The 228963-nt window shown below is 68.9% G+C and carries 213 protein-coding genes (2 of these 213 only partly in view); 91 read left to right on the forward strand and 122 right to left on the reverse strand.

Going from position 1 to position 228963, the window contains the following annotated elements:
• On the forward strand, positions 1-777 hold the 3' portion of the coding sequence (locus ACWDXS_RS12930) for a hypothetical protein (RefSeq protein ID WP_449965256.1). It extends 147 nt beyond the left edge of the window; only the last 777 of its 924 coding nucleotides appear in the window; its start codon lies beyond the left edge, outside the window; the stop codon is at positions 775-777.
• A gap of 58 nt (positions 778-835) precedes the next feature.
• Here the strand turns inward: ACWDXS_RS12930 and thpD are convergent, their stop codons facing one another.
• The 5 genes from thpD to ACWDXS_RS12955 all read right to left on the reverse strand — a co-directional run bounded on the left by thpD (position 836) and on the right by ACWDXS_RS12955 (position 4748).
• Positions 836-1762: an ectoine hydroxylase gene (gene thpD / locus ACWDXS_RS12935; protein ID WP_449965259.1), complete on the reverse strand. Its 927-nt coding sequence runs from the start codon at positions 1760-1762 to the stop codon at positions 836-838.
• Positions 1746-2150: an ectoine synthase gene (locus ACWDXS_RS12940; protein ID WP_378627675.1), complete on the reverse strand. Its 405-nt coding sequence runs from the start codon at positions 2148-2150 to the stop codon at positions 1746-1748. Before ACWDXS_RS12940 ends, thpD begins: the two co-directional genes overlap by 17 nt.
• Entirely contained in the window at positions 2147-3415 is a 1269-nt protein-coding gene (gene ectB, locus ACWDXS_RS12945; protein ID WP_449966211.1) for a diaminobutyrate--2-oxoglutarate transaminase, read from the reverse strand. Before ectB ends, ACWDXS_RS12940 begins: the two co-directional genes overlap by 4 nt.
• Entirely contained in the window at positions 3415-3966 is a 552-nt protein-coding gene (ectA, locus tag ACWDXS_RS12950; protein ID WP_378987753.1) for a diaminobutyrate acetyltransferase, read from the reverse strand. The genes ectB and ectA overlap by 1 nt, the downstream gene beginning before the upstream one ends.
• 71 nt (positions 3967-4037) lie before the next feature.
• Positions 4038-4748: a response regulator transcription factor gene (locus ACWDXS_RS12955; protein WP_378987756.1), complete on the reverse strand. Its 711-nt coding sequence runs from the start codon at positions 4746-4748 to the stop codon at positions 4038-4040.
• A gap of 204 nt (positions 4749-4952) precedes the next feature.
• On the opposite strand from ACWDXS_RS12955, the gene ACWDXS_RS12960 reads away from it, so the two are divergent.
• Complete coding sequence (locus ACWDXS_RS12960) at positions 4953-5897, forward strand: threonine/serine dehydratase (RefSeq protein ID WP_449965265.1); 945 nt, start codon at positions 4953-4955, stop codon at positions 5895-5897.
• Here ACWDXS_RS12960 and ACWDXS_RS12965 read toward each other — a convergent pair.
• Genes ACWDXS_RS12965 through ACWDXS_RS13000 form a run of 8 tightly spaced genes read right to left on the reverse strand, consistent with a single transcriptional unit; the run spans position 5894 to position 15603 of the window.
• A complete protein-coding gene (locus tag ACWDXS_RS12965; protein WP_378987759.1) occupies positions 5894-6748 on the reverse strand; it encodes an SDR family oxidoreductase in 855 nt (284 codons plus the stop codon). The genes ACWDXS_RS12960 and ACWDXS_RS12965 overlap by 4 nt on opposite strands.
• A gap of 33 nt (positions 6749-6781) precedes the next feature.
• Entirely contained in the window at positions 6782-7474 is a 693-nt protein-coding gene (locus ACWDXS_RS12970; RefSeq protein ID WP_449965268.1) for an FHA domain-containing protein, read from the reverse strand.
• Between the two features lies 1 nt (position 7475).
• Complete coding sequence (locus ACWDXS_RS12975; RefSeq protein ID WP_378987764.1) at positions 7476-8765, reverse strand: VWA domain-containing protein; 1290 nt, start codon at positions 8763-8765, stop codon at positions 7476-7478.
• Complete coding sequence (locus ACWDXS_RS12980; RefSeq protein WP_378987767.1) at positions 8762-9772, reverse strand: PP2C family protein-serine/threonine phosphatase; 1011 nt, start codon at positions 9770-9772, stop codon at positions 8762-8764. Before ACWDXS_RS12980 ends, ACWDXS_RS12975 begins: the two co-directional genes overlap by 4 nt.
• Positions 9769-12204 (reverse strand): tetratricopeptide repeat protein, encoded by a 2436-nt coding sequence (locus ACWDXS_RS12985; protein ID WP_449965272.1) that lies wholly within the window; start codon positions 12202-12204, stop codon positions 9769-9771. Before ACWDXS_RS12985 ends, ACWDXS_RS12980 begins: the two co-directional genes overlap by 4 nt.
• A complete protein-coding gene (locus ACWDXS_RS12990) occupies positions 12201-13373 on the reverse strand; it encodes a hypothetical protein (protein ID WP_449965275.1) in 1173 nt (390 codons plus the stop codon). The genes ACWDXS_RS12985 and ACWDXS_RS12990 overlap by 4 nt, the downstream gene beginning before the upstream one ends.
• Positions 13370-14335 (reverse strand): glutamate ABC transporter substrate-binding protein, encoded by a 966-nt coding sequence (locus tag ACWDXS_RS12995; protein ID WP_378987779.1) that lies wholly within the window; start codon positions 14333-14335, stop codon positions 13370-13372. Before ACWDXS_RS12995 ends, ACWDXS_RS12990 begins: the two co-directional genes overlap by 4 nt.
• Positions 14332-15603, reverse strand: a complete 1272-nt coding sequence (locus ACWDXS_RS13000) for a hypothetical protein (RefSeq protein ID WP_449965278.1) — start codon at positions 15601-15603, stop codon at positions 14332-14334. Before ACWDXS_RS13000 ends, ACWDXS_RS12995 begins: the two co-directional genes overlap by 4 nt.
• A 275-nt stretch (positions 15604-15878) precedes the next feature.
• Between ACWDXS_RS13000 and ACWDXS_RS13005 the strand changes: the two genes are divergently transcribed.
• The gene (locus ACWDXS_RS13005; RefSeq protein WP_379314038.1) at positions 15879-16379 is read left to right on the forward strand and encodes a hypothetical protein; all 501 of its coding nucleotides are present in this window, start codon (positions 15879-15881) and stop codon (positions 16377-16379) included.
• Positions 16380-16422: 43 nt separating this feature from the next.
• On the opposite strand, the gene ACWDXS_RS13010 is transcribed toward ACWDXS_RS13005, so the two are convergent.
• Entirely contained in the window at positions 16423-17922 is a 1500-nt protein-coding gene (locus ACWDXS_RS13010) for a flavin-containing monooxygenase (RefSeq protein WP_378987788.1), read from the reverse strand.
• 179 nt (positions 17923-18101) lie between these two features.
• Between ACWDXS_RS13010 and ACWDXS_RS13015 the strand changes: the two genes are divergently transcribed.
• The 3 genes from ACWDXS_RS13015 (at position 18102) to ACWDXS_RS13025 (ending at position 20843) form a co-directional block, all read left to right on the forward strand.
• Positions 18102-19256: an LLM class flavin-dependent oxidoreductase gene (locus tag ACWDXS_RS13015; protein ID WP_378987791.1), complete on the forward strand. Its 1155-nt coding sequence runs from the start codon at positions 18102-18104 to the stop codon at positions 19254-19256.
• 326 nt (positions 19257-19582) lie between these two features.
• Positions 19583-20194, forward strand: coding sequence for an HAD family hydrolase (locus ACWDXS_RS13020; RefSeq protein ID WP_378987794.1), 612 nt, complete (start codon positions 19583-19585; stop codon positions 20192-20194).
• 67 nt (positions 20195-20261) lie between these two features.
• Positions 20262-20843, forward strand: a complete 582-nt coding sequence (locus tag ACWDXS_RS13025; RefSeq protein WP_387443458.1) for a class I SAM-dependent methyltransferase — start codon at positions 20262-20264, stop codon at positions 20841-20843.
• A 4-nt stretch (positions 20844-20847) separates the two neighbouring features.
• Here ACWDXS_RS13025 and ACWDXS_RS13030 read toward each other — a convergent pair whose 3' ends face one another.
• Genes ACWDXS_RS13030 through ACWDXS_RS13040 form a run of 3 tightly spaced genes read right to left on the reverse strand, consistent with a single transcriptional unit; the run spans position 20848 to position 23563 of the window.
• Positions 20848-21591, reverse strand: a complete 744-nt coding sequence (locus tag ACWDXS_RS13030; protein WP_449965284.1) for an SDR family NAD(P)-dependent oxidoreductase — start codon at positions 21589-21591, stop codon at positions 20848-20850.
• Positions 21588-22643, reverse strand: a complete 1056-nt coding sequence (locus ACWDXS_RS13035; RefSeq protein ID WP_449965286.1) for an alpha/beta hydrolase family protein — start codon at positions 22641-22643, stop codon at positions 21588-21590. The genes ACWDXS_RS13030 and ACWDXS_RS13035 overlap by 4 nt, the downstream gene beginning before the upstream one ends.
• On the reverse strand, positions 22640-23563 hold the full coding sequence (locus ACWDXS_RS13040; RefSeq protein WP_449965289.1) for a zinc-binding dehydrogenase: 924 nt from the start codon (positions 23561-23563) through the stop codon (positions 22640-22642). The genes ACWDXS_RS13035 and ACWDXS_RS13040 overlap by 4 nt, the downstream gene beginning before the upstream one ends.
• 170 nt (positions 23564-23733) lie before the next feature.
• Here ACWDXS_RS13040 and ACWDXS_RS13045 point away from each other — a divergent pair, with 170 nt between their 5' ends.
• The 4 genes from ACWDXS_RS13045 (at position 23734) to ACWDXS_RS13060 (ending at position 27262) form a co-directional block, all read left to right on the forward strand.
• Complete coding sequence (locus ACWDXS_RS13045) at positions 23734-24669, forward strand: LysR family transcriptional regulator (protein ID WP_449965292.1); 936 nt, start codon at positions 23734-23736, stop codon at positions 24667-24669.
• Between the two features lie 159 nt (positions 24670-24828).
• Positions 24829-25266 carry a DUF4247 domain-containing protein gene (locus ACWDXS_RS13050; RefSeq protein ID WP_449965295.1) on the forward strand — a complete coding sequence of 146 codons (438 nt, stop codon included), beginning with the start codon at positions 24829-24831 and terminating at the stop codon, positions 25264-25266.
• 41 nt (positions 25267-25307) lie between these two features.
• A complete protein-coding gene (locus ACWDXS_RS13055) occupies positions 25308-25733 on the forward strand; it encodes a DUF350 domain-containing protein (protein WP_378914280.1) in 426 nt (141 codons plus the stop codon).
• On the forward strand, positions 25733-27262 hold the full coding sequence (locus ACWDXS_RS13060; protein ID WP_449965299.1) for a polyamine aminopropyltransferase: 1530 nt from the start codon (positions 25733-25735) through the stop codon (positions 27260-27262). Before ACWDXS_RS13055 ends, ACWDXS_RS13060 begins: the two co-directional genes overlap by 1 nt.
• A 2-nt stretch (positions 27263-27264) precedes the next feature.
• Here the strand turns inward: ACWDXS_RS13060 and ACWDXS_RS13065 are convergent, their stop codons facing one another.
• Positions 27265-27507, reverse strand: coding sequence for a hypothetical protein (locus tag ACWDXS_RS13065; protein ID WP_449965302.1), 243 nt, complete (start codon positions 27505-27507; stop codon positions 27265-27267).
• 16 nt (positions 27508-27523) lie between these two features.
• Positions 27524-28591, reverse strand: a complete 1068-nt coding sequence (locus ACWDXS_RS13070) for an NAD-dependent epimerase/dehydratase family protein (RefSeq protein WP_449965305.1) — start codon at positions 28589-28591, stop codon at positions 27524-27526.
• A 123-nt stretch (positions 28592-28714) separates the two neighbouring features.
• On the opposite strand from ACWDXS_RS13070, the gene ACWDXS_RS13075 reads away from it, so the two are divergent.
• From ACWDXS_RS13075 to ACWDXS_RS13125, 11 genes are all read left to right on the forward strand, one after another.
• A complete protein-coding gene (locus ACWDXS_RS13075; RefSeq protein WP_378987823.1) occupies positions 28715-29338 on the forward strand; it encodes a TetR/AcrR family transcriptional regulator in 624 nt (207 codons plus the stop codon).
• 96 nt (positions 29339-29434) lie between these two features.
• Entirely contained in the window at positions 29435-29755 is a 321-nt protein-coding gene (locus tag ACWDXS_RS13080; protein ID WP_301900910.1) for a nuclear transport factor 2 family protein, read from the forward strand.
• A complete protein-coding gene (locus ACWDXS_RS13085) occupies positions 29752-30900 on the forward strand; it encodes an alkaline phosphatase family protein (protein ID WP_449965310.1) in 1149 nt (382 codons plus the stop codon). The genes ACWDXS_RS13080 and ACWDXS_RS13085 overlap by 4 nt, the downstream gene beginning before the upstream one ends.
• 63 nt (positions 30901-30963) lie before the next feature.
• Positions 30964-31284, forward strand: coding sequence for a hypothetical protein (locus ACWDXS_RS13090; protein WP_378987829.1), 321 nt, complete (start codon positions 30964-30966; stop codon positions 31282-31284).
• Positions 31285-31438: 154 nt separating this feature from the next.
• Complete coding sequence (locus ACWDXS_RS13095) at positions 31439-32710, forward strand: transcriptional regulator (RefSeq protein ID WP_378987832.1); 1272 nt, start codon at positions 31439-31441, stop codon at positions 32708-32710.
• An 87-nt stretch (positions 32711-32797) separates the two neighbouring features.
• Entirely contained in the window at positions 32798-34315 is a 1518-nt protein-coding gene (gene exaC / locus ACWDXS_RS13100) for an acetaldehyde dehydrogenase ExaC (protein ID WP_449965314.1), read from the forward strand.
• Positions 34315-34722, forward strand: a complete 408-nt coding sequence (locus tag ACWDXS_RS13105) for a DUF779 domain-containing protein (RefSeq protein ID WP_378987837.1) — start codon at positions 34315-34317, stop codon at positions 34720-34722. Before exaC ends, ACWDXS_RS13105 begins: the two co-directional genes overlap by 1 nt.
• 221 nt (positions 34723-34943) lie before the next feature.
• Complete coding sequence (locus tag ACWDXS_RS13110) at positions 34944-37289, forward strand: sensor histidine kinase (protein ID WP_378987840.1); 2346 nt, start codon at positions 34944-34946, stop codon at positions 37287-37289.
• Between the two features lies 1 nt (position 37290).
• Positions 37291-37695 carry a roadblock/LC7 domain-containing protein gene (locus ACWDXS_RS13115; protein ID WP_067453425.1) on the forward strand — a complete coding sequence of 135 codons (405 nt, stop codon included), beginning with the start codon at positions 37291-37293 and terminating at the stop codon, positions 37693-37695.
• 12 nt (positions 37696-37707) lie between these two features.
• Entirely contained in the window at positions 37708-38082 is a 375-nt protein-coding gene (locus ACWDXS_RS13120) for a DUF742 domain-containing protein (protein WP_387443427.1), read from the forward strand.
• The gene (locus ACWDXS_RS13125) at positions 38063-38668 is read left to right on the forward strand and encodes a GTP-binding protein (RefSeq protein ID WP_101467406.1); all 606 of its coding nucleotides are present in this window, start codon (positions 38063-38065) and stop codon (positions 38666-38668) included. The genes ACWDXS_RS13120 and ACWDXS_RS13125 overlap by 20 nt, the downstream gene beginning before the upstream one ends.
• 2 nt (positions 38669-38670) lie before the next feature.
• On the opposite strand, the gene ACWDXS_RS13130 is transcribed toward ACWDXS_RS13125, so the two are convergent.
• The gene (locus ACWDXS_RS13130) at positions 38671-39531 is read right to left on the reverse strand and encodes an SDR family NAD(P)-dependent oxidoreductase (RefSeq protein ID WP_387443424.1); all 861 of its coding nucleotides are present in this window, start codon (positions 39529-39531) and stop codon (positions 38671-38673) included.
• A gap of 117 nt (positions 39532-39648) precedes the next feature.
• Between ACWDXS_RS13130 and ACWDXS_RS13135 the strand changes: the two genes are divergently transcribed.
• Entirely contained in the window at positions 39649-40257 is a 609-nt protein-coding gene (locus ACWDXS_RS13135) for a TetR/AcrR family transcriptional regulator (RefSeq protein WP_449965321.1), read from the forward strand.
• A gap of 102 nt (positions 40258-40359) precedes the next feature.
• Here ACWDXS_RS13135 and ACWDXS_RS13140 read toward each other — a convergent pair whose 3' ends face one another.
• Positions 40360-40842, reverse strand: a complete 483-nt coding sequence (locus tag ACWDXS_RS13140) for a winged helix-turn-helix transcriptional regulator (RefSeq protein WP_449965324.1) — start codon at positions 40840-40842, stop codon at positions 40360-40362.
• Between the two features lie 53 nt (positions 40843-40895).
• Between ACWDXS_RS13140 and ACWDXS_RS13145 the strand changes: the two genes are divergently transcribed.
• Both ACWDXS_RS13145 and ACWDXS_RS13150 read left to right on the forward strand, forming a co-directional pair.
• A complete protein-coding gene (locus ACWDXS_RS13145) occupies positions 40896-41699 on the forward strand; it encodes a thioesterase family protein (RefSeq protein ID WP_449965327.1) in 804 nt (267 codons plus the stop codon).
• Positions 41700-41713: 14 nt separating this feature from the next.
• The gene (locus ACWDXS_RS13150; protein ID WP_449965330.1) at positions 41714-43165 is read left to right on the forward strand and encodes an MFS transporter; all 1452 of its coding nucleotides are present in this window, start codon (positions 41714-41716) and stop codon (positions 43163-43165) included.
• 50 nt (positions 43166-43215) lie between these two features.
• On the opposite strand, the gene ACWDXS_RS13155 is transcribed toward ACWDXS_RS13150, so the two are convergent.
• Positions 43216-43560 (reverse strand): hypothetical protein, encoded by a 345-nt coding sequence (locus ACWDXS_RS13155; protein ID WP_449965333.1) that lies wholly within the window; start codon positions 43558-43560, stop codon positions 43216-43218.
• Between the two features lie 161 nt (positions 43561-43721).
• Here ACWDXS_RS13155 and ACWDXS_RS13160 point away from each other — a divergent pair, with 161 nt between their 5' ends.
• The gene (locus tag ACWDXS_RS13160) at positions 43722-45917 is read left to right on the forward strand and encodes a molybdopterin oxidoreductase family protein (protein ID WP_449965336.1); all 2196 of its coding nucleotides are present in this window, start codon (positions 43722-43724) and stop codon (positions 45915-45917) included.
• A gap of 34 nt (positions 45918-45951) precedes the next feature.
• On the opposite strand, the gene ACWDXS_RS13165 is transcribed toward ACWDXS_RS13160, so the two are convergent.
• A complete protein-coding gene (locus ACWDXS_RS13165; RefSeq protein WP_379314354.1) occupies positions 45952-46998 on the reverse strand; it encodes a fused (3R)-hydroxyacyl-ACP dehydratase subunits HadA/HadB in 1047 nt (348 codons plus the stop codon).
• A 107-nt stretch (positions 46999-47105) separates the two neighbouring features.
• Positions 47106-47624, reverse strand: a complete 519-nt coding sequence (locus ACWDXS_RS13170) for a hypothetical protein (RefSeq protein ID WP_449965340.1) — start codon at positions 47622-47624, stop codon at positions 47106-47108.
• Positions 47625-47763: 139 nt separating this feature from the next.
• Here ACWDXS_RS13170 and ACWDXS_RS13175 point away from each other — a divergent pair, with 139 nt between their 5' ends.
• Together ACWDXS_RS13175 and katG are read left to right on the forward strand one after the other, a co-directional pair.
• Positions 47764-48198, forward strand: coding sequence for a Fur family transcriptional regulator (locus ACWDXS_RS13175; protein ID WP_056809750.1), 435 nt, complete (start codon positions 47764-47766; stop codon positions 48196-48198).
• A gap of 11 nt (positions 48199-48209) precedes the next feature.
• Positions 48210-50438: a catalase/peroxidase HPI gene (katG, locus tag ACWDXS_RS13180; protein WP_378988462.1), complete on the forward strand. Its 2229-nt coding sequence runs from the start codon at positions 48210-48212 to the stop codon at positions 50436-50438.
• 57 nt (positions 50439-50495) lie between these two features.
• On the opposite strand, the gene ACWDXS_RS13185 is transcribed toward katG, so the two are convergent.
• Together ACWDXS_RS13185 and ACWDXS_RS13190 are read right to left on the reverse strand one after the other, a co-directional pair.
• The gene (locus ACWDXS_RS13185) at positions 50496-50951 is read right to left on the reverse strand and encodes an SRPBCC family protein (RefSeq protein ID WP_449965345.1); all 456 of its coding nucleotides are present in this window, start codon (positions 50949-50951) and stop codon (positions 50496-50498) included.
• A 57-nt stretch (positions 50952-51008) separates the two neighbouring features.
• Positions 51009-51419 carry a nitroreductase family deazaflavin-dependent oxidoreductase gene (locus tag ACWDXS_RS13190; RefSeq protein ID WP_378627590.1) on the reverse strand — a complete coding sequence of 137 codons (411 nt, stop codon included), beginning with the start codon at positions 51417-51419 and terminating at the stop codon, positions 51009-51011.
• A 113-nt stretch (positions 51420-51532) separates the two neighbouring features.
• Between ACWDXS_RS13190 and ACWDXS_RS13195 the strand changes: the two genes are divergently transcribed.
• The 3 genes from ACWDXS_RS13195 (at position 51533) to ACWDXS_RS13205 (ending at position 54518) form a co-directional block, all read left to right on the forward strand.
• Entirely contained in the window at positions 51533-52249 is a 717-nt protein-coding gene (locus tag ACWDXS_RS13195) for a metal-dependent hydrolase (RefSeq protein ID WP_378987879.1), read from the forward strand.
• Between the two features lie 215 nt (positions 52250-52464).
• A complete protein-coding gene (locus tag ACWDXS_RS13200; RefSeq protein ID WP_378987882.1) occupies positions 52465-53721 on the forward strand; it encodes a lipase family alpha/beta hydrolase in 1257 nt (418 codons plus the stop codon).
• A complete protein-coding gene (locus ACWDXS_RS13205) occupies positions 53718-54518 on the forward strand; it encodes a HugZ family pyridoxamine 5'-phosphate oxidase (protein WP_379315108.1) in 801 nt (266 codons plus the stop codon). The genes ACWDXS_RS13200 and ACWDXS_RS13205 overlap by 4 nt, the downstream gene beginning before the upstream one ends.
• Here ACWDXS_RS13205 and gloA2 read toward each other — a convergent pair whose 3' ends face one another.
• The 3 genes from gloA2 to ACWDXS_RS13220 all read right to left on the reverse strand — a co-directional run bounded on the left by gloA2 (position 54519) and on the right by ACWDXS_RS13220 (position 56019).
• Positions 54519-54905, reverse strand: a complete 387-nt coding sequence (gene gloA2, locus ACWDXS_RS13210) for an SMU1112c/YaeR family gloxylase I-like metalloprotein (protein WP_449965352.1) — start codon at positions 54903-54905, stop codon at positions 54519-54521. It abuts the gene before it with no gap.
• Positions 54906-54985: 80 nt separating this feature from the next.
• Positions 54986-55336: a hypothetical protein gene (locus tag ACWDXS_RS13215; protein ID WP_379315110.1), complete on the reverse strand. Its 351-nt coding sequence runs from the start codon at positions 55334-55336 to the stop codon at positions 54986-54988.
• Between the two features lie 98 nt (positions 55337-55434).
• Complete coding sequence (locus tag ACWDXS_RS13220; RefSeq protein WP_378987895.1) at positions 55435-56019, reverse strand: HdeD family acid-resistance protein; 585 nt, start codon at positions 56017-56019, stop codon at positions 55435-55437.
• A gap of 161 nt (positions 56020-56180) precedes the next feature.
• On the opposite strand from ACWDXS_RS13220, the gene ACWDXS_RS13225 reads away from it, so the two are divergent.
• Positions 56181-57155, forward strand: a complete 975-nt coding sequence (locus tag ACWDXS_RS13225; protein WP_378988464.1) for a glycosyltransferase family 9 protein — start codon at positions 56181-56183, stop codon at positions 57153-57155.
• On the opposite strand, the gene ACWDXS_RS13230 is transcribed toward ACWDXS_RS13225, so the two are convergent.
• Entirely contained in the window at positions 57137-57475 is a 339-nt protein-coding gene (locus ACWDXS_RS13230) for an ArsR/SmtB family transcription factor (RefSeq protein ID WP_378987898.1), read from the reverse strand. The genes ACWDXS_RS13225 and ACWDXS_RS13230 overlap by 19 nt on opposite strands.
• A gap of 280 nt (positions 57476-57755) precedes the next feature.
• Here ACWDXS_RS13230 and ACWDXS_RS13235 point away from each other — a divergent pair, with 280 nt between their 5' ends.
• Entirely contained in the window at positions 57756-58421 is a 666-nt protein-coding gene (locus tag ACWDXS_RS13235; protein ID WP_378987901.1) for a M23 family metallopeptidase, read from the forward strand.
• Between the two features lie 6 nt (positions 58422-58427).
• Here ACWDXS_RS13235 and ACWDXS_RS13240 read toward each other — a convergent pair whose 3' ends face one another.
• Entirely contained in the window at positions 58428-59330 is a 903-nt protein-coding gene (locus ACWDXS_RS13240) for a LysR family transcriptional regulator (RefSeq protein ID WP_449965357.1), read from the reverse strand.
• A gap of 90 nt (positions 59331-59420) precedes the next feature.
• Here ACWDXS_RS13240 and mqo point away from each other — a divergent pair, with 90 nt between their 5' ends.
• Positions 59421-60863 carry a malate dehydrogenase (quinone) gene (mqo, locus tag ACWDXS_RS13245; RefSeq protein WP_449965360.1) on the forward strand — a complete coding sequence of 481 codons (1443 nt, stop codon included), beginning with the start codon at positions 59421-59423 and terminating at the stop codon, positions 60861-60863.
• A 51-nt stretch (positions 60864-60914) separates the two neighbouring features.
• Here mqo and ACWDXS_RS13250 read toward each other — a convergent pair whose 3' ends face one another.
• A complete protein-coding gene (locus tag ACWDXS_RS13250) occupies positions 60915-61517 on the reverse strand; it encodes a TetR/AcrR family transcriptional regulator (RefSeq protein WP_379314750.1) in 603 nt (200 codons plus the stop codon).
• 114 nt (positions 61518-61631) lie between these two features.
• Between ACWDXS_RS13250 and ACWDXS_RS13255 the strand changes: the two genes are divergently transcribed.
• Both ACWDXS_RS13255 and ACWDXS_RS13260 read left to right on the forward strand, forming a co-directional pair.
• On the forward strand, positions 61632-62483 hold the full coding sequence (locus tag ACWDXS_RS13255; RefSeq protein ID WP_379314749.1) for an SDR family oxidoreductase: 852 nt from the start codon (positions 61632-61634) through the stop codon (positions 62481-62483).
• 104 nt (positions 62484-62587) lie between these two features.
• A complete protein-coding gene (locus ACWDXS_RS13260) occupies positions 62588-63598 on the forward strand; it encodes a hypothetical protein (RefSeq protein WP_449965364.1) in 1011 nt (336 codons plus the stop codon).
• Between the two features lie 73 nt (positions 63599-63671).
• On the opposite strand, the gene ACWDXS_RS13265 is transcribed toward ACWDXS_RS13260, so the two are convergent.
• Positions 63672-63998, reverse strand: a complete 327-nt coding sequence (locus ACWDXS_RS13265) for a hypothetical protein (RefSeq protein WP_378627566.1) — start codon at positions 63996-63998, stop codon at positions 63672-63674.
• Between the two features lie 206 nt (positions 63999-64204).
• Here ACWDXS_RS13265 and ACWDXS_RS13270 point away from each other — a divergent pair, with 206 nt between their 5' ends.
• On the forward strand, positions 64205-64540 hold the full coding sequence (locus ACWDXS_RS13270) for an RNA polymerase-binding protein RbpA (RefSeq protein WP_067453486.1): 336 nt from the start codon (positions 64205-64207) through the stop codon (positions 64538-64540).
• Positions 64541-64610: 70 nt separating this feature from the next.
• Here the strand turns inward: ACWDXS_RS13270 and ACWDXS_RS13275 are convergent, their stop codons facing one another.
• The 9 genes from ACWDXS_RS13275 to ACWDXS_RS13315 all read right to left on the reverse strand — a co-directional run bounded on the left by ACWDXS_RS13275 (position 64611) and on the right by ACWDXS_RS13315 (position 86465).
• On the reverse strand, positions 64611-65411 hold the full coding sequence (locus ACWDXS_RS13275; protein ID WP_358110415.1) for an ABC transporter permease: 801 nt from the start codon (positions 65409-65411) through the stop codon (positions 64611-64613).
• A gap of 86 nt (positions 65412-65497) precedes the next feature.
• Positions 65498-66487 carry an ATP-binding cassette domain-containing protein gene (locus tag ACWDXS_RS13280; RefSeq protein WP_378987919.1) on the reverse strand — a complete coding sequence of 330 codons (990 nt, stop codon included), beginning with the start codon at positions 66485-66487 and terminating at the stop codon, positions 65498-65500.
• Positions 66484-80151: an amino acid adenylation domain-containing protein gene (locus ACWDXS_RS13285; protein WP_449965367.1), complete on the reverse strand. Its 13668-nt coding sequence runs from the start codon at positions 80149-80151 to the stop codon at positions 66484-66486. The genes ACWDXS_RS13280 and ACWDXS_RS13285 overlap by 4 nt, the downstream gene beginning before the upstream one ends.
• A gap of 203 nt (positions 80152-80354) precedes the next feature.
• Positions 80355-82031, reverse strand: coding sequence for an apolipoprotein N-acyltransferase (gene lnt / locus ACWDXS_RS13290; protein ID WP_449965370.1), 1677 nt, complete (start codon positions 82029-82031; stop codon positions 80355-80357).
• 35 nt (positions 82032-82066) lie between these two features.
• A complete protein-coding gene (locus ACWDXS_RS13295; RefSeq protein ID WP_449965373.1) occupies positions 82067-83659 on the reverse strand; it encodes an amidohydrolase in 1593 nt (530 codons plus the stop codon).
• Positions 83660-83729: 70 nt separating this feature from the next.
• A complete protein-coding gene (locus ACWDXS_RS13300) occupies positions 83730-83933 on the reverse strand; it encodes a hypothetical protein (protein ID WP_378987931.1) in 204 nt (67 codons plus the stop codon).
• A gap of 59 nt (positions 83934-83992) precedes the next feature.
• Positions 83993-84484 carry an FxsA family protein gene (locus tag ACWDXS_RS13305; protein ID WP_378987934.1) on the reverse strand — a complete coding sequence of 164 codons (492 nt, stop codon included), beginning with the start codon at positions 84482-84484 and terminating at the stop codon, positions 83993-83995.
• A gap of 72 nt (positions 84485-84556) precedes the next feature.
• The gene (locus ACWDXS_RS13310; RefSeq protein ID WP_378627551.1) at positions 84557-85216 is read right to left on the reverse strand and encodes a response regulator; all 660 of its coding nucleotides are present in this window, start codon (positions 85214-85216) and stop codon (positions 84557-84559) included.
• A gap of 73 nt (positions 85217-85289) precedes the next feature.
• Entirely contained in the window at positions 85290-86465 is a 1176-nt protein-coding gene (locus tag ACWDXS_RS13315) for a sensor histidine kinase (protein ID WP_378987937.1), read from the reverse strand.
• A gap of 55 nt (positions 86466-86520) precedes the next feature.
• Here ACWDXS_RS13315 and ACWDXS_RS13320 point away from each other — a divergent pair, with 55 nt between their 5' ends.
• Complete coding sequence (locus tag ACWDXS_RS13320; protein ID WP_378627548.1) at positions 86521-87288, forward strand: sulfite exporter TauE/SafE family protein; 768 nt, start codon at positions 86521-86523, stop codon at positions 87286-87288.
• Between the two features lie 13 nt (positions 87289-87301).
• Here ACWDXS_RS13320 and ACWDXS_RS13325 read toward each other — a convergent pair whose 3' ends face one another.
• The gene (locus ACWDXS_RS13325) at positions 87302-87895 is read right to left on the reverse strand and encodes a TetR/AcrR family transcriptional regulator (RefSeq protein ID WP_378987940.1); all 594 of its coding nucleotides are present in this window, start codon (positions 87893-87895) and stop codon (positions 87302-87304) included.
• A gap of 194 nt (positions 87896-88089) precedes the next feature.
• Here ACWDXS_RS13325 and ACWDXS_RS13330 point away from each other — a divergent pair, with 194 nt between their 5' ends.
• Genes ACWDXS_RS13330 through ACWDXS_RS13340 form a run of 3 tightly spaced genes read left to right on the forward strand, consistent with a single transcriptional unit; the run spans position 88090 to position 91898 of the window.
• Positions 88090-89622 carry a TldD/PmbA family protein gene (locus tag ACWDXS_RS13330; RefSeq protein WP_378987943.1) on the forward strand — a complete coding sequence of 511 codons (1533 nt, stop codon included), beginning with the start codon at positions 88090-88092 and terminating at the stop codon, positions 89620-89622.
• Between the two features lie 8 nt (positions 89623-89630).
• Positions 89631-91010, forward strand: coding sequence for a metallopeptidase TldD-related protein (locus ACWDXS_RS13335; protein WP_378988466.1), 1380 nt, complete (start codon positions 89631-89633; stop codon positions 91008-91010).
• Positions 91011-91061: 51 nt separating this feature from the next.
• Entirely contained in the window at positions 91062-91898 is an 837-nt protein-coding gene (locus tag ACWDXS_RS13340) for an HAD family hydrolase (protein ID WP_387443385.1), read from the forward strand.
• Here the strand turns inward: ACWDXS_RS13340 and ACWDXS_RS13345 are convergent.
• On the reverse strand, positions 91891-93042 hold the full coding sequence (locus ACWDXS_RS13345; protein ID WP_449965378.1) for an erythromycin esterase family protein: 1152 nt from the start codon (positions 93040-93042) through the stop codon (positions 91891-91893). The two genes, ACWDXS_RS13340 and ACWDXS_RS13345, sit on opposite strands and share 8 nt — an antisense overlap.
• Positions 93043-93123: 81 nt before the next feature.
• On the opposite strand from ACWDXS_RS13345, the gene ACWDXS_RS13350 reads away from it, so the two are divergent.
• Complete coding sequence (locus tag ACWDXS_RS13350) at positions 93124-93858, forward strand: TioE family transcriptional regulator (RefSeq protein WP_449965381.1); 735 nt, start codon at positions 93124-93126, stop codon at positions 93856-93858.
• A gap of 2 nt (positions 93859-93860) precedes the next feature.
• On the opposite strand, the gene ACWDXS_RS13355 is transcribed toward ACWDXS_RS13350, so the two are convergent.
• Both ACWDXS_RS13355 and ACWDXS_RS13360 read right to left on the reverse strand, forming a co-directional pair.
• Complete coding sequence (locus ACWDXS_RS13355; protein WP_449965384.1) at positions 93861-95150, reverse strand: acetyl-CoA C-acyltransferase; 1290 nt, start codon at positions 95148-95150, stop codon at positions 93861-93863.
• A 76-nt stretch (positions 95151-95226) separates the two neighbouring features.
• The gene (locus tag ACWDXS_RS13360; protein ID WP_379317943.1) at positions 95227-95607 is read right to left on the reverse strand and encodes a PPOX class F420-dependent oxidoreductase; all 381 of its coding nucleotides are present in this window, start codon (positions 95605-95607) and stop codon (positions 95227-95229) included.
• A 117-nt stretch (positions 95608-95724) separates the two neighbouring features.
• Between ACWDXS_RS13360 and ACWDXS_RS13365 the strand changes: the two genes are divergently transcribed.
• Complete coding sequence (locus ACWDXS_RS13365) at positions 95725-96438, forward strand: glyoxalase (RefSeq protein WP_449965388.1); 714 nt, start codon at positions 95725-95727, stop codon at positions 96436-96438.
• Positions 96439-96476: 38 nt separating this feature from the next.
• Positions 96477-97475 carry an SMP-30/gluconolactonase/LRE family protein gene (locus tag ACWDXS_RS13370; RefSeq protein WP_449965391.1) on the forward strand — a complete coding sequence of 333 codons (999 nt, stop codon included), beginning with the start codon at positions 96477-96479 and terminating at the stop codon, positions 97473-97475.
• 25 nt (positions 97476-97500) lie between these two features.
• Here the strand turns inward: ACWDXS_RS13370 and ACWDXS_RS13375 are convergent, their stop codons facing one another.
• Complete coding sequence (locus ACWDXS_RS13375; protein WP_449965394.1) at positions 97501-98070, reverse strand: class I SAM-dependent methyltransferase; 570 nt, start codon at positions 98068-98070, stop codon at positions 97501-97503.
• 55 nt (positions 98071-98125) lie between these two features.
• On the opposite strand from ACWDXS_RS13375, the gene ACWDXS_RS13380 reads away from it, so the two are divergent.
• Together ACWDXS_RS13380 and ACWDXS_RS13385 are read left to right on the forward strand one after the other, a co-directional pair.
• Complete coding sequence (locus ACWDXS_RS13380; RefSeq protein WP_449965397.1) at positions 98126-98914, forward strand: AraC family transcriptional regulator; 789 nt, start codon at positions 98126-98128, stop codon at positions 98912-98914.
• Between the two features lie 90 nt (positions 98915-99004).
• Positions 99005-99769: a 2-phosphosulfolactate phosphatase gene (locus tag ACWDXS_RS13385; RefSeq protein WP_449965400.1), complete on the forward strand. Its 765-nt coding sequence runs from the start codon at positions 99005-99007 to the stop codon at positions 99767-99769.
• A 29-nt stretch (positions 99770-99798) separates the two neighbouring features.
• Here ACWDXS_RS13385 and map read toward each other — a convergent pair whose 3' ends face one another.
• Both map and ACWDXS_RS13395 read right to left on the reverse strand, forming a co-directional pair.
• Positions 99799-100566, reverse strand: coding sequence for a type I methionyl aminopeptidase (gene map / locus ACWDXS_RS13390; protein ID WP_449965403.1), 768 nt, complete (start codon positions 100564-100566; stop codon positions 99799-99801).
• A 60-nt stretch (positions 100567-100626) separates the two neighbouring features.
• Positions 100627-101442, reverse strand: coding sequence for a mycofactocin-coupled SDR family oxidoreductase (locus tag ACWDXS_RS13395; RefSeq protein ID WP_378987979.1), 816 nt, complete (start codon positions 101440-101442; stop codon positions 100627-100629).
• A gap of 119 nt (positions 101443-101561) precedes the next feature.
• Between ACWDXS_RS13395 and ACWDXS_RS13400 the strand changes: the two genes are divergently transcribed.
• Complete coding sequence (locus ACWDXS_RS13400; RefSeq protein WP_378627518.1) at positions 101562-101825, forward strand: helix-turn-helix domain-containing protein; 264 nt, start codon at positions 101562-101564, stop codon at positions 101823-101825.
• Positions 101826-101867: 42 nt separating this feature from the next.
• Here ACWDXS_RS13400 and ACWDXS_RS13405 read toward each other — a convergent pair whose 3' ends face one another.
• Together ACWDXS_RS13405 and ACWDXS_RS13410 are read right to left on the reverse strand one after the other, a co-directional pair.
• Complete coding sequence (locus tag ACWDXS_RS13405) at positions 101868-104276, reverse strand: MFS transporter (RefSeq protein ID WP_449965406.1); 2409 nt, start codon at positions 104274-104276, stop codon at positions 101868-101870.
• Between the two features lie 237 nt (positions 104277-104513).
• Positions 104514-105356, reverse strand: a complete 843-nt coding sequence (locus tag ACWDXS_RS13410; protein ID WP_378987985.1) for an NAD-dependent protein deacetylase — start codon at positions 105354-105356, stop codon at positions 104514-104516.
• 133 nt (positions 105357-105489) lie between these two features.
• Here ACWDXS_RS13410 and ACWDXS_RS13415 point away from each other — a divergent pair, with 133 nt between their 5' ends.
• Positions 105490-105945 carry a hypothetical protein gene (locus ACWDXS_RS13415; protein WP_378627515.1) on the forward strand — a complete coding sequence of 152 codons (456 nt, stop codon included), beginning with the start codon at positions 105490-105492 and terminating at the stop codon, positions 105943-105945.
• Position 105946: 1 nt separating this feature from the next.
• Here the strand turns inward: ACWDXS_RS13415 and ACWDXS_RS13420 are convergent, their stop codons facing one another.
• Positions 105947-106765 (reverse strand): SGNH/GDSL hydrolase family protein, encoded by an 819-nt coding sequence (locus tag ACWDXS_RS13420; RefSeq protein WP_449965411.1) that lies wholly within the window; start codon positions 106763-106765, stop codon positions 105947-105949.
• A gap of 92 nt (positions 106766-106857) precedes the next feature.
• On the opposite strand from ACWDXS_RS13420, the gene ACWDXS_RS13425 reads away from it, so the two are divergent.
• Positions 106858-107433: a TetR/AcrR family transcriptional regulator gene (locus ACWDXS_RS13425; RefSeq protein ID WP_378987991.1), complete on the forward strand. Its 576-nt coding sequence runs from the start codon at positions 106858-106860 to the stop codon at positions 107431-107433.
• 166 nt (positions 107434-107599) lie between these two features.
• Here ACWDXS_RS13425 and ACWDXS_RS13430 read toward each other — a convergent pair whose 3' ends face one another.
• The 5 genes from ACWDXS_RS13430 to ACWDXS_RS13450 form a co-directional block, all read right to left on the reverse strand.
• Positions 107600-108454, reverse strand: a complete 855-nt coding sequence (locus ACWDXS_RS13430) for an acyl-CoA thioesterase domain-containing protein (RefSeq protein WP_387443362.1) — start codon at positions 108452-108454, stop codon at positions 107600-107602.
• A 91-nt stretch (positions 108455-108545) separates the two neighbouring features.
• Positions 108546-112208, reverse strand: a complete 3663-nt coding sequence (cobN, locus tag ACWDXS_RS13435; protein WP_449965416.1) for a cobaltochelatase subunit CobN — start codon at positions 112206-112208, stop codon at positions 108546-108548.
• Positions 112209-112480: 272 nt separating this feature from the next.
• Positions 112481-112963, reverse strand: coding sequence for a hypothetical protein (locus ACWDXS_RS13440; RefSeq protein ID WP_449965418.1), 483 nt, complete (start codon positions 112961-112963; stop codon positions 112481-112483).
• A complete protein-coding gene (locus tag ACWDXS_RS13445) occupies positions 112960-114339 on the reverse strand; it encodes a DNA polymerase III subunit beta family protein (protein ID WP_449965421.1) in 1380 nt (459 codons plus the stop codon). The genes ACWDXS_RS13440 and ACWDXS_RS13445 overlap by 4 nt, the downstream gene beginning before the upstream one ends.
• Positions 114340-114372: 33 nt before the next feature.
• Positions 114373-115047, reverse strand: a complete 675-nt coding sequence (locus ACWDXS_RS13450) for a hypothetical protein (protein WP_449965424.1) — start codon at positions 115045-115047, stop codon at positions 114373-114375.
• 204 nt (positions 115048-115251) lie between these two features.
• Between ACWDXS_RS13450 and cobG the strand changes: the two genes are divergently transcribed.
• Together cobG and ACWDXS_RS13460 are read left to right on the forward strand one after the other, a co-directional pair.
• On the forward strand, positions 115252-116541 hold the full coding sequence (cobG, locus tag ACWDXS_RS13455) for a precorrin-3B synthase (RefSeq protein ID WP_449965427.1): 1290 nt from the start codon (positions 115252-115254) through the stop codon (positions 116539-116541).
• 81 nt (positions 116542-116622) lie between these two features.
• Positions 116623-117714, forward strand: a complete 1092-nt coding sequence (locus tag ACWDXS_RS13460) for an RNA ligase (ATP) (protein WP_449965429.1) — start codon at positions 116623-116625, stop codon at positions 117712-117714.
• A gap of 97 nt (positions 117715-117811) precedes the next feature.
• On the opposite strand, the gene ACWDXS_RS13465 is transcribed toward ACWDXS_RS13460, so the two are convergent.
• Positions 117812-119020 (reverse strand): low temperature requirement protein A, encoded by a 1209-nt coding sequence (locus tag ACWDXS_RS13465; RefSeq protein ID WP_449965432.1) that lies wholly within the window; start codon positions 119018-119020, stop codon positions 117812-117814.
• Between the two features lie 35 nt (positions 119021-119055).
• Positions 119056-119919, reverse strand: coding sequence for a dimethylargininase (gene ddaH / locus ACWDXS_RS13470; protein WP_378988013.1), 864 nt, complete (start codon positions 119917-119919; stop codon positions 119056-119058).
• Between the two features lie 129 nt (positions 119920-120048).
• Here ddaH and ACWDXS_RS13475 point away from each other — a divergent pair, with 129 nt between their 5' ends.
• The 5 genes from ACWDXS_RS13475 to ACWDXS_RS13495 all read left to right on the forward strand — a co-directional run bounded on the left by ACWDXS_RS13475 (position 120049) and on the right by ACWDXS_RS13495 (position 124244).
• The gene (locus ACWDXS_RS13475) at positions 120049-120486 is read left to right on the forward strand and encodes an Lrp/AsnC family transcriptional regulator (protein ID WP_378988015.1); all 438 of its coding nucleotides are present in this window, start codon (positions 120049-120051) and stop codon (positions 120484-120486) included.
• Positions 120487-120529: 43 nt separating this feature from the next.
• Positions 120530-121165 (forward strand): precorrin-8X methylmutase, encoded by a 636-nt coding sequence (locus tag ACWDXS_RS13480; protein WP_378988017.1) that lies wholly within the window; start codon positions 120530-120532, stop codon positions 121163-121165.
• A 5-nt stretch (positions 121166-121170) separates the two neighbouring features.
• Positions 121171-122772 carry a precorrin-3B C(17)-methyltransferase gene (gene cobJ / locus ACWDXS_RS13485; RefSeq protein WP_449966216.1) on the forward strand — a complete coding sequence of 534 codons (1602 nt, stop codon included), beginning with the start codon at positions 121171-121173 and terminating at the stop codon, positions 122770-122772.
• Between the two features lie 277 nt (positions 122773-123049).
• The gene (locus ACWDXS_RS13490) at positions 123050-123544 is read left to right on the forward strand and encodes a ubiquitin-like domain-containing protein (RefSeq protein ID WP_449965436.1); all 495 of its coding nucleotides are present in this window, start codon (positions 123050-123052) and stop codon (positions 123542-123544) included.
• A gap of 157 nt (positions 123545-123701) precedes the next feature.
• The gene (locus tag ACWDXS_RS13495) at positions 123702-124244 is read left to right on the forward strand and encodes a PadR family transcriptional regulator (protein ID WP_449965439.1); all 543 of its coding nucleotides are present in this window, start codon (positions 123702-123704) and stop codon (positions 124242-124244) included.
• A 24-nt stretch (positions 124245-124268) separates the two neighbouring features.
• On the opposite strand, the gene ACWDXS_RS13500 is transcribed toward ACWDXS_RS13495, so the two are convergent.
• The 3 genes from ACWDXS_RS13500 to ACWDXS_RS13510 all read right to left on the reverse strand — a co-directional run bounded on the left by ACWDXS_RS13500 (position 124269) and on the right by ACWDXS_RS13510 (position 127258).
• Entirely contained in the window at positions 124269-125021 is a 753-nt protein-coding gene (locus ACWDXS_RS13500; protein WP_449966219.1) for a cobalt-precorrin-6A reductase, read from the reverse strand.
• A gap of 219 nt (positions 125022-125240) precedes the next feature.
• Positions 125241-126509 carry a precorrin-6y C5,15-methyltransferase (decarboxylating) subunit CbiE gene (gene cbiE, locus ACWDXS_RS13505; protein ID WP_449965442.1) on the reverse strand — a complete coding sequence of 423 codons (1269 nt, stop codon included), beginning with the start codon at positions 126507-126509 and terminating at the stop codon, positions 125241-125243.
• Positions 126506-127258 (reverse strand): SDR family NAD(P)-dependent oxidoreductase, encoded by a 753-nt coding sequence (locus ACWDXS_RS13510; protein ID WP_378988026.1) that lies wholly within the window; start codon positions 127256-127258, stop codon positions 126506-126508. Before ACWDXS_RS13510 ends, cbiE begins: the two co-directional genes overlap by 4 nt.
• Before the next feature lie 110 nt (positions 127259-127368).
• Between ACWDXS_RS13510 and ACWDXS_RS13515 the strand changes: the two genes are divergently transcribed.
• The gene (locus tag ACWDXS_RS13515) at positions 127369-127767 is read left to right on the forward strand and encodes a TIGR03618 family F420-dependent PPOX class oxidoreductase (protein WP_449965445.1); all 399 of its coding nucleotides are present in this window, start codon (positions 127369-127371) and stop codon (positions 127765-127767) included.
• Between the two features lie 56 nt (positions 127768-127823).
• Here the strand turns inward: ACWDXS_RS13515 and ACWDXS_RS13520 are convergent, their stop codons facing one another.
• Positions 127824-128951 carry a M24 family metallopeptidase gene (locus ACWDXS_RS13520; RefSeq protein ID WP_379315142.1) on the reverse strand — a complete coding sequence of 376 codons (1128 nt, stop codon included), beginning with the start codon at positions 128949-128951 and terminating at the stop codon, positions 127824-127826.
• Positions 128952-129048: 97 nt separating this feature from the next.
• Between ACWDXS_RS13520 and ACWDXS_RS13525 the strand changes: the two genes are divergently transcribed.
• Positions 129049-130023, forward strand: coding sequence for a 5'-3' exonuclease (locus tag ACWDXS_RS13525; RefSeq protein ID WP_387443337.1), 975 nt, complete (start codon positions 129049-129051; stop codon positions 130021-130023).
• A gap of 114 nt (positions 130024-130137) precedes the next feature.
• Here ACWDXS_RS13525 and ACWDXS_RS13530 read toward each other — a convergent pair whose 3' ends face one another.
• From ACWDXS_RS13530 to ACWDXS_RS13560, 7 genes are all read right to left on the reverse strand, one after another.
• Complete coding sequence (locus tag ACWDXS_RS13530; RefSeq protein ID WP_449965450.1) at positions 130138-130860, reverse strand: DUF4333 domain-containing protein; 723 nt, start codon at positions 130858-130860, stop codon at positions 130138-130140.
• Positions 130861-130980: 120 nt separating this feature from the next.
• Positions 130981-133680, reverse strand: coding sequence for a DEAD/DEAH box helicase (locus ACWDXS_RS13535; protein WP_449965453.1), 2700 nt, complete (start codon positions 133678-133680; stop codon positions 130981-130983).
• 3 nt (positions 133681-133683) lie between these two features.
• Entirely contained in the window at positions 133684-134637 is a 954-nt protein-coding gene (gene tatC / locus ACWDXS_RS13540; protein ID WP_378627485.1) for a twin-arginine translocase subunit TatC, read from the reverse strand.
• Positions 134638-134747: 110 nt separating this feature from the next.
• A complete protein-coding gene (tatA, locus tag ACWDXS_RS13545; protein WP_378627484.1) occupies positions 134748-135020 on the reverse strand; it encodes a Sec-independent protein translocase subunit TatA in 273 nt (90 codons plus the stop codon).
• 92 nt (positions 135021-135112) lie between these two features.
• Positions 135113-136141, reverse strand: a complete 1029-nt coding sequence (locus tag ACWDXS_RS13550) for a 2-dehydropantoate 2-reductase (RefSeq protein ID WP_378988045.1) — start codon at positions 136139-136141, stop codon at positions 135113-135115.
• Positions 136138-137121 carry a helix-turn-helix transcriptional regulator gene (locus tag ACWDXS_RS13555; RefSeq protein WP_378988048.1) on the reverse strand — a complete coding sequence of 328 codons (984 nt, stop codon included), beginning with the start codon at positions 137119-137121 and terminating at the stop codon, positions 136138-136140. Before ACWDXS_RS13555 ends, ACWDXS_RS13550 begins: the two co-directional genes overlap by 4 nt.
• A complete protein-coding gene (locus tag ACWDXS_RS13560; RefSeq protein ID WP_378988051.1) occupies positions 137118-138113 on the reverse strand; it encodes a helix-turn-helix transcriptional regulator in 996 nt (331 codons plus the stop codon). The genes ACWDXS_RS13555 and ACWDXS_RS13560 overlap by 4 nt, the downstream gene beginning before the upstream one ends.
• Positions 138114-138211: 98 nt before the next feature.
• Between ACWDXS_RS13560 and ACWDXS_RS13565 the strand changes: the two genes are divergently transcribed.
• From ACWDXS_RS13565 to ACWDXS_RS13575, 3 genes are read left to right on the forward strand one after another with little or no spacing between them, the layout of a single operon-like run.
• On the forward strand, positions 138212-138517 hold the full coding sequence (locus ACWDXS_RS13565; protein ID WP_449965459.1) for a thiamine-binding protein: 306 nt from the start codon (positions 138212-138214) through the stop codon (positions 138515-138517).
• A gap of 29 nt (positions 138518-138546) precedes the next feature.
• On the forward strand, positions 138547-139362 hold the full coding sequence (locus ACWDXS_RS13570; protein ID WP_378988054.1) for a helix-turn-helix domain-containing protein: 816 nt from the start codon (positions 138547-138549) through the stop codon (positions 139360-139362).
• Positions 139359-139742, forward strand: a complete 384-nt coding sequence (locus tag ACWDXS_RS13575; RefSeq protein ID WP_378988057.1) for a VOC family protein — start codon at positions 139359-139361, stop codon at positions 139740-139742. The genes ACWDXS_RS13570 and ACWDXS_RS13575 overlap by 4 nt, the downstream gene beginning before the upstream one ends.
• 49 nt (positions 139743-139791) lie before the next feature.
• Here ACWDXS_RS13575 and ACWDXS_RS13580 read toward each other — a convergent pair whose 3' ends face one another.
• Genes ACWDXS_RS13580 through ACWDXS_RS13605 form a run of 6 tightly spaced genes read right to left on the reverse strand, consistent with a single transcriptional unit; the run spans position 139792 to position 145116 of the window.
• A complete protein-coding gene (locus ACWDXS_RS13580; RefSeq protein ID WP_449965464.1) occupies positions 139792-140247 on the reverse strand; it encodes a MaoC family dehydratase in 456 nt (151 codons plus the stop codon).
• Positions 140244-141737 (reverse strand): long-chain-fatty-acid--CoA ligase, encoded by a 1494-nt coding sequence (locus ACWDXS_RS13585; RefSeq protein ID WP_449965467.1) that lies wholly within the window; start codon positions 141735-141737, stop codon positions 140244-140246. Before ACWDXS_RS13585 ends, ACWDXS_RS13580 begins: the two co-directional genes overlap by 4 nt.
• Before the next feature lie 9 nt (positions 141738-141746).
• Positions 141747-142025, reverse strand: coding sequence for a thiolase family protein (locus ACWDXS_RS13590; RefSeq protein WP_387443319.1), 279 nt, complete (start codon positions 142023-142025; stop codon positions 141747-141749).
• The gene (locus tag ACWDXS_RS13595) at positions 142022-143179 is read right to left on the reverse strand and encodes an acyl-CoA dehydrogenase family protein (RefSeq protein WP_379314982.1); all 1158 of its coding nucleotides are present in this window, start codon (positions 143177-143179) and stop codon (positions 142022-142024) included. Before ACWDXS_RS13595 ends, ACWDXS_RS13590 begins: the two co-directional genes overlap by 4 nt.
• Before the next feature lie 16 nt (positions 143180-143195).
• Complete coding sequence (gene fabG, locus ACWDXS_RS13600) at positions 143196-143948, reverse strand: 3-oxoacyl-ACP reductase FabG (protein WP_378988073.1); 753 nt, start codon at positions 143946-143948, stop codon at positions 143196-143198.
• A 16-nt stretch (positions 143949-143964) separates the two neighbouring features.
• On the reverse strand, positions 143965-145116 hold the full coding sequence (locus tag ACWDXS_RS13605; RefSeq protein WP_378988076.1) for an acyl-CoA dehydrogenase family protein: 1152 nt from the start codon (positions 145114-145116) through the stop codon (positions 143965-143967).
• A 128-nt stretch (positions 145117-145244) separates the two neighbouring features.
• On the opposite strand from ACWDXS_RS13605, the gene ACWDXS_RS13610 reads away from it, so the two are divergent.
• The gene (locus tag ACWDXS_RS13610; protein ID WP_378988079.1) at positions 145245-145880 is read left to right on the forward strand and encodes a TetR/AcrR family transcriptional regulator; all 636 of its coding nucleotides are present in this window, start codon (positions 145245-145247) and stop codon (positions 145878-145880) included.
• Positions 145881-145973: 93 nt separating this feature from the next.
• Here ACWDXS_RS13610 and pafA read toward each other — a convergent pair whose 3' ends face one another.
• The 5 genes from pafA to dop form a co-directional block, all read right to left on the reverse strand.
• On the reverse strand, positions 145974-147332 hold the full coding sequence (pafA, locus tag ACWDXS_RS13615; RefSeq protein WP_194824832.1) for a Pup--protein ligase: 1359 nt from the start codon (positions 147330-147332) through the stop codon (positions 145974-145976).
• 165 nt (positions 147333-147497) lie between these two features.
• On the reverse strand, positions 147498-148271 hold the full coding sequence (gene prcA / locus ACWDXS_RS13620; protein ID WP_301901013.1) for a proteasome subunit alpha: 774 nt from the start codon (positions 148269-148271) through the stop codon (positions 147498-147500).
• On the reverse strand, positions 148268-149113 hold the full coding sequence (gene prcB / locus ACWDXS_RS13625) for a proteasome subunit beta (protein ID WP_449965476.1): 846 nt from the start codon (positions 149111-149113) through the stop codon (positions 148268-148270). Before prcB ends, prcA begins: the two co-directional genes overlap by 4 nt.
• Positions 149110-149304, reverse strand: coding sequence for a ubiquitin-like protein Pup (locus ACWDXS_RS13630; RefSeq protein ID WP_019047503.1), 195 nt, complete (start codon positions 149302-149304; stop codon positions 149110-149112). The genes prcB and ACWDXS_RS13630 overlap by 4 nt, the downstream gene beginning before the upstream one ends.
• A gap of 119 nt (positions 149305-149423) precedes the next feature.
• Positions 149424-150923, reverse strand: coding sequence for a depupylase/deamidase Dop (gene dop / locus ACWDXS_RS13635; protein WP_378988087.1), 1500 nt, complete (start codon positions 150921-150923; stop codon positions 149424-149426).
• 148 nt (positions 150924-151071) lie between these two features.
• Here dop and ACWDXS_RS13640 point away from each other — a divergent pair, with 148 nt between their 5' ends.
• A complete protein-coding gene (locus ACWDXS_RS13640; protein ID WP_449965480.1) occupies positions 151072-152253 on the forward strand; it encodes a DUF418 domain-containing protein in 1182 nt (393 codons plus the stop codon).
• Between the two features lies 1 nt (position 152254).
• Here ACWDXS_RS13640 and ACWDXS_RS13645 read toward each other — a convergent pair whose 3' ends face one another.
• On the reverse strand, positions 152255-152980 hold the full coding sequence (locus tag ACWDXS_RS13645; RefSeq protein WP_378988093.1) for a TetR/AcrR family transcriptional regulator: 726 nt from the start codon (positions 152978-152980) through the stop codon (positions 152255-152257).
• Positions 152981-153090: 110 nt separating this feature from the next.
• Here ACWDXS_RS13645 and ACWDXS_RS13650 point away from each other — a divergent pair, with 110 nt between their 5' ends.
• The 5 genes from ACWDXS_RS13650 (at position 153091) to ACWDXS_RS13670 (ending at position 157038) form a co-directional block, all read left to right on the forward strand.
• Entirely contained in the window at positions 153091-153984 is an 894-nt protein-coding gene (locus ACWDXS_RS13650; RefSeq protein WP_379315390.1) for an AurF N-oxygenase family protein, read from the forward strand.
• Positions 153981-154994 carry a DUF4873 domain-containing protein gene (locus tag ACWDXS_RS13655; protein ID WP_449965485.1) on the forward strand — a complete coding sequence of 338 codons (1014 nt, stop codon included), beginning with the start codon at positions 153981-153983 and terminating at the stop codon, positions 154992-154994. Before ACWDXS_RS13650 ends, ACWDXS_RS13655 begins: the two co-directional genes overlap by 4 nt.
• A gap of 59 nt (positions 154995-155053) precedes the next feature.
• Positions 155054-155416 carry a DUF6412 domain-containing protein gene (locus ACWDXS_RS13660; protein WP_378988102.1) on the forward strand — a complete coding sequence of 121 codons (363 nt, stop codon included), beginning with the start codon at positions 155054-155056 and terminating at the stop codon, positions 155414-155416.
• 94 nt (positions 155417-155510) lie between these two features.
• Positions 155511-156395, forward strand: a complete 885-nt coding sequence (yidC, locus tag ACWDXS_RS13665) for a membrane protein insertase YidC (RefSeq protein WP_449965488.1) — start codon at positions 155511-155513, stop codon at positions 156393-156395.
• Between the two features lie 91 nt (positions 156396-156486).
• Complete coding sequence (locus ACWDXS_RS13670; protein WP_379313820.1) at positions 156487-157038, forward strand: NUDIX hydrolase; 552 nt, start codon at positions 156487-156489, stop codon at positions 157036-157038.
• Between the two features lies 1 nt (position 157039).
• Here the strand turns inward: ACWDXS_RS13670 and ACWDXS_RS13675 are convergent, their stop codons facing one another.
• Positions 157040-157408 (reverse strand): arsenate reductase family protein, encoded by a 369-nt coding sequence (locus ACWDXS_RS13675; protein ID WP_387443295.1) that lies wholly within the window; start codon positions 157406-157408, stop codon positions 157040-157042.
• A gap of 58 nt (positions 157409-157466) precedes the next feature.
• Between ACWDXS_RS13675 and ACWDXS_RS13680 the strand changes: the two genes are divergently transcribed.
• Positions 157467-157970: a nitroreductase/quinone reductase family protein gene (locus ACWDXS_RS13680; protein WP_379313818.1), complete on the forward strand. Its 504-nt coding sequence runs from the start codon at positions 157467-157469 to the stop codon at positions 157968-157970.
• 52 nt (positions 157971-158022) lie between these two features.
• Here the strand turns inward: ACWDXS_RS13680 and ACWDXS_RS13685 are convergent, their stop codons facing one another.
• Genes ACWDXS_RS13685 through ACWDXS_RS13715 form a run of 7 tightly spaced genes read right to left on the reverse strand, consistent with a single transcriptional unit; the run spans position 158023 to position 165132 of the window.
• A complete protein-coding gene (locus tag ACWDXS_RS13685; RefSeq protein ID WP_449965494.1) occupies positions 158023-159165 on the reverse strand; it encodes an ABC transporter substrate-binding protein in 1143 nt (380 codons plus the stop codon).
• 13 nt (positions 159166-159178) lie between these two features.
• On the reverse strand, positions 159179-159943 hold the full coding sequence (locus tag ACWDXS_RS13690) for an ABC transporter permease (RefSeq protein ID WP_378988120.1): 765 nt from the start codon (positions 159941-159943) through the stop codon (positions 159179-159181).
• A complete protein-coding gene (locus ACWDXS_RS13695) occupies positions 159943-160779 on the reverse strand; it encodes an ABC transporter ATP-binding protein (protein WP_449965498.1) in 837 nt (278 codons plus the stop codon). Before ACWDXS_RS13695 ends, ACWDXS_RS13690 begins: the two co-directional genes overlap by 1 nt.
• A gap of 50 nt (positions 160780-160829) precedes the next feature.
• A complete protein-coding gene (locus ACWDXS_RS13700; protein ID WP_449965501.1) occupies positions 160830-161771 on the reverse strand; it encodes an ABC transporter permease in 942 nt (313 codons plus the stop codon).
• Positions 161772-161802: 31 nt separating this feature from the next.
• Entirely contained in the window at positions 161803-162846 is a 1044-nt protein-coding gene (locus ACWDXS_RS13705) for a TIGR03842 family LLM class F420-dependent oxidoreductase (RefSeq protein WP_449965504.1), read from the reverse strand.
• Positions 162847-162874: 28 nt separating this feature from the next.
• On the reverse strand, positions 162875-164293 hold the full coding sequence (gene hydA, locus ACWDXS_RS13710) for a dihydropyrimidinase (protein ID WP_449965507.1): 1419 nt from the start codon (positions 164291-164293) through the stop codon (positions 162875-162877).
• Positions 164293-165132: a nitrilase-related carbon-nitrogen hydrolase gene (locus ACWDXS_RS13715; RefSeq protein WP_449965510.1), complete on the reverse strand. Its 840-nt coding sequence runs from the start codon at positions 165130-165132 to the stop codon at positions 164293-164295. The genes hydA and ACWDXS_RS13715 overlap by 1 nt, the downstream gene beginning before the upstream one ends.
• Positions 165133-165254: 122 nt before the next feature.
• On the opposite strand from ACWDXS_RS13715, the gene ACWDXS_RS13720 reads away from it, so the two are divergent.
• Positions 165255-166649: an aminotransferase-like domain-containing protein gene (locus tag ACWDXS_RS13720; protein ID WP_449965513.1), complete on the forward strand. Its 1395-nt coding sequence runs from the start codon at positions 165255-165257 to the stop codon at positions 166647-166649.
• Between the two features lie 123 nt (positions 166650-166772).
• Here the strand turns inward: ACWDXS_RS13720 and ACWDXS_RS13725 are convergent, their stop codons facing one another.
• Both ACWDXS_RS13725 and ACWDXS_RS13730 read right to left on the reverse strand, forming a co-directional pair.
• Positions 166773-168278, reverse strand: coding sequence for an ArnT family glycosyltransferase (locus ACWDXS_RS13725; protein WP_449965516.1), 1506 nt, complete (start codon positions 168276-168278; stop codon positions 166773-166775).
• Positions 168275-168910 carry a TetR/AcrR family transcriptional regulator gene (locus ACWDXS_RS13730; protein WP_378988144.1) on the reverse strand — a complete coding sequence of 212 codons (636 nt, stop codon included), beginning with the start codon at positions 168908-168910 and terminating at the stop codon, positions 168275-168277. Before ACWDXS_RS13730 ends, ACWDXS_RS13725 begins: the two co-directional genes overlap by 4 nt.
• A gap of 228 nt (positions 168911-169138) precedes the next feature.
• On the opposite strand from ACWDXS_RS13730, the gene ACWDXS_RS13735 reads away from it, so the two are divergent.
• Positions 169139-170260: a methyltransferase gene (locus ACWDXS_RS13735; RefSeq protein ID WP_449965520.1), complete on the forward strand. Its 1122-nt coding sequence runs from the start codon at positions 169139-169141 to the stop codon at positions 170258-170260.
• Positions 170261-170396: 136 nt separating this feature from the next.
• Positions 170397-171077, forward strand: coding sequence for a peptidylprolyl isomerase (locus tag ACWDXS_RS13740; protein WP_387443273.1), 681 nt, complete (start codon positions 170397-170399; stop codon positions 171075-171077).
• Positions 171078-171374: 297 nt separating this feature from the next.
• Here ACWDXS_RS13740 and arc read toward each other — a convergent pair whose 3' ends face one another.
• The gene (gene arc, locus ACWDXS_RS13745; RefSeq protein ID WP_056809924.1) at positions 171375-173135 is read right to left on the reverse strand and encodes a proteasome ATPase; all 1761 of its coding nucleotides are present in this window, start codon (positions 173133-173135) and stop codon (positions 171375-171377) included.
• Positions 173136-173322: 187 nt separating this feature from the next.
• Here arc and ACWDXS_RS13750 point away from each other — a divergent pair, with 187 nt between their 5' ends.
• Together ACWDXS_RS13750 and ACWDXS_RS13755 are read left to right on the forward strand one after the other, a co-directional pair.
• A complete protein-coding gene (locus ACWDXS_RS13750; RefSeq protein WP_378627413.1) occupies positions 173323-173853 on the forward strand; it encodes a hypothetical protein in 531 nt (176 codons plus the stop codon).
• Positions 173854-174048: 195 nt separating this feature from the next.
• Positions 174049-175329, forward strand: coding sequence for an acyltransferase family protein (locus tag ACWDXS_RS13755; protein WP_449965525.1), 1281 nt, complete (start codon positions 174049-174051; stop codon positions 175327-175329).
• Here ACWDXS_RS13755 and ACWDXS_RS13760 read toward each other — a convergent pair whose 3' ends face one another.
• Positions 175330-176163: a tRNA (adenine-N1)-methyltransferase gene (locus tag ACWDXS_RS13760; protein WP_358121145.1), complete on the reverse strand. Its 834-nt coding sequence runs from the start codon at positions 176161-176163 to the stop codon at positions 175330-175332.
• 123 nt (positions 176164-176286) lie between these two features.
• On the opposite strand from ACWDXS_RS13760, the gene ACWDXS_RS13765 reads away from it, so the two are divergent.
• Positions 176287-177186, forward strand: a complete 900-nt coding sequence (locus ACWDXS_RS13765) for a RecB family exonuclease (RefSeq protein ID WP_378988156.1) — start codon at positions 176287-176289, stop codon at positions 177184-177186.
• 69 nt (positions 177187-177255) lie between these two features.
• Complete coding sequence (locus tag ACWDXS_RS13770; RefSeq protein WP_358182305.1) at positions 177256-177657, forward strand: nuclear transport factor 2 family protein; 402 nt, start codon at positions 177256-177258, stop codon at positions 177655-177657.
• A gap of 19 nt (positions 177658-177676) precedes the next feature.
• Here ACWDXS_RS13770 and ACWDXS_RS13775 read toward each other — a convergent pair whose 3' ends face one another.
• The 3 genes from ACWDXS_RS13775 to ACWDXS_RS13785 all read right to left on the reverse strand — a co-directional run bounded on the left by ACWDXS_RS13775 (position 177677) and on the right by ACWDXS_RS13785 (position 179207).
• Positions 177677-178804 carry a YeiH family protein gene (locus ACWDXS_RS13775; RefSeq protein ID WP_449965530.1) on the reverse strand — a complete coding sequence of 376 codons (1128 nt, stop codon included), beginning with the start codon at positions 178802-178804 and terminating at the stop codon, positions 177677-177679.
• A complete protein-coding gene (locus ACWDXS_RS13780) occupies positions 178804-178938 on the reverse strand; it encodes a hypothetical protein (protein ID WP_266290015.1) in 135 nt (44 codons plus the stop codon). Before ACWDXS_RS13780 ends, ACWDXS_RS13775 begins: the two co-directional genes overlap by 1 nt.
• 134 nt (positions 178939-179072) lie before the next feature.
• Positions 179073-179207: a hypothetical protein gene (locus tag ACWDXS_RS13785; RefSeq protein ID WP_378988163.1), complete on the reverse strand. Its 135-nt coding sequence runs from the start codon at positions 179205-179207 to the stop codon at positions 179073-179075.
• Positions 179208-179355: 148 nt separating this feature from the next.
• Here ACWDXS_RS13785 and ACWDXS_RS13790 point away from each other — a divergent pair, with 148 nt between their 5' ends.
• Complete coding sequence (locus ACWDXS_RS13790; protein ID WP_378988166.1) at positions 179356-179559, forward strand: hypothetical protein; 204 nt, start codon at positions 179356-179358, stop codon at positions 179557-179559.
• 76 nt (positions 179560-179635) lie between these two features.
• Here ACWDXS_RS13790 and hisG read toward each other — a convergent pair whose 3' ends face one another.
• The 8 genes from hisG to metH all read right to left on the reverse strand — a co-directional run bounded on the left by hisG (position 179636) and on the right by metH (position 191121).
• On the reverse strand, positions 179636-180487 hold the full coding sequence (gene hisG, locus ACWDXS_RS13795) for an ATP phosphoribosyltransferase (protein WP_378627402.1): 852 nt from the start codon (positions 180485-180487) through the stop codon (positions 179636-179638).
• Between the two features lie 56 nt (positions 180488-180543).
• Complete coding sequence (locus tag ACWDXS_RS13800) at positions 180544-180825, reverse strand: phosphoribosyl-ATP diphosphatase (protein ID WP_266290031.1); 282 nt, start codon at positions 180823-180825, stop codon at positions 180544-180546.
• A 55-nt stretch (positions 180826-180880) separates the two neighbouring features.
• Positions 180881-182701: a choline/carnitine O-acyltransferase gene (locus ACWDXS_RS13805; protein ID WP_387443264.1), complete on the reverse strand. Its 1821-nt coding sequence runs from the start codon at positions 182699-182701 to the stop codon at positions 180881-180883.
• Positions 182702-182710: 9 nt separating this feature from the next.
• On the reverse strand, positions 182711-183526 hold the full coding sequence (locus ACWDXS_RS13810; RefSeq protein WP_378988173.1) for a class I SAM-dependent methyltransferase: 816 nt from the start codon (positions 183524-183526) through the stop codon (positions 182711-182713).
• 12 nt (positions 183527-183538) lie between these two features.
• Entirely contained in the window at positions 183539-184402 is an 864-nt protein-coding gene (locus ACWDXS_RS13815) for a HalD/BesD family halogenase (RefSeq protein ID WP_449965538.1), read from the reverse strand.
• Between the two features lie 180 nt (positions 184403-184582).
• The gene (locus ACWDXS_RS13820) at positions 184583-185254 is read right to left on the reverse strand and encodes an HAD family hydrolase (RefSeq protein WP_378988179.1); all 672 of its coding nucleotides are present in this window, start codon (positions 185252-185254) and stop codon (positions 184583-184585) included.
• A gap of 80 nt (positions 185255-185334) precedes the next feature.
• The gene (locus tag ACWDXS_RS13825) at positions 185335-187293 is read right to left on the reverse strand and encodes a serine/threonine-protein kinase (RefSeq protein WP_449965542.1); all 1959 of its coding nucleotides are present in this window, start codon (positions 187291-187293) and stop codon (positions 185335-185337) included.
• Positions 187294-187524: 231 nt separating this feature from the next.
• Complete coding sequence (metH, locus tag ACWDXS_RS13830) at positions 187525-191121, reverse strand: methionine synthase (protein WP_449965545.1); 3597 nt, start codon at positions 191119-191121, stop codon at positions 187525-187527.
• Positions 191122-191313: 192 nt separating this feature from the next.
• Here metH and ACWDXS_RS13835 point away from each other — a divergent pair, with 192 nt between their 5' ends.
• Both ACWDXS_RS13835 and ACWDXS_RS13840 read left to right on the forward strand, forming a co-directional pair.
• Positions 191314-192144 (forward strand): PAC2 family protein, encoded by an 831-nt coding sequence (locus tag ACWDXS_RS13835; RefSeq protein ID WP_235569430.1) that lies wholly within the window; start codon positions 191314-191316, stop codon positions 192142-192144.
• Between the two features lie 72 nt (positions 192145-192216).
• A complete protein-coding gene (locus ACWDXS_RS13840; protein ID WP_449965548.1) occupies positions 192217-194790 on the forward strand; it encodes an AMP-binding protein in 2574 nt (857 codons plus the stop codon).
• On the opposite strand, the gene ACWDXS_RS13845 is transcribed toward ACWDXS_RS13840, so the two are convergent.
• The gene (locus tag ACWDXS_RS13845) at positions 194692-194997 is read right to left on the reverse strand and encodes a hypothetical protein (RefSeq protein WP_301901081.1); all 306 of its coding nucleotides are present in this window, start codon (positions 194995-194997) and stop codon (positions 194692-194694) included. The genes ACWDXS_RS13840 and ACWDXS_RS13845 overlap by 99 nt on opposite strands.
• Positions 194998-195345: 348 nt before the next feature.
• Here ACWDXS_RS13845 and ACWDXS_RS13850 point away from each other — a divergent pair, with 348 nt between their 5' ends.
• The 4 genes from ACWDXS_RS13850 to ACWDXS_RS13865 all read left to right on the forward strand — a co-directional run bounded on the left by ACWDXS_RS13850 (position 195346) and on the right by ACWDXS_RS13865 (position 203988).
• Positions 195346-196485, forward strand: coding sequence for an XRE family transcriptional regulator (locus ACWDXS_RS13850; RefSeq protein WP_378988192.1), 1140 nt, complete (start codon positions 195346-195348; stop codon positions 196483-196485).
• Positions 196486-196560: 75 nt separating this feature from the next.
• On the forward strand, positions 196561-198120 hold the full coding sequence (locus tag ACWDXS_RS13855) for a TIGR02677 family protein (RefSeq protein ID WP_449965553.1): 1560 nt from the start codon (positions 196561-196563) through the stop codon (positions 198118-198120).
• An 88-nt stretch (positions 198121-198208) separates the two neighbouring features.
• Positions 198209-199579, forward strand: a complete 1371-nt coding sequence (locus ACWDXS_RS13860; RefSeq protein ID WP_449965556.1) for a TIGR02678 family protein — start codon at positions 198209-198211, stop codon at positions 199577-199579.
• A gap of 2 nt (positions 199580-199581) precedes the next feature.
• Entirely contained in the window at positions 199582-203988 is a 4407-nt protein-coding gene (locus ACWDXS_RS13865) for an SbcC/MukB-like Walker B domain-containing protein (RefSeq protein ID WP_449965559.1), read from the forward strand.
• 38 nt (positions 203989-204026) lie between these two features.
• Here ACWDXS_RS13865 and ACWDXS_RS13870 read toward each other — a convergent pair whose 3' ends face one another.
• Positions 204027-205007, reverse strand: coding sequence for a helix-turn-helix transcriptional regulator (locus ACWDXS_RS13870; RefSeq protein WP_449965562.1), 981 nt, complete (start codon positions 205005-205007; stop codon positions 204027-204029).
• A gap of 63 nt (positions 205008-205070) precedes the next feature.
• On the opposite strand from ACWDXS_RS13870, the gene ACWDXS_RS13875 reads away from it, so the two are divergent.
• Positions 205071-205490: a RidA family protein gene (locus ACWDXS_RS13875; RefSeq protein ID WP_378988207.1), complete on the forward strand. Its 420-nt coding sequence runs from the start codon at positions 205071-205073 to the stop codon at positions 205488-205490.
• Positions 205491-205587: 97 nt separating this feature from the next.
• On the opposite strand, the gene ACWDXS_RS13880 is transcribed toward ACWDXS_RS13875, so the two are convergent.
• Positions 205588-206595 (reverse strand): helix-turn-helix transcriptional regulator, encoded by a 1008-nt coding sequence (locus ACWDXS_RS13880; protein ID WP_378988210.1) that lies wholly within the window; start codon positions 206593-206595, stop codon positions 205588-205590.
• An 85-nt stretch (positions 206596-206680) separates the two neighbouring features.
• On the opposite strand from ACWDXS_RS13880, the gene ACWDXS_RS13885 reads away from it, so the two are divergent.
• Positions 206681-207820 carry an epoxide hydrolase family protein gene (locus tag ACWDXS_RS13885; protein ID WP_449965567.1) on the forward strand — a complete coding sequence of 380 codons (1140 nt, stop codon included), beginning with the start codon at positions 206681-206683 and terminating at the stop codon, positions 207818-207820.
• 12 nt (positions 207821-207832) lie between these two features.
• On the opposite strand, the gene ACWDXS_RS13890 is transcribed toward ACWDXS_RS13885, so the two are convergent.
• From ACWDXS_RS13890 to ACWDXS_RS13900, 3 genes are all read right to left on the reverse strand, one after another.
• On the reverse strand, positions 207833-208342 hold the full coding sequence (locus tag ACWDXS_RS13890; protein WP_387443241.1) for a M15 family metallopeptidase: 510 nt from the start codon (positions 208340-208342) through the stop codon (positions 207833-207835).
• A gap of 9 nt (positions 208343-208351) precedes the next feature.
• Positions 208352-209743 (reverse strand): ABC1 kinase family protein, encoded by a 1392-nt coding sequence (locus ACWDXS_RS13895; protein WP_378988219.1) that lies wholly within the window; start codon positions 209741-209743, stop codon positions 208352-208354.
• A 136-nt stretch (positions 209744-209879) separates the two neighbouring features.
• Positions 209880-211556 carry a fumarate hydratase gene (locus ACWDXS_RS13900; protein WP_378988222.1) on the reverse strand — a complete coding sequence of 559 codons (1677 nt, stop codon included), beginning with the start codon at positions 211554-211556 and terminating at the stop codon, positions 209880-209882.
• A 256-nt stretch (positions 211557-211812) separates the two neighbouring features.
• On the opposite strand from ACWDXS_RS13900, the gene ACWDXS_RS13905 reads away from it, so the two are divergent.
• Positions 211813-212322 carry a MarR family winged helix-turn-helix transcriptional regulator gene (locus ACWDXS_RS13905; RefSeq protein ID WP_378988225.1) on the forward strand — a complete coding sequence of 170 codons (510 nt, stop codon included), beginning with the start codon at positions 211813-211815 and terminating at the stop codon, positions 212320-212322.
• Here ACWDXS_RS13905 and ACWDXS_RS13910 read toward each other — a convergent pair.
• The 3 genes from ACWDXS_RS13910 to mftE are packed head-to-tail and all read right to left on the reverse strand — an operon-like array spanning position 212319 to position 214818.
• Positions 212319-212837 carry a hypothetical protein gene (locus ACWDXS_RS13910; protein WP_378988228.1) on the reverse strand — a complete coding sequence of 173 codons (519 nt, stop codon included), beginning with the start codon at positions 212835-212837 and terminating at the stop codon, positions 212319-212321. The genes ACWDXS_RS13905 and ACWDXS_RS13910 overlap by 4 nt on opposite strands.
• Before the next feature lie 38 nt (positions 212838-212875).
• On the reverse strand, positions 212876-214120 hold the full coding sequence (gene mftD, locus ACWDXS_RS13915; protein ID WP_378988231.1) for a pre-mycofactocin synthase MftD: 1245 nt from the start codon (positions 214118-214120) through the stop codon (positions 212876-212878).
• Positions 214117-214818: a mycofactocin biosynthesis peptidyl-dipeptidase MftE gene (mftE, locus tag ACWDXS_RS13920; protein ID WP_449966223.1), complete on the reverse strand. Its 702-nt coding sequence runs from the start codon at positions 214816-214818 to the stop codon at positions 214117-214119. Before mftE ends, mftD begins: the two co-directional genes overlap by 4 nt.
• Positions 214819-214899: 81 nt before the next feature.
• On the opposite strand from mftE, the gene mftR reads away from it, so the two are divergent.
• The 6 genes from mftR (at position 214900) to ACWDXS_RS13950 (ending at position 220362) form a co-directional block, all read left to right on the forward strand.
• Positions 214900-215526 (forward strand): mycofactocin system transcriptional regulator, encoded by a 627-nt coding sequence (gene mftR, locus ACWDXS_RS13925; RefSeq protein WP_378988234.1) that lies wholly within the window; start codon positions 214900-214902, stop codon positions 215524-215526.
• A 110-nt stretch (positions 215527-215636) separates the two neighbouring features.
• Complete coding sequence (locus ACWDXS_RS13930; protein ID WP_056809988.1) at positions 215637-216542, forward strand: STAS domain-containing protein; 906 nt, start codon at positions 215637-215639, stop codon at positions 216540-216542.
• 10 nt (positions 216543-216552) lie between these two features.
• Positions 216553-216933 carry an STAS domain-containing protein gene (locus ACWDXS_RS13935; protein WP_056809990.1) on the forward strand — a complete coding sequence of 127 codons (381 nt, stop codon included), beginning with the start codon at positions 216553-216555 and terminating at the stop codon, positions 216931-216933.
• A complete protein-coding gene (locus tag ACWDXS_RS13940; protein WP_056809992.1) occupies positions 216923-217336 on the forward strand; it encodes an ATP-binding protein in 414 nt (137 codons plus the stop codon). Before ACWDXS_RS13935 ends, ACWDXS_RS13940 begins: the two co-directional genes overlap by 11 nt.
• A gap of 19 nt (positions 217337-217355) precedes the next feature.
• Entirely contained in the window at positions 217356-217949 is a 594-nt protein-coding gene (locus tag ACWDXS_RS13945; RefSeq protein WP_170112222.1) for a SpoIIE family protein phosphatase, read from the forward strand.
• Between the two features lie 52 nt (positions 217950-218001).
• The gene (locus ACWDXS_RS13950; RefSeq protein ID WP_449965578.1) at positions 218002-220362 is read left to right on the forward strand and encodes a SpoIIE family protein phosphatase; all 2361 of its coding nucleotides are present in this window, start codon (positions 218002-218004) and stop codon (positions 220360-220362) included.
• Here the strand turns inward: ACWDXS_RS13950 and ACWDXS_RS13955 are convergent.
• The 8 genes in view from ACWDXS_RS13955 to mvk are tightly spaced (at most 9 nt apart) and all read right to left on the reverse strand, a layout consistent with a single transcriptional unit that may run on beyond the window.
• Positions 220337-221833, reverse strand: a complete 1497-nt coding sequence (locus ACWDXS_RS13955) for a flavin-containing monooxygenase (protein ID WP_449965581.1) — start codon at positions 221831-221833, stop codon at positions 220337-220339. The genes ACWDXS_RS13950 and ACWDXS_RS13955 overlap by 26 nt on opposite strands.
• Positions 221830-223311 (reverse strand): flavin-containing monooxygenase, encoded by a 1482-nt coding sequence (locus ACWDXS_RS13960; protein WP_387443225.1) that lies wholly within the window; start codon positions 223309-223311, stop codon positions 221830-221832. Before ACWDXS_RS13960 ends, ACWDXS_RS13955 begins: the two co-directional genes overlap by 4 nt.
• Before the next feature lie 9 nt (positions 223312-223320).
• A complete protein-coding gene (locus ACWDXS_RS13965; protein ID WP_378988243.1) occupies positions 223321-224493 on the reverse strand; it encodes a hydroxymethylglutaryl-CoA synthase in 1173 nt (390 codons plus the stop codon).
• Positions 224490-225548, reverse strand: a complete 1059-nt coding sequence (locus tag ACWDXS_RS13970) for a hydroxymethylglutaryl-CoA reductase (protein WP_449965586.1) — start codon at positions 225546-225548, stop codon at positions 224490-224492. Before ACWDXS_RS13970 ends, ACWDXS_RS13965 begins: the two co-directional genes overlap by 4 nt.
• Entirely contained in the window at positions 225541-226638 is a 1098-nt protein-coding gene (gene fni / locus ACWDXS_RS13975; protein WP_378988249.1) for a type 2 isopentenyl-diphosphate Delta-isomerase, read from the reverse strand. Before fni ends, ACWDXS_RS13970 begins: the two co-directional genes overlap by 8 nt.
• The gene (locus tag ACWDXS_RS13980; RefSeq protein ID WP_449965589.1) at positions 226635-227717 is read right to left on the reverse strand and encodes a phosphomevalonate kinase; all 1083 of its coding nucleotides are present in this window, start codon (positions 227715-227717) and stop codon (positions 226635-226637) included. Before ACWDXS_RS13980 ends, fni begins: the two co-directional genes overlap by 4 nt.
• Positions 227714-228778: a diphosphomevalonate decarboxylase gene (gene mvaD / locus ACWDXS_RS13985; RefSeq protein ID WP_449965592.1), complete on the reverse strand. Its 1065-nt coding sequence runs from the start codon at positions 228776-228778 to the stop codon at positions 227714-227716. Before mvaD ends, ACWDXS_RS13980 begins: the two co-directional genes overlap by 4 nt.
• Positions 228775-228963, reverse strand: partial view of a mevalonate kinase gene (gene mvk / locus ACWDXS_RS13990; RefSeq protein ID WP_449965595.1) — the end only. 858 nt of this gene lie beyond the right edge of the window; 189 of the gene's 1047 nt are visible here — the last part of the coding sequence; its start codon lies beyond the right edge, outside the window; its stop codon occupies positions 228775-228777. The genes mvaD and mvk overlap by 4 nt, the downstream gene beginning before the upstream one ends.

Genomic DNA, 228963 nt, shown 5'->3' on the forward strand with positions numbered 1-228963 from the left:
CGCGCACTGTCGGTGATGGCACCCGAGGACGTGTCGGGCCTCGGCCTCGGTCTCTCCGTCCACGACGGGCACGTGAATCTGAACGGGAAATCGCTGGCGGGCGTCGACATCTGGTACGAAGCCCTCGCCGACGGCATCGACATCTCGGTGACCGCGGACGCACCCGACGCGCTGTTCACCCTCACACCCGTCTGGGTGGCCGAATCGGGCACACACCAATCCTGGACCGGCAACTACGGCATGGTCGTCGACCTGCTCCCCGACGGGGCCTCGACCCTGTGGTGCAGCACCGGTCCCGGCACACCAGATTTCAACGAACTGGTCGTCGAACTCAGCACCGGTCCGGCCGAACCGGCACGCCCCGAACCACCCCACGATCCGGCCGACCCGGCTACGACACCGCTCGGCCCGGCCCCCTCGACTCCCCCCGTCGAACCAAGTCCCCCCGCCGCTTCCACCGAACCGGCATCATCGGATCCCCCACCGAAAATCTCGATCGCCCCGACCGATCCGCCCGAGCACCCACGAACCAGCCAGGGCGTCGGCGGCGCCCTGCACGACCTGGGAACCGCCATGCACGAACGCGGCGAACACGACTCGGCCCGCGCCCTCTGGACCCAAGCCGCACAGGCAGGCCACAGCGGCGCCGCCTACGACCTGGGCACCCTGCTCCTCCAGCAAGGCGAACGCGCCGCCGCCGAACAATGGTGGAAGGCCGCCGCCCACGACGACCCACGCGCCGCGGCCTCCCTCTCCGCCCTGTCCGAACAGCCTTAGGACGAGAAAAGCCGCCACCCGTGGTGATCCGCGGGTGGCGGCTTCGTGGCCGACCTGCCTAGGGCGACTGGTCCGCCAGCACCGCACCGGCTTCGGCCGAATTCTTACGCAAGGGCGTGAAATCGCGGGCGGCGATGTGTTGCGGGCGGCGCTGGGGGGCCGCGAAAGGCTCCGCCAGGGCGTTTTCCACGCTGTTGAACACCAGGAAGATGTTCGAGCGCGGGAACGGGGTGATGTTGTTCGACGAACCGTGCATCATGTTGGAGTCGAACAACAGCGCCGAACCGGCCCGCCCGGTGAACTGGGTGATCCCGTAACGGGCGGCCAGGAACGTGACATCGTCCGTCGTCGGGACCCCGATTCGCTGCTCGCGCAACGACTCCCGATAGTGACCGCTCGGCGTTTCGCCCAGGCACGGCACAAAGGTGCGGTGTGAACCGGGCATCAGCATCAGGCTGCCGTTGAACGGATAGTTGTCGGTCAACGCGATCGACAGACTCACCGCCCGCGGGGCCGGCATGCCGTCCTCGGCGTGCCAGGTCTCGAAATCGGAATGCCAGCCGAAACCACTACCACCGAAACCGGGCATGTAGTTCACCCGGGTCTGATGCAGGTACACCGGCGAACCGAGGATCTGCTCGGCCAGGCCCGCGATCCGCGATTCGGCGACCAGCTCCGCGATCGGTTTGCTGAGCTGATGCACCTGGAACACCGAACGGACCTGCCCCGCAACGGGTTCCACGATCACCCGTTCATCGCCGTAGAGCACGGGGTCGGCCGCGAGATGGCCGACCTCGGCGCCGAAGGCGGCCACCTCGTCGGGGGTGAGCAGGTCGGGGATCGTCGCGAAACCGTTCGCGTCGAATCCGATCAGCTCCGGCGAGGTGACCTGGCCCCACACCGTGGGATCGGTGCGTTCGATATGCGGGGCAGGCTCGGACAACCGGGTCGGGTAGCGGTCGAGCTGATCAGACACTGGCGCCATCCTCCTCGATAATCAGCGGATACACCCCGTTCTCATCGTGTACCTCGCGACCGGTGACCGGCGGATTGAAGACGCACAACATCCGCAGCTGGGTGCGGGCGGTGACCTGGTGACGTTCGTGTCCGTCGAGCAGGTACATCGAGCCCGGGCCCAGCTCGTACGTTGTCTGGTTGTCGAGATCGAGCAGGCTGCCCTCACCCTCGACCAGCCACACCGCCTCGACGTGATTCTGGTAGTGGAACCGGTGGACGGTGCCCGCCTCGATCGTGGTCTCGTGGAAGGAGAAACCGACCTTGTCGCCGCCGAGCACGATGCGCTTGCTGCGCCAACCCGGCCCTGCCACATCGCGTTCGGTGCCGGTGATCTCTTCGGTGGTGCGCACGATCATGCGGCACCACCACAGACGGTGTCGATCGAGGAGACCAGCACCGACAGGCCCTGATCGAGTTCGTCGCTGCCCAGCGTCAACGGCGGCAGCAGTTTCACGACCTCGTCCATCGACCCCGAGGTCTCCACCAGCAGACCCTGTTCGAACGCGGTGCGGCACACCTTGCCCGCCTGCGACGGGTCGTCGAAGACGATGCCGTGCACCATGCCGCGTCCACGAGTGGACACTCCGGCATGCCGCTGCGCGACCGCGTCGAGCGTGCGACCCACGTAGGCGCCGTTCTCGGCGGTGCGCTGGGCGAGTTTGTCATCGGACCAGTACTCGCGCAGGGCGGCGGTCGCGGTGACGAAGGCGGGGTTGTTGCCACGGAAGGTGCCGTTGTGCTCACCGGGCGCCCACTGGTCGTGCTCGGGCTTGAGCAGCACCAGCGCCATCGGCAGACCGTAGCCGCCGATCGACTTGGACAGCGTCACGATGTCGGGGGTGATGCCGGCGATCTCGAAGGAGAAGAACGGGCCGGTGCGCCCGCAGCCCATCTGCACGTCGTCGACGATGAGCAGGATGTCGCGCGCGGCGCACAGTCCGGCCAGGTGACGCAGCCATTCGGCGCGGGCCAGGTTCACGCCGCCCTCACCCTGCACGGTCTCCACGATCACCGCGGCGGGGCGATCGAAGCCCGAGGAGCTGTCGTCGAGGACGCGCTGCATCCAGCCGAAGTCCTCGATGGTGTTGTCGAAGTAGCCGTCGTAGGGCATCGGGGTGGAGTGCTCGAGCGGCACCCCGGCACCGGCCCGCTTGGCGGCGTTGCCGGTCACCGACAGCGCACCGAGGGTCATGCCGTGGAAGGCGTTGGTGAAGCTCAGGATGGTCTTGCGGCCGGTGACCTTGCGGGCCAGCTTGAGCGCGGCTTCGACGGCGTTCGCGCCGGTCGGGCCAGGGAACTGGACCTTGTAGTCGAGGCCACGCGGCGAGAGCAGATTGTCGCGGATGGTCTCGAGCAGTTCACGCTTGGCCACGGTCGACATGTCCAGACCGTGGGTGATGCCGTTGCTGCCGATGTATTCCAGCAGCGCCTTTTTCAGAATCGGGTTGTTGTGTCCGTAGTTCAACGCGCCGGCGCCTGCGAAGAAGTCGAGGTATTCGCGGCCCTGCTCGTCGCGCAACCAGGCGCCTTCGGCGGTGCTGAAGATGGCCGGCCAGTCACGGCAGTATCCGCGCACATTCGATTCCATGGCCTCGAAAATGCTGGTGTCGGTGGTCGTGATCATCGTCGTTCCTCCTGGCGCTGAGCCGGTGAAATCACATACAGCAGCTCTGCCTCGTGTGAATCGGGGAAATCGTTTTCTTCGAACAGGTCCTCGGTGCGCAAATCGGCACCGCGTTCCCGGGCCACCGCGGAGAACAGCGCATGCGAGGCGGTGTTTCCGGGTGAGATCGTGGTTTCCAAGGTGGTGATGCCCGCGCCGGCTACCGAATCGAGCAGCGCGTGCAGGATGGCGGCGGCCAGGCCGCGGCCGCGAGCTTGCGCGTCGACGGCGATCTGCCAGACGAACAGCGTGTCCGGAGCTTCCGGGCGCACATATCCGATGACGAATCCGACGGGCTGACCGTCACTTTCGGCAACCAACGAGGTTGCGGCGAAATCGCGACACCACAGCAGGTACGCGTAGCTGGAATTGACGTCGAGTACCTGCGAATCGCGGGCGATCCGCCACAGCTGGGCACCGTCGCCCAGCCGCGGATGACGCAATCTCGGTTCCGAACCAGGGGCCGCCGCGCTGGCGGCCGGCTCGATGGACATGGTGGACGTTGTCATATATCTAACGTGCCCAGCCGACTTTGCGGTCTTTGTGTCGAGCTCTTTGCGGTTGTATGACGAATCGTTTACTACGACTGCACATCGAGGCGATACCCGAGACCGCGCACGGTAACCACGATGCGCGGGTCGGACGGGTCACGTTCGATCTTGGTACGCAGGCGTCGCACGTGGACGTCGACGATGCGCTCGTCACCGAAAAAGCCCTGATCCCAGACTCTTTCGAGCAGCACGGATCGACTCAGCACGCGGCCGGGGGTCTCCGCCAGTTCACACAGCAACCGGAATTCGGTGACCGTGAGGTGGATCTCCTCGGCGCCGCGGCGCACCGCGCCCGCGTCGGCCGCCAGCACCAGTGGCGCGTGCGGATCGGCGTCGAGCACGGCCTCGGGGGTCGTGTCGCGATCGGCGGTGATGCGGGCGCGACGGCGGAGCGCGCGCATCCTGGCGGTGATCTCCTTGATTTCGAACGGCTTGCTCACGAAGTCGTCGGCCCCCGCCTCCAGGGCCGCGACCACGTCGTGGGTGTCGTAACGGGTGCTGATCACGATGATCGGCACATCGTGGTCACGACGGATCTCCCGGATGCAGTCGAAGCCGTCGGCTTCGCCGCGCATCAGGTCGACGATCATCAGATCGGGTGGCCCGTCGCTGCGCAGCCGATCGAGGGCGTCGGAAGGCACGCCTGCCTCGGCTACGGCATACCCTTCGTCTTCCATCGCGCGACGCAGGTCGCCGCGCATCTGGACATCGTCGTCCACGATCATCAGGTTCGCGCTCATGTGTGTGCACATCCTTTGCTGACACGCCGGGCGTGTGCCGGTGCACTGGGGGGTTTCGCGTCCCCAGACCGACACGACTACCCGCCTTCGAGCTTGTTACCTATCTGTTATGTACCCAGACTGGTGCGGACGTAAACCCGTCGTAACAATTCGCCCGCTCAACGGGCGGTTCGAGGGGACGTGGCCGGTGGCATAGTCGCAGGGGTGACCCCGACTTTCGCTGATATCGAAGCCGCCGCAGCGCGCATCGACGGACTGGTTCGCCCGATCACTGTCGCACCGGCCGGACCAGGGCCGGACCCGCTCTGGTTCGCACTGGAGTTCTTGCAGTTCACCGGCACGTTCAAGGCGCGTGGTGCGCAGAATTTCGTGCGCGCGCACGCGGCAGCGGAAACGTTGCCGGACGCGGGTGTGACGATCGCCTCGGGCGGCAATGCCGGGTTGGCGTGCGCATGGGCGGCACGGGAGGCGGGGGTGCCCGCGACGGTGTTTCTGCCCGAGACCGCGCCTGCGGTCAAAATCGGTCGACTTCGTGACTACGGCGCGCGGGTGCGACTGATCGGTCCGGAATACAAGCAGGCGTTGGCCGCTTGCCGGGAATTCGCCGAGACCAGTGGTGCGCTGGCCGCCCATGCCTATGACGATACGCTCGTGGCCGCGGGCGCCGGCACGCTGATGCGCGAGATCCAGGCGCGCATCCCCGACGTGGACACGGTGCTCGTCGCCGTCGGCGGCGGTGGGTTGTTCACCGGAACGGCGGTCGCCGCACAGCATTTCGGGATTCGCACGGTGGCCGTCGAACCCGTGGGCTGTCGATCGCTGAACGCCGCGCTCGAAGCCGGTCACCCGGTGGATGTCACCGTCGACTCGATCGCCGCGGATTCCCTCGGCGCCCCGAATGTGTCGGCGATGGCCTTGGCCGCCGCCCAGCATCCGAGTGTGCGGTCGTTGCTGGTGCCCGACGAGGCGATCCGCGCGGCCAGGCAGCAGCTGTGGACCTCCCATCGCATCGCCGTGGAGAACGGCGCGGCCACCGCGATGGCGGCACTGCTCGACACCGGTTCGGGCCCGGCCTATCGGCCCGAACCCGGCGAACGGGTGTGCGTGATCCTGTGTGGGGCCAATACCGACCCCAGCGACCTCGTCTAGCGGACCAGGGCGTTCTTGTCGACATAGTTGGTCATCGCGGAGTTCAAACCGCGCATGGCCAAGGTGTAGCCGTAAGGGAAGTACCGCTGACCCCAGTGGGCCAACTGGATGTCGCGGGAGGTGTAGACCCAGTAGCGGTTGCGCTCGACACCCTTGATCACCGACGTGGCCGCCTGCTCCGGGGTGACGGCGTGGCGCATGAACAGCCTGATCGCCTTGTTCAGCGCCGCGTTGTCGCGGTCGACGCCCGCGATGTCGACGCTGTCGACCATCGGGGTGGCCATCGCGCCGGGGCAGACCAGGCTGACGCCGATCTTGTGGCGGCGCAGGTCGAACCGCAGCACCTCCGAGACACCGCGCAGGCCGAACTTGGTGGCGCTGTAGGGCGCGTGCCACGGTAGACCGAAGATGCCCGCCGCCGAGGACACGTTCACCAGGTGACCGCCGCGACCGGCGGTGATCATCGGGCGCACGAACTCCTCGATGATGTGGATGGGGCCCATCAGGTTGATGTCGACGGTGCGGCGCCACTGCTGGGGCGTGAGCTTGTCGACGGTGCCCCAGGTGGCGATGCCCGCCACGTTCATGACGATGTCGACATGGCTCACGGCCTCGAAAGTATGGGCGGCGAGACCGACGACCGCGGAATGGTCGCTGACGTCGGCCGCGTGCGCGAGATGCACCGTCGCCCCGGCCGCGCGCAGTTCCTCGGCGGTGGTGGCGAGCGTGTCGGCCGTGATGTCGGTGAGGACGAGCGAGGCCCCCTTCGCGGCGGCCGCGAACGCCGTGGCGCGGCCGAGGCCGCTGGCGGCACCGGTGATCAGGCAGGTCTTCCCGTCGAACTTCGTCATGGTCCCGACCCTACGTTTGGTGAACAGATGCGTCTACGGTTCCGCGGTGATCGCGATGGTGGTCCAGCCGCCGACATGGATCCGGCTGCCTTCGCGCAGTGCGACCGCCTGCTGCGGTGTGATCGGTGATTCGGCGCCGTCCAGGCTGGTTCCGTTGGTGGAACCGAGGTCGGTGATGGTGAGCGCGCCCCTCTGATCGACCTGGATCATCGCATGTGCGCGGGAGACGCCGATATCCGCCGGGGCGATGCCGAGGTCGATCTCGGGCACGATCCCTTGCGAGGCCGATCGTTTTCCGATCAGGAACTGGTTGCCACGCAAGATGATTCGACGTTCGGGGTAGAAGTCCGGGAATTCGACACGCTCGGCATCGGGTCCCTTGCGGGCTTGGACGCGCGCGTAGAACTCGCGGTCGGCGAAGATCCGCGCGACCCACTCCCCGGATCGGCCACTGTCGGGGGGCGCGCCGGCAGCGATCATGGTGGGGTCGAATCCGGGGTCGGCCGATTCCGCGCGATCACCGGGACGCGAGGACGTCGCTGTCGCCGGTGGCAGGGCGGAATCGTGGCCGCATCCTTCGCAGAAGCGTCCGCTGGTCGGCGCGTGGCAGTTCGGGCACAGGCGCAGAGCCGCCGGGTCGGGCGCGGGCGCCGTGCCCAGAGCCGATCCGCACACATCGCAGTAGTCCGTCGACCGCGACTGGTGTCCGTCCGCGCACATCAGCATGTCAGCCGCCCTCCGGCCGCACCCGGGCGGTCTTGGTGGAGCGGATGTCGAGGGCGAGTTCGTCGGCCGCGGCGACCTGGCCGCGCAGCTTCACGGTGCCGTCGTGCTCGACCTCGACCACACCACGCAGCAGTTTGGCGGTGGACTCGTGGCCGGAGGCGGCGGCGAGTTCCACCGCGCGACGCAGCTTCGCGGTCGCGGTGGTGACATCGCCGGTGCGGCGCGCCGCCAGACCTTCCTGCACGGCCTGGGCCAGTTCGACCTGGCCGGTGTAGTGGGCGACGCGGGTACTGATGCGGGTCGACAGCGTCGAATCGGTGGTCCAGACCGCGCGCACCAGGCCCTGGCCCAGTACCTCGTCGCCGGCCAGCACACTCAGCCGCGCGGCCAGCTTCTCCCGGCCCGGCGCGGCCGGTTCCAGTTCGATCTGCACGTGGTATTCGCGCTCCTCGGCGGCCCACGACGACAGCGGGTAGTCCCCCACCTGCGCACCCACGTCGATCCGGCGCCCGGTCAGATCCTCGAGCACCGGCGAGACCTGTTTGACCATCCGCACCCGCGCACCGGCCGGAGTCCACACCTTCAGCGTCAGTTCCGGGATCACGCGCGCGGCCGAGGAACGCATCATCGCGGCGAAATCTCGGGCCAGGTCCTTCGGATCGGCGACGATGTTCGCGTCCCCGGACAGTTTCGAGGCGATCTTGCGCACTTCCTCGGCGACCCAGTCGTCGCCGACACCGCGGCAGTCGCAGACGAAAAGCCCTTCGGCACGGTCGAGTTCGGTCGCGAGCTCCTGCGGGGTCTCGTGCTCGTTCTTGCCGTCGGTGAGCAGAATCGCGTGCGCCTGCGCGCCGGGGTGCGCGGCGGCGACCTCGCGGGCCAGCGCCAGCCATGAACCCATCGCGGTGCCGCCGTCGGGCCGCAACCGATCCAGGGCTCGCCGGGCCGAGGCGCGATGTGTGCGGTCGGCGGGGGCGGACAGGGTGTTGTCGCTCGGGTAGATCATCCGGGCCGACTCGGTGCCCTCGATGATGGCGAACGCGGTGCCGTCGGGGATCTCGTCGAGCGCGGTGCGGGTGGCGTTGCGCGCGTTCTCGAATTTGCGCTTGTTACCCATCGATCCGGAGCAGTCGATGATCAGGATCTCGAGCCGCGGCGGCGGTGTCGCGACGGCGGCGAGTTCGGGCCCGGTGGTCACCGTCAGCACCGCGTCCACCACGCTCGCGCCTTCGGCGAGGAATTCGTTCTGGTCGACGGCGATCGAGATACCGGCTGTCTCAGGGGAACTCATGACACTCCTGGTTCGGGCGATACGGCAACGGGCACCGGAGCCAGGGCGACGGTGATGTTGTCACTGCCCCCGCTGTTGAGGGCGAAGTCGGCGAGCGCGCGCGCGGCGGCCTGCGGCGACGTCTCGACGGTGAAGCCGGCGAGCGCGACCGCCTCGGGCAGGTAGTTCCACAGGCCGTCGCTGCACAGCAGCAGCGTGCCCGGCTCGGTGGCGAGCATGCGTTGCAGGCAGTTCGCCGACCACGGTGCTTCGCCACCGTCGGCGCCGAGCCAGCGCAGCAGGGTGTGGGCGCGCGGGTCGTTCATCGCCGCGGTCTCGTCGAGGGCGCCCGCGTCGACGAGAGCCTGGGCCCAGGAATCGTCGACGCTGAGCCGGCGTGACGCGGTCGGATCGCCCGCCGCCAGCCAGAATGCCCTGCTGTCACCGACATTGGCGACGGTGATGTCGGTACCCACGCTCGTCTCGCGCACGATCGCGGAGACATAGGTGCACGACGGCGCGTACTCGGGGGTGCGTGACATGCCGCGCACCGCGGCGGTCGCCGCCGCCAGGCCCGCCATCGCGGCATCGGAGTCGGCCCTGCCCTCGGCCAGGGCGGCCAGCGCGGCGTCGACACCGGTGCGGGCGGCATTGCCGGAGGCCGCCTGCGGATCCTGGGAAGTGGAGACGCCGTCGCTGACCACGATCACCCGGATGCCGTCGCCCTCGCGCACCGCGGCCGCGACCGCGTCTTCGTTGCGGGAGTGGCTGATTCCGCGGTCGGTGAGGACATACACCGCGCCGAGGTCTTCCTCGAAACGATCAGGGACAGGCTTGGGGCTGCCGCATTTGACGCAGTAGCCGCCCTCGTAGCGGCGTTCACCGCAGGTCGAGCACTGCGGCACCGCGACCGGATCATGCACGGGCAGTGCGACTTTGCGCACGCCGAGTTCGCGACCGCAGCCTTCACAGAAGCGGTGTCCCGCCCGCGCCGAGCCCGCGCAGTCGGCACAGCCCGGCGCCGTCACAGGGTGGTCCTGGGGCGCACCGAGTTCGCCTGGTCCACCAGGACGAATCGGGTCCACATGTCGTCGGCCTCGCGCGCCAGTGTCCGCAAGCATCGTTCCAATCCCGTCCGCACGCCCTGCTCGGTGAATTCCACGTCCAACAGCTTGCCTGGTGTCCTCGGTTGCTGTCCCGACCGGATCCAGTTCAGTGCCGCCTCGAGGACGACCATCCGCACCTGCGCGGTGCGTGTGCGCGAGTCGAGGCGCAAGTGGTCGACGCGCTCGCCGGTCCGGCGGAGCAGGTCCTCGTCGAGGTCGGCCGGATCCCGGTGCGTCAGTAGCGTTTCGACGGCGGAGAGCCGGGCCTCGGTGAACATCGAGGAGGTGCGGTCGACCTGATCGAGGACCGCCACCGCGCCCGTGCGGTCACCGTCGGCGCGGCGCAGTCGCGCGGCGCCGAAGGCGGCCGACAGATAGGTGTGGTCGGTGCGCCAGACCGTTTCGTAGAGCGCCAGCGCGCGGCCGAGCTCGAAGGCTCCGGTGTCGGGCTGCTCGCCGCGGGCGCCTGCACCGAGCTCCAGGGCGGCCGCCAGCGCGAGTTTGGGAGCGGATTCACCGGGCAGTGCCGCGTAGACGGACTCGAAATCGGCGGCCGCATCGGCATAGTCGCCGGTGAGCAGGGCAGCCTTGGCTCGATACCAGACGGGGCGCCAGTCGAATTCGAGCTCGGCGTCCAAGGCGGCCAGCCGGGTCAGCGCCGCTGCCGCGTCACCCGCTTCGAGCTCGGCGCGCACCAGTCGCAGCGGGATCTCGACCGACTCGCCCGATCCGGTCACCACCGCGCGCAGTCCGGCGGTGAGTGCCCGCTCGAGTTCGGCCGGGGTCGCGGCATCGGTGGTCGCCAGCAGGGCGGCGCCACTGTCGCCGGGGTCGACCAGCGGGGCGGGCAGGCCGGCGATGAGGGCGCCCGGTTCGGGTGTGACACTGTCGATGCCGAAGACGGCGCGGGCGGGACCGAACTGGCTCGACATGCCGGGCCGTGGGATGCCGTCGCCGGTCGCCAGCACCTCGCGCAGCACACCGGTGAGCTGGTCGGCCATTTCGCTCGTCGAGGCGAAACGCGCCAGTGGGTCGGGGTCGGTGGACCGCCGCAGGAATCGGTACAGCGAATCATGTTCGGCCAGTACCGGTTCGGTCTCGGGACCGGGGATCGGGCCGAGCTTGCCGTCGACGGAGGGCACTCGCATCATCAGCACGGCCAGTGTGCGGCCCGCGGTGTAGATCTCGGTGGCCACCGTCGGCCCGGTTTCGGCGATCTCGGGTGCCTGGTAGCCGAGGGTGCCGTAGATGGGGCTGGTGCGGTCGTCCATCGCGATGACCGCACCGAGGTCGATCAGCTCGAGGCGTTCCTCGGTCTGCATCACATTGTCGGGCTTGAAATCGCAGTAGGCCCAGCCGCGAGCGTGCAGATAGCCGAGGGCGGGCAGCATTTCCAGCACATAGGCGATCGCCTGCGCGGGCGGCAGATAGCGCTGGGTTTCGGCGCGGTGGGCGCGCAGGATCTGCTTGAGCGAGGTGCCGCCGACATAGGCCATGACGATGTAGCCGACGGGTTCGCCGTCGGCGTCGGCGTGTTCGGTGAAGTTGTGGATCTTGACGATGTTGGGGTGGTCGACCTCGGCGAGGAAACGCCGTTCGGCCAGGGCTGCGGCCAGGGCGTCGGCGTCGCCGGTGTCGATGAGTCCTTTGAGGACCACCCAGCGTTTGTTGACGGCGCGGTCGGTGGCCAGATAGATCCAGCCGAGACCACCGTGGGCCAGCGCCCCCGCCACTTCGTACTGGCCGCCGACGAGATCGCCTGCCCGCAGCCGGGGCACGAAGGAGTAGCGGGTGCCACAGTGCGGGCAGAACCCGGCGGTGCGGCCGGGAACACCGGCCTGGCCGCGCCCGACAGGCTTGTCACACTTGCCGCAGAAGCGGTCGGATTCGGGCACCTGGGGGTCGGTGAGCACTGCCGTGGCCGGGTCCACGCGCGGGACCGGCGGCACTTCGACGAGCCCGGCGCCGAGCCTGCCGCGCGCGGCCGAACGCGCCGAGCCCGAACGGGTTCGGACCGAGCGACTCGAGGTGCGCCCGCTCGCGCTGACCGTCGACGCGGACGGGCTGTGCATCGGGCCCGTGACCGTGGCCGGTGCGGTACCGCAGGTGTCGCAGTAGCCGTCGACGATCGTGCCGTCGCACTCGGGTTCGCCACAGGCGCCGGGTACCGGCACGGGTATCGGTGGCGGCTGCGGGTTCGCACTGCGCGGCTGCGCTGTCGTGCGCCCCGATCGGCCGTTGCCCGCGAGGCCGGCCTGCGGTACCGGTGGCGCGCTCGCGACGGGCGCGGTACCGCACAGTGCGCAGTAGCCGTCCTCGATCGTGCCGCCGCACCCCGGTTCACTACACCTCATGCTGTCCGCCCCGCTTTCTCCCCGATGATCGAACGATAGTCCGCGACGGCCCGGGTGACCGCGGCCAGATCGCACGGTGTGCGGGTGAGCAGACCGGCCGCGATCCGGTCGGCGGCGAGCACATCCCGGTCCTCGCTCACTCCGAGCCGCGAGGCCTTCGCACGGTAGGCGGTGAGTCTGCCGCGCAGTTCGGCGCGCCGATCGAGCAGACCACGCGCCAATTCCTCACGCCGTGTGGCCTTTTCGGCAGCGTCGCCTGCCCGCACGCGCAGCGCGAGCAGATGTTCCACTGTCGGCCGATCGGGTGTACCGCCGAGAGTGTCGAGTTCGGCGCGCAATCTCGTGGCCGGTTCGCCGCCGTCGGGTAGCTCGCCGGTCGCGACCTTGTGCTGAGCCTGGGTGACGGTGCCGTCGGCGCGATCTTGCCGTTCGCCGAGATCGGCCAACTGTGCGCGCAGGGCGGCGACAGCGCCGAGCAGATCGGCGGCAACGGCGAGGTGGTCGCTGTGGCGGGCGGATTCGGTATCGATCAGCGCCGTGAGCGAGGCGAGGGCGGTGGCGATCTCACCCGGCCCGAAACCGAGCGGATCGGTGCCCGCGCGACCCAAGAGCGTGGACAGTGGTTCGGTGGCCGCGTCCAGTGCGCCACGAGCTTGCTCGACGCGCTGTTGCAGCGGGGCGAGTGCGCCGAGCACCTGTTCATCGACCGCCGCGACCTCGTCGGCGAACGGGGCGACGAAGGCGAACGCGGCGCGCATCCGGTCCAGGCAATCGGCGATGCCGACGGTCACGACGGTCTCACTGGGACCGGTCAGGCCGCGCTGTGCCAAGGGGATCGGGATCCGCGCCACCTCGTGTGGGCGACCGCGCAGCAGCTCGGTGAGCCGCCCCCGCGACCGGTCGTCGACCCTGCCGCGACCGGCACGCACCGCCTGCGCCTCGCCGAGGATGGCGCGCACCCGCCCCAGGTCCTCCCAGAGTTCGCCCAGTGCCTTCTCCACCGGCGCCCACCGACGCGCGGTCTCCCCCGTCGGCGGATAGCGGCGGACCAGGGCCAGGCCGGGGTGGCGGTCCAGTTCCAGCAGGGTCGTGGTCACCGTCGCCAATTCCGCTGTGCGCCCCGCCAGTTCACGATCGATCTCGAGCACGCCGAGCATCGGCCAGCTCATCCGACGTACCGGGGTACCGGCGGCCCCTGCGAGGGGCCCAGAGTCGACAGGTGCTGGGCGTAGATCCGCTGCCAGGTGCCGTCGGTACGGGCGCGGTCGAGTACGCCGTTGACGAAACGCACCAGCTCGTCGCTGCCGCGCGGCACCCCGACGGCGTAAGCGCCCGCGCCGATCGGGTCGCCGACGACCTCGAGATTGTGGTCCTGGGCGACCAGCCCCGCCAGGATCGGCTCGTCCCCGCTGATCGCGTCGACGGTGCCCTGCTGCAGCGCCACCAGGCAGTCGGTCCAATTGGTCACGCCGAGCACGGTGGGTGGGGTCGGCAGCGTGAACAGCGGCGCGGCGGCGGTGGTGCCCTTCGCGACGCAGACCCGCTTGCCCGCGAGCCCGGCGCCGTTGGTGATGCCCGCCCCGTGCGGGGCCGCGATGCGCTGCGCCGCACGGTAGTAGACGCTGGAGAAGTCGACCTCACGGCGGCGTTCGCAGGTCGCCGAGAAGGTGCGCACGATCATGTCGACCTTCTTCTCCTGCAACAGCGGGATCCGGTCGGCCGCGGTGACGGAACGCAGTTCGATCTTGTCCGGGTCACCGAACAGATCGCGCGCGATCTCCCTGGCCAGGTCGATGTCGAAACCCTCGAGCTTGCCGGTCGACGGGTTACGGAAGCCGAACATGTAGGTGTTCTGATCGACGCCGACCCGCAGCCTGCCGTTGGCGATGATGGCGGCCATCGCCGACCCCGCGGGCATCGCACCCGGTCGCGGCTGAGTCGTCGGCGCCAATGTCGCTTCGGTATCGCAGGTTCCGGTGCCCTCGGCGGTCGGCGCCGAGGTGATCGCCTCGGCGCCGGGCAGCGGTGGGGCCACGGCGGTGGCGGCGATGGTCGACGGTTCGGGGGCGTCGGCACAGCCCGCGACCAGCGCGACGGCCGCGGCGAGCGCGACCAGCAGTGGACGCCTCACAAGAACTCCTTGAGTCGTGGCCAGAGTCCGGAGATCACCGCGCCGGCCGCGGCCAGCAGCAGGAGCAGGGTGCCGAAGGGGCTGAGGGTCAACGATGTTGCGGCGGCGGCGACACCGTCGCGCAGGTCGTCGCGGGCCTGGGCGAGGTCGTCGCGCAGTTCCTGGTCGAGGCGGGCGAAGCTGGTGGCCGAGCTGTCGGGGCCGGTGCCGATCGCCTGGGTGACCGCGCCGGGATAGTCGGCCTTCTCGTAGGCGGTGCGCTGGGCATTGTGCCCCGCGTTCCAATTCGTCAGCGCGCGTTCGGCATCGGAGTCGCCGCCACCGGCCGCGGTGAGGCGCCCGCGCAGGTCGCCGCTGTGGGTTTGGAAGGCCTTCTCCGTGGCGGTGATGTCGCCGCGGGTGATCAGGGCCAGGGTTTCGTCGGTGCGGGCCTGCTGGGCCAGGATGCGGGCCCCTGCCAGGTTCTCCACGCGCGCTCCGGCGCCGGAACTTCCGTCCTCGAGCAATTGCGCGGCGGTCGAGGTGGCGCCCGCGGTCCACAGCAACGCCACCAATGCAGCCAGCGCGGCCATCGCCAGGCCGGTGTTCACCAGGCGGTTCGTCCGGCGCAGCAACACGATCGACCCGACCAGGCACACCACGAGGACCAGCAGCAGGAGCACGATGCTCGTCCACGGCAGCGCGCCGATGCGCTGCTGGTCCTCCCGCACCGCGGCGAAGCGGGCCTTGCTGAGTTGTTCGGCATTGGGCAGCAGCGATGTCTGCATCAGATCCGAGGCCTGGCGCAGATACGCCGAACCCACCGGGAAGCCCTGACGATTGTTGGCGCGCGCGGTCTCCACCAAGCCCGTGTAGGTCGGCAGGTCGGCGGCGATGCGGGCGACGATCGCCCTGGTCTGCGCGTCGGTGGCACCGGCGGTCGCCTCCGCCAGGGCGGCGGCGGCCTCGGCGAGCGCCTGCTCGTAGGTGTCTCGCACCTGTGGCGATTCGATGCCGCCGGACAGGAAGGCCGTCGCGGCGCCCGCGTCGGCGGCCGAGAGCGATACATACAGACTCTGCGCGGCGAAGGCCAGCGGCTCGGTCCGATCCAGCACCTGTTCGGTGCGCACGATCTTGGCGTCGAGCTGTCGTCCCGCCGTCGATCCGGCAACCAGGCAGGCCACCGTGGTCACGACGAGGACCACCCCGATCGCACCTGGTGTCGTCGCGGCGAATCGCCGCAGCCACGTCCCCGCGTCACGGATGGTCGCCGGTAGGCGAGATCCCACACCGTCCTCCTTCATCTCCCCGGGCGGTGTCTTCGATCGCGATAGTACGGGAGCCGCTGAAAGTTCGCCCGGGTGAAGGAAATCGGCCGAAACGCGACAACGAGGAGGCCCGCCACGCGGCCCAGCGACCCGGTGCGGACACGCAAGAATCCACTGCGGCCGATTCCTGACCGCGACAGCCCCCGCATTCGTGGCACAAGATCGTCGACAGTGACCCTTAACGGGTAGGACTACACTCTTTTCCTACGGTGACCCTCGGGTAGATCGGAGTCGACATGTCGAAGTTGATGAACTCCTTGTCCGAAGACGAGTACGTCCTGATCCGCGGCACAAAGAAAGCGCAGATGGCCGATCTCGACGAAGAGGCGCTGATCCGGCTGCATACCCGTGTGCGGCGGGCGCGCAACAAATTCGTCAAGGTGTACCGCCGATCCGGCGCGGCCAAGGTAGAAGCCAAGGGAGCGCGCGGCGCCGGAAAATCGGCGAACACCCACAACGCCGGCAAAGCGGAAGTCTTCGAAAGCGCGCTCAGCAGGGTGAGCCGCCAGCTGGCCACGGCCTCGAAACGCAATGCCCGCAAGTTGAAGGCCGAGAGGCTCGCCCGCGCCCGCAAGGACGCGCCGTCGTTCAGCGATATCGGCGACAGTGACGGGAAGGTGCGCTCCGCGGGGAAAGCGCGCACCGACGCCACCCGCGAGTCCTCCGGTCGAAAGAAGTTCGAGGCCTCCAGCATCGCCGCGGGGGCACGGCGCCAAGCCGCGAAGGACGGGCGCTAGCTCCGAGGAGAGCTGGCGCTGCCACCGGCGATCGTCAGCGCGCCTAGGCGCCGATGCTCTCCGCGCCCGGCTCCACGCTGGTGCCGGTCTTGCTGAACTGGAGCACGCCGTCCTCGATCGGGGCCTTGTGCATCAGGGTGCGGTCCCGGTAGTAGTTGTTGACCAGTTTCCAGGCACCGCGCGCGCCCTGGCGGGGCATGGCGTCGTTGCCCCGCTGGATGTAGCCCGAGGTGAGGGCGCCACCCATGAGCGACTCGTCGGCGATGTCGTCGGGGTTGGCGTGCACCTCGAAGGTGGTGTAGCCGCGGTCGCGCATGATGTTGAGCACGCGGCACAGGTACGCGGCGGCGAGGTCGGCCTTCAGGGTCCAGGAGGCGTTGGTGTAGCCGATGATCATCAGGAAGTTCGGGATGTCGGAGTACAGGACGCTCTTGTAGGCGACCGTCTCGTTGAACTTCACCGGAGCGCCGTCGATGGTGAGCGTGATGCCGCCGAGCATCTGCACGTTCAGGCCGGTGGCGGTGACGATGATGTCGGCCTCGAGCTCCTGGCCCGACTCGGTCAAGATGCCCTTCTCGGTGAACTTCGCGATGCGGTCGGTGACGATGTCGGCCTTACCGCTCTTGAGCACCTTGAACAGGTCACCGTTGGGCACCACGCACAGGCGCTGATCCCACGGGTTGTAGCTGGGGGTGAAGTGGCGCAGGTCGACCTTCTTGCCGAGCTGCAGGCGCACCTGCGCCAGCATGAGCTTCTTGGCCAGCTCGGGGTTGGTGCGCGAGAGCTGGAAGCTGGCGCGCTGCAGGGCGATGTTGCGGGCGCGACCGATCTTGTAGGCGACGGCGTCGGGCACGCGCGACTTCTTGAAACCGATCGCGACCGGGTCGTCCGACGGCAGCGCCTGGATCCAGGTGGGCGAGCGCTGCAGCATGGTGACGTGCGCGGCGGTGTCGGCCATCGACGGGATCAGCGTGATCGCGGTGGCGCCGGAACCGATGACGACGACCTTCTTGCCTGCGTAATCCAGATCCTCCGGCCAGTGCTGCGGGTGCACGATCTGACCCTTGAAGTCGTCCTGACCGGGGAATTCGGGCTGGTAGCCCTTGTCGTAGTTGTAGTAGCCGCTGGCGCCGACGACGAAGTTCGCGGTCCAGGTCTCGGTCTCGCCGGTCGCCTCGATCACGGCCTGCACGGTCCACAGCGCGGTGCCACGATCGAAATCGGCGGTGACGACCTTGCGGCCGAACGTGATGTGGTCGGTGACGCCGTATTCCTTGGCGGTGTCCTCGACGTACTGCCGGATGCTGGCGCCGTCGGCGAGCACCTTGGTGCCGATCCAGGGGCGGAAGCCGAAACCGAAGGTGAGCATGTCCGAGTCCGAGCGGATGCCGGGGTACTTGAACAGGTCCCAGGTACCACCGATGTTCTCGCGGCGCTCGAGGATCGCGTAGGTGCGTCCGGTCTGCTCGCGAGTCAGGTGACAGGCCGTACCGATTCCGGAGAGGCCAGCGCCGATGATCAGTACGTCGACATGCCGCGTCATTGAGGAAACTCGTTTCGTAGGGTCGCCGGCCCGAGCACCGTCGCCCGAGCTTTTCACGAGGTTACGTGTTTCGCTTAGTTACGTCTAGTTCGGCATGCCCGCACTGCGGCGTGTCGGGGGTTGCGCGCACGGTGATCGGAATCCGTGACGGGGGCGAGCGCACCGGTCAGCATCGAGGGATGACCGATCACCGACTGTCGTTTCACTGGTTCCTGCCCACCTACGGCGACTCACGCGGCCTGATGGCGGGCGGACACGGGAGCTTCATGTCCGGTGATCGCCCCGCGACCCTGCGCTATCTCAACCAGCTCACCGCCGCGGCCGAGGACAACGGCTTCGAGGGTGTCCTGACCCCGACCGGCGCCTGGTGCGAGGACGCGTGGCTGACCACCGCCATGCTCGTGCAGACCAGCGAGACGCTGAAGTTCCTGGTCGCGCTGCGTCCCGGCCTGACCAGCCCCACCCTGGCCGCCCAGATGGCGGCGACGTTCCAGCGGCATTCCGCCGGGCGTCTGCTGCTCAATGTCGTCACCGGTGGCGAGCAGCGCGAGCAGGAGGCCTACGGCGACTTCCTGGACAAGGCCGAGCGCTACGCGCGCACCGGCGAGTTCTTGCACATCGTGCGCGAGCTGTGGTCGTCGACCGAGCCGTTCAGCTTCACCGGCGAGCACCTGCGGGTGAAGGACGCGATCCTCAGCGCCCGTCCCGATCCGGTTCCGCCGGTGTTCTTCGGCGGTTCGTCAGGGCCAGCCGGGCCGATCGCCGCCCGCTACGCCGACACCTACCTCACCTGGGGCGAACCGGTGGACGCGGTCGCGAAGAAACTGGACTGGATCCGCGGACTGGCCGCGATCGAGGGCCGCACCGTCGACTTCGGCCTGCGCATCCACGTGATCAGCCGCGACACCGCCGCCGAGGCGTGGACCGAGGCCGAACGGCTCCTCGACGGCATCTCACCCGGTGAGATCGAACGGGTGCAGGCGAACCTGGCCAAGAGCGACTCCGAGGGGCAGCGCCGGATGGCGCGTCTGCACAACGGGCGCACCGACGGGCTCGAGATCGCCCCGAACCTGTGGGCGGGCGTCGGCCTGGTGCGAGGTGGCGCGGGCACGGCGCTGGTCGGGTCGCACGCCGAAGTGGCCGATCGACTGCTCGAGTACGCCGCCATCGGGATCGACCATTTCATCCTGTCCGGGTATCCGCATCTGGAGGAGGCGTACTGGTTCGGTGAGGGTGTGCTGCCGATCCTGGAGCGCAAAGGCGTGTGGACCCATCCCTCACGGCCGGTGTCGGTGCCCACCGTCGCACCGTTCACCGCGGCCGCCAGTAGCTGACGACTCCGGGCGCGCCCCCGGTTCAGGGTCGCGCCCCGGGGTTCGAAACCCTGGAACGGCAGTCACTGCACCATTGCCCTTACTGCCGTTTGCCGGGTGGCACGCTGTCCCAACATCTTTCGATGGGCGTGTGACCTGCGGGTTATCCGGTTACCCAGCGGTAGGACTCAAATGCCATGACGCACAGCGTGCTTGGCTGCACCGCACTCCCCCAACCGATTTCGGCATCGAGTGCAGCGGGGGTTCCACGTGAATCAGTGCAGTTCGGGACAGGTCCGGGCAGCGACCCACAGGGCCGGTGGCCCCTCGGCGATAGGCTCGACAACGTGACTCTCACCGTCGGCTTCGACCTGGACATGACGCTCATCGATTCACGTCCGGGCGTCGCCCTGGCGATCGACACCCTCGCGCGCGAGTTCGATCTCCCGATGGACGGCTCACACTTCGCCGAGCACCTCGGCCCGCCACTGGCCACGCTGCTCGGCGACGCGGGCGCGCCCGACGATCTGATCCCCCATCTGGTCACCCGGTACCGCGAGCTGTACCCGGACGTCATCGGCCACATCGGCGCCCTCCCCGGCGCCGACGACGCGCTGGCCGCCGTGCGGGCCGGCGGTGGGCGGACGTTGGTCGTCACCGGCAAATTCGAGCCGCACGCGCGCCTGCACGTCGACCATCTCGGCTGGCGGGTCGATCGCCTCGCCGGTGACCTGTGGGCGACCGGAAAGGCCGACGTGTTGCGCGAGGAGTCGGCCCACGTCTTCGTCGGCGACCACGCGGGCGACATGCGCGGCGCCAAGGCGGCGGGCGTGGTGGCCGTCGGCGTCACGACCGGACCCTACGACGCCGACGGATTGTGGACCGCGGGCGCCGATGTGGTCCTGGACGATCTCACCCGGTTCGGCGAATGGCTGTCCGAGCACACATCCGGGCGATAGTCCTCGAAACAGCTTGTGACGCACACCAGTTCCGGAACCCATCCGCGGCCCGGCGCGTTCACCGGTCATGCCGACCGACCCCTACTGGAACCACAACACGCACTACCACCCCTGGGTACTCGATCAGGTGCCCGACACTGCCCGCACGGCATTGGACATCGGCTGCGGTGACGGGTTACTCGCCCGCAAATTAGCGACCCGCTGTGACGCGGTGCTCGGCGTGGACATCGATGACCGGGTCATCGCCAACGCGCCCGCCGCCCCCAACGTCCACCTCGAACACGCCGACTTCCGCGACCTCGACCAAACCTTCGACGTGGTCACCGCCGTCGCCACCTTGCACCATGTCCCGGTACGTGAGGGCGTCACCGCCCTGCGCCATCTCGTCGCCCCCGGCGGCACCCTCGCGGTGGTCGGCCTCTGGAAGATGCACCCGGTCAGCGACTTCCACTACCTCCCCCTCCTCCCCGCGATCTGGGGCCTGGATCGGTGGCGGCGCCGGTCGCACGGCGGCCCCGATGTGGCGCTGGCCGACCCACGCGAAACCCTCGCCGAAATCCGTTCCGCCGCCGCCGAACACCTGCCCGGTGCCGAGATCCACCGCCGCCTGATGTGGCGCTACACGCTGCGCTGGCAGCGCCCACGCTGAGTTGTCACCGCGGGTACGCGGCGACCAGTCCGCCGTCGACGATGATGTCCTGACCGTTGATGTAGGACGCCTCGGCGGAGCCGAGAAAGGCGACGAGGGCGGCGATCTCGTCGGTGTTGCCGAATCGTCCGCTCACGACGCGGGACGCGGCCATGGTGGCGAACTCCTCGGTCATCGCCCCGGCGGACATGGGGGTATCGATATAGCCGGGGCTGATGGAGTTGACCCGGATGCCGCGGGGGCCGAGTTCGGTGGCGAGGGTGCGGGCGAGATTGTGGACCGCGGCCTTGGTGGCGGCGTAGAGGGTCAGGGCGCTGTCGGCGCGGTGCAGGGTCCACGACGCGTTGAGGACCACGGCCGCGCCGGGGGTGAGCAGCGGCAACGTCTTCTGGACGGTGAAGAACACGCCCTTGAGGTTGACGTCGACGGTGTGGTCGAAGTCGGCCTCGGTGATGTCGGAGAACGCGGCGAAGGCGCCGGTGCCCGCGTTGGCGAAGACCAGATCGAGGCGGCCGAATCGCGCGGTGACGGCGGCGACCATCGTGTCGATGGCGTTCAGGTCGGCGGTGTCGGCGGCGATACCGGTGGCGCGCGGGCCGAGCTGCGCGGCGGCGGCCCGGACGCGTTCGCCGGTGCGGCCGGTGATGACGACGTGGGCGCCTTCGTCGATCAACCGCTGTGCGGTGGCCAGGCCCATTCCGCTGGTGCCGCCGGTGACGAGCGCGATCTTGTCGGTGTAACGGTTCATGAGATTCCTTCGGTGAGGTGGTCGGCGACGGTGGGCAGCCAGGCCGGCCGGTTGTTCCCGACGAGGTGGTCGCCGCCGGGGATGCGCAGGTAGTGGGCACGCGGTGCGGTGCGCGCCAGCAGTGCACCGTCGGTGACCCCGGGGATGGCGTCGTCCGCGCCGTCGACCACCAGCAGTGGGCAGTGCAGGGCCGGGGCGAGGGGTGTCAGATCGACTGCGGAGGCGAAGGCTTCGGCGGCTTCGCGGGACCCTGCTCGGCGGGTGATGAGGTCACCGACGGGGTCGGGCAGTGCCGGCCAGTCGAGTCGGAACGGTCCACTCACCGTGGCGGCCACGGTGATTCGCGGGTCGAGTGCCGCGGCGGCTGCCGCGTAGTACCCGCCGAGGCTGAGCCCGACGATGCCCACCTCCGCGACACCGAGCGCGTCGATCACCCCGCCGATCACGACGGGATAGTCGGTGGTCACGGTCGAGGTCGCGGCGAGCGCGCCCTGCCCGGGTCCGTCCATGGCGAACACGGCCGCGCCTCGACGGACGAGTGCGTCGGCGAGCACATGGAACTCGTCCTTGCTCGAGTCCAGTCCCGGCACCACGATCACAGTGCGTGCCGCGTCAGCGGGGCCGCGCCGGATGCCGGTGAAATCGCGACCGGTGATCCGCCGCGAATCCGGTTCCAGGAGCGAGAAGCCCGCTTCGGCGGCGGAGTCGGCCGCCGCCGCGTGCACGTGGTGATCGCTGTCGGGGATGAGCGTGGCCAAGTGCGCCCATCGCGCCGCCATCAGGAGATTCTCGCCTCGGGTGACCGACGACGGCGGCGCTGTTGGATATCGCGCGGCCGCCGACCCACGGTCCGCCCGGTCAGGCCCGGGGTGCGGTTGCGTAACCCCCCGGTGCTGCTCGGCCGCGACCCGGAACCGCAGGGCCGCGGCCGCGCACGCGGGCGCCCAGTCGGCGGGAGTCGCGACAGCGGCACAGGCCCGGCGATAGGCGTGTGGGTCGATTCCCGCGCCCGTGGCGCGACTGAACATCGACTCGACCAGTTCGGCGTTCATCGCGCCGCACCCGTGGTCAGGACGGCCTTGCCTCGAATGCGCCGATCCCGCAGATCTACCAGCACTTCAGCGGTCTCGGACCAGTCGGCGACCCGGCCGATCTCCGGATGCAGCCTGTTCTCGGCGACGAGCCGCACGAGCGTGGCGAGGTCGCGATCGTAGGGCGCGCCCGCGTAGTGGAAGTGCCGGAGCGTCGCGTTCTCCGGGCCGGTGAAGAAGTCGAAGAAATCGAGCGTCGCCGGTGTTCGGCTCGCCTGCCCGAACCAGACCGCCGTGCCACCGGGAACGAGCTTTGCCAGGCACAGTGCCAGTGCGGGGCCGCCGGTCGACTCGAGGACGAGGTCGAAGGGCCCGGAGGCCGCGTCGAGGTCGTGCACCACCTGGGTGGCGCCCAGGGCCGAGAGCCGCTGTCCGCGTTCGGGCGACGCCGTGACGGCGGTGACCGAGGCGCCGGCTGCCGCCGCGAGTTCGGTCACGTAGTGCCCGACGCCGCCCGATGCCCCGGTGAGCAGGATCCGAGTCCCCGCTACCGGCCCCGCCACACGCATCAATCGCAGGGCGGTGATGCCGGCCAGCGGAAGGGCGGCCGCACGGACCGCGTCCACCCCGTCGGGCAGGGGAACCAGTGCGTCCGTCGGCACCGCCGCGTATTCCGCCCAGCCACCCAGCGGCGGATGACCGACGACCCGGGTTCCGACCGATGGGCCGGATCCGTCGGCCGCGGCCTGGACGACCAGTCCGGCGATGTCTTTGCCCGGCAACAGATCCGGGCGCGGATCCGCCAACAGGAAGGTCTCGCCACGGTTGGGCGCGAAAGCCTCGACGCGGACGAGTGCCTCGTCGGCGCGGGGCACGGGTTCGGCCGCTTCGGTCATGGTGACCGGCCGCTTCGGGTCGCCGGTCGGAATCAAACGTCGCATGCCGTGATGTAACCGCCGTACCGTCGGCCCGGGCCAACAACTGGGCCGCGATGGTGACAACGCACGGTTGTCGCCGCTGCGTGTCATACCTCGACGCCGACGCCGACGGTTTCGCCGCAGTCGGTGGAACTCCGTGTCAGGGCGGCCGACAGGAGCGCTATGGTGCGAACGTGGACCTGGACCTGGCAACCGTGCGCGCGTTCGTGCGCACGGCGCACGAACGGCATTTCGGCCGTGCCGCCGCGAACCTCGGGATCACTCAGCAGGCGCTGTCCAAGCGAGTCGCCCGACTGGAATCCAGCCTCGGTGTCCGCCTACTCGACCGCGACCAGCACGGGGTACGACTCACCGAGGCCGGCGCGCGGTTTCTGCCGGGCGCCGAGGAGACCCTGCGCGCCGGTGATCGGGCGGTGGCCGCCCTCGTCGGCGAGCACGGTCCCCTGCACATCGACGTGTGGGGACACCTGTTCGCTCCGCTGCGCACGGTCGCCCAGGTCGCGACCGCACCGGGAGCACCGCCTCTACGACCGGGCCACGGACGCGACCTGCCCACCGTCGCCGCGGCCGTCGTCCACGGTGAGATCGACGCCGGATTCGGCCGGGTCCACCCGCCCTTACCGGACGGTTTGACCCATCGTCTCGTCCGCCTCGAGCCGGTCGATGTGGTCGTGAGCACCGATCATCGGCTCGCCGGGGCCACCTCACTGCGCCCCGACCAGCTGCGCGACAGCGTCCTGCACGCACCGGCCGATCTCGGCCGCCTGGACTTTCTTGCCCGTTTCGCCGAACGTTTCGGTATCAGCGAGCACCTCACCACGCCGAATCTCGGTCTCGCACCGATGCTTTCGACGCTGGCCGCCGATCCGCGTGGCTTCGCCCTCCTGCCCGCCGACGTCGAGTTCCCCGAGGCGCCAGGGGTCACCGCGATACCGCTGGTGGACCCGACTCCCCTCTACGCCTGGTCGTTGATCTGGCGTACCGGCGCCGAACCGCCACTGCTCGAAGCGCTGGTGACCGCCCTGGTCCGGACGGCAGGCGAGAATCGGTGGCTGGAGTACGACCCGGCCCGCGACTGGTTACCGACGCAGGAACCCACCCTCGCCTGATCACGGGCACAGCGACTCTGTCGGTCCGTATTGTCCGAATCGATGCGGGAGGTCCGCTCACCCGGTGATACAGTCCGGCAGGATTTTTCGATGGGGAGGGTCAGTCATCAACGCAGCACGGACAGTTGGGTGGCGCACCGGGTTCGGGGGGTCGGCTCGATGAATCGCACCAGGTGGATCATCGCGAGCCTGGTGGCGGTGGTCGCGGTCGTCGTGGCGGTGGTCGTCGTCGTGGTGGTCACCCGCGACGAGGATCCGCGTGAATTCGTCGCGGAGAAGTACCGGCGAGCGCAGCAACTCGATCAGGCGAACAACGGCCTCGCGTTCCTCGCCACCGCCGCACCGGCCGCGGTGGCCGCCACTATCGCGAAAGCCACCGACCCGCGCGGCCTGCGCAATACCGGCGACAACCACTATCTGCGCTTCGACCACGACCTCCTCGCGGTGTCACCGCATGCCGGTGGCTCCCTGATCCTCGTCGACAGCTACGCCAACGGCACGCGCCGCCATCACGCCCACACCAGCGGTTACGGCTGGACCAGCGGCTCCGCGGCGGGCGACTACCGCGGCGGCGGCAGCGACAACGGCGGCAAGTAGTTCATTCGGGCATCTCGCCCGCACAGCACAGGAGGACACTCATGCTCGCCGACCTGGCGGCGGACGCGGGCGCCGCGCTCGCCTATTCCGCGGTGGGAATCGTGTTGATGGCCGTCGGTTTCGGCGTCGTCGACCTGCTCACCCCCGGCGACCTGCGCGCCCAGATCTGGATCGAACGCAACCGCAATGCCGCGATCCTGCTCGCCTCGAACCTGTTCGGGGTCGGGATCATCGTGGCCGTGGCCATCTGGACCTCGGAAGGCAAGATCGCCGAGGCGCTGCTGTCCAGCGCGATCTACGGGGTGATCGGGCTGGCCGCGATGGCGGTGGCGTTCGTGCTGCTCGACGCGCTCACCCCCGGCGACTTCCGGGCCGTCGTCGCCGACGCCGAACCGCATCCGGCGGTGTGGGTCACGGCGTCGGCGCATGTCGCGGTCGCGCTGGTGGTGGCCGCGGGCCTGACCTGATGCCCCGGCACCGCCTGGCCAGGGCGGCACTGCTGGCGACCGTGTTCGTCTGCGCGGCATGCGGTTTGGTGTACGAGCTGTCGCTGGTCACCCTCGGCAGCTATCTGATCGGTGACACCGCCGCGCAGGCGTCGATCACGTTGAGCGTGATGGTCTGCTCGATGGGTGTCGGCGCGCTGCTGGCGAAACCGCTCCGGTCGCGTGCCGCCGCGGCTTTCGTGGCCGTGGAACTGGCATTGGCCGTCGTCGGCGGGCTGTCTGTGGCTGCCCTGTACGCCAGTTACGCGTGGCTCAATCTCTATACCGGCACGCTGGTGCTGGCGGCGGCGGTGATCGGGATGCTCGTCGGTGCGGAGATCCCGTTGCTGATGGAGTTGCTCCAGGACATCCGCGAGCAGGAGGCCAGCAGCGCGGTCGCCGACCTGTTCGCGGCCGACTACGTGGGCGCGCTGCTGGGTGGCCTGGCGTTTCCGTTCCTGCTGCTGCCGGTATTCGGGCAGATCCGCGGCAGCCTGGTGGTCGGGGTCGTGAACGCGATCGCCGGACTCGCGTTGGCGTTCTTCTTCTTTCGCGACAAGATGACGCGCGGCGCCCGCCACACCCTGATCGCCGCGACCGTCGTGGTGGCCTGCGGGCTGACCGGTAGTTACCTCTACGCCGACCGTTTCGAGGCGACCGCGCAGCAGGCGCTGTTCGCCCACCCGATCGTGTGGCAGACACGCACGCCCTATCAGCAGATCGTGCTCACCGAATCGTTCTCCCCGTTCGCCACCACCGATACCCGGCTCTATCTCAACGGCGGACTCCAGTTCTCCTCGGTCGACGAATACCGCTATCACGAGGCGCTGGTGCACCCGGTGCTGGCGGGCCCGCACCGTTCGGTGCTGGTGCTGGGCGGCGGCGACGGCCTCGCGCTGCGCGAGATCCTGCGCTATCGCGACATCGCCGAGGTGACCCTGGTCGAACTCGATCCGGCGATGATCGAGCTGGCCCGCACCGACGACCGGCTCACCGATCTCAACCGCCGCGCGTTCGACGATCGACGGGTCACCGTGGTCGAGGCCGACGCCTTCACCTGGTTACGCAGTGCCCCAGGGCTTTTCGACGCGGTGATCGTCGATCTGCCCGACCCCGACCAGACCTCGGTGGCCAAGCTGTACTCGCAGGAGTTCTACGCGATGACCGCCAACGTGCTGGCCCCCGGCGCCCGCATGGTGGTCCAATCGGGCTCGCCCTTCTTCGCCCCGCGCTCCTTCTGGACCATCGACGCCACCGTGCGCTCGGCGGGTCTGCACACCACTCCGTATCACGTGGACGTCCCGAGCTTCGGCGACTGGGGCTTCGTGCTGGCGTCGGCGGGCGCGGCGCCGACGCCGTCCCTGCGCAGCCCCGGGCCCCTGCGTTCCCTGGACGAGACCACCCTCACCGCGGCCACCGTCTTCCCACCGGACCGCCGAGCGGTCGACCCCGAGGTCTCGACATTGATGCGTCCGGTGATCCTGGATCTGCAACGCCAAGAATGGCGTTGACGTCAGACCTGACCCGAACAGGCCAGGTGCGTACCGACGACGACGAGCCCGAGGACGGCGACCACCGCCGACAACGCCGGGGCCGGTTCTCGCACCAACCGGGACGCGCCGCGCCGCACAGCGACACCTGCCCGCTCCAGCCGGCTCCCGAGGGCCGGACGTCCGGTGGGCTCGCCGTCCGCGCGCCCGCGGAACCTGCGGCGGACGACGCCGAGCAGAGTGAGGACGAGCGCGGTGATCAACATCGTCTTTCCTTCCCGCTCAACGGGTTCCGACAACAGCACGCGATGACTTCGCGGGCCGTCCGGGAGCGGTGACGATGCCGAACGCGATCAGGCTGTCGGCGGTGTCGCGCACGGTGTCCTCGATCGGGCGCATGGTCCAGCCCAGTTCGCGGCGGGCCTTGTCGGCGCTGACGTGTTCGGTGCGGCCCAGCACCGGCACGGTCAGGCGCACACCTTTGTCGAAGACGGCGACCACGCGGATCACCCAGTTCGGCAGGACCCGGGTGGGGACACGGAAGCCCTCGGCGGCGTAGTCGCGGGCCAGCAGGCCGGCCAGCTCCCCCATCCAGAGCGGATCGGCCGCGCAGATGTACCGATTGCCCGCGGCCTCGGGAACTTCCATCGCCAGCCGGTGCGCCACGGCGAGGTCGCGCACGTCGACGGGGGTCCAGCCGGTTTTCACCGAACCGGGGACGTCGCGGGCCAGCAGTCGGCGGACCGGCTCGTGGGAGGTACTGGTCCTGGCTTCGAGCAGCGGGCCCAGGATCATGCCGGGATTGACCACCACCAGTTCCAGACCCGAGGCGGCGGGCAGGGATTCGACGAAGTCCCAGGCCGCGCGCTCGGCGAGGGTCTTGCTCTTCTGATACGCGGGGATGCGCTCGACCACCGACCAGTCGTCCTCGGTTCGCACCTCGTCGGTGTCGTGGCCGTAGGCGACGGCGGCGACCGAGGAGGTCAGCACGACGCGGCGGACACCGGCGGCCGCTGCGGCGCGCAGCACGCGCAGGGTGCCCTGCACCGCGGGCTCGATGAGGTCCTGCTCGTCCTCCGGCGGTGCCGCGGGGAACGGCGAGGCGACGTGCAGCACGGTGTCGCAGCCGGTGACCGCCGCGGCCCAGCCCGCGTCGCCGTCGAGGGAGGCGGCGACGAATTCCAGCTCGCCCCCGGTGCGGCGGGCGAGTTCGGTCAGGTGGGCGCGGGTGGCGTGCGCGGCGAGGTCGCGCACGGTGGCGCGGACGGCGTAGCCGTGGTCGAGGAGTTCGGCGATGCAGTGGCCGGCGACGAAACCTGTCGCGCCGGTGACGAGTACCCGAGTGGTCATGGTGGTCATCCATTCCGTCGATTCGGTGGAGCACGCATCTAAGCGATGCTCAATTAATCTAAACACTGCATAGATTTCCTGTCCAGTGCCAATTCCGGCGGAGGTCTCGCATACGCTCGGAGGGTGAAGCGCACCAGTTACCACCACGGCGACCTGCGCGCCACGCTGATGGACGCCTGCCTGCGCCTGATCGAGAGCGAGGGCCTGGCCGCGGTGAGCCTGCGCCGGGTCGCCAGGGAGGCCGGGGTCAGCAGCGGCGCGCCCTATCACCATTTCGCCGACCGCGCCGCGCTGCTCTCCGCCCTGTCGATCGACGGCTTCCAGCAGTTGGCGGCCTATCTGACCGCCGCCAGGGCCACGACCACCGACCCGCTGGCTGCCCTCACCGAACTCGGCGATGCCTACGTGCGGTTCTCCCGCGAACACCCGGCCCAGTTCCGGCTCATGTTCCGGCCCGAACTGTCCCAGCCGGAAAAGCACCCCGACGCCCACGCCGCCGGCGACGCCGCCTTCGACGTCCTGGTCCGGACGGTCGCCGACTGTGTCGCCGTCGGGGCGCTGCCCGCCGATCGCGCCGAGACCCTGGCCGTCGCCTGGTGGGGACTGGCACACGGGCTGGCATCGCTGTGGCTCGACGGACATCTCGAGAAGCGCAGTGAACAGATGGGCACGCACGCCCCCGAACTCGTCGACACGATCATGCGCACCTTCACCGCGCTGATCGCGCCGGGATCGGCGACCGCCTGACGCGCCGCCCAAATTCCTGCGACCCGGCACGTGCACTCACCTAGAGTGAGTAACACCGTCTTTGTCCGTGCGTACCCGCTTCGAGCAGGAGGCCCGATGTCCGGCACCGCGAAACTCGATCCCGTGGTCGAAGCGTTCGTCGACGCGCTCAACGCGCAGGACACCGACCAGTTCTACGGTGTGCTCACCGAGGACGCGACGATGTCCGATGACGGTGTCGAACGCAATCTCGCCCAGTGGACCGAGGCCGAGATCTTCAGCAGCAACGGACATCTGGTCGTGGACACGGTCGACTCCGACGACGGCCTCGCCCTCACCGCCGACTACACCAACAGCCGGTGGGGTTCGATGCGCACCACCTGGCAGTTCGTCCTGCGCGACGGGCTGATCAGCCGATTCGAAACAGGACAGGCGTGACCGACGATCTTCTTCTCACCCCGCGTTACGGCACAGCCACACTCGCCGATCTCCTCCCGTCGGTACTGAGCTGCCTCGGTGTCCCCGGCGACACCGACCGACTCGGCCTCGATCTCGATGTCGACCGGGTCTGCGTATTACTCGTGGACGGACTCGGCGCACACGCCCTGGCGGCCGAATCCGCTGCGGCGCCGTTCCTGACGAGCCTGCCCGAGGCGAGCATCGACGCCGGGTTCCCGAGCACCACGGCGACGAGTCTGACCACCCTCGGCACCGGCCTGCCCGCCGGCGAGCACGGCATCGTCGGCTACTGCATGCGTCTGCCCGGCGAGGAACGCCTGTTCAACTCGCTCAGGTGGCAACTCATGGGCGACGGACCGAAGGCCGACGCACGCGCCACGCTCCCACCAGACCGGATCCAGCCGCATCGCACCGTCTTCGAGCGCGCCACCGCGGCGGGCATCGCGGCGGTGCAGGTCGCACCGAGCTACCAGGACGGTTCCGGCCTGACCTCGGCCGGCTGGCGCGGTGGCGAATTCCGCACCGCCTACTCGGTCGGCGATCTCGTCGACGGAGTTCTCAACGCCCTCACCTCGGCACCGAAAACCCTGGTCTACACCTATCATTCGGAACTCGACACCACCGGCCACGCTCGCGGGCCCGCCAGCCGCGCATGGCGGTTCGAACTCGCCAATGTCGACCGGATCGCCGCCGAGATCGCCGCGCGCCTGCCCGCTCGCTCGGCGCTGATCGTCACCGCCGATCACGGCATGATCGAACTGCGCGAGCGCGTCGACTTCGACACCCACCCGCACCTGTCGGACGATGTCGCGGCACTCGGCGGTGAACCACGCGCCCGCCACGTCTACACCGACAACCCCGCCGCGGTCGCCGACACCTGGCGCGGCGTTCTCGGGAGCGGATTCCTGGTGCGCACCCGAGACGAGGCGATCGAGGCAGGCTGGTTCGGCCCGGTCGTCACCCGCGACGCCGCCGCGCGCATCGGCGATCTCGTCGTGATCGCGAGCGGCGACGGCGGTGTCGTGCGGTCGGGCGCCGAACCGCTGCAATCGATGATGATCGGCCACCACGGCTCACTCACCGCCGCCGAGCTGCGGGTTCCCCTGCGAATCCACCGCGCCTGAGCACCACCGCATAAGCTGGCGTCGACGCGCAACCGCGCGCAGCGAACCATTCCAGGAGGAATCATGCACGCCAACACCCGAACCGGCGCCGTCGCGGTGGGCGTCGCGGTGCTGGCGGCACTGGCCACCGGATGCACCGAGGTCGAGCGAGTGCTCAACCAGGGCGGTGACACGAGCTGTCGCGACTACGTCAACCAGGACGCGAACACCAAGCGGATCACCATCACCAAGGCGATCAAGCAGCAGACCGGCAACGACAACGAACCGGCGGGCACCGTGGTCGACTCGATGATCGTGCAGGTCGATCTGCTGTGCGCGACTCAGCGCAACGTCGACACCCCGATCAAGAACGCCGATATCGCCGGGATCTTCCTGAACAAGTAGTCACCGGCGTCAAGGCAACGCGACAACCCGGCGACCGGTGACCGGTCGTCCTGGGCACAAACGTTCCCACGGCGGTGGCACAGCTGATAGACAGTAAGCGCCACACCCGTTCTCGTCGCTGGAACGGTGCGTCACCGACGAGCAGGGAGTGAACGTGGGCGAGGAACTGGGCAGGGCACCAGGCGCCCACGACGACCCGATCGCCGGACCGCACCGGCCCGAACGACTCTCGGACTACCGGGTCGAACTCGAGAAGCAGTGGAACCGCCTCGCCGCACCCTCGCGCCCGCTGACCCTGCCCCGCGACACCGGGGCCGTGCGCAACGATGTCGCCAAATCCTGGCAGCGCTCCCTGCACACCGTCGACCCCGCCACCGAAGTCGCTCCCGGATTCAACGACATCAGTGACCGCTGGTCGGAATCCCCGCTGCGCAGACCGGTCACCGAACTCGCGGGTCAGCTGCGCGGAATGGCCGAGGAGTCGGGCTATCTCGCCGTCGTCAGTGACGAATCGGGCACCATCTTGTGGACCGCGGGCGATCGCACGCTGCGCCGCCAAGGGGAAGCGGTGAACTTCGCGCCGGGCGGGGTCTGGGACGAAAGCCACATGGGCACCAACGGGTTATCTCTGGCCCTGCACGACGACAGGGCCGTCACCGTGTTCTCCGCCGAGCATCTCGTCGCCGCGCTGCACGGCTGGGTCTGCTACTCCGCGCCGATCCACGGCCCCGACGGCCGCACGGTGGGCGTGCTCGATCTGTCCTCGACGTGGGAACGTTCGCATCCGATGGTGATGACCTCGGTCCGCGCATTGGTCACCGCCGTGGAGACCATGCTGCGCGCCGAGGCGCCCACCCCGGCACCGGGTGTTCGGCTCGAATGCCTCGGCGCCGCACGGCTTTTGCGCGACGGCAGGCCGGTGCCGCTGCCGCCGCGCCAACTCGAGATCCTCGCGCTGCTGGCGCTCGAGCCCGACGGCTACACCCCCGAGCAATTGCACGCCGCGGTCTACGGTGAGCGGCCGGTGTCGCTGAACACGCTCAAAGCCGATGTGTCGCACCTGCGCCGCGCCACCCGCGGCGAGATCACCAACCGGCGCTACATGCTCACCGGCCAGGTGTCCTGCGACGCGGTGGACCTACTGGCCGCCATCGAGGGCGGCGACCTCACCTCGGCGCTGTGGCTGTATCGCGGACCACTGCTGCCCGGATCGGATCTGCCCGGCGTCGAACAGTGGCGCGCCCACCTCGATGTCGGCATTCGCAACGCCGTGCTGGGCAGCGACCGGCCCGAGCACGCGGTCGCGTTCGGGCAGCGCTGCCCCGGCGATGTCGCCGTGCACGAGCACGCCCTGCGGCTACTGCCTCGCGATGATGTCCGCCGCGCCGTCGTGACGGCCCGGCTTTTCACCGCACGCCAGGGCTGACCTGCGCAGACGCCGTCACCAACCTCGTACCAACCTTCGCCGACCATAGTGTGGGGCACCACGCAGAGGTCGCGAGGAGCGAGGCGAATGATCTACGGCAAACCCGGATCGGATACCGGCATAGTCAGCTATGCCGCCCGATACGACAACTTCATCGGAGGTGACTGGTCGCCCCCTGTCGAAGGCCGTTATTTCGACAACACCTCACCGGTCGACGGTGAGATCTTCTGCGCGGTGGCCCGTTCCAGCGCAGCCGACATCGACATGGCGCTCGAGGCGGCACACCGCGCCACCGACCGATGGGCCGCGACCTCGGTCACCGAGCGGGCCGACATCCTGCTCAAGATCGCCGACCGGATCGAGAACAGTCTCGAACCGCTGGCCGTGGCCGAGACCTGGGACAACGGCAAACCGGTGCGCGAAACCCTGGCGGCGGACCTCCCGCTGGCCATCGATCACTTCCGGTACTTCGCGGGTGTGCTTCGCGCCCAAGAGGGCTCGCTGTCCCAGATCGACGCCGACACGGTCGCCTATCACTTCCACGAACCGCTCGGCGTGGTCGGCCAGATCATTCCGTGGAACTTCCCGATCCTGATGGCCGCCTGGAAACTCGCACCCGCGCTGGCGGCGGGCAACTGCGTGGTCATCAAACCGGCCGAACAGACACCGGCGTCGCTGCTGCTCGTCGTCGAACTCATCGCGGATCTGTTACCCGACGGAGTTCTCAACGTGGTCAACGGTTTCGGTGTCGAGGCGGGCAAACCGCTGGCACAGAGCCCACGGGTGGCCAAGCTCGCCTTCACCGGCGAGACCACCACCGGGCGGTTGATCATGCAGTACGCCAGCGAGAACATCATTCCGGTCACTCTCGAACTCGGCGGCAAGAGCCCCAACATCTTCCTGCCCGATGTGCTGGCCGCCGACGACGATTACCTCGACAAGGCCGTCGAGGGGTTCGTCATGTTCGCCCTGAACCAGGGCGAGGTGTGCACGTGCCCGTCGCGGGCGCTGATCCACTCGTCGATCTACGACGAGTTCCTCGCCCGCGCCATCGCCCGCACCGAGGCCATCGTGTCCGGTCATCCGCTCGACACCGAGACGATGATCGGCGCACAGGCCGGCAACGACCAGTACGAGAAGATTCTGTCCTATTTCGACATCGGCAGAGCCGAAGGCGCCCGTGTGCTCACTGGAGGGGAAGCACGCAAGGTCGACGGTCTACCGGGTGGGTACTACATCGAACCCACGGTCTTCTCCGGTGACAATACGATGCGGATCTTCCAGGAGGAGATCTTCGGCCCGGTCGTCGCGGTCACCCGCTTCGATACCGTCGACGAAGCGATCCGCATCGCCAACGACACCCTCTACGGTCTCGGTGCGGGCGTGTGGACCCGCGACATGAACACCGCCCACCGACTCGGCCGCGGCATCAAGGCAGGCCGGGTCTGGACCAACTGCTACCACGCCTACCCCGCCCATGCCGCGTTCGGCGGCTACAAGAAGTCGGGGTTCGGCAGGGAGAACCACGCGATGATGCTCGGGCACTACCAGCAGACCAAGAACCTGCTGGTCAGTTATTCGACGACGAAACTCGGGATGTTCTGATGCAGAATCGAATCCACCGTGTGGAGATCACCGAGCGCGCTCAGACCCTGCTCCGCCGCCTCATCGAGGACAACGGCCCGGTGCTGTTCCGCCAGGCCGGCGAGGGCTGCGACGACGACGCCGCACCGGTGTGCCTGTCGGCCAAGCAGTTCCCGATCGAGAAGGCCGACATCCTGCTCGGCCGGCTCAGCTGGCACACCGAATTCTGGATCAGCGCGGCACAATTCGAATGCTGGAAAGATACCCACCTCACCGTCGATGTGACGCGCGGTGAGGCTGCCGAGGATTCGCTCGAGGCAGGCCAGGGCATGCGATTCGTGTTGCGCGCCAGGCTGCTGACCGAGGCGGAGCACGCGGCACTGGCGGCCGGGCCGCCACCACGCACGGGCGCCGACCGCACACTGTAGCGGCGCCCGCCGAAAACCTGACCTGGCAGCATCTTTCCCGGCGCTGCCAGGTCGCGGCGAGCCCCCGCCGACTGGGCCATCGCGGCTCAGCCGGCGGGGTGAGCTCGCCGTTTTTTCGTTTTCACCCCCATATAGCAAATGTGTTCCCGCGCAAACCAAATCGCGTCTCGCTCAGCGAGACACAGGCGACAACAGTGCAACGATTCCGTTACGTTATGGCGATGTTCTTAGCGAGACTCGGTGTGCGCACCCGGATTCTGGCGATTGCTCTCATCCCGAGTTTGACTCTGGTGGTGGTCGGCGTCGGTACGGCGGGCTACCTGGTCGAGCAGAGCAACAAGGCCAAGTCATGGGCCGTGCAGTTGCAGGATGCCGCCGTACCGGCCCGTGAGCTGATCGAGGCGGTCCAATCCGAGCGCCACCTGACCCTGGCCCACATCGCGGGCGACGAGACCGCCGCACTCGGCCTGGCCGCCGCGCGCACGCGCATGGACGGCGCCTTTCGCGGCCTGATCGCCGCCGGTGAGAACCTGCGCGCGATCGATGACTCCAACATCGGCAACGACAAGGCCGGCTTCGCCACTCTCGGCACGCATCTGGACGGCGTGCGCAAGGGCGCCGACGCCCGGATGCTGCCGATCGCGGACGCCTACCTGTTCTATAACTCGCTGCTCAACGTGATCATCCAGGGCACCAAGGTCGCCGAGCGCGCGGCACCCGACGCGGTCGTCGCGACCGGTGTGTCCGAGGGCTTGCGCTTGCTCGGTGCCGCCGAGGCGATGTCGCGCAGCAACGCGGTCGCCGCCGCGATGGTGGCCTCGGACGGCGCCTCGACCATCCCGCTCGACGAGTTCACCAACCAGAGCGGCCTCTACCACGGCGAAATCGCCAACCTGGCCGCCGGACTCGACGAACCCGAGCGCGGCGCCGTCGTCGCGTTGACGGCCACCGGGCACTGGCAGCGGCTGAGCGCGATGGAATCCGCTCTCGTGCAGCGTTTCGCGGTGTCGGCGGCCGCCCAGGCGAGTACCTCGACCAGCAAGGCTCCCACCCCCGTCGCACTGCCGATGCCGATTCCCGAATGGCAGAACGCCGCGGCCGAGGTCAACCGGAGCCTGCTCGACTCCTACACCAGCTACAACGACCATGTGCAGAAGCTTGCCGAGGATTCCTCGCGCAAGGCCGAGACCAATGCCGCGCTGGCGGGCGGCGGCGTGCTCGCGCTCAGTGCGCTCGTCTTCCTCATCGCGATCGTCCTGGCGAACCGGATCATTCGCCGGCTGCGCCGGCTGCGTACCGCGACACTGCAACTCGCCGACGAGCAGCTGCCCGCCACCATGCGCACCCTGCGTGACGGTGGCGAGGTCGACCCGGCCGACACCGCGCCCACCCTGGACTTCGGGCACGACGAGATCGGTCAGGTCGCCAAGGCCTTCGAACACGCCGCCGCCGCGGCGATCGGTGCCGCGGTCGACGAGGCCCGTACTCGCGAGGGCGTGCGCGCGGTGTTCCTCAACATCGCCCACCGCAGCCAGATCGTGGTGCACCGCCAGCTCGAGATCCTCGACGAAGCCGAACGCCGCCAAGAGGATCCGGCACTGCTCGAGACGTTGTTCCGGCTCGATCACCTCGCTACCCGTGAACGTCGCAACGCCGAGAACCTGATCATCCTCGGCGGCGGTCGCCCGGGACGGCAGTGGCGTCAGCCCGTGCCGGTGATGGACGTGGTGCGCAGCGCCATCGGCGAAACGCTCGACTACGCGCGCGTGCGGGTCACCAAGCTGCCCGAGGTCAGCGTCGTCGGCACCGTCGTGGCCGACCTCGTGCACCTGCTCGCCGAGCTCGTCGACAACGCCACCGCGTTCTCCCCGCCGCAGTCGCGGGTCGAGGCGAGCGGCAATGTCGTCGGCAAGGGCGTGGTCGTCGAGATCACCGATCAGGGCATGGGCATGAGCGCCGACGACCTGGTCCGCTACAACACCATGCTGGCCGATCCGCCGGATTTCGGTGTCGGCACGCTGTCCTCGGACTCGCGCCTGGGCCTGTTCGTGGTCGCCCGGCTGGCCCTCGCGCACGGTGTGTCGGTGCGGCTGAGCGAATCCGATTACGGCGGCATCCGCGCCATCGTGCTGATCCCCCAGCAGTTGCTGGCCGGCGAGGCCGACCTCGCGGGCACGCCGCCCACGATGACCGGCCCGCTGCGTCGTGGGCTGCCCGCACCGCAGGATTCGGGACCGATCGCCGCCCTCGAATCCGCGCCCGCGCCGGTCGCGACCCTGGTCGCCGACCCGCCGACCCCGCGCCCGATGGCACCGGCCCCCGAGGCGCCCCCCGCGCAGACCCCGCGCTACGACACCGGCTCCGACGAACGACCCGCGCTGCCGCGTCGCAGCAGGCAGACCAATCTGGCGCCCGAGCTCGCCGAGCCCGCCGCCGAGGCGCCGCGCGCACCCGAGCGCCCCCGCTCCGCAGAACAGGCGCGCGACATCATGTCCGCGATCGAGAACGGCACCCGCCAGGGTCGCAAACAACAGACCACATCGAACCAGGACGAACAGGAAGGCTGAGGTGAACTCTTCCCCCGGTGATCTCAACTGGCTACTCGACGATCTCGTCGACCGGCTGGCAGGGGTCCGCTACGCGGTCGTGCTGTCCACCGACGGACTGCTGCTCGGACGCTCCTCGCAGATGAAGCGTGAAGACGCCGAACACTTCGCCGCCATGTCCTCGACCCTCTACGGTCTCGCCCGCAGCGCGGGCAGCCGGTTCGACGGCGGCGGCGTGCGCCAAGCGGTGATCGAGCTCGATCGGGCCGTGCTCTTCGTGACCTCGGCCGGTGACAACGCTTGCCTGGCACTGCAAGCCAACGAATCGGCCAATCTCGGCATGGTCGCCTACGAAATGAATCTCACCGTGCAGCGGGTCGGCAGCTATCTGTCTACGGAGCCGCGGCACGGGCATGCGCAGCTATAGAAAGTCTCGACAATGACTCGACTCGGCGATCCGTGGTTCGACGACGCGGCCGGACCCCTGGTCAGGCCGTACGCGGTGACCCGCGGCCGCACCATGGGCGCGGCGCACGACCTGGACATGCTCACAGTGGTGGTGGCGGTATACCCCGCCCCCACCCTGCGCAAACCAGAACCCGAGTACGCGACGATCGCACAGATGTGCAAGCGTCCGCAGTCGGTGGCCGAGGTCTCGGCCGTGCTGAAACTGCCTCTGGCGGTAACCAAGATCCTCGTCGGTGATCTCATCGCCGAGGGCCACCTCATCTTCCGGGCTCCGGTAGCGGCCGAGGCCGGTGCCGGTGACCTCAACATATTGCGAGCGGTTCTGGATGGCATCCGAAAACTTTGACCCGATGTCCGCAGGCGACCAGCACATGGCCGCCTCGGTCAAAATCCTCATCGCCGGCGGCTTCGGCGTCGGCAAGACCACCATGGTCGGTGCGATCAGCGAGATCGCGCCGCTGCGGACCGAAGAGCTGATCACCGAGGTCAGCACCGGTGTCGACGACCTGTCGGGGGTGGAGCAGAAGCACACGACCACCGTCGCGCTGGACTTCGGTCGCATCACCATCGACCGGGATCTGGTGCTGTATCTGTTCGGCACGCCCGGACAGGACCGCTTCTGGTTCCTGTGGGACGAGCTGTGCCGTGGCGCCCTCGGCGCGATCGTGCTGGCCGACACCCGGCGATTGAGCAATTCGTTCGCGGCGGTGGACTTCTTCGAGCGGCGCGGCTTGCCGTTCCTGATCGCGGTGAACTGCTTCGACGGCGCGCCGCGCTACACGGTCGACGAGGTGCGTGATGCCCTGGACCTGGATCCGAACACGCCGGTGATCCTGTGCGACGCGCGCGATCGGCCCTCGGCCAAGGCGGTGCTGACCCACCTGGTCGAGTACCTGATCGATCGCGCCGCACGAACTCCCGTCACCACCTGAGACTATGCCGAGCCCGGCGCGGGGACTGCCCGTTCCGCGGCTCGGCTGGTCTGCTCCCAGGCCGACCAGGTGGCCATCTTGGCGCGCGCGAGGTCGAAGGCCAAGTCGTACACCATGTTTCCGAGCAGCAGGCGCAGCGGCGGTTCCCCGGCGCCGACGAGTGTGAGCAGCGCCTCGGCGGCGAGGGCGGGCTCGCTGTCGACCGATCCCTCGGCCCACTGGGCCTCGAGCTGGGCACGCAGCGGGGCGTAGGCCTGGATCGGGGTGGTGTTCACCATCGCCGAATACAGGTCGGTCCAGTACCCGCCCGGCTGCAGAATACTCACGCGCACACCGAATTCCGCGGCTTCCATCGCCAGGGCCTCGCTCATGCCCTCGAGCGCGAACTTGCTCGCGGCATACATTCCCGACAGCGGGAACCCGGCGAGTCCGCCGATGCTCGACACCTGCACGATGTGCCCGCTGCGCTGCGCGCGCAGATGCGGGAGCACGGCCTGACTCACCCAGAGCGCGCCGAAGAAGTTGACCTCCATCTGCGCGCGAGCCTCGGCTTCACTGAACTCCTCGATCATGCCCATCGAAAGCGTGCCCGCGTTGTTGACCACGATGTCGAGGCGGCCGAAGTGGGCGACAGCGGCATCGACCGCCGCGTGCACCGCGGCGCGATCGGTGACATCGACGGTCAACGGCAGTACCCGGCCGGGGTGGGCCGCGGCGAGTTCGTCGAGGGCGGATCCGGTGCGCGCGGCGGCGGCGACCCGGTCCCCCGCCGCCAGCGCCGCTTCGGCGAAGGCGCGACCGAGACCGCGGCTCGCTCCGGTGATGAACCAGACGCGGGATGCGGTGGTAGCGGCGGTGGTCATGGCGTTCCTCCTTGACTAGACAAGACGTTGCGTCTCGTCTGATGATCCGAGGATGCCAGCGGTTCACCGCCCTGTCAAGACGCAACGTCTCGTCTCCTCGATTGCTAGGATGGCGGCATGAGTCAGCAGAACCCCCGGCCGTCGGCCGACGCGACCCGGCGCAACGAAGGATCTCGGCGCGCCATCCTGTCCGCCGCCTTCGAGCTGGCGGGCGAGATCGGCTACGACAAGCTGGCCATCGAGGCGATCGCCGCCAGGGCAGGTGTCGGCAAGCAGACGATCTACCGGTGGTGGCCGTCCAAGGGCGCCGTCCTGCTCGACGCCTTCCTGATGCTCAGCGAGACCGGCGACGACGCGACACCGGGCCTGCCCGACACCGGCGACCTGGAAGCCGACCTGAAACTGGTCCTGCGCGCGACCGTCGCCGAACTCGCCGACCCCCGCTTCGACCTCCCCCTGCGCGGCCTGACCAGCGCCATCATGCACGACACCGCCCTGGCCGCCACCTACGTCGAACGCCTACAGAGCCCCGTGGACGACCTGAAACGTCGCAGACTCGCCGCCGCGCAAACCGCGGGCCAGATCGCCCCCGATATCGACCTCGACGTGGCCATCGCGATGATCTGGGGCCCACTGATGGACCGCTGGCTCCTGCGCACCGGCACCCTCACCACCGAATTCGCCGATCGCGTCGTGGAGACCGCGCTGCGCGGACTACGCGGCTGACCTGATCGAAAGCACGTCCTATCAACGACATTCGGCCCGCACCGCGCAATTGTCGTGCCCCTGCCTCCATGACCGGCGCGCGACGATGACGCCGGGGCGACTTCACCCGCGTAGCGACTCGGGTAGCGGAGAACGATCACCCGCGCCGGGGCCGTCCATCAGCCTCAGGTCGCGGCCGTGGACTCGCTCGCCGCAGTGCGAGCAGGTGGGTTCGATGGTGGTGAGGTGGGCGCAGGTGCGGTGCAGGACCTCTACCGGGGGCCCGTTCGGGGCGGCCCATTCGTCGCCCCACTGGCGCATCGCGGTGATCACCTGCCACAGGGAGCGGCCCTTGGCGGTCAGGCGGTAGTCGTAGCGGACGGGGTTGTCCTGGTAGGGCTCTCTCGTCATGATCTCGTGTTCGACCAGGCCTTCGAGGCGTTGGGTGAGAACGTTGCGGGCGATGCCGAGGCGGTCGCGGAACTCGTCGAAACGGGTCACGCCGAAGAGGGCGTCACGCACGATCAACAAGGTCCACCACTCCCCGACCACTTCCAGGCACTGGGCCAGGGAGCAGTTCATGTCTTCGAAGCTGGTGCGCCGCATGTCCCGAGTCTAGTCGGTTGCATGAAAGAACTCACCCATCTACGGTGAGTTGCATGATGAAACTCACTTGGCGGTTCGGCGCGCGATTCGCCCTCACCGCCACGGACTCCGGGCGGTGGCATGCCGTCGTCGACGACTCGTGGCGCGGCTGGACCGGCCCACACGGCGGCACGCTCGCCGGGCTCCTGATCGACGTCGCCCAGCAGGCGAGCTCGCGCGAGCACCCCGTGCGCGCCGCCGATGTCCGGTTCCTCGGCCGACCGGCGACCGGCGCGTTCACCCTGCACGCCACCGAACACCCGGTCGGGCGCAGCACGACGATGCTGGACGTGGTCGCCGAACAGGACGGTGCGCGGGTCGCCGCGGCCACCGTCACCCTGGGCGCGCCCGGCGCGACCGCGATCCCCGCCCACAGCGCAAGACCCGCACCCGTCGTCGCGGCCGCACCGGACTGCGCGCTGTTCCGGCTGCCGCCGGAGATCGTGCCCGTCGGCGCGCATTTCGTCATCCGTCCCGCCGCGGGCCCGTTGCCGCTCAGCGGCGCGGACGAGGCGATGATGTGCGCCTGGATCGCACTCGACCCCGCGCTGCCCCTCGACGCGCCGAGCCTGGCCGTCCTCGCCGACGCGCTGCCACCGGGACTGTTCCCGCTGCTCACCGCGCCGGTCGCCGTCCCCACCGTCACCCTGTCGCTGCAACTGCACGCCGATCTCACCCACCTCGGCGACACGCCCGTGCTGGTCCGCGCCACGAACGTCAGTTCCGGTGACGGCTGGTCGGTCGACGACACCGATATCTGGGACGGCGACGGCGTACTGCTCGCCACCGCCCGTCAAACCCGCCGCGTCCTCGGCTGAACGAGAGCTGGAACATGCCATCCACTACCCCACTCCGGGAGACCAATCCCCGGTTGGTGCTCGCTATCGTCTCCATCGGCGTGCTGTTGTCGAGCCTGGACCTGTTCATCGTCAATGTCGCCATGCCCGCCATGGCAGACGACTTCGGCGCCGGCCTGACCGAACTGTCCTGGGTGCTCAACCTCTACGCCATCGTCTTCGCCGCCCTGCTCGTTCCGGCCGGTCGCCTCGGCGACCGTGGCGGCAACCGCGCCACCTTTCTCACCGGCCTGGCGATCTTCGTGATCGGGTCGGCACTGTGCTCGGCGGCCTGGAACGTGGAGTCGCTCATCGCCTTCCGTGTTCTGCAGGCGGTGGGATGCGCCCTGCTCACCCCGTCCTCCCTCGCACTGGTACTCGCCGCGACACTGCCGCAGCGGCGCGCGGGTGCGGTGCGGCTGTGGGTCGCGTTCGGTGGTCTCGGCGCCGCGCTGGGCCCGGTGCTCGGCGGCTTGCTGGTCGAAATCGATTGGCGCTGGGTGTTTCTCGTGAACGTGCCGATCGGGTTGGCGGCGTTCGCGATCGGTGTCCGTAAGCTGCCGTGCCCGCCCGCCGCGGGCGGCCCGCTGCCCGATCTGCTGGGTGCGGGCGCGCTGATCGGGGCGGTCGGGTCGCTGATCCTGGCCGTCGTCCAGGGTCCCGACTGGGGCTGGACCGCCACCGGAGTCCTCGCCGCGTTCGGTATCGCGATCGTGCTCGGGGTCGTCTTCGCCGTGAGCTCGGCTCGTCATCACAGCCCGATCGTCGACCCCGCCCTGCTCCGGGTCCCGAATTTCGTGCTCGCGGGTGCGAATTCGCTGGTGTTCCAGATCGCGTTCGCGGGCATGCTGCTCTCGGTCACGCTCTGGGCGCAGAACGTGTGGGGGTGGTCGGCCTTGCAGACCGGACTCGCGATCGCGCCCGGCCCCCTGGTCGTGCCGTTCGTCGCCATCGCCGCGGGCAAACTCATCGCGCGAATCGGTGCGGGACCGGTGATCGCGGCAGGCGGACTCGCCTTCGGCGGTGGACTCCTGTGGTGGGCGCGCGCAGCCGAACTGTCACCGGACTATGTCGGTGGCCTGCTCGGCGGCATGCTGCTGACCGGTCTCGGCGTGGGGCTCACCCTGCCGACCGCGTTCGCCGTCGGCGCGGGAACCCTTCCCCCGCAACGTTTCGCGACCGGATCGGGCGTCCTGAGCATGGCCCGCCAACTCGGCCTCGCCCTCGGCGTCGCACTTCTCGTCGCGCTGCTCGGTACGCCCGACACCCCCGCTGCCACGCTCGACGCCTTCCAGCGCGCCTGGTACGTGACCGCCGCGGTCGCGGTCCTCGCCGGACTCATCGGCTTCGCCGTGCGGACCCCAGCGCAGGCCGGACCACCGATCGAATCGCCCGGCCACACTCCGGAGGCGACCGAAAGATCCGGGGGCGCGGCAGTGTCGGCGTGACCCCGAGCGGTCGGCGACCACGATGTCGCCGGCCGCGTCCTCCGGTCCGCTCAGCCCCAGGTCGCCTGATCGGGGACCGAGGAATCGACGATCACGTAGAAGAAGTGACCGGGAGTCAGCTCGTTCATGTCGTGCCAGCGGCCCCAGGGGTCGCGCTGGTAGTAGTTCTCCATCCCGGTGCCGTCGTCGTAGCAGACGATGTTCGACGTCCCGAACGGACTCCAATACACGTCCGTGCCAGGACGTGGCACCTCGAGCGGGGTGCGGAACAGGTGACTGCACGGCGTGATGACGGGGTCGTAATAGCTGGGCTGGGCGGCGGCGGTGGCCTGTCCGGCGATCCCGGCGACGGTGACAGCGGCGACCGCGAGGCCGAGACGAACGGTGCAACGCATCGAATCTGCTCCTGACCTGAGCGGAAATGAAGGCTCTTCGTATCGCGAACGATATTACGCCCGGTCGTCGATCGGCACGAAAATCAGACCACAGACGGATCTGCCGAGCCGTTCGGTCGCGCTACCGTGGCAGGAGCGGTTCGGCGGAGGGTAGGAAAGCTGTGGACAGCACGACGATTGCCCGGCAGTGCACATTGTGTGAAGCGCACTGCGGGATTCTGGTCACGGTCGAGGATTCGCGGGTCACCCGCGTCGAAGGCAACCCGGACGACGTGCTGTCGAAGGGCTACATCTGCCCGAAGGCGACAGCCATGGGCGGTCTGCACCACGACCCCGACCGGCTGCGGACACCGATGCGCCGCGTCGGCGACAGTTTCGAACCGGTCGGCTGGGACGAGGCCTTCCGCGAGATCGGTCAGCGTTTGCGCGCGGTGCGGTCCGCGCACGGTCCCAGCGCCATCGGGATGTACATCGGCAACCCGGCCGCGCACAGCTCCTCGGTGATGTACGCAGCGCTGCTGCGGGCCGTCCTGCTGACCCGGAACTTCTTCTCCGCGTCCTCGATCGATCAGTTCCCGCAGGAGTTCGTCGCGTGGCGGATGTTCGGCTCGAACGTTCTCATGCCGATCACCGATATCGATCGCACCGATCGGCTGGTGGTGCTCGGCGCCAATCCGGCGGTGTCCAACGGATCGATCACCACCATGCCCGGCGCCAAATCGCGCATCAAAGCGGTCCGCGCCCGGGGCGGCACCGTCGTCGTGATCGACCCGCGCCGCACCGAAACCGCCCGGCTGGCAGACGAACACGTGGCGGTCCGTCCCGGCGGCGATGTGTACCTGCTGCTCGCGATGCTGCATGTGCTGGTCACCGAGGAACTGTGCGACGAACGGGCGGTCCGCGCGCTGTGCACCGGCTGGGACGAGCTGGCCGCACTGGTCGCCGACACCACCGTGGAACGCATGGCGCCACTGGCAGGCGTCGACGCGGACACCATCAAACGGCTGGCCCGTGACCACGCGGCGGCACCCTCGGCAGTGTTGTACGCGCGAATCGGGGTGTGCCAGCAGGTGACGGGCACACTCACCCACTGGCTGGTCAATACGATCAACGCGGTCACCGGCAATCTCGATCGCGCGGGCGGTCAGATGTTCGCGACGCCCGTCGTCGACGCCGCCCGCTACGCGAAGTACCTGCCCGTGGGCCACGGCGCGTGGACCGACCGCTCCGGCGCGCACAAGTCGTTCCGCAGCGAACTGCCGGTCGCGGTCCTCGCCGAGGAGATCCGCACCGAAGGACCGGGCCAGATCAAAGCGATGATCACCTACGCGGGCAATCCGGTGCTCTCGACCCCGCAGGCGGACAAGCTCGATGCCGCGCTGGAATCTTTGGATTGCTATGTGGCCGTCGACATGTACATCACCGAGACGACCCGGCACGCCGACTTCATCCTGCCGCCCGTCTCCGCGCTGGAACGCGAGGAACTGAGCCTGCTGTTCCCGATCTTCAGCGTTCGCAACAACGCCCGCTACGACGCCAGGGTGTTCGAGCCGCCGGCCGACGGATTGGACGACTGGCAGATCCTGGCACGACTGGTGACCGAAATGGTCCCGCTACCGGCACGGCGGCTCACCGGACGCGTGCTCAACGCCGCGTTCGAACAGTTCAGCCCCTTGCGACTGTCCGCGGCGGCCGTCGCGACGGGCCCCTACGGAATCCTGCGTCGTGGACGGAACGGGTTGACGCTGAAGAAGATTCGGGACACGGCAGGCGGTGTCGACCTCGGACCGCTGCAACCACGGCTGCCCGAACTGATCGGCACCGGCGACCGCAAGACACACTTGGCACCCGCGGATTTCCTGGCGGCGGTGCGCACAGTCCTCGACGACGCGACCGGGACGGCCGAGCCGGGATACGACCTCCAGCTCATCGGACGGCGGCACCTGCGCAGCAACAACTCCTGGCTGCACAACATCCCGTCGATGGTGAAGGGCCGCGACCGCTGCACCGTGCTCATCCATCCCGACGACGCCGCCGCCCGTGGTCTCGCCGACGGTGATCCGGCCACGATCGAATCCCCGGTCGGTTCGATCGTGGTTCCGGTGGAGATCAGTGGCGATATTCGCGCCGGGGTGGTGGCGATCCCCCACGGATGGGGCCATCGCGAACCCGGGGTCGGCTGGTCGGTCGCGGCGGGCCTGCCGGGCGCCAATGTCAACCTGCTGCACGACCCGGCCCGCACCGACCTGCTCTCCGGCACGTCGGCGGTCAACAGCACGTGGGTGCGGGTGAACCCGGTGGCGTCCGAAACCCCGGACGCCACACCACGATCCGAGGTCGTGGCCGCGCCGCGGTGAACCCGGCTACGAGGTCGGGTCCACCGCGCCGGGGTCAGCGAAAGCGCAGGTTCGCGGTGGCGAGACCGAAGATCTTGCGACCGCCGGACTTGGCGACGATGGCGATCACCGCGCTGCGGGTCTCCGGGTCGAGGGACTTCACGCGACCGGTGTACTCGACCTGGCCGCCCTCCCGGCCGACGATGGTGTAGGTCGACAGGCGAACGCCGTAGCGGGTGACCGCGCCGGGGTCGCCGGACCACGTGGACAGGAAGCCCGCACCCAGACCCATGGTGAGCATGCCGTGGGCGATGATGTCGGGCAGGCCCGCCAGCTCGGCGATCTTCTCGTCCCAGTGGATGGGGTTGCCGTCGCCGGAGACGCCGGCGTAGTTGACGAGATCACCGCGCGAGACGCGGGCGTCGCGGAGCGGGAGTTCGTCGCCGACGGTGAGTTCGTCGAACGACAGCGTGGTGCTGGGGACGCGGGCAGCGCCCTCGACCGACAGCACAACTTCGCCCTCGGGACGCAGGGTGGTCTCCACCACGGCGTTCTTGTCGGCGCTGTAGATGCTCACGCCGTGCAGCATGATGTTCTCCACCGCGGCGGTGATCGCGGGATCCACGCCGTCGTCCCCGGTGATACCGACGACCGTGGTGTGCATGATGTGCACGGTCTCGCCGAGCTCGTCGACGAAGGTGTTGGTGACAGTGATCAGGTCCTTGCCCGCGATCGTGCGCACCGAGGTCAGCTCGACATCGACCACGAGTCGGTCACCGGCCACGATCGGCTTGTGCTGTTCGAAGACCTGCTCGGTCTGCACGAACATGTCGTAGCCGACGACCACCGTTTCGAACAACAATTTGTTCGCCGCCATAGCCGGGATGGAGACGAACGTCAGCGGCGCGACCAGACCCGGGTAGCCGAGCGCGGCGGCGGCCTCGTCCTCCCAGTGGGCAGGATGGAAGTCCTGGACGGCGCGCGCGTATTCGCGGATCTTCTCGCGACCGACCTCGTAGACGCCCTCGACCCGGTAGTAGTGCCCTACCTTCGACGCGGTGTCAGGGCCATCGATGGGCGGGGCATCGACTACGGAAGTCACTATGAATCACCTTCGTTCGGGGAACGGACACCCGGCAGGCTAGTCGACGCGCAGGCGGACCGGGCATTCCTTGGCACAGTTCACAGTTCTGCGCTCTTCCACCGCGGTCAGAACGAGGGTACGTCGCTGGTGCTGGCGTTGCCACCGATCGAAGGCTGCAGCGTGATCTCCCAATCGGAGTCACCGTCGAACGGGTCGTCGAACTTCTGGAACTCACGCTCGCGAGTGAAGGCCAGCGTCGCCTCGTCCCAATCCTTGCCGGTCTTCAGATAGACGTAGTACGTGCCGTCGATCCCGGTGAGGGTGGCGTTGGAATTGCCCTGCACGTAGATGGTGGCCTGCGGCTTCTTGGGATCACCGTTGGTCACCACGACCGCGAAGTCGTCGCTGTTGCCGTTGACGATGTCGAGCTTGCCCGCACCGACCAGCCCGTCCTGCTGGACCACCGCTCCGTTCTCGCCACGACGGTTCAGCACCGGCGCCGCGGGAGTGGTCGCGCGCACGGTCGTGGTCGCCTTCGACGAACTGCTCGCCGGCACGGCGTCGACGGACTGTCCCGACTCGCATCCAGCTACCAGAAGGGCCACCGCGATCGCGGACACGGCATACCACTGACGATTCGACATCGTTCCCACCCCATGCTCATGGACCGGACTCCCCGATCCGGTCTTCCTCGCCAGTATTGCGCGAATTGCCCGGTATGTCATCACAACTCATCCTGGAAACCCGCCCCCACATCATCTGGAATGAGTCATGATCTGGAATGTGTCCACCACATCGGACTTCGAACAGATGCTGCGCGCAGCCTCCCTGCGCGTCACCGCGCCACGCCTGGCGGTGCTCACCGCAGTGCACCAGCATCCGCATGCCGATACGGACACCATTCTGAGCCGAGTCAGAGCCACCCTCGGGGCCGTCAGCCAGCAGGCCGTCTACGACGTACTGCGGGCACTCACCAGCGCCGGACTGCTCCGGCGGATCCAGCCGATGGGCACCGTCGCGCGCTATGAGACCCGCGTCGGTGACAACCATCATCACCTGGTGTGCCGATCCTGTGGGGTGATCGTCGATGTCGAGTGCGCCGTCGGCGACGCACCCTGTCTGACTCCCCTCGACGACCGCGGTTTCGTCGTCGACGAGGCAGAAGTCATCTACTGGGGCAGGTGCCCCGACTGCACGACATCACCATCACTCTCCTGAAAGGATTCACCGTGCCCGAGGAACACCCACCTATCGCGGAAGCCAACACGGAAGCCGGTGACAGTGGTTGCCCCGTCATGCATCGTCCGTTCGCCTCCACCGACGCGCGCGGAGCGAACGCCGAGTGGTGGCCGAACCAGCTCAATCTCACACTGCTGCAGAAGAATCCGCCCTCGGTGAACCCGATGGGCGAAGACTTCGACTACGCGGCCGAATTCGCCACCCTCGACCTGGCCGCGGTGAAGGCCGATATCGAGCAGGTCATGACGACCTCACAGTCCTGGTGGCCCGCCGACTTCGGCCACTACGGCCCGTTCTTCATCCGGATGGCCTGGCACTCCGCGGGCACCTACCGGGTCGGCGACGGCCGCGGCGGCGCGGGCGCGGGCCTGCAGCGCTTCGCCCCGCTCAACAGCTGGCCCGACAACGCCAGCCTGGACAAGGCGCGCCGGCTGCTGTGGCCGGTGAAGAAGAAGTACGGCCGCAAGCTGTCGTGGGCCGACCTCATCGTCTACACCGGCAACGTCGCGCTCGAGTCGATGGGCTTCGAGACGTTCGGTTTCGGTGGCGGCCGCGTCGACGCGTGGGAGCCCGAGGAAGACGTGTTCTGGGGCCCCGAGCGCACCTGGCTCGGCGACGAACGCTACACCGGTGACCGTAACCTCGAGCGTCCGCTCGCCGCGGTCCAGATGGGCCTGATCTACGTCAATCCCGAAGGCCCCAACGGCAATCCGGATCCCATCGCGGCCGCCGTGGACATCCGCGAGACCTTCGCGCGGATGGCGATGAACGACGAGGAGACCGCCGCGTTGATCGCCGGCGGCCACACCTTCGGCAAGACTCACGGTGCGGGCGACGCCGATCTGGTCGGCGTCGAACCGGAAGCCGCACCGCTGGAACAGCAAGGGCTGGGCTGGAAGAGCAGCTTCGGCACCGGAGTCGGCGAGGACGCGATCACCAGCGGCCTGGAAGGCATCTGGAACAGCACCCCCATCACCTGGGACAACAACTTCCTCGAAACCCTCTACGGGTACGAATGGGAGCTGACCAAGAGTCCGGCGGGCGCGCACCAGTGGATTCCGAAGGACGGCGCGGGCGCCGACACCGTGCCCGACCCGTTCATCACCGGCAAGAAGCGCGCACCGATCATGCTCACCACCGACCTGTCGCTGCGGTTCGACCCGATCTACGGCCCGATCACCCGCCGCTGGCTGGAGAACCCCGCGGAGTTCGCCGACGCGTTCGCCCGCGCCTGGTACAAGCTCACCCACCGCGACATGGGTCCGATCGCCCGCTACCTGGGCCCGCTGGTTCCGTCCGAGGAACTGCTGTGGCAGGACCCGGTGCCCGCCCAGAACGGCCCGGTGATCGGTGATTCCGAGATCGCCGCGCTCAAGGGTCAGATCCAGGCCGCCGGCCTGTCCATCGCCCAGCTGGTGACGACGGCGTGGGCGGCGGCCTCGTCGTTCCGCGGCAGCGACAAGCGCGGCGGCGCCAACGGCGGCCGGATCCGGCTGCAGCCGCAGGCGGGCTGGGCGGTCAACCAGCCCGACGAGCTCGCCCAGGTGGTGCGCGTCTACGAGGGCATCCAGGACACGTTCAACGCCGGCGGCGGCACGCAGGTGTCGTTCGCCGACCTGGTCGTCCTCGGCGGCGCGGTCGGTGTGGAACAGGCCGCCCAGGCTGCCGGTTTCCCGGTGACGGTGCCGTTCACGCCGGGTCGTACCGACGCGACCCAGGCCCAGACCGACGTCGAGTCGTTCGACGCGCTCGAGACCCCGGCCGACGGGTTCCGTAACTACGTGTCCAAGGACGCGCAGATTCCCGCGGAGTTCCTGCTGATCGACAAGGCGAACCTGCTCACGCTCAGCGCGCCGGAGATGACCGTGCTGATCGGCGGTCTGCGCGTGCTCGGCGCGAACTACCAGTCCTCACCGCTGGGCGTGTTCACCGATACCCCGGGTGCGCTGACGAACGATTTCTTCGTCAACCTCCTCGACATGGGTACCGAGTGGGCGCCCTCGGCCGCCGACGAGAACAGCTACGAAGGCCGTGACCGCTCCTCCGGTGCGGTCACGTGGACCGGCAGCCGCGTCGACCTGGTGTTCGGCTCCAACTCGCAGCTGCGGGCCGTGGCCGAGGCCTACGCGACCGACGACGCGAAGGAGAAGTTCGTGCACGACTTCGTCGCCGCGTGGACCAAGGTCAGCAACCTGGACCGGTTCGACGTCACCGCCTGATCCGAACAGCGAAACACCCTGCGGCTCAGCTCGAGTCGCAGGGTGTTCCGTTGGTGACTAGGACTCGGCGAGGGCGGCCAGCCGGTCCACCGATGCCTGCAGCTTGTCGGCGGTGGTGGCCTTGGCCCGCACCTGACGCAACTCGTCGTGCAGGTCGGTCCAGTCGTAGGTGTGGGTCACCCGGGTGTGGGTGTCGTCGATCGGCTCGAGCTCCCAGCGCCACAGGTGTCCCGGCGGGGTCTTGTCCCGCTCCGACGGGTTCCACGCGATACGGCGACCCTCCTCGAACTCGACGATGTGGTTGTCCCGGTCGGCGCCGTTGGTCAGCGTCGTGGTGAACACGTCACCGACCGCGCGAACCCGCTGGCCTTCGACGGCCTGCGCGAGGTTGTCGTTGCCGTCCCAGCGCGGCTGCTGCGCGGGATCGGCGATCAGGTCGAAGATCGCGGCGGGGGTCGCCGCGATGTCGCGGGAGGCGTGGACGATGCGTGGCACGTCGATGGTTTCGGTCACCGGGCGATAGAACCAGCAGCTCACCCACCCCGGCAACCATTCCGCTCGAGCACGCGACTAACTCGTTCGATACACCGCGAACACCGGGATCTCCCGATCGGTCTTGTCGCGGTACTCGGCGAAGCCGGGCAGCCGCTCGACCATCCGGTCGTAGAGGGCGGTGCGCTCGGGATCGGCGACGAGTTCCGCCTTGCCCCGGTATGTTTCGGTCCCGACCTCCACGGTGAGTTCCGGGTCGGCGAGGAGGTTGTGATACCAGGCCGGGTGTTTGTCGGCGCCACCGTTGGAGGCGATCAGCACGATCCGGTCGCCGTCGGGCAGGAACACCAGCGGATTGGTGATCGCGCGCCCGGACTTCGCGCCGGTGGTGGTGATGATCACCATGGCGTCGTTGCCTTCGAACATGCCACCGACGCGGCCGCCGTTGGCGCGGAACTCGGCGATCACCTGGTCGTTGAAAGCATTCATCGTGGTCCTTTCGTCGGGTAACTCCCCCTGCCCCAACGATCCAGGCGCGCCACGCATTCCGGCGCTGTCCACGGCATATGCGCCGAAGTAGTGACTTACTCTAACGTTGCGGGGTGCTAGGACATTCTCATGCGACGAGTGGGGCGCTGGCCTGGGCCGGTACGGCCGCCGCGTTACCGCTCACAGTCGCCGCTTTCCCCCTGTTCGACAGCGACACAACGCGATTCGGCATCGCCGAACTCATCATGGGCACGCTGCTCACCGCGGGTGCGGCGCTGCTGCCGGACGCGGATCATCCCAGCGGCACCATCTCCCACGTCCTCGGGCCGGTGTCACATCACCTGTGCCGGTTGATCTCCTGGGCGTCGGGCGGACATCGTCACGGCACGCATTCACTGCTGTTCGTCGTCGCCGCGGTCGCGGCCACCTGGGCCGGGGAGCACTACCTCGGCCGACCGTTCACCCTCGGCCTCGTGTTCTTCCTGCTCGCCCTCGCGGTGCGATCGCTGCACCTGTGCCCGCCGGGAAAGAGCGTCCGGACCTACGGAACGGTGATCGTGCTCGCGACGGCGGGCACCTTCGCGGTCGACCAGTGGATCGTCGACCGACCGGCGTGGCTGCCGATCTGCGTGGGTCTCGGCTGTCTGGCCCACCTGCTCGGCGACTGCCTCACCGATCGGGGCTGCCGGTTGCTGTGGCCGTTTCCGTTGCGCACCCGGGTGCCGCTGATCGAGCGGACCGGGAACCGGGTCGAGACCTGGGTCATCTCTCCCCTGTTCGTGCTCGGCACGATGGGCGCGCTCTGGTACGCGATCGTCCACCGGCCGTGATCGCTGGGACGGCGGGGCTCCCGCCGTCCCGAGCCGACCGGCGTAGCCGGTTCTTCGCCGATTGCCCTGACCGGTTCACATGTTTAGATGCGCATATCGCAGTATCAGAATGATTTTTGTGAGGCCTCCCAACTCTGACACTCAGGGCATCGTCGCAAATCTCGAAGCCGCCCCAACCCCACCATCATTCAGTGCACAGTTGTACTCTCAACTCTGTGACGGAGCAGCTCCCCCAAGCCCAGGCCGAAGTACAGGCGCTCACACGGCTCGCCGGTGACGAGTTCGCCGGGGCGGTCGATGGGATCGCGGCCATCCACCGAGCCCTCTCCGACCGGGTATTCGCGGCGGTGCGACTGGGCGTCGGTCCCGCGGCGGCGCCGGTGAAAATCGTCCACGACGCCATCACCGATGGCGTGTACGCCGCCGTCAGCGGCACCGGCTTCGTCGTCGGCGAGGTCGCGAGCGCGGTCCAGCTGCCCGGTGTCACCGCTCCCTCGCGCACCGTGTGGGGTGCGGGCATTCTCGCCGCGATCCAGGGGCTGATCGGTGACACGCTCGAGGACGAGACCCCGATCCTCTCCTCCCCCATGACCTTTCGCGTCGACGGCGTCCCCGTCCCACCCGAGGAGTTCGCCGCCCACGTCCCGGTGCCGACGACCCGGCTAGTCGTGCTCCTGCACGGACTCGTGGAGACCGAACACTCCTGGCGGCTCGGCAATCGCCCCACCTACGGCGAGCGCCTCGACGACGATCTCGGCTACACCCCCCTCTTCGTCCGCTTCAATACCGGTCTGCACATCTCCGAGAACGCCGCCCAGCTCAGCGCCCTGCTGACCCGCCTGGTCGACAGCTGGCCGATGCCGGTGCACGAGATCTGCCTGATCGGGCACTCGATGGGCGGACTGGTCATGCGCAGCGCCTGCCATCAGGCCGAGGAGTCGGGCCAGCAGTGGGTGCGATCGGTGCGGCAGGTGGTGTGCCTGGGTTCACCGCACCTCGGTGCGCCGCTCGAGCAGCTCGTGCACTACGCGTCGGCCGCGCTCGATCTGCTGCCCGAGACCCGGCCGCTGAGCACACTGCTGCGCAGGCGCAGCGCGGGCATCCGCGACCTGCGGCAGGGCTCGCTGGTCGACGAGGACTGGCGCGACCTCGACGTGGACACCCTGCGCGCGCGAGCGGTGAAGGAAGTACCGCTGCTGCCCGGCGTCGATCACTACTTCGTCACCACCACCATCACCCACAGCCCGAAACATCCGCTCGGCGTGATCATCGGCGACGGCATGGTTCTCACCGGCAGCGGGTCGGGGCGCGGCCGGACCCGGCGCCTCGATTTCGACGCGGTCAACAGCCTGCACATCCCCGCGGCGAACCATTTCAGCCTGCTCAATCACGACGCTGTCTATGAAGCGCTGCACGGCTGGTTGACGAGCGCACCCCGCCGCGCGCGTCAGGTGGATACGCTGTGGCCATGACTCTCGACCACGGCGACCCGGGCGACGCACCTGCCATTCCGCTGCCGACCGCCCCCCTGGCCAACGAGGCCCGCCCCTCGCCGGCCGAAGAAGCCAGAACGATCGCGGCGGGCACCAATACCGGCACGCTGGCCAGCCTCACCGCCGACGGCGCGCCGTGGGCGTCGTTCATCACCTACGGATTGCTCGACGGCGCACCGGTACTGAGCGTGTCGCGCCTGGCCGAACACGGCCGCAACCTGGCCGCCGACCCGCGCGCCAGCATCGCGATCGTCACCCCCGACATCCCGGCCGACCCGCTGGCGGGCACCCGGATCACCCTCGCCGGTTTCGTGGAACGCCCGACCGGCGCCGAGGCGGAAGCGGCTCGCGCGGCCCACCTGGCGGCGATCCCGGCGGCCAAGTACTACATCGACTACAGCGATTTCACGCTGTGGGTGCTGCGCGTCGAGCGGGTGCGCTGGGTCGGCGGCTACGGCCGGATGGATTCGGCCTCGGCCGCGGAATACCTTGCCGCACAGCCGGACCCGATCGTCGCACACGCCGCGCCCGGTGTCGCGCACCTCAACGCCGACCATGCCGAAGCGCTGCTGGCGATGGCCCAGCAGCTGGGCGGATTCCCCGACGCCATCGCCGCCACCTGCGAGAAGGCCGACCGCTACGGCCTCGACCTGCGGGTGGAATCACCACGCGGCGTGGCGCTCACCCGAGTCGGCTACGCCAGCCCCCTGTCCGAGATCAGCGAATTGCGCGCGGCGACAGTGGAACTCGCGCGCCGGGCCCGCGCGACGCCCTGATCACGCCTCGTACAGCTCGAGCGGCAGGTCGTCCGGATCGAAGAAGAAGGCCATCTGCTTGCCGGTGTGCTCATCGGTGCGCAGTTCCTCGGTCCGGACGCCCCGTGCCCGCAGCTCATCGAGGGCGGCGGGCACGCTCGCGACCGCCAGAGCCAGATGCCGCAACCCCGCCGCTTCCGGTCTACTCGGGCGTGCGGGCGGGTCGGGAAACGAGAACAGTTCGATGCGGACCCCGCGGGGCAACTCGATGTCGAGCTTCCACGAATCGCGATCGGCCCGGTAGTTCTCGTCGAGGACGGTCCCCCCGAGAGTCTCGATATAGAAACTCTTGGAGCGGGCGTAGTCCGTCGCGATGATCGCGATGTGGTGTATGCCGAGAAATTGCACGCCGCAACGCTAGCGGATGCGCGCCGGTGGATCCCGCACGGACGCGACCGGCGCGACCTTCCTCGGCATCGGGCGCGCACTCAGGTCCAGAGCACCGCGACCAGCACGTTCACGATCGCGAGGCCACCGGCGGCGTCGGTCATCCAGTCGATCTGCTTGCCGCGCTTCGCGTCACCGCGGCCCATTTCGGCGAACGCCGCCACCGCGACCGCGACAACCAGCTTCACAGCCAGCTTCGTCGTATCCGGATCCTTGTCGAGCGAGTCGACCGCCGAAGCCAGCCCCGCCAGGATCACCCCGGTGATCAACTGGGCGCGCGCGCCCCACACCATCAGCTCGGACACCACCGGACGCGAGGCGACGTACCCACCGACCACCGCGGCCATGCCGAGCAGGTGGGTGACAACCACCAGGTCATAAACGAATTCCATGGGTGCGAAGCGTAGTTCAGACGGCAGCGTGGTTCAGACGAAAGCGGCCGGTGCCCGAAGGCACCGGCCGGTTCAGACGAACTATTCCGTGGCCAGGATCAGCCCAGCTGCTCGTCCAGCAGATGCGCGTCCTTGCGGATGCCGAAGGCGGTGATGACTTCCATGACACCGATGACGATCAAGAAGATGCCGACGACCCAGACCAGCGTGGTGAGGGAGCTGATCGGCCACACGATCAGGACGACACCGGCCAGCGCGCTGATGATGCCGTAGAAGATCTGCCAGCCCCGGCCGGGCACGCCCGACTCCGAGATGGCGGCGAACAGGACGGCGACGCCACGGAACAGCCAGCTGATGCCGATGAACAAGCCGAGCAACACAATCGAGGTGAGGTCGTCGCGGAAGCAGAACACACCGATGATCAGCGACAGCACACCACTGATGAACGACAGCACCCGAAAGCTGGTGCTCGGCAGGTGGGTGAAGGCGGCGATCAGCTGGAAGATACCACTGACAACCATGTAGATACCGAACAGAATGCCCGCCACGAGCAGCGACGGACCGGGCCACACCAGCACGATGATGCCGAGGACCACCGCGAGGAGGCCGGTGACCAGAACTGTTTGCCAGGTTTTCTTGGCAAGAGCCGTGAACGGGCTCCCAATCACGGTATTTGTCGTCATGACGAGATGTTATGCCCGCTTGCTCTGGTTTTCCGGAAATTAGCTGGAGCTGTCATCGTGTCGCGATCACGCACAGCGCCGTGAGCGGGCCCACAGGCGAGCCGTCACATCGTTGCCCTCGCGAAAGTTTGGTCGCCGACAGTCTCGGGTAGATGAAGAATGTGTCGGTTGTACTCGTGCTGCAAGCTCGGGGCCTCGGTGAGCTTCTCTCCGCGGTCCCGGCTCTGCGTGCCCTGCGCCGGGCCGAACCACAGAGCCGGATCGTCCTGGCGGCGCCGCATCGGTTGGAACAGATCGTCGACCTGATCTCCTCGGTCGATGAACTCGTCGCCACCGCCGACCCGGCCGCCCTGATCTGGGATGGACCCGCGCCCGAATTAGCGGTGAACCTGCACGGCCCCGACGGCGCCAGCGCCCGAGCACTGGCCGATACCGGCGCCGCGCGGATCATCGGTCATCGCACGCCCGCGCTGCCCAAGCTCGCCGGTCCGCGCTGGGATCCCGACGCGCATGTCGTCGACCGGTGGTGCCGCCTGCTCGAGGGCGAGGGCATCGACGCGGATCGGCGAAACCTCGGATTGGTGCCGCCGGTGGCCTCGATCAGCCGGCGCGATTGCATCGTCGTCCATATCGGCGCGGGCGCGCCCGCCCGGCGGTGGCCGCCGGAGCGGTTCGCCGCGGTGGTGCGCCACCTGCTGGTACTGGGCCGCGACGTGGTGCTCACCGGCGACCCGTTCGAGCACGACATCGCTCGACAGGTGGCCGCGCAGGCCGGCTTGCCCGACGACCGGGTCCTCGCCGGTCGGCAGAACCTCACCGACCTCGCGGCGACGGTGGCCGAGGCCGCCCTCGTGATCAGCGGCGATACCGGTGTCGCACACCTGGCGACAGCGTTCGGCACCCGCACGGTCCTGCTGTTCGGTCCCACGCCACCGCGCCGCGGCGGCCCGCCCGCACATCTGCTGGGCAGGCACGCGGTGCTCTGGGCCGGACAGGTCGGCGATCCGGACGGCCTGAGCACCGACCCCGGTCTGCTGCGGATCGGCGTGCCCGAGGTGATCGCGGCGGTCGATATGCAGCTGGACAAGCAGGCGTGGGCCGAATCCGGCCGGTCACGTTACCGCCGGGTGGGCTGAGCCGGGTCGGCGTCGGCCGCCTCCCGCAGAGCGGCGGCATGGGCGGCCAGCGCGCTGGGCCAGTACTTGTCGAGGTAGTCGCGCGCGTCGTTGAGGCCGCGCGGGTCGAGGGAGTAGAGGTGCCTGTTCCCGTCGCGGCGCATACGGACCAGGTGGGCCTCGCGCAGGACGCGCAGGTGTTGCGACGCGGCTGAACTGGTGATTCCGGTGGCGGCGGCGAGGTCGGCCACCGAGCGGGGACCCTGCGGCAGCAATTCGAAGATCGCGCGCCGGGTAGGGTCGGACAACGCCGTGATGGCACGGACTCCGTTAGCGTCCACTGAATCAGTGTCCCTGGGATGCGGAATTTCGGCAACGATCTTGACCAGGGCAATTTCACCCGGTGAGTAACAGGATGTTGGCCATTCGTTAGAGTATCGTTATAGATCAACTGGGGTTATAGCGCTTCGTGATCGCAGCCACAGGATTGGCCGCGAAGGTTACGGTTTAGCTACGTTCATAACCATGTTCGTGACCAACCCGTTATCTGCTCGAGTCTCTGACGCCTTCGCAGGTCGTTGGGGAGGCGTGGTCGCGGGTGCGGTGGCTCTGTCCGCACTCGTGGGTACCTCCGTCGCCACTTTCAGTGAGCCCGAGAGCCCTGTTCCCACTACCACGATCGCCGCGGACGCCACCGAGGCCATCAACGCCGGCCAGTCGCCGTACCGCTTCACCGCGTACACCCCGGCCGAGGCCCAGGGCCCGCAGGGCGCGACCCCCGCGTCCGCCCCGATCCCGTGGGAGGAGCACCGCGAAGCCGTCGGCCTGGAACTGCCGCCGCTGCCGTTCATCGCTCCCCCGCCGCCGCCGCGCCCGCAGACCGTTCGCCCGGTCAGCGGCAGGCTGACCTCGTACTACGGCGCCCGCTGGGGCACCGCGCACAACGGCATCGACTTCGGTGACCCGATCGGCGCACCGATCTTCGCCGTCACCGACGGTACCGTGATCGAGGCCGGTCCGGCGTCGGGCTTCGGCCTGTGGGTCCGCGTCCAGCAGGATGACGGCACCATCGGTGTGTTCGGCCACGTGAACGACATCCTGGTCGAGGTCGGTCAGCACGTCAACGCCGGTGACACCATCGCCACCGTCGGTAACCGTGGCAACTCCACCGGCCCCCACCTGCACTACGAGGTGCATGTGCCCGACGGCTCGCTCTACGGCGCCCCGATCGACCCGCACCCGTGGCTCGCCGCGCGTGGCGTCGATGCCGGCGTCGCCCAGGACTGATACCGCTCACCCACTGATCGCCGCCCGGCGCGCGATCAGGAATTCCCGAAGCCGCGCGACCGCGAGCGTCGAGTCATGGTCTCCCGAGACCAGGCCGACCTCGCGGTCGCGTTCGCCATCGATGGGTATCACCGCCAGGTCGGGGTTCGCGACCTCGGCGGCGGGCAGTAGCGCGACGCCCTGTCCGAGTGCGACCAGTGCGCGCAGGGTTTCGAACTCGGTGATCTCGAAGACCACTCGTGGTGTGAAACCCGCTGCGGCACACCAGCTGTCGAGCAGGGTGCGCAGCTGGTAGCTGGGCGGGTTCGCGATGAACGCCTCATCGGCCAGTTCGGTGAGGTCGACGCGAGCGCGCCGGGCCAGCGGATGCGTGCGCGACACGTGCAGGTCGATGCGCTGACTGCCGAGATCGACGGTCGGCAGGTCGGCCGGGGGCGGGATCATCACCGCGAGGTCGAGCCTGCCCTCGCGCACCTGCTCGGCCAGCGCCTCGCCGTGCGCCTGCACCAGATGCAACCGGATCCGAGGCGCGCGGGTGTGGAACTGCGCGAGCAACGACGGAATGCTGACCGGGCCGAGCGTGAGCGGGAATCCGAACCGCACCAGCCCGCTGTCGGGGTCGGCGTCGGCGCGCACCTGCCGCACCGCGTCGTCGAGTGCGCGCACCAGTCCCTGGGTGTGTGCGTAGAGATCACGCCCCTGCGGGGTGAGGGTGACCCCGCGCCCGATCGGCTGGAACAACGCCACGCCGAGGAGCTGCTCCATCGTTCTGATCCGGCGGCTGAGCGAGGACTGCGGCACGCCGAGTCGCTGGGCCGCGCGCGTGAAGTGGCCTTCTTCGGCCGCCGCGTCGAAGGCGGTCAGCAGCGGAGCCAGTGCCTGCGCTCCCGCCTCCGCTGAATCATCCATATCCGGATCATATCCTCGGTGATTCCGTATTGGACGGATCGCTGTTTCCGGCGTGAGGATGGCGGTACACAGCTCACGGGAGGTTCGACCATGAACGACACCACACCCACACGGCCCGGCACCGGCAGCGGCGACGACATTCTCGACGCGGTACTCATCGGCGGCGGCATCATGTCGGCCACGCTCGGCGCCCTGCTGAGCACCCTCGCGCCCGACTGGTCGATCGCGCTGTTCGAACGGCTCGGCGAACCGGCCGCGGAGAGCAGCCATCCGTGGAACAACGCGGGCACCGGACACTCCGGGTTGTGCGAGCTCAACTACATGCCCGACGCGGGCGACGGCGCCAAGGCGGCCGGGATCGCCGATCAGTTCGCGCTCTCGCGCCGGTTCTGGTCGGCGCTGGCCCACCGTGGTGAGCTCGCGCCCGACACGTTCCTCACCTCGACACCGCATGTCACGGCGGTCTTCGGCGAGCGAGACATCGCCTACCTGCGCCGGCGGTACGCCACGCTGCGCACGCTGCCCGCGTTCGCGGAGATGGAGTACACCGAGGATCGTGCGGTGATCGCCGGCTGGGCGCCGCTGCTCGTGCGCGGCCGGGCCGACGGCGAGGCGATGGCCGCCACCCGGCACACCGCGGGCACCGATGTCGACTTCGGGGCTCTGACCAGGTCGTTGTTGTCGACGATGAGCGCGGCGGGCAACGCGGTCCGGATGCATCGTGAGATCACCGGGCTCACCCGCAGCGCTGACGGGCTGTGGACCGTCCGCGGCCGCGATCTCGACAGTGGGCGGCGGTTCCAGGTCAGGGCGCGGTTCGTGTTCGTCGGTGCGGGCGGGTACGCGTTGCGGCTGTTGCAGCGGGCCGGTCTCCCCGAGGTGCGCGGATACGGGGTGTTCCCACTGGGCGCGCAGTTCCTGCGCACCGACAACCCCGAGGTCGTCGCCGAGCATCGCGCCAAGGTCTACAGCCAGGCCGCGCTGGGCGCACCGCCGATGTCGGTCCCGCATCTGGATCGCCGCGAGGTCGACGGCACCGGCGCGCTGCTGTTCGGCCCCTACGCCACCTTCAGCACCCGCCTGTTGCGCCACGGCAAGCTCACCGATCTGTTCACCACGCTGCGCCCGCACAATATCGTCCCGCTGGTCGCGGTCGGTCTGCGGAATTTCGATCTGGTCCGCTACCTCGTCACCGAGCTACTGGCCACACCCCGGCGCAAGTTCGCCCAGCTGCAACGCTTCTACCCCACCGCCGACCCCGCTGATTGGACCCTGGTCCAAGCCGGGCAGCGCGCCCAGCTGGTCAAACCCGATCGCGAGCGCGGCGGCGTCCTCGAATTCGGCACCGAACTGGTCACCGGCGCGGACGGCACCATCGCCGGCCTCCTCGGCGCCTCCCCCGGCGCCTCCATCGCACCGTCGATCATGAGCGACCTGCTCGAGCGCTGCTTCCCCGAACGCCGATACGAGTGGGCCACACTGCTCGCCGAATTGCTGCCGCCTGCCCGATCGACCACCGACGTCACGTCGTAGAACACCTGTCGGACAAGCACATCCGCACCCCGGCCGGGGTGCGGATTGCGTTCACCGCGGGGCGGTGACGAGTGCGCCGATCAGGCGGTGGCTGCGGGCCGACATCTGGGCGGCGGTCTGGTCGGGATGACGCAACCACCACAGGACCAGCGAGGTCACCGCGCCCATCCAGACGTCGGTCAGCGCCGAGAGGTCGGTGGGGTCGGTGAGCTCGACCGCGCCGATGGCATCGGCGACACCGCGCGCGGCCTGGGCGGCGATGCGGCGGCGGGCGGCGCGGACGGCGTCGGCGGCGGGGCCGTCGTCGGGGTGGGAGCGGTCGAAGAGCACGGTCCAGTCGTGTGGGCGCGGTTCCAGCGCGACGAAGATCGCGTCGAGCGTCCGTTCCGCCTTGCTGAGACCGCCGGCCCCGGCGATGGCGGATTCGATCGCGTCGAACAGGACGGTGGCCGCCCGGTCCACGCAGGTGATGTAGAGCCCGTCCTTGGACTGGAAGTAGGTGTAGACCAGCGGCTTGGACACGCCCGCGCGCTGCGCGACATCGGCCAGGGACAGCCCCGCGTAACCCACACGACCGATTTCGGCGACGGCGGCGTCGAGGATCTGCTGTTCGCGCTCGGGGCGGGGGACACCTTTGGTACCGGCTGTGCTCACCGTTCCATCCAACCATCGACCTCCGTGCCGGTTGACACCCAATTGGTCCCTTTGTAATTTACCATTAAGTAAATTACCTGTTCGCCCCCGCTGTACGCCTCGACAGGAGTCCCCGTGTTCGCCGAAGTCGCACAATCGGTACTGCTCAACCCGCCCGCACTCCCCCGCGTGCTCGCGCGGCTGGTCCGTGGTGAGCAGCACGAGATCGCCGGGAAGACGGTCGTGCTGACGGGCGCCTCGTCGGGCGTCGGCAAAGCCGCGGCACACGCGCTCGGCCGGGAAGGGGCGCGGGTGGTGCTCGTCGCCAGGAATGCCGAGCCGCTGGCCGAGGTGCGCGACGCGGTTCGCGCCGAGGGCGGGGATGCCGAGATGATCACCTGCGACCTCGCCGACGCCGAGCAGACCGACGCGCTGGCGAAGACCCTGCTCGAGCAGTTCGGGACGGTCGACGTGCTGGTGAACAACGCGGGCCGTTCGATCCGCCGCGGCGCCGCCGACACCACCGACCGGTTCCACGACTACGAACGCACCATGGCGCTGAACTACTTCGGAGCGACCCGGCTCACGATGGGACTGCTGCCGTCGATGCTCGACGCGGGCACCGGCCACGTCGTCAATGTCGCGACCTGGGGTGTGGCCGCGGGATCGATGCCGCTGTTCACCGCTTACCACGCGTCGAAGGCGGCGCTCGGCGCGTTCGGGCGCAGTCTCGGCGCGGAGACCCGGCGCCGTGGCGTGCACGTCACCACCATCGGCTATCCGCTGGTGCGCACCGAGATGATCGCGCCCACCGGCAAGTACGCCGACGCGGCGGCACTGTCGGCCGAGGAAGCCGCCGACTGGATCACCACCGCGATCCGGACCCGCCCGGTCGAGCTGTACCCGACCTACACTCGCGTACTCCAGGCCCTCGCGCTCGTCTCACCCCGCGCGGTCGACGCCGCGATCTGGCGGATGGGAATCTGAGACAACCCCTAGAACTCGCGTAGCCCGACCCGTACCCGGGTATCGGAGCCGAACCGTTCCACAGCGGGACGTGGTGTGGCGCACCGGATTTCTACCTTCGGTACATGGCGACGATCGACCTCACCCACACGCTGTCCCGCATCACATCCCCCACCGCGCGCGACGGCACCGACCGCGCCCCCTGGCACGGCCCGCTGCTGGTGAATTCCGCGCTCATGACCGCACTGGTGGTGGTGTCGATGGTCGGGATGGTGGTCGACGACCGACTGCTGCTCGGCGAGTCGGTGTGGCTCAAACCGGCCAAGTTCGGGCTCGCCTTCGCCCTCTACGGCGTGACCCTGGCCTGGATACTGCGGCTGCCGCATCGCGGACGGCGTGCCACCTGGTGGCTGGGCACTGTCTTCGCGATCACCGGGGTCGCCGATGTGGGATTCATCGCGGTCCAGGCGGCACGCGGGACGTTCAGCCACTTCAACGACGCCACCGACCCGGTCAACGAGATCGGGCAGCAGGTGTTCGCATCCGGCGTGCCCGGGTTGTTCCTCGCCAATCTCGTCCTGGCGGTGATCATCTCCTGGCAGAAACTGGCCGACCGGCCGACCAGGATCGCGTTGAAGGCCGGGCTGTGGCTGGCGGTCACCGGGATGGCGCTCGGGTATCTGATGGGTTTCACCGGGCCGCAGCTCGTCCGCACGGCCGACGGCACCGTCGTGGGGTTGATGGCCGGGCACACCGTGCGGCCCGGCGATACAGCACGTGACGCTGCCGCGGGCATGCCGATCACCCACTGGAGCACCATCGGCGGCGACCTGCGCATCCCGCACTTCGTCGGGCTGCACGGCATCCAGGTGCTGCTGCTGATCGCCTTCGCCCTGGTAGCACTCGCGCCTCGCTACCGCTGGTTGCGCACCGAAACGACCCGTGCGGCGCTGCTCGTGGTCGCAGTCCTCGGCTACTTCGGACTGCTCACGCTGGTGGTCTGGCAGGCGCTGCGCGGACAGTCGCTCACCAGTCCCGACCTCGCGACAGCCGGTGCCGCCGCAGCCCTCGCGCTGTTCGTCGCGGGGGGCGTCACCGCCGTGTACCTGCGCGCCCGGGAGTCACTGTCGAGCTAGCGCGGTAGTCGCCCATCGGTGCCGCTGCGTGTGCCCCATCGGCTTACGATGGGGCACACGGGTTTTCGCATCGTCAGCGGAGTCGTTCCGCTTCCCGGGCCAGCTGCAGCAACGTCGCGCTCAGCTCTGCCAGCTCCGCCGGAGAAGCTCCCTCCCCCACGGCTGTCGCCACGTCCTCGGCCGCACACCGCGCGGCGAACCACCGATCGGCGAGATCGGCGGCCTCCTGCGCGGTCAGCACCACCGCGTCCTCGGGAATTCCGGTCCCCTTGAGGCTGCTCCGGTGCTCATAGGCACGTTGGCGACACGACTGGCGGCAATAGCGGCGACGCCGACCCGACTCCGAATCCACGATCTCCCGCCCGCACCACAGGCAGGACAGCAGGCGACTGCGCGACATGATCGGAAACCCTATCGGCCCGCGACACACTTCGCCGGTTCAGGTCTCGCTGAGCGGGCACCCTCCCGATACCGACCTACCGTCGACGCCGATTCGGGGGTCGCTCGGCTGATGTGGCCGGGCGACTACAATGGAACAGTTCAGACTTCCCGTGCGTTGAGGTAGTACGAGTTGCGGCACCAGCCGCCGAAATTACAGGAGCACACATGGCAGATCGCGTACTCCGGGGCAGCCGGCTCGGAGCGGTGAGCTACGAGACCGATCGCGACCACGACCTGGCCCCGCGCCGGATCGCCCGCTACCGCACCGACAACGGTGAGGAATTCGACGTCCCGTTCGCCGACGACGCGGAGATCCCGCCCACCTGGCTGTGCCGCAACGGCCAGGAGGGTCAGCTCATGGAGGGCACCTCCGTGGAGACCAAGAAGGTCAAGCCGCCGCGCACCCACTGGGACATGCTGCTGGAACGTCGCAGCAAGGAGGAGCTCGAGGAGCTGCTCAAGGAGCGCCTCGACCTCCTGAAGACCCGTCGCCGCGGATAACACAGAAGATGTGAACGCCGAAGGCCGCCTCCCCCTCGGGAAGGCGGCCTTCGGCGTTGTGTGGCCGTACTCAGTGGCTGGCGACCTTGCGGTACTGCAGTAGTGCCGCGGGCATCGCGATGGCGAGGATGACCAGCGAGCAGATGATCGCGTAGAGGATGCAGTTCTCCGCGGCCCAGCCTGTGGCGGGGACGAAGGTCGGGGGCGAGTCGTTCTCGAAGAGCTTGCGACCCGCCGCCGACACCGCGGTGATCGGATTCCATTCGGCGATCGCGCGCAGGGGGCCGGGCAGGGTTTCGGCGGAGATGAACGCCGAGGAGATGAACGTCAGCGGGAACAGCCAGATCAGACCCGCGCTCTGCGCCACCTCCACCGTCGGGGAGACCAGACCGGTCAGGGCGCCGACCCACGACATCGCGAACGCGAACAGCAAGATGATCGCGAACGCGATCACGGCATCGCCGAAGCTGCCGTGGATGCGCCAGCCGACGATGTACCCGCAGATCGACATCACACCCAGGCTCACGATGTTGACGACCAGGTCGGACAGCGTGCGCCCCATCAGGACCGCCAGCCGCGACATCGGCAGCGTCCGCATCCGGTCGATGATGCCCTTCTGCAGGTCACCGGCCAGGCCGACGGTGGTGAACGCGGCATTGAACGCCACGGTCTGGGTGAAGATGCCGGCCAGCAGGAACTCCCGGTACTGGTCGCCGCCGAGCGAGGCACCGAAGATGTAGGCGAACAGGAACACGAACATCAGCGGCTGGATGGTGGCGGTGACCAGCAGCGTCGGCACCCGCAGGATGGTCAGCAGGTTGCGGTAGGCCACGATCGCGCTGTCGCGCACGAACCGGGCCTTCGGTTCCATCTCCTCGCCTGCGGGCGGCCGCGGGGTGGCCGGCTGGATGGGCAGATCGCGGGTCTCGTACTCGTCCACCGTGACGTCGGGGGCACTCACGACAGGACCTCCTCTTGCACGTCGTCGGTTTCGGGTTCGGGGACGGTCTCGGCCGGGGTGCCGGTGAGGGAAAGGAACACATCGTCGAGAGTGGGACGCACGACGTTCGCGTCGAGCACGCAGACACCGGCGTCGTCGAGGCGGCGCAGCGCTTCGACCATCGTGCGTGACCCGTTGCCCACCACCACCGACACCTCGTCGCTGCCGGGCTCGTGAACCGGCTCGCCGACCCCCACCTGCTGCAGGACCTGCACCGCGGGCCACGGGCTCTGCCCCGCGGCGAGGGTGACCGTGAGCCGGTCGCCGCCGATGGAGGTCTTGAGTTCGTCGGCCGAACCGCGGGCGATGACCGTGCCCTTGTCGATGACGGTGATCCGGTCGGCGAGCAGGTCGGCCTCCTCGAGGTACTGGGTGGTGAGCAGGACGGTGGTGCCGTCGTCGACGAGATCACCGATCACCTGCCACATGTCCAGGCGACCGCGCGGGTCGAGGCCGGTGGTCGGTTCGTCGAGCACCACCACCGGCGGCCGCGCCACCAGCGCACCGGCCAGGTCGAGGCGACGGGCCATGCCACCGGAATAGGTGCCTGCCCGCCGACCCGCCGCGTGGTCGAGTCCGAACGCGGTGAGCAGTTCCTCCACGCGCACGACGGACTGCTTGCGTCCCATGCCGTACAGGCGCGCCACCATGCGCAGGTTCTCGTAACCGGTCAGGTTCGCGTCGACGGCCGCGTACTGGCCGGACAACCCGATCCTGGTGCGCGCGGTGGCCGGGTCGGCCAGCACGTCGATACCGGCGACCCGCACCGAACCGGCATCGGGTCGCAACAGCGTGGTGACGATCCGTACGGTGGTGGTCTTGCCCGCACCGTTGGGGCCCAGCAGGCCGAGCACGGTCCCCGCCGGGATCTCCAGGTCGATCTCCTTCAGTACGCGCACCTTGCCGTAGCTCTTCGCCAGGCCGCGCACTTCTACCGCGAGACTCACGGTCGCATCTCCTTCTGGCCGCTGCCGCACACGGTGATGTCCGGGACGGCGTCGAGGTGGCGATGCAGCACGGGGCCGATCGCCGCCAGCGATTCCGGTGTGGTCATCGCCGCGTGCCTGCAGGGCAGGTCGTGGTTGTGGATGTTGCCGGTGACGAACGGCTGCCAGGCGTCGGCACAGCGGCTCGGATCGGCGGCGTTGATCTCGTCCGCCGTGGCGGTGAAGAACACGAGGTCGCCGTCGAAGGTGCGCGGCCGGAACCGGTTGGCCATGACGGTGCCGTCGGCGTACCCGGTGTAGAGGCGTTGCAGATGTTCCACCGAGAGCGCGGCGAACGGACCGGCCTGGGCCCGCAGCAGATCCGCCGCTTCGTTCAGGTCGAGGTCGGCGGGCAACGGTTCGCCGTCGACCAGGTCGGCGCCGAACTCGCCGAGGATGTCGGCGACACTGGGCATCGAGGTGTCGAGCCAGCGGTCACCGAGCTGGTAGCTGTCCATCATCGCCAGCAGCGCGACGTCCTCGCCCGCGTCCTGCAGCTGCACGGCGATCTCCTGCGCGATCAGGCCGCCGAGCGACCAGCCGAGTAGGTGATAGGGACCGTGCGGCTGGATCGACTTGATATGGGCGACATAGTGTCCGGCGGCTTCGGGGATCGAGATGAAGCTGTCGTCGCCGGACACGTGCGGGGCCTGCAGGCCGTACACCGGGCGCTGCGGGGCGAGATGAGCGAGCAGTCCCGCGTAGCACCAGGCCAGCCCGATCGCCGGGTGCACGCAGAACAGCGGGGTGTCGTGCGGGCTGGTGGACGGGCGGATGGCCAGCACCGGGCTGGTGGCCGCCTCGATCACCGCGTCCGGGTCGAGGTCGTCGAGCTTGGCCGCGATTCCCGCGGGGGTGGCGTCGCCGAACATCATCTGGACGGGCATGTCGTAGCCCTGCTCACGCAGTGCCGCGACAACTTTGGTGGCCAGCAGGGAGTTGCCGCCGAGTTCGAAGAACCCGTCGTCCACGCCGACCCGCTCGACCCCGAGGACCTCGGTGAACACCGCGCACAGCGCCATCTCGGCGACGGTCGCCGGCGCGCGGTACCCGCCGGACGCGGTGAACACCGGCTCGGGCAGCCGGGCTCGATCGAGCTTGCCGACCGGACTCAGCGGCACCTCGTCGAGCAGCATGATCGCCTGCGGGACCATGTAGTTCGGCACGTGACCCGCGACGTGCTCGAGCAGTTCGGGCACGCTCGGCGCGCTCCCGTTGCGTGCCTTCACATACGAGACCAGCGCGGTGACCCCGGCCTGCGTGGTGTGACCGATGGTGAGCGCGAGCTCGACATCGGCGTGCCGGGCGAACGCGACGTCGATCTCGCCGAGTTCGATCCGGAATCCGCGGACCTTCACCTGATGGTCGGTGCGGCCGACGTACTCCACGTCCAGCGCCGACTTGGCGCCGTCACGCCAGCGCACCAGGTCGCCGGTCCGGTACATCCGTTCGCCCGGCGCGCCGTAGGGATCGGCCACGAACCGCTGGGCCGTGAGTCCCGGCCGGTTGAGGTAGCCGCGCGCCAGGGCCGAGCCCGCCAGCTGCAGCTCGCCGGTGACACCGATCGGGGTCGGGTGCAGTCGCCGGTCGAGCACGGTGGCCGCGACGCCGCGGATCGGCCCACCGATGGTGATCGGGCCCCGCGGGCTCATCGGCTGCGGCATCAACGTGACGATGGTCGTCTCGGTGGGGCCGTAGACGTTGTAGAAGTTGCGCCCCGGCGCCCAGCGGGCGAGCAGTTCCGGCGGCAGCGCCTCACCACCGGTGAGCACGTGGGCCAGCGAGTTCACGCCCGCCGGGTCGACAGTGCCCAGCGCGGCGGTGGTGATGAACGCGTGGGTGATCCGTTCCCGGATGAACACCTGCCGCAGGTCCTCGCCGCCGACCACCCCGGCCGGGGAGATCACCAGCGTCGCCGCGCCACCGAGCGCGAACAGGATGTCGAGCATGGCGGCGTCGAAGCTCGGAGTCGCGAAGTGCAGCACCCGGCTGCCGGGACGCACATCGAACCGGTCGGCGGTCTCGGCGGCGAAGTTCGACAGACCGCCGTGGGTGACCACGACGCCCTTCGGGGTCCCGGTGGAGCCCGACGTGTAGATCACGTACGCCGGATTGTGCAGGCGCAGTGGGCGAATCCGTTCGGCGTCGGTAACCGGCGAGTCGTCGGTCCCCAGCACGGTGGCCCTGGTCTGCGGGTCGTCCAGGACCAGCCAGCGGGTATCGGCGGGCAGTCGATCGCGGTGCTCGAGCAGCGTCAGACCCAGTGCCGCATCGGAATCGGTGAGCATGTGACTGATCCGCTGCGGCGGGTAGTTCGGGTCGACCGGCACGAACGCGGCGCCCGCCTTCGCGACGGCGAGCATGGTCGCCACCGACTCCACCGAACGCGGAATACCCAGGGCAACCAGGGTTTCCGGCCCCACACCCTGTCCGATCAGGACACGGGCGAGCCGGTTGGTCCACCGGTCGAGCGCGTCGTAGGTGACCACGGTGTCCCCGGCGCACAGCGCGACGCCCTCGCGGGAACGAGCCACGGCGGCACCGAAGACCGCGGGCAGCGTCACCGCCTGCTCGGCGCGGGCGCCGTGCACCGGTGCCAGCGCGGTCCACTCGACCGCGTCGAGCAGGGCCAGGTCGCCGACCGCGGTGTTCGGGTCGGCGGCCACGGCGGTGAGCAGCCGGACCAGGCGGTCGCCGAGCCTGCGCGCGGTGACCTCGTCGAACAGGTCCGCCGCGAAGTTCACCGACAGGCTGATGCCGTCGCCCACCCGGTCGGCGGTCTGGGTCTCGGTGAAGGTGAACTGCAGGTCGAACTTGGCGATACCGGCGTCGGCGTCGACGGCTTCGATCCGCAGACCGGGCAGTTCCAGCATCCGCACCGGGGTGTTGCGCACCGACAGCATCACCTGGAACAGCGGGTGGTGTGCCTGGGAGCGCGCCGGGTTGACGACCTCGACGAGCCGTTCGAAGGGCAGGTCGGCGTTCGCGAACGCGTCGAGGTCCCCGTCGCGGACGGTGCGCAGCAGGTCGACGAACGCGCGCTCGTCGGAAACCTCGGTGCGCAGCACCAGGGTGTTGACGAACATGCCGATCATCGCGTCGAGTGCTGGATGTCCACGGCCCGCGCTGGCGGTGCCGACGGCGATGTCCTCGGTGCCGGTGACCCGGTGCAGCAGGACCGCCAGCGCCGCGTGCAACACCATGAACATGCTGACGTTGTTCGCCGTGGCGATGCCGCGCAGCGCCCGGTGGGTCGCCGCGTCGACCGTGCAGTCGACGGTGCCGCCCTGGTAGGAGGGCATCGGCGGGCGCGAGCGGTCGGCCGGGACGGTGAGCAGCTCCGGCAGGCCGTCGAGCACACCGCGCCAGTGGTCGAGCTGCTTGCTGATCAGCGAGTCCGGGTCGTCCTCGGTACCGAGGAGTTCCTGCTGCCACAGGGTGTAGTCGGCGTACTGGACCGGCGGGATCTGTTCGCCGAACGGTTCACCGATCTGGATGCCACGGTAGGCGGCGGCCACTTCGGCGGCGAGCGGTTCCAGCGACCAGCCGTCCATCGCGATGTGGTGCACGACCAGCACCAGCACATGCTCGGTCGAGCGCGCGACCGCGAACTTGGCCTTGGCCGGTGCCGACTGCCCGGTGTGGTCGACGCTGATCAGCGCCGCCCGCATGGGCACCGAGGCCGACAGGTCGAATCCCGGGGTGACGAAACGGGTCACGGCGGTGTCGACCTCGCTCGCGGTGGCCGTCGCGTGGAACAGCGTGACGGCGGCGATCGCCGGGTCGAGGACCAACTGCTCTGGCTCGCCGGCGGTCTCCGGGAACACCGTGCGCAGCGTCTCGTGCCGACGTTGCACCGTGTGCAAAGCGGCAATGAGCGCATCGAGGTCGACCGTGCCGTGCAGGCGCAGTACGACCGGGACGTTGTAGGCGCCCGAGGACTGACTGTCGCCGCCGGCACCCGCGTTGAAGCGGTTGAGGAACCACAGCCTGCGCTGCGCCGCCGACAGCGGAATCCGCTCCGGGCGTGGCTGGGGCACCAGGTCCGGCCGGTGTTCGTCGCCGGACGGTCCGGATTCGATGAGCGCGGCGAGTTCGGCGACGGTCGGCGCCGCGAACACGGTGCGCACTTCCAGGCGCACATTGCTGGCCGCGGCCAGCCGGGCCACCAGCTGGGTGGCCAGCAGCGAGTTGCCGCCGATGTCGAAGAAGCTGTCGGTGGCGCGGACCTCGCTCGCCCCGACCAGCTCCTCGAACACTCGCGCGACCGTCCGCTCGGCGTCGGTCTGTGGTGCCCGGCCCGCGGCGGCGGTGAACTGCGGTTCCGGCAACGCCGTGCGATCGAGCTTGCCGACCGGAGTGAGCGGCACTTGGTCGATCAGGTTCAGCGACGCGGGCACCATGTGCCCGGCCAGCCGGACCATCGCGTGCCGCTTCACCCCGGCCACCTCGGCCGGGTCGACGCCCTCGTTCAGCTGGATCCACGCGACGATCCGGTCGTCGCCCGCGATCCGGCGGACCTCGGTGTGTGCGAAGCGGACCTCGGGATGACTGCCGAGGACGGCGCTGATCTCGCCGAGTTCGATCCGGAAACCGCGCACCTTCACCTGATGGTCGCTGCGACCCAGGTAGTCGATCTCACCGTTCGCCGTCCAGCGCACCACGTCGCCGGTGCGGTACATCCGGCTGCCCGCCGGGCCGAACGGGTCGGCGATGAAGCGTCCCGCGGTCAGGCCGTAGCGCTCGTGATAGCCCTGGGCGATGCCGGCGCCGCCGATGTAGAGCTCGCCCGGCACCCTGCCGACGACCGGTCGCAGCCGCTCGTCGAGCACGAGGGCCCGTGAGCCGCGCACCGGCGTGCCGATGGCGACCGGAACACCCACCCGCAGCTCCGACATCGCGGCGATGACAGTGAACTCGGTGGGCCCGTAGGCGTTGACGAACCGCCTGCCCGGCGCCCAGTTCTCTACCAGGTCCGGCGGCACCGCCTCGCCACCGGCCATCAGACCGCGCAGCATCGGCAGCGGGTGGCGGGTGGGGTCGATCGAGCCCAGCACCGCGGGCGTCAGGAAGGTGTGGGTGATCTGCTCGCGTTCCAGCAGGGTCCCGAGTTCGTCACCGCCGTAGATGTCGATCGGGCCGATCACCATCTCGGCGCCCGAGTAGACGGCGAGGAGCATGTCGAGCACCGAGACGTCGAAACTGGGTGTGGAGAAGAAGAACGTGCGGGAGAACCGGTCGAGGCCCATCCGTTCACGCAGGTCGAGCGCGAGACTCGTGAGACCGCCGTGGGTGACGGTGACGCCCTTGGGCAGGCCGGTCGAACCGGACGTGTAGATCTGATAGGCCAGGTCGGCGGTGCGCACCGGCCGGACCCGCTCGGTGTTGCTGATCCGGACCCCGTCGTAGCCGGCCAGTTCGGCGTTCAGCTCGTCGCCGTCCATCAGCAACCACTGGGTATCGATCGGGCCCGCGGCCTCGCGCAACGAGTCCGCGTCGGCGCGCGCGGTGAGTACCGCGCCGGCACCGGAGTCGGTGAGCATGTGCCGCACCCGGTCGGCCGGGTAGCGCGGGTCGACGGGCACGAACGCGGCGCCGCTGGCCGCGACGCCGAAGATGGCGAGGGCGCAGTCCAGTGAGCGGGTGAGCCCGACGGCCACCCGGTCGCCGGTGCCGATGCCGCGCGCGATCAGCGCCCGGCCCAGCCGGTGCGCCCGGCTCGCGACCTCGGCGTAGTCGAGCTCGCCCACGTCCCCGGCGACGCTGCCGTCGGCGAACCAGCGCAGCGCCGGCCGCTGCGGATACTTCGTGGCGGCACCGTCGAGGATGTCGGCCAGGATGACCGGCGTGACCGCGGCGGGTCCCTGTGCGGGGACGTGCTCACGGTGCTCGAGCACGGTGAGCGGGTCCAGATCGCACACCAATTGCCGTGGGTCGGCGGTCACCTGGGTGAGGATCTGCACGAACCGGTCGGCGAGGGTCTGGATGGTGGCGGCGTCGAACAGTTCGGTGGCGTAGACGAAGTCGAACCGCAACCCGCTGTCCTCGGCGGGCGCGACCCGCAGTTCCAGGTCGAACTTGGCCAGGGCGATGTCGAGCTCTTCCGCGGCCAGCCGCAGTCCGGGCAGTTCCAGCGCGGGTGTGCGGTTGTCCTGCATGCTCAGCGCGACCTGGAACAGCGGGTGGCGGTTGCTCGCCCTGCTCTCGCGGCCCAGCGCGTCGACGACGCGCTCGAACGGCACATCGGCGTGGGCGAGGGCGGCGAGCTCGCCATCGCGATCGGCGTGCAGCAGCTCGGTGAAGCTGCGGCCGGGATCGACGTCGGAGCGCAGAACCAGGGTGTTGACGAACATGCCGACGAGGTCGTCGAGCTGGATGTCGGTGCGCCCGGCGACCGGGGTACCGATGGGGATGTCGCGGCCACCGGTGACGCTGCGCAGCAGCACCGACAGCGCCGAGCGCACGACCATGAACAGGCTGACACCGGTGTGGCCGGCCAGCTCGTCGAGCGCGTGCTGCAGCGGTGCCGAGACCGCGCAGGTCACGGTGCCCGCGGACCCGGTGGGTTCGGCGGGGCGTGGCCGGTCGAACGGCAGCGGCAGCTCGTCGGGCAGTTCGGACAACGTCTCGCGCCAGAACGCGAGCTGGGTGGCGGTGATGCTGTCCGGGTCGTCCTCGCTGCCGAGCACGGCCCGCTGCCACAGGCTGAAGTCGGCGTACTGCACCGGCAGCGGTGCGCGTTCGGGGACGGCGCCCCCGGTGCGAGCCACGTAGGCCAGTGCGAGATCACGCGTCAGCGGGCCGAGCGACCAGCCGTCGGCGGCGATGTGGTGGACGACGACGCCGAGCAGGTGTTCGTCGGATGCGGTGCGCAGCAACGACACTCGCAGCGGCGTCTGCCGGGTGAGGTCGAAGCCCTGGCGGGCCAGCGCGGTCAGCGCCGCGTTCGCCTGATCGGGTGCGGTGTCGACGGCGTCGATCACCGGCATCGCCTGCTCGCGCGGCAGGATCACCTGCTGGGCGCCGGAGAGGTCTTCGGGGAAGACCGTGCGCAGTACCTCGTGGCGCTCCACCAGGTCGCCGAGAGCGCCCCGCAACGCCTCGACGTCCAGATCTCCGCCGATTCGCAAGACGAATGCGATGTTGTAGGCGCTCGATTCGGGGGACAATCGGTTCAGGAACCACAGCCGTTGCTGCGGCAACGACAGTGGTATGCGTCCCGGGCGCGGGGTGTGTACCGCCAGCGCCACCCGCTGCGTCCGGGGCGCTTCCGTGATCAGCCGGGCGATGCCCGCCACGGTCGGTGCCTCGAAGATCTGCCGGACCGGCAGGTCCACCTCGAATTCGGCGTGTAGCGCGGCGGCGAGCCGGGTGGCCAGCAGCGAGTTGCCGCCGATGTCGAAGAAGCTGTCCTCCGCGCCGGGGATCGGGCGGCCGAGAATCTCGGTGAATACTGCGGCCACCCGCATCTCGAGGTGCGTGCGTGGCGCACGCGACCCACCACTGACCACGAATTCGGGTGTGGGCAGGGCCTTTCGGTCGAGTTTGCCCGCCGGGGTGACCGGCATCGCGTCGAGCACCGCCAGTGCGGCGGGCACCATGTAGCCGGGCAACCTGCTGCGGGCGGTGTCGAGCACGGCGGCCGGGTCGAGCGGGCCGTCGGCGGTGACGTAGGACGCGAGCCGCTGCTGCCCCTGCTCGTCGACGTGGACAACGGTCAGCGCGGACCGAACGCCCGGGTGTTCGCGCAGCACATGGTCGATTTCGCGCAGTTCGATCCGGAATCCACGGATCTTGATCTGATCGTCGGCGCGGCCGAGGAAACGCAGCAGGCCGGTCATGTCGGCGACGACGAGATCGCCGGTGCGATACATCCTTTCGCCGACGCGGCCGTGTGGGTTGGCGACGAACCGCTGCGCGGTGAGTGCCTGCTTGCCGAGGTACCCGCGGGCCAGGCCGGGCCCCGAGACGTAGAGCTCGCCCGGTGTTCCCGGCGGCACCGGGTTCATCCGGCCGTCGAGCACGAACAGCCGCATGCCGCGCACGGGGGTGCCCAGCGGGACAGGCTCGCCCGGAACCATGGCCGCGCTCGCGGTGACCGCGACGGTGGCCTCGGACGGGCCGTACATGTTGTGCATCCGGTACTTCGTGGCCCAGGCTTCGACGAGTTCGTCCGAGCACGCCTCGCCGCCGACGATCACCGTGTTGAGAGCCCGGAACTCGCCCGCGGGCACCGTGGCCAGCGCGGCCGGGGTGATGAACGCGTGGGTGATGCGTTCCGAGCGCAGGAAACCGGCCAGCTCCGCACCGCCGTACAGGTCGGCGGGGGCCACCACGATCGTGGCACCCGCGGCGAACCCGAGCAGCAGTTCCAGCACCGAGGCGTCGAAGCTGGGTGAGGAGAAGTGCATGGTGCGCGCGTGGTCGGTCACCTTGAACAGCTGGGTCTGCTCGCTGGCCAGCGAGGCGATGCCCGCATGGGTGACCACGACGGCCTTGGGTGTGCCGGTCGAGCCCGAGGTGTAGATGAGGTAGGCGGGCTGCCCGGCTCGCATCGGATGCCTGCGGTCGGCATCGGACAGGGGGCTGCCCGAGCGGACCGCGCAGTCGGCCTCGAAATCGGCCGTTCCGAAGACCATCCACTCCGGTGCCGACCGGTGCTTGCCGGTGGCGGTGGGCAGCGCGGCGAGATGCTCGGGCAGGGTGAGCCCGAGCGTGGCCCCGGAGTCACCGATCATGTGCGCGATGCGATCGGCCGGGTAGGCGGGGTCGACGGGCACGTACGCGGCGCCGGTCTTGGCGACCGCCCAGATGGCGATGATCGACTCGAGGCTGCGCGGCAGCGCCACGGCGACCACCGTTTCGGGTGCGGCGCCGTGCGCGATGAGACTGCGCGCCAACCGGTTCGAGCGTTCGTCGAGTTCGCGGTATGTGGTGTCGAAACCGAGGTAGCGCACCGCCACCGAGTCGGGCAGGTGTTGTGCGGTGTCGCCGAGCAGCCGGGCCAGGGTGCCCGCCGGTTCGGCGGGCGCACCGGCCACGGGGACCAGGCGGGCGATCTCGCGACGGTCGAGCACGTCGAGGTCGCCGATCGCCGTGGTGGGGGTGGCGACAGCGGCGGCCAGCAGCGTGGTGAACCGCCGGGCGATGGCCTGCACCGTGGCGCGATCGAAAACATCCGTGGCGAAACCGAATTCGGCGTGCAGCGGTCCGTCGTCATGAGTGTCGCGAACCTCGAGCTGCAGGTCGAACTTGGCGACGCCGATCTCGATCGGCACCAGTTCCGCGGTGACACCGGGCAATTCGACCCGCAGTTCCGGGGTGCGGTCGTAGGACAGCATCACCTGGAACAGCGGATGCCGGGTGGTCGAGCGATCGGGATTGACCAGTTCCACCAGCCGTTCGAACGGCACGTCGGGGTTGGCGAAGGCATCGAGGTCGGTCTCGCGGACCAGGTCGAGCATGCGCTCGAAGCCGGAGCCGAGGTCCACTTCGGTGCGCAACACCAGGGTGTTGACGAACATGCCGACCAGTTCGTCCAGCGCCGGATCGGAGCGGCCCGCGATGGGCGTGCCGATGGTGACGTCGGCGCTCGCGCACAGCCGGGCCAGCAGGGTGGCCAGGGCGGCGTGCAGCACCATGAACATGCTCACGCCGCGACCGGTGGCGAGTTCGGCTGCCGCGCGCCGGGTTTCGGCGTCGATGACGAATTCGACGGTGTCCCCGCCGGTGCCACGCTGTTGCGGCCGTGGCCGGTCGAGGGGCAGGTCGAGCTGATCGGGCAGCCCGGCCAGCGCACCGCGCCAGTGCCCGAGCTGGCGCGCGATGGGTGCCTCGGGGTCGGTTTCCTCACCGAGCAGTTCCCGCTGCCACATCGCGAAATCGGCGTACTGCACCGGCAACGGTGCCCACTGAGGCGCGGCGCCGCCCGCGCGCGCCGACACCGCGACCATCAGATCCCGGGCCAGCGGCGCGACCGACCATCCGTCACCGCTGATGTGGTGCAGCACCACGAGTAGCAGGTGATCCTCGGCGCCCACCCGGTAGAGCGCGACCCGCAGTGGTGTCTCGGTCCGCAGGTCGAAACCACGCCCCGCCACCTGCGCGGCCAGCGCGGGAATCTCGGCGGCGGCCACCTCGATCGGCGTCAGCTCGGGTTCCACCCCGGCCGCGGGGTGGATGCGCTGGTACGGGCCCTCGGGGCCTTCGGGAAAACTGGTGCGCAGGCTCTCGTGGCGGTCGAGCACGTCGCGCAGACCCGCACGCAACGCCTCGAGGTCGAGATGCCCGGTGAGCCGCAGGGCCAAGGGCATGTTGTAGGCGGCAGCGTGTTCGGCGAACCGGTTGAGGATCCACAGCCGCTGCTGGGCCAGCGACAGCGGCACCCGTTCCGGTCTGCGTGCCGGAACCAGTTTCGGTGTCGAGGTCTCGGGCCGGTGGGTGCTGATGTAGCCGGCCAGCGCGGCGATGGTCGGCGACTCGAACATCTCCCGGATGCTGAGGTTCGCATCGAGGGTGGTGTTGATCCGGGCGACCGCGCGGGCCGCGACCAGGGAATTGCCGCCGAGATCGAAGAAGCTGTCCTCGATCCCGATCGTGGTGCCGTCCAGGGCGAGAACCTCGGTGAAGATCTCCGCGAGCGCGCATTCCAGCTCGGTCTGCGGTGCGGCGGCGCCGGTGGTGACCCGCACACCCACCTCCGGTGCGGGCAGGGCTGTGCGATCGACCTTGCCGTTGGCGCTCAACGGCAGTTCGTCGAGCACCACCAGTGCCGAGGGCACCATGTAGGACGGCAGGCCGCGGCGCAGTGCCGCGAGCAGGACGGTGGGATCGGGCGCCGACGCGCCGGGCACGGCGACCACGTAGGCGACGAGTTCGTCCTCACCGATGCGGCCGGTGCGGGCCACACAGACCGCGCGAGCGATATCGTCCTGCGCGAGCAACGCGGATTCGATCTCGCCGAGTTCGATACGCAGTCCGCGAATTTTCACCTGGAAGTCGGTGCGGCCCAGGTATTCCAGGACGCCGCCGGCGATCTGCCAGCGCGCCAGGTCACCGGTGCGATACATCCGCTGCCCCGAGGCGAAGGGGTTGGCGACGAACCGGTCGGCGCTCAGGTCGGGACGGCCCAGGTAGCCACGGGCCAGTTGCGCGCCCGCCAGGTACAGCTCGCCGACGACACCGGGCGGCACCGGGCGCAGATGCGGGTCGAGCACATAGGTCTGGGTGTTCCACACCGGCGAACCGATCGGCACCGTAGTGGCCTCGGCCGGGCACGGCCAGTAGGTGACGTCGACCGCGGCCTCGGTGGGCCCGTAGAGATTGTGCAGCTCCGGTCCGCCGTCGGGGCCGTGCAGCGCGGCGTGGAAATCGGCGACCGTCGCGCCGGGCAGCGCCTCACCACTGCAGAACACCCGGCGCAGCCCCGCCCCGCCCCGCACGCGCGGGTCGGTGACGAACAGCGACAGCATCGACGGCACGAAATGGGCTGTGGTGATGGACCTTTCGGTGATGATCCGGGCGAGGTAGGCCGGGTCGCGATGCCCTTCGGGAGCGGCGACGACCAGGCGCGCACCGACCTGCAGCGGCCAGAAGAACTCCCAGACCGACACGTCGAAGGTGGCCGGGGTCTTCTGCAGGACCGCGTCGGTGTGGTCGAGCGGGTACTCGGCCTGCATCCAGCGCAACCGGTTCACGATCGCGGCATGCGTGACACCCACGCCCTTGGGCTTACCCGTGGAGCCCGAGGTGAAGATGACGTAGGCGAGATGATCGGGGCGCAGCGGCGCGGTGCGGTCGGCGTCGGTGATCGGCGCGACGTCGTTGCCGCTCACGTCGAGCGTGTCCAGATCGACCCGGACGGCGCCCTCGGGCAGCCGGACCCCGTCGCGATCCGCGGTGAGTACACACACCGGATGTGCCTGTGTCAGCACCGCTTCGATGCGATCGACCGGATGCCCGGGATCCAGCGGCAGGTAGGCCGCGCCGGTCGCGAGTACCGCGTAGATCCCGACGACCAGATCGACACTGCGATGCAGGCACACACCGACGGTGGTCTCCGGGCCCGCGCCGCGGGCGATGAGTTCGCGTGCCAGCTGGTTCACCCGGTCACCGAGTTCGGTGTATCCGAGTGTGCGGTCGCCGAATTCGAGACCGATGGCGTGCGGGCTGCGCGACACCTGGTCCTCGAACAGCGAGACCAGCGTCGCGGCCTGCATCGGCATCTCGGTGGCGTTCCACTCGCGCAGCACCCGCTCGTTCTCGGCGGTGGTGATCGCGGTGAGCGTGTAGGTGGGGGTGGTCGGCTCGGCGGCCAGGAAGCGCGCGAGGAAGTCGAGGTAGCGCGCGTGGTGGGCGGCGTTCTCGGACTCGCCGTAGAGCTTCGGATTGGCCTCGAAGTCGAGCTGGATGCGGCCGCCGTCGCCGTTGTAGATGTTGATCGAGAGGTCTTCGACGGGTCCGGTGGCGAGCACATGGAGCTGACCGGCGATGTCGTCGAACTTCAGCTCGTCGTGGAACAGCATGATGTTGACCATCGGCCCGAAGAAGCCGCGCGCGTCGCGGGAGTACCCGCAGTCCCGCCGGATGTCGTCGGAGCGGTAGCGCTGGTGGCGCAGGGCGCCGGTGATCTGGAGTTCGGTCTGGCGCACGACGTCGGCGACGGTGGTGTGCTCGTCGAACCGCAGGCGCAGCGGCACCACGTTCGACACCACACCCGCCGACCGGCGCAGCGCGACGGTGGTGCGTGCCGAAACCGGAAGGCTCAGTACGACATCCGGGTCACCGGTGACCGAACGGACATAGGCGGCGAGCGCGGCGACGATCAGCGCGGAGTTGGCCGAACTGTGTGTGGTGATCGCGTCGGTGAGCAGCGTGTCGAGGTCGGCGTCGAGTACCGCGGTGGCACGGTGGCGCCCCGCGTCGTGGGTGTCGCCCGCGGCGGTGACCGATGACAGCGTCATCGGTTCGCCCACGCCGGCGAGCTGTTCCGTCCAGTACTCGCGGTCGGCACGGAACCGGCTGGACTCGCGATAGCGGGATTCGTCGGCGTAGAGGTCGACGAGCGCGGCGGCGCGGGAAACGGACGGCTCACGCTGCTCGCCGACCGCGGAGTAGATCTCGGCGGTGCGCGAGAGCGCGTTCATCGCACCGTAACCGTCGATGACGATGTGGTGGCCGCGTTCGTACCAGAACCAATCCCGGTCACCGATCCGCAACACCACATTGATGGTGAGGGGCTCGTGCTCCATGTCGATCGGGGTGCTGGCGTGGGCGTTCATCCAGGCCAGCGCGGCGGCCCGGGGGTCGGATTCGCCGCGGAGGTCGATCCGGCCCCAGCCGGGCCGCCACGTGGGGTCCACTCGCTGGTGGGGCACGCCGTCGATCTCGAGTAGGCGGACGTGTCCCACCTGGGATTCCGCGCCGAAGCGCTCGACCGCGTACAGCAACCGGCCGACGTCGAGATCACCGTGCAGTTCGACGTAGTGAGCGATGGTGAGCGGAATATCGGGCCGGATCCGTTGCGCGTACCACAGTGCTGTCTGACCGGGCGAGAGGGCGAACGGTTGGCCCGGGTCCTCGTCGGTGATGCTCGAGCTGACGTGGTCGGTGGCCAAAGAACTCATCAAGCACTCCGTTTCTGCCTTGTGTCACAACTCCCCGAGCAGCGCCCGGGCACACGACGGCCCAGGGCGTGGCTTTTCCACGCCCATGATTCGGAGTACTACGGCAGCCGGATGGCTACGAATGTGAATTTATTTCGAGCTCAACGAATTACGCCCCTGAAGCAGCAACTTTGTGCCGCTTCCCCCCGGTTGAAACAAACCGCTTATTCAGAATTGTCCGAACTTCGCGCAAGATGCGTCGGATTCGCGCGGCGGCGTCGAAGTAATAGCAATCCGACACCGATCGCGGTCAGGATAACGGACGCGAGTTCCGGCCACCCACCGATTCGGGTAGCGACTGTTGTTGTGTCGCGCAACGGTAGCTGGGCCACCAAGGCGGCGGGGACGACTTGCTCGGTGTGCTGTCTGAGCACGCCGTCAGCGGTGATGATCCCGCTGACACCCGTGGTTGCTGAGACCACGAGCGCACGCCCGTGCTCGACCGCGCGTACCCGCGACATCGCCAGTTGCTGGTAGGTCATCTCGCTTTCGCCGAAGGTGGCGTTGTTGGTGGGCACCGTCAGCAATTGGGCGCCCGCGGCGAGGGAATCCCGAAATGCCCGATCGAACGCGACTTCGTAGCAGGTCGCCACGCCGACCGGCACACCGGCGGCCGTCACCGTTCCGTCACCGTTACCCGGCACGAAATAGCCCGCGCGGTCGGCATAGGAGGAGAACAAACGGAAGAAACCGCGCATCGGCAGGTATTCGCCGAACGGCTGGATGATCTTCTTGTCGTGGCGCTCCCCCGGGCCCGCCGTGCCGTTCCACACGATCACCGAGTTGGTGGTCGTGCGGTCACCGTTCACCAGGACTGCGCCGACCAGGATCGGGGCGCCGATCCGTACCGAGGCTTCGGTGATCTCGGCGGCGGCGTCGGCATTGCGCAGTGGGTCGATATCGGAGGAGTTCTCGGGCCAGATCACGATGTCGGGCCGCGCGGCCTGTCCGCGGGTGACGGCGTCGGCCAACTCCTCGGTGCGCCGGACGTGGTTGTCCAGCACGGCGCGGCGCTGGGCGTTGAAGTCGAGCCCGAGCCGCGGCACACTGCCCTGGATCGCCGCGACCGTGATCGTTCTGATACCTGTGTCCGGGGCGGGCAGTGTCGGCCGCAGGATCACTCCGGCCAGGGGCATGGTAGCCACGGCCACCACCGCGGTGGCAAATCCGGTGCGCACGGCGCGAATGTTCGGGCGTGGCGCGGGCGTGCGGGCCCAGGTGACGACGCGCAGGGCGAGCGCGGCGAGCGCGGTGCCGGTCAGCGCGACCGCGAAGCCGACCAGCGGCGCACCACCGTAGGCGGCCAGCGGCAGATACCACCCATCGGCTTGACCGAAAGCGACCCGCCCCCACGGGAATCCGCCGAACGGGAAACTCGAGCGCACCCATTCGCTCGCGGTCCACGCCAGGGCGAGCCAGATCGGCCAGCCCGGCAGCGCGCTCAACCACCGGGCGAGCACACCCCACAGGCCGAAGTACAGCGCGCACACCGTGGACAGCGCCAACCACGGCACCGGGCCCACGTAGATCCCGGTCCACGGCAGCAATGGCACGAAGAACGCCAGCCCGCCGAGCAGCCCGTACCCGAAACCGCCGCGCAGCCTGCCCGGCCCGCGCACCGCGAGGGTGAGCAACGCGATGGCCACGGGGGCGAGGAACCAGAACGGGCGGGGCGGAAAGCTGCCGAACAGCAGCAGCCCGCCCACGACGGCCGCGAGCAGCCGCAATACCGCCGGGTGCGAAGCGGCGGCGGATCGGCTCGCACCGGGATCCACCTCGCCCGCTGCTGATGCCGGCTCGGCTGCGGAGTCGGGGTGGTTACCCGTCGCGGGATCGATCATGGTGTGTCGCTCCGTGATTCGTTGCTGGCGGCGGGTCAGGCAGCGTAGATCGTGATGCCGTCGCGCACGGTGCGCAGGCAGGTCGGCAGGTCGACGCCCGGATCGAGGCGCGGGAGGGCGGGTACGCGGGAGCGGGGGTCGGTGGACCAGCGCTGCACGGTGTCGGCGGCCGCCGCGACGACGAGCTCGCCCGCGTCCCACACGGCATAGGAGGCGGGTGCGCCGGGAACCAGCGTGCCCGCCATCCCGTCGCGCACGCCGCCCGCGCGCCAGGCGCCGCGCGTGGCAGCGGCGAAGGCGGCGCGCGGGGACAAGCCGTGGCCGGGGGTGCGGTGGTGGACGGCCGCGCGCACCTGTTCCCACGGGTTCATGACGGTGACGGGCGCGTCGGACCCGATGGCGAGGGAGATGCCCGCTGCCGCCATCGCCGAGAACGGGTTGAGGCCCGCGGCGCGCTCGGCGCCGAGGCGGGTCGCGTACATCCCGTCGGGTCCGCCCCACGCGGCGTCGAAGCCGGGCTGCACGGACGCGATCACGCCGAGCTCGGCCAGTTGTGCGATCGCAGCGGCGTCGGTCATCTCCGCGTGTTCCACCCGGTGCCCACGTGAGGCGATCGCCGGACCACCGAGTTCGGCGGCGACACGGGCGAATCCGGCGACGACGGTATCCATGGCGGCGTCGCCGATGGCGTGGAAACCGGCCTGGATCCCGGCCTCGGTGCACGCGCGAATATGCGCGGTGATCGTGTCCTCGTCGAGGAAGCTCTTGCCGCAGCCCGCCGCGTCGGCGTAGGGCGCGCGCAGCAGCGCCGTGTGCGAGCCGAGCGAGCCGTCGACGAACAGGTCGCCACCGAGCGCGTGCACGCCGAGCTCGTCGAGCAGGGCGCGCGCGTGCTCCGCGGTGCGCACGGCCTGACCCCAGTAGGCCCGCACGGCCACACCGTGGTCGAAAGCGAGCAGTTCGCGGATGTCGTCGCGGCCGGAGATCTCCGGGCCCGCGCATTCGTGGACCGCGACGATGCCGTGGGCGGCCGCCGCGTCGAGGGCCGCCCGGCGAGCCGAATCACGCTGGGCACGAGTGAGTTCCGCGAGCGCGATGGTGCGCACCCGGTGGTGGGCGTCGGCGCGCAGCAGTTCGCCACGCTGATACCCGTCGCCGAGGTCACCGGCCGCGTCGAGCAGCGCCGAGGAGGCGACGGCCGAATGGGCGTCGACCCGGGCCAGGTAGACCAGCCTGCCCGAACCGGCGGCCTCGTCGAGTTCGGCGACCGTCGGCGGACGCTGCTCGGGCCAGCCGGTGTCGTCCCAGCCCTCGCCGATGATCACCCCGTCCGGCTGGCTCGCGGCGTGCGCACGCACCGTCTCGAGCAGGTCGGACAGGGATCCGGCGCCACGCACGTCGAGCCCGGTCAGCTGGAGTCCCAGCGCGGTGACGTGGACATGGGGGTCGACGAACGCGGGTGCCACGAACGCACCGTCGAGGTCGATGATCTCCGCGTCGGGGTGCATCGCGCGCCCGGGCGCCTCGGCGCCCAGCCACACCACGGTGCCGTCGGTGACCGCCATCGCGGCCGCGTCCGGGGAGCTCGAACTGTAGAAACGACCGCCGATCAGCAACTGGGTACTCACGATGCCCCAGTCTGCCGTATCGCCGGATCGGCACCTCGGCAGGGACAGGCTCCGGTCGGCGGCGCGAGCGTCAGGTCGGCAGCGACAGTGCGGCGCGCACTTCGGCGTCGCCGAACCCGGCGAGACAATGCCCGCCCGCCTCCACGGCGATCAGTTCCAGCCGCCATGCGGCGGTGGTGAAGTCCGACATCGACTGTCCGGCAGCGGCGCTCGCTCTGCGCACCGCGTCGGCCAGTTCCTCGCTCACCGTGACGGTGATCTGCTCGGTGGCCATGTCGGTACTGTAGACCCTTCGCCGCCGCGCGCGGGCGTGTCGGTCGAGGCCTTGTCGGATCAGGCGGGGCCGAGCGCGCGCGGACCCGCGGTGTGACCATCGTCGTACCACTGCCCGACCACGGTGCCGTCGACCACGTCGCCGTCCGCGTCGACGACCATCCCGCGATACGGCGAGGGCGCGAACGAGGGCAGCGGGCCGAAGCGCCGGGTGCCGAGCTTCTCCAGCGCCGGTCGCAGCAGCGCCCTGGTCGGCGGGAACAGCGCGAGCAGGCCGACGAGTCCGGTGACCAGACCGGGCACGAACAGCAGCACCGAGCCGGTGGCGACGATCACCCCGTCGGCGACCGCGCTCTCGGCGGTCACCTCACCGCGCGAGGCCCGCCGGAATCGGTCGAACACCCGCCTGCCCTGCCGTCCGAGCAGCACCAATCCCACGCCCGAGACGGCGACGAGCACGATCAGCGCCCAGCCGATGCCGATCAACTGGGCGAGACCGACGAGGGCGGCGATCTCGACGACGAGGTAGAGGACGAACAGCACTGCGGTCATGGCGATCCTTTCGGACGATCTACCCCTTCAACGCACGAGCGCCCGATTTTTCTCCCGAGCGAGCCGGCGAATTCAGCCGCCCGGTCGCACGAGCCCGGTCTCGTAGGCCAGCACCACGGCCTGCACCCGGTCGCGCAGACCGAGTTTGGTGAGCACCCGGCCGACGTGTGTTTTCACCGTCGCCTCCGACAGGAACAGCGCCGCGGCGATCTCGGCGTTGGAGCGGCCGACCGCGATCTGTTCGAGTACCTCGCGTTCGCGCGCGGTGAGGACGTCGAGGATCTTCGGGTCGCGCAGGCTCGTCGGGTCCTCGGCCACGAGCCGGTCCAGCAGCCGCTTGGTGACCTTGGGCGAGACCACCGCGTCACCGGCGGCGACGCTGCGGATGGCCGAGACGAGATCCTCGGGCGGGGTGTCCTTGAGCAGGAATCCGCTGGCGCCGGCACGCAGGGCGCCGAGCGCGTGTTCGTCGAGGTCGAAGGTGGTCATCACGAGCACCCGCACGCCCTCCCCCGCGGCCACGATCTGCGCGGTGGCCGTCACTCCGTCGACAACCGGCATCCGCACATCCATCAGCACCACATCGGGTCGCAGTTCGCTCGCGCGCCGCACGGCTTCGTCGCCGTTGCCCGCTTCACCGATCACGTCGATGTCGGGGTGCGCGCCGAGCACCATTTTCAGGCCCATCCGCATGAGTTCCTGATCGTCCACCACGAGCACGCTGATCGGCATTGCCCCACCCTAATAGTCACCGCCGCGCAGCATTCCCCCGTGTTTTCCCGCACGACCGCGGGGTGAGCGGGGTTCAGTCCGTTTCGGTCCGCAGTGGAAGGTCGGCGCGTACCTGCCAGCGGCCGTCGTCGAGTCTGCCCGCGGACAGAGTGCCGCCCAGGACCGCGACCCGTTCGCGCATGCCGACCAGCCCCATCCCCGCGCCGGGAATCTCGGCGCCCGGACTCACCTGTGCGGGAACACCGCCGCTGTCGACGACTTCGACGCGGATGTCCTCCTCGCGCCGATACACCCGGACCACCGCCTTCGGCTCCGCTCCCGCGTGGCGCAGGGTGTTGGTGAGCGATTCCTGCACGATGCGGTGCACGCCGAGGCTCACCTCGGGGGCGATGTCGTCGAGTTCGCCGGTCAGCTCGAGGTCGACGGCCAGGCCCGCCTCGCGCATCATCTGGGCCAGCTTCGCGATGCCCGCGCTCCCGTGCTGGGGCAGCAGTTCCGGTGCGTGCTCGGTGCGCAGCAGGGCGACGGTGCGGCGCAGTTCGCGCAGCGCGTCGCGACCGGTACCCGCGATGGTGGCGAGCGCGCGTTCGGCGGTGTCGGGGTCCTGACGCAGGGCGTACTTGGCGCCGTCGGCCTGCACGATGATGACGCTGACTGCGTGCGCGACCACATCGTGGAGTTCGCGGGCGATGCGGGTGCGTTCGGCGGCGACCGCGTCGTGGGCGCGCCGTTCCTTGTCGTAATCGGCGACGGCCAGCCGCGCCGCCACCTCGGAGTCGTACGCGTGCCGGGCACCGTTGAACTCGGCCAGTGTCCAGCACAGCGCGTAGATGAGCGCGACCATCGCCAGATCACCGCCGCGCGGCTCGTCGAGCAGCAGGACCGACGCCACCATGTCGAGCGCGAGGAAGGCGAGGAAGATGAGCCCGTCACGCCGGCCGACGTAGGCGACGAGCGTGTAGAGCATCACCCCGAGCCCGATCAGGGCGACATGGTCGGCTACCTGTCCATCGATCAGGTAGCCGATGAGAGTATTCAGCAACGACAGCACCAGCATCGCCGCCGCCACCGCCCGCGGATACACCCGCCGCAGGATCAGCGGCAGCGGCACGATCACCGAGAAGATCAGGTAGACGACCTTGTTGTGTTCGTCGCCCACCCCGAGGGCATCGAGGAACAGCAGCAATCCCGCGAGAATCGAGTCGGCGACGATGGGTCGTCCGCGTAGCCACAGGCTGAACCGGCGCACGGGCCCAGCGTAGCCCCGGCTGGCTTTCCGGCCGTGATCTTGATTGCCTGGACGCGTGCAACTCGGAGACTGGACGGTCCTGCTGGTGGCCGCCGCGGCGGCGGGCTGGGTCGACGCCGTGGTCGGCGGCGGCGGGCTGATCATTCTGCCGACCCTGTTCCTCGTCGTTCCCGGCATCGCACCGCAGACCGCGCTGGGCACCAACAAGCTCGCCGCCCTGGCAGGCACCGCGACCGCGGTGGCGACCTTCGCGCGCAAGGTGCCGATGCAGTGGAAGGTACTGCTGCCCGGCGCGGTGATCGCCGCGATCACGGCCGCGTGCGGCGCGGCGGCGGTGTCGCTGATCGACCGCGACCTGTTCATCCCGCTGGTGATGGTGGTGCTCGTCGGGGTGGCGGTGTTCGTGACCGTGCGACCCTCGGTCGGCCTGACGATGGCCACCCATCCGCCGACCCGGCGCAAGGTGATCCTGGTGGTCGGCCTCGCGTCCGGTCTGATCGGCCTCTACGACGGGCTGCTCGGGCCGGGCACCGGCACCTTCCTGATCATCACCTTCGCGACCCTGCTCGGCACCGAGTTCGTGCGGGCGGCCGCGATGGCCAAGGTGATCAACTGCGGGTCGAACGTGGGTGCGCTGCTGTTCCTCGGCTCGACCGGCCACATCCTGTGGGGTCTCGGCGCGGGCATGGCGGTGGCGAACGTTCTCGGCGCGCTGATCGGTTCGCGGATGGCGCTGGCCAGGGGCGCGGGGTTCGTCCGGATTGTGTTGCTCGTCGTCGTGGTGGTGATGGTGATCCGGTTGGGGTGGCAGCAGTTCGGTTAGGGCGGCGATTCGATCAGCGCACCGGTTCGGCGGCCGCGGAGGCGGCGAGCCACGGTTGCAGGACCCGCGAGGTGGTCTCGTGGATCTTGCGATGGAGGCGTTCACCGTCGTCGATGCCGTGCTGTGGCTGCTGGAACAGCACCGTCAGCGCGCCCGACACCGCGCCGACCACGGCGCCGACCAGCGCCGCGGCGCCGACCTCGTCGAGTTCGTGCGGGAACGCGATGTGCAACTGGTGGGCGATCTCGCGCTGCGCGACCAATTGCGCGTGCGCGGCGCGACCGCTCACCGAGGGGACGGTCCGCGAGACCCGCGCCCGCAGGGCGGCCACCCGCGAACCGACGTCGTCGACGAGGTGTTCGCCGGGGTTGTCGCCCGCCGCGCGCAAGGCCCGCAGCAACACCTCCACCGGTCGCTCGCCGGGCCGACGGGTGGCGATGGCGGCGACCGCCGCGCGCACCCGTTCGTCGGGTTCGGGGAAGAGCAGTTCTTCTTTGCTCGCGAAGTAGTTGAAGAAGGTCCGGGTGCCGACCTCGGCCTCGGCCGCGATGTCGGCGACGGTTGTCTCCTCATAGCCTCTGGCCTCGAACAATTCGACGGCGGCCACGAGGATCGCACGTCGGGTTCGTTCCCTTTTTCGATCGCGCAGGGCAGATGGCGGCACGGCGGGCACCCTACGGCATTTTCGGCACCGCTCGCGGGATGACCGGAGTCCGCGCGTCACGGCGGCAACAGACATGACGGTGCGCCGGAAGCGGTTCCGGCGCACATGTGTCGGTGGCACCGGTTAGCGTAGGTGCGGTGAGCGATACCACGACTTCCAGAGATGTGGACGAGGAGTTCCGCGCGCTCGGGCTCGCCACCCTGGCCGAGGCCGCGCTGTCGGCGGCCCGCGCGGCCGGCGCCGAGCATGCCGACCTGCGCGTGCAACGGTTGGTGACCCAGTCGATCCGGTTACGGGATGGTCGCGTCGAAGCGGTCACCGACGCGACCGAGCTGGGACTGGCGGTGCGCGTGATCGTCGACGGCACCTGGGGTTTCGCCTCCCACGCCGCACTCACGCCCGAGATCGCCGCCGAGGTGGCGCGCCGGGCGGTGACCGTGGCAAAGGCGCTGCGCGCGCTGAACCGGGAGCGCGTCGAACTGGCCGACGAACCACGCTATGACGACGTCTCGTGGGTCTCGGCCTACGACCTCGACCCGTTCACGGTGCCGGCAGCCGACAAAGTGGCGCTGCTGCAGGACTATTCGGAACGGCTGTCCGCGGCCGACGGTGTCGACCACGTCACCGCCTCGGTCCTGCAGGTCAAAGAGCAGACGTTCTACGCCGACACCGCGGGTTCGTCGATCACCCAGCAGCGGGTGCGGTTGCACCCCCAGTTGGAGGCTGTCACCGTCGATTCCGCGTCGGGGGTGTTCGAGACGATGCGCACGCTCGCCGCGCCCGCGGGCCGCGGCTGGGAGTACGTCACCGGCGCCGACGGAACATGGGACTGGACGGGCGAACTCGCACAGATCCCCGGCTGGCTGGCCGAGAAGGTGAAGGCGCCCAGCGTGGTCGCGGGCCCCACCGATCTGGTGATCGACCCGACCAACCTGTGGCTGACGATCCACGAATCCATCGGTCACGCCACCGAATACGACCGCGCGATCGGCTACGAATCCGCCTACGCGGGAACCTCGTTCGCGACGCCCGATCAGCTCGGCACGCTGCGGTACGGCACACCGATCATGCACGTCACCGGTGACCGTACCCAGGTCAACGGGTTGAGCACCGTCGGGTACGACGACGAGGGCGTGGCGGGCCAGCGGTGGGACCTGGTGCGCGACGGCATCCTGGTCGGCTATCAGCTCGACCGCGTGTTCGCCCCGCGTCTCGGGCTCGATCGCTCCAACGGATGCTCGTATGCCGATTCGCCGCACCATGTTCCGATCCAGCGGATGGCGAACGTGTCGTTGCAGCCGGATCCCTCGCGTGACACGACCACCGCAGAGCTGATCTCCCGTGTCGAGGACGGCATCTACATCATGGGCGACAAGAGCTGGTCGATCGATATGCAGCGCTACAACTTCCAGTTCACCGGTCAGCGGTTCTTCCGGATTCGCAACGGCGAACTGGACGGGCAACTGCGCGATGTCGCCTACCAGGCGACGACCACCGATTTCTGGGGGTCGATGGAAGCGGTCGGCGGGCCGAGCACCTGGCAGCTCGGCGGCGCCTTCAACTGCGGTAAGGCACAGCCCGGTCAGGTGGCGGCGGTGAGCCACGGCTGCCCGTCGGTGCTGGTGCGCGGGGTCAACATTCTCAATACCCGGACGGAGGGCGGTCAGTGAACGAGGGTCTGTTCCCGGCGGGCACGGTGGTCGAGCGTGCGCTGGCGGCGTCGAAGGCCGACGAGGCGATCGTGATCGTCACCGACGCGCACGAGGCGTCGCTGCGGTGGGCGGGCAACTCGATGACCACCAACGGCTCGTCGATTTCGCGGGAGTGGGCGGTGATCTCGGTGTTCCGTGACGGCCCGAACACCGCGCGGGTCGGTTCCATCAGCTCCACCAGCGTCGATCCCACCGAGATCGAGGCCGTGGTGCGCGCCAGCGAGGAAGCCGCGCGCACGGCCGCCCCGGCCCGCGACGCGATGCCGCTGCTCGAACCCACCGACGACGACACCGCCGCGTGGGATCAGGCGCCCGGCGCCACCGAGATCGACGTGTTCGCCGGGCTGGCGCGCGACCTGTCCACCGGTTTCGACGGCACCGACCGGCTCTACGGTTTCGCCCACCACCAGGTGCACACCACCTGGCTGGGCACCTCGACCGGTGTTCGCCGCCGGTTCAGTCAGCCGACGGGTTCGGTGGAGATCAACGGCAAGCGCGGCGAGGGCAAGGATCTGGCGAGCGCGTGGGTGGGGGTCGGCACCGCCGATTTCACCGACGTCGACACCCCGGGCCTGCTCGCCGAGTTGTCGCGGCGCCTGGGCTGGTCCGCGCGCCGCGTCGAGCTGCCCGCCGGCCGCTACGAGACCCTGTTGCCGCCGTCGTCGGTGGCCGATCTGATGATCTATCTGGCATGGAGCATGGAGGGTCGTGGCGCGCACGAAGGCCACACCGCGTTCTCCCGCGCCGGTGGCACGCGAATCGGTGAGCGGCTCAGCGACATTCCGTTGACCCTGTACTCCGACCCGAACGCGAGCGGTCTGGAATACCGGCCCTTCGTGGCGACCCCGTCGTCGTCGGAGTCGCTGTCGGTGTTCGACAACGGTCTGTCCGCGCGGCGGGTCGACTGGATCGGCCGTGGCGTCATCGAATCGCTGGTCTATCCGCGCGCGACGGCGGCCGAATTCGCCGCCCCCGCCACGGTTCCCGGCGAGAACCTGCTGCTCACCGGCGGCGGCGAGGCATCGCTGGACGACATGATCGCCCGCACCGAACGCGGTCTGCTCCTCACCTGCCTGTGGTACATCCGCGAGGTCGACCCCGCCACCCTGCTGCTCACCGGTCTCACCCGCGACGGCGTTTACCTGGTCGAGGACGGCAAGGTCACCGGCGCGGTCAACAACTTCCGTTTCAACGAAAGCCCCCTCGATCTGTTGCGGCGGGTGTCGGAAGCGGGTGCCACCGAGATCACCCTGCCCCGCGAATGGAAGGACTGGTTCACCCGAACCGCCATGCCCCCGCTGCGCATCCCCGACTTCCACATGTCGTCGGTGAGCCAGGCCACCTGACCGGGGTGAACCCCCTCCGTTGGACGGCCCCGAGCGTGAAAGCATGATCGGGTGACTGGTATCCGGATGTTCGCCACCGACCTCGACGGCACCTTGCTGCGTTCCGATCGCACGATCTCGCCGCGTACCGCCGAAGCGATGGCCGGCGCGCAAGCCGCGGGCATCGAGGTGGTGTGGGCGACGGCCCGGGCCCGCCATTCGGTCCACGAGCTGGCGCAGTCCTGCGGTTTCCGTGGCAAAGCGGTGTGTGCCAACGGCGCGGTGCTGCTCGACCTGGCCGACGGCACCCCGGAGATCATCGACACGGTCTCGATCGACACCGGCGCGGCGGGTGCGGTGATGGCGCAGATCCGCGATCTGATTCCCGGTGTGGTGTTCGCCAATGTCGGCGCCACCCGGTTCGTCGCCGAGCCCGCCTATGCCGCGCTGTGCACCTTCGCCGATCACCACCGCAACCCGCACGAGATGGAACTGTCCGATATCTTGCCGACGGGCGTCGACGCGATGGTGAAGATCGTCGCCCGTCATCCCGAGTTACCGGGCGCCCAGCTCTACCGCAAGGCGGTGGCGGTCGGGATCACCGGCGTGGAGCTGACCCACTCCGGCGCCGCGTACATGGAGATGGCCGCGGAAGGTGTCTCGAAGGCCAGCGCGCTGGCCCGATTGTGCGCGCTCGACGGCATCCACCTGTCGGAGGTCGCGGCCGCCGGCGATGCGCTCAACGATGTCGCCATGCTGACCTGGGCGGGTACCGCGCTGGTTCCGGCCAACGCGGCACCCGAGGTCATCGCACTCGCCGACCGGGTGCTCCCGGCCAACGACGAGGACGGTGTCGCCTCCTACCTGGAGGAATTGACCGGCTCGGCACAGCGCGACTCGGCTAGCTGACCGATGTCGGCGCCCGGCCCACGCTGAGGTGCAGGATCGTATCCGTCACGCTCACGGTGTCCGCGTCCAGCGGGAAGTACCCCTGCTCCTGGGTGACATCGGTGCGGGTGTGTCCGGGTCCGAGTTCTGCCGCCGGGATCAAACCCCAGGTGCCGATGCGGTTCTGCAGCGTGTGTTCGAAGGTGCCCGGCCCGGGTTCGGCGAGTTCGAGGCCGTCACTGCGTCCCAGACTGCCGAGTATCACCCCGTAGTGCTCGCCCAGCAGCGATCCGACGATCGCCCCCGCGCCGGACCAGACGAGCTCCATCGGCCCCATCCGCATGACGCTGGTGTTGCGCCGCAGGTGCAGGTTGTGCGAGTACACCAGGGTCGGACCACGGCGTGCTTCGGTGGACCGGATGTCGAGCAGGTTCTGGGCCATCAGCGCGTCACGGGCGGCGGCCAGGCTGTTCCATCGCACGCCGTCCTCCGTCGGCTGGGCCGCCTGCCGGTGGTACCGGAGCAGGCCGAGCCCGGCGGTGAGATGAATTGCCGCCCTTCGCCACTCGGCGAGTGACGTGGCCGCGATCCGTTCCGGTGCGCGGGTGTAGAGCAGGGCGAGCATGTCGTCGGCCATCACCCGCAACCGCTCGGCGTCGGGGGTGGCACCGGGCGAGACGTCGGCGTCCAGGACCGCTTCGGTGCGGCTCCAGCGCTCGTCGCTGCCGGCGGGCCCGCTGATGTCGAAGTCGAGTTCGAGGTAGTCGCGGGCGAATTCGAGGTAGGACCGCGGGCTCGGCGCACTCATCGTCTCCATCGCGGCGTCGAATCCGTGGAAGCGGACCTGATCCTCGGCCGGCCTGCACGCGTTGTAGTCGCGCAGCCAGGCGACCAGGTGCCGGTTGCCGTCGAGTTCGCCGAACTCGTGCGAGAAGCCGGTCCGCATCACCTCGTCGAAGGCGCCGTGGCCGCCGCGAACGTAATCGTCCACGGCGAGCGCGGCAACCCGATCCGTTTCGAGAGCGATCGACCGGAATCCACTCGCCACCAACTCGGCGAACAGCTCATTGCGGACCGACGCGAAGCCGGGTTCTTTGTGCGTCGGTTCCCCGAGCGCAAGCAGTTCACAGGACGAACGGACGAAGTCGCTGATTATCTGGCTCATACCTATCAACCGTATCGTTGAAAGAACGGTTGAGACTCGAGCAGCGTCGATTCAGGAGATCTGTCGTAAAGTCTCAAAACAGTGAGAACCCTACGACCGTCCGACCTGGCCCGCGAGCACGCGATTTCGACCCAGGCGGTCCGCAATTACGAGCAGGACGGATGCCTCCCGCCGGCCGAACGCACCCCTGCCGGCTACCGGATCTACACCGACCTGCACGCGGCCGCGCTGCGCACCTACCTCACCCTGATCCCCGCCTACGGCCACGCGCAGGCGGGCGACCTCATGCGCGCGCTGCACGCGGACGACCTCGACAGGGCTCTCACGGTCATCGACCGCGGGCACAGCCAGCTCCTGCGAGACCGTGAGACTCTCGCCACGGTCCGCCGGGCCGTCGACCACCTGATCACCGAATCGAGCTCTGCCACACCGGGTTCGGCCACGACAAGAACCATCGGCGAACTCGCCCATCACCTGCGAGTCACCCCGGCCACCCTGCGGGCGTGGGAAGCGGCCGACATCCTGTCTCCCGATCGGGACCCGGCCACCGGCTACCGCCGCTACGGCCCCACCGACCTCCGTGACGCCGAACTCGCCCACATCCTGCGCCGAGGTCACTACCGCCTCGACCACATCGCCACCGTCATCGGGCAGATTCGCGCCGCGGGCAGCACCGAGGCGCTGGCGAAGGCCCTCACCGACTGGCAGGCCACCATCACCGCCCGTGGCGTCCGCATGCTCGACGCTGCCGCCGCACTGAGCCGATACACCGTGGACATCCGGGCGCACCGTCCCCGCCCCGGTGCGCCCGCCTGACCTCAGACGCGTTCGAGTACCGCCGACGCGCCGATGCCGCCCGCCGCGCAGATCCCCAGCAGCGCGGTCTCTTTCCCGGTCCGGGCCAGCTCGTTGGCCATGGTCGTGACCATGCGGGCGCCGGTGGCGCCGAAGGGATGGCCCAGCGAGATCGAGCCGCCGTGCACGTTCAATCTTTCGATGTCGACGGTGCCCACCGGCTCGTCGCGGTCGAGACGGGCCTTGGCCCACTCGGTGCTCTCCAGCATGCGCAGCACCGACAGTGTTTGCGCGGCGAAGGCTTCGTGGATGTCGACGAGGTCGATATCGGCCAGCGTCATGCCCGCCTTGTCGAGGGCGCGCGGCATCGAGATCGCCGGGCCGATGAGTACCTGGTCGGCAGGGTCGACGCTGACGAAACTCCAGGAACGGAAGGCGGCTTGCGGGGTGAACCCGAGAGCGCGCGCCTTCTCCTCGCTCATCAGCAGCACCGCCGACGCGCCGTCGGTGAGCGGGCTGGCGTTACCCGCGGTGACCGTGCCGTTCTTCTCGAACACCGGTTTCAGGGTGGCGAGTTTCTCGACGCTGGTGTTCGCGCGAACGAGTCCGTCGACGTCGATCAGCGTGCCCGACGGCGTGCTGACCGGCACGACCTCGTCGTCGAAACGTCCCGAGGCGATGGCGGCCGCCGCCCGCTGGTGCGAGCGGGCGGCGAACGCGTCTTGATCGGCGCGCGAGATCCCGTTGATGCGGGCCATCTTCTCCGCGGACTCGCCCATCACCTCGCCGGTGGTGCGCTCGGCGATCTTGGGCTGGCGCGGCAGGATGTCGGTGAACGGCGCGAGCTGACGAACCACATCGAGGTAGTCCGTCGCCTTGGGCTTGCCCAGCGCGACCGGCGCGACCGCGTGCACGACCTTCTGTGGCAGCTTGATCTCGGCATTACTGGTGGAATCGCTGCCACCGGCGATCATGATGTCGTACTCGCCGCGTTCGATCGCCGCGGCCGCCGAGGTCACCGCCTGCAATCCGGACGCGCACGCGCGGGTGACCGTGTACCCCTCACACCCGAAGTCCAGGTTCAGGTCGAGGGCGATCTCCCGCGCGATATTGGGCGCGTGACTGGGCAGCACGACGCCGCCCCACACGATGGACTGGATCTCGCCGGGCGCGATCTCGGTCCGCTCGATCAGCCCGCGCACGGCCGCGCCGGCCAGGGCGATGCTGTCGAGGCGGGTGAAGTCGGTGAACGCGCGTACGAACGGCGTCCGCGCGCCCCCGACGACGACGGCTCGGTTGCGTTTGTCGGCCATGTGAGTCCCTTCGGAAGTGCTGCCGAAGACTCACAGTATCCGATACCGGCGGTTCTACATATCGGATCGACGCAAATCAGGAGGGCGTGATCTCGATGCCGATCGTGCCCGCCTTGCCCCGGCGCAGATTGCTGCCGAGAATCACGAGCGGGCCGGTCAGCCAGTACTTCTTGCGCAGCAACGAACGGAGTTCGTCGGTCTCGGCCGCGTCCAGCAGCCGGGCGGTGCCGGTCACGATGTCACCGTGCGCATCCCCGCGCACGGTGCAGGGTTGCACCGTCACCTCGGGGTTGCGCCGGACGCGCTTGACCTTCCAGCTGTCGGTGACCGTCCAGACGAACAGCTTGTCGTCGCGGGCCACCGCCCAGACGGGCGTTCCCACGGGCGTGCCGTCCTTGCGGAAGGTGGTGAGCAGTACGTAATTCGCGGTCGCCAGTTCGCCGAGGCGGTTCGTCATGCCCACAGCCTAGTGGGCGCGGCGATCCGCGGCCGAGCGGCAAAAAGAGTACGGGCGCTTTCGCGAAACTGTTCGTAACCTCTGGGGCGAAATCGACTCTCTGGCGAAAGGCCGACGATGACCGATACCGCGGTGCCCCTGCTCTGGAGCGGCGACCTGCCGAGCACCCTCGAGTTCTACCGGGCGCTCGGCTACACCGTCACCCATGAGCAAACCCGCCCCTACGTCTACGGCGCGATCGAACAACACGGCTGCGCCCTGCATTTCGCGCCCGCGCCGCCGGGCATCGAGCTGCCGGTGGAGCATGCGGGCGCGCTGCTGATGGTCGACGACGTCGCCGCACGCCATGCCCAGTACACCGCCGCCCTGCGCGCGCACTACGGCAAGATCCCGAGCAAGGGCTGTCCGCGGATCACCCGATTCCGTCCGGGCCAGTCCCGGTTCTCCCTGGTCGACCCGGTCGGCAACACCGTCCTGGTGATCCAGCGCGACGAGCCCAGCGAACTCGAGTACGGTGGCTCGCGCGAGCTGGAAGGGCTGGCCCGGGTGCTCGACAATGCCCGTATCCTGCGCGATTTCAAGAACGACGACCGCGCGGCGACCCGCGCGCTCGAGGCAGGCTTGCGCCGTTTCGGGGCCGCCGCGAGCGCCTTCGAGCGGGCCCGCGCCTACGCCGCCCTCGCCGAACTCGCTGTCGTCGCCGCGGACACCGACCGGGCTGCACACTGGAAATCCGAACTCGACTCGGTCGAGTTGACCGCCGAGGAGCGCACGGCGATCACCGCCGGTGCCTCCGATCTCCTCACCGCTTTGCTCACCGCGACCGACTGAACCGGGTCATCGGGGCGATCGGCCAGTAGGCTTCGGCTATGCGAGGTCGATGGCACGAACGCACCACCCGTGGGCGGCTGATCCGTTGTGTGGCAACAGCAGTCACGGTTGCCGCCGCCCTCGGGGTGGGCCCGGCCGGTCCGGCGCAGGCTGGTGCGCCGTCGTGCGCCGACGGTTGGCACGTCGACGTGCTGGCGGCCGATCTGGGTGGCCTGGAGAACCTCGAGTACGACGGCCGCGGCGGCTTCTACGTCAGCGGCATCGTTCGCGGAGAGATCCTGCACGTCGGCGCCGACGGCCGGGTCACCACGATCCGCACCGGCCTTGACAACCCCGCCGGACTGCGGCTGATCGGCGGCGATCTCTACTTCGTCACCGGTGACGGCACCACACCGAACGGCGGCGGCACCCTGAGCCGACTCGATACGGCCACCGGCGAGGTCACCGTCGTGCTCCCGAACCTGGTGCAGCCCAACGGATTACTGCTGCTCCCCGACGGCGACCTGCTCATCTCCCAGCTCTCCGTCCCCTGGCCGCCGGTGGGCATCAGCCGCTACCGCCCCGCCACCGGCGAATTCACCCTCGCCTGGTCCCCTGTCCCCCGCCCCAACGGCCTCGCTCTCGCCCCCGACCACCGAGCGGTCATCACCGAGGACGTCCTCACCTCGCAGCTCGTGCGGGTTCCTTTCGACGCCCCCGACCGGCCCACTCCCCTCGCCACCGTGAACGACGGTCTCCTGCCCGGACTGGACGACCTCGATGTCACCGCCGCGGGCCTCGCCTTCGTCACCGGCGACTACTCCGGCAGCGTCTACCAGGTCGACCCGGCCACCGGCGCCTGGTGCACGCTCGCCACCGGCTGGACCACTCCCCGGGGCTCGCTCCCCAGCCCACCGCCGATCGGGCCCACCTCGGCCCGCCTGGCCCCCGACCTCACCACCGGGGCGTGGTCGCTCTACGTCACCAGCATCGACGGCACACTCCGCCGTCTGCGGCCACCACCCGGTATCGACCTCACGCCCTCCTTCCTGCGCTGAGTACGAGCACGCTCCGAGCGAAGAGTCAGCGGGGCCGCTCGGCCCGGAACCGGAACATTCCGAGACCAGTTTCCACGTCGATGCCCGTGAACCCCGCGACCGCCAGCCGGTCGGCGAGCGTATCCGCCGGGACCGGCACGCACGTGTCACCCACATGCTGGAGCCGGAACAGCGGACTGTCGAGTCCGTCCGAGCCGGCGAACACCCCGCCGGGTCGCAACACCCGCAGCGCTTCGGCGAACAGGTCGTCCTGCTGTGCGGGTGAGGGGACGTGGTGCAGCATCGTGAAGCAGACCACCGAGTCGAACTCCTTGTCCGGCAACGGCATCGCGGTCGCGTCACCGTCGACCACCCGCAGCTCCCGCGCGAACCGGGTGCGCAGACACGCGGCCAGCACGGGGTCGATTTCCAGGCCGGTGAGCGAGGCCGCCCGGTCCCGCAGTGGCGCCACGTTCGCGCCGAAACCCGGGCCGATCTCCAACGCGGACGCCCCGAGGTCGATGTCGCGCATCACCCACGGCACGATCTTCGTCGCCGTCACCCATTCCCACGCCGTGGACCTGCACAACAGCCTGTGCCAGTAATTCATCGCCATAGCTACGACGGTAGGAGCCGGGGGCCGTGGCCGACAGACACTACGCTGACAGACTATGTCGCAGAACGGACATGACCTGCTGCTGGCCGCGAACACCGGTCCGACGGCCATGGTGCTCGGCGCGGGAATCCTGCCCGCCGGATACTGGTTCGACGAGCACCGCCACCCCCAGCATCAGATCGCCTGGGCGGGTAAAGGAGTCATCGGGATCGACATCGGCGCCCACCACTGGGTGCTACCGCCGACCAGAGCCTTGTGGATACCCGGCGGCGTCGCGCATCGCACCGGAACGACGGCCGGGGCAGATATGCGCGGCATTTTCGTCGAACCCGACCGGTGCCCGGCACTGTTTCCCGGACCGACACTGCTGAGCGTCTCCCCGCTGCTGCGAGAACTGTTCGACCACATGACATCACGGCGATTGACAGACGACGGACGGACGCGGGCCGAAGCGATGGTGTTCGATCTACTGGAGCCGGTCGAGGTCGTTCCGATCGGCGCGCCACTGCCGACCGACCCCCGTGCACGCGTCGTCGCCGAGGTCCTGCTCGACAATCCCGCCGACGACCGCACCCTCGCCGAACTGGGCAGGCACGCCGCGGCCAGCTCGCGCACCCTGGCTCGCGCGTTTCGCGCCGAGACCGGCCTGACCTTCGCGCAATGGCGGACCCAGATCCGCTTGGCGGCCTCGCTGACCCCACTGGCCGACGGTGTACCGGTGACCCGCATCGCCGCCCGGGTCGGCTATCACAGCCCGAGCGCGTATGTGGCCGCGTTCCGGCGGGCCGTCGGCACGTCGCCGGGACAGTACTTCGCCGGCCACGTAGCCAATCGGTCGTCCTGACCGGTCGGGGTTTCACGCGTGGTGAGGTCAGCGGTGGCGCATCGTCGGTTGCCGTGGTGGACTGGCGGATTCGGCTATCGGGAGGTCAGCGTGCGATCGGCACCGCAGTGGGCACGGCAGGACGGATTCGGGATCCGGGTGGAGTGGGGGCGAACCGGCGCGGCGATACTCGGGCCGGGGGCCGGGTGCCTGGTGGTGATCGACGTGTTGTCGTTCACGACGTCGGTGTCCGTCGCTGCCGCCGCCGGCACCGCGGTCTTCCCGTATCGGTGGCGAGACGAGTCGGCGCGGGACTTCGCCGCGGAGAATGCCGCCGAACTGGCCGTCGGACGGCGGGAGGCCGGTCCGTGGTCGCTGTCGCCGGCGGCGATCCGGCGCGCGCCGTTCACGCCACGCCTGGTGCTGCCCTCGCCCAACGGTTCCACCATCGCCGCCGCTGTCGAGGAAACGCCGGTCGTCGCCGCCTGCCTGCGCAATGTCAGCGCGGTCGCCGACTGGCTCGTCGCCCAGCACTGGGGCACTCCCGATCGACCGATCGCGATCATCGCGGCGGGCGAGCACTGGCCGGGCACCGACACCGTGCGGCCCGCGCTCGAGGACTGGCTCGGTGCCGGTGCGCTCGCCGCCGCGCTGATCGATCGCGGCATCACTACTCCGTCCCCCGAAACACACACGGCTGCGGCAGCATTCGAGGCGGCAGCCGACGTGGGCGCGCTGATCACGGAGTGCGCGTCCGGCCGCGAACTCGCCGCGATCGGCTTCGCCGAGGATGTGGCCATCGCGATCGAACGCGACGCCGACGCCACCGTCCCGGTTCTCACCGGCAACGCCTTCGTCGACCGCCGACCCCGCTAGCAAGCTTCGGCACGTCCGGAGCCGATCGATCAGTCGTGGGAGGTGAGGATCCGTGGGCCGTCGGCGGTGACGGCGATGGTGTGCTCGCTGTGCGCGCAGCGGGAGCCGTCGGCCGAGCGGATGGTCCATCCGTCGGCGTCGGTGTAGACCTTCGCCGTGCTCGCCGCGAACCACGGCTCGATGGCCACCGTGAGACCGGGCCGCAGCCGGAACCCGCGCCCGGCCCTGCCGTCGTTGGCGATATGGGGATCCTCGTGCATCGTCCGCCCGAGCCCGTGCCCGCCGAACTCGGTATTGACCGGGTATCCGTACCCGCGAGCGACGTTCGCGATCGCGGCGGAGATATCGCCGATCCGGTTGTCGGGTTGCGCGGCCGCGATCCCGGCGGTCAGGGCCTCTTCCGTGGCCCTGACCAGTCGCTCGTCCGCGGGCGAGGGGGTACCGACGATGAACGAGATCGCCGAATCGGCGACCCAGCCGTCGATCGACACGGCCAGATCAGCCGTCAGCAGGTCGCCGTCGCGCAAGACGTAGTCGTGCGGAAGCCCGTGCAGCACAGCATCGTTCACGGCCAGACACACCGTATTGCGGAACGGCCCGCGCCCGAACGACGGCGAGTAATCCCAGTAGCACGACACCGCCCCACGCTCGCGAATCCGTTCCCGCACATACGCTTCCAGTTCGAGCAGGTTCACCCCGACCGCCGCACGGTCGCGCACCCCGGCCAGCACGTCGGCGACGAACCGGCCGGTCACCCGCATGCGCTCGATCTCCGCGGGTGATTTCAGCTCCACCATCACGCCTCCACTTGGTATTTTTATACCGACACTAGCCGCGCCGGTATAAAAATACCAAAATCAGCGGTTCAGGTTGCCCATGTCCACCGGAATCTGCGCACCGGTGATCTGGCTCGCCTCGTACGAGCACAACCAGGCCACGGTCGCCGCGATCTCCTCGGGCTGACAGATGTGGCTGGGCAGGGCGTTCATGAAGATGGGCGCGAGAGTGGCACCGTACTCCTCGAACAGCGGGCCCATCTCGTTGATCTGCATGCCGCTCGCCACGCCCGCGGGATGGACGGTGTTCACCCGGATCCGGTGCGCGCCGAGCTCGTTCGCCATCGTCTTGGCCAGACCCGTGATCGCGTGTTTGGTCGCGACATAGTGGCCGGTGAACGGCGTGCCCTTCAGACCCGCCACCGAACTGATGAACACCATCGCGCCACCCTCGCCCTGCGCGATCAGGTGGGGCACAGCGGCTTTCGCGGTGTGGAAGACGCCCGTCAGGTTGACGTCGATGGTCTCCTGCCACTGCTCGGCGGTGATCTCCCACGACATCGCCGCCGAACAGATGCCCGCGTTGGCCACCACCACATCGAGTCTGCCCAGCTGCTCGATGCCCGCCGCCAGCGCCGCGGACAGCCCGTCGAAATCGCGCACATCGACCTTGCTCGCGACGATCTCGGCGCCCGCCGCTTCGACGAGCTTCACGGTCTCGGCCAGATCCGCCTCGGTCGCGCCCGCGTAGCTGGTGCTGGCGAACTCCGCGCACGCGTCGATCGCGATCACGTCGGCACCCTCCTCGGCGAAGCGCACCGCCTCGGCCCTGCCCTGCCCACGCGCCGCTCCCGTCACGAAAACGACCTTGCCCTCGAACCGTCGTGTCATACCCATACCTTTCGAACTTCGATGTCCTCCCCTGACACCTACCACCGCTACCGCCCGGGCGAGGCGAAAACGGAGATCCCTACTCAGCTTGGCCATCGCGTTCGCGAGGACATACCATCGGTCGCATGGTCCGACTCCCGCTCAGCCCCGCGCAGGTCGAAGCAGGCCGCCGTCTCGGCCGCCGCCTTCGCACCGCTCGCGGCGACCGCGACCTCGCCGAGGTGGCCCTGCGAGCGGGTATTTCCCCGGAAACGCTGCGCAAGATCGAGTCGGGACGACTGCCCTCACCGGCCTTCGGCACGGTCGTCGGCCTGGCCGAGGCCCTCTCGATTCCCCTGACCGAGCTGGCCGAGTCCTACCGCGACGAACAGGTCGCCGAGTCCGCCTGATCGGCACGCCGCGCACCCTGCCCGATGCTGCGCTCGACCCGCCTACCGGCGGTTCATCGACTCCTCGTTCTCGTATCCCAGCGTCACATCATGGGTGATCTCGCCGCGGGTCACCGATACCTGACTCGCGACGGGCGGGTAGCCGCGGGCGACCACCGTGTACTCCCCCTCCGGCAGGTCAGGTACCAGGTACCGCCCCTTCTCGTCGGTGCGCGCCGTCGCTGCCGGATCGCCGCCCGAGTCCAGGACCGTGATCTGCACATCGGCGACGGGGCGGTCGCCGTCCACCCAGGCCGAGCCCAGGAGGATGGCCATCGGTTCGAGGTCGATGTCGCGATGCAGCGAGCCCGTCTCCGGCACGGTCAGCGCGACTGCCGCCGGCCGCATGTGATCGGCGACCGCGACCAGGGTGTAGGTACCGCTCACGACGTCGCGGCACACATAGGTGCCGTCTTCGCCGGTGATCGCCGCGCCCACCACCTCGCCCTCGGGATCGGTCAGCGTGATCGTGGCACCCCAGAGCGGTTCGCCGCGCCGCGCCGATCGCACGATCCCGGTGAGTTCACCCGCGCCGGTGAGCATCAGGTCGACGTGCTGGGCGCGCTCCCCGATCGACACGCTCACCGCTTCGGGCTGATGCCCGGCCGCCGCGGCGATGAGTACATAGTTGCCCGGCCGGGGCGCCTCGATCACGTACGCACCGTCGGCGTCGCCGTTGCCACGGGCCACCTGATGCCCGTGCTGATCGATCAGGGTGAGCGTCGCGGCGGGTACCGGGCGCGCGTCGTCGCGTCGCAGCAGCCCCGCGATCACCCGACCGGTGGCGACGGGGTGCAGTTCGCCCGCCATCTCGTGCGCGTCGTGCAGGCTCACATCGCGCAGCGCGGTGGCATCGGACTGATCGTCCGGCGCCGGATCCTCCTGCAGCGGAATCTCTTTCATGAAGACCAGCACCAGGCAGGCCACCACGGCGAGGTCGGCGGCGAGCAGGAACACACTGTGCATCGAGTCGGTGAATCCCTCGAGGATCGGGATCCGCAACTCGTCGGGCAGCGTGGCGATGCCGCTGGTATCGCTCAGCAGGCCGTCGAGGCGCGCGCCGTCGAAACCGGGCGGCAGACTGCCACCGAAGGCTTCCAGGATCGACGCGGGCAGCCCGTCGAACAGCACGGTCAGGAACACCGCGACCCCGAGGGTCCCGCCGAGCTGACGGAAGAACGTCGCCGCCGCGGTCGACACACCCATCTCGGTGCGCCCGACCGCGTTCTGCGCGGCGATGACCAGCGTCTGCATGCAGCCGCCGAGCCCGAAACCCATGATCGCGCTGAAGGCCAGCGGCTGCCACAGCGGACCGTCATAGGTGATCCTGGCGAACAGCGCGCACCCGATCGCCAGGATCAGCGCACCGAGCACCGGCAGCACCTTGTAGCGGCCGGTGGCTTTCGTGATCAGCCCCGAGATCTGCGCGCCCACCATGATCCCGAGGACCAGCGGCAACATCAGCAGCCCCGCCTCGGTCGGCGAGAAACCACGCACGACCTGCAGATACTGCGGAAACATCGTGATCGCGCCGAACATCGCGACACCCACGAGGAACCCGCCGAGGATCGCGATGCTGAACGTGGAGCTGCGGAACAGTCGCAGCGGGATCAGCGCCGAGTCCTTCATGAGGAATTCGACCAGGACGAACAGCAGCAGCCCGCCCGCGCAGATGCCGTAGCAGAGCAGCGATTTCGGCGCGGTCCACCCCCAGATCCGCCCCTGCTCGGCCACGATCAGCAGCGGCACCACACCCACGATGAGGGTGATCGCGCCGAACCAGTCGATCCGGCTGCGTTGGCGGGTGTGCCCCACGTTCAGCACCTTCGCGACCACGAGGAACGCCAGCACCCCGACGGGCACGTTCACCAGGAACACCCAGCGCCAGCCCTCGATGCCACCGAGGCTCTCGTAATCGGACAGGAAGCCACCGACCACCGGGCCGAGCACTGTCGCGATGCCGAACACCATGAGGAAATATCCCTGGTAGCGGACCCGTTCGCGCGGCGGCACGATGTCACCGACGATGGTGAACGCCAGCGACATCAACCCGCCCGCGCCCAGCCCCTGAAAGGCCCTGCACCCGGCCAGCTGATACATGGTGGTCGCGAAGCAGCAGGCGGCCGAGCCGATCACGAACAGGGCGATCGCCAGCAGATAGAACGGTTTGCGCCCGTAGATGTCGGCGAGCTTGCCGTAGAGCGGCGTGGTGACGGTGGCGGTGATCAGGTATGCCGTTGTCGCCCATGCCTGTTCGTCGAACCCGTCGAGACTGTTCGCGATCCGGACGATGGCGACGCTGACGATGTTCTGATCGAGCGCGGCGAGGAACACCCCCAGTAGCAGCCCGGACAGGATGGTGAGTGTCTGGCGGTGCGTGAGGCGTGATTCGGCAACGACGGTATCGGTCATGGAAAAGCCCTGGTTCTGATCGGCTGGCAAGTGGGGGTCGATCATTCGGCCCACACGAGGGCCGACAACCCCGCTGCGAGGAAAACATTGCGCCGCGGGTGGAACTCTTCATGCACTGGTGCGCAGAGCTTACCCACGTCGGATTCGCCGCCTTCACCGAGGGATCAAGTTACCGTTCATTTCACCCGGAAACGATAGGCCGCGGGGCTGTGAACTGTCAGTTCGGCGCGCGGGAATTCAGCGGCCGAGTTCGGCCAGCGCGCACAGAGTTTCCGAGCAGCCCGCGTCGATCCGGAGGGTGGCGAGGTCGTCGCCGCGGGTACGTCCACGATTCACGATCACCACTGGCACACCGTTTTTCGCGGCTCTGCGCACGAATCGCAGGCCCGACATCACCGTTAACGAGGAACCGGCCACCAGTATCGCCTGTGCTCGTTCGACCAGGCCGAAAGCGGCTGCCACCCGGTCCGGCGGCACATTCTCACCGAAATACACGATGTCGGGTTTGAGCATTCCGCCGCACGCCAGGCAATCGACCATCCGGAATCGGTCGGTATCGGTCACCACGGCATCGGCGTCGGGTGCCACTTCGATACCGGTGGCGCCCGCCGAAACATTGTCCGCGAAACCGGGATTGGCCGCTTCGAGGTGTTGCGCGAGGGTCATTCGGGATATCAGATTCTCGCACCGCAGACAACGCACTCGCGCATACGTTCCGTGCAGATCGATCACCTGACGCGCCCCCGCCTTCATATGCAGCAGGTCCACGTTCTGGGTGATCACTCCCGACACCGCACCCGCCCGCTCCAGCTGGGCGACAGCGCGATGACCGGGGTTGGGCCGGGCGGCGTCCATCCGCCGCCAGCCGATGTGGTTACGCGCCCAATACCGCTGCCGGAACACCGGGTCACCGACGAACTGCTGATAGGTCATCGGCGTGCGCGGCGGCGAGCCGGGACCGCGGTAATCGGGAATCCCGCTGTCGGTACTCAGCCCGGCGCCGGAGATCACCACGGTGCGGCGCCCGCGCAGCAGCTCGGCCGCGCGCGCCACCGCGTCGGTGGTGTCGTGGTCCACCATGGGTTCCACTCTACGAGCGGGGCGGCGGCGCGTCGTGCGCGGGACGAACACGCCGGGGCCGAGTTGCGTGTGGTGGCCGCGCGGCGACATGATGTTTCATCCGCCCGGCATCGACCGCTGCAGAGGAAAACCTATGTCCGACACCGATGAGCACGGCCGCACCGCGCTCAATGCCGCGGTCGACGGGACCATCGTCGCCGTCCGCCGGATGTTCTATGTCCTGGGCGACGAGATCGACCGCACCGAGGGCCCGATCGAATTCACCTTCCACAACGGTTCGACCCTGCTCTTCGACGCCGGCGTCGACGGTGCGGAACTGCGCATCGGCGGCGCACCGTGGCGCGACCCGTTCGAGCCGCTGGTCGACCCGGTGAACATCGAATACGTCGCCAACTCCGGCAAGTACACCGCCTTCGACGTCACCGACGAGTCACCCTACGACGAGCTCGCGGGCCGCCGCGTCGACGCGGTCTCGGTCGTACCACTGGCCGACGGCCGCCCCCGCGCGGCGACCCTCTACCTGGGCACCGGCATGGTGAAGGCCGAGTCGATCGCCGACGAACTCATCGTGACCCTGATCTCCGCGTAGCTCACGACGCGGCTGCCAGCCATCTGCCGACCAGCTCGGTGACAATGGCCCCACCCTGGTCACTGAGGTGGATGTGGTCCACCAAGAGTTCGAGATGATGACTGTGGGCGACGTCGTCCCACGTTCGGCCGAGTAGGTAGTGCTTCGCCGCGGCGCGGAAGGCGAGCGAAAAGCCGAAATCGAATGTCGTTGTAGCACTGGCAGATCGGCGTAAGCGGTCCGCGAACTGCTCGTTGACGGGAAGATAGCCGATACCGGCCGTGGTCGCGACGTTCTCGATCGCGGCATTGAAGTCGGCGAGACGGTGATTGATCGGGGCATCGAGATCCTCCCCCAGGGGCGGCAACGAGAGCAGTGCGATCCGCGCGGACGTCCGGGATCCGATGCGACCCACAAGTGCGCCGAGATCGGCGCGATACCGATCGACAGACACGTCGGCGCGCACGTCGTTGGTGCCCACCAGCAGAACGACCGCGTCCGGACGGCAGCGCACCACATCGGTGTCGACCCGGCCGAGTAGATCGGCGGCGGTATTGCCGTTCACCCCGGCGTTGACGAACGTGTAGCCGGCGAATTCGGGCCGATCGCGCAGCGCGCCGACCCAATTCGCGCCGAGCGTGCCCTGGGTCATGCTCGCTCCCGCCGCGACCACCACCGGCCCGGAGCCGGACGGCCTTCCCCCATCACAGGCCAGGGACGGCGAGTTCTCTGCCGACCGCAGAAAGGTGAGGTAGACAACGGCGCCGACCGCACCCAGCACGCCGATCAAGACCATGACCGCGGCAACGGCGATCGGCTTCTTCGGAATCTTTCGCGACACGATCGCGTACCTCCAGGTCGAACAGGGTTAGTGATTACTAACCACAGTGTGGGCTAGTATTCACTAACTGTCCAGTGCCGGAAGGATCACGGGTGAGCACACGGGATCGGATCCTCGACGCCGCGGCCGAGATTCTGCGGACGCGCGGTGTCGCGCAGGCGACCACCAAGGAGATCGCGCACGCGAGCGGCGTCTCGGAACCCACGCTGTACAAGTACTTCGGGGACAAAGAGCGCCTGCTATTGGCCGTCCTCCAGGAACGAGTGCCCGGGCCGTCACGCGTGACCATCGCCGCAGGCGCGGGAACGGTCGAAGGCAATCTCACCGAACTCGCCGCCGCGACGCTCACGTTCTACCAGCGATCCATTCCGATGCTGGGCGCACTGTTGGCCGACCCGCAGCGCATGGCAGCGCATCGCGACGCGATGAGCCGCCATGGTGCGGGGCCCGATCGGGCGGTCGAGTCGATCGCCGGATATCTGCGGGCCGAACAGGAACTGGGCCGGATCGCCGCGACGGCCGATCCCCACACCGCTGCGGCACTGTTGAACGGCGCCTGCTTCCACGAGGCGTTCTTGCGCTACTACGCCACCGGCCCCGATGCCGAGCCCGCACCACGTCCGTATGCCGAGGCGCTTGTCCGGTCGGTGTCCACGTCACTGCGGTGACACCCGCCCTCCGCCCACGTTCGCGGCACCGAAAGCGTGAGGCTCGGCTCAGCGGGGCATTGACGGTTGGCCGCGGCGCTGTCGCCGGTTCCCGTCGCCCGGTCGATCACGCAGGGCTACCTGCTCGCCTCCACGACGACCGGCACGATCCTGTGCGCGACGGCGTTCACCGGACTTGCGGCTGCCCGAGCGCGTCCGCCGCGAACGACTCCGACAGCTCGTCGATGACATCGCCGCGGATCTGCCTGCGTTCGTTGGCCAGCGCGGTCGTCGTGCAGATGCCGAACGCGCCGCGCTCGTCGTAGAGCACCGCCGCGCCCGCCGCGATCCCGTCGTCGCTGAGGTGACTCTCCGCCTCGAGGCCCATTTCGTCACCGACGGGCATGCGCGAGAACGTGATCGACACATCGGTGTTGATGAAACCGATGCCCTCGGTGCCCCAGTTGGTGACCAGACTGGTCTGCTCGCCGGTCATCGCCGCGTAGCAGAACGGCGACGACGGCTCCCCCGCGACGACCGGAATATTGCGCACCCACTTGCGTTTGCGGGCGTCGTTCTGATGTTCGGTCATATTCATCGACCACCCCTGCCCGTCACTGCCGAACAGGTGCATCGTCTGGTCGATGGTGGCCAGCGCACTCGGGGGCGGCAGCGGCCGATCCCGGTCCGGGCGCCACACCTCGCCCGGCGGCTGGGTCGAACGCTTCAGCAGGAGCGCGCTGCCACGGGCGACGATCTCGCCGTCGGCACGCACGACGATGCTCACCGAGCGGACCCGGTTGCCGTCGCGGACCAGTTCGCTGGCGATGGTCAGCGGCACGGCGGGCACCGGACGGTGCAGGTCGACGGTCAGTCGCGCCGGGGCGAACCCGCCGGTGCAGTACCCCGCCTCCACCTCGCGCGCCATCAACCCGCACACCGGCGGCCCGGACAGCGTGCTGGGCGCCCACAGGCTCAGCGAGTACCGCATCGGCGTGTAGACGCCGTCCGCGTGCGTGAAATAGCCAGGGGAGCTACTCATCGTGCCCCTTTCCTCCGCGGGCGCCGGGCGGGATCGCCACGGCGCACCATGCCTCACACTAGAACGTGTTGCAGTTTTGCGGCAAGTGCGGTCACTCCAGCTCACCCTCGGTTTCCAGGTAAACCTGCCGCAGTTTGTCCAGGGTCTCCTGCTCGGGGTGCTCCCACAGCTTGCGTTCGGCGGCCTCCAGGAGCCGTTCGGCGATGCCGTGCAGGGCCCACGGGTTGGACTGCTCCATGAACTTGCGGTTCACGTCGTCGAACACATAACTCTCGGAGAGCTTCTCGTACATCCAGTCGGCGACGACGTTGGTGGTGGCGTCGTAGCCGAACAGGTAGTCGACGGTGGCCGCCATTTCGAAGGCGCCCTTGTACCCGTGCCTGCGCATCGCCTCGAGCCAGCGCGGGTTCACCACGCGGGCACGGAACACGCGAGCGGTCTCCTCCGAGAGCGTGCGGGTGCGCACGGCATCGGGGCGGGTCGAGTCGCCGATGTAAGCCTCGGGATTCTTGCCGGTCAGCGCGCGCACGGTCGCGACCATGCCGCCGTGGTACTGGAAGTAGTCGTCGGAGTCGGCGATGTCGTGTTCGCGGGTGTCGGTGTTCTTGGCGGCGACCGCGATGCGCTTGTAGGCGGTGCGCATGTCGTCGGCGGCGGGGGCGCCGTCGAGGTCGCGGCCGTAGGCGTAACCACCCCAGGTGGTGTAGACCTGCGCGAGGTCGTCGTCGGTGCGCCAGCTCTTGGAATCGATGAGCTGGAGCAGGCCCGCGCCGTAGGTGCCGGGCTTGGACCCGAAGATACGCGTGGTGGCGCGCCGGGTGTCACCGTGCTCGGCGAGATCCGATTGCGCGTGTGCGCGAACGTAATTCGACTCGGCGGGCTCGTCGAGATCGGCGACGAGGCGGACCGCGTCGTCGAGCAGCGCCAGCACGTGCGGGAAGGCGTCGCGGAAGAACCCGGAGATGCGAACCGTGACGTCGACGCGCGGGCGCCCGAGTTCTTCGAGTTCGATCACCGCGAGCGAGGTGACGCGGCGGCTCGCCTCGTCCCACACCGGCCGGACACCGAGCAGCGCGAACACTTCGGCGATGTCGTCGCCGGAGGTGCGCATGGCCGAGGTGCCCCACACCGACAACCCGACCGACTTCGGGTACTCGCCGTGGTCGGCAAGGTAGCGGGCCAGCAGCGATTCCGCCATCGCCTGACCGGTTTCCCAGGCCAACCGCGACGGGACAGCCTTGGGGTCGACCGAATAGAAGTTGCGACCGGTCGGCAGCACGTTGATCAGACCACGCAGCGGGGAACCGCTGGGGCCCGCCGGAACGAACCCGCCGTTGAGCGCGTGCAGCACACGCGGGATCTCGATGCTGGTCTCACGCAGGCGCGGCACGACCTCGGTGGCGGCGAACCGCAAGATGGTGGCGACCTGGTCCAGCCGCTCGGCGTCGGCGACCACCACGGCGAGGTTCGTGCTCGACGCTGCGGCGCGGTGCCCGTCCAGGATCGCGGTCTCGAAGTCCGCGACCAGCTGCTCGACCGCGTCGACCGACCAGTCCGTCGCCTGCAACGCACCGAGCAGTTCGCGAGCACGGGCCTCGACCACATCCACGCGAACGCGGGCCTCGTCGCCGGATTCACTGAGCCCCAGCGCCTCTCGCAGGCCCGGCACATTCTGCTCGCCGCCCCACAGCTGACGGGCACGCAGCATGGCCAGCACCAGGTCGAGTTCCATCTCCCCCTCGGGAGCCTCGCTCAGGATGTGCAGGCCGTCGCGGATCTGGACGTCCTTGATCTCGCACAGCCAGCCGTCGACGTGCAGCAGCATGTCGTCGAAGACGTCCTCTTCGGGGCGTTCGGCGAGGCCGAGGTCGTGGTCCATCTTCGCCGCGCGCATCAGCGTCCAGATCTGCTGACGGATGGCGGGCAGCTTGGCCGGATCCAAGGCGGAGATGTTGGCGTGCTCGTCGAGCAGCTGCTCCAGACGGGAGATGTCGCCATAGGTCTCGGCGCGCGCCATCGGCGGGATCAGATGGTCGACGAGGGTGGCGTGCGCACGACGCTTGGCCTGGGTGCCCTCGCCGGGGTCGTTGACCAGGAACGGGTAGATCAGCGGCAGATCACCCAGCGCCGCGTCGGTACCGCAGGAGGCGGACATGCCGAGGGTCTTGCCGGGCAGCCACTCCAGGTTGCCGTGCTTGCCCAGGTGCACCATCGCGTCGGCGCCGAAACCGTCGGGCGCGGACAGCCAGCGGTAGGCGGCGAGATAGTGGTGACTCGGCGCCAGATCGGGATCGTGGTAGATCGCGACGGGGTTCTCCCCGAACCCGCGAGGCGGCTGCACCATCAGCACCACATTGCCGAAACGCAGTGCGGCGATGACGATCTCGCCCTGGGGATCGGCCGACCGGTCGACGTAGAGTTCGCCGGGCGGCGGCCCCCACGCCTCGACGACGGCCTCGCGCAGGTCCTCGGGCAGCGACTCGAACCAGCGGGTGTAGGTGGCGGCGCCGATGCGAATCGGGTTGCCCTCCAGTTGTTCCGCGCTCAACCACTCCGGGTCCTGACCACCCGCGGCGATCAGGGCGTGGATCAGCGCGTCGCCGTCCCGTTCCACCAAGCCGGGGATCTCGTCGATATCGCCGAGATCATAACCGGCGGAACGCAGTTCGGTGAGCAGGCGGATCGCGCTGGCCGGGGTGTCGAGACCGACGGCATTGCCGATGCGGGCGTGCTTGGTCGGATACGCCGAGAGCATGATCGCGATCCGCTTGTCCGCGGCCGGGATGTGACGCAGGCGGGCGTGCCGTACGGCGATCCCCGCCACGCGGGCACACCGTTCGGCGTCGGGAACATAGGCGGACAGACCGTCGGCGTCGAACTCCTTGAAGGAGAACGGCACCGTGATGATGCGGCCGTCGAATTCGGGCACCGCGACCTGGGTCGCGACATCGAGCGGCGACAGGCCGTCGTCGTTGGCTTCCCATTGCGCGCGCCCGCTGGTCAGGCACAGGCCCTGCAGGATCGGCACGTCCAGCGCGGCGAGCGCGGCCACATCCCAGGCTTCGTCGTCACCGCCGGCCGAGGCGGTCGCGGGCTTGCTGCCACCCGCCGCGAGGACGGTCACCACGAGGGCGTCGGCGCGACCGAGCAGAGTGAGGAGTTCGGATTCGGCGGTGCGCAGCGAGGCCGCGTAGACCGGGAGCGGGCGAGCGCCCTTGGCCTCGATCGCCTTGCACAGCGCCTCGATGTAGGCGGTGTTGCCCGCGAGATGCTGGGCGCGGTAGTAGACCACGGCGACCGTCGGGGCGTGCGGTTCGAGGATCCGCGAGGACCGGTCGAGTTCGCCCCAGGTGGGCAGCTGCGCGGGCGGTTCGAAACCGTGCCCGGTCAGCAACACTGTGTCGGACAGGAAGTTGTGCAGCTGCAGCAGGTTCTCGGCGCCGCCCGCGGCGAGGTAGTTGTGCGCGTCGGCCGCGACACCGACCGGCACCGTCGAGCATTCCATCAGCTCGGCGTCGGGTGCGATCTCGCCACCCAGCGCCACCATCGGCACGCCGCTCGCCCGGATCGCGTCGAGGCCCTCTTCCCAGGCGCGCTTGCCGCCGAGGATTCGCACGATCACCAGATCAGCGCCGTCGAGCAGTTCCGGCAGATCCTCCACGAGCAGCCGCGCGGGATTGCCCCAGCGGTACTCGGCGCCGCTCGCGCGGGCGCTCAGCAGGTCGGTGTCGGAGGTGGACAGCAGCAGGATCACAGGGTGAGACCTTCCTCGGGTTACGCGCCCATCGGGGTATGCGGTGCTCGCCGGGGAGGGTCTGGCTGTTCACAGTGGCGCGACCGCACCGGATTTCCACCGGTTTCCTCGACGCCCGCCGAGCAAGACGATGCTACTGGGCCAGTCCCGCCCGCAACTTTCCAGCCCGCTCCCCGCCGCTGGACAATCGATCAGCAGGCGATGGCGCGAGGACTCCGCGCCACTGCCTGATGATCTCGATCCGCGAGGCGGTGCTCAGCCGGTCGCTGTCGTCAATGGGTGGGCCGCCGGGTGGTGTCTTCGGCCGCGATGGACACGGCGAGCTCGGCGACGACGTCGCGGATCAATGCGCCGTAGTCGTCGTCCGGGAGGATGCCGAGTCGTTCGCGGGCGGCGTCGAGGTGGCGGGTGGCGGCGGGGAACGCGCCGAGGCGGCGGAAGTTGTCGGCGAGATTGAGGTGCAGCGAGGGGTAGAAGCCGGCGACCCGCAGGCCCGCGTGGTGGTCGTTCAGGCGGGTGTCGGTGAGGGCGTCGGCGGCGTCGAGGGCGCGAACGTCCCAGACCAGGGCTTCGGCCGGGTCGTCGTAGACGTCGGCCAGGTAGTGAGCGAGGGTGCAGCGGTGCAGCGGGTCACCGGCGGGGCCTACCTCGGCCCAGACCTCGAGCAGCGTCGTGCGGGCACGTTCGGCGTCGCCGGTGCGGAAGTCGGTGACTCCCTGGGTGATTCGGTTCATGATCGGGTCAGCGGTGGTCATCGGGACGTCTCCTCGGTGGGTTCGGGTCTGCACGGCATGGCCAGGGTCGACAGGTCGCCGTCGTCGGCGGAGCGGATCAGAACAGGCTGGTCGGGGGCGATGAGATCGAGCATCACGTCGGGTCCGACGGCGGTGGCGACGGCCGGGTAGAGGGTGGTGACGGCGAAATGGATCGTCATGGCAGGGCCGGTGACTGTCGCCTGCGGGATGTGCCGCGCCGCACCCGGTTCCGCGCACGCGGCGGCCGCGGCGCTCGAACTCTTCTGCTCGACCGGGTCGCCCGTCGAGGCGGAGCCTGTCGGTGAGGCGTGCGCCGTCCACGAGCCGGCGACCGTCACGGATACGGAGCCGGAGTCGGTCGTGTGCAGGACCACCGTGGGCGAGTCGGCGTGTTCCATGGCGTCGAGCAGCGCCGCACGAGTGAGCACGACTCGGGTCCGCACGGGGGCGAGCGCGGCCAGCATCGCTCGGTAGTCGGGGAAGTCGTGGGTCGATCGGCGGCAGCGGCAGCGGGTGCCATCGGGCTGGGCGGCGTGGCGCGTCGTCGGCTCACCGCCTCCGCCCGTGCGGTCTCGGTCGACTGAATCCGTGGTGGCCATGCGGAATTCGATGCTGTCGCGATGGGGTCGGATCGCGACCACGTGCCGGCGACGCAACCAGGACGCGGCCGCACGGAGGTCGTCGGCGTCCACCGTCGCGTTCCAGACCGCGGCACCGGCGCGGGTGGGGCGGACGGTGCGGGTCGCCAGGCGGTAGCGATCCGTCGCGGTGAGGATCAGCTGGTGCCCGTCGGACTCGAACAGCATCGTGTCGAGTACCGCCAGATCCGGATCGGCGACCGTGGCCGTCGCGACCTGGTCGATCGCCGCCGCCAGCACCGGTCCGCGCACCCACACGTCGTCGCGCGTTCCCGGCAGACCTCGCTCCGACTCCGGGTTTCGCACGAGCGGCGATCGAGCACTGCCTCGATCACCGGTCGGCACCGAGACTTGGTCGCGATGCCCGCTCCCACCGACTCCGGACGCCGATCCGTGGGTGGCCAGGAGGGCGCCGAGGGCGGCCGCGGCAGCGGCGCGGACCTCGCCCTGGTGCCGGTCCAGGTCGGCGAGGTGCGCGTCGAGGAGGACGAGCGCACGGGCGGGATCGGGTTCGGCGAGCAGGGCGGTCACCGCGGGCAGTGGCATGTCCATCGCGCGCAGGTGACGCAGCAGGCGGGCGGGAGCGGACTGTTCCGGGGCGTAGTAGCGGTAGCCGGTAACCCCGTCGACGACGGCGGGGGCGAGGATGCCGGCGTCCGCGTAGAAGCGCAGGGCACTGGCGCTCAGGCCGCAGGCGCGGGCGAAGGCTCCGATGGTGATCAGCTCGGTGTCGGGCACCGGTTCATGATCGGGGTTCGAGTGAGTCGAAGGTCAAGTCGTCGGTCGGCCGGTGCCCGCGGCGACCATCTCCGGGGAACCCGTGCCGAGATTGCGGTACACGTTCGCGACCACCAGCTGACCGAGGGCGTTGTTGCCCACGCCACCGATCACCGCACCGATTCCCGCCGGAATCAGGGTGCCGAACAGCAGCAGTGTGCGTTTGACCAGGTAGTTGACGATGAACCGTTTGGCCGGGGAATCGGGCATGCTCGCCAGACCGGGGATGTGGTCGGTGACGACCGAGAGCCACTGGCCCGTCTTGTGGCCCGCGGTCTCGTCGAGCACCTTGGTGCCCGCGTCGCCGAGCACGACCTTCGACACCAGGTGCGCTTGCCGCGAGTCGTCGGGTTCGAGGCCGTACGCCGCGGCGGCGCCGACGGACAGCACCGACGACGCCTCGAGGAACACGAGGGTGTCCACTCCGGTCGCGGCCAGACCGAGCACCGTGCCCACCCCGGGCACCGCGGCGGTGAGCCCCACTGTGACGCCGCTGGTGGTGACGACCACCAGGTACTGGCGCGAGAGCCGCTGCACGATCTCCACCGGCGCGTCCTGCGGGTGCCTGCGGCCCAGCCAGTCGACGTAGCGGCGCACCACCGGCGCCTGGGCCTGCGCGACCCTGTCGAGCGCGGGAACGACACGCTTGTCCACGAATTCACGCAGCATGCGGCGACTCTCCTGTCAGTACTCGGCCGGCGAAGGATCCGCCACTCACCCTAGCGACTACCCGCGAATCGCCCCGTCACGCGAGAGGGCCCCGTCACATCCGCCGGACCGCGCGGGCGGGCGACCTCGCCGCTGGGCGGAGCGGGCGGCGGCCCCGCACGGTGCGGTACGGGCCGTAGCGGGTGCGTCGTAGGCTTGAGCATCATGACCAGGAGCGCGCCCGATTCTTGCCCAGGGGTTCTGCGGTTGCATCACGCTGCCGACGGGCCGTTGGCGCGGATCCGCGTGCCGGGCGGGCGGTTGACATCGGCGCAGCTGCAGGCATTGGCCGACGCTGCGCGTGACCTGGGCAACGGGAACCTCGAGCTGACCTCGCGGGGAAATATTCAGCTGCGGCAGGTGAGGGACGCCTCCGAACTCGCGCAACGGCTGGGTGCGGCGGGTCTGCTGCCCAGCGAGACCCACGAGCGGGTGCGCAATATCGTGGCCTCACCGCTGTCCGGGCGAGTCGGCGGGTTCGCGGACGTGCACGGGCTCGCGATCGACCTCGACGCCGGATTGCGCGGCGATCCGCAGCTGGCGCAGCTGCCGGGACGCGTGCTGTTCACCCTCGACGACGGACGCGGTGATGTGAGCACGCTGCGCGGTGACATCGGCGTTCAGGCGGTGGGCGCCGACGAGTTCGCGCTGCTGCTGGCGGGCTCCGACACCGGGCTTCGGGTCACCGCGGGCGACGCGGTCGACGTGATGCTCGACGCGGCGCGCGGCTTTCTCGATCTGCGGGGGACCAGCGAGTCGGGGCAGTGGCGGTTGCACGAGATTGCGGGCGGGGTCGAATCGGTGGTCGAGACGCTCGACCGCTCGCCCGTCGGCGAACCGCTCGAACTCGGTGCGACACACGCTGTTCCGATCGGCTGGCTCGATCAGGAGGACGGCCTCGTCACGCTCGGCGCCGGGGTGCCGCTCGGCACGTTGTCGGCCAGGACGACCGAATTCCTCGCCGCTGTCGAACGCCCCGTCTTCGTCACCCCCTGGCGCAGCCTGGTGATCACCGACCTCGACGAGGGACCCGCTGAAACCGTGGTGCGGGTACTGGCGCCGATGGGCCTGATCTTCGATGCGAATTCGCCGTGGTTGCAGGTCAGCGCGTGTGCCGGACGCCCCGGCTGCGCGAAATCGCGCACCGATGTTCGCGCCGACCTGGCCGCCGCCGTCGAATCCGATCGTGTCCTGCCCGAGGCGGCCGGACTCGACCAGCCGACCGAGCGCACCGCCACCTCGGCCGATCCCGAGAACGGTACCGCGACTGCGGCTTTCGAGCAGCGCAGGCCCACGATGGAACTCGTCGCGGCCGAATCCGTCACCGTCGCGGGTCGCCAGCACTGGTCGGGGTGCGATCGGCGCTGCGGTCGCCCACGCGGTCCCGTGACCGATGTCGTCGCCACCGATCACGGCTATCGCGTCGACACCGACGACGCGACCACCACGCCCTGACCTCACGACGGCCGAGCGAAACTCGATCGACGGTCGCGGGATCGTTTCGTACCCTTGCCTTCTCACTACGAGGGGGTTCCCATGTCCACACTGCGGGTGACAGCCGAGCGGCTCGTCGTCGTACCACATCCGAATGCCGATCGGCTCGAACTGGCCCAGGTAGGGCTGTACCGGGCCGTGGTCGCCAAGGGTCAGTTCACGACGGGGGATCACGCGGTCTACATTCCGGAACAGTCGGTGCTGCCCGGCGAGCTGATAGCCGAGCTGGGACTGACCGGGAAACTCGCGGGCTCGCTGCGTAATCGGGTAAAGGCGGTGCGGCTGCGCGGCGAGGTGTCGCAGGGCATCGTGTGCACCCCGGCCGCGCTGGACGGGGTGGATCTCGCGGCGGCCGCGCTCGCGCGGACCGACTTCGCCGAGTCGCTCGGGATCGTGAAATGGGTTCCGCCGGTACCGGTCTCGATGTCGGGCCAGGTCGAGCCGGCGCCGGATCTGCTGCGGTGGGTCGACGTCGAGAACATCAAGCGGTTTCCCGGCATCTTCGCGCCGGGGGAACCGGTGGTGGCGACCGAGAAGATCCACGGCACCGCCTGCCTGCTCACCCATGTGCGTGACGGTGACCGAATTCTGGTGTCGTCCAAGGGGGTCGGTGGCCGGTCGCTGTCGCTGACCGAGGCCGACGGCAACCTGTACTGGCGCGCGATCCGCGCCCACGGGCTCGACGAGACCGCTCGCAAACTCGCCGCCGCGCTCGACGCCGACCGCATCGGCCTGTTCGGCGAGGTGTACGGCGCGGGCGTGCAGGACCTGCACTACGGCGCGTCCGCCGCGCACGACGAGTCGCTCGGCTTCGGACTGTTCGACATCGCGGTGGACACCGGCGCGGCGCCGGTCCGCTGGCTCGACCATCACGAGATCAGTGCCCTGCTCGACGATCTCGGCCTCACCGTCTCGCGCGTGCCGGTCCTCTACGAGGGCGCCTACGACGCGGAGTTGCTCATGGAGCTGGCCGAGGGCACCGAAACCGTCAGCGGCGCGGGAACCAACATCCGCGAGGGCTTGGTGGTGCGACCTGCCACCGAACGCCAGTCCCCGATTCTCGGTGGCCGGGCGATCGGCAAGATCGTCTCCGCCACGTACGTGCTGCGCGATGGCGGTACCGAGTACGAGTGAACCACCGCGCTACGCGTGCACTGCCCGTCTCCGATCCGATGTCGCATCGATCACGGGAAAGTGCACGCGTAGCACGGCATTCAGCAGATCCAGGTCGCTACCCGGGACGCGCTGAGCGCATTGTCTCCGAGACCACCGCCGCGGCGAGGGTGCCCATCACGCCGAGCACCAACCACACCCCGCCGATGTGCGGCGCCGCCCCACCGAGCGCGAGCGCGACCACCAGGCACGGCACCGGCCACCGCAGCAACCACCGTGCCCCGGCGCTGCGCACCCCACCGAGGCCGCACACCAGGAAGAAGGCGGCGGCACCACCACCGAGCACCCAGCCGAGCCCGGCGGGCAGATGACCGGACGGGTGCGCCGCGACCAGACCCAACCCCGCGGCGACGGTCGCGATCGCACCACTGATCGCGCAGTGGACCGCCATCACCCGCTGATAGGGCATACCGACAGCGCCCGGCGACTGCCCCATCAGGCGCGGCACGAACCCGTAGCGCAAGGTCAGCGCCCACATCGCGATCAGGCACAGGAACGATCCCGCCCCGATGACGCACACCGCGACGGTCCACTCCTCCGCCGACACCGCCGCGATCACCGAGATCACCCCTTCACCCAGCACGATGATCAGATACTGGCCGAGCCGTTCCCCCAGGTGCGGCGCATCGGCGTGCAGCGCTTGCAGTTTCGGTGGCGTCGTCTCGCGCGATCGTCGACCCGGCCCGCCGCGTGGCGGCCCTCCGCCGCCGCGGCGCAACCGGGCCCGCACCCGCCGTTCGGCATCGACCATCAGTCGTTCCGAGTCGATGGCGAACATGATCCACAGGTCGATCGCGAGCCCCACCGCCCACAGCACGAACTTCCACGGTGTGGGCACCCACAGCGACACCAGCCAGGGCACGGTGCCCGCGCCGATCTGCGCGATCGGCCAGTCCACCACGATCTGGCCACGCTGCCACGCCGACGACGACGCCACCCGCACCAGCACATAGATCGCGGCGAAGACGTTCATGTGCTCGTCGGGGGCACCGTCGACCGCGGCCATCATCACGCACAGACCGAACATGCACCCGAACACCATCGTGGTGCGCGCCTGCTCGCCCGCGACGTTGCTGTACACGGTGACACAGGCCCACACCACCCAGAAGGCCAGATACAGCACCACATACAGCCCGAATTCACCCAGCGAGGGGCCGCGGTGCAACAGGTGGGTGAGCTGGCCGATACCCGCCACGGCGACCAGGTCGAAGAACAGCTCGGTCCAGCTCGCGCGCCGTTCCTCGGTGCTGTGCTCGGGGTGAGCCATCGGCCCAGTATGTGGGCGGTGGCGGTGCGGTCCGGCTAGCCCACGGCCGTGTCGCGACGGGTGTGCAGCTCGAGCACGCAGCACTTCACGCCGCCGCCGCCCTTGCGCAGTTCGGACAGATCCAGCGCCACGGGGACGAATCCCCGCGCCCGCAGCTGCGCGATGAGACCGGTGGCGCCGGGGTCGAGGAAGACGTGTTCGCCGTCGCTGAGCCCGTTCAAGCCGAAGCAGAGCGCGTCGTTGTCGTCGGCGAGGATCGCGTCGGGGTAGAGGGCGGTCAGCACCTCGCGAGCGGCCGGGCTGAACGCGGCCGGGTAGTAGGCCACGGTGGTGTCATCGAGGACCATCAGCGCGGTGTCGAGGTGATAGAAGCGCGGGTCGACCAGCTCGAGCGACACCACCGGCACGTCGAAGTACCGTTCCACCTCCGCGTGCGCCGACAGCGAACAGCGGAACCCGACACCGGCCAGAATCCGCCGCCCGGCGAACGCGAAATCGCCCTCCCCCTCGTTGGTTTCGGCCGCGGCGGCCAGCTCACGCAGTTCCCGGGCCGCGAACCACCGATGGAAGGCGGGTCCCTCGGCGGCGCGTTCGGGGTGGGCGAACCGGGCCGAGAGCGCGTGTCCACCGATCACGATGCCGCTGTTCGCGGCGAAGACCATATCCGGCAGACCGGGTTCGCCGGGCACCGTTTCCACGGTGTGCCCGTGTGCTTCCAGGGTCGCGCGCAAGATCTCCCACTGGGCGAGCGCGCGCGCCCGATCGACCGGAGCGGCCGGATCCATCCACGGATTGATCGCGTAGGTGACCTCGAAATGGTCGGGGCGGCACAGCACATAACGGCGCGGGGAGGCGGTCCGCGCGGGTGCTGAGACACGAAGGGGGCTGGCGGCGGTCATCAGGACTCCTGGTGGCAGCGCGGACGGTTTCACCGACCGTAATCGCCGTCCCATTGCGCCCGGAACACCGATTCGTTGTGCATTTCGATGTAAGAATGGGGAATCATTGCGTGCCGACGAAGGAGCGACGTGGACGATATCGATCGGCGCATTCTCGCGGAGCTGCTCGTCCACGCCCGCGCCTCGTTCCAGGAGATCGGTTCGGTGGTCGGGTTGTCCGCGCCCGCGGTGAAGCGGCGGGTGGACAAGATGGTCGCGAGCGGACAGATCACCAGGTTCACCGCGCAGGTCAACCCGGCCGCGCTGGGCTGGAAAACCGAGGCCTACGTCGAGGTCTACTACCGCGACAACATCTCCCCGGCCGAGCTGCGGCGCACCCTCGAACCGATTCCACAGGTCGTCGGAGTGTGGACCATCGCGGGCGAGGCCGACGCGCTCGTGCACGTGATGGCCACCGACATGGCCGAGATCGAGGTGACGGTCGAGCGGATCAGGGAGAACGCGCGCGTCGGGCGCACCCGCAGCTCGCTGGTGATGTCGCGCATTCTCGAACGCCCCCGTACCTGAGCCGCCGGACACCACGTCAGACCCAGGTTCTAGGGTTGTCGCCATGTCCGACGTGCGTGCCAGCTACCTCACCGACGGGGCCGAGATCTATCGGCGCTCGTTCGCGACGATCCGCGCCGAGGCGGATCTCGCCGGTTTTCCCGCCGATGTGGAACGGGTGGCGGTGCGGATGATCCACGGCTGCGGGCAGGTCGACCTGGCCCCCGACATCGCCTTCTCCGCCGGTGTGGTCGCCGCCGCGCGCGCCGCGCTGCACGCAGGAAAGCCGATCATCTGCGATGCCAATATGGTCGCCTCGGGGGTGACCCGCAAGCGACTGCCCGCCGACAACGCGGTGCTGTGCAACCTCACCGACCCGCGCGTGCCCGAACTCGCCGCGCGACTGGGCAATACACGCTCGGTGGCGGCGCTGGAGCTGTTGCGCGACCAGCTCGACGGCGCGGTGGTGGCCATCGGCAACGCACCGACCGCGCTGTTCCACCTGCTCGACATGCTCGACTCCGGTGCGCCGCGACCCGCGGCGATCATCGGCATCCCGGTCGGGTTCATCGGTGCCGCCGAATCCAAGCAGGCGCTGATCGACTTCGGCGGGATCGAGTATCTGACCGTCCGTGGCAGGCGCGGCGGCAGCGCGATCACCGCGTCGGCACTGAATGCGATTGCGAGCGAACAGGAGTGAGTGAGATCAGCACCGGCAAACTGTGGGGTATCGGCCTCGGTCCCGGCGATCCGGAACTGGTGACGGTGAAGGCCGCCCGGCTCATCGCCGAAGCCGATGTGGTCGCGTTCCACAGCGCCAAGCACGGCCGCAGCATCTCCCGCGCCATCGCGGAGCCGTATCTGCGCGCCGGGCAGATCGAGGAGCACCTGGTCTACCCGGTGACCGTGGAGACCACCGACCATCCCGGCGGATACCAGGGCGCGATCGACGAATTCTACGAGCAGGCGGCCGCGCGGCTGGCCACCCATCTGGCCGCGGGGCGTACCGTCGCGTTGCTCGCCGCCGGTGATCCGCTGTTCTACTCCTCCTACATGCACATGCACCGGCGGCTGGCCGATCGATTCGAGGCCGAGATCATCCCCGGCATCACCTCGGTGAGCGCGGCCTCCGCGGCGCTGGGAACTCCGCTGGTGGAGGGTGAGCAAGTGCTGACGGTGCTGCCCGGCACCATGCCCGTCGAGGAGCTGACCGAGCGGCTGCGCGAGACCGACGCCGCCGCGATCATGAAGCTGGGGCGCACGTTTCCCGGAGTACGCCAGGCACTCTCGGATTCCGGCCGGTTGGCCGACGCGTACTACGTCGAACGCGCGAGCAGCACTCGTCAGCGAGTGCTCGCCGCGGCCGACGTCGACGAGGCCGACGTGCCGTACTTCTCGATCACCCTGGTCCCGGGTCCGACGCCGACCACCGTGATCCCCGCGCGCGGCGCTTCCGTCCGTCAGCCCACCGCCGCCGCCGACGACCGCACAGGCACCGTGGCTGCGGCGCCTGGCCGTCCGGACATCTCGCCGGATGAATCAGCGGAGGCGCCGGGCGAAGTCGTCGTCGTCGGTCTGGGGCCCGGCGACGCGGACTGGACGACGCCGCAGGTCACTGCCGCGTTGGCGGAGGCGACGGACCTCGTCGGGTACACCACCTACATCAATCGCGTCCCGGAGCGGGCGGGTCAGCGACGGCACGCCAGCGACAACAAGGTCGAATCCGAGCGCGCCGCGATGGCACTGGACCTGGCCAAGCGGGGCGCGCGCGTCGCGGTGGTGTCCTCGGGCGATCCCGGCGTTTTCGCGATGGCGGCCGCCGTTCTCGAGGTGTCGGCCGAACCGCAGTTCCAGGATGTCCCGGTGCGGGTGCTGCCCGGCCTGACGGCCGCCAACGCGGTGGCCAGCCGGGTCGGCGCACCGCTCGGGCACGACTACGCGATGATCTCGCTGTCGGATCGGCTCAAGCCGTGGGAGGTCGTCGCACAACGACTTTCGGCGGTCGCGGCGGCCGATATGGCCATCGCGATCTACAACCCGGCCTCGTCGCAGCGCCGCTGGCAGGTCGGCGCCATGCGCGAGGTCCTGCTCGAACACCGCCCGCCGCACACGCCGGTGGTGCTGGGCCGCGATGTCGGCGGGCCCACCGAATCCGTCCGGGTGACCACTCTCGGTGAGCTCGATCCCGACGAGGTCGACATGCGCACCCTGCTGATCATCGGATCCTCGACCACCACCATGTTCGACACGCCGGAAGGCACCCGCGTTTTTACTTCGCGTAGGTACGGGTCGGTACCGAGCCGGTAGTCCGCGCCGGACAGTCCACGAACCGCACGGTCGCTACCCCGCGTCACCCGGGCCGAACGGCCGCCGAATCAGCACCGCGGACGACCCCGGCGACCCCGAGACCGACCGAGACTTCCGCGATCCTCGGCAACCCCCGTCGCCCGCGAGGCCCGGCGACACGCCCGTGCGATGGCACACTTGTTCCGCGGGCATGCCCGCATGCACACCAGTCTGACAGCTCGTTTCCTGGTTCGATTCCCCAACGCGTCCCACGAGGACGATGAAAGGATTCACCACGATGAGAGTTCAGCACCACGCACAGAACACGCTCGGTACCCGATTACGGCGCGGTGTGACGGTCGGCCTGATAGCCGCCGCCATGGCGGTTCCGGTCACCGCGGCCGCCCAGGCGCCCGCTCCCCCGGCCCCGCCTGCGCCCTCAGCGCCGGCTCCCGAAGCGCAGACGCAAGCGGACCCCGTCGCACCCGCGGCTCCCGCGGCACCCGCAGCGCCCGGGCTGCCTGCATTGCCCGGCTTGCCCGGAGCGCCTCTCGCCGAGGGTGCCTCCAGCATCACCTTGACGGTCAACGGCTTGGACGGCGAGCCCATCGCGGTCGATATCGACACCACGGCGACCGTCAAGGACCTCAAGGCCCTCATCCAGGAGCAGACCGGCGTTCCGGCGGCCGATCAGCAGCTCATCACCGAGAGCGAGGTCAAGCTCGAGGACGCCAACACTCTGGCGTCCTACGAACTGGCCGACGGTGACATCGTGAACCTCGCGCTGGCCTGAGCCTGACGAGTCGATCACCGCGGCGGTGGTGCTCAGCGCGCGAGCACCACCGCCGCACCCCGGTCCGGCGAACGCGCCGCAACACCGGCACTATTGGTGGACTGCGCACCCAGGCGTAACATTCCACTTAGGAATGTAGTTCGAAGGGAGTTGACCGTTGACCGACACCGCGACTCGACGCCGCCCACTGAACTCCACCGCGGCCTCGCTACTCGGGTTCCTGCACGAGGGCCCGAAGTCGGGCTGGGATCTCGCCACGCAGGCCCAGCAACGCATCGGCGACTTCTGGACCATCACCCAGAGCCAGGTCTATCGCGAACTGTCCACGATGGACGCCGCGGGCCTGGTGACCAAAGGCGAACGCGGCGCCAGAGAGCGCACGCCGTACCGGATCACCGATATCGGGCGCGAGGCCTTCGCCGAGTGGATCGGGCGCGATCCCGGCGCCGAGACCATCCGCGTGCCACTGCTGCTCACGCTGTCCTTCGGCGAGCACCTGGATCCCGCGCATCGCGATCGGATCATCGCCGCCAACAAGAACATTCATCAAGATCGTCTCGACCGCTACCTCGACGAAGACGAGACCGCCCTGGCTCCCCACCAGCGCGCGACCCTCGAATTCGGCATCGCCTACGAGCGCGCAGTCCTGCACTGGTTCGACCAGCTGCCGACCATCTACACGCCGCCGAACCCGCGCTGACGGAGTTCGGCCCCGCCGCCCGGTTCAGCGCACCCGGTGCGATGCGGACTCACGCAACCACTCGATCGCGTCGCCGACCTCGGCCACGGTGACGGCGCCCGCGGGCAGCGGTGGCCGGTCGATCATGATCACCGGCAGCCCCGCGGTGCGGGCAGCGAAGATCTTCGCCTCGGTCTGCTCGCCGCCACTGTTCTTCGTGACCAGCACATCGATGCGATGCCGCGACATCAGCACGAGTTCCTCGTCGAACGTGAACGGCCCACGCGCCAGCAACAGTTTGGCGCGCGGCGGCAGCGGGACCTCAGGGGCATCGATGGAGCGGATGACGAAACCGTGGCCCGTGCAGCCGACGAACGCGCCGACGCCCTGGCGGCCGATGGTCAGCAGGACCTGTTCGTCGCGCGCGGTCAGTGCCGCGGCCGCCGCGGCGAGATCGGGCACGCGCGTCCACAGGTCACCGCGCCGCTGCACCCACTCGGGGCGGCGCAGATGCAACGCCGGGATATCCAGCTCGGCCGCGGCGGTGGCGGCGTGCGCGCTCACCTGCGCGGCGAAGGGATGGGTCGCGTCCACGACAGCGTCGATCGCGTTCTCGCGTAGCCAGGTTCGGAGGCCCTCGACACCACCGAACCCACCCACGCGGACCGCACCGACCGGCAGCCGCGGATTGGCGACTCGACCAGCGAGGGAGGACACGATGTCGAGTCCACGCTCACCGGACGCTCTGCGCGCCAACTCCCTGGCTTCACCGGTGCCACCGAGGATCAAAACTCTCAGGACAGCCCTCCGAAATCATCAGCGCCGGCATCACCATCGAACTTCGAGTACTCCATGTAACTCTCCATCGTGGAAAACGAACCGGGGGATTACCCGGAACGGCAACGACCCTACCCCCGAGCCGTGGGTTCTACACGTTCGGTCCGAAACTTTTACGGCGCGCGGACCCTGCGGGAACGGATTCACCGTGATCTGCGCGTGATCTGACCGTGATCGGTGCTAAGCGTCCACACTCCGGCGACCAGCGGGTTTTCGGACAATCCACTGAGCGACCGGCAAGTGCGGTCGCCAGGCCGTGAACCCGCCGAGCGGTTCACCCCGATAGATCTGAAATTTGCGCAGGGTTCCACCGAACCGCGCCGACCAGTCGAGCAGCAGCGCTTCCGATTCCGCGGTGACCGCGTTGGCGACCAGGCGGCCGCCGGGGCGCAGCCGCTGCCAGCACTGCTCGAACATGCCGTCCTGGGTGAGACCACCACCGAGAAATACGGCGTCCGGAGCCGAGATATTTTCCTCGGCTAACTCTGAGCGCACCTCACCGCGGATCGTTATTCCCGGCACCCCGAGGGCGGTGATATTGGTCGCGATTTGTTCCCGGCGAGCAGGCAGCCGCTCGAACGTGACGGCGCGGCACAGCGGATGGGTACGGCACCATTCGATGGCGATACTGCCCGACCCGCCGCCGATATCCCATAGCATTTCCCCCGGTGCGGGGGCGAGAGCGGTGACGGTGAGGGCGCGAACCTCGGCTTTGGTGAGCTGGCCGTCACCAGCGAAGGCAGCGTCGGCCAGACCGGGCAATCGGGTGTCGCGCCGCGTATCGGGATCGACGCGGCAGTCGATGGCGACAATGTTGAGCGGGTCGCCGGGCGGGTGTGACCAGGTAGCCGCGGAGCCGGTGTGGCAGTGTTCGGCGGGGCCGCCGAGTTGCTCGAGAACAGTCAGCGATGAAGCGCCGAATCCCTTGTCGCACAGCATTTCCGCGACTCGGCTCGGCGTCGTCTCGTCTTCGCTGAGGACGAGAACCCGCCGACCTTCGGACAATTCGGGCACGACGGTGGGCAATGGCCGGGCAACCACACTCACCACCGGGGTTTCGGCCAGTGGCCACCCGAGCCGCGCGCACGCCAGCGACGCCGAGGAGGGCTGCGGGAACACCCGCAGCGCCGCCGGGCCGAACCGGCGCGCCAGGGTGACACCGATGCCGTAGAACATCGGATCACCGCTGGCCAGCACGCCGATGCGGCGACCGGCATTGCGCCCGAACAACTCCGGCAGGGCGGGCAGCAGCGGCGTCGGCCACGGCACCCGCTCGATATCGCCGGCCGGGAGCAGCGCCAGTTGACGCGCGGAGCCGAACACCACGTCACAGTCCCCGATTTCCCGGCGGACGTTCTCGCCCAGACCCGCCCAACCGTCGGCCCCGATGCCGGCCACCACGATCGGGTGGCCGGTCCAGTCCGCTGCCGCGTCGCCGGACGCGGTCACCGTGGCATCCGACGCCAGACCGATTGCGGGAGCAGGCGCATCACGAAGAAGGCGATGGCAAGGCGGCCGGGGACCGCGACCCGGGTGGCGCCCTTGCCGAGACTGCGGACCACGGCGTCGGCGACCTGGTCGGGAGTGATGGCCAGGGGCGCGGGTGCCATGCCGGTGGTCATGCGCCCGATCACGAAGCCCGAACGCACCAGCAACAGCTGCACGCCCGTGCCGTGCAGGGCGTCGCCGAGGCCGCTGGCGAAGCCGTCCAGGCCCGCTTTGGCCGAACCGTAGACATAGTTCGCCCGCCGCACGCGCACGCCCGCGATCGAGCTGAAGACGACGATCTGGCCGGATCCCTGCGCACGCATCACGGTCGCCAGGGTCGTGAGGACACTGACCTGGGCGACGAAGTCGGTGTGCACGACCGCCACCGCGTGCGCCGGGTCGTGTTCGGCACGATCCTGATCGCCGAGGACGCCGAAGGCGAGCACCGCTGTCGCGATGCCACCGTGCTCGGCGGCCAGTTTGTCCAGCAGGGGCGCGTGGGTGGCGGTCTCGTCGGCGTCGAATTCCACGGTGTGCACAGCGGTCGCGCCCGCCGCGCGCACCTGCTCGACCTCGGCCGCCAACGCGCCGGCACGGCGAGCGGCCAGGATCACCACCCGTCCGGGTGCCAGCCTGCGCGCCACTTCGAGGCCGATCTCACTGCGCCCGCCCAGGACCAGCACCGGCCCATCGTTCTGCTGCATTCCCATAGCGCCAGTCTGTCATCCGGCCCGTCCGGCCGGTGCCGGCCTGCCTCTGTTGTGTGCACGGCGCGAACCCGCGCAGCGACGCGCCGGTCGGCCCGGCTACCGTTTCCGGCATGCCGACCGCCACCGCACAGCTGTCCCCCGCTGCCCTCGCGTTCGTCACCGAGCGGCATCTGGCCACGCTCACCACGCTGCGCGCCGACGGCACCCCGCACGTGGTCGCCGTGGGCTTCACCTGGGATCCGGAGAGCGGGATCGCTCGCGTGATCACCGACGGCGCGTCGGTGAAGGCACGCAATGCCGGACGAGGCGGCTACGCGGCGGTGAGCCAGGTCGAGGGGCCGCGCTGGCTGACCCTCGAAGGACCGGCGACGGTACTCCACGACAGCGCCGACGTCGCCGAAGCCGTGCGTCGCTACACCGAGCGCTACCGGGTGCCCCGCGAGAACCCGACACGGGTGGTCGTCGCGATCCAGGTGCGCCGGGTGTTGTCGTCGGGCACGTTGAAATAGCCTCCGAAACCCCGCTCAGCGCCCGTGCGGGCGCTTGTCGCTACGGACTCGGCCGCTTACAGCACCGTCAGGCCGTGCGGCCGATTGTTCATCGACTCCACACCGTCGTCTGTGACGACCACGATGTCCTCGATCCGCGCGCCCCATTCGCCGCGGAAGTAGATTCCCGGCTCGATGCTGAACGCCATGCCCGGCTCGAGCACCAGGTCGTTGCCCGCCACGATGTAGGGCTCCTCGTGCACCGACAGGCCGATGCCGTGGCCCGTGCGGTGGATGAAGGCGTCGCCCAGGCCCGCGTCGGCGAGCACGCTGCGGGCGGCGGCGTCGATGGATTCCGCGCTCACCCCCGGCCGCACCGCCGCGACCGCGGCGGCCTGGGCGGCCTCCAGGACCGCCACCTGTTCGACGATCTCCGGGCGCGGGGTGCCGAGAACATAGGTGCGGGTCGAGTCCGAGTAGTAGCCGGGTTCGACGGGGCCACCGATGTCGATGACCACCACATCGCCCTGCTCGATGACGCGATCGGAGACCTCGTGGTGCGGGTCGGCGCCGTGCGGTCCACTGCCCACGATGACGAACGCCGCCTCGGTATGGCCTTCCTCGACGATCGCGGCGGTGATATCGGCGCTCACCTCGGCCTCGGTGCGACCGGCCCGCAGGAACTCGCCCATCCGCGCGTGCACGCGGTCGATGGCCGCGCCCGCCCGGCGCAGCGCGTCGATCTCGGCCTCGTCCTTGACCATTCGCGACTCGCGCAGCACCGGCGTCGCCGAGGCGGGCAGACCGGTGGTCGATTCGGCGAGCGGGATCAGGTGCAGCGCGGGCATGGCATCGGCGACCGCGATGCGGGAACCGGCGTGCAGGATCGAACGGACCAACTGGTACGGATCGACGCCGTCGACCCAGTCGAGCACCTGCAGGCCGAGTTCGCCCGCCGCGGAATCGGCGAGCGAGGCCAGCTCGAGTTTCGGGATGACCACCGAGGGCGTGGATCCGTCGGCCGGGATCACCAGGCAGGTGAGCCGCTCGAAGGATTCCGCGGCCGAACCGATCAGGTACCGCAGGTCGGGGCCCGGAGTGATCAGCAAGGCGTCCAGATGCGCCGCGCGCATCAACTCGACCGCCCGCTCCAGCCGCTGACCGTAGACCTTCGCCGCGAACCTGGCATCCGTGTGCGCGCTCATAGGATCCGACGTTACCCGCCCCGCACCGAGGGCAGCCACCGAAGCCCATCGGCACGGCCACGGCCACGGTGTCGGTGGTTCGGGGCACAATCACCGGGTGACCGCTGACGAGAGCACCCGTGGACCCCTGTTGATCCTCGACGGCGCCAGCCTCTGGTTCCGCGCCTATTACGCGATCCCCGACAAGCTCAGGGGCGCGGACGGCCGCTCGGTGAACGCGCTGCGCGGCTTCACCGACATGGTGGCCTCGCTGGTCACCAAACATCGCCCGAGCAGGCTCGTGGTCGGGCTCGACCTCGACTGGCGGCCCCCGTTCCGGGTGGCCCTGGTGCCCTCCTACAAGGCGCACCGACTCGACACCAGCACCAGCGCGGCGCCCGGCGCGGAGGAAGTGCCCGACACGCTCACCCCGCAGGTCGAGATGATCCTCGAAGTACTCGAGGCGGCGGGCATCGCCACCGGCGGCGCGGAAGGCCTCGAGGCCGACGATGTGCTCGGCACCCTCGCCAGCCGGGAGCGCACCGACCCGGTTGTCGTCGTGAGCGGCGACCGCGACCTGCTGCAGCTGGTGCGCGACGAGCCCGCCCCACCGGTCCGCGTGCTCTACGTCGGTCGCGGTCTGGCCAAAGCGGAACTGTTCGGCCCCGCGGAACTCTCGGCGAAATACGGTGTGCCCGAACAGAACGCGGGACCGGCCTACGCCGACATGGCGACCCTGCGCGGCGACGCCTCCGACGGCCTGCCCGGTGTGGCGGGCATCGGCGACAAGTCCGCCGCCCAGCTGATCACGAGGTTCGGCTCGCTCGACGCGCTCATGGACGCCGTCGCCGCTCCCGATTCCGATATCGCCAAGGGTGTGCGCGCGAAACTCGTTGCCGCACAGGACTATCTGAAGGTCGCCGCTCCGGTCGTGCGGGTGGTCCGCGACGCCGACGTGATCCTGTCGCGTCCGGACGTCCTGCCCACCACCCCCGCGGACCCCGACCGGCTGCTCGCGCTGGCCGCCGAGTACAATGCCGAGAGCCCGATCACCCGCCTGGTCACCGCACTGACCGCGGCACACACCGGCTGATCCGCCGGCGACGAGTTCGCGACGGCGCCACCGCCCATCCGTATCTGCGCCGCCGGAAACGACACCGGGCCGCCCGCGTAGTCGCGGACGGCCCGGAAAACACAGTGCGAGCGCCTAGTTGGGGCGGCCGACCTCGTAGGTGCCGTCTTCCTTGGTGATCTTGACGGTGACCTTCTTCGCCTCGCCACTGACCTTCAGCTCACAGGTGAAGGTCGCGTCGACCTCCACCGCCTGGCCGGAGGGGCAGCTGACATCGGAGACGTCGGCGATGCCGTAGGAGTCCTTCAGCACGCGCGAGACACCGTCCTGCACGGCCGCGTTGTCGAGTTCGTCCGAGGAGAACACGACCAGGATCAGACCGATCACGGCGGCGACCACGAGCACGCCCGCGGCGATGAGCCCGATGATCAGGCCCTTGCTCTTGCCGCCGGAGGACGGCTGCTGGCCCCACTGCTGTTGCGGGGCGGGCTGCTGGCCCCACTGCTGCTGCGGCGCGGGCTGACCCCACTGCTGCTGTGCGTTGGCGGCCTGGTTGTTCCAGTCCTGCGGCGGCGGCTGGGTCTGGCCCCACTGCTGCTGCGGCCCGGTCGGCTGCTGCGGCTGCTGGCCCCACGGCTGCTGCGGCTGCTGGGGCTGTTGTCCCCACTGCTGCTGTGGCTGCTGCGCGTTCGGGTCATTCCACTGCTGGGTGGGCTGGGCGCCCTGTTGTGGCGGCTGCTGCGCGCCACCCCAGTGCTGGGTGGGACCGGCGCCACCGGCCCCCTGCTGACCCCCCCAGTGCTGGGTGGGATCGTTGTTCCCCTCCCCGGGGTTGTTCGGTCCGTAAGGGCCGCTCATCCACTCGCCTCCACTCGCATCATTAGTCCATACGGTAGCCCCCCGCGCCGGGCCTGCCGCATTCGCACGACATCCGCCTCACGGTCGGTACGCGAAGAAATCAAATCACAGACGTGCCGACTACGCGGCGTCCACCGCGACGACACCCCGCCGTACCGCACGCACCGCCTTGGCGGCGGTGGACGCGATCTCGGGGTCGTCGGCGGTGTTGTGGATCTGATCGAGCAGGTCGATCACCTGCCTGCACCACCGCACGAAATCGCCCGCCGACATCGTCGTACCCTGGTCGCCGCTGGCCAGCAACGCCTCGGCCAACGCATCACCGCGCGCCCACTTGTAGACCCCGGTGACGAACCCCAGATCGGGTTCGCGGGTGGGCGGAAGTTTGTGTCGCACCTCGTCGGAGCGCAGATCCGACCACACTTCGATGGTGGCCGCGACCGCACGGCGGATCGGATCGGTCGGTCCCGCCGGCGTCAGCAGGCCGGTTTCCTGGCGCGATTCGTAGACCAGTGTCGACACCACCGCCGCGAGTTCGGCCGGGCCGAGTCCGCGCCACAGACCCTGGCGCAGGGCCTCGGCGACCACGAGATCGCTCTCGGCATAGATTCGGGCCAGGCGCCTGCCGTCGGCGGTCACCTCACCGTGGGCGACGAAGCCGCGTTCCTCGAGCAGCCCGACGATCCGATCGAACGTGCGCGCCAGCGAATTCGTGGTGGCGGCAACTTTCTGGCGCATCGTCTCGGTCTCACGGGCGAGCCGCGAATACCGCTCGCCGGTGCGGCTCAGCTGCTCCCGATCGGGACGATTGTGCGCGGGATGGGACCGCAGACTGCGCCGCAGCGTCGAGAGCTGACGATCTTCGCCGCCGCGAACACGATCGTTGCGCTTGCCACGGCGCGGAGCCGAGATTCCGGTGCCGCGCAACGCCGAGGCCAGGTCGCGGCGGATGCGCGCGGTCCGATGATCGACCCGGCGCGGCAGATCCATGCGCCCGAGCGCTTCGGCGGGCTCCGGGAAATCGGCCGCGGACACCCGACCGGCCCAGTGGTCCTCGGTCAATACCAGTGGACGCGGATCGCCGGGCGTCTGGTCGGGTTCGAGGATCACCGCGAGCCCGGAACGCTTGCCCACGGGGATGGACACCACGTCGCCGCGACGCAACCCGATCAGCGCTTTCACCGCGGCACCGCGCCGGTCTGCCCGCCCCTGCTGCTGGATATCGCGTTCACGCTGCTTGATCCGGTCGCGCAGCGACAGATACTCCATGAAGTCGCCGTCGACGCCGCCGAGCTGACTCTCCAGCTTGCGCAGCGCGCCCTCGTTGCGTTCGATCCCACGGACGAGCCCCACGACCGACCGGTCGGCCTGGAACTGGGCGAACGACCGTTCGAGCAGCGTTCGGGCTTCCTGGGCACCCATCCGGTCGATCAGGTTGATCGACATGTTGTAGCCGGGCCGGAACGAGCTGCGCAGCGGATAGGTGCGGGTGGAGGCGAGGCCTGCCACCGCACTGGTGTCGACCTCGGGCTGCCACAGCACCACCGCGTGACCCTCGACGTCGATACCGCGCCTCCCCGCACGACCAGTGAGCTGGGTGTACTCGCCGGGGGTGAGCTCGGCATGGGTTTCGCCGTTGAACTTCACCAGCCGCTCGAGCACCACCGTACGGGCGGGCATGTTGATGCCCAGTGCCAGCGTCTCGGTGGCGAACACCGCGCGCACCAGACCCTTGACGAACAGCTCCTCGACGGTGTGCCGGAACGCGGGCAGCATGCCGGCGTGGTGGGCGGCCAGGCCGCGCTGCAGCGCCTCGCGCCACTCCCAGTAGCCGAGGACCTCCAGATCGCCCTTGGGCAGGTCACCGGTGTGCTTCTCGATGATCTCGTCGATCTGCGCGGCCTCGCCGGGACGGCTCAGATCGAGGCGGGCGCGCAGGCACTGGGCCAGCGCGCCGTCGCAGCCCGCGCGGCTGAAGATGAAGGTGATCGCGGGCAGCAGGTTTTCCTCGTCGAGGCGCGCCAGGACATCCGGTCGCGGCAACGGGCGGAAATTGCCGCCGCGTCCACCCCGTCCGCGCGGACCGCCGTACCCGTGCATCCGGTCGGCGCTCTCGCGCTGGCGGATGAACCGCACGAGGTCTTCGTCCACCACGACCTTGCGGTCGCTGGACTTGGTGTCGAACAGGTCGAACATCCGCCGGCCGACCATCACGTGCTGCCACAGCGGCACCGGCCTGGTCTCGTCGACCACCACCGCGGTGTCGCCGCGCACCGTTTCCATCCAGGCGCCGAACTCCTCGGCGTTGGACACCGTCGCCGACAGGCTCACCAGCCGCACATCCGGTGGCAGGTGCAGGATCACTTCCTCCCACACCGCGCCCCGGAACCGGTCGGCCAGGTAGTGCACCTCGTCCATCACCACGTAGGACAGACCGTGCAGCGAGTCCGAGGAGGCGTAGAGCATGTTGCGCAGCACCTCGGTGGTCATCACGACCACCGGCGCGCCAGGGTTGATCGACTGGTCACCGGTGAGCAGGCCGACACTGTCGCGGCCGTGGCGGGCGGTGAGATCGGCGAACTTCTGATTCGACAGCGCCTTGATCGGCGTGGTGTAGAAGCACTTTCCGCCCGAGGCCAGCGCCATGTGCACGGCGAACTCACCGACGATCGTCTTGCCCGCTCCGGTCGGGGCGCACACGAGCACGCTGTGCCCGTCTTCCAGCGCCGCGCACGCGGTGCTCTGGAAGGGGTCCAGATCGAACGAGATTTCACCGGCGAATTTCGCCAGTTCGCTGGGCAGCCCCGGAGTGTCGGTCACCCCTCAGAGCGTATCGGAGTAGTCCGACACCGGGCGCGCGGTTTTCTCCGGCTCGCTCACCGGATCGGCGGACGCAACCGGCTCGGGGGTCTCGAGCGGAGAGGCCTGTTCGTCGTCGAGCGTGCCCCAGCCCTCCTTCTCTTCCCGGCGGGCCTTGCGCGCGTCACTGAACCGCGCGAACTGCACGGCGAACTCGAACAGCACGGTCAGCGCGATCGCCAGCGCCAGCATCGAGAACGGGTCCTGCGGTGTGACGATCGCGGCGAAGACGAACAGACCGAAGATCATCCCGCGCCGCCACGCCTTGAGCTTGGTGTAGGGCAGCACGCCGACCAGGTTCAGCCCGATGATGATCAACGGCGTCTCGAAACTGACGCCGAAGATGATCAGCAACTGGATGATGAAACCGAAGTACTGATTACCGCTGAGCGCGGTGATCTGGACGTTGTCGCCGATGGTCATCAGGAACGACAACGCGTGCGAGACCACCACGTAGGCGAGCACGGCACCCGTCACGAACAGCACCGAACCGGTCACCACGAACCCGACCGCGAGCTTGCGTTCCTTCGCGTACAGCCCCGGGGTGATGAACGCCCACAGCTGGTACAGCCAGAACGGGGTCGCGATCACCACACCGGCGGTGAATCCGACCTTCAACCGGAGCATGAACTGGTCGAAGGGGCCCGTGGCGAGCAGTCGGCAGGCGCCGTCGGGGGTCAGGCTGGCGCGCGCCGATTCGGGCAGCGCACAGTAGGGGCCGCGCAGGATCTCACCCAGGCTCTCCATCCCGAAGAGGGTGTGCGCGTACCAGAAGAAGCCGATCAGGGTGGTCACCGCGATCGCGGCCAGTGCCAGCAGCAGCCGGGTGCGCAGTTCCTGCAGGTGCTCGACCAACGACATGGTGCCGTCGGGATTCGTCCTGCGCTTGGTGCGCCGGGGATCGAACGGAATGCGCATGGTGGGTGGTGGCCTCTAACCCTCGGTTCGGCGGATGCTCGGCGGCAACTTCTGACGAGACAGCACTTCGCCCCGGAGCGATGACTACCGCTCCGGGGTGATGGCCGAGGTCAGAGGGTTTTGTGGCCCTGCTGCGGTTCGACGATCGGGGTCTGTGCCTGCGGCGCCGACGCGGACAGCTGCTGCTGCGGCGCGGGGGTGGCCGGGGTGGCCGCCGGTGCGTCGGATGCCGACGACTCCGCCTGCATCTGCCCGACCTCGCTCTTGAAGATCCGCAGCGAGCGGCCGAGACCGCGTGCCGCGTCGGGAAGCCGCTTCGCGCCGAAGAGCAGAACGAACAGCAACGCGATGATCAGCAGGTGCGTCCAGCTGAACGTGCCCATTATCAGATACCTCCAAAGACTGTGGTGATTACCGATGCTACCTGGGTTCGGAGCGTGGTGGACGCCGAGCCGCAGCGGTGTTCGCCACGCGTTCAACCCGCGACAGCGGCCGCCGCCCCGGTCAGCTCGGCGAACAACCGGCTCCCGGTGAACCGGGCGGTGTCGCCGGACTCGGCGATCCTGATCAGCTCCGTCAACCGCCGGTTGACCGGCGTCGGGTGCCCGACCATGTCGCCGAGGCGCACGATTTCCCCGCACAACCACGCGATTTCGGTCCGCCGACCGAGTGCGAGGTCATCGGCCATCGACGAACGGGCGAGCGGATCGATGGCGAGCACGCGCCCGAACACCCGCCGGAAGACCGCGTCGGGAACGCGCAGCAAATGCACCATCAACTCGGGTGGAACGGGGGTGAGCTGCGCGGGCCGAATTCGCGCAGTGTTCATCACGGCGAGGGCTTCGGACTGGGTCAGCGCGAGGCAGCGGCGGTAGTCACGCTCGGCGAGTTCCTCACGCAGCGGCTTGCCCGACAGCGCGTTGATCGGGTTGTTCAGATTGAGCAGCAGTTTCGCCCATTGCACCGGACGCAGATCGCGGTGGCGGCGCAGCGGCAGTCCGGCCGCCCGGAAACGGTCGGCGAAGCGGTCGACGACCGGGTCGTCCTGAATCGCGAGGTCGCCGTCGCTGGCGCGGTGGAAACACCCGCGACCGCTGTGCACCACGTTGAACATCACCATCCCGGCCAGGGCGATGCTGGTCGGCAGAATCTCTCTGATCACACTGGCGTTGCCGATGCCGTTCTGCAGGCTCACGACCGGCGTGCCGGGGCGTAATCGGCCCGCGACGGCACGGACCGCGGCGGCGGTGTCGGCCGATTTCACCGTCACCAGGACCAGGTCGGCCAACTCCGGTTCGTCGGGCTCGAGCGCGAGGCCGAACCGGTCGGGCGTCACCTCGGTCGAACCGCCGTCCAGATCGGTGAGGCGCAGGCCGTGTTCGGCGATGTCGTCGAGGATCCGCTGACGGCCGACGAAGATCACTTCCATGCCCGCGGCGGCCAGGTGACCGCCGATGAAAACCCCGACGCTGCCCGCGCCGAGGACCAGTACTCGCTGACTCACGCGGGTTCGGTCTCCCCCACCAGTCCGGCGGCCGCGTAGGCGGCCAGGGCGGCGTCGGCGCGCAGGCGCACCGCCGCTACCAGTTCGGGTGGCCCGAGCACGGTGACGCCGGTGCCGAAGCCGAGCAGCAGCCGAGCCATCCAGTCCGGTGAGGCGAAGCGCATGCCCGCCTCGATGCTGCCGTCCGCGCGCGATTCGATGCGGTGCATGGGGTACTGGTCGAGCACCCAGGCGTAATCGGCGCGGATCCGGAGCCGGGCCAGCGGCACGTCGGGGTCGTCCTGGAACAGGTCGAGTGCCGCGGCGTCGTTGGCGGCGTGACTCGGCGCGCGAGCGGGTTCGTCGAGTTCGGTGGCGTCCTCGATCCGATCGAACCGGAACAGGCGAACGCCTTCGGCCTGCCTGCACCAGGCCTGCAGGTAGCTGTTGTTGTCGACCAGCACCACGCGAATCGGGTCGACGATACGTTCGGACACCTCGTCGCGGCTGGCGGAGTAGTAGACCAGGCGCAGGGCCCGCGCGTCGGCGAGCGCGGCGCGCACGGTCGCGACCACCGGCTTCTCGACGGGGACATCGACCGGTTTGCCGGTGACGACGGCGTCGGTGCTGGCGATCGCCGATTCGATCTTGGCGATGGCGGCGTGCGCGGCGGTCGGATCGACCATGCCCGGCATCTCCACGATCGAGCGCAGCGCCACCAGCAGCGCGGTGGCCTCGGTGGAGGTCAGCCGTAGCGGCCGTTCGATCCCGGCCGAGAAGGTGACCTCGATGCTCTCCTCGGAGAACGACAGGTCGATCAGATCGCCGGGACCGTAGCCCGGCAATCCGCACATCCACAGCTGATTGAGGTCGCTCATCAGCTGTTTGGTGGTGACACCCAGTTCGGCGGCGGCCTCGGCCGCGCTGATACCCGGGTGCGCGAGCAGGTACGGCACCATGTTCAGCAGGCGCGAAAGGCGTAGGGACAGACGCGAACTCACGACGTGACCTCCGTGTGGTCGAGTACCGACCGTAGCCGGTTCATCACGTCGGCGCGCAGTTCCGGTGGTTCCAGAACGAGAACATCGGGACCGAGGCCGGTGATCAGCCGGGCCACCCAGTCGCGGGATCGGACCGGCACCGCGAGCACCGAGCCGGGACGTCCGCCCAGGTCACGGGTGTCGACTTCGGTGCCGATGCGGCGCAATTCGCGACCGCGGCCCTTGGCGACCCACACGGTGGCCGACCCGGTGACGGGAGCGTCGCCGGTGACCCGGTCGACGATCGCGCGCAGATCGGTGTGCGCGGGCTTGTGGACCGCGTCGACCGGACCGTACGGCCGCACCTGTCCACCGATCCGCGAGAGCCGGAACGTGCGAACGGCATCACGTTCGCGGTCGTGGCCGACCAGATACCAGCGCCCGTGCCGGGTGACCACCCCCCACGGTTCGACATCGCGGGTCACGAACGGATCGGTGACGGCGCTGTGGTGGCCGAACCGCACCGCCTGCCCCGCGTCGATCGCCGCGAGGAGTTCCCGCAACACCGGCTCCGACCCTCGGGTGCGGGCGGGCACCGCGGGCACCGACACCCCGACGTTGTCGGTCTCGACGGTGACCCCGGCCGCGCGCAGCTTCAGCAGCGCGCCCTCGGCCGCGCCCGCCAATTCCGGTGAGGCCCACATCTGCACCGCGACGGCGACCGCCGCGGCTTCCTCGCTGGACAGGTCGATATCGGGCAGCTCGTAGGCGTCCCGGTTGATCCGGTATCCCTCGAGTGTCGAGAACCGTCCCACCGGACCGACTTCCAACGGGATGCCCAGATCGCGCAGTTCGTTCTTGTCGCGCTCGAACATCCGGCTGAACGCCTCGTCGGTCGCGGAGTCCTCGTAACCGGCCACGCTGGCGCGAATACGTTCCGCGCTCAGGAACTGCCTGGTCGACAGCAGCGCGATGACCAGATTCATCAGCCGCTCGACCTTGGATATCGCCACTCGATAGAGGGTAATGGTCGCGCCCGCTCCCCCGCGCGTCGGCGCACACTTGGGCCACGGTCCCGCGACCATGGGACCCACCCGCCGAAAGGATCACAATGCTCGTCGCCTTCTCCGTTGCGCCCAGCGGTTCCGCCCACCACGACGGCTCGGTCGGCGAAGCGGTCGCCGCGGCCATCCGGGTGGTCCGCGCTTCCGGCCTGCCGAACCGCACCGACGCGATGTTCACCACCCTCGAGGGCGAATGGGACGAGGTGATGGCAGTGATCAAAGCCGCCACCGACGCCATCCTGGTCACCGCACCCCGCTGCAGCCTGGTCCTCAAGGCCGATATCCGACCCGGGGTCACCGACGCGCTGCACAGCAAGGTCGACACGGTCGAGCGCTATCTCGCCGACGGGTAGCCGACGCCCACGGGTGCGAGAATGCGAAGGTGAACCTCCGTCCGGCATGCCGTGCCGCGGGCATTGGCGTGGTGTCGATCAGCGAGCACGTCGGCCCCGCTCGGGCACATCGGGCCGTCCCCACCTTGTCAGCTCGACTCGTTGTCGGTCTCGGGGCTCCGCTCGAGGTCGACTACGGCGGACAGACCTTGCGCACGCAGGCTGTCGTGGCCGGCTTGATGCGGCCGGGGCTCGCGACGCCGGTCACCACCCTGCTGCCGCGGCAGCCGACGGCTTACGTCGAGTTGTCGGCGTCGGCCCTGCGCCGCCTGATCGGCATGCCGCTGAGTGAGGTGGACGCGGGCGGTGTGATCGCCGACGCCGTACTGCCGTGGGTGCGTTCGATGTGCGAGGAGTTGGCGGAGCACCCGGCCGCTCGACGCGAGGCTGTTCTGCGCATTCGGCTGCTCGACCAGCTGAACCGGGCCGGGTACGACACCACCGCCGACCACGCCCTGCGCGCGCTGGATCTGATCAGAGCCGGTGGTGGAACGGCGTCGGTCGACGATCTCGCCGACCACGTACACCTGAGCGCCCGGCGTCTGCGCGAGGTGATGCGACGCTCGCTGGGGGTCACCCCGAAATTCGCCTCCCGCGTGGCCCGCCTCGAGTGCGCGGTTCACCGCGCAGGCACGGGCGCAACGTCCTGGGCCCAGGTGGCGGCCGAGTCGGGTTACCACGATCAGAGCCACCTCGTGCGCGAGTTCCGCGACCTCATGAACACCACACCGACCGACTGGCTCGCGGAAGAGGGCCGAAATCTACAAGGCAGGCAACGCCCTGCTCCACGACCATGGGAAACATGAACAGCCAACTGGTCCCGAAGCTGCTGGTCTCCGACGCGGACGCCGCGATCACCTTCTACACCCAGGCGCTCGGAGCCGAGGTGAGTCTGCGCGTCGCCGAGGACGCGGTGGTGCACCACGCCGAACTCACGCTCGGCTCCGTCGTGTTCGCGCTGGCACACAGTGCCGAGGAGTGGGGGTGGGCCGACCCGGAATCGGTGGGTGGCTCGCCGGTACTGCTCGTGCTCACTGTCGCCGATCCCGACGCGACAGCGCAGCGGATGGCCCAGCACGGAGCCGAGGTCGTGATCCCCGTCGACAACCGTCCCTACGGCAAGCGACAGGGCAGGGTGAAGGACCCCTTCGGGCACCTCTGGGTCCTCAGCGGCGAACTGCGATAGGCCACCGGGCCGCTGTGGCGAGTGCGGGTGCCCTCGCCACGGCCGGATCTCACAGCATGCAGCGGGCGATCGAGTCGGCCACGCACGCTGGGCGGTCGGCGTTTTCGAGCTCGACGGTGACGTGGCGGTGGACTTGGACGCCGCCGGTGACCTCGGTGACCTCGGTGAGCGTGAGGTGGGCGCGAATACGGCTGTCGACCGGGACGGGAGTGAGGAAGCGGACTCGGTCGAGGCCGTAGTTGATGCCTGCCTTCGCCGCGCTGACGGTCATGATCTGCTGGGTCATCGGCACGATCAGCGACAGGGTGAGGAAGCCGTGGGCGATGGTGGTGCCGTAGGGGCCCGCGGCGGCGCGCTCGGCGTCGACGTGGATCCACTGGTGATCGTCGGTGGCCTCGGCGAACAGGTCGATGCGACGCTGGTCGACGGTGATCCAGTCGCTGGGGCCGAGTTCGGTGCCGACCGCCGCCCGCAGGGCGTCGAGATCAGCGAAATCCGTGGTCATGCCGTTCCTCCGAAACGTTGGCGCAGTGCGCGTTTGAGAACTTTATGGGTGGGGCCGAGGGGTAGCTCGGTCACGAATTCGACGCGGCGCGGGTACTTGTACTTCGCGACCTGCTGCTTGGCGAAGTCGATCACTTCCCGCTCGGTCAGCGCGCCCTCGGGCACGACGACCGCCACGACCTCCTCACCGTAATGGGGGTCGGGCACACCGATCACCGCCACCTGCGCGATCCGCGGGTGCCGCATCAGGGCCGCTTCGACCTCGGTCGGATACACATTGAATCCGCCGCGCAGGATCATCTCCTTGATCCGGTCGACGATGCGCACCCGACCAGTGTCGTCCCTCGTGCCGAGGTCACCGGTCCGGAACCAGCCGTCGACCACGGCCGCGGCGGTGGCTTCCGGCCTGCCGGTGTAGCCGCTGAACACGTTGTGCCCGCGCACCACCACCTCGCCCACGTCGCCGACCGGCAGCAGTTCGATGCGGTCGGCGATCGCGGGATCGGCGATCTCCACGTCGACGCCCCACACCGGATGTCCGACGGTGCCGGCCTCGGTACCGAAGCACGGCTGGTTCACCGCGGCGGTCGGCGAGGTCTCCGACAGGCCATAGCCCTCGAGGACCGGCGCGTGGAAGACCCGCTCGAATTCCTCGAGCACGGCGACGGGCAGCGCTGCGCCACCGCTGATACAGAGTTTCAGCTCGGGCAGTACCGGCGCCGAACCCGCCGCTTCGATCAACGACAGATACATGGTGGGCACGCCGTGGAACAGGTTGACCCGCTCGGCCGCCATCAGCGACACCGCCGCGGCCGCATCGAATCTCGGCATCAGCACCAGGGTGCCGCCCACCCGCCACTGCGAATTCATCGATACCGTCTGCCCGAACACGTGGAACAGCGGCAGCGCGCCGAGGGCGATGTCGTCGCGGTGGATCTCGTTGGCGTCGAAGGTGTTCACCGTCGCGCACATCACCATGTTGAGATGGCTGAGCTCGGCGCCCTTGGGTGTACCGGTGGTGCCGCTGGTGTAGAAGACGACCGCCGTATCGAGCGGGCCACGCGAGACGAAGTTCGAGATCGCCGTGCCGGCAAGCTCTTCGGGCGCCACCACATCGATGCCCAGGTTCCTCGCCGCTTCGCTCCCGGTCGCCGCGACCATCGGATGACAGATCAGCAGCGAGGCACCGCTGTCACGCAGCACGTATTCCATCTCCGGCGCGGTGAGCAGCAGATGGACGGGCACCACCGTCGCGCCCGCGGCGAGAATGGCGAAATAGGCGCGCGGGAAATCGACGGTATTGGGACACAGCAGCGCTACCCGGTCGCCGGGTCGCACACCACGCGCGATCAGGGCGCCGGCCTGTTCGCGGGCTTCACGCCACAGATCGGCGAAGGTGATGCGGTGCTCACCCTCGATCAGCGCGAGGTGATGCGGGCGGCGGCGGGCGGGTTCGGCGAGGATGCTCGCCAGGGAAAGTGTGGCGTTCACGGGTGGTTCCTAACGACAACGTTGGCGGAAAGCAGTGGCCACCGCACAAGGCGGGGCTGGATGCGATGGCAACCGGGGGCGAACACCGCACCGGTCACGGATGCTCGTCACGATCGACGACAACCGCGCCACATCGTCGACTGCACCGAAATCCATGCTCGGCAGCCGCTGCACCAGGGCCGTGATCGCTTGTGCGGCAAGGTCATCGGGTTGAACCTCGGCCGGCGCGCCCCCGTACCGGCCGAACGGCGTCCGCACGCCGTCGACCAGATACGCGGTGCCGGTCACAAGCCCATGTCCTTGGCGATGATCATCTTCATCACCTCGCTGGTGCCCCCGTAGATCCGGTTGACCCGGTTGTCGGCGTACAGGCGGGCCACCGGGTACTCGTTGATGTAGCCGTAGCCGCCGTGCAGTTGCAGGCAGCGGTCGATCACTCGCGAGGCCACCTCGGAGCAGAACAGTTTGGCCGAGGCCGCGTCGGCGGCGGTGAGTTCCTCGCGGTCGAGGGCCTCCAGCGCCCGGTCGACGACCGCCTCGGCGGCATCGACCTCGGCCTGGCAAGCGGCCAGTTCGAACTTGGTGTTCTGGAACTGCGCGACCGGCCTGCCGAAAACGTCACGGCCCCTGGTGTACTCGAGAGTGAACCGGATCGCCGCCTTGGCCTGGGCATAGGCGCCGAGGGCGATCGAGAGCCGTTCCTGCGGCAGATTCCGGCCCAGGTAGCTGAACCCCTTGTTCGCCTCCCCCAGCAGGTCCGACACCGGAACCCGCACGTCGGTGAAGGACAGCTCGGCGGTGTCGGAAACCTTCAGACCCAGCTTGTCCAGCTTGCGTCCCACCGCGTACCCCGGCGACTTCGTATCGACCACGAGCAGCGAGATCCCGTGGCGGCGATCCGTTTCCGACGGCGGAGCGGTCCGCGCGCAGACGATCACCCGGTCGGCGTGCACACCGCCGGTGATGAAGGTCTTCGACCCGTTGAGCACATAGTGCGTGCCGTCCTCGGACAGCTGTGCGGTGGTGCGCATTCCGGCGAGGTCGGATCCGGTGCCGGGCTCGGTCATCGCGATCGCGAACATGATCTCGCCCGAGACGAATCCCGGCAGCCAGCGCTGCTTCTGTTCATCGGTCGCGAGGTTCTTCAGATACGGCAGACACAGGCCCACGTGCACGCCGGAGCCGCCGAAAGACACACCGGCGCGGGTGGTCTCCTCCAGCAGGATCGCCTGGAACTTGAACGATTCGATGCCGGCGCCTCCGTACTGCTCGGGCACCTCGATCCCGAACACCCCGAGGCCGGCCAGCTCGGCGTAGAACTCGCGCGGCACGATGCCCGCCTCGTACCACTGGTCGTAGACCGGTGAGACCTTCGATTCGATGAACGCCCGCACGGTCTTGCGGAATGCTGCGTGCTCGTCGGTGAAAACCGTTCTCTGCATGGGGTTTCTCCGCAATCTAGAGACGGCGTCCGCCGTCGACGTACACGGTCTGTCCGGTGACGAAACCGGCGTCGTCGGAGGCGAGGAACGCCACCACGTTCGCGATGTCGGCGGGCACGCCGACCCGTCGCAGCGGGGTGATCTCGGCGGTCTTCGCCTGCAAATCCTCGGCACTCACGCCCATCCGCGCCGCGGTGGCCGCGGTCATCTCGGTGGCGATGAAGCCGGGGGCGACCGCGTTGACGCGAATCCCGAACGGGCCGAGTTCCATGGCGAGGGTGCGGGTCAGGCCCTGGATGCCCGCTTTGGCCGCCGCGTAGTTGGCCTGACCGCGATTGCCGAGCGCCGAGACGCTCGAGGTGTTGACGATGGCGCCGCCACCGTTGTCCACCATGTGCTTCTGCGCGGCCTTGCTGCACAGGAACGCGCCGCGCAGGTGCACCGCCATGACGGTGTCCCAGTCCTCGACCGACATCTTGAACAGCAGGTTGTCGCGCAGCACGCCCGCGTTGTTCACCAGCACGTCGAGCGAGCCGAGATCGGCCACGGTACGCGCGACGGCGTCGGCCACCTGCGCCTCGTCGGCGACGTCGCAACCGAGGCCGATCGCGGTGCCGCCTGCCGCGTTGATCTTCCCGGCGGCCAGCACGGCAGCGTCGGTGTCGAGATCGACGACGGCCACGGCGAATCCGTCGTCGGCCAGTCGGGCGGCGGTCGCCGCGCCGATGCCGCGAGCCGCCCCGGTGACGAAGGCTGTTCGGTGGGTCATGGGTCGTACTCCTGTGTCAGACAATGGCGTTCACGCCGGTGAGGGCGCGCCCGATGAGCAGTTTCTGGATCTGGGTGGTGCCCTCGTAGAGAGTCAGTACGCGCGCGTCACGCAGATACTTGGCGACGGGGTATTCGTCGATGTAGCCGTAGCCGCCGAACACCTGGATCGCGTTGTTGGCAGCCGAGACCGCGGCTTCGGAGGCGAACAGCTTCGCCATCGACGCGGCGGTGCCGAAGGCTTGCCCGCGGTCGGCGAGATCGGCCGCGCGCCAGGCGAGCAGCCGGGCGGCGTCGGTCGCGACGGCGATATCGGACAGCAGCTCCTGGACCAGCTGGTAACCGGCGATCGGCTTGCCGAACTGTTCGCGCTCACCGGCATAACGCACCGCGGCTTCGAGGCAGGCCCGGGCCACGCCGACGCACCCGGACGCGACCCCGATGCGGCCCTTGTCGAGCGCGGACATCGCGATCCGGAAGCCCTGCCCCTCCTCGCCGAGGCGCAGCGCGTCGGGCACCCGGACGCGATCGAGGACGAATTCGGCGGTGGCCTGGCCACGCAGCCCGAGCTTGCCCTTGATCTCGGTCCGGCCGAAGCCCGCCGCGTCCGTCGGCACCACGAACGCGGTGACCCCCTTGGGGCCGGGCCCGCCGGTCCGCGCGAACACCAGCGCGTGATCGGCCCAGGTCCCGTTGGTGATGAAGATCTTGGTGCCGGACAGAACCCAGTCCGACCCGTCGCGGACGGCGCGGGCGTCCAGATTCGCCGCGTCGGACCCGGTGCCGGGTTCGGTCAGCGCGAAACAGCCGAGCTGTTCACCCGCGCAGATCCCGGGCAGGAATCGCTGCTTCTGCTCCTCGGTGCCGTAGGCGGCGATCGACTTGCCGAACAGCCCGAGCGAGACCGACACGATGCCGCGCACCGCGCTGTCACCGCGGCCGAGCTCCTCGAGCAGCAGGCAGTAGTCGAAGGTGTCGCCGCCGGAGCCACCGTAGTGCTCGGCGATCCCGATGCCCAGGAAACCGAGCGCGCCGAGTTTGCCGACGATCGCCGGGTCCACCGATTCGTCGCGATCCCACTGCGCGGCATACGGCACGACTTCCTTGTCCACCCACGTTCGGGCGAGTTCACGCAGGTCGGACTGCGCGGGGGTGAGCTGGAAATCCACGGAACCACTCCTGAACCAAACGGCGTTAGGTTTACTCGGGCACCGTATCCTAACGCTGTTCGGTTAATCAAGAGTCATTTTCGGCATCGGTGATACCGTTCGATTCCCGACGAGAGAGGAAGTACCGCATGGCGAGGCCGCGCGTTCCGCTGTTGAGCCGCGAGCGCATTCGCGACGCCGCGCTGGTCCTGATCGACCGCGACGGGCTCGCCGAAGTCTCCATGCGCAAATTGGGCGCCGAACTCGGCGTGCAGGCCGCCTCGCTCTACGGCCACTACCCGAACAAGGACGACCTGTTCGACGACATCGCCACCGGCATCATGAGCCACGTCGACACCTCGGCCTTCGACTCCATGAGCTGGGATCGCGCACTCGCGGACTGGGCGCGCAGCTATCGCGGCGCGCTGGCCACCCACCCGAACTTCGTGCCGTACCTGGCCACCGGCCCGGGCCGCCGAGCCGAGAACCTGCGCGCCGCCGACGCCGTACACGGCGGTCTGGTCGGTGCGGGCTGGCCACCGCGCTACGCCACCATGATCGGCGCGGCCACCCGCTACCTGGTCATGGGTTCGACGGTGGGCTCGTTCGCCGGCGGCTTCGCCGACGACGTGCAGGTCTACCGCGACCGCTACCCGCACCTGAATCAGGCACACCTGCTGCGGGCGATCGCCGACGAAATCGATGACGACAGTTTCGAATTGGCGCTCACCGCGTTCATCGCCGGCCTCACCGCCACCTACGCGACCGTCGTCACCGCGGACTGAGCCTGCCCACACACAACAAAACCGGTGGCGCCTACGCGATCGCTCCCATGCGCCACCGGTTCTGTTGTCGGTCCCCCCGTCTGAGGGGTTCGCCTACATCGAGGCGATCAGCCGGTCGACGCGTTCGTCGACCGATCGGAACGGATCCTTGCACAGCACCGTGCGCTGCGCCTGATCGTTCAGCTTGAGGTGCACCCAGTCGACGGTGAAGTCGCGGCCGGCTTCCTGCGCGGCGGTGATGAAGTCACCACGCAGCTTGGCTCGCGTCGTCTGCGGCGGGGTGTCCACGGCGGCATCGACGGCGTCGTCCTCGGTGATCCGCTTGGCCAGGCCCTTGCGCTGGAGCAGGTCGAAGACCCCGCGACCACGCTTGATGTCGTGGTAGGCCAGATCCAGCTGGGCGATCTTGGGATCCGACATCTCCATGCTGTAGCGGTCCTGGTAGCGCTGGAACAGCTTGCGCTTGATCACCCAGTCGATCTCGGTGTCGACCTTGGCGAAGTCCTGCGCCTCGACCGCGTCGAGCGTGCGACCCCACAGATCCACCACCGCGTCGACCTGCGGATCGCGATCGCGGTTGCGCAGGTGCTCGACGGCGCGGGCGTAGTACTCGCGCTGGATCTCCAGGGCACTGGCCTGGCGCCCGCCGGCCAGGCGCACGGGACGGCGACCGGTGAGATCGTGGCTGACCTCGCGAATGGCCCGTATCGGGTTGTCGAGCGCGAAATCGCGGAACGACACCCCTGCCTCGATCATCTCCAGCACCAGCGAGGCGGTACCGACCTTGAGCATGGTGGTCGGTTCGGCCATGTTGGAGTCACCGACGATCACGTGCAGGCGCCGGTACTTCTCGGCGTCGGCATGCGGCTCGTCGCGGGTGTTGATGATCGGGCGCGAGCGGGTGGTCGCCGAGGAGACGCCCTCCCAGATGTGCTCGGCGCGCTGCGACAGGCAGAACGTGGCCGCCTTCGGCGTCTGCAGCACCTTGCCCGCGCCACAGATGAGCTGGCGGGTGACCAGGAACGGGAGCAGCACATCCGAGATCCGGGAGAACTCGCCCGCCCGGACCACGAGGAAGTTCTCGTGGCAGCCGTAGGAGTTGCCCGCGGAGTCGGTGTTGTTCTTGAACAGGTAGATGTCGCCGCCGATGCCTTCTTCGGCGAGGCGCTGTTCGGCGTCTATGAGCAGGTCCTCCAGCACCCGCTCGCCGGCCCGGTCGTGGGTGACCAACTGGACCAGGCTGTCGCATTCGGCGGTGGCGTACTCGGGATGCGATCCGACGTCGAGGTACAACCTGGCACCGTTGCGAAGGAAGACATTGGAGCTACGGCCCCAGGACACCACCCGGCGGAACAAGTACCGGGCTACCTCGTCGGGGGACAGCCGACGGTGACCGTGGAAGGTGCATGTCACACCGAACTCGGTCTCGATCCCCATGATTCGTCGCTGCACACTATCGACAGTACAGCCATGACCAGTGCCCGCGCGGCGCTCCTGACATCCCATTCGCATACGTGTTCACAACGATTCGGACAGCGAACGACCTCCGCGCACACGACGAGATCGGGCCTGCGAACCGGTGCGATTCGCAGGCCCGATCATGATCGTGACGGTGGGTTATTTCCCCGCGTCGTCGTCGGGTTCTGGCAGCTTCGCCTCTTTGACCGGCTTGGGCTTGGACTTCGACGCGGCCAGCGCCGACTCCAGGGCGGGGCCCTGCAGCCTGCGGAACGCCCGGCGCGGCCGCTGCTGCTCGAGCGTGGCCACCTCGAGGGAGGCCTCACCGAGCGAACGCTTGTCCTTGTCGGCTTCGGGCTGACCGGCCAGCAGTGCGCCGATCGCCACCTTCAACGCGTCGTCCAGGGACAGACCCGGCTTGTAGGTGGCTTTGAGCTGGGTCAGGATCGGCTCGGTGGTGCCGCCCATGACGACGTACTCACGTTCGTCGACGATGGACCCGTCGAAGGTGATCCGGTACAGCACCGAGGTCGGTGACTGTTCGGGATAACCCACCTCGGCGACGCAGATCTCCACCTCGTAGGGCTTGAGCTGATCGGTGAAGATCGACCCGAGGGTCTGCGCGTACAGGTTGGCCAGTCCACGCCCGGTGACATCGCGCCGGTCGTACTGGTAACCCTTGAGGTCGGCCTGCAAGATGCCGCCGCGGCGCAGTGCCTCGAACTCGTTGTACTTGCCGACCGCGGAGAATCCGACGCGGTCGTAGAGCTCGCTGACCTTGTGCAACGTCGCCGAGGGGTTCTCGGCGACGAACAGCACGCCGTCGGCGTAGACCAGCACGATCACGCTGCGACCGCGACCGATGCCCTTGCGGGCGAGCTCGGTCTTGTCGCGCATGATCTGCTCGGCCGAGGCGTAATACGGCAGCGTCATTGGACGGCGCCCCCTTCTTCCGCGGCTTCCCGATCGGCGATCACACCGCGGGCGATCTCGGCGAGACGATCCTCACCGATCTCGTCCGCACCGTCGGCGTCGATCACCACCGCTGTCGGGTAGATCCCGCGCAGCATGTCGGGACCACCGGTGGCGGTGTCGTCGTCGGCGGCGTCGAACAGTGATTCCACCGCGATCCGCAGCGCCCGGTCCTGGTCGATGCCGCGCTGGTAGAGCTTCTTCAGCGACGACTTCGCGAACGTCGAACCGGAGCCGACGGCGGTGTAGCCGAACCGCTCCTCGCTACGCCCGCCGACCACGTCGTAGGACACGATGCGGCCGGACCGGTCGGGGTCGAGGATCTGGTCGTCGAAACCGACCAGCAGCGGGATCGCTGCCAGGCCCTGCATGGCGGCAGGCAGATTGTCGCGAACCATTTTCGACAGCTTGTTGGCTTTACCGTCGAAGGTGAGCGGCACGCCTTCGATCTTCTCGTAGTACTCCAGCTCCACGGCGAACAGCCGCACCATCTCGATCGCGATGCCCGCGGTACCGGCGATACCCGCGGCCGAGAAGGTGTCGGTGATGTACACCTTCTCGGTGTCGCGGCTGGCGAGCAGGTTGCCCATGGTGGCCCTGCGGTCGCCCGCGATCAGCACGCCGCCACGGTAGGTGACCGCGACGATGGTGGTGCCGTGCGGCGCCAGATCCTTCGTCGCGGTCAGATCCGAGATCGGGAACCTGTTGGCGGGCAACAGGTCCGGAGCGTGCATGCGGAGATGTTCGGTGAACGAGGAGAGAGCCCGCCCCGCGTGGAGGCGCAAGGGGTCACCTGGGGTCACTGGCCGCCCTTCTGCACATATGCCCGCACGAAGTCTTCGGCGTTCTCTTCGAGCACGTCATCGATCTCATCGAGCAAGTCGTCGGTTTCCTCCGCCAGCTTCTCGCGGCGTTCCTGCCCTGCCGCGTCTACGCCCTCGGGGCCCTCGTCCTCGTCGCCACCCCCGGCGCGCTTGGTCTGCTCTTGTGCCATGGCAGCCGACCTCCTCTTCCTCATCACGATGATCGTGTGTGTCCCACAACCCTACCGAGCGGATCCGACAAGGTGGTCGATAGCGATCGGATTGTCGCGCAGTCGACCCCTCGATCGCGTCAGTGGGTGAGCTGCTCGACCAGCTCCGCGGCCGTGCGCGAGGCATCGAGCAGCCTGCCGACGTGCGCTTTCGTGCCCCGGCGCGGTTCCAGCGTCGGAATCCGGACCAGCGAATCACCACCGAGATCGAAGATCACCGAATCCCAACTGGCGGCGGCGATATCGGCGCCGAAGCGTCGCAGGCACTCACCGCGGAAGTAGGCGCGGGTGTCGGTGGGCGGGTTGGTCATCGCGTCGAGCACCTGCTGTTCGCTGACGAGCCGCTGCATCGACCCGCGGGCGACCAGGCGGTTGTAGAGCCCCTTGTCCAGGCGAACATCGGAGTACTGCAGGTCCATCAGGTGCAGTTTGGGCGCGGCCCAGCCCAGGCCTTCCCTGGTGCGCATGCCCTCGAGCAGTCGCAGTTTGGCCGGCCAGTCGAGCAGGTGCGCGGCGTCCATCGGATCGCGCTCGAGCAGGTCAAGGACCATCGCCCACTTGTCGATGATGTCGAGCACGCGCGGGTCTTCGTTGGCTTCGCGCTGGACGAACTTGGCCACGCGCTCGTGGTAGAGCCGTTGCAGCGCAAGGCCGGTCAGCTCGCGCCCGTCGGCCAGCGCGACGGTGGCGCGCAGCGTCGGGTCGTGGCTGATCTGGTGCACGGCGGTGACCGGGCGGGCCAGCTGGAACTCCGAGAGGTCCTCGCCCGCCTCGATCATGTCGAGCACCAGCGCGGTGGTGCCGACCTTGAGGTAGGTCGACATCTCGGCGAGGTTGGCGTCACCGATGATCACGTGCAGCCGCCGGTACTTGTCGGCGTCGGCGTGTGGCTCGTCGCGGGTGTTGATGATGCCGCGTTTGAGCGTGGTCTCCAGGCCGACCTCGACCTCGATGTAGTCGGCACGCTGGGACAGCTGGAAACCGGCGTGGTCACCCGATTGCCCGATGCCGACCCGGCCCGCGCCACAGATCACCTGACGGGAGACGAAGAACGGGGTCAGTCCGGCGATGATGTGGCTGAAGGGGGTGTCGCGGCTCATCAGGTAGTTCTCGTGGGTGCCGTAGGACGCGCCCTTGCCGTCGACATTGTTCTTGTACAGCTGCAGCCGGGGCGCCCCCGGCACGCTGGAGGCGTGCCGGGCGGCCGCCTCCATCACCCGCTCGCCCGCTTTGTCCCAGATCACCGCGTCGAGCGGGTCGACGACCTCGGGGGCGGAGTACTCCGGGTGGGCGTGGTCGACGTAGAGCCGGGCGCCGTTGGTGAGGATCATGTTGGCCGCGCCGACCTCGTCGGCGTCGATGACCGGGGCGGGCCCGCTCATCCGGCTGAGGTCGAAACCACGCGCGTCACGCAGCGGGGATTCGACCTCGTAGTCCCAGCGGGTGCGCTTGGCTCGCGGCACTCCCGCGGCGGCGGCATAGGCGAGAACGGCCTGCGTGGAGGTGAGGATCGGGTTGGCCGTCGGCTCCGTGGGGGTCGAGATGCCGTATTCGACCTCGATTCCGATGATGCGCTGCATACCGTCGAGCCTAGGCGACGTGCTGTACCCGCACCCGCATCTCGGCCCAGCGGGGCTGCTGGAGGCCGGTCACCTCCCCCAAGAGGGGGACCCCGGAATCGTTCTCGTGAGCGATCCGCCGGGCCGCTCACGCGCCGATACTCGGTGCATGACCGATGCCGTCGCACCCACCACCGAAGCGCCCGTCGCGCCCCGGCCCGCTCGCCTGATCGCGCTGGATGTGCTGCGCGGCATCGCGATCCTGGGCACCCTCGGCACCAATATCTGGATCTTCACCAATTCGGCGGGCATGGTCGGCTACTTGGACGAGCTCGCCGCGGCCCCCGAGAACGCCTGGATGTGGTCCGAGCGGGTGCTGCAGCAGCTCGCCCAGGGCAAGTTCCTGGGCCTGCTGACGGTGATGTTCGGGATCGGCCTGGCCATCCAGCAGGGTTCGGCCCAGCGGGCGGGTCGGCCGTGGCCCGGCAGATATCCCTACCGCGCGGGACTGCTGTTCCTCGACGGCCTGCTGAACTTTCTGCTCGTCGCGGAGTTCGATGTCCTGATGGGTTACGCGATGACCGGCCTCGTCGTCGCCTACATCCTCGCGACAACCGAACGAGCGCAACGCCGTTGGCTGATCGTCGCCGCCTCGGTGCACGTGACGATGTTGACGTCGATAGCCGCCGCGTTGGCCTTCGCGCCACAGCAGGACAGCACCGAGCCGGCACCGCTGGATCCCAATCCCTACGCGGACGGCTCCTTCTGGGATCTGGTGCTGTTCCGCCTCGACCACGCGCTGATCTTCCGGCTCGAGGCGATCTTCGTGTTCCCGATGTCGATCGCGCTGTTCCTGCTCGGCGCGCGACTGTTCCGGGCGGGCGTCTTCCGGCCCGAGGGCGCACGCATTCGACGGCGGCTCATGGTGGTCGGGTTCGCGATCGCCGCCCCGCTGGATCTGACGCTCGGCCTCGCGGGCGGCGGCGACTTCATCTTCGTCGCGCGGTACGCGACGGCACCGTTCGTCGCCCTCGGAATCTTGGCCGCGGTCGCCGAGTTCTACCTGCGCAAACCACGCCTCGGGTTCGCGGGCACCCGGCTGAGCGAAGTCGGCCGCACCGCGCTCAGCTGCTACATCCTGCAGAACCTGGTCGCCGGTTTCCTCTGCTACGGCTGGGGTCTCGGGCTGGCGGCGCGGGTACCGGATTCGGCCAGGGTGCCGTTCACGGTGGCGATCTACCTGGTCGTGGCCGTCGCGATCATCCTCTTCGCGCACCTGTGGTTGCGTCGTTTCGAGCGCGGTCCGGTGGAGTGGCTGTGGAATCGAACCTATCGCGCGCTGGCCGGTTGAGTCAGCGCAGCCGCTCGTCGGGCGGCGGGGCCGCGTCCGGCGCGATGAGCAGGTCGGCGATCAGCGAATCCCGTTGCAGCGGAACTCCGAGACTGCGGGCATTGCCCTCGAACAGCGACAGCACCGACTCGGTCAGAATGCCCTGCACCTGCTCGGTGGTGAGCACCGGCTCCGGGTCCGCACGCCAACTCGCCACCACACCGTCGACGAGGCCGACCATGCCGAACGCCATCGGCCGCCCGCGCGCCGGGTCGATGCCGAAGCGGGCCAGGGTGGCCGCGAAGATGTCGGCGAGCTGTCCACCCACCGCACGGCCCGCGCCGCTGAGACTCGGCGCGCCCTGCGGTGCCGCATCGCCGAGAAAGCGATGCAGATTCGGGTGGCGCTCGATCCAGCCGAGATAGGTGCCGATGGCGCCGCGCACGGCGTCTTTGAGTGCGCCGTCGGACTGCAGCGCGGGTAGCAACTCCGCGAGCAGCAACTCCAGGATCCGCTGCCGCGCGAGTGCGTCGAGTTCGGCCCGGCCACCGACATGGCGGTAGACCACCGGTCGTGGCAGCGCCAGATGCTCGGCGATCAGCTGCACCGAGATCTCGAGACCGTGTTGCTCGATCACCTCGATGGCGGCGTCGATCATCTCCGCGCGACGGCGCTCTTTGTGCCCGTGCCAGCGGGTGGCGCGACCGTCGGCGGCGGTCTGATCGGCGTGCGCGGATGGGGCAGTCACAGTGCTAACGATACCCGTGCCGACGTTGACCGTGACACCACGTTCCACTAACCTTGGTGATACACGCTGTAACACCAAGCGTGGCACGTTCCGCCGAGAGTGAGCCCGCGATGCGCAACGTTACCGCCTCCCCGCGCGATTCCTTCGCCCAGCGCCTGCTGATCGGCTCGCTGCGAAGAACCTACGACCCGGTGGTGGACATCGCCTGGGAGCAACCCCTCGACCCGGCGAAGCTGTTCCTGCCACCGCGCGTCATCTCGCTCTACGGGACCGACCTGTGGGCGACGATGACGTTCGACCAGCAGCGGGAACTCTCGCGCCAGGAACTGGCCAATGTGCTCTCGGTCGGCATCTGGTTCGAGAACCTGCTCAACCGGCTGCTGCTGCGTGAGCTGCTGCGCGGCGATCCCACGTCCGCGACCTCGCACTACACGCTCACCGAGATGGCCGACGAGTGCAGGCACATGATGATGTTCGGCAAACTCATCGAGCGCATCGAGGCCCGCCCCTACTGGCCGCGTCCGGCGGCGCGGCTCGCGATCACCGCGCTACCCGCCGTGCTGCGCGGCCCGATGGTGTGGGTGGCGGCCCTGGTCGGTGAGGAGATCTTCGACGCCCTGCAGCGACGGATGCTCGACGATCCGCAGTTGCAGCCGATCGTCGCGCGCGCCATGCGCATCCACGTCACCGAGGAGGCACGCCACATCGGCTTCGCCAGGGACGCGCTGGCCCGGCGCGTGCCCGCGATGTCGGCGGGCGAGCGGGCCTATATCCGCCTGTGTGTGGCAGTGGCCGGACCGCTGTTCGTGTCACTGATCACCAACCGGCACATCTACATTCGCGCCGGACTCGACGGTCGACAGGCACGTGGTGCGGCACTTCGCAATCCGGTCGCGCGGGAATCCAGGGCGACCGGAGCGGCGGAACTGGTGACGTTCCTGGGTCAGCACGGACTGATCGGATCGGCCGGACGCAGGCGGTGGCGGGCGGTGGGCCTGCTGTGAGCGTCGCTGTCATCGGGACCGAATCCCGGGCGATCGTGCGGCGGCTGCGAGCGGCCGGAATCGCCGAAGTAAGTGTCTACGAACCGGTTTCAGCGGGCGAGGCGTCCCGATCTCCGGTCGGCAGACAGCGCCGGACACCATGGACGGCATCGCGCAGATGGCTGTCTCGCGATGATCGGCCGGTCCCCCGGCGGCTGGTCGATATCAGCGAACTCGTTTTCGACGAGAAGGGGGACCACTGGCTGATCCACTCGGCCGGGAACGAGCCCGCCCAGGCGAGGGTGGTGATTCTGGCCGCCGACACCACCCGGCGCCTCCGGGCCGGCGCCGCATCGGAATCCGCACACCGTCCCGTCGGCGCCCTGCCCGAGACACCGCCCGGCGTCCGACTACCGGTCACGGGACGTGCGGCCCGCACGCTCGACGCGGCATGGTCGCACGCTCCGGTCACCTTTCGCGGGATCGCGACCCATGGCTTCCCGAACCTGTTCTTCGTCGGCAGTACCGAACCCGCCGTCGAGGAACCGTGGGTCGCCCAGTCGGCCCGAGTCGATCTCATCGCCACCTGGGTCCGCGCTCTGCAGCGGCAATCAGGCACCCGGATCGAAGTGCGCGCCAGCACCCAGCACGAATACCACCGTCGGCTCGATCCGACCCCGAGCCCGCGTCGCCCGGGCCGCCCGAAACCCCACCATTTCGACATCACCGTCGCCGCCGACCGGCACTCGGATCACGACTACGCCGGGCCTGCCGTCCTGGATCTACCCGGCGCCGAATATCCCGTCATCGCCACCCTCACCGGCCACATCGACCCGATCGACGGCCGCTACCACTGGTACGGCCGCCTCGACCCCGCCGCGTCCACCGCGCTCCCCGAACCGACGCGAGCCTCCGCCCTGCTCGTCGTGCCCGGTCGCGCACCCGCGGCAGCGAACCTCACCGAACGCGACCCGTGGGGCAATCTCCGCGTTACCGGCATCGGCACCCCGCCCTTCGCGCTCGAGGCATAGCCGCGACCCTCCTCCGTCGAGTCAGCCACCGACCTCGACCCGGTGTGCATTGCCGGGCGGTGAACGGCCCCCCACTCGGCGTGCGGGCACCGCCGCCCTCCACCGTCGGTATGCTCGGTGACATGCAGGCACGGGCGATGGTGATGGCGTACGCGGTTCTCGCGTGCGTGCTGCCCGCCTTCGTGCTCATCTCCACACCGGGCGGCGAGGCCACCCGCATGCTCGCGTTCGGTGCGGTCGCCGCCGCGATGGTGTGTGCGCTGGTCGCGGTCACCGGTCGCAGTCACCTGCCGGTCCGGGTCGCGAGTGTGGGTCCGCCGCGGTCGGCACAGCGCCGCCTGCGCGGTTCCTTTCTGCGACAGAGCAATCCGGATTCCGCCGGTCGTCCACGTCCACGAGCTCCGGGGATCGATCACCTCTGACAGGTGCCGCGCCATCGGCGCCGCCTGTCGGATCTCGTGATCCCACTCCCCCTTTCGTGCGTTCGCGCACGCTGCACGGACAGGTCGTCCCGTCATGCTCGATTTCGTCTATTTTCCCGTGTCCGCGGTCCTGTGGTGCTGGCACCAGCTCTTCGCCATCCCGCTCGGCGCGGCCAGTGGTCTGGCCTGGCTTCTCGCCGTCGTCGCGCTGGTCGTCACCGTCCGCGCGTTGCTCGTGCGCACCGCGCTCCGGCAAGCCCGCTCCCAGCAAGTTCTGCGTTCGCTGCAACCGCAGATGGACGCCATTCGCCGCACCCACCGCGACGATCCGCGCGCCCAGGCCGAGAAGATCCGGCTGCTCCAGCGCGAGCACAACGTCAGCATGTTCGCCGGGTTCGTACCGCTGATCGCGCAGGGGCTGGTCTTCCTCGGCCTGTTCCACGTGTTGCGCTCGTTCGACCGGACCGGCGCCTACGCGGTCGGCCCGTTCACCTCGACCGACAGCCCGCTGTCGGTCGAGGTGAACAACGCCACCGCCAACTACCTGTTCGGCGCGCCCGAGGTCCGTGCGTTCCTCGACGCCAGATTGTTCGGCGCACCGCTGTCGGCGACCCTGTCCGGCGCGGGTGAGGTTGTCGTCGCGGTCGCGGCGCTCGCCATCCCGCTGGTGCTGATCGCCGCGCTCGCCACGCACTTCACGGCCCGGCTCACCCCGGCGGTCGCGGACAACAGCACGGCCGCGATCATGCGCACCTTGTCGCTGTGGGTGTTCCCGGCGGGTGCGCTCATCAGCGGCGCCGTCCTGCCTGTCGTCGTGCTCACCTATTTCGCCACCAACGCGCTGTGGACCTGCGGCCAGCAGTATCTGATCCGGCGCACTCTGGCCGCCGAGGAATCCGCGAAGAAGGCGCTGGTCGCCACGGCGGCCCGAGCCGCCGCTCCGCGACCGGGGGTGAAGCCCCAGCGCCGGAAACGATGAATCACGGGCCGAGATGCGGGGATGTAACTCCCCGCACTCGCGGCCGATCGACCGCGCGCCGGTCAGCGCTTCCGGCGGTTACCCTCGGGCGGTGTCAGCGAATCCGGAAGACGAACTGCTCGCCGTCTACGACGCCGAGGGGCTGGTGATCGGCGAGGCCGATCGAGGCACCGTCTACCGCGACGGCCTGTGGCACGCGAGCGCGGGCGTTCTCGTGCGATCGTCCGACGGAACCCGCGTGTACGTCCACCGGCGCACCGACACCAAACTCGTCTTCGCGGGCATGCACGACTGCCTCGCGGGCGGGGTGGTCGACGCCGGTGAGAACCCGTCCGACACCGCGATCCGCGAACTTCGCGAGGAGCTGGGCATCGCCGTCCCCGCCGGCACGGTACTTCCGTTGCGCGCCACCGCGTCCTGGGACGGCGACTGGGCGGGCCGCGCGCTGCGTTGCCACCTGTTCGGTTACGAGTACCGCTGCGACGGTCCGTTCGTCCACCAGCCGTCCGAGATCGCGGACGGCTGGTGGTGGACCGATGCCGAACTGCGTGCGTATCTGCGTGATCCGGCGTGGCCGTTCGTTCCCGACACACGGGCGGTCCTGGACGGCCTGCTCATCGGAGACGACGGCGCGCGGCCCTGACTCAGTCGAGCGCGCGCAGCGATTCCTCGTCGCGCGCCACCACCGCGCCGCCGTCGGCGGTGAGCACGATGGGCCGCTGGATCAGTTTCGGATGCTGTGCCAACGCGTTCAGCCACCGGTCCCGGTCGGCCTCGGTGCGCCCCCATTCCGCCATTCCGAGATCCTTGGCGATCTGCTCGCCGGTGCGGGTGATATCCCAGGGCTGCGCACCCAGCCGCGTGAGCACCGCCCGCAGTTCCTCGACGGTCGGGGGATCATCGAGGTAGCGGCGCACGGTGTATTCCACGCCGGCCGCGTCGAGGTGCGCGGTGGCGTTGCGGCTCTTCGTGCAGCGCGGGTTGTGCCAGATCTCGGTCTGCCCAGATGTCATCGTCGCAGCGTAGGTCACCTGTACTGCGGGCACGCTCGCACGTGGCGATACTGGGACCATGAGCGATTCCGCGTCTCCCGAAAACCCTTACGGCACACCGACGACCACCGGCCCCGAGCCGATCCGCTCCTTTCAGTCCCAGCTCAATACCCTCATCCGCGGCCTGCTGAAGGTGCCGGTGCTGTCCGGCATCGTCGGCAAACGGCTGGCCACCCTGCATGTGGTCGGCCGCAGATCCGGCGCCGTCTACGACGTCCCGGTGGCCTACACCGTGCACGGCGGCGACTTGCTGATCGGCACGGCGCTGCGGCCGTGGGTGAAGAATCTCCAGGGCGGCGCGCAGGTGCGCCTGTCGCGTGGCGGGGCACCCGAAACCTTCACCGCCACCGTGTACACCGACGAACAGCACGTTCTGGAGCTGTTCGCGGTGATCGCGCGCGACAACGAGCAGAACGCGAAGTTCAACGGCATCGGCTACCTCCCCGACGGCGAACCGTCCAAGGCCGACATCTACCAGACCTGGCAGCAGGGCGGTGTGGTCATCGGCCTGACTCCGCGCTGAACGCACGGCGACGGTCCATCGGCCGTGCGATGGACCGTCGCGCGTGGGTGAACTACTTACCGCCCTCGGTCGGGGTGACCTGCGCGGGCTGGTAGCTCGCGCCCGTCACGTCCACCCCCGCGGCCTTCAATCGGTCCAGCGCCTTGGTGACGTACTCGGTGGTGTAGGCGTCGGCATCGGGGTTCTTGGTGAGAACCGTTGCGCCCTCGGCGTTCTTGGTGTTCCTGGCGATCGAGACCGTGCGATCCCATGCGGTCTTGTCGAGGGTGCCGATGCCCGCGGGTGAGGGCCAGATCAGCTTGTTCACCTCGTTGATCTGCCACTGCTGGTGCCCGGCGCCGAGCGTGGCGCCCGCGGCGACGGTGATGTCGCGGCATTTGTCGAGGTTGTCGCGGCAGAACGCCCAGCCCTGGAGCGAGGCGGTCAGGAACTTCACTGTCTGATCCTGGTACTCGCTGTCCTTCAGCTTCTCGGTGTTGGCCCACAGCGCGTCCTGCAGCATGGCCACACCTTCGTCGTTCCAGTCGATGGTGGTGAAATCGTCTGCGGTGTAGAGCTTTCCGGTGGCCGGATTCTTGGTTTCGAGCAGCTGGGCGTACTCGTTGTAGGACATGGCCTGGGCGGCGGCGATGTCCTTGGCGAGAAAGGCGTTCATGTCGAACTGCTGCTGGACCAGTTTCACGTCCTTGGCCGGGTCGATGCCCGCCTTGGTCATCCCGGCGAAGAGCTCGAATTCGTTGCCGTAGCCCCAGTTTCCGACGGTCTTGCCCCGCAGTGCGGCGGGCCCGGCGATGTTCTCGGACTTGAACGAGACCTGCTTGGTGCCCGATTTCTGGAAGATCTGAGCGATCTCGGTGATCCCGGCGCCCGCCTCCCGCGACGCGAGGGCCTTGGGTACCCAGGCCACCGCGTAGTCGGCCTGGCCCTGGGCGAGGACCGTCTGGGGGACGATGTCGGTGCCGCCGTCGAGGATCTCCACCGACAGCCCCTGTTCCTTGTAGAAGCCCTGGTCCACCGCGGCCAGGTAGCCCGCGAACTGCCCCTGTTTGAACCATTGCAGCTGCAGGGTCACCTTGGTGAGGCCGTCGGCGGTGGTCTCGGAGCCACTGTCGGTGGTACTACAGCCGGTCAGCGCGGCGGCGGCCACGGCGACCAGCGCCAGCGCGGTGCGCAACCGGAGTGCGGTCTCGGTCATGGATTGATCTCCCTCATCGGATCGTGGACAGCAGTGGGGTTCGGGGTCGACGGGTGAGTTGTTCGAGCAGCAGGACGGCGGCCAGGAACACCAGGCCCACGCACATCGCACCGACGACGTAGGCCCAGGCCCGCGGATAGGCGGTGTTGGCCGCGGCGGAGGTGATCCGGCTGCCGAGTCCGTTCTGCAGGCCGCCGAAGTATTCGGCGATGATGGCCGCGATGACCGCGCCGGGGGCCGCGATCCGCAGTCCGGTGAACAGGTGCGGCAGCGCGGCGGGCAGGCGCACGGTGCGGGTGATCTGCCATCCCGACGCGGCGTAGGAGGTCATCAGGTCGGCTTGCACCTTCGGCACCTGCCGCAGTCCGCGAGCGGTGCTGACGAACACCGGGAAGAACACGACGATGGTGACCACGAGCCGTCGCGGCGTCTCGGTGGTGGTGGAGTACATCGAGTTCAGCAGTGGTGCCAGCGCCACGATCGGCACCGTGGCAGCGGCGGCGGCCAGCGGCGTGAGCAGCCCGTCGATCACGCCGAATCGCACCGCGAGAACGGCGGCGGCCAGGCCGAGCACCGTCCCGGCGACGAACCCGATCAGCGCGTTCGTGCCGGTGGCGAGCGAGGCGTCCAGGATCCGGCCCGCGTTCTCGACGAACTGAGCGGCGATAGCGCTGGGCGCGGGAAGCAGGAACGAGGGCACGCCCGCCACCACGGTGAGCACCTGCCACAGCGCGAGGACGACGATGCCGACCAGGACCGGCGGCAACCAAGTCCTCATCACAGATCCCGTCCGGCCACGGCGGTGTCGTCGTGCTCGCCGCGCAGGGCCGCGCGCACCGCGGCGACGGCGGCGAAGAACTGCGCGGACGCCCGGACATCGGTGCCCGCCTCGCGATCCCAGCCGCCGGTCGCCACGATGTCACTGATCCGGCCCGGTCGTGCGGACAGCACCACCACCCGGTCCGACAGGTACACCGCCTCGGGAATCGAGTGGGTGACGAACACGACGGCGGCGCCGGTCTCCCCCGCGATGCGCAGCAACTCGCCCTGCATGCGTTCCCTGGTCATCTCGTCGAGCGCACCGAACGGTTCGTCCATCAGCAGCAGCGACGGTGTGCGGGCCAGCGCGCGGGCGATCGCGACGCGCTGTTGCATGCCGCCGGACAGTTCGGCCGGATACCGGTCGGCGAACTCGCTGAGCCCGGCCATGGCGAGCAGTTCGGCACTGCGCGCCTTGCGCTGCGCCTTCGGCACCTTGTGCAATTCCAGGGGCAGTTCGACATTGGCCGCGACCGTGCGCCAGTCGAGCAGACCGGCCTGCTGGAACGCGATGCCGTAGTCCTGATCGATCCGTGCCTGCCGCGCCGGCTTGCCGTGCACGGTGACACTGCCGCTGCTGGGCGTCTCGAGATCGGCGACGATCCGCAACAGGGTGGACTTGCCGCAGCCGGAAGGTCCGATGAGCGAGACGAATTCGCCCGCCGCGACGGTGAGCGAGACATCGGACAGTGCCGTCACCGCACCGGCGGCGAAGGTCTTGCCGAGATGGCTCAGCTCGACCGCGGCCGAGACCGGTGACCCCGGGCTGCCGGGTTCGGCGACTGAGGTGGTCATGGGTACTTCTTCCTGAAACGTTGTCGTGGAGAGTGTTTCGGCGGCGCTCATCAGCCCTCGCTCACCGTGTCGGTGCCCGGCGGGTGGCTGTAGCGGCGTAGCGCCAGCTCCACCAGACCGACCAGCGCGGTGAGGACGACGCCGAGCAACGCGGCAGCGAGCACGGCGGCGTACAGCCGGGCCGCATCGCCGGTGGCCTGCTGGGAGAACACGATGATCTGGCGCCCGATTCCGCCCGCGGTGCCGGTGGAGATCTCGGCGACGACCGCGCCGATCACCGCGGCCGCCGCGGCCAGGCGCAGCGCCGGAATCAACGAGGGAACAGCGGCGGGAAACCGCAAGCGCGTCAACGTCGCCCACCACCCGGCCGAACAGCTCCGCATCAATTCGACCGAGGCCGCCGACGGCGCCTGTAGCCCGCGCAGCATCCCGATGGCGATCGGGAAGAAGGCGAGATAGGCCGCGATCACCACGATACTCATCCACGGCCGCCACGGCTCACCACCGATGGACAGTTTGCCGCCCCAGGCCGCCACCAGCGGCGCTAGCGCGATCAGCGGAACCGTCTGTGACAGCACCACATACGGCAGCAGGCCGCGTTCGAGCCAGCCGAACCGTTGCATCGCGACCGCCAGCGCCACGCCGACCACCGCGCCCAGCAACAACGCGAGCAACGACAGACCCAACGTGAACATCGCCGTGCGCAGCAGTGTCGCGCCGACGGTGCCCTGACCGTCCCCGTCGCCGAGCACGGTGAACACCGCCCAGACGTGTGGGAGCGCGCCGTCGCTGGTGCGAGGGAGTACTCGGGTGCCCGCGATGCTCACGCCGTCGGCGGGCACCAGCACCTTCACCAGCTCCCAGATCACCGCCACGAGTACGAACGCGCTCACCCCGTAGACCGCGCGCAGCAACCGGGTCCGACCGGGCGTGGAGGCTCGGATCTTCTGCGGCACCACAGCTGTCGCCGGATCGATGGTCCCGGTGGTCACCGGCGCACTCCCACCGGCAATTGCCCGGCGATCATGACAGACCGGCCGCTCGGATCGCGGTGACCTGCCGATTCAGCCGCGGCAGCACCTGCTCGCCATAGGCCTCGAGCGTGGCCGTCTTGGCATCGTGCTGCAGATATACCGCGAACTGGCCGACGCCGAGCTGCTCGAGCTCCCACAGCCGGGCGAGCTGCTCGTCGGGGGTCCCGATCAGGCAGAACCGGTCCACGATCTCGTCGGGCACGAAATCGGCATGCGTGTTGCCCGCCCGCCCGTGCTCGTTGTAGTCGTAGCCCTGCCTGCCGGCGATGTAGTCGGTCAGCGCCGCTGGAACATCGCCGCCCGTACCGTATTTCGCGACGATGTCGGCGACGTGGTTGCCGACCATGCCGCCGAACCAGCGACACTGGTCACGGGCGTGTTCCAGGGCGGCCCGCGATCCGTCGGTGACGTAGGCAGGCGCGGCGACACAGATCTTCACCGACAGCGGATCTCGGCCTGCCGCCGCTGCCGCCGCACGCACCTTGCCGATGGTCCATGCGGTGATGTCGGGATCGGCGAGTTGCAGGATGAACCCGTCGGCGACCTGCCCGGTGAGCTCGAGGGCCTTGGGCCCGTATCCGGCCACCCACACCTCGAGCCGCGAATCGGCGGCCCACGGGAATCGCACCTCGACGTCACCGACGCGGGCGCTGCGACCGTTGCCCAGTTCCCTGATCACCTCCACCGATTCGCGCAGGGTGGCCAACGTCGTCGGCTTGTTCCCGACGGTGCGGACCGCCGAGTCACCGCGCCCGATGCCGCAGATCGTGCGGTTACCGAACATCTCGTTGAGCGTGGCGAACACGGACGCGGTCACCGTCTGGTCCCGGGTGGCCGGGTTGGTGACCATGGGCCCCACGGTCACCTTCCGGGTGGCGGCCAGGATCTGGCTGTAGATCACATAGGGCTCCTGCCAGAGCAGGTGCGAGTCGAAGGTCCACACGTGCGAGAACCCGTGGGTTTCGGCCACTCTGGCCAGTTCGATCACCCGCGACGAGGGTGGTGTGCACTGCAGGACGACTCCGATGTCCATCGGCACTCTCCGTTTCGGCAGTTGGTTTCTACAGCAGGTTCTGGGACAGGCCGCGCCGGAGGAACCGGCCGTGCCCGGCGCGGCCGTGGTAGGCGCCGCCGTCGACGATCACCCGGCCGCGCGACAGGACGGTGTCGACATGACCGTCGATCTCGAAGCCCTCCCACGCCGAGTGGTCCATGTTCATGTGGTGGGTCTTGCCGAGGCCGATGCTGGTGTGCCCGTTGGGGTCGTAGATCACGACGTCGGCGTCGGCACCCGGGCTGATCACGCCCTTGCGCGGGTACATGCCGAACATCCGGGCCGGGGTGGTGCAGCAGACCTCCACCCACCGTTCGAGTGAGATCCGCCCGTCCTTGACGCCCTGGAACAGCAGATCCATCCGGTGCTCGACCCCGCCGATCCCGTTCGGGATCTTGCTGAAATCGCCCACACCGAGCTCTTTCTGGTCCTTCATGCAGAACGGGCAGTGGTCGGTGCTCACCGCGGTGACGTCGCCGGTGCGGATGAACCGCCACAGCTCGTCCTGATGCCCCTCGGCGCGCGAGCGCAGCGGTGTCGAGCAGACCCACTTGGCACCCTCGAAACCCGGTGCGCCCAGCTGTTGTTCGAGTGAGAGGTACAGGTACTGGGGACAGGTCTCGGCGAACACGTTCTGCCCGTTGTCACGCGCGGTCACGATCTGCTGCATCGCCTGTTTCGCCGAGACGTGCACCACATACAGCGGGGCACCGGTCAACTGCGCCAGCATGATCGCGCGATGGGTTGCTTCTTCTTCCATCTGCCACGGACGGCTGGTGCCGTGGAAGTAGGGCGAGGTGTCGCCGCGCGCGAGGGCCTGTTCGACGAGAACGTCGATGGCGATGCCGTTCTCCGCGTGCATCATCATCAGCGCACCGAGGTCGCCCGCGGACTGCATGGCGCGCAGGATCTGGCCGTCGTCGGAGTAGAAGACCCCCGGATAGGCCATGAACAGCTTGAAGCTGGTGACGCCTTCGCTGACGAGTTCGCTCATCCCCTTGAGGGATTCGTCGTTGACGTCGCCGATGATCTGATGGAATCCGTAGTCGATCGCGCACTGCCCCGCGGCCTTGCCGTGCCATTCCGCGAGGGTGTCCTGCACCCGCTGGCCCGGTTTCTGCACCGCGAAGTCGACGATCGTGGTGGTGCCGCCCCAGGCCGCTGCCCTGGTCCCGGTTTCGAAGGTGTCGCTGGCCTCGGTGCCGCCGAACGGCAGCTGCATGTGCGTGTGCCCGTCGACACCGCCGGGGATCACGTACTTGCCGGTCGCGTCGATCACCGTGTCCGCGTCGGCCGCGAGATCAGCGCCGAGCGCGGTCGAACCCGGTTGCAGGACAGCGACAATCGTCTCGTCGTCGATCAGCACGTCGAGGAGCTGGGAACCGGTGGCGCTCACCACCGTCCCGCCGTGGATGAAGGTGCGCATCAGGGGTTCACCAACGGTCCGTAGGCCTCCGGGCGACGGTCGCGATAGAACGCCCATCTCTCGCGCACGATCTTGATCAGATCCATATCGAGATCCCGGACAACCAATTCCGGCGAAGTATCGGAGGCGACCTCACCGACGAACTTCCCCTCGGGGTCGACGAAATAGCTCGTGCCGTAGAAGTCGTCGTCGCCGTATTCGCTCTCGATGCCGACCCGGTTGATCGCACCGACGTAATACTCGTTGGCCACCGCCGAGGCAGGCTGCTCGAGTTTCCACAAATAGCTGGAAAGCCCCCTCGACGTCGCCGAGGGATTGAACACGATTTCGGCGCCAGCGAGGCCGAGCGCTCGCCAGCCCTCGGGGAAATGGCGGTCGTAACAGATATAGACGCCTACTCTGCCGACCGCGGTATCGAATACCGGCCAGCCGAGATTGCCCGGCCGGAAGTAGAACTTCTCCCAGAATCCGGTCACCTGCGGGATGTGGTGCTTACGGTATTTGCCGAGGTAGGAGCCGTCGGCGTCGATCACAGCCGCCGTGTTGTAGAGCAGCCCGTCCATCTCGCGCTCGTACACCGGCAACACCATCACCATGTTCAGCTCGGCGGCCAGAGCCGAGAACCGTTCGGTCGTCGGGCCCGGTACCGATTCGGCGTACTCGTAGAACTTGGTGTCCTGCAGCTGGCAGAAATACGGGCCGTAGAACAACTCCTGGAAGCAGATCACCTGCGCACCCTGCGCCGCCGCCTCCCGTGCGTAGTCCTCGTGCGCTGTGGTCATTGATTCTTTGTCACCGGTCCAGGTGGTCTGGACGAGCGCCGCTCTGACGATTCCCATGCTTTGTTATACTGCACCTACAACTGATTCTGTTGTGTTACAAGAGCGCGGAAACAGTTTCGGTGCCGTAAACGTTGGCGTGCACCACGGATCGGCCGCGCACTACCCCGCAGAATGAGTCCATGACCGAAGCCTCGCCGACCGCACTGCCCGCGGACTTCGCCGGGGACCTCGACGAACGAACCGCCGCCGGGATCGCCGCCGCGATCGGTCGCCGCATCCGCTCGGGCGCACTCGCTCCCGGTACCCGGCTGCCCACCGTGCGCGAGGTGGCCCGCGAACTCCGGGTGTCCCCCGCCACCGTCAGCCAGGCCTGGCGCGCGCTGGCCGCGACCGGCGCGATCACCGCGCGCGGGCGGGCGGGCACGTTCGTCGGCGAGAGACTGCAGACGCCGATCGGGCGGTATCAGCGCCTGCACTCGCACTCCGACAACGCCTTTCGCGTCGACCTGTCGCACGGCACCCCCGATCCGGCGCTGCTGCCCGACCTGGCCGCCGCCCTGCACGCGCTCTCGCGCGATACCGCGCCGGGCGATCTCTCGGCGCACTATCTCGGCGAGGCGGTGCTGCCCGCACTCGCCGAGGCGCTGCGTGCCGACTGGCCGTGGCCGTGCGAACGGCTGACCGTCCTCGACGGCGCCCTCGACGCGGTGGACCGGCTCCTCGCCGCGCACGTGCGCTTCGGTGACCCGGTGATCGTCGAGGATCCGTGCTTCCCGCCGTTTCTCGATTTGCTCGCCCGCCTCGGCGCGCGCCCGATCGCCGTCCGACTCGACGAATCCGGCTTCCGGCCCGAGGAATTCGCGCGCGCGTTCGACGGACCGGCGCCGCGCGCGGTGATCCTGCAACCGCGCGCCCACAACCCGACCGGCGCCTCCCTCGGCGCGGCCAGAGTCCGCGAACTGGCGGCGATACTGCGCTCGTACCCCGCGCTGATCATCGAGGACGACCACTCCGCGGGCATCGCGACCACCCCGCTGCGCTCCCTGGCCGCGCGATTCCCCGATCGCGGGGTCTACATCCGCTCCTATTCCAAGTCCCACGGCGCCGATCTGCGGCTGGCCGTCGCGGGTGGGCCCGCGGCACTGCTGGATCCGGTGGTCGAACGCCGGATGCTCGGGCCCGGGTGGTCCAGCCGGCTACTACAGCGCGTGCTGTTGACGATGCTCCACGATGCCGGGGCGCGCGCTGCCGTCGCGGGCGCGCGCCTCGAATACCGCAGGCGCGCCACCGTTCTGCGCCGCGCGCTGGCCCGCCACGATGTCGTCGTGGCCGCGGGCGACGGCATCAATGTCTGGCTCCCGGTCTCCGACGAGAACGCCGCGATGATCAGCCTCGCCGCCGCGGGCATCAAGGCCGCGCCGGGCGGCCCGTTCGAAGCGGGCGAGCAGCCTGCCGGCGACCATCTGCGCCTGACGCTGGGCGCACTCGGCGACACCGACATCGCCTGGCTCGCCGCCGAGCTCGCCACCGCGGCGACCGCCACCCCGACCTACCGCCGCATCCGCAGATCCTGAACGCTGATCACGCCTGGCGCGGCGACGGCCTGGTGGGGCGGGGCTGGGCCCGCCGCACCCCGGCCGCCGGCCCACTCCGTCCACCGCTTCCGACGGGCGGCCGTGCGCGGTCACGTTGTGGCGCTACATCTCACGCAGGTCGGTCCACAGTTGCGACCACGGTCGCACCGGCAGTTCGCAGCGCCAGATCGTCACATCACGGGTGGCACCCGCGTAGCCGAGCCGGGCGTCGGCCCGGCCGATCGGCGTCACCGATCCGAAGTGCGCGCGCAACTCCTCGTGCTGCGCGCCGACATAGACCACCGTGGACGCCGAATCCGGTGGAGTGCCGAGATAGCCGTACCCACGACTCGGGCTGTACACCGCGGGCCAGCCGTACTGCTGCCGATAGGTCTCGAGTGCCCCTGCTTGCCAATAGGATTCGGCGACGATCACCGCGTGCGCGCGCTCGGCCGGTGACAGTGTCCGGTACGCGAGGTCGGTGGACGCGGCCAGGTCGGACCAGCCGAACTTGCCGTGCAGCAGCAGGTCCGCGCCACCGGTGCTCGGCGGGATCGAGGACTCCGGCTGCCAGGGCAGCGACCACGCGGCGAGCGCGACCGAGAGCCCGATCACCGGAACCGCGGCGATCCGCTGCCACGTGGCCCTCGTCTCGACCAGCCCGACAGCCCCGGCCGCCATCGCGATCGGATAGATGCCGACGGCGTAGTAGGGCCGCCCGCCGGTCGCCACGAACGCGACCACGAGCAGCACGACCACCAGCCCGAAGAACCGGTAGGGGCGAAGCGATTCCGCACGGAACAACCGGATCGTGCCGTAGACCAGCAGGATCGCGCCGAGCAGTCCGGCCGCGAGCAGTGCGACCGGCACGAAGATCAACCGCCCGCCGATCATCTCCTGCTCGGCACTGACCACGCCGCCCATCGCGAGCTGTGGCCATCCGTTCGCCGCCTGCCACAGCAGGCTGGGCACCATCGCGACCGCGGTGATCGCGGCGCCGATCCACAGCGCGGGCCTGCGCACCAGCTCACGGGGCCCGTAGACGAGCACGCTGATTCCGACGCAGATCCAGAAGAACGGGATGAGCCATTTGACCTGCATGTCGATCGCGGTGACGATGCCGGCCCAGATCAGCAACGCATCGGCGCGAGTCCGCACCCAGCGCACGAGCAGCCAGGTGATGAGCACCCACAGCGGCCCGTCGATCGCGTTGGTCGAGAGCTGGCTGCCCTGCACGAGCAGGAACGGTGACGTCGCGTAGGCGGCCGCGCTGATCAGCTGCGCGCCCCGCCCGCCCCCGAGCTCCCGTGCGATCGCCGCGGCGAGCACGATGCCCGCCACCGTGACCACCAGAGCCGGAAGTCGCAGTGCCACCAGCGAACCCGGTGCGAGCCAATCCATCGACCGGGCGATCAGCGGCACCAGCGGGCCCTGGTCGGCGTAGCTGACCGCCAGGTGATGGCCGCCCGCCGCGAGGAAGTACAACTCGTCGCCGAAGAATCCGTACTGCCCGAGCACCGCGAACAAACCGATCGAGGCCACCAGTGCGATCGCACCGACGCCGAGCGTGGCGAACGACGGAACCTCCCGCGCCACATCGGGTTCCGTGGATACCGCAGTAGTCGTCATCGGTCGTCCTTCCTGGTCACCGCGTCGTACATCCGGATGAGGTGCGTGCGATACCGGCGCACATCGAAATCGGGATCTCGCACCGCCCGGACGGCGACGCCGTCGATCGAATCGCGGATCAGCCGCGCGAGCACGGTCGGATCGAAGTCACCGAACTCACCGGTGCGCTGCCCCTCGGCCAGCGCCGCGGCCAGCGGGGCGATGATCTCCCGCTCACCGTCGGCGGTGTCGAATCGCAGCGTGCCGTCCGGGCCGCGCACGTTGAGCACGATATCGCCGACGGCGGCCACGTAACTCTTGTTGTCGTCGATGAATTGCAGATTCGACGACAGGTAGGCGTGCAGGGCCGCCCGGTAGCCGTCGGCGATCGCCGCGGTGAGAATCGGCGCCATGAACTCCGATCCCGAGACGTAGAGCTGGGTGACGACTTGCGACATCAGCTCGTCTTTGCCGTCGAAATGGTAGGAGATCACCCCCTTGGAGATCCCGGCACGCTCGGCGATCCGGGCCAGAGAGGCGTTGGCGTACCCGAGTTCCGATACGACCTCGACGGTGGCGGCGATGATCTGCCGCCGTCGCGCCTCCTCGATGAACGAGCGCTGTTGCCCATCCGGCTTGTTTTCTGGCCGCATGGTCAGAATTTAGCACGAACGACCTGAAAAAGCGCCCTAGATGACGTCAGCCTGGGCCGATGCGGCAGAATGAGGAATCCCTCCCGCGGAAAGGCAGCAGTGGTGACGCTCGACACGGCCCTCGACGACGCAATCGGTCGCATCCCGGCGCGCTAGCGACCGACCTCGGCGTCGGGCATCGCGTCGATGCACCCGAGTCACCAGCACCGTCGATCACCGGGAGAGCCCGTGTCCACCATCGCATGGACCGAAGAGCACAGTCAGCACACCGCCGTCTGGCATTCGGAGAACGGCGCACCCGCGCCGCGCACCGTCACCACCGCCGACGACCGGCTCTCGGCCGATCACGCGTATCGCCGCATCAGGGCCGGTGAGGCACTGCTGTGGCAGGGCGATTACAACAATGGTCGCCAACTGTTACAAGCGCTGGGCCGGCGCGCCGATCGCAAGCCGGCGAAGAAGCCCGCAGGCGGTGATCTCGGCGCGCTCTACGAACACGAGCGAATCCGAAGGCGCACCCGGGCGGGCATTCTCGGCAGTCTCCTGATCCGGCTGGGCAAGGGCTACGAGCTCGATCTGCGCCGGGCTCCCGACGTGGCGGCGGCGTGCGAGGCGGCGTACGGTCCGGCGGACGCCGAACGCGTGGTCGCCTTCACCGAACTCCTCGGTGTGGTGAGCGCCTACCGGTGGCAGCAGCAGGGTGTCGAAGTCCCCGCGCTCGGAGCGCGGGTGCACCCCGGATACGGCGTGTTCTCGCCCACCCGAAGCGAATACGTCGATCTCGTCGCCGACGCGCCACTGGATCCCGAGATCCGCACCGCGTTCGATCTCGGTACCGGCACGGGCGTACTGGCCGCACTGCTCGCCACCCGCGGCGTCCCCGAGATCGTCGCCACCGACATCAACCCGCGGGCGTTGCGGTGCGCGAAGGACAACGCCGAACGGCTCGGCTTCGGCCGGACGATCGCCGTGACCGGACCCACCCTGTACCCGCCCGGCCGCGCCGATCTCGTGGTGTGCAATCCGCCCTGGCTGCCCGGCGTACCGACGTCGGACCTGGAACGCGGTGTCTACGACCAGGATCAGTCGATGCTCACCGAATTCGCCCGCGACCTGCGCGCGCACCTCACCCCCCACGGCGAGGGCTGGCTGGTGCTGTCCGACCTCGCCGAACTGCTCGGCCTGCGCCCGCCCGACCACATCCCCCGCCTGCTCGACGACGCGGGCCTGTCCGTGCTCGGCAAGCTCACCACGCGGCCGCGCCATCCCCGCGCGACCGATCGCGACGACCCCCTCGCCGCGGCCCGCACCGCCGAGACGACCACACTGTGGCGGTTGCGGACTCGCTAGCGAAAACACAGGATTCTGTGTCGATCACACGACGAGCGGACCGGATCCGGTGGTCTGTCCCCACGCGAGCCGCTGCGACTGGCAGGATGCGCGGTACATCGTCCGGCAGCACCGCTCTCGAGGAGATCCCGCCAAGGTGACCAGCATTTCGCAGGACCGACCCTTCATTCGCGCGCTCGTCGGCGTCGGCATCGCCGCGGCCGCCCTGGTGGCACTCGCCCCCGCCGCGCAGACCGCACCGATGCGGCAGGCAGTGATCCCCGGCTGCGCACCCGCCGCGGCGGGTCAGCCCAACGGCAAGCAGTGGCCCACCGAACCGGCACTCACCATCGACACCGCGGCGAGCCACACCGCCACCCTCGACACCACCTGCGGCGCAGTCACGATCGCGCTCGATGCCGCCGCTGCCCCGCGCACGGTGAACTCGTTCGCCTTCCTCGCGAGCGAGGGCTACTTCGACCACACCCGCTGCCACCGGCTCACCACCCAGGGCATCTTCGTGCTCCAGTGCGGCGATCCCACCGCCACCGGCATGGGCGGCCCCGGCTACAAGTTCACCGACGAGAACCTCGCGGGCGCGGTCTACCCGGCGGGCACCGTCGCGATGGCCAACGCGGGCCCCGGTACCAACGGCAGCCAGTTCTTCCTGGTCTACCGCGACACCCAGCTGCCGCCGAACTACACCCCCTTCGGCACCATCACCGAGGGCCTGGACGCGCTGACCAACGTCGCCAACGCCGGTGTCGCGGGTGGCGGCGCCGACGGCACCCCGGTGGCCGATGTGGTCTTCAACGCCGTGACCACCACACAGGGCTGATCCACGACGAGGGCCGCGCCTCCCGAATCGGGAGACGCGGCCCTCGTCGCAGCAGGCTGGTTCGATCAGCCGGCGCTGATCGAACTGAACAGGTTCTGGATGGTCTGCAGGATGATCTCGGTCAGCAATTCAGCGGCGGAACCGGCCATGACAACGCTCCTCGTAAGTCCTCATCAGGTGAAACGAACAAGTGAAGCGTGCCCTATTCACTTGCCCCCGCGCAGCGTTTCGGTGAAAAAAAGTGCACAGAACCGCGAAGGCCGCGCCCCACCGGGACGCGGCCTTCGCGGTTCGTGACTACAGGTACTGACCGGTGTTGGACTCGGTGTCGATCGCCCGGCTGGCCGAGGCGTTCTTGCCCGTGACGAGCGTGCGGATGTAGACGATCCGCTCACCCTTCTTGCCCGAGATCCGGGCCCAGTCATCGGGATTGGTGGTGTTGGGCAGGTCCTCGTTCTCGGCGAACTCGTCGACGATCGAGTCGAACAGGTGCTGGATCCGCAGACCCGGGTTACCCGTGTCGAGCACCGACTTGATCGCGTACTTCTTCGCCCGGTCCACGATGTTCTGGATCATCGCGCCGGAGTTGAAGTCCTTGAAGTACAGGACCTCCTTGTCACCGTTGGCGTAGGTGACCTCCAGGAACCGGTTGTCGTCGCTCTCGGCGTACATCCGCTCGACGACCTTCTCGATCATCGCCTCGACGCACGCCTGCTTGTCGCCGTCGAACTCGCGCAGATCGCTCTCGTGCAGCGGCAGCGTCTCGGTGAGGTACTTCGAGAAGATGTCCTGCGCCGATTCCGCGTCGGGGCGCTCGATCTTGATCTTCACATCGAGACGGCCCGGCCGCAGGATCGCGGGGTCGATCATGTCCTCGCGGTTGGACGCGCCGATCACGATGACGTTCTCGAGACCCTCCACACCGTCGATCTCCGAAAGCAGCTGCGGCACAACGGTGGTCTCCACATCGGAGGAGACACCGGAACCGCGGGTGCGGAAGATCGAGTCCATCTCGTCGAAGAACACGATCACCGGAGTGCCCTCGGAGGCCTTCTCGCGTGCTCGCTGGAAGATGATGCGGATGTGGCGCTCGGTCTCGCCGACGAACTTGTTGAGCAGCTCGGGACCCTTGATGTTGAGGAAGAACGACTTGGCTTCCTTGGCATCCTGACCACGCGATTCGGCGATCTTCTTGGCGAGGGAGTTGGCCACCGCCTTGGCGATCAGCGTCTTACCGCAGCCGGGCGGACCGTAGAGCAGCACACCCTTGGGCGGGCGAAGCGCGTACTCGCGGAACAGATCCTTGTGCAGGAACGGCAGTTCCACCGCATCGCGGATCTGCTCGATCTGACGGCCCAGGCCACCGATGTCGGTGTAGTCGACGTCGGGAACCTCTTCCAGCACAAGGTCTTCGACCTCGGCCTTGGGAACGCGCTCGAACGCGAAGCCCGCCTTGGTGTCGACCAGCAGCGAATCACCCGGGCGCAGTTTGCGAATCGGCGAATCGGGGTCTGCCATGTCGTCGTATTCGGCGATCTTGGACAGCGGACCCGACAGCCACACCACCCGCTCTTCGTCGGCGTGGCCGACCACGAGGGCGCGCCTGCCGTCGTCGAGAATCTCACGCAGCGTGCCGATTTCGCCGATGGCGTCGAAATTTCCGGCCTCGACGACGGTGAGTGCCTCGTTGAGGCGCACGGTCTGGCCGTATTCCAGTGCGTCGGCGTCGATGTTGGGCGAGCAGGTGAGGCGCATCTTGCGCCCGGAGGTGAAGACGTCGACCGTCTGATCCTCGTAGGCGTGGATGACGATGCCGTATCCGCTCGGCGGCTGGCCGAGACGATCGACTTCCTCGCGCAACGCGATCAGCTGCTGGCGCGCTTCTTTGAGCGTGTCCATCAACTTGCCGTTGCGGATGGTCAGCGAATCGATCCTGGCTTCCAATTCGCGTGCGCGATCCGGCGAATCGGCGAGTTGCCTGCGAAGAGCAGCCGACTCGGCGCGTACCGCCTCGAGCTCTCGCCAGGCCGCCGAATCCGAATTCTCGTTGGGGCTCATGATGCTGCTCCTCCCAGTCCCGGTCTATCAACGCTACCGGGCGCGGTCCGTTCTCGCTTTCCGACATGGTTTCGTCGTGATCACATCTTGTACGGTCGGTACGACATCAACCACACATTTGCACCTGTTAGGCTCCCCTAACACCCCGTACGGGGCACTCGCCCAACGAGTCGAAAGGTTGCTGTCCATGCTCCTTCCTCCCCGCACGATCCGTGTCACCGTCGCCGCCGCCGCTGCGGCGCTCGCCGTCACCGTCGGACTGACCGGTTGCGGCGATTCCGACGATTCCTCGACGAATGCCACCACGAGCAGTACCAGTATCGCGGCCGCTCCGTCCAGCGTTTCGGCAACTCCGGCACCTTCGGGTGACAACGCCGCGGCACCCACCGCCGATTCCCTGAAGGCGACGCTGATCAAGTTCGCCGATCCCGGAGTATCCACCGACGACAAGGCGAAACTGATCGTCAACGGCGACGCGCACAAGTCCAACATCGATCAGATGAACGGCATGCTCGCCGGCTACACCCTGACCTTCGCCGTCGACAACGTCGCGACCAGCGGTGACACCGCCACCGCCGATGTGACGATCACCTCTCCGCACGGCACGGCGCCCGCGTTCCCGGTCACCTGGCAGCAGGAGGGCGGCACGTGGAAGCTCTCCGACGCCAGCGGCTGCCTGCTGCTCGGCTTCGCCCAGGCTCCCTGCACGCCCGCCTGACCGATCGGCACGGCCCGGAGGGCCCGGCGGGTACCGCCCCGGCCGTACCGTCGCTGTGCACCGCACGCAGGCCGCAAGATCACCCGGGCTGGATCGATCGCCACCGACCTGCGGTCCACGCCCGCGTAGTTCCACTCAGCGACCGGGGTAGTTCCGCGCTGTGTCCGTGGCGCGAATTCTGCGATGGTCTCTGGCATGAGCGTTGTTCCCAGTGTCGCGGTGGTGGCCGCGAACACCCCGGCCGATCGGGACCGGTTCCTGGATCTGCTGCGGATCTCGTCGCTGGTGGTGGTCGTCGCCGGTCACTGCCTGATGCTGACCGTGACGGTGTCGGGCACCGAGGTGCGTTTCGGCAATGTGCTCGCCGATCTGCCGATGCTGCGCCCGCTCACCTGGGTTCTGCAGGTGCTTCCGCTGTTCTTCTTCGCGGGCGTGGCCGCGGGTGCGCGCGGCATCGGGCCGGGGACATCATGGGGCGCTTGGCTTTTCCGGCGCACCCAGCGGCTGGTCCGGCCGCTCGGCTACTTCGTGGCCGCCTCGGTGGCGCTGCTGGTGGTGGCCGATCTGGTGCTCGCGCCGGGGTGGCATCGTCCGCTCGCGGTGACGAGCGTGCAGCTGCTGTGGTTTCTCGGCACGTACCTGGCGGTGCTGGCGATCGTGCCGTCGCTCGCGGCGCTGATCACCAGCGGTGGCCGGATGTTCGCCGCGGTCGCGGTGATCGTGACAGGCACGGCGATCGTCGACGCGGTGCGGCTCACCGGCGGGCCGAGCGAGCTCGGCTACCTCAACATGGTCGTCTGGCTGGTGCCCGCGGTGCTCGGGATCGGGTACCTGCGTGGCCTGCTGCGCCGGCGGACCGCAGCGGTGCTGGCCGCGGCGGTTCTGGTCGTCGACGTGCTCTTGGTCCTGGTCGGCCCGTACGAGGTGAGCATGGTCACCGTGCCGGGCCAACGGCTGTCGAATCTGGCGCCGCCCTCGCTGCTGCTGGCCGGGCACGCGGTGATGCTGTGCTGCGCCGCCGTCGCCGTGGCGCCCTGGCTGCGCCGTCTCGCCGCCCGCCCGCGCGTCTGGTGGTCGACCGTCATCGGCAACACCGGGGCCATGACGCTGTACCTGTGGCACATGCCCGCCCTGCTCGCCGTGCTCGTACTCAGCCACCTGGCGGGCGCCGACCGCGCCGCACCCACCGAATCCGGATTCTGGCTGCTCACGGCGGTGCAGCTCACCGCGACCGCCGCACTCACCGGCGCGCTGTTCCTCGGCCTGCGTGGCCTAGAGAACACACCGCTGCGCTGGTGGGACGGTCCGGTCGCGGCAGTGCGGGGCGTCCGCTCGGCCGCCACCGTGCTGACCGTGATCGCCGCCGGGATCGCGATCCTGCAAGCCACCCGATGGGGCCTCACCGCAGACGGTGGGCTCTGGTTCGCAGGCGCGGCGGCCGCGTTGCTCGCCGCCCGCCTGCTCACCCGCGCGTGATCAGCCCTTGGACGGACGCCGCTGCGGCTTGGGCGTGACAGTGCCCTCGGCCAGCCGCCGCGCGCTCACCAGGAACGCGGTATGGCCCTGCATGCGATGCTCCGGGCGCACGGCCAGGCCGACGACGTGCCAGCCACGCACCATCGACTCCCACGAGCGCGGTTCGGTCCAGCATTCCTGCTCACGCAGCGCCTCGACCACCTTGGACAGCTGGGTGACGGTGGCGACGTACACCACCAGCACCCCACCGGGAACCAGCGCCTTCGACACCGCGGGCAACGCGTCCCACGGCGCCAGCATGTCGAGCACGACGCGATCGACCTGCGGGCCCTCGTACTGCGCCACGTCGGCGATCGTGATCGACCAGTTCGCCGGCCGCTCGCCGAAGAAGGTCTCCACGTTGCGGACGGCGTGCTCGGCGTGGTCGTCGCGGATCTCGTAGGAGATCACCTCACCCTCGGGACCGACCGCGCGCAGCAGCGAGCAGGTCAGCGCACCCGAACCGGCGCCGGCTTCCAGCACTCGCGCGCCCGGGAACACATCGCCCTCGTGGACGATCTGGGCCGCGTCCTTGGGGTAGATCACCGCGGCGCCGCGCGGCATCGACAGCACGTAGTCGGTGAGCAGCGGGCGAAGGGCCAGATACGGGGTGCCGTTGACCGACTTCACCACGGTGCCCTCGTCGTTGCCGATGAGGTCGTCGTGCTTGATGCCGCCGCGATGGGTATGGAATTCCTTACCCTCCTCGAGCACCACGGTGAAGAGGCGTCCCTTACCGTCGGTCAGCTGCACGCGGTCCCCGATAGCGAATGGACCGGTTCGTCTGGCCGTCATTGATCTCCCGTTCTTCGAATGGACCTGTCAGCCTGCCAGGCGCCGCCGTCCGCGCGATCGACGGGTCAGCTATTTTGCGGCGGACGCGCGATCGTGTCGGTGTGTGCGGTTAACCTGCGAAACATGTCAGCGCCCTTGTCCGTGCCCCTGACCGACGACACCGCCGACGCGCCGGTGCATCGGTCGCGTCCGGCGTTGTCGCCTTCGCGGGCAAGCGATTTCAAGCAGTGTCCGCTGAAGTACCGGTTGCGGGCGATCGATCGGGTGCCGGAACCGCCGTCGCGAGCGGCAGTGCGCGGGACCGTGGTGCACGCGGTACTGGAAGATCTGTTCGGGTTGCCCGCGGCCGAGCGTCAGCCGGCACGGGCGGCCGAGTTGGTGCCGGGGGCGTGGGAGCGTGTGCGCGCGGAGCGCGACGGGGTGGACGAGCTCGTCGCCGAGGGTGGTCCGCAGGCGCTGTTCGACGAAGTGCGCACGCTGGTCGCGAGCTATTACGAGCTCGAGGACCCGCGCCGATTCGAGCCGCACGCGCTCGAGGAACGGGTCGAGGTCGACCTCGACGGCGATATTCCGCTGCGCGGTTTCGTCGACCGCATCGACGTGGCGCCCAACGGCCTGCTGCGCGTTGTCGACTACAAGACCGGTCGCTCCCCCGGCCCCCTGCACGAAGCGCGAGCGCTGTTCCAGCTCAAGTTCTACGCGCTGATGATCCTGCGCACCCGCGACATCGTCCCGGCCCAGCTGCGCCTGATCTATCTGGCCGACAAGAACATTCTCACCTACACACCCGAGCGCGAGGAACTGGACCGCTTCCAGCGCATCCTCACCGCGCTCTGGCAAGCCATCATCGACGCGGGCCGAACCGGGGACTTCCCGCCCACTCGCAACTCGATGTGCAAGTTCTGTGACTTCAAGCCCCTGTGCCCCGAGTACGGCGGCACGCCACCGCCCTATCCGGGCTGGCCGGTCCAGGCCCCGGCCCCTGCCGACCTGGTGACAGAACGTCTCCCCGAAGACGTATGACCGCACCCACTGTCCGGGTTAAGCTGCGCACACCCTATGCAACTCGTTGAATATGAGGTGAGCTGACAGATGCATCCTTTCCGCACGGCGGTCGAAGCACGAGACGAAGCGGCCATCGAGGCATTGCTGGCCGAGAATGTGGTCTTCACCAGCCCCGTCGCCTTCCAGCCCTATCCCGGCAAGGCCATCACCGCGGCCATCTTGCGCGCGGTGATCCGCGTCTTCGAAGACTTCCGCTACGTGCGCGAGATCGGCGAAGGGCGCGATCACGCCCTGGTGTTCGAGGCCACCGTGGACGGCAAGCAACTCACCGGGTGCGATTTCGTCCACCTCGACGAGGACGGCAAGATCGACGAACTGATGGTGATGGTCCGTCCGCTGTCGGCCGCGACCGCACTGGCCGCGCGGATGGGCGCGCAGTTCGAACAGATCAAGGCCGAGGCGACCGCGAGCAGCCGGGCTGATTCCTGAGGCTGCCCGCGGCGGGCACTCAGACCGCGAAGTCGCGGAACAGCAGCACCGAAAGACCCAGGCCGACAGCGAGATTCACGACCGCCGCCGATCCGAAGACCACGATCGGCCGCCACCCGGCTTCGCGCAGCCCGCGCAGCGAGAACTCCAGACCGATGGAGACGAAGGCCAGGATCAGGAACCAGGTGCGCAGGTCGTTGATGACGGCGATGTGCGCGGCGCCGGTCTTCTTGTCGACCGACTGTAGATACAGCGTGCCGATGATCGAGGCGGCGATGAACCCGAGCACGAATTTCGGGAACCTGGCCCAGAATTCGCCGAGGCTCGGACGAGCGGCGCCCTCGGTACGATCCACGCGGAACGCGAACCAGGCGGTGAGCGCGATCGCCACGAGACCGATGAGTGCGTTCTGCGTGGTTTTGACGATCGTCGCGATCTGCAACGACTGCTCACCCGCCAGCGCACCCGCGGCAGCCACCGCGGCCGTGGTGTCGATATTGCCACCGATCCACGCGCCTGCCACCGCATCGGAAAGCCCGAAAACATCAGCGAGCCAAGGCAACAGGAAGATCGACGGCAGCGCGAAGATGATCACCAGCGACGCCGCGTAGGCGATCTGCTCGCGTCGCGCCTGCACCGCACCCGCCGCCGCGATGGCCGCGCTCACCCCGCAGATCGACACCGCCGACGACAGCAGCGCCCGCAACTTGTCGTCGAGACCGAGCACCCCGCCCAGCCACCAGGTGAACCCGAAGACGATGGTGATCAACGCCAGCGCCTGCACGATCGACGGAGCGGCCGCTGTCACCAGGATCTTCAGATTGATCGAAGCGCCGAGCAGCACCACCCCGGTCTTGATGAAGAACTCGGTCCGGAAACCGGCCGAAAGCCGGTCCCGCAGGCCGATCTTGCTCAGCACCACATTGCCGATCAACCCGATCGCGATCGCGTACACCGGATACTCGACCGTCTTCGCGACGCGCTTGAAGGGTGTATCCACGGCCCACTGGGGAACATGGGTGTCGAAGAACCGCGTCAACGCGCCCAGCGCCAGCACCAGCACGATCCCGGCCACGATGTCGCGCACCGCAGGCCGCGCATTCGCCTGCAACGCCGCAGTTTCCGACGTCGTCCCGGTCTCCCCCATCACGGCACCAGCCAGTCGGGGATCGCGCCGACCAGTACCAGACCGATCAGGACGAGCCCGACGACGGTAGCCAACCAGTCTTCGTTCCAGCTGAATGCGCTGCCGGGCCGAGGCTCGGGCTGTGTCTGCGACACGGTGACTCCTTGCTGTTCCTCATCGAGAAAACGCAAGGTAGCAACGGAATCGCGAGGGCACACCGATTGCGTTCAGCCTGAGCGGATCTCGCCGCTGACCGAATGATCGGTGACATGATGTACGAGGGGCAGGCCTACTGCAGGCGACGATCCTCTTCTTCTTGCAGGCGGCGGCGTTCCTCTTCGCGCTCGACCTGCTCCTTCTCGATCTTCTCTTCGTGCTCGTTCTTGTTCGACATGTTCGCCCCGATCACTGATTGTCCGGACAAATCTGCGATTCCAGCCTACTCGCGGCGAGGTATCCATCGCGGGGTCGAAGCGACCACGACTACCCTCGGTCCGTAGGGGAATCCCCTCGGTAGCGACCTGTCGGTGCACCGCCGTAGCGGGTTGTCATCCATCGAGCTGAGGAGACAGATGAATCGCACCATGTCCAGAGCCGTGGCCGTCGCGGCTGTCGCGGTGTCGATCGGGATCTACCCGACCGTGGCATCGGCCGAGACGTCAGCGGGGCCGCGGATTGCGCAACCGGTGATCGGCGGTTACCCGACGGCGCCGTTCGACCCGATCTGCCCGTTGTGCTTCATTCGTGAGGCGCTCGAGAGTCTGTCGGCGAAGTAGGAACGCCGACAGCTCCACCTGCACGAAAGCCCCTCACCTGGATGAACACAGGTGAGGGGCCTCCGGTCGTCAGGGCTCAGAAAGCCCGGCAGGAGCGGATGTCGGTGGCGAGGATGGCCTTGGCGCCGAGGTCGGCGAGGCGGTCCATCAGTTCGTTGCCCTGCTTGCGGGGAACGAGGGCGCGCACGGCGACCCACTCGGGATCGGTCAGCGGCGAGACCGTCGGTGACTCCAGACCGGGGGTGATCGCGACGGCCTGGTCGAACAGCGACTTGGGGCAGTCGTAGTCGAGCATCAGGTACTGCTGGGCGAAGACGACGCCCTGGATGCGGTTGATGAGCTGATTGCGGGCGCGGTCGTCGCGGTCGGACCCGGTGCGTTCGATGAGGACGCCTTCGGAATCGCACAGGGACTCGCCGAACGCGACCAGGTTGTGCTGACGCAGGGTGCGCCCGGATCCGACGACGTCGGCGATGGCGTCGGCGACACCGAGCTGGATCGAGATCTCGACCGCGCCGTCGAGGCGGATCACCTCGGCGTCGATGCCGAAGCGGGCGAGGTCGGCGCGGACCAGGTTCGGGTAGGAGGTGGCGATGCGCTTGCCTGCCAGATCCTCGACCTTCCAGTCCTCGCCGGCGGGGGCCGCGTAGCGGAAGCTGGAGCGGCCGAAACCGAGCGAGAGCCGCTCGCTCACCGGGGACCCGGAGTCCAGCGCCAGATCGCGGCCGGTGATGCCGAGGTCGAGCTCACCGGAGCCGACGTAGATGGCGATGTCCTTGGGACGCAGGAAGAAGAATTCGACCTGGTTCGCGGGATCGAGAACGGTGAGGTCGCGGGAATCGGTCCGCTTGCGGTATCCGGCCTCGCTCAGGATGGAGGTGGCGGCTTCCGACAGCGAACCCTTGTTGGGAACTGCGACGCGCAACATGGGAATGGGGTCCTTTCGGGGAAGTGAGAAACGTGTCGATCGGGACGGATCAGCCGTCACAGATGTCGGTACACGTCCTCGAGCTTCAGCCCGCGACCCAGCATCATCACCTGGAGCCAGTACAGCAGCTGGGAGATCTCCTCGGCGAGCGCTTCATCGCTCTCGTGCTCGGCGGCCAGCCAGATCTCGCCGGCCTCCTCCAGGACCTTCTTGCCCTGGAAATGAACGCCTGCGTCCAGCGCGGCCACGGTGCCAGAGCCCTCGGGACGGGTCTGGGCACGCTCGGTCAGCTCGGCGAACAGGGATTCGAAGTTCTTCACGAGTAGAGATTGTTTCATACCCGACCCAGCGGTTTTCCCGGCGCACCGCGCGGTGCGGCACGCCGGGAAACGATCATGCCGGTTGAGCGAGCAGTTCGCGCAGGTCGGCTACGGCGGTGCGCAGGTGATCGGCGAAGGCGTACATCTGGTCGGACACCGATTTGGGGGTGGCCAGGTAGATGTTCCACCGATCCGGCAGCAGCACGTAGGCGATGCCGATGCAGCGCGGGCTGGTCGAGCCGAAGCCGAAGTAGCGGATGTACTTCGACGGGGCCGAGCTGGTCGAGAGGTAGTCGTCGCGCATGATCGTCCAGCCGGGGCTGTCGAACAGCGCGATCCGCTCCTCGGCGACGCCGAGCTGTTCGCCGCGGCGGCGCTGGATCCACTCCAGTTCCCACAGGTGCTGCTCGGGTGCCTGCCCGGCTTGGCATTCCTTGGCCCGCGCGACGTGGGCGGACGCGGCGGTGCGCGCCGCGGCCAGCTTGGTCGCGGGGTCGGCCTCGTCGGACACCATCGCGTCGACGAACGACACCATCTCCGGGGTCACCACGCGCATGGCCTCGGTGCGGCCGTTGCGGAACTGCCGGGTGGCGATGGATTCGTAGGTGGCGCCGGTGAGCCCCTTGCTGCGCCGGTGGGCGAGCTGGTAGCTGAGCTGAGCGAAGGCATCGGGTGAGATGCCCAGCTTCTTGGCCTCGCCGGTGCCGAAGTCGTCGAACGACACCAGCGAGGTGGCCGTGTCGGCGGCGAAGCGGGCGAAGTCGGCGCCCGCCGCGGCGATGTCGGCGCGGGCGGCGGAGTCGAGCACGAACTCGATCGGCTCCACCGAGGGCAGCCCCTGCGATTGCGCGCCGCTGGTCGCCGCGTGGTCCTGGGCGGTCCGCTCGAGCAGCGCGTCGACGAACGACAGCACGGTGGTGCCGTCGAGTCCGCAGTGCTCGATGTTGATGCCGGACTGACCGTCGGCGAAGACGATGAACGTCACCGACTTGTCGAAGTAGCGATTGCCGCTGTCGCCGTGGAGCAGCTGATCGCAAGCGTGCAGTTCGTCGCGCGGGGCGAAGTCTTCCAGGCACACCGAGAACAGCGCCGTCTCCACCGCGTCGAAGGCCTCGACATTGGCGGGCTCGGTGCGCAGCACTTCGCGGCTGCGCGCCCATGCCGCACGGGCTTTCGTGGTGAGATGGCCGACCGAGGTGTCGGTCGCGGCGGGCTTGGTACCGCCCTTGATCACCGCGCGCAGCCCGTCGACCACGTCGTCGAACGCGTACGGCGCGCCGTCGGGTCCGATGACATCCATCCGGAAGATGTTGCCGCGGTAGAAGACCGCGATGTGCCGGGCATCCGAGGGGCCGGGCCATTCCGGGCTGTAGGGCTTGCGGACGCTGTCCTGGATCTCGCCGGGAATCCGGGTCTCGGAGAACAGGTACTTGTTCTGCCACATCGACAGTGCCTGCCCACGCTGGGTCACCGGCGCGATCTTCTCCGCGTCCAGTGCCAGCTTGTAATCGACGGCCGCCCCGATGATGGCGGCTGCCCGCTCGGTCTGCCCGGCGAGGGTCGACGCCGCCAGGGGGGTGTCGTCGCGGAACAGGAACACGAAGTTGGCGTTGATCGCGATCCGGTCGCGGCGGCCCAGATACCGGGACGGCCAGAATTCGTCGAGCCAGCTGCCGACGCCGGGGGTGGCGTCGTAGTCGGCCAGGGCGGCGTGCAGCGCGCGCCCCGCCCCACCGGGGCGCAGCAGCTCGGCTACCGCGCCCTCGGTGGTGGCGTAATCTTCGGCGCCGAGCAGGGGCTGACACCACTGCAGGAACCGCGCGCAACTGTCGTCCAGACTCGGCAGCGGTACCCGGGGCAGCGTGTCTTCGGCGGCGAACGTGGGTTGGTTCAATCCAAGTCCTCAGGTCTCGATGGGATGCGGGCGGGACAGGAACAGGTTGGCGTAGAGCCAGCCTTCGGCTTCGTGGTCGGTGGTGTCGATTCCCTTGGCCGCCAACGCATCCAGCACTTGTTCACGTTCCTGCGACGAGGCGAACCTCCGCTGCTGGAACATACCGGGACGTTGCTCGCTGCGATAGCCGAGCGCGGCCAACTCCTCGGCGATGGGACCGAAATCGAACATCCGCAACACGAAATGCGCCATCCACGGTCGCTTGCGCGGATCTGCCTGGGCGACCCTGGACAGGGTTTTCTCGGTGATGTAGCCGACGCATCCGGTGGAGATCACCAGATCGGCGGAGGCGAGCACACGGCGCTGCGCCTCGGTGGGCTCGGTGGCCTCGAGGTCGGCGTGCACGTAGTCGTGCAGGAGTCCGGCGGCGTGGGCGTAGGTCAGCGCCGGGCGTGCGGCGTCCATCCCGATGAAGCGTACGTCGGGCATCAGGTCACCGCGCAACCGCTCCCGGTCGGCGGCGATCAACCCGATCTTGTCGGTGTCGACGTGATCGCGGTAGTGCCCGGCCAATTCGTCGACGGTGGTGCCGGTGCGCAGCAGTGCCGCGTTCACCCCGTAGGAGCACCCGAGGTCGAGCACCGTCGGGATCCGGCCCGGCCGAGCGGCCCGCAGCTGGCGCAACTGCTCGGCGAAGTGCGGCTTCGCCAGTTCTGGGATCCGGTAGTCCAGCTCGTTCATCCGTGCGAAGTACGCACGCGGATCCGGACTTTCGTAGATGTCGTCGAAGGATGCTTTACCGGTGGTGTGCAACGGAACGGACATGGGCGGTTCCTCTCAGTCGAGCAGTCGGTCACCTCGGACGGCGTCGGCCGCGGCGGCCACGTGGTCGGGCAGGACACGGCCGAACAACTGCCTGGTGCGTTCGACCGTGCCGATCACCCCTGGACGGTCCGTGTAGGCGAAAATCGCCGAATGTCGTTGGCTCGCACCGGCCACCTCGGTGACGCGGTGCAGGGAGAAGCGGCCCTTGAACAGCTGCAGATCGCCGGGGCGCAGTTCCAGCGCGCGAATGAACCGGGTGCCGTCACCGGTGAGCACGGCGCGCACGTCGTCGAGGTGCTCGGCGTGCGGGTCGCGGATGTTGGGGCAGTACTCGAACACGCCGCCGGCGTCGGGCTTGCGTGTGAGCATGCTGACGGTGAATTCGTTGGTGTCGAAATGCCACGGATGCGACATCCCCGGCTCGACCACGTTCAGGCACAAACCTGCCAGTGGGTCGGCGAATTCGTGCAGATCCTCGAGTTCGAAACAATCGGCGACGAAGCACTGGAACACCGGGTCGGTGTAGAGGCGGTGGATCAGCGCCTCGGCGGGGATCCGGTCGCGGGCCACGAACGCGTTTCCGCGGTCGAGCACGATCCGCGCCGGATGGCCTGCGGGCAGGTCGGCGTCGAGGGGAATGTTGTAGGCGTTGACCCGCTCCACCTTGTAGTGGGCGTGCGGTGCGATCGCCTCCCCCTCGGCGCGCAGTGTGTCGAGCAGCTGCGGGCGGATGAACTCGCGCAGCACCGTACAACCGTCCTCGGCCAGCTCGGCGCGGGCGGCGTCGATAGCCGCCTGCCTGCCCGAACCACCGAGATCGGTGAGTGGATACCGTGCGATGTCGACGATTTCGTCAAGCCCCCGCGTGCCCGTCATGTACCCAGTTTGCGGGAATATTCGGGCGAGCGCCCGTGGTTTCGACAAATCGGGCATATCCCGGGAAGATCACAATCGGGCGAAATCAACTGTGCGGCAACAGTTTTCGTAGATTCAACCTGGGTTTCGGTACTATCACGGTAGGCTATTACGCCCTATCACGCGCCGCTGTCGAAAGATTCACACGCGTGCGTCGAGTGCGACTCGCAGATCGTCGACCGACAAACCGATCAGCGACTCCCGGAATACCCGCCCCGGCGCCTCGGGAACCGCGATCTCGCACGGAATCACCAGCAGACCGCAGCCCGCGCCCTGTGCCGCGAGCGAACCGGTCGGCGAGTCCTCGATCGCGACACAATCACCCGGGTCGACCCCGAGCAGTTCCGCGGCGCGGCGGTAGATGGCCGGATCGGGCTTGCCGTGCGCCACCTCGTCACCGCAGACGGAGGTGTCGAAGAAGTCGCGGCCGAGGGTATCGAGGCCGTATTCGGTGAGCGAGCGCTTGGTGTTGGTCACCAGCGCGGACTTCATGCCCGCCTCGCGCACCATCGCCAGCGCGTCCTTGGCGCCGGGACGCCACGGGATCGGGCCGAGCATCAGCTCGGTGACCCGGCGCTCCAGGAACTCCCCCGCCTCGACGATCGTCTGCGGCGACGGGTCGATACCGATACCGTCGAAGAGCATGCGCAGCGCGTTGGGGCCGGAGGCGCCGATCAGGGCGTGGCGGACCTCGTCGGTCAGCTCGCGACCGTGTTCGCGGGCCAGTTCACGAACCGCGATGTCCCACAGCTTCTCCGAATCGAGCAGCGTGCCGTCCATGTCCCACAGCACCGCGGCCGGTCGCGCGCTCACCTGTTACTCGCCTCGTTCTCGTCACACATCGCCGAAGTGCCCGGCGCTCGCCGGACCCCGTTCAGGGTAACGGGTCCGCCTCAGACGCCCGATCCGGCGATCTGCAGGTTGCCCGCGTCGCCGGAGACCTGGATCCACCGGTTCTCCGAGGTCACGGTGCCATTGGCGAGCTGATAGGTGAGCGTGACGACCGCGCGGTTCGGCCCGCTGGGGGTGATCGAGCCGACAGTCACCGACCGCACCGACGACCAGAACGACGAGTACTGCCCGAACCCACCGGTCTGCGCCTGGTACCCGGGAGCGAGCTGCGCCCACGCCCCGCCGATATTGCCGGGCAGCATGCCGTAGTACCCGGCGATGAACTGGTTGATCCGGTCCGGGGTGGGCGGACCGAACGGCGTGGTGGTGATGGTCGTGCTGGTCGGTTTCGCGGTGGTGGGAGTCGGCTTGGCGGATGTGCTCGTCGGGGTCGCACCGGCGCTCGTCGCACCGCTCGGCAGGGCTTCGGGCGGGGCAGACACGGTGATCGTTTCCTGCTCGGGCACGATGACGACCGTGCTCACCTTGCCGTCGACCACGGTCGTGACGGTGACCGGCGATGCCGGGACCTGCGCCTGCCGATCGGAGTCACCGCCCCGGTCACGGGTGACCACCAGCACCACCAGCATCACCGTGAAGGCGGCGACGGCCGCGGCCAGCAGCAGCACGGCGCGGCTGTTGTTCGCGCGGTCGGTGCGCGACGGCGGGACGGGGAACGCCGGATGCAGGCCGGAGCCGTCCGTCGGCCCGGCCGCGGCCTCGGCGCGCAGCTGCGCCTGGGCACCGGCGCGTTCCACACCGTCCGCGGCCGAGGACGCGGCGTCGCGCGGCCGGACGAGGCCGGGATCGCCTGCCGCCGCCTGCCGCACCGCCCCTGCCTGCCCGGCCCCGCCTGCCGCCGCTCGGCCGATTGCCCCGTCCGCTCGGCTCGCCGCGTTGCCGCCCGCGCCCGACGCCGCACTCCCGCTCACGTCCGACGCATGCGGTGCGCCGGTCGAATTTCGGCCCGAGATGGCCGAGCGGGCAGCCTTGGCCTTCGCGAGACCGCTGCCGAACAACGCTGCCGCGCCCGACTTCGCCGTCGCGCCCCCGTTCGCGGGTGCGCCGGCCGGCGGAATCAGCGACGTGGCCGCCTCGCTCATCGGCAGAATCTTCGTGGCCGAGGCGGGCAGTGCCGGAACACGGCCCGCCGCAACGTCTTCCAACGCGACCCGGGCCTGCGCCATCGTCGGCCGGTCGTCGGCGGACGCGGTCAGCAGCCACATCAGGACCGGGGCGAGCGGGCCCGCGTTCTTCGGCTCGGGCACCACACCGCGCGCGACGGCGTGCAGCACAGCCAGGGGGTTGTCGCCCTCACCGAACGGCGGAGCGCCTTCGGAGGCGGCGTACAGCGTGGAGCCGAGAGCGAACACATCGGCGGCGGGTTTCGGGTTGTCGCCGCGCGCGATCTCGGGCGCCAGATAGGCGGGGGTGCCCGCCAGGAAGCCGGTGGCGGTGACAGTGACGTCGCCGGTCGCGTGCGAGATGCCGAAGTCGGTGAGTTTGACCGTGCCGTCGTCGCCGACGAGCAGGTTGGCCGGTTTCACATCACGGTGCATGATCCCGGCGTCGTGCGCGGCCGACAGCGCGGCGGCGGCCTGGGCGCCGATCCCCGCCACCTCGATCGGCGGCAACGTCACCCCGCCCGCCAGCTTCACCGCGAGGCTCGGCGCGTTCATGTATTCCATGACCAGCCACGGCTGGCCGTCCTCTTCGGCGACATCGAAGACGGTGATGGCGTTGGGATGGTGCAGACGGGCCGCGATCCGGCCCTCCCGCATCGCACGCAGTTTTCCCTCGAGTGCTTGTGTACCGGTGAGACCGGGTGCGAGCAGCACTTGCTTCACCGCGACAGTGCGCCGCAGCCGGACATCGGTGGCGCGCCACACGACCCCCATCGCGCCCGTGCCGATCGGGTCGGTGAGTCGATAGCGTCCCGCGATCAACCGATCCGATGTCATATCGTGTGCCCCTCCTGCTTACCGCTGAGTCGTCTCGCCCTCCGCGCCACAGCGGGATGAAACTTTCGAAAATCCTACGTGCTGAACTGCTTCGATCCTGTTGCGGGACAGCCCGGTCCATGGACCCAGCGCCGCATCGTGACCAGACTCACATGCGTCGCAACGACAATCGGACCGGTCCGCGGGACCGGTCCGATCTGCCGACGCGTGTATCTCTGTGCCTGCAGTCTCTCAGGCGTTGAAGTATTTCGCCTCCGGATGCAGCAGCACGAACGCGTCCGTCGACTGTTCGGGGTGCAACTGCAGTTCCTCCGACAGCGTCACCCCGACCCGGCCGGCGTCGAGCAGGTCGACCAGCTTGGCACGATCTTCCAGGTCGGGGCAGGCACCGTAGCCGAAGGAGTAGCGAGCGCCCCTGTAGCCAAGCTTGAAGTAGTCCTGGATGTCGGCGGGATCGTCGGCGGCGACGGACTTGCCGTCGACGGTCAGTTCCTCGCGCACCCGGCGATGCCAGTACTCGGCCAGCGCCTCGGTGAGCTGCACACCGATGCCGTGCACCTCGAGGTAGTCGCGGTAGTTGTCGGCGGCGAACAACGCGTTCGCGAAGTCGGCGATCGGCTGACCCATCGTCACCAGCTGGAACGGCAACACGTCGACCTGTCCGGTCGCACGAGCCTGCTCGCGCGAGCGGATGAAGTCGGCGATGCACAGGAACCTGTCGCGCTGCTGACGCGGGAAGGTGAACCGATACCGTTCCGGCGCATCCGGATTCGGCTCGGTCAACACGATGACCTCGTCGCCCTCCGACACCGCCGGGAAGTACCCGTAGACCAGGGCCGCGTGCTGGAGCACGCCCTCGGTGGCGAGCCGGTCGAGCCAGGCGCGCAACCGCGGCCGGCCCTCGGTCTCCACCAGGTCCTCATAGGTCGGCCCGTCCCCGGCCCGCTGACCGCGCAGACCCCACTGGCCGAGGAACAGTGCCCGCTCGTCGAGCAGACCCGAATACTCCGCCAGCGGCAGACCCTTGATCACCCGGGTGCCCCAGAACGGCGGCGTCGGCACGGGCAGATCCGCGGCCACATCGGAGCGTTCGGGCACCACGATCGGCACCTCGGCGGCCTTGCGCTCGGCCGCGATCCGCTTGGACCGCTCATGACGCGCCTTGCGCTCGGCGGCCTTGTCCTTGGCGGCGATCGCCGCCGGGCTGTCCGGGTCGAGCCCACCGCCACGCTTGACGGTCATGATCTCGTCCATCAACCGCAGGCCCTCGAAGGCGTCACGGGCGTAGTACACGTCGCCGTCGTAGACCGCGGTGAGGTCGTTCTCCACGTAGGAACGAGTCAGCGCGGCGCCGCCGAGCAGCACCGGGAACTGTTCGGCGACACCCTTGGAGTTGAGTTCACCGAGGTTCTCCTTCATCACCACGGTCGACTTCACCAGCAGCCCGGACATGCCGATCACATCGGCCTTCTTGTCCTGCGCGGCGTCGAGAATGGTGGCGATGGGCTGCTTGATACCGAGGTTCACCACCTCGTAGCCGTTGTTGGACAAGATGATGTCGACCAGGTTCTTGCCGATGTCGTGGACATCGCCCTTCACCGTGGCCAGCACGATCCGGCCCTTACCCGCGTCGTCGGTGGCTTCCATGTGCGGTTCCAGGTGCGCGACAGCGGTTTTCATCACCTCGGCCGACTGCAACACGAACGGCAGCTGCATCTGGCCCGAACCGAACAGCTCACCGACGGTCTTCATGCCCGAGAGCAGGGTCTCGTTGATGATCTGCAGCGGCGGCACGGTCTGCATCGCCTCGTCGAGATCGTCACCGAGACCGTTGCGTTCACCGTCGACGATGCGCCGCTCGAGACGCTCGAACAAGGGCAGCAGCGCCATTTCCTCGGCGCGCGAGGCCTTCGACGAGGCCGTCGAGACACCCTCGAACAACGCCATCAGCTTCTGCAGCGGGTCGTAGTCCTCGGTGCGGCGGTCATAGATCAGATCGAGGGCCACCTGCTGGTGCTCGTCGGGGATCCGGCTCATCGGCAGGATCTTCGACGCGTGCACGATCGCCGAATCCAGTCCCGCTTCGACACATTCGTGCATGAACACCGAGTTCAGCACCTGCCGGGCGGCCGGGTTCAGACCGAAGGAGATATTCGACAGGCCCAGGGTGGTCTGCACCTGCGGGCGGCGGCGCTTGAGCTCGCGGATGGCCTTGATCGTCTCCTCGCCGTCCTTGCGCGACTCCTCCTGCCCGGTGCCCAGGGTGAACGTCAGGGTGTCGATGATGATGTCGGACTCGGCCAGGCCCCAGTTGCCGGTGATGTCGTCGATCAGCCGCTCGGCGATCGCGACCTTGTGATCGGCCGTGCGAGCCTGACCCTCTTCGTCGATGGTCAGCGCGACGACGGCGGCACCGTGCTCGGAGACCAGCCGCATGATCTGCTGGAACCGCGAATCCGGGCCTGCGCCGTCCTCGTAGTTCACCGAGTTCACCGCACACCGGCCACCCAGATGCTGCAGACCCGCCTGCAAGACCGGCACCTCGGTGGAGTCGAGCATGATCGGCAGCGTCGAGGCGGTGGCCAGCCGTGAGGCCAGCTCGTTCATGTCGTCGGCACCGTCGCGGCCCACGTAGTCGACGCAGAGGTCGAGCATGTGCGCGCCGTCGCGGGTCTGGTCCTTGGCGATCTCGAGGCACCGCTGCCAGTCGGCGGCCAGCATCGCGTCACGGAAAGCCTTGGAGCCGTTGGCATTGGTGCGCTCGCCGATCATCATGATCGACGCGTCCTGCTCGAACGGCACCGCGGTGTACATGCTCGAGACGGCGGGCTCGTGCTCGGGGTGGCGACGATCCTCGATCGCGGGCAGCGTCTTCTCGACCTCACGCACCGCCTCGGCGACCTGGCGAATGTGCTCCGGGGTGGTGCCACAGCAGCCACCGACCAGCGAGAGCCCGAACTCGGACACGAACCCGCTCATCGCGACAGCGAGCTCTTCGGGGGTGAGCGGGTACTCGGCGCCGTTGGCACCGAGCACCGGCAAACCGGCGTTCGGCATCACCGACACCGGGATGGTGGCGTGGCGCGACAGGTGCCGCAGGTGCTCACTCATCTCCGCGGGCCCGGTCGCGCAGTTCAGACCGATCATGTCGATGCCGAGCGGTTCCAGCGCGGTGAGCGCCGCGCCGATCTCACTACCGACCAGCATGGTGCCGGTGGTCTCCACCGTGACGTGGGTGATGATCGGGATCCGGCGGCCCGCCGCGATCATGGCCCGGCGACTGCCGGTGATCGCGGCCTTGACCTGCAGCAGGTCCTGGCAGGTCTCGATGAGGATGGCATCGGCACCGCCGTCGAGCATGCCGAGCGCGGCTTCGGTGTAGGCGTCGCGCAGCGAGACGAACGGCGCGTGGCCCAGGGTCGGCAGCTTCGTGCCGGGGCCCATCGAGCCGAGGACATAGCGCGGGGTGCCGTCGGCGGACGGACCCATCTCGTCGGCGACATCGCGGGCGATGCGGGTGCCGCGCTCGGACAGATCGCGGATCCGGTCGGAGATGTCGTAGTCGGCGAGGTTGGGCAAGTTGCAGCCGAAGGTGTTGGTCTCCACCGCATCCGCGCCCGCCGCGAAGTAGGCGCGGTGAATCTCGGCGAGCACATCCGGGCGGGTGTCGTTGAGGATCTCGTTGCATCCCTCGAGGCCGCGGAAGTCGTCGAGCGACAGATCCGCGGCCTGCAACATCGTGCCCATCGCGCCGTCGCCGATGACGACACGCCGCCGCAGCGTGTCGAGGAGCGTGGTATCGAACCCGGTGGGCAAGGACGCAGACATGATTCAAGACTAGAGGGCGCCCCCGACGAACGAGACCACTGTGGGTGAATCGAGTGGCCTGCGCCACTGTTCCCGGTGGAAACACGCAACACCGTCGGTCACCGCAAAACAATTCGCACAAGACACTAGGCTGACCGGGTGGATGCCAGTGAGACCCCCGGGACGGAACTGCCGACGTTGCGCAATCCCGTCATGGTTGCCGCCTTCGAGGGCTGGAACGACGCCGGCGATGCCGCCAGTGGCGCCATCGAACATCTGGAGTTGATCTGGGATGCCGAGCCGCTGGCCGAACTCGATTCCGAGGACTACTACGACTACCAGGTGAACCGGCCGACAGTCCGTCAGGTCGACGGGGTGACCAGGGAGATCCAGTGGCCCTCGACGATGCTGTCGGTGTGCTCCCCGCCAGGAAGCGACCGCGACGTGGTGTTGCTGCGTGGCATCGAACCGAACATGAAATGGCGCAGTTTCTGCGACGACCTGCTCGAGTTCATCGAGCAACTCGGCGTGGAGACGGTCGTGATCCTCGGCGCGCTGCTGGCCGATACCCCCCACACCCGGCCGGTGCCGGTGACCGGCTCGGCCTACAGCCCCGAGGCCGCCGAGCGATTCAGCCTGGAACAGACCCGGTACGAGGGCCCGACCGGAATCACCGGCGTGCTGCAGGACCAGTGTGTGAAGGCCGGGGTGCCCGCGGTGTCGTTCTGGGCCGCCGTCCCGCACTATGTGTCGCAGCCGCCGAACCCGAAGGCGACGATCGCGCTGCTGCACCGGGTCGAAGACGTCCTCGATATCGAGGTTCCGCTCGGTGAGCTGCCGAAACAGGCCGAGGAGTGGGAAGCCGCGGTCAACGAGATGACCCTCGGCGACGAGGAGATCAGCGAGTACGTGCGCTCGCTCGAGGAGCGCGGCGACGCGGCGATCGACCTCAACGAGACCATGTCCAAGATCGACGGCGACGCCATCGCGGCTGAGTTCGAGAAGTACCTGCGCAGACGCGGGCCCGGCAGCTTCGGCCTCTAGTTCTCGTTCACCGGGAGTTCGCCGCACAGGCGCCTCCCGGCCGCCCTCGGCACGACACCTAGACTTTTTCGCGTGCCGACCCTGCCGATCCTCGCCCATCTGCGTGGTTTCGACGACCGCGTCGCGGTGCTGCACCCGGTGGGGCCCGCGTCCGCCGCCACCGTCACCTCGGTGACCTACGCCCAGCTCGCCGACCGCGTCGCGGAGTTCTCGGCCGAACTGGGACCGGTCCGCCGGCTCGTCGCGCTCACCGCGGGCAACGATCTGGACTCCCTCGTCGCCTACCTCGGCGCGCTCGACGCGGGATGCGCGGTCCTGCTCACCGGCGAGCTCACCGGCGAACTGGCCGCAACCTACGACCCGGATGTGATCATCGACCGCGGTCGGGTCATCGCGAACCGCGCGCGGTCGGCGCACCGGCTGCATCCGGAGCTGGCGCTGTTGCTCAGCACCTCCGGGTCCACCGGGTCGCCGAAGCTGGTGCGGCTGTCGGCGCGCAATCTCGGCGCCAACGCCGAATCCATCGCCGAGTACCTCGGCATCGGCCCGGACGACCGCGCGGCGACCACCTTGCCGCTGTTCTACTGCTACGGCCTGTCGGTGGTCCACAGTCATCTGCTGCGCGGCGCGAGCCTGTTGCTCACCGAGCGCTCCGTGCTCGAGCCCGAGTTCTGGGACGAGTTCCGCGCGCACCGGGCCACCTCGTTCGCCGCGGTGCCCTACACCGTCGATCTCCTCGACCGGATCGGCTTCGCCCGGATGTCGCTGCCCGCTCTGCGGTATGTGACCCAGGCGGGCGGCAGACTCGAGCCGGCCAGGGTCCGGGCCTACGCGCGGCTCGGCGCGGCCGCGGGCTGGCGGTTCTTCGTGATGTACGGCCAGACCGAGGCCACCGCCCGAATGGCCTATCTCCCACCGGAATCGGCGGACGAGCACCCCGATTGCATCGGGATCCCCGTCCCGGGCGGGCATTTCACCTTGGCACCGGTCGACGACGGCGCCGCGGAGGAACTCGTCTACCACGGCCCGAACGTGATGCTCGGCTACGCCCGCCACTCGGCCGACCTGGCACTGGGCCGCACGGTCGACGCGCTGCGGACCGGCGATCTGGCCCGGCGCACGCCCGACGGGCTGTACCAGGTCGTCGGCAGGCGCAGCCGCTTCGCCAAGCTGTTCGGTCTGCGCATCGATCTGGGCCGCGTCGAATCGGAGCTGGCCACAGCCGGTTTCGTCGCCGCCTGCACCGACGACGGCAGCCGGGTGATCGCGGCGATACTCCCCCGCCCGGCCGCGTCGGCGACCTCGCGCCGAGCGCACGGGGTGGCGGCCGCGCGACTGATCGCCCAGGTGTCGGGCCTGCCCGCCACCGCGATCAGCGTGACCGTCGTCGACGAGCTGCCCCGGCTGGCCACCGGCAAAATCGACTATCCGGCGGTGCGCGCGCTCGCCACCACACCGGCGAGCCCGGGCGACGATGTCGGCGCGATCTACGCCGACGCCCTCGGCCTGCCGATCGAGACGATCTCGCCCGCACACAGTTTCGCGGACCTGGGTGGCAGTTCGCTGAGTTACGTCACCGTGGCGGCACGCCTCGAGCGGGTGCTCGGTACCCTGCCCACCGACTGGCCACAGCGTTCGATCGCCGACCTGGGGCGAGCTCCCCGTACCCGCGCCCGCTTCGGCCGGGCGCTCGACTCCTCGACGGCTCTGCGCGCGATCGGGATCGTGTTGATCCTCGGCTCGCACATCCAGCTGTTCGAACTCTGGGGCGCCGCGCACGTGCTGCTCGCCGTGGCGGGCTACAACTTCGCCCGGTTCGCGGTGAGTTCGGCCCCACCCGCCCGGCGACTGCGACTCACCGGGCGGGCCGTGGCGATGATCGCGGTGCCGACCGCGCTCTGGGTCCTGATCACGATGGTCTGGCAACCCGGCTATTACGGCTGGCAGAATGTGTTGCTGCTCAACAAGATCCTCGGTCCCCGCAATGACACGGCGGGACACCTGTGGTTCCTGGAAGTGCTCGTGTACTGCACCGTGGCCTGCGCGCTGCTGATCCGGGTCCCCCGGATCGACGGGTGGGAGCGGCGGGCGCCGTTCTGGTTCGCCCTCGGCCTGCTCGGCCTCACCCTGGTCTTGCGCTGGCATTCGTTCGGGCTCTACCCCGAACGCGATATCGCGTTGTCACCGCTGGCCTGTTGGTACTTCGTTCTCGGCTGGGCCGGAGCGAAGGCGACGGCGGTCTGGCAGCGGCTGATCGTCAGCGCCGTGCTGCTGGCTTGTGTGCCCGGATATTTCGGCGTCACCGAGCGGGAACGCCTTGTCATGGCGGGCATTCTGATCTTGATCTGGCTGCCCGCGCTGCGCGTGCCCGCCGTCGTCGCCGTAGTGGCGGTGGCGGTGGCCGACAGCTCGTTGTTCGCGTACCTGCTGCACTGGCAGGTGTACCCGGCGTTCGGCGACCAGCGATTGCTCGCACTGGTGGCCTGCCTGGCCGCCGGAGCGGCCGCTACCGAGATGGTGGATCGGTGCAGGCATCGGATCCCATGGCTAACGCTCCAGGGTCAGCACTTGAGCGGCCGCCTCGTGCGCCAGCTTCGCGATCAGCAGGTCACGCGGAATCGTCTGGCCGGTAAGGTGATCGAGTGACGGCACCACCACGTGGTGCGCATCGGCCCGCTTCAATTCCTGGGTGAGTTCGGCGAACGCCGCACCGTCACCCGCGGGTGCTTCGTGGAACGTCGCGGCGAAACACATGCCCGCGGTCCGCGCGAGGCTGCGTAGCGCATCCTCCAATTGGTCGCTCTGACCATCAGCCAGATCGTCCCGCAAGTATCCATAGATCAACGCTTCCACCCGAACCTCCGTTGGATTGGGATCGCTGTTCTGTTGTCGGACCTGTCGTGTACCGATCCCCCCGCGTCGCGCGGCACGCCACGCGGGGGTACTTCGTTGCCCTGCAAGCTCTCCTGCAAAGCCGGCATCCGGTTGTCGAGCCGAGTACCTGCTTACATCATGAACAATCATGGCCCCCGGCAGCAGATGTCAATCCGATGACATCTACATGCCCTATCCGGGACGCCGAACGTTAACTGGTGGAATACTACCGCCGTGACCGCAACTGATGATCGACCCGTCTGGGCTGTTCGGATGCGCTCGGAACGTGACGCGAGGGGGTGGTCGCAAGCCGATGCCGTTCGCGCTATGCGTGCCAAGTCCTCCCACAACCTGCCGACGGACAGTACCCTGCTGCGCAACTGGCGCCGATGGGAATCCGGGGAATCGCGACCTGACGAGTTCTACGCGCCGATCATCGCGGCCGCGTTCGACACCGTCCCCGCCGCGTTCTTCCCGAAGTCCCGTCCCAACCGTGATGACGAGCTGTTATCGGCAACCGGTATGGACACTCTGGAGTTCATCGGACGACTCAGAATGTCCGACGTCAACAGCGCCACCCTGGACGCGGTGCGGATCACCGCCGAAAGGCTGTGCTGCGAATACGCCTACGCCGACCCCTACGCACTGCACACCGAGGGGACCGCGTGGCTGCGCCGGATCACCTCCCTGCTCGACGGCAGACTGACGCTGAGCCAGCATCGCGAAATCCTCGTCCTGGCAGGCTGGGTCGCGTTGCTGGTCGGTTGCGTCGATTACGATCTGGGCCGCCGGGGTGGCGCCGAGGCCACCCGCCGAGCCGCCGATTCGCTGGGCCGCGAGGCAGGCAATGCCGAGATCGTCGGGTGGGCCGCGGAGATGTCGGCGTGGTTCGCGTTGACCCAGGGCAACTTCCGTGGCGCGATCGATGTCTCGGAGAAGGCCATGACGGGTACCACGTCGTCGAGTGTGGGGGTGCAGTTGGCGGCGCAGCGCGCCAAGGGCTGGGCCCGGCTCGGTGATCGCCGCAATGTGCAGACCGCCCTCGACGAGGGCAGGGCGATCCTGTCGCGGATGGGTCATCCGGCCGATCTGGACAACCACTTCGTCGTCGACGCCACGAAATTCGACTTCTACGCGATGGACTGCTGCCGGGTGGCGGGCCAGGATCGACTGGCCGAGCGCTACGCCCAGCAGGTGATCAGCGATTCGACCCGACCGGACGGTTCGGTCCGCAATCCCATGCGGGTCTCCGAAGCGCGGCTCACCCTGGCCGTCGTGGCCGTGCGCGATCGCGATCTCGAGCGCGCGGTAGAGGAGGGTGTCGCGGCGTTCTCCGCGGGGCGCAAGTCGCTGCCGTCGCTGGCGTGGATCGCGGGCGAGGCGGCCAGGGAGATCATCGAACGCTACCCAGGAGATCACCGCACCCAAACCTTCCTCGAGCAGCTGCGATCGCTCAATGTCGGATGAGCTCGCGCGGCGATGCCACGCCGATCGGGGACGGGTCCGGCGGAGCACGCGAAGGCCACCACTAACCTGTCTACGGTGACCGACTCCGCCGACGGCCTGCCCAGCGCCGTACCCGCCCTGTGGGACGAGCGTCTGCGGTTGTTCTCGTTCGCGACCGCCGAGAAGCGCGCCGACTACCTGCGGGTGCTGCGCGCCTTCGACAGCGCTCGTGCTGCCTACGTGGTGTTGTTGCACGCCGACGACGTCGCCGAGTGGATAGCGAGAGCCGAGGCGGGCGGTCGAGCCGAGGCGGCCGCGGGTGTCCCACTGCCCGCGGTCGAGATCGGTCCCCTGCTCGAGCAGCTGCATCGCTGGGGTGTGCTCGAACGCAGCTACGACGGCACCCGCGCGGCCACCCTGGCCGAGTACCGCAACCGGCACTACGTCTACCAGTTCGCGCAGGCCGGGTTCCAGGCCTACCGGGCGGTGGCCGGGGTGCTCGCGGCCCGGATGGAGGACGCGTCGCTGTCGCGGCTGGTGCTGCCCGAGCTGCTCGCCGACCTGCGCACCCTCTCCGCCGCCAACCGCGACGGCGACGCCGAGCGGGTCTACACCACGTTGCGCAGGCTCGACACCGCGCTCACCGACATGGCCGCGCGCGCCGCGCACTTCTACCTGTCTCTGGGCGACCTGGTGCGCACCACCGAGATCACGCCGGAATCCTTCCTCGCGCACAAGGACGCGCTGCTGGCACACATGCGGGAGTTCAGCATGGATCTGGCCCGCTTCGCCCCGCGGCTGGCTGCGGCGATCGGCGAAGTCGAGGAGACCGGCGTCGAGCAGCTGATCGGCCGCGCGGCCGGGTGCGACGAGCGGGTGCTGCTGAGTCTCGCCGAACGCGAAGCGGATTGGCGTTCCCGCTGGGACGGGCTGCGCACCTGGTTCGTCGCCGCGGGCACCGAGTCGTCGGAAACCTGCGAGGCCGATCGGCTCCGCGAGGCGACGATGAGCGCGATCGCGGCGGTGCTGTCGCTGTTGCGCAGGGTCACCGAGACCCGCCGAGGTGGCGTCAGCCGGGAATCGGCGTTGCGCCATCTGGCCGAATGGTTCGTCGCCACCCCCAGCGCGGGCAGTGCGCACGCGCTCTACGACGCGGTGTTCGGGCTGGGCAAGCCGCGCCACCTGTCGCTCGAACATCCCGACGCGGAGCTGATCCCCACCAGCCGATCCTGGTGGGAAGCACCGCCGTTGGAGATCTCCCGCACGCTCGCCGAAACCGGTCGCGCACCCACGGCGGGCGCCCCGGCCCGGATCGCGCGCAACGACGCGGGCGTGCGGCGGCTGCGGGAGGCCCAACTGGCGGCACAGCGTGAACGCGCCGCGGCCGCCGCCTCGCTGTCCCAGGGCAATGTGCACGACCGAGTGCTGGATCAGCGTGAGACCGAGGTGCTGTTGCGCCTGATCGACGCCGCCTCCACCGCGTGGGTTCCGGTGAGCGGAAAGGTCGACGGCACAACGGGTTCCGACAACGGCGTCACGTTGACAGTGCGCCCCTGCGATGGGTCGACGGTCATCCGGACCGCGGCGGGGCTGCTCCATCTGAACAACCGTCGCCTCGAAGTACGCGAGTCGAGCCGCCGCGGGGTCGCGCGATGAGACTGCGCATCGACTCGCCCGATTTCGGCGACCATCGCTCGGTGCGACTCCGGGCGGCGCGACCGACGTCGGCACGAGGGGCAAGACTGTGAAGCGACAACGGATCGATGCGCTCGCTCTCGACAGCTATCAGCGGGCGGCGCGAGTGATGCTCGCCAATCACCTGGTCACCCGGGTCTATCCCGACCGGATCGCGCTGCCGTTGATTCGGCGGTGGGCGACGGAACTGCGCGAGGATCTGGCCGAATTGTTCGGTTACCGCTTGGAGGTCACCGAGACCACGGCCCGGCTCTACCCGGTGCACGATCGGCTCGATGACGCCCGGCCCGCCCGCAGCGTCAACGATCGGGTCTTCGACCGCCGCCGCTACGCCTATCTGTCACTGGCGCTGGCCGCGCTCGGCCGGGCAGGCGACCAGATCACCCTGTCCGAATTGGCCGAGCACGTCGCCGATTACGCGAGCCGGATCGAGGGACTCGACCTGTCGACCGAGCGAGCCGCCGATCGCGACGCCTTCGTCGATGCCGTCGGCTGGCTGGGCGCGCGGGGTGCGTTGACGTTGGCCGACGGCGACGCGGGCGGTTGGGCCAGCGACCCGGAGGCGGGCGAGGCGCTCTACGACATCGACCGCCCGGTGGTGTTCGCGCTGTTCCGGCCCCCACGGGCACTGCAGCATCTACACAGTGTGCGCGGGTTGCTGGCCGAGGACACCGACCAGGCTGATCAGGCTCGCCGGGTGCGCCGGGCGCTCGTCGAGCGCCCCGTCGTCTATCTCGACGAACTGTCGGCAGCCGAGGGTGCGCTGCTCGGCCAGGACCGACTGGTCGGCGAGGTCGAACACTGCACCGGCTTGCGCGCCGAACGCCGGGCCGAAGGTGTGGCGCTGATCGACAACTCGGGACGGCTGTCCGATACCCGCTTCCCCGGCACCGGAACCCTGGCACAGGTAGCGCTGTTGTTGATCGGCGAGATCGCCGACACGGTCCTCGACATCGACAACCCGATCCCCCGGCGCCCCGGCGCGCTCACCCCCGATGACACCCTGCTCGAGCACCTCGATGCGTCCATCCCCACTGCGGGCGTGTTCGCCCCGCTCGCCGAGGACCTCGAAACCAGCACGCCGGCCCCGGATTTCACCGACGACATCGACGACCTCGAACCCGTCACCTATCCGTTCCTCGACGACGCCTGGGTGCGCACGACCGTCACCGCGCTCACCGACCGCTACGGCGCGACCTTCGCCGCCCAGTGGCAGGCCGATGTCGGCGGGCTCACCACCGAGGTCCTCGCGCTGCTCACCAAGCTGCGGCTGATCCGGCCGGTCGAGGACGGGCTGCTGGTATTGCCCGCGCTGGCCAGATATCGCGGCGCGGTGGTCACCGTGCGGGTGCGCAAGGCCGAGGAATTGTTCGTCACCGCCGCCGATACCGACGGCAGCACCGGAGAGGGAGGGGTCTGAGCATGTCACTCATTCACGGCGGAGTGCGGTTCGTCCCGACCAGGGCCGGCATCGTCAACCTGTGGGACTACCGCGACCAGGAGTTCAGTTTCGCCGACGGGCGCCTGGTGCTGCGCGGTCCCAACGGCTCCGGCAAGACCAAGGCCCTGGAAGTGTTGTTCCCGTTCGTCCTGGACGGACGGATCGAACCACGCAGGCTGAACCCGTTCGCCGGTGAAGAACGCACCATGAAGTCGAATCTGCTCTATCGCAAGCAGGAATCGGCCTACTCGTATGTGTGGATGGAGTTCGCGCGCGGCAGCTGGGACGACCCGGAGACCGTCACCGTCGGCATCGGCATGCGCGCCACCCGCTCGTCGGACAAGGTGACCCGCTGGTACTTCGTCGCCGACGGCCGCGCCGGGGTCGACTTCTCGCTCATCGGTCCCGACGACCGCCCGCTCACCCGCAAGCAGTTGGCCGAGCAGATCGGCAGCGACGCCATCGTGGACCGGCCCGTCGAGTACCGGGCGGCGATCGACGCGCGCATGTTCGGGCTCGGTGTGCAGCGCTACGACCAGCTGATCAATCTGATCCTCACCCTGCGCAGGCCCCAGCTCGCCAAGAATCTCGACCCGCGCGGTCTCTCCCAGGCACTCACCGACGGCCTTCGGCCCCTCGACGAGCAGTTGATCCTCGACGCCGCACGCTCGTTCAGCGATATGGAGGAGGTCGGCCGCACCCTCGACGGGCTCGTCCAAGCCGATACCGCCACTCGCCGATTCGTCGATGTGTACCGCAAATACCTTGCGGTACAGGCGAAAACGGACGTCGACCAGCTCCGCGCCCGCCTCGATGCCGTGACCAACGCCGCCACCGCGCTCTTCGCCGCGACCGCCCTGCGTACCCGCCGCGACACCGACCGCACCGAAGCCGAGACCAGGGCCGAGAACGCCGACCAGGCCTATGAGCAGGCGATCGCCGACCGCGAGAATCTCCAGCGCTCCAGCGCCTACGAGGGCAAACAGCAACTCGACGACCTGGCCGACGCCGTCCGCCGCCTCGAAACCTCCGCCGCGGCCCACCGCGACAAGGCCGCCGAAGCCTCGCACACGCTGCAACGCCGCGCCGAGGAAGCCTCTCGCGCCACCGAAGCGGTCCGCACAGCGGCCGCCGCCCTCGTCCGCGGCGAAGACGCGGTCCGTGCCGCCGCCGAAGAGGCGGGCATCGAATGGACCCCGCCGAGCGCCGAGGGCCGCGGCGACCAGTTCACCGCGGCGGTGCGCGGCCACGCGGAGGAACGTGACGCCGACGTGCGTGCGGTGCGACAAGCAGTGGGCAAGTGGGACACCGCCGCCGCCGACCGCACCCGCTCCGAGCGCCTGGCCGAACGCGCCGTCGAACTGCGCGACTCGGCCGCCGCCGAAGTCGCCCATGCCGAAGCCGCGGTCGCCTTGGCCCGCAGCGAATCCGCCGCCGCCCTGCGCACCTGGTGGAACGCGCACAGCGAGATCTTCGGGGCCGTTACCGAACCGGGGGCGCACGACGGCCGCTCGGACACGAATCCCGACGGACAGGACGGAAAAGGTGAACGTCGCCGAAAGGTGACGTCCGACACCACCGCCGGCTTGTTCGCAGCGCTCGACACCGCCATGGCCGGTGCGGGCGTGGAGGACATTCCCTCCGCCTCCGAGGTCTTGTCCGAGTGGTGCGAGCCGCTGCGCGAGCAGATCCGCACCCGCCGTGAGCAGGCGCGCTCCCGTGCCGCCGCCGCTGCTGTGCGCCGCGATGCACTGGTCGCCGAACGCACACAGATCGCCGCCCAGCGCGACGACGCTCCCCCGTCCCATCCCGCCAGAACCGGTGTCCGCGAAGGACTTCCGGGTGCGCCGCTCTGGCAGCTGGTGCGATTCGCCGACTCGGTGTCCCCGCGGGATGCGGCCGGTATCGAGGCGGCACTGCAGTCCAGCGGTCTTCTCGACAGCTGGATCTGCGGCCCGAGTCTGCCCGCCGGCATCGACTCCGAGCACTTCCTGCTCCCCTTGCCGATCGAGCAGCGCCCGTCCGGCCGTACTCTCGCCGATGTCCTTGTCGTCGAGGACGATTCGGCCGATCTCACCGTGCCTACCGAGACCGTTGCCGCGGTGCTGGTCTCCATCGCCCTCCACGACACATCCGCACAGCCGGGCACGACGACCGATGACACGCCGGACGCAGAACGATCCGTGTCCGGCGATGCCACCCGGGAGGTCACCGGCGCCACCCTCACCGCGCTGACCACCGCCGCCGCGCCGCAGGTCGTGGTCGGCCTCGCTGGAACTTTCCGGCAGGGCGTTCTCGTCGGCCACCACCACAAGCCCGAAGCCGAGTTCATCGGGACCACCGCGCGAGCGCGCAGACGTGAGTCCCGGCTCGCCGAAATCGAGGCGGCGATCGAGGCCGCTGCTGCCGAGCATCAGGCGGCGAGGGACGAAGATAGTTGCGCCACTGCCGAATTGGCCGCGCTGTCGGCGGGCGCCAAGGCACTGCCGCGCCCGTCGGCGGTGACGTCTGCCCTGCGTGCCGTGTCCGAGGCCGCCGGCCTGATGCGGTCGAGGGTGGAGGCCGCCGCCCAGTCCGAGCGCGAACTCGACCAGGCCGTCGCCGAAGTCGCGGCCCTGGACAAGAAGGTGCGTGCCGCCGCCCAAGCGCATCGAACCCCGCGCGAGGCACGCGAACTCGACGCGCTGGCCGCCGCGATCCGCCATTTCGAGAACACCGGTACGGGACTGCTCCGCCTACGCGCCGAACACGATCGGGAGCGCGAACGCGAACGCGAGGGCACCGACCGGCACGACGAGGCGCGGGCACTGGCCGAGGCGTTCGCCGAAGAGGCCGAGGCTGCCCGACTTGGCTACACCGAGCAGCAGCGCAAACTCGAAACGCTGCGCGAAGCGCTGGGCGCCAGTGCCGCCGACATCGACCGCGATCTCGACCTGGCCCGCGGTGCCATCGAGGCGGCCAAGGCCGAGCAGCGGGCCGCGCGCAAGGCCGCCAATGCCGCCATCGAAGCGGTCGGCGATGCAGAGGCGGCCTCCCGGACCGCCAACGAAGCGCTCGCCACCGCACTCACCGAAGTGCTCGCCGAGGTGCGTTCACTGGCCCCGTACGCCCGACCCGACCTGTTGAGCCTGCTCGGCGCCTCGGTCGAACACCGCTGGCCCAGTAGCGATGCCGCGTGGTCCACCCCGGAGCAACTGCTGTACCGCATCGTCGCCGCGGGGCCGGAAACCGACCCGGTGGTGCTGCCCGACGAGGTGGCCGCCTTGTTCGCCGACCTCGACACCGCCACCAGCCAGGTCCGCGCCACCGAGGCGGGTCGCAAGTCCACCCGGTCCGCGGTCACCACCGCGCTCCAGGAATTCGACGCCGCGCTCACCGCCTCCGGCCGCGACTACCGGCTGAACTGGGACGCCGCCGACGGACTCACCGTCGTCGCCGTCCACGACGAGAACGGCCAGGCCGCCCTGGCCGACTTCGCCGCCCGCATCGACGCCGCCCGCCGCGACCAGGAACTGCTGCTCACCGATGCCGAGCGGCGCATCCTCGAAGACGCGCTGCTCACCGGCCTGGCCCAGCAGATCCACGAACGCACCACCGACGCTCGCGAACTCATCTCCCGCATGGGCGCGGAGATGAAGCAGCGGCGGATGTCGTCGGGCAACACCATCGGTGTGCACTGGATCCTCGCCGACGGGTTGTCGGAGTCCGCGCGCTCCATGTGCAAACTCCTCGACCGCGACACCACCGCCCTGAGCCCGGAAGACCTCGGCTCGGTGCGCGCCCACTTCGCCGCCGAGATCCGCGCCGCCCGCACCGCGCACCCGGAGCGTTCGTACCCCGAAATCCTCGCCGCGACCCTCGACTACCGGACGTGGCGAGTCTTCTCCTTCACGCTGATCTCCGGGGACGGCACCGAGGACAAGCTCACCGTCGCCCGGCACAGCGCCCTCTCCGGCGGCGAACAGTCGGTCTCCCTGCACCTGCCCCTGTTCGCCGCCGCCCACGTGATGCTCGACTCCGCCGACCCGCAGGCCCCTCGCCTACTCGCTCTCGACGAAGCCTTCGCCGGCGTCGACGACAACGGTCGCAGCGAATTGCTCCGCCTCAGTGTGCAATTCGACCTCGACCTGTTCATGACCGGCTACGACCTGTGGATCACCTACGCCCACGTCCCCGGCTGCGCGCACTACGACCTGGCCCACTCCACCGCCGAGAACACCGTCAGCGCGACCCTTCTCGTCTGGGACAGCGGTGAGCTTCTCGCCGAACACGACGGCGGCGACCTCACCACGGCGCTGGGCTCCCCCAACCGCCGCCGAGTACCCAACACGATCGAGGGCGGGTTGACCCTGGAAGGGATGCCGGGCGAACCCGCTCCGGTGGGCTGATCAGCGGTACGGGTTCGCCCAGCGCGCGCCGAAGAGAATCATCGTTCTGATGACACCGCGTACCGGGCCGCGATCGCTGCGGCACGGTCGCGCAGGGTGATGCGTAACCACTGCGGGGCAACGACTTCCGCGTTCGCGGCGAGCTGCCACATCGCCCATTCGGCGTGTCGGCGATCCTGGAAGGCCACTTCCAGCCATAGTCGCCCGTCGTCGTCCGCTTCTTCGCGGTGGACAGCCACCGCGGTGCCGACCAACTCCTCGCGCCGCGCCGGATCGACCAGAACCCGTACGGTGACGAGATCGCCGCCTGCGCGAAAGCGGGCGCTGCGCTCCTGCCAAGCCCGGTCCAGATCGACCCGGTCCGGTCGCTGGGCCGGTTCGGCGAGCGCCTCGGCCGCCACGACCCGCGACAGCCGGTAGGTGCGGTCCGCGCCGGATCTGGTGGCGAGCAAGTAGCCTCGGCCTCGGACGGTGACCAGGCCGATCGGGTCCACCGTGCGCCACGCGGGGCTCTGGTCGACGGCGGCGTAGTGAATGCGCAGCTTGTGTCCGGCGAGCACCGCGCGCCGGACCTCGCTGACGATGGTGTCGGGCAGCTCCTCGGCATCCAACCGGCGCGAGAGCAGATCGGTCTCGGGATCGATGAGCAATCGTTCGGCCGCGTCGCTCGCGGTCTCCCGATAGCTTTCGGGCAGCGCGTCGACCACCTTGAGCATGGCCGACGCGAGCGCCGAGCCGAGCCCGAATGCCTGTGCGCCACGCCGTGATCCGGCGATCAGCAAGGCCAGCGCCTCCTCGTGGTTCAGCCCGGTCAGCTCGGTCCGGAATCCGGGCAGCAGCGCGAACCCGCCGTGCCTGCCCCGTTCGGCGTAGACCGGAACGCCCGCCGTGGACAGCGCCTCGATATCGCGCAGCACGGTCCGGGTGGACACCTCCAGTTCGCGGGCCAGGGTGTCCGCCGACAGCTGACCGTGCCGGCGCAGCAGCAGCACCAGGGAGACCAACCGGTCAGCTCGCATACGAAAAACTATGCCAGGAATACACGACACAGGATGTCGTGTATTCCTGGCAGGTTCATCGCCATGACAAACATCGACCACGCGCGCCACACCATCGTCAACCCCGACGGCCTGCACGACCCGACCCCCTTCGGCTACAGCCACACCGCCGTCATCCCCGCTGGTACCGAACTGGTTCTCGTCTCGGGACAGTACGGATCCCGACCCGACGGCGCGGTCGTCTCCCCCGACTTCACCGAGCAGGTCGACCAAACCTTCCGCAACATCGCCACCGCCCTGGCCGCCCACGACCTCGACCTCAGCCACGTCGTCCAGCTCCGGACCTACGTCGTGAATCACGACGTCAGCAAACTGGGCCCCATCGCCGGTGCCGTCCAAGCGAACTGGGGCACAACCCCTCCCACCCAAACCCTCATCGGCGTCGCGAGCCTCGCCACCCCCGACGTCCTGTTCGAGGTCGAAGCCGTCGCCGCCCGCCCCTGAGTGTTCTCCGCACCTGCACCGGGCTGTCGAACCCGGTGCAGATGGGGAGAGTTACCGGGCCGCTTTCCGCACGGGCAGATGGTCGATGGCGGCAACCTCATCGGTGACGATCCGAGACGCTCGAACGAGCACGGGCGGTCGCTCGATCACCCAGGGCGGCTTGCAAGCGACTCGTGAGGGCACGCAATGCCGCGGTCAGTTCAGGCGAATCATGGACGCGGAACGGCACTCCCAGGGACGTCAGTTGTCCGGCGAGCCAGGTGGGGTCGTCGTCTCGGGTGGCGGTGAGGCGGCAGGTGGTGTTGCTGTCGGCGCGAAGGGTGTTCGGTTCCTCGCCGAGCCGGCCTGCGATTCGGCCGCGTGGAGCTTCGATGGTGACATCCACCTGGTATTCGGGTGTGGCCCAGTCGGTTCGGCGGCCTGCGACGTAGTCGGCCGGGTCGGCGGCGGGGAGGTCGCGGGGGGCGATCCGGGCGCCGGTGGGGTGGGGGGTTTCGATGCGGTCGGCGCGGTAGCTGCGCCAGGCGTCGCGGTCGAGGTCGTAGGCGACGAGGTACCAGCGGCGGCCTGCGGCGGCGACGCCCGCGGGTTCGGTGTGGCGGCGGGATTCGGCGCCGGTGGCGTCGCGATAGGTGAAGCGGAGTCGTTCTCGGTTGGTGACGGCGGCGGCGAGGGTGGTGAGGACCTCCGGGTCCACGGCGGGGCCCTCGCCCGCTCGGACCGTGACCGCCGCGCCGACCACGCGCACTCGTCTGCGCAGTGTCGCGGGCAGGACTTGTTCGAGTTTGGTCAAGGCTCGCACCGACGCGTCCTCGATGCCCGCGACCGCCTGTCCCGCGGCGACTCTCAGCCCCACCGCGACGGCGACGGCCTCGTCCGCGTCGAGGATCAGCGGTGGGAGCGCCGAGCCCGCGGTGAGACGGTAGCCGCCTGCCGCACCCATCGCGGCGACTACCGGATAGCCCAGGTCGCGCAGGCGGTCGATGTCGCGTCGCACGGTCCGATCGGTGACGCCGAGCCGGTCGGCCAGTTCGCTGCCCGGCCACTCCCGTGGCATCTGCAACAGGGAGAGCAGGCGGAGCAGGCGGGCGGCGGTGTCGGTCATGTTTTCCATTCTCGCGCACATCTAGGACCAGAACTGTCCTAGATGGTCGATAACGTCGACATCACACCGACGACGAGGAGTCCCGATGACCACCATCCGCCCGTTCCGCATCGACATCCCCCAGGCCGACATCGACGATCTGCACGACCGGCTGAGCGGGGCGCGCTGGGCGGCTCCGCTGCCGGGCGAGGGCTGGGAACGCGGCATCCCCACCGAGTACCTGCGCGAGCTCGCCACGTACTGGGCGAACGAATTCGATTGGCGGGCACAAGAAGCCGCGCTGAACGCGTTTCCCCAGTTCATCACCGAGATCGACGGCCTCGACGTCCATTTCGTGCACGTGCGCTCCCCCGAGCCCGACGCGGTGCCGCTGCTGCTGACCCACGGCTGGCCCAACTCGTTCGTCGAGTTCACCCGCACCGTCGGCCCGCTCACCGATCCGCGCGCTCACGGTCTCGATCCCGCACTCGCCTTCGACGTGGTGATCCCGTCCGTCCCCGGCTTCGCCTTCTCGGCGGCGCCGCGCGAACCCGGCATGACCACCGCACGGGTCGCCGCGATGTGGGCCACTCTGATGGACCGCCTCGGCTATGACCGCTACGGCACGCAGGGCGGCGACCTCGGCGCCTACGTCGCGCCGGAAATGGCGCTCGCCGCGCCGGAACAGGTGATCGGTGTGCATCTCGACGGCGGGATCGGCATGCCGACCGAGGCCGACGTGCCCGCGATGTCGGCCGAGGATCGTGCGCAGTGGGCGCAGATGCAGCAGTGGATGACGGGCGGCGTCGACCACCACGCCCTGTTGCGGGCGGCCCCGCAAACGTTCGCCCTCGGCTGGAACGATTCGCCGGTCGCACTGCTGGCGTGGATGATGCAGAAGTTCCAGGAGTTCGCCTATATGGCCGACCGCGCCGAAGACGTGATCGAGCGCGACCACCTGCTGACCAATATCGCCCTGTACTGGTTCACCCAGACCACCGGCACCTCGTCCTGGCCGATGTACGACGGGCTGCGCACCGGCGGCGGGTTCGGCTGGCCCACCGACCAGAACCTGGTGCCGACCGGCGTCTACGGTGGCGGTTCACCGCTTATGCGCACACTCGCCGATCGCGGCAACAAGATCACCCATTGGCCGTCGGGAAATCCGGGCAACCATTTCGTCGCGATGGAAGAACCGACCGCGCACGTCGCCGACATCCGGACCTTCTTCGCCGGGCTGCGCTGACGGGGTTCGGCTCTAGCGTTGACTCGCGTCCGGTACCCGCGGCGGACACGGCGCACCGGGCGCGGTCACCAGCTCGAAATGCCACCACTCGTTGTCGAAGGTCCGGCACAGTCCCCACCGGTTGCCGTTGTCCTCGAGCCACTGTGCCCCCACCTGCGGGCCCACATCGACGGCACGGCCGGAGACATGGGTGGACTCCTCCGGCGGCAGCACCCAGCGTCGCGCTTCCTCGGGGCTGCCGTAGGTGGCCAGGCCGTCCTGCCAGAGCCACAGCTGCTGCTCGTAGGTGCGATGACCGGAGGTGATCGACAGCGGCACGTCCTCGGCATGCGCCTGCTGTTCGGCGAGGGTGTAGGCGGCGGCGAGCGGCGGGTCGAGGCCTTCGGTGCCCGCTGCCGATTGGAACTGCTCGCGCGGCTCGGGTTGGGCGTCGGCGGCGCCGATGCCGACGGCGGTGACGGCCGCGGCGGCCGTCACGGTCACCAGGATCCGGTCGGCCACGCGGCCGAGCACAGTATTCATAGGCGGATTCTATCGACCCGGCCGGTCGTCGAGACCACGGCGCCACTGCTCGATCGCCCGGCCGATCTCGGTCTGCGGGGGTTCGTCGTAGAGCCATTCGCGGGCGAGCTGATGCCAGTTGGCGGTAACGCGCAGCTGACCGAGGGTGGCGAAGGTGAACAGGTCGGCGCGGCGGGAGAACACGTGCTCGGGCGGCAGCAGCTGTTTGTGCATGCCCTGGAAGTCCGACGCTCTCGGGTCGACGGCGAGAAGTAGTGCGCCGGTGGCCAGTTCGGGGGTGATCGTGACTTCCTCGTCGAGCAGGTGCCAGCCGGTGGCGGCCCAGACGTAGGCCAGACTCTCCTCCACGGTGACCTCGGAATCGGGGTCGATGATCCCCCGGCCCAGCCACGCGGCGAACAGATCCTCACCGCGGCCCTCCGCGGCGGCCCGCAGGACCGAGCGCTCGAACTCGACGTGCTCCGGATCCATCTCCTTGTAGAGGCCGAAATCGACGAAGGCGAGTTTGCCGTCGGCGGCCAGCAGCACATTGCCGGGATGCGGGTCGCCACAGAACTCGTTGTCGGCGAACAGACCGGCGATGTAGAAGCGGTAGATCAGCTCGCCGAGCCGGTCCCGCTCGGCGGCAGGCAGTGTCTGGATGTGCGAAAACGGATGCCCTTCGACGAATTCGGTGACCAGCACATTGTGCGTGCAGAATTCCTCGATGCTGTCGGGCACGGTGATGAAAGGATGGCCACGATAGCGCCGTGCGACCCGATGCTGGGTCTGAGCCTCGCGTTCGTAGTCGAGTTCGCTGCGCAGATTGCTGGCGACCTCCTCCAGCACACCGGTGTCGGCCATGCTCGGCAGCACTGTTCTGGCCATTTTGCCGAGGAACTCGAGATTGCTGATGTCGGCGTGGACGGCGCGCTCCACCCCGGGATACTTCACCTTGACCGCCACGACGCGTCCGTCGTGCAGTCGCGCCCGGTGTACCTGCCCGATCGACGCCGCCGCGATCGATGTCTCACCGAACTCGGCGAACGTCTGGGCCAAGGGGCCGAGATCGTCCTCGATCACCTGCCGCATCGTCGCGAACGGCATCGCGGGCGCCCGGTCCTGCAGGGCCGCGAGCTGGGCGCGGAACTGCTCGCGATGGGCTTCGGGAACGAAGTCGAGATCGAGCACCGAGCCCATCTGCCCGAGCTTCATCGCCGAGCCCTTCATGCTCCCCAGCACCGCGACGATCTGCTGCGCCTTCATCATCGCCGACCGCTCCGCCAGCACCTCACGGGCCTCGTCGGTGCGCCCGATCATCGACAGCCGGCGCCCGACCTCGCGCACCGCCTGCCCGGCGGCGAACTGCCCCAGCTTCGCGCTGCGCGTCGCCCGCCCCCGGGGAACTCCACCGCTCGCCAATCCGCACCCCTGTCAGGCTGTACACCGTATGTCGTGCGTCACATTACACCGGGGTGGCGGACGTCGCCGGGCCCGCGGAACAGACGAAACCCCGGCGCTCACCGCAGTGGGCACCGGGGTATCGACGACCGGATGGCTACACGCGTTCCTTGGAACGGGTGCGCACGCGCAGGGCGATCGGCTTGGAGGTCTCGGCGAAGAAGTCGTTGCCCTTGTCGTCGACGACGATGAACGCGGGGAAGTCCTCGACGTCGATCTTCCAGACCGCTTCCATGCCGAGTTCGGCGTATTCCAGGACCTCGACGTTCTTGATGCAGTCCAGGGCGAGACGGGCGGCGGGACCGCCGATGGAGCCGAGGTAGAAGCCGCCGTGTTCGTTGCAGGCCTTGGTGACCTGGGCCGAGCGGTTGCCCTTGGCGAGCATCACCATCGAGCCGCCCGCGGCCTGGAACTGGTCGACGTAGGAGTCCATGCGACCCGCGGTCGTGGGGCCGAAGGAGCCCGACGCGTAACCCTCGGGCGTCTTGGCCGGACCGGCGTAGTAGACGGCCATGTCGCGCAGATACTGCGGCATGGGTTCGCCCGCGTCGAGCCGTTCCTTGATCTTGGCGTGCGCGATGTCACGGGCCACGACCAAGGGGCCGGTCAGCGAAAGACGGGTCTTGACCGGGTATTTCGACAACTCGGCGCGGATCTCGTCCATCGGGCGGTTCAGGTCGATCTGCACCACGTCGCCGCCGAGGATGTCGGCGGTCTGCTCCGGAAGGTACTGGGCCGGTTCGGTTTCCAGCTGCTCCAGGAAGATGCCGTCCTTGGTGATCTTCGCCAGCGCCTGGCGGTCGGCCGAGCAGGAGACGGCGATCGCGACGGGGCAGGAGGCGCCGTGGCGGGGCAGACGGACCACGCGCACGTCGTGGCAGAAGTACTTGCCGCCGAACTGCGCGCCGATGCCGAACTCACGGGTGAGCTGGAAGACCTCCTCCTCGAGCTCGACGTCGCGGAACGCGTGACCGGTGATCGAGCCCTCGGTGGGCAGGTTGTCCAGGTAGTGCGCAGAGGCGTATTTCGCTGTCTTCAAGGCGAATTCGGCGCTGGTGCCACCGATGACCACCGCGAGGTGGTACGGCGGGCAGGCCGCGGTGCCCAGCGAGCGGATCTTCTCGTCGAGGAACTCGAGCATGCGCTCGGGGTTCAGGACGGCCTTGGTCTCCTGGTACAGGAACGACTTGTTGGCCGAACCGCCGCCCTTGGCCATGAACAGGAACTTGTACACCGGGTTGTCGGCGTCGCCCTCGGTCGAGTACAGCTCGATCTGGGCAGGCAGGTTGGTGCCGGTGTTCTTCTCGTCCCACATGGTGATCGGGGCGAGCTGGGAGTAGCGCAGGTTCAGCTTGGTGTAGGCGTCGAAGATGCCGCGGCTGAGCCATTCGGCGTCGTCGGCACCGGTGAGCACGCCCTCGCTCTTCTTGCCCATCACGATCGCGGTGCCGGTGTCCTGACACATCGGCAGCACGCCGCCGGCGGAGATGTTGAGGTTCTTGAGCAGGTCGAGCGCGACGAAGCGGTCGTTGCCCGAGGACTCGGGGTCGTCGATGATCTTGCGCAGCTGCCGCAGGTGCGCGGGGCGCAGGTAGTGGCTGATGTCGTGGATCGCCGTCTCGGTCAGCAGCCGCAGCGCCTCGGGCTCGACCTGCAAGAAGGTGCGCCCGTTGTGCTCGAAGGTGCTGACCCCCTCGCTGGTGAGCAGGCGGTAGGGCGTCTCGTCGGCGCCGATGGGCAGCAGATCGGAATAGCGGAACTCCGGCGCGGTCACGGATCGCACTCCTTCGGGCAGGGCGGGCACCGCAACACTGCGGAGCACCAGGCATGGCTGGTCACAAAGCAATCCGCAGCCTATCGACCACCCACACCCGCACGACGGTTAGGCAACCCTATGTGAGGTTCCTGACCTACCCTAACTAATATCGAGGTTGCACGTTCAACCCAAACGGTGCTACCCATTCTCCGGGCGGTGGCGGGAGTGCACCGTTCAATCCGAAGCCTGCACCTTCAGAATCTGGAGCTCGATCGTGACCGATCCACAGTGGCTCGATGATGTCGAAATGCGTGCCTGGCTGGGCTATGTCCGAACCCGCGACCTGATCGCCGCGGCGATCGGGCGCGACGCCGGCCGGGCAGCCAACCTGAGCTATGTCGAGTATTCCGTGCTGGTCTACCTAGCCGACGCACCAGGTCAGCGACTCACCTTCGCCGACCTGGCCTGCGCGCTCGAATGGTCGCAGAGCCGGCTCTCGCACCAGATCACCCGCATGCAGAAGCGCGGTCTGGTCTCCCGCGAGACGATGCCGCACGACCAGCGCCGGACCGTGGCCAAGCTGACCCCCACCGGCGGGCAACTGCTCACCACGGCCGCGCCCGCCCATGTGCGCAGTGTGCGCAAGCACATGATCGATGTCCTCGATCGCGACCAGCTCGCGACCCTCGCGGAGATCTACGACGTGCTCGTCGATCATCACCGCGGCGCGAAGTCGGCCGAACCGGTCGGCCGGCTACAGACCGCCGCGCCCGGCGAGGACTAGGACCCGCCGCTGCCGCCCCCGCCGGAGGAGTCGGGGCGGGCCTTGCCCAACCCGCCGCGCGCGATGCTGCCACCCTTGGTGGGTGCGCCGCGATCGAAGACGTCGCCGCTGGTCGGGCGCAGGAAACTGCCCGCCGCCAGCGCGACAGCGACGCCGATCGCCGGGTAGACGAACGTATCGGTGTGCTGATACCAGAAGCGCGAGTACGTGGTATCGCTGGTGTCGCACTGGTCGTCGGCCACGCGGACGTTGGTCGTCTTGTCCACGCAGACACCGACCGACGCCGGTGTGGCGGCGGTCGAGGTCGTGGTGGTCACCCGCGATGTCGTTGTCGGCGGCGGCTTCGAGGTGGTCGTGAGGGTGGTCGACGCCGCACGCGGTGCCGGTTTCGGGGTGGCGGTGCCACATCCGGCCGAGACCAGCGCCACCGCCACCACGGCGGGCAGCGTATAGGACACGCTGCGCGACATCATGATTCGCCTGCGCGAACCCTCGATTTCCGAAACCACACTCACGAAATTCCCCCTCGGGCGGTGTTGACCAACCGCCGATACTATCCAGCAGCGGCGCCGCTCACGACAGTTCCGTTGGTAGCGAAATCCCCTTCACCGGAATCCTTTCGACCCGAAACGACGCCCAACGCGCGTTCGAAACCGGCGGGAACGATGATGTCGTCGCGGGTCAGGTCGGTGATCGAGGTCTTGCGCAGACCCAGCAGCGCCGAATCGATACCGCCACGCAGGATGTCGAGTACGTTCTCGACACCGGCCTGGCCGTTGGCCGCCAGACCCCACAGGGAGGCGCGCCCGATCAGCACCGCGCGCGCACCGAGCGCCACGGCCTTGACGACATCGCTGCCACGGCGGATACCGCCGTCGAGGAGCACCTCGATCTGGTCGCCGACCGCGTCGGCGAGCACCGGCAGGGCGCGGATGGCGGCGGGGGTGCCGTCGAGGTTGTTGCCGCCGTGGTTGGACACCGAGATGCCCGCGACGCCCGCGTCGACGGCACGCAGGGCGTCGTCGACCCGCATCACGCCCTTGAGCAGCACCGGGCCGTCCCACTGCGCGCAGATCCAGGCGACATCGTCCCAATCGGGTGCCGGGGTCTGCATCCATTCGCCGTAGGCGCCGAAGAACCCGGGGGCCGCGCCGCCGCCGACCGCCATATTGGGCGCGGTGAGGTCGGGGATGCTGCCCGAGCGCAGGTAGGTCGCGAGCCAGCGGGGGCGCGCGAGGGTCTGCGGCGCGAATTTCATCATCGTGCGCAGGTTCAGCGACTCCGGGATCACCGGGCTGCCCCAGTCCCGACCGTGCGAGAACGACCAGTCCAGGGTGAGGATCAGGCCCACGGCACCGGCCTTCTTCGCCCTGGCCATCCGCTCGAGGATCTGATCCTTGTTGCCACACCAGTACAGCTGGAACAGGGTCGCCGGGTTGGCGGCGACAACGTCCTCGACGGGCTTGCTCGCGAAGGAACTGAGCCCCATGGCGATTCCGCGGGCCGCCGCGGCGCGGGCGACGGCGACCTCACCGTCGGGGTGCACCGCCTGCACGCCGGTCGGCGAGATCAGCACCGGCATCGACACCTGCTGACCGAGCACCGTGGTCGATTGGTCACGGTCGCCGATCGGCCCCGCGCAGTGCGGGGCGAAACCGAGTTCGGTGAACGCGGTCTGGTTGTCTTCGATGGTCTGTCCGCGTTCCGATCCGGCGATCAGCGCGCCGTACACCGACTTCGGCAGGCGCTTGCGGGCGCGCCGCTGCGCCTCGGCAACGGTCTCGAACCAGGGATTCATCGGGGTCCTTCCTCATGATCCTGCGGCCACCATCGGCGCAGGTCTTCCAGCAGTGCGGTAGTGGCGATCGTCAGCAGGCCGGCGCCTTCTTCGGCGCTCGATCCGGTGGGGTCGCCGAGGATTCCGTTGGGGCTGGCTGCCCGCACCCCGCCCGCGCGCAGCAGGGGCAGCAGTTCGGCCAGCGGGCGGCGGTCCCCCGGTTCGGCCAGTTCGGTGCGCACCCGGTCGGGGCGCAGCGCGAGCTGGATCGAGGTCTCGGTGCGCCCGGCGTGCGGGTCGCCGCCGTAGCCGGGCGAGAACAGCCGCACGTCACGCGACTCCGACCGCAGCAGCGCGACGGCTCGGCGCAGCGCTTCCACGTTTCCGCCGTGCCCGTTGACCAGCACGATCCGCGAAAACGTGTCCGTGGCGGAGCGGCACAGCTCGACGACGAGCAGTTCCAGCGCCGCCTGTCCGATCGACAAGGTGCCCGCGAACCCCGCGTGCTCGCCGCTGGCCCCGTAGGCCACGGCAGGCGCGATCAGCAGATCGGTTCGCTCGTCCGCGGCCCGCCTGCTCACCGCCGACGCGATATCGCTGTCGGTCGACAGCGGCAGATGCGGGCCGTGCTGCTCGGTCGCGCCGAGTGGGATGACCAGGATCACTCCCGCGGCGGCGCGCACACCTGCCTCGGGCGATGTGAGGTGCGCCACGAACATGGCGCCCACATTAACGTCAGTCACTGACATAATCAAGGGCGCGTGCAGGTCGAAAGCTCGCCGAGTCCCTATCCTGTATCCATGTCCGCCCCGCCGCCGCGCGCACCGATGTCGATTCCGAAGCAGTCGGGGCACCGCGGGCGTCCGCCACGCACCACGCGCCGCGAGCTCGAGGTGATCGCGATGAAGCTGTTCGCCGAACACGGGTTCGACGACGTCACCGTCGAACGCATCGCCGCCGAGGCCGGGGTGAGCGAACGCACGTTCTTCCGCTACTTCCCCACCAAGGCCGAGGTGCTGTGGCACCAGTTCGACAACGAGGTCGACGACCTGCGCGCCGCGTTCGCCGCCGTCCCCGGCGACGAGCCGATGATGGCCGCGGTGCGCCGCATCGTGGTGGCGGCCAACAGATATCGCCCCGAGGACATCCCCGAACTGCGCACCAGAATGCGGCTCGTCTCCGGAGTTCCCGCCCTCTCGGCAGGCGCGGGGGCACACTACGACGCGTGGGAACACGCCGTCGGCGAGTTCGCCGCGAGCCGTCTCGGCGCGGGCGCGGGCGACCTGATTCCGCTCGCCATCGGGCGCACCACCCTGGCCGCCGCGCGGGCGGCCTTCGATGCCTGGCTAGAGCGCGGCGACACCGATCTCACCGTCTATCTCGACCGGGCACTGCGCGCGCTGGAACGCGGGTTCGCCCCGGATTAGCCGGGCGCGCCACGTTTGGGCAGCACCACAGAGGGGGTATGAGTAGGCTCAGGCCCAACGCGCACTGTGCGCACCGAAAACGTCCGTCGTCGAAAGGGGCAGGGGTTTCCATGTCCGAGGTGTCCACGAGTCTTTCGGCGGATTCGCTGCCGGCGCAACCGCTCGACAACCTGCTGCCACAGCTGGTCGAGCACCTGCGGCAGAACCGCACCGGGCTGCGGGAAGAGTGGGCACGGCGCATCACCGAAGCCGAACTGCTGACCGCGATGACCCCGGAGGAGATCTTCTCCGAGGCGACGTCGATGTACGACAACTACGTCGAGGTGCTCGTCACCGGTAGCGTCGAGGCACTGCAGGCCTACGCCCGCGACCTGTCCGAGCGCATCATTCCGCGAGGCGTCGAGACCGACGAGGTCATCGGCATCGTCCTGCTGCTGCGCGACGTCCTGGCACGCAGCCTCTTCGAGAAGTACCAGTCCAACTTCGAGCTGCTCAATCGCGTGCTCGACGCCTACGAACCGGCCGCCAACCGCATCGCCAACACCGTGGCCGTGTCGTTCGTGCAGGAGCGCGAGCGCGTCATCAGCCGCCAGCAAGAGGCCATCCGCGAGCTGTCCACCCCGGTTCTGCAGGTTCGCGAGCAGCTGCTCATCCTGCCGATCATCGGCGTGCTGGACTCCCAGCGCGCCCGCCAGCTCACCGAGCAGCTGCTGCGCGCCATCCGCGCCAATCGCGCCAAGGTGGTCGTCATCGACATCACCGGTGTGCCCGCGATCGACTCCGTGGTGGCCAACCACCTCGTGCAGACCGTCGACGCCTCGGGCCTGATGGGCGCGAGCGTGATCATCACCGGCCTGTCCTCGGAGATCGCGCTGACCCTGGTGACCATCGGCCTCGATCTGTCCAAGATGAACGCGGTCGGCGACCTCCAGGGCGGTATCGAAGAGGCCGAGCGTCTCCTCGGATACGAGGTCTCCCGAGTGACCGAGCGCTTGAGCGAGCGGGACGGGCGCTGACCAAGCCACCATGCCGGTACCTATTCTCAAGCAGGGCACGTACCTGATCGCCTCGGTACAGTCGGCCCTGACCGACGCCGACACCGAGCGGCTACAGGACGACCTGATGAAGCAGGTCAGTCGCTATCGCGCGACCGGCATCATCGTCGACGTCACCGCCATCGACGTGATGGACTCCTTCGCCGCGCGCTCGTTGCGCACCATCGCGCACATGACCCAGTTGCGCGGCGCGGAAACCGTCATCGTCGGACTGCAACCCGAAGTCGCCTTCGCCATGGTGCAACTGGGCCTTACCTTCGAAGACATGCACACCGCGCTGGATCTCGAGGAAGGCCTCTCCTGGCTGAATCGGCACCCGCGGCGACGAGACGGTCGCGACAGTGGCCGCTGAGCAGGTGGCGATCGCGGTCAAGGTGTCCGAGGACATCGTCACCGCCCGGCAGGCCGGGAGCGAGTTGGCCGGTGACCTCGGGTTCACCCTCACCGACCGCACGATGATCTCCACCGCCATCTCCGAAATCGCCCGCAACATCACCAGTTACGCGGGAAGCGGCGAGATCAGGCTGCTCATCGACTTGCGCGAGGGTCGCCGCGCGCTCGTCATCCAAGCCGAGGACCAGGGTCCCGGCATCCGCGACATTCCCCGCGCGCTGGAGGACGGCTATTCCACCGGCCGCGGACTCGGACTCGGACTGCCCGGCGCGCGCAGGCTGATGGACCGCCTCACCATCGATTCCGCCCCGGGCCGCGGGACGTTGATCGAGATGTGGAAGTGGGTACCCGACGTTGCATGAGGACGGGATCATCGGGCGCATGGAGTGGTCGACGGCCGGTCGGGCGCTGCCCGGCCAGGACGTCTCCGGTGACCGCGCGCTCGTGCTCGACACCGGCGCCGGTGTGCTGTTCGCGGTGCTCGACGGGCTCGGTCACGGTGCGCCCGCGGCCGAGGCCGCCGATCGCGCGACGGTCATCCTCACCGAGAACTGTGGCGAACCGCTGGATGTGCTGATGGTGCTCTGTCATCGCGCGATGGTCGAAACTCGCGGCGCCGCAGTGTCTTTGGCGTTGATCGAGCCGGGCGAGACGCTGCAGTGGCTCGGCGTGGGCAATGTCGATTCGCGACTGCTCACCCTCGGCCCGGCCGGTCCGGAGCTGCGGGCCACAATGCTGCTCACCGGCGGCATCGTCGGGTACCGGCTGCCCTCGCACCTGCAGCCGCAGACGCTGCCGATCCGCCCCGGCGATCTGCTGCTGATGGCGACCGACGGGATCGTCGCGGTCGGCCCGGAATCGCTGGACCTGGCCAAACCGGCCACTGCCATCGCGGGCGATCTGCTCGCCCGCGACGCGAAGGACACCGACGACGCGCTGGTGCTCGCGGCGCGTTTCCGTGGGCCGTGCCCGTGAGGCCCCGAGACCGCGGTCTGTTCGCACCGACCCGGCCGATGAGAGGTTGCCGATGAGCGCTGTCCTGGTCGCATTTCTCGACGACTATTCGGCGGCCATGCGCCGCCACGTCGCCGCACCAGGCCAGGCCGGCCTCTCGGAGGGTTACGACCTCGGCAGGCGGGCCCTCGTGGAGGGCATCAGCCTGCTCGATCTCACCGAGCATCACTTCCGGGCGGTCGCCGAGGACGCAGGCACGCAGGCCGATCCGCGCCGCGCCGAAGTGGCACTGGAATTCCTGCTGCAGACCATGGCGGCCCTCGATATCGCCACTCGCGGCTATCTCGACGGCACTCGCCGCTACGAGCAACAGCGTTCCCGCGCGGAGGATCTGGAAGGCCGCGACGCGTTTCGCACCGCGCTCGTCGAATCGTTGCAGGACGGGTTCTTCGTCGCCGACGACCACGGCACCATCGTCGAGGTGAACTCCGCGTTCGGGGTACTCACCGGCTACGGCGCCACCGAGGTGCCGTTCCCGCTACCGCACCCCTGGGCACTGAGCGATCGCACCGGCTACCCCCAGATCGGCACGGAGGCAGCGCGATTCGTCATGCCGGTGCGGCATCGCGACGGCCGGGAACGCTGGCTGGCGGTGAGCGCGAGTTCGCTGGTGAAGCAGGAGAACGACGAGCGGATCTTCGTCGGCACCGTGCGCGATGTGACCGCCGAACACGACGCACAGGCCCGTGACCAGGCCGCCTCGCGTCTGGCCACCGCCGTCGGGGCCGCGACGAGCATGGTGGAGGTCCTCGCGGTCGGACTCGACGAGCTGCGCCGGACCATGGGCGCCGAGACCGCGCTGGTCGCGATCTGGCCGAGCCGGACCGGGCGCCCCGATGTCTACTCCTGCGGCGTGACGCCGTCGGGCAGCGAAGAAGCGGAGCCCGCTCCCGAAACCATCGCCACCGCATCACAATTCACCGCGACGCCGATGCGGCAGAGTGGCCCGCGCGCGGACGGCCCCGTTGTACTCGACGACGACACCCAGGCGCTGCTCGATCGCTCGCGCAGGCAATCCGCCCGTGGCCTGTCGGCCATCACCGGTGACGAGGGCGGAGTCGACGCGGTCGTCGCACCGCTCGGCGAGACCGGTGACGCGGCACTGTGGGTGCGCTTCGGCGCGCCGCGCGCGGTGAGCGCCGCCGACTGGGCCCTGTATTCATTGCTCGTCGGCCATCTCAGCGTCGCACTGCAGCGCGCCCGCAACTTCGATCAGGCGCGCGCCACCTCGCTCACCCTGCAGCGGGCGATGCTCGGACCGATCGAACTGCCGCCCCGTTTCTCGGTGCACTACGAACCCGCCCTGCCACCGCTGGAGATCGGCGGCGACTGGTACGACGTGGTGCCGTTGCGTGACGGCACCATCGGCGTCGTCGTGGGCGACTGCGTCGGCCGTGGCCTGTCGGCCGCGGTGGTGATGGGCCAATTGCGTACCGCGGCAAGAGCTCTGCTGCTGCGCGGCGCCGGACCGGCACAGCTGCTCGCCGAACTCGACGCCGTGGCGTCCCGGATCCCGGGCGCCATGTGTACGACGGTGTGCGCGGCGGTGCTCGACCCGGAGCGCGGGATGGTGCGGTACTCGAACGCGGGCCACATGCCGCCGGTCCTCGCGCCTCCCGGTGGGCCGGGCCGGGTCCTCGAGGGTGGACGCGCGGTTCCCCTGGCGACCTTCGACACCCCGCGCAGGCCCGAGGCCACGACCGCGCTCCCGCCGGGCGCGACCCTGGTGCTGTTCACCGACGGCCTGGTCGAGCAGCGTGGGTACGACATCGCCGAGGGCTTCATCAAGATCGCCGAAGTGCTCAGCGAAACCGGCGCCGCACTCCCCCGCGACGTCGCCGACGCCGTGCTGTCGCGGCTGTGCCCGCCCGCGGGCTACGACGACGACGTCGCCATGGTCGTCTACCGTCAGCCCCCGGAGCCGCTGAGCCTCGATTTTCCCGCCGCCGCCACCGAATTGGCCGGCGTGCGCCGCGGCCTCTACCGCTGGTTCGCCACCGCCGCGGTCCCGCACGACCTGGCCGCCGACCTCGTCGCGGCCGCCAACGAGGCCTGCAGCAACAGCGTCGAACACGCCTACCGCGACTCCGAACCGGGCCGCGTGAGCCTGACGGCCCGCTGCGACGGTGACCGGGTGGTCCTCGAGATCGCCGACAACGGCAACTGGATTCCCACTCCCACCGATCCCGGCTATCGCGGTCGCGGCGTCGAGATGATGCGGGTGCTCACCGAGGACCTCACCTTCGACCACGACGAGAGCGGCACCCGGGTGCGCATGTGGGTGACCCTGCCCTCGATCACCTTCCCCACCGCGAACCCGCTGCGCGCCTCCTCCCGACCGCCGGCGGTCAGCTCCCGGCAGAACTCGTTCTGACCGGGGTGGTCTCGTAGGCCGCCACGTCGAAGCTCTTCAGCAGCCGGTGGAATCGGAAGCTGAAGTCCGGCCACAGCGTGGCATTGTGGCCGTCCTCGTCGACGAACCAGCTGGTGCAGTCGCCGGCGTTCCACACGGTGCCGTCGAATTTCTTCTGCAGGTCCCGGTTGTAGCCGGCCTGCGCGTCCGCCTTGACCTCGACCGTGCGCAGCCCATCGGCCGCCATCGTGGTGATCGCGTCGCTGATGTAGTTGATCTGGGATTCGATGGTGAAGATCGCCGAGGTGTAGCTCAGCGCGGAGTTCGGGCCGATCATCAGGAACATGTTGGGGAAGTTCGCGATGGTCGTACCCTTGTACCCGCTCATCCCCTCGGCACCGAAGACCTCGGACAGTGTGCGGCCGTCGCGCCCGCTGATCAGGTCGTAGGTCGGCGAGTCGGCGATCCGGAAGCCCGTCGCCAGCACGATGGCGTCGACTTCACGCTCGGTGCCGTCGTTCGCGACGATCGACTGCTCGCGGATCTCGGCGATGCCGTCGGCGACAACCTCGACATTGTCGCGGGCCAGTGCGGGGTAGTACACGTTCGAGACCAGCATGCGCTTGCACCCGAGGCGGTAGCCGGGCGTGACGGTGCGGCGCAGCTCCCGGTCCCGGATCACCCACCACATCTTCAATCGCGCACCGCGCGAGAAGAAGTCGGCGAACGGTGGGTACTTGGACTGCCAGAGCACGAACGACTCACGCACCCAGTACACGCCGATCCGCGCCATCCGCTGCGCACCCGGAACACGCCGGTAGTAGAGGCGTTCCAGCCACGAGTACTTGCGTCCCATGCGCGGCAACACCCACGGTGCGCTGCGTTGATACAGGTCGAGCTTGGCGACCTCGCCCGCGATGGACGGCACGATCTGGATCGCGGACGCACCGGTGCCGACCACCGCGACCCGCTTGCCCGCGAGCTCGAACTCGTGATCCCAGCGCGCGGAGTGGAACATCGCCCCCCGAAAGGTGGTGATGCCCTTGATGTCGGGCAGCTTCGGTGCACTCAGCGGGCCGGCCGCCGACACCATGATGTCGGCGGTGTAGGAGCCGTCGCTGGTCTGGATCTCCCAGCGCGCGGTGTCGTTGTTCCAGCGCGCGCCGATGACCTCGCAGCCCAGCACGATCGAGTCGCGCACCCCGTGCCGGTCGACCACGTCCTGGACATACCGCTGGATCTGCGGCTGTGTCGAGAACGAATGCGTCCAGTGCGGATTGCGGGCGAACGAGTACGAATACAGCTGCGACGGCACATCGCACCCGGCGCCGGGATAGGTGTTGTCGCGCCACGTACCGCCGATGTCGCTCGCCCGCTCGAGGACGACGAAGTCGGTGATCCCCAGCTGGCGCAGCCGAACAGCCACACCCAGCCCGGCGAAGCCGGCGCCGATGATCGCGACGCGGGTGTGACGCGTCGACGGTGCGGTCATCGTGTCTTCGTCGTGGTGTCGTAGGCGTCGATGTCGAAAGTGCGCACCATTCGCCGATATTTGAAGCTGAAGTCCGGCCACAGCGCCGAGTTGTTGCCGTGCTTGTCGAGGAACCAGCTGGTGCAGCCGCCGTTGACCCACACGGTGCGGGCCATCTTCGGCTGCAACTGCTCGTTGTATTCGATCTGCGCGTCCAGGCGGACCTCGAACGATTGCAGGTTGCGCTGCTCCATCGTGGTGATCGCATCGACGATGTAGTTGATCTGGGATTCGATGATGTAGATCAGCGAGGTGTAGTTCAGCCCGGAGTTGGCGCCGAGCATGAAGAAGATGTTCGGGAAATTGGCGACCGTGGTGCCCTTGTACATCTGGTAGCCCTCGGCATCGGCTGCCTCGGACACGGTCCGGCCGTCGCGACCGGTGTACAGGTTGAAGGTCGGCGAATCGGCGACGTGGAAGCCTGTGGCCAGCACGATCGCGTCCACCTCCCGCTCCGTGCCGTCCTCGGAGACGATCGAACCGCTGCGGACCTCGGCGATGCCGTCGGTGACGACGTCGACGTTGTCACGATCGAGCGCACCGTAGAACTTGTTCGACACGAGCATGCGCTTGCAGCCGATCCGGTGCTGGGGCAGCACTTTTCGGCGCAGCTCCGGGTCACGGATCTCGAAGCGCATCTTGAATCGCCCGACCGTCTCGAGCACGATGCCGGTCCACGGATACTTCACCTGCGTGATCACGAACAGCTCGCGCGTGATGTAGATCAGCGCCCGGATGAACCGTTGCAGGCCCGGAACACGTTTGAAGGCAAAGCGTTCCAGTCCCAGGTACGGCCGCGAGATCTGCGGCATCACCCAGGTGGCGGTGCGCTGGTACACGTCGAGGTGCTCCACCTCGGGCGCGATCGACGGAACGATCTGCACCGCCGAGGAACCGGTGCCGATGACGGCGACCTTCTTGCCGGCCAGGGTGGCGTCGTGGTTCCACCGCGCGGAGTGGAAGATCTCGCCCTCGAAGCTCGAGATGCCCTTGATATCGGGCAGATTCGGCTCGGCGAGCACACCCGCCGCCGAGACGATGAAATCGGCGGTGAAGGTGCCCTTGCTGGTCTCGATGTCCCACCGGCCGTCGGCGTCGTTCCAGCGGGCGCCGGTCAGCGCGCAGTCGAAGATGTGCTTGTCGCGAACGCCGTAGCGTTCGGACACGGTGCGCAGGTACTGCTCGATCTCGGGCTGGGGCGAGAACGAGCGGGACCAGTCGGGATTGAGCGCGAACGAATACGAGTACAGGTGTGAGGGCACATCGCAGCCCGCACCGGGATAGGTGTTGTCGCGCCAGGTTCCGCCGACATCGGGGCCGCGTTCGATGACCACGAAATCGGACAGGCCACGCTGGCTGAGCCGGATCGCGGTACCCAGGCCGGAGAGCCCGCTGCCCACGATCATGACCTGGACGTGGCGGGTGTCGTTACTGCTCATGGGGCGACCTCAGCGGGATTCGTAGATGCGTTTGTGACCGGAGACGGCGGCCAGCCGGAACGGGCGCCGCGTTTCCTCGGCCATGGCGTGGTACGCGCCGTCACTGGGCGAAGTGGCCTCGTGCAGTGCCCGGTAGTGCTCGTAGCCGAGCAGCTCACGCGAGCTGATCGCGGCGAGATTCGCCTCGGTCCGCAGGTGCTCGCGGTAGCCGGGCGTCACGGTGCCGCTGAAGAATTCGGCGACGCTGCCCGATCCGTAGCTGATCATGGCCAGGGCCTTGTCGGTGAGGTCGTCCGCGTGATCGAGCAGCGAGGCCAGGCCGAGGTACAGCGAGGCGGTGTAGCTGTTGCCGACCGTGCGGTTGTAGGTCGTCGTCGTACCGATGGCGGCCTCGATCGCGTCGGCGTCGGCGGTGTGGCCCTGGCTTTCGAGCAGATGCCGGTGCGCCTTGTAGGCCATCTTGGTGAAGGGCTGGTGGTAGCAGAACGCGGCGAACTCACCGAGCTCACGACCGCCCTGACGGCGGTAGTCCGACCAGGCCTCCTGGGCGGCCTTCTGGTAGGCGTTGACCGAGGTCTTGCCGTCCACGATGGCCTCGGTCCGGTAATTCGGACGCCAGAAGTCCATGATGTCGGCGCTGTAGAGGCCCGAAATCGGGTCCAGCGCCAGGATCGCCGGATCCGCGGTGACCAGCATCGCGACAGCGGCGGCGCCCTGGGTCGGCTCACCCGGGGTGTCGAGTTCGTACTTCGCGATGTCGGCGGCGATGACCAGCACCCGCTGCGACGGGTCGCGAGCGATCAGCCCCGCGGCGAACTGCAGCCCGGCGGTGCCGCCGTAGCAGGCCTGCTTGAGCTCGACGACGCGGGCAGCGTTGGGCAGCCCGATCAGCGAGTGCAGGTACAGCGCAGCGGCTTTGGACTGGTCGACACCGGTCTCGGTGGCCAGCAGCACGGTGCGGATGTTGTCGGTGCCGTGCCGTTCCAGGATCGGCTTGGCGGCGGCCGCGGCGATGGTGACGATGTCCTCGTCGGCGGCGGCGACGCTCATCTTCTCCTGGCCGATGCCGAGGTAGAACTTGTCGCGATCCACGCCGAGTCGCTCGGCGAGGACGGCGTGATCGAGAGCGTAGTGGGTGGTGGCGAACGAGAGGTCGTGGATACCGACCGGTGTAGTTGTCATCGTGGGCTTCCGTTGCTCGTGGTGGACCGCTCGAATTGGGTATGGGCACGCATCAATTCACCGCGGTTGGTCTGTGCCGCCATCAGCGACAGCTCCCCGCACAACACGGTGGCCGCCCCGATCACCGCGAGGCGTCGGGCGTTCTCGCCGGGCTGCCGGTCTTCGCGGCAGCCGAGGCGTTCCAGGTTCTCGTCGACGAAACTCGCGTGCTTGCCGTTGCCGACCGTGCCCACGATCAGGTTGGGCAGGGTGCACGAGAAGTAGAGGTCGCCGTCACGATCCTCGGCATGGGTGATGCCCTGGGATCCTTCGACGATATTGGCGGCGTCCTGGCCGGTCGCCAGGTAGTACGCGAGCAGCATGTTGGCGTAATGCGCGTTGGCGGAACGGATTCCACCCGCCAGCAGGGTGCCGATCAGGTTCTTGCGGATATTGAGCTGGGTCACCTGCGCCGCGGTGGTGTGCAGGCGCTGCTCGACCACCTCACGCGGGATGAGCAGTTCGGTGATCACGTTCTTGCCGCGACCGAGAATGCCGTTGACCGCGGTGGCCTTCTTGTCGGTGCAGTAGTTGCCCGAGATCGAGCCGTAGCGCACCCCGGGCATGGTCGACAGGATGTGATCCATCAGGTGGTCACTGGCCAGGGTCGCCATGTTGTGGCCCGACGCGTCACCGGTGGTGAACTCGAAGCGCAGGAACAGCAGGTTGCCGGTGATCTGGTGGTGCAGGTCGATGAGCCGGGCGAAACGACTGCTGCCCGCGACCACTTCCTGGAGCTCGGCCATGCGGCCTTCCAGCTGCTGAACCGTAATGTAGGCGGTGTACGCGTCGTCGGCTTCCAGCAGGATCGAGCGCGTCATCCGCTCGTCGATCAGCGTCGCGACGATGCCCTTCTCGGCCAGGGTGCTGATGCGCGCGCCGCGCCCGACCGAGGGCCACAGCGGGGTTTCGTAGGTGGCGAGGGGAACGTCGACGGCGTCGTCGACGACATTTCCGGTAATGCGGACAGGCCCCACCCACTGCAGCGGCACCGCCGCGTACGACATGTCATTCATGGGTGACTCCTTCTCGATTTTCGGATTCACGCCACCAGGGGCTCCGGTGGGCAAGTGCTGCGGCGTCGATGCCGCGAAGCAGGCAGAAGTTCGCGACATCGCCGGTGACGAGCAGGTCGGCGCCGACCAGATCGGCGGGGGTGCGGGCGCCGAGGACGGTGAGGATGGTGCGCAACTGGTCGAGCCAGGTCCCGATCTTGTCGACCAGGGCGGCGGTGTCGTGGCTGACCAGAGTTTCCAGGAACGCACCCGCGACCCCGGTCGCGTCGGCGCCCAGCGCGAGCGCGCGCGCGATGTCCAGTGGCGAGCGGATGCCACCGGTGGCGGCGATGTCGATGCCGGGGATGCCGGCGCAGTCGAGCAGGCAGTTCGGGGTGGACTGGCCCCAGCTCTCGATGAACCCGAAGTCACCGCCCACGCGCCGATCGTTCTCGATGCGAGCGAAGTTCGTGCCGCCGCGGCCGCCCACGTCGGCCACGGACACACCCGCGTCGCGCAACCAGGTGACGGTCTGCCTGCTCAGGCCGAACCCGACTTCCTTGACGAAGACCGGCACCGCGGTATCGGCGACGATGCGTTCGATCTGGCGCGGCCACGCCCCGAACGAGCGGTCGCCCTCGGGCATGACCACTTCCTGCACGGCGTTGAGATGGATCTGCAACGCATCGGCCTCGAGCAGATCGATGGCGCTGCGCACCTGGTCGACGGTCGCGTTCGCGTTGACGTTGGCCATCACGAATCCGTGCGGATTCTCCTGGCGCAGCACGCGATAGGTGCCCGCCACCGAGGGATCACGGAAGTAGGCACTCATCGAGCCCGAGGCGATGGGGATGCCGGTCTCGCGCGCGGCGATGGCGAGCTGGCGGTTGATCTCGCCGGTCTTGGTGCTGCCGCCGGTCATCGCGTTCACGAACAGCGGTGTGTTCCACTGCTTTCCCGCGACTTCGACGGCCAGGGAGACATCCTCGGCATCGATGCCGGCGAGGGCGTGGTGGACGAAGGTGACGGAGTCGAAGTCACTGACTCCGGTGGCCTGGCGGTGGTGGTTCACCGCGTGGCGAACGTGGTCGTCCTTGCGATCGGCGATCATCGTGGGTCCCCTTCGACAAGGTGGGTTCGCAGGGGCAGCGGGCGGATTCCGGCGGTGATCCAGCGCCCGGTGAGCTCGGCGATCGCCGCGGGGCGGGTGCGTTCGATGAGCGCGATACCGCAGTCACCACCACCGGCGCCCGAGGGCTTCGCCGCCGCGCCCACCGCGGCGCCCGCGTCGCACAGTGCGTGCAGACGCGGTGTCATGATGCCCAGGCCCGACGTCGCGTCGAGATCGACGAGCAGTGTTCGCGCGCTGTCGATTTCGACTCGCACGGCGCGGGAGTCATCGGCTTCGATGGCGGCGACCAGCCGTTCGACACACTCGTTGCTGTGCGCCCGGAAGGTGCTGCGGTCGCCGTCGAGGCCGGCGACCAGCGCCGGTGTGGAGGCCGGGTTCCCGGTCCAGCCGACCTGCAGGGTGAGCTCGGTCGGGGTGGGCAGCGGGCGCACCGACAGGCCCGGCCACGGGGAACGCAGGGTCGCGTCGACGCCGTCGCGGGCGAGCGAGGCCGCCACCTGTGCGCGGTCCGGGGATCGATAGGCGAGCCAGCCGCCCCAGGTGCTCACGGCGACATCGCCGCCCGAAGCGCGCGGATTGACCGCGATCGTGGCGAGCATGGCCAGCCGGTACCGGTCCATGGGATCGAGCCCGAGGGCGAAGTGCTGCCCGAGGGCGGCGACGGTGGCCACCGTGACGGCCGCGCTGGACCCCAAGCCGAACTTGCGACCATCGGCGTCGCCGAGGTCGGCGGTGACGCGCAGCCGGAAGTCGGAGACGGGGACGCCCCGTTCCAGGAGCAGCCGGTGAACCAGCGAAACGGCCGCGAAGACATAGGAAAATGCCGCTGGTACACCAGCATCGGAGATCGGTGCCAATTCGTCACCGTGACGCCCACACGACAGCGTGACACCGCCGTCCAGATCCGAGTGCAAGGTGATGCCGTCGCCGGGATCCGCCGCCGTGACCGTGGCGGTCGCGTAGCGGTCGACCGCCGTGAGCACCGCGAGGTGTCCCGGCTCGACCACGGCGTATTCACCGGCGATGAAGAGCTTGCCCGGTGCGCGACAACTGGTCATCGATCGCCACCCGCCGCCGGTGCACCGGCCGTGGTCAGCGACGCACCGGGACCGATGTGCGCGATCCGGGTGGTGACGAAGTCGCCGAGTCCGTTCAGGGTGGCATCGACCAGTGGCGCGTCCGCACGCGAGCACAACACTTTGACGTTCGGACCCGCGTCGATCGTGGCGTAGGCCATGATCCCGTCGGCGCGCAGCGCGAGGACCGCGTCGAGGATGGCGATCGAATGCGGTGACAGGTACCGGATTCCGGGTCGAGCGGTGAGCATGGTGGCGTGCATGCCGAGGGCGTTGCGCTCGGCGATCTCCCCGATCGCGGGAAGGTCCTGTCGTGCAATGGCTTTGCGCATCTCCGCCAGATCGAGCACCGACGAATCGGCCCACGGCCGATAGAACGGCGAGGTGGCGGTGGTCTCGCGCATGGCGACCCGGCTCGAGACGGCCTTCGCGCCCTGGTTCACCACGGCGACCACAAGAGCCGGATCCAGCTCGTCGCCGCCGATCGGCTCCGCGAACGAACTCAGGTCCCCCGCTTCGCCTTCGCCGTCACCGGCGTGCCAGACGACGAATCCACCGAAGATGGAGCGCGAGGCGGAGCCGGAGCCGCGCCGGGCCAGTCGCGACAGGGCGCGACCGTCGAGGTCGAGCTCATAGGCGGCCGCGGCAGCGGTGGCCAGGGCCGCGAAGCCGCTCGCCGAGGAGGCCAGACCGGCGCCGGTGGGCCCGGCGTTGGACGTCACCACCATCGCACGGTCGGCACGACCGGCCTTGGCGCGCACCAGATCCAGGAACGTCTCGATGCGGGTACGCGCGGCTCCGGTGGCCGCGACACCGTTGAACTCGACGACATCGGCCGGTCCCTCGATCACCCGCACCGATGTGGTGGTCGGGAAGATGTCGAGGGTCATCGACAGGCTGCCCGTGACGGGCAGGAACAGGGCTTCGTCCCGCTTGCCCCAGTACTTCACCAGGGCGATGTTCGGGTACGCGACCGACTCGGCGGACGGCCCGGTCACGGTGCCGCGCTCGGCGACCGCGGGTGATGCGGGAGTGAAAGTCATGGATTGACACCGTGTTCCGAGGTCGAGACGGATAGGGACTCCGCGCCTGAACGCAGGCTGCGGGTGGGGACCGTCCAGGTCTGTACCGCGCCTGCGCGGCGCAACGCGGCGCTGACCGTGCGCGCGTCACCGGTCTCGGTGAGCGCGAGGACGCAGCCGCCGAGACCGGCGCCGGTGAGCTTGGC

Source organism: Nocardia sp. NPDC003183, from assembly GCF_053590715.1.

Bases quoted from the DNA above. Each gene is read 5' to 3' on its own strand.
- thpD (WP_449965259.1), bottom strand. From the start codon at position 1,762: ATGGCGCCAGTGTCTGATCAGCTCGACCGCTACCCGACCCGGTTGTCC.
- ACWDXS_RS12940 (WP_378627675.1), bottom strand. From the start codon at position 2,150: ATGATCGTGCGCACCACCGAAGAGATCACCGGCACCGAACGCGATGTG.
- ectA (WP_378987753.1), bottom strand. From the start codon at position 3,966: ATGACAACGTCCACCATGTCCATCGAGCCGGCCGCCAGCGCGGCGGCC.
- ACWDXS_RS12955 (WP_378987756.1), bottom strand. From the start codon at position 4,748: ATGAGCGCGAACCTGATGATCGTGGACGACGATGTCCAGATGCGCGGC.
- ACWDXS_RS12965 (WP_378987759.1), bottom strand. From the start codon at position 6,748: ATGACGAAGTTCGACGGGAAGACCTGCCTGATCACCGGTGCCGCCAGC.
- ACWDXS_RS12970 (WP_449965268.1), bottom strand. From the start codon at position 7,474: ATGCTGATGTGCGCGGACGGACACCAGTCGCGGTCGACGGACTACTGC.
- ACWDXS_RS12975 (WP_378987764.1), bottom strand. From the start codon at position 8,765: ATGAGTTCCCCTGAGACAGCCGGTATCTCGATCGCCGTCGACCAGAAC.
- ACWDXS_RS12985 (WP_449965272.1), bottom strand. From the start codon at position 12,204: ATGAGGTGTAGTGAACCGGGGTGCGGCGGCACGATCGAGGACGGCTAC.
- ACWDXS_RS12990 (WP_449965275.1), bottom strand. From the start codon at position 13,373: ATGAGCTGGCCGATGCTCGGCGTGCTCGAGATCGATCGTGAACTGGCG.
- ACWDXS_RS13005 (WP_379314038.1), top strand. From the start codon at position 15,879: ATGTCGAAGTTGATGAACTCCTTGTCCGAAGACGAGTACGTCCTGATC.
- ACWDXS_RS13010 (WP_378987788.1), bottom strand. From the start codon at position 17,922: ATGACGCGGCATGTCGACGTACTGATCATCGGCGCTGGCCTCTCCGGA.
- ACWDXS_RS13015 (WP_378987791.1), top strand. From the start codon at position 18,102: ATGACCGATCACCGACTGTCGTTTCACTGGTTCCTGCCCACCTACGGC.
- ACWDXS_RS13025 (WP_387443458.1), top strand. From the start codon at position 20,262: ATGCCGACCGACCCCTACTGGAACCACAACACGCACTACCACCCCTGG.
- ACWDXS_RS13030 (WP_449965284.1), bottom strand. From the start codon at position 21,591: ATGAACCGTTACACCGACAAGATCGCGCTCGTCACCGGCGGCACCAGC.
- ACWDXS_RS13035 (WP_449965286.1), bottom strand. From the start codon at position 22,643: ATGAACGCCGAACTGGTCGAGTCGATGTTCAGTCGCGCCACGGGCGCG.
- ACWDXS_RS13040 (WP_449965289.1), bottom strand. From the start codon at position 23,563: ATGCGACGTTTGATTCCGACCGGCGACCCGAAGCGGCCGGTCACCATG.
- ACWDXS_RS13050 (WP_449965295.1), top strand. From the start codon at position 24,829: ATGAATCGCACCAGGTGGATCATCGCGAGCCTGGTGGCGGTGGTCGCG.
- ACWDXS_RS13055 (WP_378914280.1), top strand. From the start codon at position 25,308: ATGCTCGCCGACCTGGCGGCGGACGCGGGCGCCGCGCTCGCCTATTCC.
- ACWDXS_RS13060 (WP_449965299.1), top strand. From the start codon at position 25,733: ATGCCCCGGCACCGCCTGGCCAGGGCGGCACTGCTGGCGACCGTGTTC.
- ACWDXS_RS13065 (WP_449965302.1), bottom strand. From the start codon at position 27,507: ATGTTGATCACCGCGCTCGTCCTCACTCTGCTCGGCGTCGTCCGCCGC.
- ACWDXS_RS13070 (WP_449965305.1), bottom strand. From the start codon at position 28,591: ATGACCACTCGGGTACTCGTCACCGGCGCGACAGGTTTCGTCGCCGGC.
- ACWDXS_RS13080 (WP_301900910.1), top strand. From the start codon at position 29,435: ATGTCCGGCACCGCGAAACTCGATCCCGTGGTCGAAGCGTTCGTCGAC.
- ACWDXS_RS13090 (WP_378987829.1), top strand. From the start codon at position 30,964: ATGCACGCCAACACCCGAACCGGCGCCGTCGCGGTGGGCGTCGCGGTG.
- exaC (WP_449965314.1), top strand. From the start codon at position 32,798: ATGATCTACGGCAAACCCGGATCGGATACCGGCATAGTCAGCTATGCC.
- ACWDXS_RS13105 (WP_378987837.1), top strand. From the start codon at position 34,315: ATGCAGAATCGAATCCACCGTGTGGAGATCACCGAGCGCGCTCAGACC.
- ACWDXS_RS13110 (WP_378987840.1), top strand. From the start codon at position 34,944: ATGTTCTTAGCGAGACTCGGTGTGCGCACCCGGATTCTGGCGATTGCT.
- ACWDXS_RS13120 (WP_387443427.1), top strand. From the start codon at position 37,708: ATGACTCGACTCGGCGATCCGTGGTTCGACGACGCGGCCGGACCCCTG.
- ACWDXS_RS13125 (WP_101467406.1), top strand. From the start codon at position 38,063: ATGGCATCCGAAAACTTTGACCCGATGTCCGCAGGCGACCAGCACATG.
- ACWDXS_RS13130 (WP_387443424.1), bottom strand. From the start codon at position 39,531: ATGACCACCGCCGCTACCACCGCATCCCGCGTCTGGTTCATCACCGGA.
- ACWDXS_RS13135 (WP_449965321.1), top strand. From the start codon at position 39,649: ATGAGTCAGCAGAACCCCCGGCCGTCGGCCGACGCGACCCGGCGCAAC.
- ACWDXS_RS13140 (WP_449965324.1), bottom strand. From the start codon at position 40,842: ATGCGGCGCACCAGCTTCGAAGACATGAACTGCTCCCTGGCCCAGTGC.
- ACWDXS_RS13145 (WP_449965327.1), top strand. From the start codon at position 40,896: ATGATGAAACTCACTTGGCGGTTCGGCGCGCGATTCGCCCTCACCGCC.
- ACWDXS_RS13150 (WP_449965330.1), top strand. From the start codon at position 41,714: ATGCCATCCACTACCCCACTCCGGGAGACCAATCCCCGGTTGGTGCTC.
- ACWDXS_RS13155 (WP_449965333.1), bottom strand. From the start codon at position 43,560: ATGCGTTGCACCGTTCGTCTCGGCCTCGCGGTCGCCGCTGTCACCGTC.
- ACWDXS_RS13170 (WP_449965340.1), bottom strand. From the start codon at position 47,624: ATGTCGAATCGTCAGTGGTATGCCGTGTCCGCGATCGCGGTGGCCCTT.
- ACWDXS_RS13190 (WP_378627590.1), bottom strand. From the start codon at position 51,419: ATGAATGCTTTCAACGACCAGGTGATCGCCGAGTTCCGCGCCAACGGC.
- ACWDXS_RS13205 (WP_379315108.1), top strand. From the start codon at position 53,718: ATGACTCTCGACCACGGCGACCCGGGCGACGCACCTGCCATTCCGCTG.
- ACWDXS_RS13215 (WP_379315110.1), bottom strand. From the start codon at position 55,336: ATGGAATTCGTTTATGACCTGGTGGTTGTCACCCACCTGCTCGGCATG.
- ACWDXS_RS13220 (WP_378987895.1), bottom strand. From the start codon at position 56,019: ATGACGACAAATACCGTGATTGGGAGCCCGTTCACGGCTCTTGCCAAG.
- ACWDXS_RS13240 (WP_449965357.1), bottom strand. From the start codon at position 59,330: ATGGATGATTCAGCGGAGGCGGGAGCGCAGGCACTGGCTCCGCTGCTG.
- mqo (WP_449965360.1), top strand. From the start codon at position 59,421: ATGAACGACACCACACCCACACGGCCCGGCACCGGCAGCGGCGACGAC.
- ACWDXS_RS13260 (WP_449965364.1), top strand. From the start codon at position 62,588: ATGGCGACGATCGACCTCACCCACACGCTGTCCCGCATCACATCCCCC.
- ACWDXS_RS13265 (WP_378627566.1), bottom strand. From the start codon at position 63,998: ATGTCGCGCAGTCGCCTGCTGTCCTGCCTGTGGTGCGGGCGGGAGATC.
- ACWDXS_RS13270 (WP_067453486.1), top strand. From the start codon at position 64,205: ATGGCAGATCGCGTACTCCGGGGCAGCCGGCTCGGAGCGGTGAGCTAC.
- ACWDXS_RS13275 (WP_358110415.1), bottom strand. From the start codon at position 65,411: ATGGAACCGAAGGCCCGGTTCGTGCGCGACAGCGCGATCGTGGCCTAC.
- ACWDXS_RS13285 (WP_449965367.1), bottom strand. From the start codon at position 80,151: ATGAGTTCTTTGGCCACCGACCACGTCAGCTCGAGCATCACCGACGAG.
- lnt (WP_449965370.1), bottom strand. From the start codon at position 82,031: ATGATCGATCCCGCGACGGGTAACCACCCCGACTCCGCAGCCGAGCCG.
- ACWDXS_RS13300 (WP_378987931.1), bottom strand. From the start codon at position 83,933: ATGGCCACCGAGCAGATCACCGTCACGGTGAGCGAGGAACTGGCCGAC.
- ACWDXS_RS13305 (WP_378987934.1), bottom strand. From the start codon at position 84,484: ATGACCGCAGTGCTGTTCGTCCTCTACCTCGTCGTCGAGATCGCCGCC.
- ACWDXS_RS13310 (WP_378627551.1), bottom strand. From the start codon at position 85,216: ATGCCGATCAGCGTGCTCGTGGTGGACGATCAGGAACTCATGCGGATG.
- ACWDXS_RS13345 (WP_449965378.1), bottom strand. From the start codon at position 93,042: ATGAGCCAGATAATCAGCGACTTCGTCCGTTCGTCCTGTGAACTGCTT.
- ACWDXS_RS13355 (WP_449965384.1), bottom strand. From the start codon at position 95,150: ATGGCCGACAAACGCAACCGAGCCGTCGTCGTCGGGGGCGCGCGGACG.
- ACWDXS_RS13360 (WP_379317943.1), bottom strand. From the start codon at position 95,607: ATGACGAACCGCCTCGGCGAACTGGCGACCGCGAATTACGTACTGCTC.
- ACWDXS_RS13365 (WP_449965388.1), top strand. From the start codon at position 95,725: ATGACCGATACCGCGGTGCCCCTGCTCTGGAGCGGCGACCTGCCGAGC.
- ACWDXS_RS13370 (WP_449965391.1), top strand. From the start codon at position 96,477: ATGCGAGGTCGATGGCACGAACGCACCACCCGTGGGCGGCTGATCCGT.
- ACWDXS_RS13375 (WP_449965394.1), bottom strand. From the start codon at position 98,070: ATGGCGATGAATTACTGGCACAGGCTGTTGTGCAGGTCCACGGCGTGG.
- ACWDXS_RS13380 (WP_449965397.1), top strand. From the start codon at position 98,126: ATGTCGCAGAACGGACATGACCTGCTGCTGGCCGCGAACACCGGTCCG.
- map (WP_449965403.1), bottom strand. From the start codon at position 100,566: ATGGTGGAGCTGAAATCACCCGCGGAGATCGAGCGCATGCGGGTGACC.
- ACWDXS_RS13395 (WP_378987979.1), bottom strand. From the start codon at position 101,442: ATGGGTATGACACGACGGTTCGAGGGCAAGGTCGTTTTCGTGACGGGA.
- ACWDXS_RS13400 (WP_378627518.1), top strand. From the start codon at position 101,562: ATGGTCCGACTCCCGCTCAGCCCCGCGCAGGTCGAAGCAGGCCGCCGT.
- ACWDXS_RS13405 (WP_449965406.1), bottom strand. From the start codon at position 104,276: ATGACCGATACCGTCGTTGCCGAATCACGCCTCACGCACCGCCAGACA.
- ACWDXS_RS13410 (WP_378987985.1), bottom strand. From the start codon at position 105,356: ATGGTGGACCACGACACCACCGACGCGGTGGCGCGCGCGGCCGAGCTG.
- ACWDXS_RS13415 (WP_378627515.1), top strand. From the start codon at position 105,490: ATGTCCGACACCGATGAGCACGGCCGCACCGCGCTCAATGCCGCGGTC.
- ACWDXS_RS13430 (WP_387443362.1), bottom strand. From the start codon at position 108,454: ATGAGTAGCTCCCCTGGCTATTTCACGCACGCGGACGGCGTCTACACG.
- ACWDXS_RS13440 (WP_449965418.1), bottom strand. From the start codon at position 112,963: ATGACCACCGCTGACCCGATCATGAACCGAATCACCCAGGGAGTCACC.
- ACWDXS_RS13450 (WP_449965424.1), bottom strand. From the start codon at position 115,047: ATGCTGCGTGAATTCGTGGACAAGCGTGTCGTTCCCGCGCTCGACAGG.
- cobG (WP_449965427.1), top strand. From the start codon at position 115,252: ATGACCAGGAGCGCGCCCGATTCTTGCCCAGGGGTTCTGCGGTTGCAT.
- ACWDXS_RS13460 (WP_449965429.1), top strand. From the start codon at position 116,623: ATGTCCACACTGCGGGTGACAGCCGAGCGGCTCGTCGTCGTACCACAT.
- ACWDXS_RS13465 (WP_449965432.1), bottom strand. From the start codon at position 119,020: ATGGCTCACCCCGAGCACAGCACCGAGGAACGGCGCGCGAGCTGGACC.
- ddaH (WP_378988013.1), bottom strand. From the start codon at position 119,919: ATGACCGCCGCCAGCCCCCTTCGTGTCTCAGCACCCGCGCGGACCGCC.
- ACWDXS_RS13480 (WP_378988017.1), top strand. From the start codon at position 120,530: ATGTCCGACGTGCGTGCCAGCTACCTCACCGACGGGGCCGAGATCTAT.
- ACWDXS_RS13490 (WP_449965436.1), top strand. From the start codon at position 123,050: ATGAGAGTTCAGCACCACGCACAGAACACGCTCGGTACCCGATTACGG.
- ACWDXS_RS13510 (WP_378988026.1), bottom strand. From the start codon at position 127,258: ATGGGAATGCAGCAGAACGATGGGCCGGTGCTGGTCCTGGGCGGGCGC.
- ACWDXS_RS13515 (WP_449965445.1), top strand. From the start codon at position 127,369: ATGCCGACCGCCACCGCACAGCTGTCCCCCGCTGCCCTCGCGTTCGTC.
- ACWDXS_RS13520 (WP_379315142.1), bottom strand. From the start codon at position 128,951: ATGAGCGCGCACACGGATGCCAGGTTCGCGGCGAAGGTCTACGGTCAG.
- ACWDXS_RS13530 (WP_449965450.1), bottom strand. From the start codon at position 130,860: ATGAGCGGCCCTTACGGACCGAACAACCCCGGGGAGGGGAACAACGAT.
- tatC (WP_378627485.1), bottom strand. From the start codon at position 134,637: ATGCGCATTCCGTTCGATCCCCGGCGCACCAAGCGCAGGACGAATCCC.
- tatA (WP_378627484.1), bottom strand. From the start codon at position 135,020: ATGGGCACGTTCAGCTGGACGCACCTGCTGATCATCGCGTTGCTGTTC.
- ACWDXS_RS13565 (WP_449965459.1), top strand. From the start codon at position 138,212: ATGCTCGTCGCCTTCTCCGTTGCGCCCAGCGGTTCCGCCCACCACGAC.
- ACWDXS_RS13575 (WP_378988057.1), top strand. From the start codon at position 139,359: ATGAACAGCCAACTGGTCCCGAAGCTGCTGGTCTCCGACGCGGACGCC.
- ACWDXS_RS13580 (WP_449965464.1), bottom strand. From the start codon at position 140,247: ATGACCACGGATTTCGCTGATCTCGACGCCCTGCGGGCGGCGGTCGGC.
- ACWDXS_RS13595 (WP_379314982.1), bottom strand. From the start codon at position 143,179: ATGCAGAGAACGGTTTTCACCGACGAGCACGCAGCATTCCGCAAGACC.
- fabG (WP_378988073.1), bottom strand. From the start codon at position 143,948: ATGACCCACCGAACAGCCTTCGTCACCGGGGCGGCTCGCGGCATCGGC.
- ACWDXS_RS13610 (WP_378988079.1), top strand. From the start codon at position 145,245: ATGGCGAGGCCGCGCGTTCCGCTGTTGAGCCGCGAGCGCATTCGCGAC.
- prcA (WP_301901013.1), bottom strand. From the start codon at position 148,271: ATGACGCTGCCGTATTACGCCTCGGCCGAGCAGATCATGCGCGACAAG.
- ACWDXS_RS13630 (WP_019047503.1), bottom strand. From the start codon at position 149,304: ATGGCACAAGAGCAGACCAAGCGCGCCGGGGGTGGCGACGAGGACGAG.
- dop (WP_378988087.1), bottom strand. From the start codon at position 150,923: ATGCAGCGCATCATCGGAATCGAGGTCGAATACGGCATCTCGACCCCC.
- ACWDXS_RS13640 (WP_449965480.1), top strand. From the start codon at position 151,072: ATGACCGATGCCGTCGCACCCACCACCGAAGCGCCCGTCGCGCCCCGG.
- ACWDXS_RS13650 (WP_379315390.1), top strand. From the start codon at position 153,091: ATGCGCAACGTTACCGCCTCCCCGCGCGATTCCTTCGCCCAGCGCCTG.
- yidC (WP_449965488.1), top strand. From the start codon at position 155,511: ATGCTCGATTTCGTCTATTTTCCCGTGTCCGCGGTCCTGTGGTGCTGG.
- ACWDXS_RS13675 (WP_387443295.1), bottom strand. From the start codon at position 157,408: ATGACATCTGGGCAGACCGAGATCTGGCACAACCCGCGCTGCACGAAG.
- ACWDXS_RS13680 (WP_379313818.1), top strand. From the start codon at position 157,467: ATGAGCGATTCCGCGTCTCCCGAAAACCCTTACGGCACACCGACGACC.
- ACWDXS_RS13685 (WP_449965494.1), bottom strand. From the start codon at position 159,165: ATGACCGAGACCGCACTCCGGTTGCGCACCGCGCTGGCGCTGGTCGCC.
- ACWDXS_RS13690 (WP_378988120.1), bottom strand. From the start codon at position 159,943: ATGAGGACTTGGTTGCCGCCGGTCCTGGTCGGCATCGTCGTCCTCGCG.
- ACWDXS_RS13695 (WP_449965498.1), bottom strand. From the start codon at position 160,779: ATGACCACCTCAGTCGCCGAACCCGGCAGCCCGGGGTCACCGGTCTCG.
- ACWDXS_RS13705 (WP_449965504.1), bottom strand. From the start codon at position 162,846: ATGGACATCGGAGTCGTCCTGCAGTGCACACCACCCTCGTCGCGGGTG.
- hydA (WP_449965507.1), bottom strand. From the start codon at position 164,293: ATGCGCACCTTCATCCACGGCGGGACGGTGGTGAGCGCCACCGGTTCC.
- ACWDXS_RS13715 (WP_449965510.1), bottom strand. From the start codon at position 165,132: ATGGGAATCGTCAGAGCGGCGCTCGTCCAGACCACCTGGACCGGTGAC.
- ACWDXS_RS13720 (WP_449965513.1), top strand. From the start codon at position 165,255: ATGACCGAAGCCTCGCCGACCGCACTGCCCGCGGACTTCGCCGGGGAC.
- ACWDXS_RS13725 (WP_449965516.1), bottom strand. From the start codon at position 168,278: ATGACGACTACTGCGGTATCCACGGAACCCGATGTGGCGCGGGAGGTT.
- ACWDXS_RS13730 (WP_378988144.1), bottom strand. From the start codon at position 168,910: ATGCGGCCAGAAAACAAGCCGGATGGGCAACAGCGCTCGTTCATCGAG.
- arc (WP_056809924.1), bottom strand. From the start codon at position 173,135: ATGAGCCCCAACGAGAATTCGGATTCGGCGGCCTGGCGAGAGCTCGAG.
- ACWDXS_RS13750 (WP_378627413.1), top strand. From the start codon at position 173,323: ATGCTCCTTCCTCCCCGCACGATCCGTGTCACCGTCGCCGCCGCCGCT.
- ACWDXS_RS13755 (WP_449965525.1), top strand. From the start codon at position 174,049: ATGAGCGTTGTTCCCAGTGTCGCGGTGGTGGCCGCGAACACCCCGGCC.
- ACWDXS_RS13760 (WP_358121145.1), bottom strand. From the start codon at position 176,163: ATGACGGCCAGACGAACCGGTCCATTCGCTATCGGGGACCGCGTGCAG.
- ACWDXS_RS13765 (WP_378988156.1), top strand. From the start codon at position 176,287: ATGTCAGCGCCCTTGTCCGTGCCCCTGACCGACGACACCGCCGACGCG.
- ACWDXS_RS13770 (WP_358182305.1), top strand. From the start codon at position 177,256: ATGCATCCTTTCCGCACGGCGGTCGAAGCACGAGACGAAGCGGCCATC.
- ACWDXS_RS13775 (WP_449965530.1), bottom strand. From the start codon at position 178,804: ATGGGGGAGACCGGGACGACGTCGGAAACTGCGGCGTTGCAGGCGAAT.
- ACWDXS_RS13790 (WP_378988166.1), top strand. From the start codon at position 179,356: ATGAATCGCACCATGTCCAGAGCCGTGGCCGTCGCGGCTGTCGCGGTG.
- hisG (WP_378627402.1), bottom strand. From the start codon at position 180,487: ATGTTGCGCGTCGCAGTTCCCAACAAGGGTTCGCTGTCGGAAGCCGCC.
- ACWDXS_RS13800 (WP_266290031.1), bottom strand. From the start codon at position 180,825: ATGAAACAATCTCTACTCGTGAAGAACTTCGAATCCCTGTTCGCCGAG.
- ACWDXS_RS13810 (WP_378988173.1), bottom strand. From the start codon at position 183,526: ATGTCCGTTCCGTTGCACACCACCGGTAAAGCATCCTTCGACGACATC.
- ACWDXS_RS13815 (WP_449965538.1), bottom strand. From the start codon at position 184,402: ATGACGGGCACGCGGGGGCTTGACGAAATCGTCGACATCGCACGGTAT.
- ACWDXS_RS13825 (WP_449965542.1), bottom strand. From the start codon at position 187,293: ATGACATCGGATCGGTTGATCGCGGGACGCTATCGACTCACCGACCCG.
- metH (WP_449965545.1), bottom strand. From the start codon at position 191,121: ATGTCTGCGTCCTTGCCCACCGGGTTCGATACCACGCTCCTCGACACG.
- ACWDXS_RS13835 (WP_235569430.1), top strand. From the start codon at position 191,314: ATGGTTGCCGCCTTCGAGGGCTGGAACGACGCCGGCGATGCCGCCAGT.
- ACWDXS_RS13850 (WP_378988192.1), top strand. From the start codon at position 195,346: ATGCGTGCCAAGTCCTCCCACAACCTGCCGACGGACAGTACCCTGCTG.
- ACWDXS_RS13865 (WP_449965559.1), top strand. From the start codon at position 199,582: ATGTCACTCATTCACGGCGGAGTGCGGTTCGTCCCGACCAGGGCCGGC.
- ACWDXS_RS13870 (WP_449965562.1), bottom strand. From the start codon at position 205,007: ATGCGAGCTGACCGGTTGGTCTCCCTGGTGCTGCTGCTGCGCCGGCAC.
- ACWDXS_RS13875 (WP_378988207.1), top strand. From the start codon at position 205,071: ATGACAAACATCGACCACGCGCGCCACACCATCGTCAACCCCGACGGC.
- ACWDXS_RS13880 (WP_378988210.1), bottom strand. From the start codon at position 206,595: ATGACCGACACCGCCGCCCGCCTGCTCCGCCTGCTCTCCCTGTTGCAG.
- ACWDXS_RS13885 (WP_449965567.1), top strand. From the start codon at position 206,681: ATGACCACCATCCGCCCGTTCCGCATCGACATCCCCCAGGCCGACATC.
- ACWDXS_RS13890 (WP_387443241.1), bottom strand. From the start codon at position 208,342: ATGAATACTGTGCTCGGCCGCGTGGCCGACCGGATCCTGGTGACCGTG.
- mftD (WP_378988231.1), bottom strand. From the start codon at position 214,120: ATGAATCCCTGGTTCGAGACCGTTGCCGAGGCGCAGCGGCGCGCCCGC.
- mftE (WP_449966223.1), bottom strand. From the start codon at position 214,818: ATGTTCGTGGCGCACCTCACATCGCCCGAGGCAGGTGTGCGCGCCGCC.
- mftR (WP_378988234.1), top strand. From the start codon at position 214,900: ATGTCCGCCCCGCCGCCGCGCGCACCGATGTCGATTCCGAAGCAGTCG.
- ACWDXS_RS13930 (WP_056809988.1), top strand. From the start codon at position 215,637: ATGTCCGAGGTGTCCACGAGTCTTTCGGCGGATTCGCTGCCGGCGCAA.
- ACWDXS_RS13935 (WP_056809990.1), top strand. From the start codon at position 216,553: ATGCCGGTACCTATTCTCAAGCAGGGCACGTACCTGATCGCCTCGGTA.
- ACWDXS_RS13945 (WP_170112222.1), top strand. From the start codon at position 217,356: ATGGAGTGGTCGACGGCCGGTCGGGCGCTGCCCGGCCAGGACGTCTCC.
- ACWDXS_RS13950 (WP_449965578.1), top strand. From the start codon at position 218,002: ATGAGCGCTGTCCTGGTCGCATTTCTCGACGACTATTCGGCGGCCATG.
- ACWDXS_RS13955 (WP_449965581.1), bottom strand. From the start codon at position 221,833: ATGACCGCACCGTCGACGCGTCACACCCGCGTCGCGATCATCGGCGCC.
- ACWDXS_RS13960 (WP_387443225.1), bottom strand. From the start codon at position 223,311: ATGAGCAGTAACGACACCCGCCACGTCCAGGTCATGATCGTGGGCAGC.
- ACWDXS_RS13965 (WP_378988243.1), bottom strand. From the start codon at position 224,493: ATGACAACTACACCGGTCGGTATCCACGACCTCTCGTTCGCCACCACC.
- ACWDXS_RS13970 (WP_449965586.1), bottom strand. From the start codon at position 225,548: ATGAATGACATGTCGTACGCGGCGGTGCCGCTGCAGTGGGTGGGGCCT.
- fni (WP_378988249.1), bottom strand. From the start codon at position 226,638: ATGATCGCCGATCGCAAGGACGACCACGTTCGCCACGCGGTGAACCAC.
- ACWDXS_RS13980 (WP_449965589.1), bottom strand. From the start codon at position 227,717: ATGACCAGTTGTCGCGCACCGGGCAAGCTCTTCATCGCCGGTGAATAC.
- mvaD (WP_449965592.1), bottom strand. From the start codon at position 228,778: ATGACTTTCACTCCCGCATCACCCGCGGTCGCCGAGCGCGGCACCGTG.